The sequence below is a fragment of the Corynebacterium halotolerans YIM 70093 = DSM 44683 genome, assembly GCF_000341345.1.
GTDB classification, from domain to species: Bacteria; Actinomycetota; Actinomycetes; order Mycobacteriales; family Mycobacteriaceae; genus Corynebacterium; species Corynebacterium halotolerans.
This window is the reverse complement of record NC_020302.1, coordinates 114059-343621: the sequence shown is the minus strand read 5'-3', so window position 1 is coordinate 343621 and position 229563 is coordinate 114059. Positions and strand designations below refer to the sequence as shown.

General features: G+C 67.6%; 211 protein-coding genes, 6 tRNA genes, 1 other RNA gene and 3 pseudogenes (1 of these 221 running past the window's edge). 95 read left to right on the top strand and 126 right to left on the bottom strand.

Translation table 11 applies throughout. The annotated features are described in order from the left end of the window. Positions 1-731: the 3' portion of a hypothetical protein gene (locus A605_RS14720; protein WP_015399754.1), read on the top strand. It extends 472 nt beyond the left edge of the window; the window shows 731 of its 1203 coding nt (coding positions 473-1203); its start codon lies beyond the left edge, outside the window; it ends in the stop codon at positions 729-731. An 82-nt stretch (positions 732-813) separates the two neighbouring features. Here the strand turns inward: A605_RS14720 and A605_RS01595 are convergent, their stop codons facing one another. The 3 genes from A605_RS01595 to A605_RS01585 form a co-directional block, all read right to left on the bottom strand. Next, a complete protein-coding gene (locus A605_RS01595) occupies positions 814-1845 on the bottom strand; it encodes an aspartate-semialdehyde dehydrogenase (RefSeq protein ID WP_015399753.1) in 1032 nt (343 codons plus the stop codon). A gap of 75 nt (positions 1846-1920) precedes the next feature. After that, positions 1921-2763: an arylamine N-acetyltransferase family protein gene (locus A605_RS14715; protein WP_015399752.1), complete on the bottom strand. Its 843-nt coding sequence runs from the start codon at positions 2761-2763 to the stop codon at positions 1921-1923. Positions 2764-3217: 454 nt separating this feature from the next. Continuing rightward, positions 3218-4483, bottom strand: coding sequence for an aspartate kinase (locus A605_RS01585; protein ID WP_015399751.1), 1266 nt, complete (start codon positions 4481-4483; stop codon positions 3218-3220). A gap of 142 nt (positions 4484-4625) precedes the next feature. On the opposite strand from A605_RS01585, the gene A605_RS01580 reads away from it, so the two are divergent. After that, positions 4626-5480 (top strand): DMT family transporter, encoded by an 855-nt coding sequence (locus A605_RS01580; RefSeq protein WP_015399750.1) that lies wholly within the window; start codon positions 4626-4628, stop codon positions 5478-5480. A gap of 96 nt (positions 5481-5576) precedes the next feature. Here the strand turns inward: A605_RS01580 and A605_RS01575 are convergent, their stop codons facing one another. Next, the gene (locus A605_RS01575) at positions 5577-6746 is read right to left on the bottom strand and encodes a glycosyltransferase family protein (RefSeq protein ID WP_244429003.1); all 1170 of its coding nucleotides are present in this window, start codon (positions 6744-6746) and stop codon (positions 5577-5579) included. 303 nt (positions 6747-7049) lie between these two features. Here A605_RS01575 and leuA point away from each other — a divergent pair, with 303 nt between their 5' ends. Continuing rightward, on the top strand, positions 7050-8888 hold the full coding sequence (gene leuA, locus A605_RS01570) for a 2-isopropylmalate synthase (RefSeq protein WP_015399748.1): 1839 nt from the start codon (positions 7050-7052) through the stop codon (positions 8886-8888). A 150-nt stretch (positions 8889-9038) separates the two neighbouring features. Here leuA and A605_RS01565 read toward each other — a convergent pair whose 3' ends face one another. Both A605_RS01565 and A605_RS01560 read right to left on the bottom strand, forming a co-directional pair. Next, positions 9039-9377: a YrhK family protein gene (locus A605_RS01565; RefSeq protein ID WP_015399747.1), complete on the bottom strand. Its 339-nt coding sequence runs from the start codon at positions 9375-9377 to the stop codon at positions 9039-9041. A 410-nt stretch (positions 9378-9787) separates the two neighbouring features. Then, complete coding sequence (locus tag A605_RS01560; protein ID WP_015399746.1) at positions 9788-10216, bottom strand: DUF3806 domain-containing protein; 429 nt, start codon at positions 10214-10216, stop codon at positions 9788-9790. 109 nt (positions 10217-10325) lie between these two features. Between A605_RS01560 and A605_RS01555 the strand changes: the two genes are divergently transcribed. Together A605_RS01555 and A605_RS01550 are read left to right on the top strand one after the other, a co-directional pair. Next, positions 10326-11498, top strand: coding sequence for a DNA polymerase III subunit epsilon (locus tag A605_RS01555; RefSeq protein ID WP_015399745.1), 1173 nt, complete (start codon positions 10326-10328; stop codon positions 11496-11498). A 275-nt stretch (positions 11499-11773) separates the two neighbouring features. Continuing rightward, positions 11774-12862, top strand: a complete 1089-nt coding sequence (locus tag A605_RS01550; RefSeq protein ID WP_015399744.1) for an aldo/keto reductase — start codon at positions 11774-11776, stop codon at positions 12860-12862. A 71-nt stretch (positions 12863-12933) separates the two neighbouring features. Here the strand turns inward: A605_RS01550 and A605_RS01545 are convergent, their stop codons facing one another. Further along, positions 12934-13902: an oxygenase MpaB family protein gene (locus A605_RS01545; RefSeq protein ID WP_015399743.1), complete on the bottom strand. Its 969-nt coding sequence runs from the start codon at positions 13900-13902 to the stop codon at positions 12934-12936. 254 nt (positions 13903-14156) lie between these two features. Between A605_RS01545 and A605_RS01540 the strand changes: the two genes are divergently transcribed. The 4 genes from A605_RS01540 (at position 14157) to A605_RS01525 (ending at position 17856) form a co-directional block, all read left to right on the top strand. Next, positions 14157-15461 (top strand): Mur ligase family protein, encoded by a 1305-nt coding sequence (locus A605_RS01540; RefSeq protein ID WP_027004200.1) that lies wholly within the window; start codon positions 14157-14159, stop codon positions 15459-15461. Next, complete coding sequence (locus A605_RS01535) at positions 15454-16209, top strand: type 1 glutamine amidotransferase (RefSeq protein ID WP_015399741.1); 756 nt, start codon at positions 15454-15456, stop codon at positions 16207-16209. Before A605_RS01540 ends, A605_RS01535 begins: the two co-directional genes overlap by 8 nt. 169 nt (positions 16210-16378) lie before the next feature. After that, positions 16379-16867, top strand: coding sequence for a transporter substrate-binding domain-containing protein (locus A605_RS01530; RefSeq protein ID WP_015399740.1), 489 nt, complete (start codon positions 16379-16381; stop codon positions 16865-16867). Then, positions 16867-17856 carry a cation efflux transmembrane domain-containing protein gene (locus A605_RS01525; RefSeq protein WP_015399739.1) on the top strand — a complete coding sequence of 330 codons (990 nt, stop codon included), beginning with the start codon at positions 16867-16869 and terminating at the stop codon, positions 17854-17856. Before A605_RS01530 ends, A605_RS01525 begins: the two co-directional genes overlap by 1 nt. 129 nt (positions 17857-17985) lie before the next feature. Here the strand turns inward: A605_RS01525 and A605_RS01520 are convergent, their stop codons facing one another. The 9 genes from A605_RS01520 to ffs all read right to left on the bottom strand — a co-directional run bounded on the left by A605_RS01520 (position 17986) and on the right by ffs (position 26178). Then, positions 17986-18561, bottom strand: coding sequence for a hemerythrin domain-containing protein (locus A605_RS01520; RefSeq protein ID WP_015399738.1), 576 nt, complete (start codon positions 18559-18561; stop codon positions 17986-17988). A 168-nt stretch (positions 18562-18729) separates the two neighbouring features. Continuing rightward, positions 18730-19215 carry a DUF4383 domain-containing protein gene (locus A605_RS01515; RefSeq protein ID WP_015399737.1) on the bottom strand — a complete coding sequence of 162 codons (486 nt, stop codon included), beginning with the start codon at positions 19213-19215 and terminating at the stop codon, positions 18730-18732. 179 nt (positions 19216-19394) lie between these two features. Further along, positions 19395-20051: a recombination mediator RecR gene (locus A605_RS01510; RefSeq protein ID WP_015399736.1), complete on the bottom strand. Its 657-nt coding sequence runs from the start codon at positions 20049-20051 to the stop codon at positions 19395-19397. Between the two features lie 339 nt (positions 20052-20390). Further along, a complete protein-coding gene (gene dps / locus A605_RS01505; protein ID WP_015399735.1) occupies positions 20391-20873 on the bottom strand; it encodes a DNA starvation/stationary phase protection protein Dps in 483 nt (160 codons plus the stop codon). A gap of 187 nt (positions 20874-21060) precedes the next feature. Then, entirely contained in the window at positions 21061-21396 is a 336-nt protein-coding gene (locus tag A605_RS01500; RefSeq protein WP_015399734.1) for a YbaB/EbfC family nucleoid-associated protein, read from the bottom strand. A 48-nt stretch (positions 21397-21444) separates the two neighbouring features. Then, positions 21445-24165: a DNA polymerase III subunit gamma and tau gene (locus tag A605_RS01495; protein ID WP_027004198.1), complete on the bottom strand. Its 2721-nt coding sequence runs from the start codon at positions 24163-24165 to the stop codon at positions 21445-21447. 26 nt (positions 24166-24191) lie between these two features. Beyond that, positions 24192-24527, bottom strand: coding sequence for a suppressor of fused domain protein (locus A605_RS15755; RefSeq protein WP_015399732.1), 336 nt, complete (start codon positions 24525-24527; stop codon positions 24192-24194). A 212-nt stretch (positions 24528-24739) separates the two neighbouring features. Beyond that, complete coding sequence (locus A605_RS01485) at positions 24740-26011, bottom strand: aspartate aminotransferase type Ic (protein WP_015399731.1); 1272 nt, start codon at positions 26009-26011, stop codon at positions 24740-24742. Between the two features lie 70 nt (positions 26012-26081). Beyond that, an RNA gene (gene ffs / locus A605_RS14925) (signal recognition particle sRNA small type) lies at positions 26082-26178 on the bottom strand. 162 nt (positions 26179-26340) lie between these two features. On the opposite strand from ffs, the gene A605_RS01480 reads away from it, so the two are divergent. After that, positions 26341-26428 (top strand) — tRNA-Ser (locus tag A605_RS01480). A 51-nt stretch (positions 26429-26479) separates the two neighbouring features. On the opposite strand, the gene A605_RS14710 is transcribed toward A605_RS01480, so the two are convergent. Further along, entirely contained in the window at positions 26480-27307 is an 828-nt protein-coding gene (locus tag A605_RS14710) for a maleylpyruvate isomerase N-terminal domain-containing protein (RefSeq protein ID WP_015399730.1), read from the bottom strand. A gap of 457 nt (positions 27308-27764) precedes the next feature. On the opposite strand from A605_RS14710, the gene A605_RS01470 reads away from it, so the two are divergent. After that, entirely contained in the window at positions 27765-29933 is a 2169-nt protein-coding gene (locus tag A605_RS01470; protein WP_015399729.1) for a catalase, read from the top strand. A 236-nt stretch (positions 29934-30169) separates the two neighbouring features. Here A605_RS01470 and gluQRS read toward each other — a convergent pair whose 3' ends face one another. Continuing rightward, positions 30170-31087, bottom strand: a complete 918-nt coding sequence (gene gluQRS / locus A605_RS01465) for a tRNA glutamyl-Q(34) synthetase GluQRS (RefSeq protein ID WP_015399728.1) — start codon at positions 31085-31087, stop codon at positions 30170-30172. Here gluQRS and A605_RS01460 point away from each other — a divergent pair. Then, the gene (locus tag A605_RS01460; protein ID WP_015399727.1) at positions 31086-31877 is read left to right on the top strand and encodes a queuosine precursor transporter; all 792 of its coding nucleotides are present in this window, start codon (positions 31086-31088) and stop codon (positions 31875-31877) included. The two genes, gluQRS and A605_RS01460, sit on opposite strands and share 2 nt — an antisense overlap. A gap of 23 nt (positions 31878-31900) precedes the next feature. Here A605_RS01460 and A605_RS01455 read toward each other — a convergent pair whose 3' ends face one another. The 9 genes from A605_RS01455 to A605_RS01415 all read right to left on the bottom strand — a co-directional run bounded on the left by A605_RS01455 (position 31901) and on the right by A605_RS01415 (position 40479). Further along, positions 31901-33415 carry an SDR family oxidoreductase gene (locus A605_RS01455; protein ID WP_015399726.1) on the bottom strand — a complete coding sequence of 505 codons (1515 nt, stop codon included), beginning with the start codon at positions 33413-33415 and terminating at the stop codon, positions 31901-31903. 64 nt (positions 33416-33479) lie between these two features. Beyond that, complete coding sequence (tgt, locus tag A605_RS01450; RefSeq protein WP_015399725.1) at positions 33480-34820, bottom strand: tRNA guanosine(34) transglycosylase Tgt; 1341 nt, start codon at positions 34818-34820, stop codon at positions 33480-33482. 71 nt (positions 34821-34891) lie between these two features. Next, complete coding sequence (locus A605_RS01445) at positions 34892-35767, bottom strand: potassium channel family protein (RefSeq protein WP_015399724.1); 876 nt, start codon at positions 35765-35767, stop codon at positions 34892-34894. A gap of 212 nt (positions 35768-35979) precedes the next feature. Beyond that, on the bottom strand, positions 35980-38490 hold the full coding sequence (locus A605_RS01440; RefSeq protein WP_015399723.1) for an MMPL family transporter: 2511 nt from the start codon (positions 38488-38490) through the stop codon (positions 35980-35982). Positions 38491-38618: 128 nt separating this feature from the next. Continuing rightward, positions 38619-38709: transfer RNA gene (locus A605_RS01435), tRNA-Ser, on the bottom strand. 83 nt (positions 38710-38792) lie between these two features. Next, complete coding sequence (locus A605_RS01430) at positions 38793-39017, bottom strand: CsbD family protein (RefSeq protein WP_015399722.1); 225 nt, start codon at positions 39015-39017, stop codon at positions 38793-38795. Between the two features lie 59 nt (positions 39018-39076). After that, a complete protein-coding gene (locus A605_RS01425; RefSeq protein WP_015399721.1) occupies positions 39077-39358 on the bottom strand; it encodes a hypothetical protein in 282 nt (93 codons plus the stop codon). Between the two features lie 139 nt (positions 39359-39497). Further along, complete coding sequence (locus tag A605_RS01420) at positions 39498-39977, bottom strand: nucleoside deaminase (protein WP_015399720.1); 480 nt, start codon at positions 39975-39977, stop codon at positions 39498-39500. A gap of 4 nt (positions 39978-39981) precedes the next feature. Continuing rightward, the gene (locus A605_RS01415) at positions 39982-40479 is read right to left on the bottom strand and encodes a tRNA adenosine deaminase-associated protein (protein ID WP_015399719.1); all 498 of its coding nucleotides are present in this window, start codon (positions 40477-40479) and stop codon (positions 39982-39984) included. A 38-nt stretch (positions 40480-40517) separates the two neighbouring features. Between A605_RS01415 and A605_RS01410 the strand changes: the two genes are divergently transcribed. After that, positions 40518-41537 carry a prephenate dehydrogenase gene (locus A605_RS01410; RefSeq protein ID WP_015399718.1) on the top strand — a complete coding sequence of 340 codons (1020 nt, stop codon included), beginning with the start codon at positions 40518-40520 and terminating at the stop codon, positions 41535-41537. A gap of 106 nt (positions 41538-41643) precedes the next feature. Here A605_RS01410 and A605_RS01405 read toward each other — a convergent pair. The 5 genes from A605_RS01405 to A605_RS01385 form a co-directional block, all read right to left on the bottom strand. Then, positions 41644-41716, bottom strand: a tRNA-Arg gene (locus A605_RS01405). Positions 41717-41855: 139 nt separating this feature from the next. Next, positions 41856-43439, bottom strand: coding sequence for an SLC13 family permease (locus tag A605_RS01400; RefSeq protein ID WP_015399717.1), 1584 nt, complete (start codon positions 43437-43439; stop codon positions 41856-41858). A 286-nt stretch (positions 43440-43725) separates the two neighbouring features. After that, on the bottom strand, positions 43726-45081 hold the full coding sequence (gene mgtE, locus A605_RS01395; RefSeq protein ID WP_015399716.1) for a magnesium transporter: 1356 nt from the start codon (positions 45079-45081) through the stop codon (positions 43726-43728). A gap of 539 nt (positions 45082-45620) precedes the next feature. Then, a tRNA-Arg gene (locus A605_RS01390) sits at positions 45621-45693 on the bottom strand. A 26-nt stretch (positions 45694-45719) separates the two neighbouring features. Further along, positions 45720-45808 (bottom strand) — tRNA-Ser (locus A605_RS01385). A gap of 88 nt (positions 45809-45896) precedes the next feature. Here A605_RS01385 and hisC point away from each other — a divergent pair. Both hisC and A605_RS01375 read left to right on the top strand, forming a co-directional pair. After that, positions 45897-46919, top strand: a complete 1023-nt coding sequence (gene hisC, locus A605_RS01380) for a histidinol-phosphate transaminase (RefSeq protein WP_027004195.1) — start codon at positions 45897-45899, stop codon at positions 46917-46919. Between the two features lie 23 nt (positions 46920-46942). Further along, complete coding sequence (locus A605_RS01375) at positions 46943-47362, top strand: phage holin family protein (RefSeq protein WP_015399714.1); 420 nt, start codon at positions 46943-46945, stop codon at positions 47360-47362. A gap of 85 nt (positions 47363-47447) precedes the next feature. Here A605_RS01375 and A605_RS01370 read toward each other — a convergent pair whose 3' ends face one another. Further along, positions 47448-47705, bottom strand: a complete 258-nt coding sequence (locus tag A605_RS01370; RefSeq protein WP_015399713.1) for a MoaD/ThiS family protein — start codon at positions 47703-47705, stop codon at positions 47448-47450. A gap of 110 nt (positions 47706-47815) precedes the next feature. Between A605_RS01370 and A605_RS01365 the strand changes: the two genes are divergently transcribed. The 4 genes from A605_RS01365 to A605_RS01350 are packed head-to-tail and all read left to right on the top strand — an operon-like array spanning position 47816 to position 51030. Beyond that, positions 47816-48997 carry a molybdopterin molybdotransferase MoeA gene (locus A605_RS01365; protein WP_015399712.1) on the top strand — a complete coding sequence of 394 codons (1182 nt, stop codon included), beginning with the start codon at positions 47816-47818 and terminating at the stop codon, positions 48995-48997. Positions 48998-49005: 8 nt separating this feature from the next. Beyond that, positions 49006-49488 (top strand): MogA/MoaB family molybdenum cofactor biosynthesis protein, encoded by a 483-nt coding sequence (locus A605_RS01360; protein WP_015399711.1) that lies wholly within the window; start codon positions 49006-49008, stop codon positions 49486-49488. Next, positions 49478-49939 carry a molybdenum cofactor biosynthesis protein MoaE gene (locus A605_RS01355; protein WP_015399710.1) on the top strand — a complete coding sequence of 154 codons (462 nt, stop codon included), beginning with the start codon at positions 49478-49480 and terminating at the stop codon, positions 49937-49939. Before A605_RS01360 ends, A605_RS01355 begins: the two co-directional genes overlap by 11 nt. Continuing rightward, positions 49936-51030 carry a ThiF family adenylyltransferase gene (locus A605_RS01350; protein WP_015399709.1) on the top strand — a complete coding sequence of 365 codons (1095 nt, stop codon included), beginning with the start codon at positions 49936-49938 and terminating at the stop codon, positions 51028-51030. Before A605_RS01355 ends, A605_RS01350 begins: the two co-directional genes overlap by 4 nt. Positions 51031-51040: 10 nt before the next feature. On the opposite strand, the gene A605_RS01345 is transcribed toward A605_RS01350, so the two are convergent. From A605_RS01345 to A605_RS01335, 3 genes are all read right to left on the bottom strand, one after another. Continuing rightward, on the bottom strand, positions 51041-51316 hold the full coding sequence (locus tag A605_RS01345) for a hypothetical protein (RefSeq protein ID WP_015399708.1): 276 nt from the start codon (positions 51314-51316) through the stop codon (positions 51041-51043). Positions 51317-51355: 39 nt separating this feature from the next. Continuing rightward, on the bottom strand, positions 51356-51601 hold the full coding sequence (locus A605_RS01340) for a hypothetical protein (protein WP_015399707.1): 246 nt from the start codon (positions 51599-51601) through the stop codon (positions 51356-51358). A gap of 192 nt (positions 51602-51793) precedes the next feature. Continuing rightward, positions 51794-51878: transfer RNA gene (locus A605_RS01335), tRNA-Ser, on the bottom strand. A gap of 87 nt (positions 51879-51965) precedes the next feature. On the opposite strand from A605_RS01335, the gene A605_RS01330 reads away from it, so the two are divergent. Continuing rightward, the gene (locus A605_RS01330; RefSeq protein WP_015399706.1) at positions 51966-52922 is read left to right on the top strand and encodes an NAD(P)H-quinone oxidoreductase; all 957 of its coding nucleotides are present in this window, start codon (positions 51966-51968) and stop codon (positions 52920-52922) included. 18 nt (positions 52923-52940) lie between these two features. On the opposite strand, the gene A605_RS01325 is transcribed toward A605_RS01330, so the two are convergent. Continuing rightward, positions 52941-54191, bottom strand: a complete 1251-nt coding sequence (locus tag A605_RS01325; RefSeq protein WP_015399705.1) for an aminotransferase class V-fold PLP-dependent enzyme — start codon at positions 54189-54191, stop codon at positions 52941-52943. 231 nt (positions 54192-54422) lie between these two features. Between A605_RS01325 and wzm the strand changes: the two genes are divergently transcribed. The 4 genes from wzm to glfT1 all read left to right on the top strand — a co-directional run bounded on the left by wzm (position 54423) and on the right by glfT1 (position 58468). Next, positions 54423-55319 (top strand): galactan export ABC transporter permease subunit Wzm/RfbD, encoded by an 897-nt coding sequence (gene wzm / locus A605_RS01320; protein ID WP_015399704.1) that lies wholly within the window; start codon positions 54423-54425, stop codon positions 55317-55319. A gap of 16 nt (positions 55320-55335) precedes the next feature. Next, positions 55336-56130, top strand: a complete 795-nt coding sequence (gene wzt / locus A605_RS01315) for a galactan export ABC transporter ATP-binding subunit Wzt/RfbE (RefSeq protein ID WP_015399703.1) — start codon at positions 55336-55338, stop codon at positions 56128-56130. A 457-nt stretch (positions 56131-56587) separates the two neighbouring features. Then, on the top strand, positions 56588-57517 hold the full coding sequence (locus tag A605_RS01310; protein ID WP_015399702.1) for a type IV toxin-antitoxin system AbiEi family antitoxin domain-containing protein: 930 nt from the start codon (positions 56588-56590) through the stop codon (positions 57515-57517). A 30-nt stretch (positions 57518-57547) separates the two neighbouring features. After that, positions 57548-58468: a galactofuranosyltransferase GlfT1 gene (gene glfT1 / locus A605_RS01305; protein WP_015399701.1), complete on the top strand. Its 921-nt coding sequence runs from the start codon at positions 57548-57550 to the stop codon at positions 58466-58468. Positions 58469-58476: 8 nt separating this feature from the next. Here glfT1 and A605_RS01300 read toward each other — a convergent pair whose 3' ends face one another. Genes A605_RS01300 through A605_RS01285 form a run of 4 tightly spaced genes read right to left on the bottom strand, consistent with a single transcriptional unit; the run spans position 58477 to position 60901 of the window. Then, positions 58477-58890 carry a GtrA family protein gene (locus A605_RS01300; RefSeq protein ID WP_015399700.1) on the bottom strand — a complete coding sequence of 138 codons (414 nt, stop codon included), beginning with the start codon at positions 58888-58890 and terminating at the stop codon, positions 58477-58479. 27 nt (positions 58891-58917) lie between these two features. Then, positions 58918-59823, bottom strand: coding sequence for a hypothetical protein (locus tag A605_RS01295; protein ID WP_015399699.1), 906 nt, complete (start codon positions 59821-59823; stop codon positions 58918-58920). Between the two features lie 32 nt (positions 59824-59855). Next, positions 59856-60380, bottom strand: coding sequence for a hypothetical protein (locus A605_RS01290; protein WP_015399698.1), 525 nt, complete (start codon positions 60378-60380; stop codon positions 59856-59858). Then, the gene (locus A605_RS01285; RefSeq protein WP_015399697.1) at positions 60377-60901 is read right to left on the bottom strand and encodes a hypothetical protein; all 525 of its coding nucleotides are present in this window, start codon (positions 60899-60901) and stop codon (positions 60377-60379) included. Before A605_RS01285 ends, A605_RS01290 begins: the two co-directional genes overlap by 4 nt. A 71-nt stretch (positions 60902-60972) precedes the next feature. Here A605_RS01285 and A605_RS01280 point away from each other — a divergent pair, with 71 nt between their 5' ends. Then, a complete protein-coding gene (locus tag A605_RS01280) occupies positions 60973-61224 on the top strand; it encodes a hypothetical protein (protein ID WP_015399696.1) in 252 nt (83 codons plus the stop codon). A gap of 1279 nt (positions 61225-62503) precedes the next feature. Here A605_RS01280 and A605_RS15455 read toward each other — a convergent pair. After that, a complete protein-coding gene (locus A605_RS15455; protein WP_154653279.1) occupies positions 62504-62641 on the bottom strand; it encodes a hypothetical protein in 138 nt (45 codons plus the stop codon). 728 nt (positions 62642-63369) lie between these two features. On the opposite strand from A605_RS15455, the gene dprE1 reads away from it, so the two are divergent. From dprE1 to A605_RS01255, 5 genes are all read left to right on the top strand, one after another. Beyond that, a complete protein-coding gene (dprE1, locus tag A605_RS01275) occupies positions 63370-64785 on the top strand; it encodes a decaprenylphosphoryl-beta-D-ribose oxidase (RefSeq protein WP_015399695.1) in 1416 nt (471 codons plus the stop codon). Between the two features lie 21 nt (positions 64786-64806). Further along, a complete protein-coding gene (gene dprE2, locus A605_RS01270; RefSeq protein ID WP_015399694.1) occupies positions 64807-65568 on the top strand; it encodes a decaprenylphospho-beta-D-erythro-pentofuranosid-2-ulose 2-reductase in 762 nt (253 codons plus the stop codon). A gap of 171 nt (positions 65569-65739) precedes the next feature. Next, on the top strand, positions 65740-67866 hold the full coding sequence (locus A605_RS01265; RefSeq protein WP_015399693.1) for a galactan 5-O-arabinofuranosyltransferase: 2127 nt from the start codon (positions 65740-65742) through the stop codon (positions 67864-67866). Positions 67867-67906: 40 nt separating this feature from the next. Continuing rightward, positions 67907-71302 carry an arabinosyltransferase domain-containing protein gene (locus A605_RS01260; RefSeq protein WP_015399692.1) on the top strand — a complete coding sequence of 1132 codons (3396 nt, stop codon included), beginning with the start codon at positions 67907-67909 and terminating at the stop codon, positions 71300-71302. 178 nt (positions 71303-71480) lie between these two features. Further along, a complete protein-coding gene (locus A605_RS01255) occupies positions 71481-73004 on the top strand; it encodes an HNH endonuclease signature motif containing protein (protein ID WP_051625625.1) in 1524 nt (507 codons plus the stop codon). Positions 73005-73169: 165 nt separating this feature from the next. Here the strand turns inward: A605_RS01255 and A605_RS01250 are convergent, their stop codons facing one another. The 4 genes from A605_RS01250 to A605_RS01235 form a co-directional block, all read right to left on the bottom strand. Next, on the bottom strand, positions 73170-74711 hold the full coding sequence (locus tag A605_RS01250) for a glutamate synthase subunit beta (protein ID WP_015399690.1): 1542 nt from the start codon (positions 74709-74711) through the stop codon (positions 73170-73172). 1 nt (position 74712) lies between these two features. Continuing rightward, positions 74713-79299, bottom strand: a complete 4587-nt coding sequence (gene gltB / locus A605_RS01245; RefSeq protein WP_015399689.1) for a glutamate synthase large subunit — start codon at positions 79297-79299, stop codon at positions 74713-74715. A gap of 429 nt (positions 79300-79728) precedes the next feature. Continuing rightward, positions 79729-80784, bottom strand: coding sequence for a PrsW family intramembrane metalloprotease (locus A605_RS01240; RefSeq protein ID WP_015399688.1), 1056 nt, complete (start codon positions 80782-80784; stop codon positions 79729-79731). Beyond that, a complete protein-coding gene (locus tag A605_RS01235; protein WP_015399687.1) occupies positions 80781-81422 on the bottom strand; it encodes a hypothetical protein in 642 nt (213 codons plus the stop codon). The genes A605_RS01240 and A605_RS01235 overlap by 4 nt, the downstream gene beginning before the upstream one ends. A gap of 43 nt (positions 81423-81465) precedes the next feature. On the opposite strand from A605_RS01235, the gene A605_RS01230 reads away from it, so the two are divergent. The 3 genes from A605_RS01230 (at position 81466) to A605_RS01220 (ending at position 85603) form a co-directional block, all read left to right on the top strand. Next, positions 81466-83406 (top strand): M13 family metallopeptidase, encoded by a 1941-nt coding sequence (locus A605_RS01230; protein WP_015399686.1) that lies wholly within the window; start codon positions 81466-81468, stop codon positions 83404-83406. Positions 83407-83423: 17 nt separating this feature from the next. Then, complete coding sequence (locus A605_RS01225) at positions 83424-83858, top strand: SgcJ/EcaC family oxidoreductase (RefSeq protein ID WP_015399685.1); 435 nt, start codon at positions 83424-83426, stop codon at positions 83856-83858. 362 nt (positions 83859-84220) lie between these two features. After that, positions 84221-85603: an MFS transporter gene (locus A605_RS01220; protein ID WP_034990402.1), complete on the top strand. Its 1383-nt coding sequence runs from the start codon at positions 84221-84223 to the stop codon at positions 85601-85603. Here the strand turns inward: A605_RS01220 and A605_RS01215 are convergent, their stop codons facing one another. Then, positions 85604-86542, bottom strand: coding sequence for a LysR family transcriptional regulator (locus A605_RS01215; protein ID WP_015399683.1), 939 nt, complete (start codon positions 86540-86542; stop codon positions 85604-85606). A 138-nt stretch (positions 86543-86680) separates the two neighbouring features. Between A605_RS01215 and mmsB the strand changes: the two genes are divergently transcribed. Both mmsB and A605_RS01205 read left to right on the top strand, forming a co-directional pair. Next, positions 86681-87667 (top strand): 3-hydroxyisobutyrate dehydrogenase, encoded by a 987-nt coding sequence (gene mmsB, locus A605_RS01210; protein WP_015399682.1) that lies wholly within the window; start codon positions 86681-86683, stop codon positions 87665-87667. Positions 87668-87712: 45 nt separating this feature from the next. After that, positions 87713-89212 carry a CoA-acylating methylmalonate-semialdehyde dehydrogenase gene (locus tag A605_RS01205; protein WP_015399681.1) on the top strand — a complete coding sequence of 500 codons (1500 nt, stop codon included), beginning with the start codon at positions 87713-87715 and terminating at the stop codon, positions 89210-89212. A gap of 69 nt (positions 89213-89281) precedes the next feature. Here A605_RS01205 and A605_RS01200 read toward each other — a convergent pair whose 3' ends face one another. Then, on the bottom strand, positions 89282-89905 hold the full coding sequence (locus A605_RS01200) for a CG0192 family protein (protein ID WP_015399680.1): 624 nt from the start codon (positions 89903-89905) through the stop codon (positions 89282-89284). A gap of 123 nt (positions 89906-90028) precedes the next feature. On the opposite strand from A605_RS01200, the gene A605_RS01195 reads away from it, so the two are divergent. Further along, positions 90029-90949 carry an alpha/beta hydrolase gene (locus tag A605_RS01195; protein ID WP_015399679.1) on the top strand — a complete coding sequence of 307 codons (921 nt, stop codon included), beginning with the start codon at positions 90029-90031 and terminating at the stop codon, positions 90947-90949. A gap of 1001 nt (positions 90950-91950) precedes the next feature. On the opposite strand, the gene A605_RS01180 is transcribed toward A605_RS01195, so the two are convergent. The 3 genes from A605_RS01180 to A605_RS01170 all read right to left on the bottom strand — a co-directional run bounded on the left by A605_RS01180 (position 91951) and on the right by A605_RS01170 (position 95581). Then, positions 91951-92928, bottom strand: coding sequence for an SDR family oxidoreductase (locus A605_RS01180; RefSeq protein ID WP_015399676.1), 978 nt, complete (start codon positions 92926-92928; stop codon positions 91951-91953). Positions 92929-93072: 144 nt separating this feature from the next. After that, the gene (locus A605_RS01175) at positions 93073-94269 is read right to left on the bottom strand and encodes a YihY/virulence factor BrkB family protein (protein WP_015399675.1); all 1197 of its coding nucleotides are present in this window, start codon (positions 94267-94269) and stop codon (positions 93073-93075) included. 97 nt (positions 94270-94366) lie between these two features. Further along, positions 94367-95581: a YihY/virulence factor BrkB family protein gene (locus A605_RS01170; protein ID WP_015399674.1), complete on the bottom strand. Its 1215-nt coding sequence runs from the start codon at positions 95579-95581 to the stop codon at positions 94367-94369. Between the two features lie 208 nt (positions 95582-95789). Here A605_RS01170 and A605_RS01165 point away from each other — a divergent pair, with 208 nt between their 5' ends. Next, positions 95790-97490, top strand: coding sequence for an FAD-dependent oxidoreductase (locus A605_RS01165; RefSeq protein WP_015399673.1), 1701 nt, complete (start codon positions 95790-95792; stop codon positions 97488-97490). Positions 97491-97503: 13 nt separating this feature from the next. Here the strand turns inward: A605_RS01165 and A605_RS01160 are convergent, their stop codons facing one another. The 20 genes from A605_RS01160 to A605_RS01065 all read right to left on the bottom strand — a co-directional run bounded on the left by A605_RS01160 (position 97504) and on the right by A605_RS01065 (position 114105). Continuing rightward, on the bottom strand, positions 97504-98382 hold the full coding sequence (locus tag A605_RS01160) for a hypothetical protein (protein ID WP_015399672.1): 879 nt from the start codon (positions 98380-98382) through the stop codon (positions 97504-97506). Positions 98383-98392: 10 nt separating this feature from the next. Continuing rightward, positions 98393-99157: a YggS family pyridoxal phosphate-dependent enzyme gene (locus A605_RS01155; RefSeq protein ID WP_015399671.1), complete on the bottom strand. Its 765-nt coding sequence runs from the start codon at positions 99155-99157 to the stop codon at positions 98393-98395. Positions 99158-99226: 69 nt separating this feature from the next. Next, positions 99227-100285 (bottom strand): NAD(P)-dependent alcohol dehydrogenase, encoded by a 1059-nt coding sequence (locus tag A605_RS01150; RefSeq protein ID WP_015399670.1) that lies wholly within the window; start codon positions 100283-100285, stop codon positions 99227-99229. Between the two features lie 44 nt (positions 100286-100329). Then, positions 100330-100650: a DMT family transporter gene (locus tag A605_RS01145; protein WP_015399669.1), complete on the bottom strand. Its 321-nt coding sequence runs from the start codon at positions 100648-100650 to the stop codon at positions 100330-100332. Beyond that, positions 100647-100988, bottom strand: coding sequence for a DMT family transporter (locus A605_RS01140; protein WP_015399668.1), 342 nt, complete (start codon positions 100986-100988; stop codon positions 100647-100649). Before A605_RS01140 ends, A605_RS01145 begins: the two co-directional genes overlap by 4 nt. Beyond that, on the bottom strand, positions 100985-101506 hold the full coding sequence (locus tag A605_RS01135; RefSeq protein WP_015399667.1) for a TetR/AcrR family transcriptional regulator: 522 nt from the start codon (positions 101504-101506) through the stop codon (positions 100985-100987). The genes A605_RS01140 and A605_RS01135 overlap by 4 nt, the downstream gene beginning before the upstream one ends. 438 nt (positions 101507-101944) lie before the next feature. Beyond that, positions 101945-102556 carry a DUF3618 domain-containing protein gene (locus A605_RS01130; protein WP_015399666.1) on the bottom strand — a complete coding sequence of 204 codons (612 nt, stop codon included), beginning with the start codon at positions 102554-102556 and terminating at the stop codon, positions 101945-101947. After that, positions 102553-103059, bottom strand: coding sequence for a phage holin family protein (locus A605_RS01125; RefSeq protein ID WP_015399665.1), 507 nt, complete (start codon positions 103057-103059; stop codon positions 102553-102555). The genes A605_RS01130 and A605_RS01125 overlap by 4 nt, the downstream gene beginning before the upstream one ends. Beyond that, positions 103056-103805, bottom strand: a complete 750-nt coding sequence (locus A605_RS14705; protein WP_015399664.1) for a hypothetical protein — start codon at positions 103803-103805, stop codon at positions 103056-103058. The genes A605_RS01125 and A605_RS14705 overlap by 4 nt, the downstream gene beginning before the upstream one ends. A 756-nt stretch (positions 103806-104561) precedes the next feature. Further along, entirely contained in the window at positions 104562-105740 is a 1179-nt protein-coding gene (gene solA, locus A605_RS01115; RefSeq protein WP_015399663.1) for an N-methyl-L-tryptophan oxidase, read from the bottom strand. Between the two features lie 29 nt (positions 105741-105769). Further along, complete coding sequence (locus A605_RS01110; protein ID WP_042440223.1) at positions 105770-106864, bottom strand: tyramine oxidase subunit B; 1095 nt, start codon at positions 106862-106864, stop codon at positions 105770-105772. Between the two features lie 122 nt (positions 106865-106986). Next, a complete protein-coding gene (locus A605_RS01105) occupies positions 106987-108363 on the bottom strand; it encodes an ammonium transporter (protein WP_015399661.1) in 1377 nt (458 codons plus the stop codon). A gap of 274 nt (positions 108364-108637) precedes the next feature. Beyond that, positions 108638-108919: an MGMT family protein gene (locus A605_RS01100; RefSeq protein WP_015399660.1), complete on the bottom strand. Its 282-nt coding sequence runs from the start codon at positions 108917-108919 to the stop codon at positions 108638-108640. Positions 108920-108927: 8 nt separating this feature from the next. After that, on the bottom strand, positions 108928-109758 hold the full coding sequence (locus tag A605_RS01095; protein WP_015399659.1) for a VOC family protein: 831 nt from the start codon (positions 109756-109758) through the stop codon (positions 108928-108930). Beyond that, a complete protein-coding gene (locus A605_RS01090; protein WP_015399658.1) occupies positions 109759-110049 on the bottom strand; it encodes an RNA-binding S4 domain-containing protein in 291 nt (96 codons plus the stop codon). It lies immediately after the preceding gene. A gap of 71 nt (positions 110050-110120) precedes the next feature. Then, positions 110121-110441 (bottom strand): heavy metal-binding domain-containing protein, encoded by a 321-nt coding sequence (locus A605_RS01085; RefSeq protein WP_015399657.1) that lies wholly within the window; start codon positions 110439-110441, stop codon positions 110121-110123. 62 nt (positions 110442-110503) lie between these two features. Beyond that, on the bottom strand, positions 110504-111187 hold the full coding sequence (locus A605_RS01080) for a LysE family translocator (protein WP_015399656.1): 684 nt from the start codon (positions 111185-111187) through the stop codon (positions 110504-110506). Between the two features lie 10 nt (positions 111188-111197). Beyond that, the gene (locus tag A605_RS01075; protein WP_015399655.1) at positions 111198-111923 is read right to left on the bottom strand and encodes an SDR family NAD(P)-dependent oxidoreductase; all 726 of its coding nucleotides are present in this window, start codon (positions 111921-111923) and stop codon (positions 111198-111200) included. A gap of 165 nt (positions 111924-112088) precedes the next feature. Then, positions 112089-112724, bottom strand: a complete 636-nt coding sequence (locus A605_RS15750; protein WP_244429002.1) for a PDDEXK family nuclease — start codon at positions 112722-112724, stop codon at positions 112089-112091. A 688-nt stretch (positions 112725-113412) separates the two neighbouring features. Next, positions 113413-114105, bottom strand: coding sequence for an alpha-ketoglutarate-dependent dioxygenase AlkB (locus A605_RS01065; RefSeq protein WP_015399653.1), 693 nt, complete (start codon positions 114103-114105; stop codon positions 113413-113415). A gap of 36 nt (positions 114106-114141) precedes the next feature. Between A605_RS01065 and A605_RS01060 the strand changes: the two genes are divergently transcribed. Both A605_RS01060 and hrpB read left to right on the top strand, forming a co-directional pair. After that, positions 114142-114321, top strand: a complete 180-nt coding sequence (locus A605_RS01060) for a maltose acetyltransferase domain-containing protein (protein ID WP_161607623.1) — start codon at positions 114142-114144, stop codon at positions 114319-114321. Next, entirely contained in the window at positions 114314-116686 is a 2373-nt protein-coding gene (gene hrpB / locus A605_RS01055) for an ATP-dependent helicase HrpB (protein WP_015399651.1), read from the top strand. Before A605_RS01060 ends, hrpB begins: the two co-directional genes overlap by 8 nt. A 152-nt stretch (positions 116687-116838) precedes the next feature. On the opposite strand, the gene A605_RS01050 is transcribed toward hrpB, so the two are convergent. Next, positions 116839-117216, bottom strand: coding sequence for a hypothetical protein (locus A605_RS01050; RefSeq protein WP_015399650.1), 378 nt, complete (start codon positions 117214-117216; stop codon positions 116839-116841). A 75-nt stretch (positions 117217-117291) separates the two neighbouring features. Next, positions 117292-118068: a TSUP family transporter gene (locus A605_RS01045; protein WP_027004186.1), complete on the bottom strand. Its 777-nt coding sequence runs from the start codon at positions 118066-118068 to the stop codon at positions 117292-117294. A gap of 125 nt (positions 118069-118193) precedes the next feature. On the opposite strand from A605_RS01045, the gene A605_RS01040 reads away from it, so the two are divergent. Continuing rightward, complete coding sequence (locus A605_RS01040) at positions 118194-119252, top strand: AbrB family transcriptional regulator (RefSeq protein WP_015399648.1); 1059 nt, start codon at positions 118194-118196, stop codon at positions 119250-119252. Between the two features lie 24 nt (positions 119253-119276). Here the strand turns inward: A605_RS01040 and A605_RS01035 are convergent, their stop codons facing one another. Further along, complete coding sequence (locus A605_RS01035) at positions 119277-119630, bottom strand: YciI family protein (protein WP_015399647.1); 354 nt, start codon at positions 119628-119630, stop codon at positions 119277-119279. A 104-nt stretch (positions 119631-119734) separates the two neighbouring features. Between A605_RS01035 and A605_RS14700 the strand changes: the two genes are divergently transcribed. Together A605_RS14700 and A605_RS14695 are read left to right on the top strand one after the other, a co-directional pair. Next, on the top strand, positions 119735-119959 hold the full coding sequence (locus A605_RS14700) for a hypothetical protein (protein WP_051625623.1): 225 nt from the start codon (positions 119735-119737) through the stop codon (positions 119957-119959). Then, the gene (locus A605_RS14695; RefSeq protein ID WP_149029362.1) at positions 119947-120273 is read left to right on the top strand and encodes a hypothetical protein; all 327 of its coding nucleotides are present in this window, start codon (positions 119947-119949) and stop codon (positions 120271-120273) included. The genes A605_RS14700 and A605_RS14695 overlap by 13 nt, the downstream gene beginning before the upstream one ends. 188 nt (positions 120274-120461) lie before the next feature. On the opposite strand, the gene A605_RS01025 is transcribed toward A605_RS14695, so the two are convergent. Both A605_RS01025 and A605_RS01020 read right to left on the bottom strand, forming a co-directional pair. After that, entirely contained in the window at positions 120462-122135 is a 1674-nt protein-coding gene (locus A605_RS01025; protein WP_015399646.1) for a DUF885 domain-containing protein, read from the bottom strand. Positions 122136-122235: 100 nt separating this feature from the next. Further along, the gene (locus A605_RS01020; protein ID WP_015399645.1) at positions 122236-123282 is read right to left on the bottom strand and encodes a TIGR00730 family Rossman fold protein; all 1047 of its coding nucleotides are present in this window, start codon (positions 123280-123282) and stop codon (positions 122236-122238) included. A gap of 63 nt (positions 123283-123345) precedes the next feature. Here A605_RS01020 and A605_RS01015 point away from each other — a divergent pair, with 63 nt between their 5' ends. Further along, positions 123346-124128 carry an NAD-dependent deacylase gene (locus tag A605_RS01015; protein ID WP_015399644.1) on the top strand — a complete coding sequence of 261 codons (783 nt, stop codon included), beginning with the start codon at positions 123346-123348 and terminating at the stop codon, positions 124126-124128. Positions 124129-124181: 53 nt separating this feature from the next. Here A605_RS01015 and A605_RS01010 read toward each other — a convergent pair whose 3' ends face one another. Then, entirely contained in the window at positions 124182-124796 is a 615-nt protein-coding gene (locus A605_RS01010; protein ID WP_015399643.1) for an HD domain-containing protein, read from the bottom strand. Between the two features lie 104 nt (positions 124797-124900). Between A605_RS01010 and A605_RS01005 the strand changes: the two genes are divergently transcribed. The 3 genes from A605_RS01005 to A605_RS00995 all read left to right on the top strand — a co-directional run bounded on the left by A605_RS01005 (position 124901) and on the right by A605_RS00995 (position 126716). Continuing rightward, a complete protein-coding gene (locus A605_RS01005; protein ID WP_015399642.1) occupies positions 124901-125404 on the top strand; it encodes a DJ-1/PfpI family protein in 504 nt (167 codons plus the stop codon). 74 nt (positions 125405-125478) lie between these two features. Further along, positions 125479-125814: a PadR family transcriptional regulator gene (locus A605_RS01000; protein ID WP_015399641.1), complete on the top strand. Its 336-nt coding sequence runs from the start codon at positions 125479-125481 to the stop codon at positions 125812-125814. Positions 125815-125828: 14 nt separating this feature from the next. Further along, complete coding sequence (locus A605_RS00995) at positions 125829-126716, top strand: DUF5808 domain-containing protein (RefSeq protein WP_015399640.1); 888 nt, start codon at positions 125829-125831, stop codon at positions 126714-126716. Between the two features lie 56 nt (positions 126717-126772). Here A605_RS00995 and A605_RS00990 read toward each other — a convergent pair whose 3' ends face one another. Then, positions 126773-127327, bottom strand: coding sequence for a DUF421 domain-containing protein (locus A605_RS00990; RefSeq protein WP_015399639.1), 555 nt, complete (start codon positions 127325-127327; stop codon positions 126773-126775). A gap of 159 nt (positions 127328-127486) precedes the next feature. Here A605_RS00990 and A605_RS14690 point away from each other — a divergent pair, with 159 nt between their 5' ends. The 3 genes from A605_RS14690 (at position 127487) to A605_RS00975 (ending at position 131188) form a co-directional block, all read left to right on the top strand. Beyond that, positions 127487-128605, top strand: a complete 1119-nt coding sequence (locus A605_RS14690) for an LppP/LprE family lipoprotein (RefSeq protein ID WP_015399638.1) — start codon at positions 127487-127489, stop codon at positions 128603-128605. 37 nt (positions 128606-128642) lie between these two features. Beyond that, positions 128643-129932 carry an MFS transporter gene (locus A605_RS00980; protein ID WP_015399637.1) on the top strand — a complete coding sequence of 430 codons (1290 nt, stop codon included), beginning with the start codon at positions 128643-128645 and terminating at the stop codon, positions 129930-129932. Between the two features lie 77 nt (positions 129933-130009). Continuing rightward, complete coding sequence (locus A605_RS00975) at positions 130010-131188, top strand: ROK family transcriptional regulator (RefSeq protein WP_015399636.1); 1179 nt, start codon at positions 130010-130012, stop codon at positions 131186-131188. Between the two features lie 20 nt (positions 131189-131208). Here the strand turns inward: A605_RS00975 and A605_RS00970 are convergent, their stop codons facing one another. The 3 genes from A605_RS00970 to A605_RS00960 all read right to left on the bottom strand — a co-directional run bounded on the left by A605_RS00970 (position 131209) and on the right by A605_RS00960 (position 133652). Continuing rightward, the gene (locus A605_RS00970) at positions 131209-131637 is read right to left on the bottom strand and encodes a DUF1877 family protein (RefSeq protein ID WP_015399635.1); all 429 of its coding nucleotides are present in this window, start codon (positions 131635-131637) and stop codon (positions 131209-131211) included. A 120-nt stretch (positions 131638-131757) separates the two neighbouring features. Then, entirely contained in the window at positions 131758-132948 is a 1191-nt protein-coding gene (locus A605_RS00965; RefSeq protein ID WP_015399634.1) for a MinD/ParA family ATP-binding protein, read from the bottom strand. Positions 132949-133082: 134 nt separating this feature from the next. Further along, on the bottom strand, positions 133083-133652 hold the full coding sequence (locus A605_RS00960; RefSeq protein WP_034990453.1) for a GNAT family N-acetyltransferase: 570 nt from the start codon (positions 133650-133652) through the stop codon (positions 133083-133085). A 144-nt stretch (positions 133653-133796) separates the two neighbouring features. Here A605_RS00960 and A605_RS00955 point away from each other — a divergent pair, with 144 nt between their 5' ends. After that, positions 133797-134510, top strand: a complete 714-nt coding sequence (locus A605_RS00955; protein WP_244429001.1) for an ion transporter — start codon at positions 133797-133799, stop codon at positions 134508-134510. A gap of 402 nt (positions 134511-134912) precedes the next feature. Here A605_RS00955 and A605_RS00950 read toward each other — a convergent pair whose 3' ends face one another. The 4 genes from A605_RS00950 to A605_RS00935 form a co-directional block, all read right to left on the bottom strand. Further along, positions 134913-135128: a hypothetical protein gene (locus A605_RS00950; protein ID WP_015399631.1), complete on the bottom strand. Its 216-nt coding sequence runs from the start codon at positions 135126-135128 to the stop codon at positions 134913-134915. Positions 135129-135154: 26 nt separating this feature from the next. Continuing rightward, positions 135155-136312 carry a calcium/sodium antiporter gene (locus tag A605_RS00945; protein WP_027004183.1) on the bottom strand — a complete coding sequence of 386 codons (1158 nt, stop codon included), beginning with the start codon at positions 136310-136312 and terminating at the stop codon, positions 135155-135157. Positions 136313-136655: 343 nt separating this feature from the next. Beyond that, positions 136656-137207 carry a gamma carbonic anhydrase family protein gene (locus tag A605_RS00940; RefSeq protein ID WP_015399629.1) on the bottom strand — a complete coding sequence of 184 codons (552 nt, stop codon included), beginning with the start codon at positions 137205-137207 and terminating at the stop codon, positions 136656-136658. Next, the gene (locus A605_RS00935) at positions 137204-137788 is read right to left on the bottom strand and encodes an HAD-IA family hydrolase (protein WP_015399628.1); all 585 of its coding nucleotides are present in this window, start codon (positions 137786-137788) and stop codon (positions 137204-137206) included. Before A605_RS00935 ends, A605_RS00940 begins: the two co-directional genes overlap by 4 nt. Before the next feature lie 109 nt (positions 137789-137897). Here A605_RS00935 and A605_RS00930 point away from each other — a divergent pair, with 109 nt between their 5' ends. The 4 genes from A605_RS00930 to A605_RS00915 all read left to right on the top strand — a co-directional run bounded on the left by A605_RS00930 (position 137898) and on the right by A605_RS00915 (position 142738). Further along, a complete protein-coding gene (locus A605_RS00930; RefSeq protein WP_015399627.1) occupies positions 137898-138476 on the top strand; it encodes a DNA-3-methyladenine glycosylase in 579 nt (192 codons plus the stop codon). 118 nt (positions 138477-138594) lie between these two features. Next, on the top strand, positions 138595-139305 hold the full coding sequence (locus tag A605_RS00925; protein WP_015399626.1) for a DUF305 domain-containing protein: 711 nt from the start codon (positions 138595-138597) through the stop codon (positions 139303-139305). 276 nt (positions 139306-139581) lie between these two features. Then, positions 139582-140271, top strand: coding sequence for a DUF305 domain-containing protein (locus tag A605_RS00920; protein WP_015399625.1), 690 nt, complete (start codon positions 139582-139584; stop codon positions 140269-140271). 1027 nt (positions 140272-141298) lie between these two features. Next, positions 141299-142738 carry a dicarboxylate/amino acid:cation symporter gene (locus A605_RS00915; RefSeq protein ID WP_015399624.1) on the top strand — a complete coding sequence of 480 codons (1440 nt, stop codon included), beginning with the start codon at positions 141299-141301 and terminating at the stop codon, positions 142736-142738. A 124-nt stretch (positions 142739-142862) separates the two neighbouring features. Here A605_RS00915 and A605_RS00910 read toward each other — a convergent pair whose 3' ends face one another. Then, complete coding sequence (locus A605_RS00910) at positions 142863-143249, bottom strand: hypothetical protein (protein ID WP_015399623.1); 387 nt, start codon at positions 143247-143249, stop codon at positions 142863-142865. A 244-nt stretch (positions 143250-143493) separates the two neighbouring features. Here A605_RS00910 and A605_RS00905 point away from each other — a divergent pair, with 244 nt between their 5' ends. Next, on the top strand, positions 143494-143901 hold the full coding sequence (locus tag A605_RS00905) for a four-helix bundle copper-binding protein (RefSeq protein ID WP_015399622.1): 408 nt from the start codon (positions 143494-143496) through the stop codon (positions 143899-143901). A 248-nt stretch (positions 143902-144149) separates the two neighbouring features. Continuing rightward, positions 144150-145226, top strand: a complete 1077-nt coding sequence (locus A605_RS00900; RefSeq protein ID WP_015399621.1) for an MBL fold metallo-hydrolase — start codon at positions 144150-144152, stop codon at positions 145224-145226. Here the strand turns inward: A605_RS00900 and A605_RS00895 are convergent. After that, the gene (locus A605_RS00895; protein WP_154653278.1) at positions 145214-145633 is read right to left on the bottom strand and encodes an MmcQ/YjbR family DNA-binding protein; all 420 of its coding nucleotides are present in this window, start codon (positions 145631-145633) and stop codon (positions 145214-145216) included. The two genes, A605_RS00900 and A605_RS00895, sit on opposite strands and share 13 nt — an antisense overlap. Positions 145634-145821: 188 nt before the next feature. Here A605_RS00895 and A605_RS00890 point away from each other — a divergent pair, with 188 nt between their 5' ends. Further along, positions 145822-146343 (top strand): GNAT family N-acetyltransferase, encoded by a 522-nt coding sequence (locus A605_RS00890; protein WP_015399619.1) that lies wholly within the window; start codon positions 145822-145824, stop codon positions 146341-146343. 15 nt (positions 146344-146358) lie between these two features. Here the strand turns inward: A605_RS00890 and A605_RS00885 are convergent, their stop codons facing one another. Both A605_RS00885 and A605_RS00880 read right to left on the bottom strand, forming a co-directional pair. Then, positions 146359-146919 (bottom strand): hypothetical protein, encoded by a 561-nt coding sequence (locus A605_RS00885; protein ID WP_015399618.1) that lies wholly within the window; start codon positions 146917-146919, stop codon positions 146359-146361. A gap of 90 nt (positions 146920-147009) precedes the next feature. Beyond that, on the bottom strand, positions 147010-147366 hold the full coding sequence (locus A605_RS00880) for a RidA family protein (protein WP_015399617.1): 357 nt from the start codon (positions 147364-147366) through the stop codon (positions 147010-147012). Between the two features lie 304 nt (positions 147367-147670). Between A605_RS00880 and A605_RS00875 the strand changes: the two genes are divergently transcribed. Further along, positions 147671-148864 carry a Fic family protein gene (locus A605_RS00875; RefSeq protein ID WP_034990397.1) on the top strand — a complete coding sequence of 398 codons (1194 nt, stop codon included), beginning with the start codon at positions 147671-147673 and terminating at the stop codon, positions 148862-148864. On the opposite strand, the gene A605_RS00870 is transcribed toward A605_RS00875, so the two are convergent. Beyond that, positions 148861-149535: a DUF1801 domain-containing protein gene (locus A605_RS00870; protein ID WP_015399615.1), complete on the bottom strand. Its 675-nt coding sequence runs from the start codon at positions 149533-149535 to the stop codon at positions 148861-148863. The two genes, A605_RS00875 and A605_RS00870, sit on opposite strands and share 4 nt — an antisense overlap. A gap of 94 nt (positions 149536-149629) precedes the next feature. Here A605_RS00870 and A605_RS00865 point away from each other — a divergent pair, with 94 nt between their 5' ends. Together A605_RS00865 and A605_RS00860 are read left to right on the top strand one after the other, a co-directional pair. Next, complete coding sequence (locus A605_RS00865; protein ID WP_015399614.1) at positions 149630-150763, top strand: App1 family protein; 1134 nt, start codon at positions 149630-149632, stop codon at positions 150761-150763. 154 nt (positions 150764-150917) lie between these two features. Further along, positions 150918-151250 carry a DUF3024 domain-containing protein gene (locus A605_RS00860; protein ID WP_015399613.1) on the top strand — a complete coding sequence of 111 codons (333 nt, stop codon included), beginning with the start codon at positions 150918-150920 and terminating at the stop codon, positions 151248-151250. A gap of 33 nt (positions 151251-151283) precedes the next feature. Here A605_RS00860 and A605_RS15915 read toward each other — a convergent pair whose 3' ends face one another. The 5 genes from A605_RS15915 to A605_RS00835 form a co-directional block, all read right to left on the bottom strand. Continuing rightward, positions 151284-151406, bottom strand: coding sequence for a hypothetical protein (locus A605_RS15915; RefSeq protein ID WP_280109778.1), 123 nt, complete (start codon positions 151404-151406; stop codon positions 151284-151286). Positions 151407-152036: 630 nt separating this feature from the next. After that, positions 152037-153305, bottom strand: a complete 1269-nt coding sequence (locus A605_RS00850; RefSeq protein WP_015399612.1) for an AI-2E family transporter — start codon at positions 153303-153305, stop codon at positions 152037-152039. Positions 153306-153415: 110 nt separating this feature from the next. Further along, positions 153416-153646, bottom strand: coding sequence for a ferredoxin (locus tag A605_RS00845; protein WP_015399611.1), 231 nt, complete (start codon positions 153644-153646; stop codon positions 153416-153418). A gap of 47 nt (positions 153647-153693) precedes the next feature. Continuing rightward, complete coding sequence (locus A605_RS00840) at positions 153694-154737, bottom strand: fatty acid desaturase family protein (protein ID WP_015399610.1); 1044 nt, start codon at positions 154735-154737, stop codon at positions 153694-153696. Positions 154738-154967: 230 nt separating this feature from the next. Then, positions 154968-155894 (bottom strand): EamA family transporter, encoded by a 927-nt coding sequence (locus tag A605_RS00835; RefSeq protein ID WP_015399609.1) that lies wholly within the window; start codon positions 155892-155894, stop codon positions 154968-154970. 165 nt (positions 155895-156059) lie between these two features. Between A605_RS00835 and A605_RS00830 the strand changes: the two genes are divergently transcribed. Beyond that, a complete protein-coding gene (locus A605_RS00830) occupies positions 156060-157538 on the top strand; it encodes an aldehyde dehydrogenase family protein (RefSeq protein WP_015399608.1) in 1479 nt (492 codons plus the stop codon). A gap of 68 nt (positions 157539-157606) precedes the next feature. Here the strand turns inward: A605_RS00830 and A605_RS00825 are convergent, their stop codons facing one another. From A605_RS00825 to A605_RS00815, 3 genes are read right to left on the bottom strand one after another with little or no spacing between them, the layout of a single operon-like run. Continuing rightward, complete coding sequence (locus tag A605_RS00825) at positions 157607-158983, bottom strand: NAD-dependent succinate-semialdehyde dehydrogenase (protein WP_015399607.1); 1377 nt, start codon at positions 158981-158983, stop codon at positions 157607-157609. Positions 158984-158996: 13 nt separating this feature from the next. Next, positions 158997-160211 (bottom strand): ectoine hydrolase, encoded by a 1215-nt coding sequence (gene doeA / locus A605_RS00820; RefSeq protein WP_015399606.1) that lies wholly within the window; start codon positions 160209-160211, stop codon positions 158997-158999. Then, positions 160211-161470 (bottom strand): aspartate aminotransferase family protein, encoded by a 1260-nt coding sequence (locus tag A605_RS00815; protein ID WP_015399605.1) that lies wholly within the window; start codon positions 161468-161470, stop codon positions 160211-160213. Before A605_RS00815 ends, doeA begins: the two co-directional genes overlap by 1 nt. Positions 161471-161946: 476 nt before the next feature. Here A605_RS00815 and A605_RS00810 point away from each other — a divergent pair, with 476 nt between their 5' ends. After that, on the top strand, positions 161947-163116 hold the full coding sequence (locus A605_RS00810; protein WP_015399604.1) for an NAD(P)-dependent malic enzyme: 1170 nt from the start codon (positions 161947-161949) through the stop codon (positions 163114-163116). Positions 163117-163128: 12 nt separating this feature from the next. On the opposite strand, the gene A605_RS00805 is transcribed toward A605_RS00810, so the two are convergent. The 6 genes from A605_RS00805 to A605_RS00780 all read right to left on the bottom strand — a co-directional run bounded on the left by A605_RS00805 (position 163129) and on the right by A605_RS00780 (position 169585). After that, on the bottom strand, positions 163129-165252 hold the full coding sequence (locus A605_RS00805) for a plasmid pRiA4b ORF-3 family protein (protein WP_161607622.1): 2124 nt from the start codon (positions 165250-165252) through the stop codon (positions 163129-163131). A gap of 133 nt (positions 165253-165385) precedes the next feature. After that, complete coding sequence (locus A605_RS00800; protein WP_015399602.1) at positions 165386-166051, bottom strand: hypothetical protein; 666 nt, start codon at positions 166049-166051, stop codon at positions 165386-165388. Between the two features lie 23 nt (positions 166052-166074). Further along, positions 166075-166272 carry a hypothetical protein gene (locus A605_RS00795; protein ID WP_015399601.1) on the bottom strand — a complete coding sequence of 66 codons (198 nt, stop codon included), beginning with the start codon at positions 166270-166272 and terminating at the stop codon, positions 166075-166077. Between the two features lie 204 nt (positions 166273-166476). Continuing rightward, positions 166477-167121, bottom strand: a complete 645-nt coding sequence (locus A605_RS00790; RefSeq protein WP_015399600.1) for a LutC/YkgG family protein — start codon at positions 167119-167121, stop codon at positions 166477-166479. Next, positions 167118-168773 (bottom strand): lactate utilization protein B, encoded by a 1656-nt coding sequence (locus A605_RS00785; RefSeq protein ID WP_015399599.1) that lies wholly within the window; start codon positions 168771-168773, stop codon positions 167118-167120. Before A605_RS00785 ends, A605_RS00790 begins: the two co-directional genes overlap by 4 nt. Then, positions 168770-169585 (bottom strand): (Fe-S)-binding protein, encoded by an 816-nt coding sequence (locus tag A605_RS00780; RefSeq protein WP_015399598.1) that lies wholly within the window; start codon positions 169583-169585, stop codon positions 168770-168772. Before A605_RS00780 ends, A605_RS00785 begins: the two co-directional genes overlap by 4 nt. 223 nt (positions 169586-169808) lie before the next feature. On the opposite strand from A605_RS00780, the gene A605_RS00775 reads away from it, so the two are divergent. From A605_RS00775 to A605_RS00735, 9 genes are all read left to right on the top strand, one after another. Continuing rightward, complete coding sequence (locus A605_RS00775; RefSeq protein ID WP_015399597.1) at positions 169809-171479, top strand: L-lactate permease; 1671 nt, start codon at positions 169809-169811, stop codon at positions 171477-171479. A gap of 91 nt (positions 171480-171570) precedes the next feature. Then, positions 171571-172284, top strand: coding sequence for a FadR/GntR family transcriptional regulator (locus A605_RS00770; protein WP_015399596.1), 714 nt, complete (start codon positions 171571-171573; stop codon positions 172282-172284). A gap of 217 nt (positions 172285-172501) precedes the next feature. Then, positions 172502-173392, top strand: a complete 891-nt coding sequence (locus tag A605_RS00765) for a LysR family transcriptional regulator (protein WP_015399595.1) — start codon at positions 172502-172504, stop codon at positions 173390-173392. An 87-nt stretch (positions 173393-173479) separates the two neighbouring features. Next, a complete protein-coding gene (locus tag A605_RS00760; protein WP_015399594.1) occupies positions 173480-174556 on the top strand; it encodes a tartrate dehydrogenase in 1077 nt (358 codons plus the stop codon). A 305-nt stretch (positions 174557-174861) separates the two neighbouring features. After that, positions 174862-176376, top strand: coding sequence for a GntP family permease (locus tag A605_RS00755; RefSeq protein ID WP_027004181.1), 1515 nt, complete (start codon positions 174862-174864; stop codon positions 176374-176376). An 82-nt stretch (positions 176377-176458) separates the two neighbouring features. Then, on the top strand, positions 176459-177706 hold the full coding sequence (locus A605_RS00750) for a CaiB/BaiF CoA transferase family protein (RefSeq protein WP_015399591.1): 1248 nt from the start codon (positions 176459-176461) through the stop codon (positions 177704-177706). Then, positions 177703-178659, top strand: coding sequence for a beta/alpha barrel domain-containing protein (locus tag A605_RS00745; RefSeq protein WP_015399590.1), 957 nt, complete (start codon positions 177703-177705; stop codon positions 178657-178659). The genes A605_RS00750 and A605_RS00745 overlap by 4 nt, the downstream gene beginning before the upstream one ends. Before the next feature lie 2 nt (positions 178660-178661). Then, a complete protein-coding gene (locus tag A605_RS00740; protein ID WP_015399589.1) occupies positions 178662-179651 on the top strand; it encodes a 2-hydroxyacid dehydrogenase in 990 nt (329 codons plus the stop codon). Next, positions 179648-180667, top strand: a complete 1020-nt coding sequence (locus A605_RS00735; RefSeq protein WP_015399588.1) for a glycerate kinase — start codon at positions 179648-179650, stop codon at positions 180665-180667. The genes A605_RS00740 and A605_RS00735 overlap by 4 nt, the downstream gene beginning before the upstream one ends. Here A605_RS00735 and A605_RS00730 read toward each other — a convergent pair. Next, on the bottom strand, positions 180664-181461 hold the full coding sequence (locus A605_RS00730; protein WP_015399587.1) for an IclR family transcriptional regulator: 798 nt from the start codon (positions 181459-181461) through the stop codon (positions 180664-180666). The genes A605_RS00735 and A605_RS00730 overlap by 4 nt on opposite strands. Before the next feature lie 76 nt (positions 181462-181537). Here A605_RS00730 and A605_RS00725 point away from each other — a divergent pair. After that, positions 181538-181984, top strand: a pseudogene (locus tag A605_RS00725) (IS3 family transposase); the annotation flags it as partial. A 155-nt stretch (positions 181985-182139) separates the two neighbouring features. On the opposite strand, the gene A605_RS00720 reads toward A605_RS00725, so the two are convergent. Beyond that, a complete protein-coding gene (locus A605_RS00720; RefSeq protein WP_027004180.1) occupies positions 182140-182757 on the bottom strand; it encodes a PadR family transcriptional regulator in 618 nt (205 codons plus the stop codon). Between the two features lie 215 nt (positions 182758-182972). On the opposite strand from A605_RS00720, the gene A605_RS00715 reads away from it, so the two are divergent. The 8 genes from A605_RS00715 to A605_RS00680 all read left to right on the top strand — a co-directional run bounded on the left by A605_RS00715 (position 182973) and on the right by A605_RS00680 (position 192935). Continuing rightward, entirely contained in the window at positions 182973-184094 is a 1122-nt protein-coding gene (locus A605_RS00715) for an aromatic ring-hydroxylating dioxygenase subunit alpha (protein ID WP_015399584.1), read from the top strand. Positions 184095-184097: 3 nt separating this feature from the next. Further along, entirely contained in the window at positions 184098-185105 is a 1008-nt protein-coding gene (locus A605_RS00710) for a PDR/VanB family oxidoreductase (protein ID WP_015399583.1), read from the top strand. An 11-nt stretch (positions 185106-185116) separates the two neighbouring features. Then, positions 185117-186487 carry an MFS transporter gene (locus A605_RS00705; RefSeq protein ID WP_015399582.1) on the top strand — a complete coding sequence of 457 codons (1371 nt, stop codon included), beginning with the start codon at positions 185117-185119 and terminating at the stop codon, positions 186485-186487. Positions 186488-186706: 219 nt separating this feature from the next. Next, positions 186707-187588 (top strand): 4-hydroxyphenyl-beta-ketoacyl-CoA hydrolase, encoded by an 882-nt coding sequence (locus tag A605_RS00700; protein ID WP_015399581.1) that lies wholly within the window; start codon positions 186707-186709, stop codon positions 187586-187588. A 22-nt stretch (positions 187589-187610) separates the two neighbouring features. Beyond that, positions 187611-188411, top strand: coding sequence for an IclR family transcriptional regulator (locus A605_RS00695; protein WP_015399580.1), 801 nt, complete (start codon positions 187611-187613; stop codon positions 188409-188411). Positions 188412-188712: 301 nt separating this feature from the next. Beyond that, the gene (locus A605_RS00690) at positions 188713-190005 is read left to right on the top strand and encodes an MFS transporter (RefSeq protein WP_015399579.1); all 1293 of its coding nucleotides are present in this window, start codon (positions 188713-188715) and stop codon (positions 190003-190005) included. Between the two features lie 75 nt (positions 190006-190080). Continuing rightward, positions 190081-192129 (top strand): acetoacetate--CoA ligase, encoded by a 2049-nt coding sequence (locus tag A605_RS00685; protein ID WP_027004178.1) that lies wholly within the window; start codon positions 190081-190083, stop codon positions 192127-192129. A 44-nt stretch (positions 192130-192173) separates the two neighbouring features. After that, a complete protein-coding gene (locus A605_RS00680) occupies positions 192174-192935 on the top strand; it encodes an SDR family oxidoreductase (RefSeq protein ID WP_015399577.1) in 762 nt (253 codons plus the stop codon). Positions 192936-193001: 66 nt separating this feature from the next. On the opposite strand, the gene xylB is transcribed toward A605_RS00680, so the two are convergent. Together xylB and A605_RS00670 are read right to left on the bottom strand one after the other, a co-directional pair. After that, positions 193002-194390 (bottom strand): xylulokinase, encoded by a 1389-nt coding sequence (xylB, locus tag A605_RS00675; protein WP_015399576.1) that lies wholly within the window; start codon positions 194388-194390, stop codon positions 193002-193004. After that, positions 194387-195256: a DeoR/GlpR family DNA-binding transcription regulator gene (locus A605_RS00670; protein WP_027004177.1), complete on the bottom strand. Its 870-nt coding sequence runs from the start codon at positions 195254-195256 to the stop codon at positions 194387-194389. Before A605_RS00670 ends, xylB begins: the two co-directional genes overlap by 4 nt. Before the next feature lie 161 nt (positions 195257-195417). Between A605_RS00670 and A605_RS00665 the strand changes: the two genes are divergently transcribed. Next, positions 195418-196815: an RbtT/DalT/CsbX family MFS transporter gene (locus A605_RS00665; RefSeq protein WP_015399574.1), complete on the top strand. Its 1398-nt coding sequence runs from the start codon at positions 195418-195420 to the stop codon at positions 196813-196815. Positions 196816-196841: 26 nt separating this feature from the next. Then, on the top strand, positions 196842-198368 hold the full coding sequence (locus A605_RS00660; protein WP_015399573.1) for a mannitol dehydrogenase family protein: 1527 nt from the start codon (positions 196842-196844) through the stop codon (positions 198366-198368). A gap of 370 nt (positions 198369-198738) precedes the next feature. On the opposite strand, the gene A605_RS00655 is transcribed toward A605_RS00660, so the two are convergent. The 8 genes from A605_RS00655 to A605_RS00620 all read right to left on the bottom strand — a co-directional run bounded on the left by A605_RS00655 (position 198739) and on the right by A605_RS00620 (position 207395). Continuing rightward, positions 198739-200595 (bottom strand): FAD-dependent oxidoreductase, encoded by a 1857-nt coding sequence (locus A605_RS00655; protein ID WP_015399572.1) that lies wholly within the window; start codon positions 200593-200595, stop codon positions 198739-198741. A 5-nt stretch (positions 200596-200600) separates the two neighbouring features. Continuing rightward, the gene (locus A605_RS00650; RefSeq protein ID WP_015399571.1) at positions 200601-201536 is read right to left on the bottom strand and encodes a dioxygenase family protein; all 936 of its coding nucleotides are present in this window, start codon (positions 201534-201536) and stop codon (positions 200601-200603) included. An 11-nt stretch (positions 201537-201547) separates the two neighbouring features. Then, positions 201548-202621: a maleylacetate reductase gene (locus A605_RS00645; RefSeq protein WP_015399570.1), complete on the bottom strand. Its 1074-nt coding sequence runs from the start codon at positions 202619-202621 to the stop codon at positions 201548-201550. A 258-nt stretch (positions 202622-202879) separates the two neighbouring features. Further along, entirely contained in the window at positions 202880-203881 is a 1002-nt protein-coding gene (locus A605_RS00640; RefSeq protein ID WP_015399569.1) for an alpha/beta fold hydrolase, read from the bottom strand. Continuing rightward, positions 203878-204474 (bottom strand): flavin reductase family protein, encoded by a 597-nt coding sequence (locus tag A605_RS00635; RefSeq protein ID WP_015399568.1) that lies wholly within the window; start codon positions 204472-204474, stop codon positions 203878-203880. The genes A605_RS00640 and A605_RS00635 overlap by 4 nt, the downstream gene beginning before the upstream one ends. Then, positions 204471-205688 carry an acyl-CoA dehydrogenase family protein gene (locus tag A605_RS00630; protein ID WP_015399567.1) on the bottom strand — a complete coding sequence of 406 codons (1218 nt, stop codon included), beginning with the start codon at positions 205686-205688 and terminating at the stop codon, positions 204471-204473. Before A605_RS00630 ends, A605_RS00635 begins: the two co-directional genes overlap by 4 nt. 39 nt (positions 205689-205727) lie before the next feature. Then, positions 205728-206414, bottom strand: a complete 687-nt coding sequence (locus A605_RS00625; protein WP_015399566.1) for an alpha/beta hydrolase — start codon at positions 206412-206414, stop codon at positions 205728-205730. A 9-nt stretch (positions 206415-206423) separates the two neighbouring features. Beyond that, positions 206424-207395 (bottom strand): VOC family protein, encoded by a 972-nt coding sequence (locus A605_RS00620; protein ID WP_015399565.1) that lies wholly within the window; start codon positions 207393-207395, stop codon positions 206424-206426. Positions 207396-207758: 363 nt separating this feature from the next. Between A605_RS00620 and A605_RS00615 the strand changes: the two genes are divergently transcribed. Both A605_RS00615 and A605_RS00610 read left to right on the top strand, forming a co-directional pair. Further along, on the top strand, positions 207759-208673 hold the full coding sequence (locus A605_RS00615) for a helix-turn-helix domain-containing protein (RefSeq protein ID WP_015399564.1): 915 nt from the start codon (positions 207759-207761) through the stop codon (positions 208671-208673). A gap of 278 nt (positions 208674-208951) precedes the next feature. Then, positions 208952-210040: a 2-keto-3-deoxygluconate permease gene (locus A605_RS00610; protein ID WP_244428996.1), complete on the top strand. Its 1089-nt coding sequence runs from the start codon at positions 208952-208954 to the stop codon at positions 210038-210040. Positions 210041-210079: 39 nt separating this feature from the next. Here the strand turns inward: A605_RS00610 and A605_RS00605 are convergent, their stop codons facing one another. The 4 genes from A605_RS00605 to dctP all read right to left on the bottom strand — a co-directional run bounded on the left by A605_RS00605 (position 210080) and on the right by dctP (position 213570). Then, a complete protein-coding gene (locus A605_RS00605; RefSeq protein ID WP_015399562.1) occupies positions 210080-210967 on the bottom strand; it encodes a LysR family transcriptional regulator in 888 nt (295 codons plus the stop codon). Positions 210968-211103: 136 nt separating this feature from the next. Then, positions 211104-212417: a TRAP transporter large permease gene (locus A605_RS00600; protein WP_015399561.1), complete on the bottom strand. Its 1314-nt coding sequence runs from the start codon at positions 212415-212417 to the stop codon at positions 211104-211106. Continuing rightward, positions 212417-212983 carry a TRAP transporter small permease gene (locus A605_RS00595; protein WP_015399560.1) on the bottom strand — a complete coding sequence of 189 codons (567 nt, stop codon included), beginning with the start codon at positions 212981-212983 and terminating at the stop codon, positions 212417-212419. Before A605_RS00595 ends, A605_RS00600 begins: the two co-directional genes overlap by 1 nt. Continuing rightward, positions 212980-213570: a TRAP transporter substrate-binding protein DctP gene (dctP, locus tag A605_RS00590; protein WP_280109788.1), complete on the bottom strand. Its 591-nt coding sequence runs from the start codon at positions 213568-213570 to the stop codon at positions 212980-212982. Before dctP ends, A605_RS00595 begins: the two co-directional genes overlap by 4 nt. A gap of 23 nt (positions 213571-213593) precedes the next feature. Between dctP and A605_RS14915 the strand changes: the two are divergent. Continuing rightward, positions 213594-213740, top strand: a pseudogene (locus A605_RS14915) (IS3 family transposase); the annotation flags it as partial. A gap of 90 nt (positions 213741-213830) precedes the next feature. Here A605_RS14915 and A605_RS00585 read toward each other — a convergent pair. From A605_RS00585 to A605_RS00575, 3 genes are read right to left on the bottom strand one after another with little or no spacing between them, the layout of a single operon-like run. Next, positions 213831-214865 (bottom strand): tyrosine-type recombinase/integrase, encoded by a 1035-nt coding sequence (locus A605_RS00585; protein ID WP_015399558.1) that lies wholly within the window; start codon positions 214863-214865, stop codon positions 213831-213833. Next, entirely contained in the window at positions 214862-215821 is a 960-nt protein-coding gene (locus tag A605_RS00580) for a tyrosine-type recombinase/integrase (RefSeq protein ID WP_015399557.1), read from the bottom strand. Before A605_RS00580 ends, A605_RS00585 begins: the two co-directional genes overlap by 4 nt. Continuing rightward, positions 215818-217029 (bottom strand): site-specific integrase, encoded by a 1212-nt coding sequence (locus tag A605_RS00575; RefSeq protein ID WP_015399556.1) that lies wholly within the window; start codon positions 217027-217029, stop codon positions 215818-215820. Before A605_RS00575 ends, A605_RS00580 begins: the two co-directional genes overlap by 4 nt. Before the next feature lie 161 nt (positions 217030-217190). On the opposite strand from A605_RS00575, the pseudogene A605_RS00570 reads away from it, so the two are divergent. Then, positions 217191-217463, top strand: a pseudogene (locus A605_RS00570) (integrase core domain-containing protein); the annotation flags it as partial. 256 nt (positions 217464-217719) lie between these two features. On the opposite strand, the gene A605_RS00565 reads toward A605_RS00570, so the two are convergent. Continuing rightward, the gene (locus tag A605_RS00565; RefSeq protein WP_081602060.1) at positions 217720-218652 is read right to left on the bottom strand and encodes a LysR family transcriptional regulator; all 933 of its coding nucleotides are present in this window, start codon (positions 218650-218652) and stop codon (positions 217720-217722) included. A gap of 459 nt (positions 218653-219111) precedes the next feature. Between A605_RS00565 and madL the strand changes: the two genes are divergently transcribed. From madL to A605_RS00525, 9 genes are all read left to right on the top strand, one after another. After that, positions 219112-219561, top strand: coding sequence for a malonate transporter subunit MadL (gene madL / locus A605_RS00560; RefSeq protein WP_015399553.1), 450 nt, complete (start codon positions 219112-219114; stop codon positions 219559-219561). Position 219562: 1 nt separating this feature from the next. Next, complete coding sequence (gene madM, locus A605_RS00555) at positions 219563-220324, top strand: malonate transporter subunit MadM (protein ID WP_027004582.1); 762 nt, start codon at positions 219563-219565, stop codon at positions 220322-220324. Between the two features lie 253 nt (positions 220325-220577). After that, complete coding sequence (locus A605_RS15210) at positions 220578-220928, top strand: hypothetical protein (RefSeq protein ID WP_149029359.1); 351 nt, start codon at positions 220578-220580, stop codon at positions 220926-220928. After that, positions 220925-222586, top strand: a complete 1662-nt coding sequence (mdcA, locus tag A605_RS00550) for a malonate decarboxylase subunit alpha (protein WP_015399551.1) — start codon at positions 220925-220927, stop codon at positions 222584-222586. The genes A605_RS15210 and mdcA overlap by 4 nt, the downstream gene beginning before the upstream one ends. Positions 222587-222640: 54 nt before the next feature. Continuing rightward, entirely contained in the window at positions 222641-223540 is a 900-nt protein-coding gene (locus A605_RS00545) for a triphosphoribosyl-dephospho-CoA synthase (RefSeq protein ID WP_015399550.1), read from the top strand. After that, positions 223524-224690, top strand: coding sequence for a biotin-independent malonate decarboxylase subunit beta (locus A605_RS00540; protein WP_015399549.1), 1167 nt, complete (start codon positions 223524-223526; stop codon positions 224688-224690). The genes A605_RS00545 and A605_RS00540 overlap by 17 nt, the downstream gene beginning before the upstream one ends. Beyond that, a complete protein-coding gene (mdcE, locus tag A605_RS00535; protein WP_015399548.1) occupies positions 224690-225511 on the top strand; it encodes a biotin-independent malonate decarboxylase subunit gamma in 822 nt (273 codons plus the stop codon). The genes A605_RS00540 and mdcE overlap by 1 nt, the downstream gene beginning before the upstream one ends. Further along, complete coding sequence (locus tag A605_RS00530) at positions 225505-226167, top strand: malonate decarboxylase holo-ACP synthase (protein WP_027004581.1); 663 nt, start codon at positions 225505-225507, stop codon at positions 226165-226167. The genes mdcE and A605_RS00530 overlap by 7 nt, the downstream gene beginning before the upstream one ends. A gap of 2 nt (positions 226168-226169) precedes the next feature. Then, positions 226170-227087 (top strand): ACP S-malonyltransferase, encoded by a 918-nt coding sequence (locus tag A605_RS00525; protein ID WP_027004580.1) that lies wholly within the window; start codon positions 226170-226172, stop codon positions 227085-227087. Positions 227088-227179: 92 nt separating this feature from the next. Here the strand turns inward: A605_RS00525 and amn are convergent, their stop codons facing one another. Together amn and A605_RS00515 are read right to left on the bottom strand one after the other, a co-directional pair. Continuing rightward, complete coding sequence (amn, locus tag A605_RS00520; protein WP_015399545.1) at positions 227180-228601, bottom strand: AMP nucleosidase; 1422 nt, start codon at positions 228599-228601, stop codon at positions 227180-227182. Between the two features lie 173 nt (positions 228602-228774). Further along, on the bottom strand, positions 228775-229422 hold the full coding sequence (locus tag A605_RS00515; RefSeq protein ID WP_015399544.1) for a hypothetical protein: 648 nt from the start codon (positions 229420-229422) through the stop codon (positions 228775-228777). Positions 229423-229563 lie beyond the last annotated feature (141 nt).

The window sequence follows — 229563 nt, the reverse complement described above, 5'->3', positions numbered from 1 at the left end:
TCTGGTGGTACGAGATCCCGAAGAACGTCGAGTGGGTCAGCGACCTGCTGTACACCGACATCCTCCCCATGGAGAACGTCGATCCGGACAATATCTGGTGGGTCGGCTACTCCGGCGGCGCCGAATTCATCACCTACGGCCTCATCCCGCTGGCCCCGGAACTGGTCACCGGCGGCGCCGTCATGCTCGGCGGTGGGGGAGCCCCCGACCAGACCTACGAGGCCCGTGACGCCGAGAGGGCCGCCCAGGCACGCGAGGCCAGTGCCTTCGCCCCGGCCCGTGACGCCGTGGATGCCGCAGCCGCCCAGGCCACCACCGCGGCCGAGGCCGCCGGAATGCCGGCGGCCACCCAGGCCGTGGCCGACGTGGCCGCCCAGGCCACGGATGCGATCGACGCCGTCGAGGCCACCGTTTTCCCGGCGGCCGGTGCCGCCGTAGAAACGAACCCCGCCGAGGAAGCCCTCAACTCGGTGCCGATGCACTGGGCCGTCGGCACTGAGGACGACGGCACGGATGAATACGCGCCGTTCAACGCCCTTGAGGCCGCCCAGGAGGGCGCGGAGTTCTTCCGCGAGCGGGGCATCGAGAACGTCACCCTCACCCAACTCGAGGGCAACGATCACTTCGATCTGCCGCAGGCCGCGATCCTCGACGCGGCCCTCACCGGAACAGTGGACGACGATTCCACGGCTGATCCGGCCCCCGAGCCCGAGCCGGCCCCCGTCCAGTAGCACCCCACCACCAAACGCATCGAACCCCTCATCCGGCGGTATCGCCGGGTGAGGGGTTCCGTGTTTCCGGGACCGCGGCGAGTTAGACCAGCAGCTCGGCGATCTGGATGGTGTTCAGGGCCGCGCCCTTGCGCAGGTTGTCGCCGGAGACGACGAGCACCAGGCCCTTGTTGTCGTCGACGGACTGGTCCTGGCGGATACGACCGACCAGGGAATCGTCCTTGCCGGCGGCCGCCAGCGGCGTCGGCACGTCGACGAGCTGGACGCCCGGGGCGTCGGCCAGCAGCCCCTTCGCCTCGTCGGGGGTGATGGCCCGGTCGAACTCGGCGTGGATGGTCAGGGTGTGGCCGGTGAAGACCGGCACCCGCACGCAGGTGCCGGCGACCCTCAGGTCCGGCAGGCCCAGGATTTTGCGGGACTCGTTGCGCAGCTTCTGCTCCTCGTCGGTCTCCTCGGAGCCGTCGTCAGCGAGGTTACCGGCGAAGGGCAGCGCGTTGTAGGCGATCGGGGCGACGTAGGGACCGAGGTCCGCCGGGGCCTCGGCGGAACCGTCGTGGACCAGGTCCACGTTGTGCTCGCCGATCTCGGCGGTCTGCTTGGCCAGGGCCTCGACGCCGGCCAGACCGGAGCCGGAGACGGCCTGGTAGGAGGAGACGTTGAGCTTGCGCAGGCCCGCGGCGTCGTGCAGCGCCTTCAGCGCCGGCATGGCGGCCATGGTGGTGCAGTTCGGGTTGGCGATGATGCCCTTCGGCGGGTTCTTCGCCTCATCCGGGTTGACCTCGGAGACGATCAGCGGCACCTCCGGGTCGCGGCGGAAGGCCGAGGAGTTGTCGACGACGGTGGCGCCGGCGGCCGCGAAGACCGGGGCCCACTGCTTCGAGGTGGAGCCGCCCGCGGAGAACAGGGCGATGTCGACGTCCTTGACGGAGTCCTCGGTGATCTGGGTCAGATCCTCGACCTCGATCTCCTGGCCCGCGAAAGTCAGGGTCCTGCCCGCGGAACGCGGGGAGGCGAAGAAGCGGAGCTTGTCGGCCGGGAACTTTCGCTCCTCGAGGATGGAACGCATCACCTGCCCCACCTGCCCGGTGGCTCCCACTACTGCGACGGTCGTCATTGGACGGTGCCCTTTCTCAAGTCTTGACGTATCTCCCCGCGAGTCTACGCCCTGAACAGGCGGGCGGGACAATCCTCAACCCCGTGCGCCACCACCGGACACCTCCCAGGCGGCGTCCAGCACCCGGGTGGGCGCCTCGATGAGGAATTCCCCACGCAGCACCTCGGCGAACTCACCACGGTCGGCGATCTCCCGCTCCCGAGCGCCGCCGGCGGTTACCCGACGCCACCGCCGCCCCCACAGTGTGAGGCGGGTGCCGTCCCGCAGGTGGCGGGCGGCCATCGGGATCCGGGTGAACATCCCCTCCGGGTGCGTGGCGGTGAACCAGTTGGCCATCTCGACGTCCGCTTCGACGGCGCGACGCACCGCGAAACCGTAGGCGTTCCGCCAGCCCCGCCCGTCGCGGAAGTCGCGCTGCAGCAGCAGGGTGCATCCGGCGGCCATCGCCTCCCCCAGCACCGGTACGGCGGGCACGACGCGCAGGTCGGCGTCGCGCGCCATGACGACCTCACCGTCGAGCGGCACCGTGCGCGTCGGGGTACCACCGCCGAAACCGGGGTCGAAGATGTACCAGCCGCCCCGGCGGTGCACCAGCGTCAGGTGGTGGGTGGGAGCCATCGGTGCGGTGAGCGTGGGATACCGGTACACCCGCGCGAGCACCGGAACACACTCGTACCCGAGCTCGCCCAACACGTGCTGGGACAGCCGGGCGTGCTCGTGACAGTAGCCGCCGCGCCGCGAGTCGACGAGCTTGGCCGCGACGTCCTCAATCCCCGTCCTGATGGGAACCCCCGCCACGGCGTCGAGGTCCTCGAAGGTGATGCGCTCGACGTGGGCCGCGAGCAGCTCATCCGGATTGTCCGCCTCATCCCGGCTCAGGCCAATGCGGCGCAGGTATCGGTCGGTGATGGTATCCATGACGAAATGATACGCACCCGGAAGCGCCCGGTCACGGGTTTTGTGATTCGGGCCGGGGCCGGGGCGCAGAGCGGCATGAGGGCGGACAGCAGGGGCCGGAAACCGGTTCCTGCCCCACCGATGTCCGCCCTACGGCAGGGCGTCGGAAAGCAGCTCCACCGGGACGGTTCCCGTCAGTCGAATTCCGCGCAAGGACGAACACCAGGGCCGGGAACCTCGCGTCTGCTCGCTGATGTCCGCCCTACGGCCGTTCTTCTCGACGCCGCGCCGCCGACGACGCGCGCGAATCCCTCTCCTGGCCCCGTCAATCCGCATAAGGGCGGACACCAGCACGCGGAACCGCGCGCCGGTCCTCTGGTGTCCGCCCTACGGCAGGGCGTCGGGAAACACCCCTGAAAACACGAAACCGGGACGGGAGCGGCAACGCTCCCGGCCCGGTCAGTCGGAGAAGTTCTCAGCGGCCGGTACCGGCGTAGACGGTGGCCTCCTCCTCGCCGCCGAGGTCGAACTTCTCATGGAGGACGCGGGTGGCGTTGTCGAGGTCGCCTTCACGGATGACCGCGGTGATGCGGATCTCGGAGGTGGTGAACATCTCGATGTTGATGCCGACGTCGCGCAGCGCCTCACTGAACTCCGCGGTCACGCCCGGATGGGACTTCATGCCCGCACCGACCAGGGAGACCTTGCCCACCTGGTCGTCGTAGAGGACGTTGGTCCAGCCCTCTGTCTCCTGCAGCTTCTTCAGCAGCTCGACGGCGCGGGGGCCGTCCGAGCGCGGGCAGGTGAAGGTGATGTCGGTGGTGTTGTCGACCAGGGAGGAGACGTTCTGGAGGACCATGTCGATGTTGATCTCGGCGTCGGCCAGCGCGCGGAAGATCTTCGCCGCCTCGCCGGGGTTGTCGGGGATGCCGAGAACAGCGATCTTGGCCTCGGACTTGTCGGTTGCCACACCGGTGAGAACTGCTTCTTCCACGGGAATATCCTCCATCGAACCGGCGATCAGGGTGCCGGGGTCGTTGCTGTAAGACGAGCGAACTCGCATGGGAACGTTGAAAGCGCGGGCGTACTCGACGCTGCGCAGGACCAGAATCTTCGAGCCGACGGCAGCGAGCTCGAGCATCTCCTCGAAGCTGAGCTTGTCGAGCTTCTTCGCGTTCGGCACGATGCGCGGATCGGCGGTGTAGACGCCGTCGACGTCGGAGTAGATCTCGCAGACGTCCGCGTCCAGCGCCGCCGCCAGGGCGACGGCCGTGGTGTCGGAACCGCCGCGGCCCAGGGTGGTGATCGAGCGGGTCTCCGGGTTCACGCCCTGGAAGCCGGCGACGATACAGATCTTGCCCTCGTCGAGGGCCTCGCGCACGCGGGCCGGGGTGACCTCGAGGATGCGGGCGTTGCCGTGGCGCTCGGTGGTGAGTACGCCGGCCTGGGAGCCGGTGAAGGACTGGGCCTCGGCGCCGAAGGACTCGATGGCCATGGCCACCAGCGCGTTGGAGATCCGCTCCCCCGCGGTCAGGAGCATGTCCATCTCGCGGGCCGGGGGCACCGGGTTGACCTGGTTGGCCAGGTCCAGCAGCTCGTCGGTGGTGTCGCCCATCGCGGAGCAGACCACGACGACGTCGTTGCCCTGCTTCTTGGTGGCCACGATCCGTTCCGCGACTGCGCGTATGCGTTCCGCGCTCTCCAGCGAGGAGCCTCCGTATTTCTGAACGACCAGTGCCACCGGGCGGCCGCCTTTCGTCTCGGGTGCAAAAAGTTCCGTTGCCATCGTACCTACCGGGGGTGCATGCGGGGCAGCGGCGCTCACCCTTCTCACAGGTTCCCTGCAATAGGAGGGCGGAATGGTGTTCACTAAGGTGTATCCGGTGCACAGCAATCTGCTCGCCGTGCTTTTCGCACTGGCCTCCGCCCTCACCATCGCGTGGGGCACTGTTGTGCGCCATCGCATCGCGGAGGAGGCCCCGGCCGACGGCTCACTCAAAGGCTCGCCGTTCTGGAACGCCGTCAGCCGCCCGCTGTGGTGGGCCGGCACGGGCACGGCGCTGCTCGGCTACGGACTGCAGGTGGTCGCCCTGGGTTTCGGAACGCTGCTGGTCGTGCAGCCGATTCTCGTGCTCTCCCTGATGTTCACCCTCCCCCTGTCCGCGCGTTACGACGGCCGTCGCGTCACCTTCCCCGAGATGTTCTGGGCGGGGGTGCTCACTGTCGCCGTCGCGGTGCTCGTCCTGCTGGGCCGGCCCATCGCCGGCGAGCCGCAGCCACCCCTGGAACGGTGGGTGCCGGCCCTGGCGCTCGGAGCGGCACTGCTCATCACCATCGAGCGGGTCGCCCAGCGGCAGATCCGCCGGGAGAAGGCCCTGCTGCTCGGCATCGTCACCGGCGCGCTCTTCGGCTACGTGGCGGTGCTGTCGAAGGCCGTCGTCGACATCTTCATCCATGGCGGGGTGCTCGCGCTGATCTTCAACTGGGAGGGCTACGCGCTGGTCCTCGGCGCCACGCTCGGCACGATCGTGCAGCAGTACTCCTTCAACGCCGGTGCCCTGAGGAACTCCCTGCCGGCGATGACCATCACCGAACCCATCGTGGCCTTCACCCTCGGCTACGCGGTCCTCGGCGAGCAGTTCCGGGTCGACTCGCTGGTCGGCTGGTTCTTCATGGGACTGGCGCTGACCGCCATGATCATCTCCACCGTGGTGCTCTCCCGCAAGGGTGTGGGATAGGCGGGATGCCCGAACTTGTCTGCGGAAGGGCGGACATCGCAGCGCTAAAGCTACTGCCGCTCCGTTGATGTCCGCCCTTCCGCTGAACGAAGCACCCTAGATCGCCCACTCGAACACGGTGAGCATGTAGCCGGAGAACCACGCGCCAAAGATCACCCAACCCGCCGCCACCGCGGCCTGCCATCCCCGGGACAACTTCCGGGCCCCGCGCAGCACCCACGGCAGCAGAATGATGACGGCGGGCAGCAGCAGGCGCGGCCGGGAGTGCATGATCCCGTCCGCGAGCAGGACATTCGCAGTGAGCGCCGCGCAGAACAACCAGATCTCCCACGGCACGCGCCGCCATCCCGGCACCAGGGCGATCACCGCGGCCACCATCACCCCGACGGTCAGGAAGTAGCCGGGGTCGCGGCCGGTCAGCAGGACCTCCACCATCCAGCGGACGGTGGCTGCGCCGAAATCGAAGCGGGATCCCCAACCGGCCTCCTGGATACCGAAGTAGCCGCCGGCGTCGCGGGTGTGGAAGTTCGCGAAGGCGAGGTAGCCCAGGAACGACAGCGGGGAGACCGCCAGGGCCGCCCACGCCCGCCGGTCGCCGCGCGCCCGGAGCAGGACGACGACCGCGAAGACCAGGACGAGATCGACGGCCGTCAACCGGGTGAGCCCGGCGAGGAGGATGAGCCCCGCGGCCGGCCACCAGCGACGGTCGATGAGCGCGACGAGCGCCCAGAACGCGAGCGCCCCGAACAGTGCCTCGGTGTACGGCATGGTGAAGGTGACCGCCATCGGAGCCGAGGAGACCAGCACCGCTGCCCCGGTCCGCCCGGCGCGCCCGGCGCCCATGCGCGCGGCCAGGGCCATGCCGCCGGCGGTCATCACGATCGTCAGCAGGATGTTGAGCAGCACCGCCGCGGCCGCGTAGTCCAGGCGCGTGAGCTCGTGGACCAGGCGCACCAGCGCGGGAAAGCCGGGGAAGAACGCCAGTGTGTACTCGTGCACCGGCCCGTCGGTGTCCAGGTCCGCGTCGAAGTAGCCGTGCTCGGCGATGGCGAGGTAGTAGCGGGTGTCCCACGAGGCGAGCAGCCCGCCCGTCCCCTCGTCGTTGGCGCGGGCGAACAGACCCAGCACCCCGACGCGGATCAGCGTGCCCACCACGGCCACGAGCGCGGCGGCCAACCAGTCCCGGGCGTCCAACCGCTTGTCGACGCCCGCCCCCGCCGCGCCGTGCGCGGTGGGTTCAGCATCGGTTGGTTCGGGGGAGGTCACGGGCACATGGTAGCGTCGCCGCCCCCGGTCCGTGGGGGTGCGGGCCACACCCGTGACCGTCAGTGGAGTCCCCCGTGACTGTGACGGGGTGTACAGTGTCGAGCATGTTCTCCCGCGCGAACCTCCTCCTTCTTCGCCGCGGCGGGTATCAGGTCTAAACACACACGGCCGGCACCCCGTCGCGGAGTCTGGTGTTGCCGGTCGTGGCCCGCTCAGCCGTGAGCGGTGAAACAGACCCAGCCATTACAGTGAAGGCCGTTACGGCTCCGTAGTGGCACAGAAACCCGAAAAGGACGAACCGCCATGTCTCCGAACGACTCCTTCATCTCCGCCCCCTCCGAGATCCACACCCCCTCGGGCCCCCGCCGCGACGATCAGCCCGCCTGGAACAAGCAGCGCAACTCGGCGATGCCGGTGCACCGTTACCTGTCCTTCGCCGAGGAGGTCGAGGACATCACCCTGCCCGACCGCACCTGGCCGGACAAGAAGATCACCCACGCCCCGCAGTGGTGCGCCGTGGACCTGCGCGACGGCAACCAGGCGCTGATCGACCCGATGAGCCCGGAGCGCAAGCGCCGGATGTTCGAACTGCTGGTCAACATGGGCTACAAGGAGATCGAGGTCGGCTTCCCCTCGGCCTCCCAGACGGACTTCGACTTCGTCCGCGAGATCATCGAGAAGAACATGATCCCGGAGGACGTGACCATCCAGGTGCTGGTACAGGCGCGTGAGCACCTGATCCGCCGCACCTTCGAGGCCTGTGAGGGCGCCCCGAACGTCATCGTCCACTTCTACAACTCCACCTCGAAGCTGCAGCGCCGCGTCGTCTTCCGCAAGGACAAGCCGGCCATCAAGAAGCTGGCCACCGACGCCGCCGAGCTGATCAAGACCATCGCCGCGGACTACCCGCACACCAACTGGCGCTGGGAGTACTCGCCGGAGTCCTTCACCGGCACCGAGCTGGACTTCGCCCTGGAGGTCTGCGACGCGGTCGTCGACATCATGGCGGCCACCCCGGAGAACCCGATGATCATCAACCTGCCGTCCACGGTGGAGATGATCAGCCCCAACGTCTACGCCGACTCCATCGAGTGGATGCACCGCAACTTCGCCCGGCGTGACTCGATCATCCTGTCGCTGCACCCGCACAATGACCGCGGCGAGGGCGTGGCCGCCGCCGAACTGGGCTACCTGGCCGGCGCCGACCGCATCGAGGGCTGCCTGTTCGGCAACGGCGAGCGCACCGGCAATGTGGACCTGGTGACCCTGGGCCTGAACATGCTGACCCAGGGCGTGGACCCGCAGATCGACTTCTCCGACATCAACCTGATCCGCCGCACGGTCGAGTACTGCAACCAGCTGCGCGTGCACGAGCGCCACCCCTACGGCGGCGAGCTGGTCTTCACCGCCTTCTCCGGCTCCCACCAGGACGCCGTGAACAAGGGCCTGGACGCCATGGCCGCCCAGGTCAACCCGGAGGCCGACAGCACCGAGGTCACCTGGGAGGAGCTGCGCGAGACCGCCTGGGAGGTGCCCTACCTGCCGATCGACCCGAAGGACGTCGGCCGCGACTACGAGGCCGTCATCCGCGTGAACTCCCAGTCCGGCAAGGGTGGCGTCGCCTACATCATGAAGACCGACCACGGCATGAACCTGCCGCGCCAGATGCAGGTGGAGTTCTCCAACGTGGTCCAGGCCGTCACCGACTCCGAGGGCGGCGAGGTCAACTCCAAGAACATGTGGGACATCTTCGCCACCGAGTACCTGGACACCGACTCCCCGGTCGAGCAGATCTCCATCCGCGTCGACAACGCCGAGAACGAGACCGACGAGGCCAAGCTGACCGCCTCCCTGATCCACGAGGGCCGCGAGGTCACCGTCACCGGCCACGGCAACGGGCCGGTCGCCGCCTACGCCAACGCCCTGGAGGAGCTGGGCATCGACGTCGAGGTGCAGGACTACTCGCAGCAGTCGCGCACCTCCGGTGACGACGCCGAGGCCGCCTGCTACATCTACGCCGACGTCAACGGCGCCAAGGCCTGGGGTGTGGGCATCGCCGGCTCCATCACCTACGCCTCCCTGAAGGCGCTGACCTCCGCGGTCAACCGCGCGCTGGCCAACGTGGCACCGCGCCTGGCCTAACTCACCGGCGACACAGACCCCGTCGCGGCACCGGGAGAACCGGTACCGCGACGGGGTTTTCCGTGCCGCGGTCAGGGTCCTCCGCCGGCCTGCCCGTCGGCGAATTCCTCCCCGGTGGGCTCTTTAGCGTCGTCGGCCCCACGGTCGTCGTCATTGTCCTTCATTTTCGTCCTTCATTTTCCTGAAGCTCCCCGGACCTTCCGGGGCCATCTCGGCGAGCTGGTCGACGTCATCGAGCCGTGCCAGCGATATTTCACGGGCCAGCCGGATGGCCGGCTTGGCGGCGAAGAAGATGGAACCGAACAAGAAACAGTACGTGCCGGGAATCTTGGTCTGTTCGAAGAAGAACAGGACGCTACCGATGATGAACAGAAATGCCGCGGTGAAGTCCACGACAGTGTGGAAAATCTCGAAGCGTGCGTAGCGGCGCGCCTGCCGCGGGGTGATTTTGTGATCACGGGGGTCGAAGAGTTGCAGCCTTCTTTTCACAGTGCCTTCCTTCACTGATCGACGTCCGGTAAATTACCGTGTCTCAGTTACCCGCAAACTTACGGACGACTGCCGGGTCGATGCACCTGATCGGTCTGTGGATGGCATCCGGCGGTGGGACCAGACCACAGGAAGCGGCCGACAGGAAAATAAAAAGGGAAAGGAAAAGGCCTGTTCCTGCTGGGAACCGGAACAGGCCTCATCCGGCGCACGAAGGTGCACCGGATACGCTTTGGCAAGCGACGTCAATCGTAACCCGGCCAGCGGATCTTCGCTCAACTTGTGGGAAATCCCTCACGACCAACCGGCTGAGCTGAGCAAATACCACACCACCTCGGGGGTTCGAGACCGACCGGGAAGCCACTCCCATCATGGATCAACTCAACCGTTACACCGCCCCACGAAATTGGCTACCCCTCCCCCTGCACCGCCCGCAGACTCTCCCGCGCCTGCGCCAGCAGATCCGCCAGCGACCGCTGCGCCGGGTCCTCCCAGCGTTGGGCGACGGTCTGCAGCGGGAAGAACACGAGGCGCCCGGCCGCCCCGTAAAGCCCGATCTGGTCGGTGCCCTCCCGTTCGACGACGCACCACTCGAGGTCGAATTCCTCGGACAGCAACTGCCCGAACGCCGCGCCGTAGATATTGACCAGCATGGCCGCACTCCCCCGTTCACCGAGGGGCCTGGCGTGCCAGTCGTCCCGGCTGCCGTCGAAGGAATCGATGAGCGCCTCCTGATCGGCCAGCAGCCCGGCCTTCGCCGCCGCCGTCAGACGCGCCGCGAGCCACTCCCGCTCGTCGTCGGCCAGGGCGAGGATCCGGGGCGCGTCGGAATTCTCCATGCCGCCATCCTAGAGATGAGAGGCGCGCCCGTCTCCCCGGAACAGCACACCGCCCACGCCCCGGTGTCCGGTCCCGGGGTATCTCCGCAGGTGCTCTAGACTCTGAGGAATGATTACGACGAACGGCCCGCAGGACGAGGCGGTGCCCGGCACCGCTCCCGCGGACACTGACTCCGTCGCCGCAGCGGACGCCCCGTCCGACGATTCCTCCGACAGCAACAGCACCGCCGACTCCGCTAACGCGAAGCGCCGCCGGGAGCAGGACGCCGCCCGCCGCGCCGAGGTGGAGGCCCACCCGTTTGTCGCGGTGTCCGTGCAGTCCACCGGGATCCACCCCTCGACGGGGCGTCTCGTGGCCGTCGACGTGGTGACCTTCGACGACGACGGCGAGACCGGCGAGGAATTCCACGCGGTCCTCAACCCCGGTTCCGATCCCGGCCCCCGCCACTATCACGGGCTCAGCCGGGAGGAGATCGAGGCCGGGCAGCGCTTCCCGCAGGTCCTCAAGACCCTCGGCCGCCTCATCGACGACCGCACCCTCGTGGTCCACGATGGCCCCCTCACGTGGGGGTTCATCGTCTCCGAGGCCCGACGCGCCATGAACGCCGCAGCACGTTCGAACCGTTCACGTGGTCGGGGCCGGGGCCGGGGACGGCGTCGTCGTCAGCGGGTGGGGCACGTCCCCCGCCCGGCGCGCATCGTCGACACGCTCGCCTCCACCCGCCGCCAGGGCCTGCCGCTCGACGACACCCGGCTGGCCGACGTCGCCCGGGCGCTCGGCCTGGACGCGCCGAGTCCCGTCGCCTCCGTGGAGCGCGCCGGCCGCCCGGAGGCCGAGACCACGCGTGAGACGACGCTGCTGCTCATCGACGTCTTCCTCACCGAGCGCACGCTCGGGACGATGTCGGTGCGCGAGCCCGGTGAGCTACGCGCCGACCGCTTCGGCCTCCAGCGCAGCCACGTGCGTGTCGACGCCGTCGAGGCCCCGCGCCCCCACCCCAACCCCGGCACCTGGACGCCTGGAAAGCCACTGGCCCGGGGCATGGAGGTCGTGGTGGCACCGGAGGTGCAGATGGATCCCAACGACCTGATCGCCGCGTGCATGCGTGCGGGCCTGGCCTACTCGGAGAAGCTGACCCGCCAGACCTCGGTGGTGGTGTGCAACAAGACCACCGAGCTGCGGGGCAAGGCCATGCACGCCGACCGCAAGGGAATTCCCCTGGTCTCGGACGATGAGTTCATGGCCGCCGTGGCGCGGGTGAAGGATGACGGCGCCGCGTGACACCCGGTGCGCGGGTACCGCACTGCGGCGGGAATGACCGCAGAACGCGCCCGCCCGCGCCCGAGCCCCGGAGAACCGGCTGATCAACCACCCCGGACGCGGATTCCGCGGCCGGGGCATCCACCGATCCCGTACCCTGGCCGACACACGCCGACACACACGAATCCGTACTCAGGCAGGGCTCCACGGCTGACCGTGAGACACCTGCGCACCCCGGCCCCGGACGGCACCCCCGGAGCGGGCCGGGGCTCGACGACGAGGAAAGGAAACGGCACATGGAGTACACCCGACTCGGTGGTTCCGGGCTCTACGTCTCCCGTCTGGCCCTGGGCACCATCCCCTTCGGTTCCGGCGGCGGCTTCGAGAAGATCGCGGGCGTCAGCAGAAAGGATGCCCGGCGCCAGATCGACGAGGCCCTCGACCACGGCGTCAACTTCATCGACACCGCCAACATCTACACGGGTGGGGACGCCGAGCGGGTCCTCGGTGAGGTCCTCGGCCGCACCCGCGACGAGATCATCCTGACCTCCAAGGCGCGCAGTCCGGTGGGCGAAGGCCCCAACGATTCCGGCGCCAGCCGCTACCATCTGACCCGGGCGGTCGAGGACAGCCTCTCCCGGCTGCGGACCGACCACCTCGACCTGCTCTACATCCACCAGTGGGACGGGCAGACGCCGATCACCGAGACCATCGCCACCGCCAATGAACTGATCAGGGCCGGCAAGATCCGCTACTGGGGCGTGTCGAACTTCAACGGATGGCAGCTGGCCAAGACCGTGTATGAGGCGAAGCTGGCGGGGCTGGAGGGCCCGGTCGCCCAACAGGTGTACTACACGCCGGAAGCCCGCGAGATCGAGTACGAGATCATCCCCGCCGCCCGGGACCTGGGCGTGGCGACCTTCGGGTGGAGCCCCCTGGGGGAAGGCCTGCTCAACGGCAAGGTCCGTCGGGGACAACCGACCCCACCCGACACCCGCCAGGGCACGGGCTGGCCGGAGCCGCACGTGACGGACCGGGACCGGGCCTACGACCTGATCGAGCTGTTCGACGAGATCGCCCGGGACCTCGGCTGGTCCATCCCGCAGGTGGTCATCTCCTGGATCCTGGATCGGCCGGGCGTGGACGGAACCGTGATCGCCGCACGGCGGTTCGAGCATCTGCAGGATGACCTGGCCGCCGCCGGGCTCACCCTGCCCCGGGAGGCCCGGGACCGCATCACCGCCGCCTCCCAGCTGCCGGCCTACTACCCGCTGTGGCACCGGTTGATGACGGGCCAGGACCGCCCCGAGCCGTCGGAGGCCGAGTTCTACGCCGAGCACCGGCCGCAGGTGCTCGGTGAGGAGAACGACAAGAACGACAGCTAGCCGCCGGGCGCTCAACCGCTGCAGAAACAGTGCTCCCGGCGCGCCATGACGGGCGACACCGGTGCCGTCCTTCAGCGCTCGTCCGGCTGCTCCGCGGGCAGCACACCCAGGCGGGTGAGTCGGCGTCGGGCGGCCAGTTCGGCGGGTCCACGCCGACCCAGCACCCGGCCGATCAGGGCCAGGGTGGCCTTCCCGCCCAGCCGGGTCACCCGCGGAACGCCGCTGCCGCGCAGCCCGGTCAGCTCGCGGTAGCGGGGCGGCAGTGAGTCGACGACGGCGACGAACAGGGCGCGGTAACCCGGTTTCAGATTGGGCTCCAGCGGCGGCTCCCTGAGAAAGCTGATGACCTCTTCCACGCGCGGCCCACCGGTCAACTGCCGGTCGGGGTCGTCGTCGAACTCGGCCATCCGCCGCTTCAGTGCCGCGCGGGATCGCGGCGGGTCGACAACCCCCATCAGCTCCCCGGCCACCGCCCACTCGGCCACGTAGGCGTCCGCCCCGGAGCACCCCCGGGGAGTGCCGGGCGGGGCGGGCACCGGGCCGACGAAGTTCTCGTAGGCGGTGAGGAAGGCGTCCGTGAACGCCAGGTGCACCCACTCGGCCAGGACCGGGTCGTTGGCGGCGTACCGCCGCGTGGTCCCGTCCGCGGCGGTGTAGGTGCCCTGGACGGGGACGTGGACCCGGCGCACGTACTCGCAGGCCTGTCGCGCCTGGCCCCGGGAACCGTAGGTCACGGTGAAGATCCACCGGATGGTGCCGGCCAACCGGGCGAACGGATCTGCCCGGTAGTCCGAGTGCTCGGCCACCCCGGCCAGCGCGCCGGGGTGCAGGGCCTGGATCAGCAGCGCCCGGATGCCGGCGGGGATGGTGGACATGCCCCCGTGCACGGCCCACACCGCCGAGTCGGGGCCGAAGTAACCGGGGTCGTCGCCGTCGGCCAGCTCCAGCTGCCAGGCGGGCACCTCTTGGTTGTGGTCACCCGAGAACGTGTAGATCAGGCTGCCGCGCAGCCGGCCCAGCCATCGGGAGAACAGCCTCATGGCGGTGAGATTACCTGCTCTTCGCGGTTGAGTGTAGGGGTGGGCGTGAGCCGAGGGACTCATACCTCTGTGATCCAACAGGGGCCGGGAAGCGCACGGTCCTCTCCCCGGCCGGCGCGCACCTGCCCGCCCTTCCGGCAGGAGTCCTGCACGAGAGGACAACCCCGGGACGGGGAAACCGTTGCCCCACCACTCACCGGCCCTGACCTCGCGATGCGGTCGATCCCCCGGTGCAGCGACTACTGTGGAATGCCATGAGTCCCGAACTATCCGGCCCCCTGCGCCGACTGCGCAGGACCGCGGCGAAAACCGCAGCGAAGCTGGCCACCACCGCCTCCCGGTTGTCCGGGCGGGGTGCGGGCGGCATGATCGGCGGTCTGGTCGCCAACGCCATCGACCCGACCATCATGGAGCAGCTGTCGGGCGAACGCCCCGCGGTCCTGGTCACCGGCACCAACGGCAAGTCCACCACCACCCGCATGCTGGCCGCCGCGCTGCGGCGCAGGTACAGCGTGGCCACCAACGACGGCGGCGACAACATGGACGCCGGCATCATCTCCGCGCTGCTGGCCGGCCGCGACGCCTCCCATGTCGTCCTGGAGGTCGACGAGCTGCACGTGCCCTCCGTCGCCGACCGTCTCAACCCGCAGGCCCTGGTCCTGCTCAACCTCACACGCGACCAGCTGGACCGGGTCGGCGAGATCAACAAGATCGAACGTGCCCTGCGCGCGACCGTCGCCGCGCACCCGGACATGCTGGTCATCGCCAACTGCGACGACGTGCTGATGACGTCGGTGGCCTTCGACGCACCCAACGTCGTGTGGGTCGCCGCGGGCGCCGGCTGGACCGGCGACTCCGTGTCCTGCCCGCGCACCGGCGGGCACGTCGTGCGCGACGGCGACGACTGGTGGGCCGTCAGGCAGCTTCCCGACGGCCGCGAGTTCCGCCGCCCGACGCCCTCCTGGACCGTCTCCGACACCGGTCTGGCCGGTCCCGCCGGCGAAGCCGACTTCATTCTCCAGCTGCCCGGGCGGGCCAACCGCGGCAACGCCACGCAGGCGATCGCCGCGGCCGTCGAGGGGTTCGACGTCCCGCTCGGCGACGCCGTGGCGGCCACCGAGGGCGTCGACAATGTCGCCGGCCGCTACTCCACCGTGAAGCTCGGTGACCGGGAGGTGCACCTGTTGCTGGCGAAGAACCCGGCCGGCTGGCAGGAGGCGCTGTCGATGGTCGACCGCTCGGCGGACGGGCTGGTCATCGCGGTCAACGGGCAGGTCGCCGACGGCGAGGACCTGTCCTGGCTGTGGGACGTGCGCTTCGAGGACTTCGAGGACCTGTCCGTCAAGGCCGCCGGGGAACGCGGCACCGATCTCGCGGTGCGCCTGACCTACGCGGAGATCGACCACGAGCTCACCCCTGACGCGCTGGCCGCCGTGCAGGCCTGCCCGCCCGGGCGCATCGAGGTGCTCGCCAACTACACCGCCTTCCGGGATCTGAAGAAGGCCCTGAACCGGGAAATCGCCCGGAGGGACGACAAGGAGGACAACGACCGTGGCTGAGCAGCTGACCATCGGACTGATCCTGCCCGACGTGCTGGGCACCTACGGTGACGACGGCAATGCCCTGGTGCTGCGCCAGCGCGCCCGCATGCGGGGCATCGACGCCGACATCCTGACGGTCAAGCTCGGGGAACCGGTGCCGAGCGGCCTGGACGTGTACACGCTGGGTGGCGGCGAGGACACCGCCCAGATGCTGGCCGCCGAGCACCTCATCGCCGACGGCGGGCTGAGCCGCGCCGCCGAGGCCGGCCGACCGGTGCTGGCCATCTGCGCGGGCCTGCAGGTCCTCGGCGAGTCCTTCCGCGCGGGCAACCGCGTCGTCGACGGCGTCGGCCTGCTCGACGCCAGCACCTCCGGACTCCAGCAGCGCGCCATCGGCGAGGTCGTCTCCGCGCCGACGAGCGTCGGCATCACCGCCGAGCTGACCGAACCGCTCACCGGCTTCGAGAACCACCTGGGCGCCACCGTGCTCGGACCGGGCGCCGAGCCGCTCGGCCGGGTCTCGCGCGGCATCGGCAACTGTGATGTCGCGGCGGCCGCCGACCTGTCCGACGGTCCGCGCCAGCGCAGCGCCGAGGGGGCGGTGCAGGGCAACGTGATCGCCACCTATATGCACGGGCCCGTCCTGGCCCGCAACCCGCAGCTGGCCGACCTGCTGCTGGCGAAGGCGATGGATGTGGCGCTCGACGAGCTGGAGCCGCTGGAGATCGCGGTCGTCGACCGGCTGCGCCTGGAGCGCCTGCGGTAGACACGGGCGTGGGCGGGCGGAGTCAGGCGTTCTGGAGTACGCTCGACCTCACCCATTCGAGGGGCCTTATGCGTCGGGCGCCAACCGACGCAGCACCGGAGGTCGCCGACGAAAACGCATCGCCCACGGCCTCCCCGGGCCCCTCCCCATGAACGGAGGAAGGACGACGATGCCCGACATCCCCGTGCGCCGCCTCGTGGCCGCGCTTTCCCTGTGCGCCCTGCTTTTCACCGGCTGCGGGGTGATCCCGGCCGACGCCGAGGGCACCCTGGGCCGTGCCACGGACGGCACCCTGGTCGTGGGGGTGTCCGAGCATCCGCCGTGGACGGTCGTCGACGCGGACACCGGAGAGGTCACCGGCTCGGAGGCCGACCTGATCAAGGGCTTCGCCGAGAGCATCAACGCCGAGATCGAGTGGCGCCCCGGCGCCGAGAGCGTCCTCGCCGGCGAGATCCAGGAGAGCGAGCTCGACATCGTCATCGGCGGCCTGACCACCTCCTCCCCGTGGTCGAGCCACATGGCCCTGACCCGCTCCTACGCCTCCGTGGACAGCGAGGGTGGACAGACGGAGAACATGGTCATGGGCGTTCCCCTGGGGGAGAACGAGCTCATGGTCGCCCTGGAGCGTTTCCTCGCGCAGGAACACGGTGAGATCTGATGGCACAGGTGGAGGAGGCGAGCACCGGCTCCGGGCATGACGCCCTGCCGGAGGAACAGCGGGAGGCGCTGAGGAAGGCGATCCGGCTCGAGTGGATCACCATCGGCGTCCTGGCGGTCACGGTCGCCCTCGTCGGACTGGTGGCGGGACAGTCCCAGGCGATGCGCGCCGCGTGGCTGGAGGACATGCTGTCCTTCCTGCCGCCGATCGCCTTCCTGATCGCCACCCGGGTCATCCGGATCGGCCCGAATATGAGGCACCCGTACGGGCACCACCGCTCCATCGGCGTCGCCCACCTGGTGGCGGCGACGGCCCTGTTGATCATGGGTGGTTTCCTGATCTTCAACTCCGTGATGAGCCTGGTGAACGTGGAGAAGCCGCCGGTCGGGCTGACCGTGCTGTTCGGCCAGGAGATCTGGGCGGGCTGGCTGATGGTCATCGTCATGGCGGCCTCCGGCATTCCGCCGGTGATCCTCGGCCGCATGAAGATGAAACTGGCCGAGCCCCTGCACGACAAGGTGCTCTACGCCGACGCCGACATGAACAAGGCGGACTGGTCCACCGCGCTGGCCACCATCATCGGTGTGCTCGGCATCGGTATCGGTCTGTGGTGGATGGACGCGGTGGCCGCGATCGTGGTCGCGGTGTCGATCATCGCCGATGGTGTGCGGAACCTCATCGCCGCCGTCGAGGACCTGACGGACACCCGCGCGATGACCTTCGACGAAAAGGAGCACCCGCTCATCGACGAAATCGAGGACATCACGCGCGCCATGCCATGGGTCGCCGAGGCCGACGCCCGCGTGCGCGACCAGGGCCATGTCTTCCACGTGGAGATGTTCGTGGTGCCGAAGCCGGGCCAGGATCCCACCGTGGAGCAGCTCCACGACCTGCGTGAGACCCTCCACGACGTGGACTGGAAGGTCCACGACGTGGCGGTCGTCCCCGTCCCGGAGATCCCGGTCTACCTGACGCCCGCCGCCGGCTGACGGGACGGGAACAGAAGTTCCACGTGGAACTGATCCCGGTCGGCGTCGGCAAGCACCCCGCCCCCGACCGTCATCGTGCACGGTGGGGCGGGGTGCTTCATATCCGGTGTCGGGCTGCGCCGGTGATTCCTACTCGGTCGTGCGGCCCATCAGCTTGTCGCGGAGCCGGTCGACCATGCCCACTCCGGGCCCGACGGTCTTGTGGAAGAGCTCCGAGTGCGGGGCGTTGGGGTGCGGGCGGGTGGGCGCCATCTTCTTGGCCGTCTCCACCTTCTCCCCCAGCTCGGCAAGCTTTTCCTGGGGCACGTGCGTACGCAACTTCGGGAACTGCTCGGACTCCTCGTCGTTGGCGTGGTGCTCCAGCTGCTTCTCGAATTCGCGGACCAGGTCGATGAACTCCTGCCCGGAGGCGTCGACGTCCTCCAGCTTCTTCATCACCTGGACCAGCTCGTCGTGCTCCTGCTTGTCGTGCTGCACCTCCTCGGTGCCGTTGGGGAGGTGCTCCTCCATGGCGGGGTAGACGTGCATCTCCTCGGCCACCGAATGACGCATGACCTCTGCGGTCGCAGTATCCACCAGGTCGCGGCGCCGCTCGGCGTCGGTCGTGGTGTGGACCTCGGCGAGCAGCTCGAGCATCAGCTTGTGATCCTCCGTGAGGATGACGGTGACGTCCGAGCTCTCGGTGGGGTTATTGGTCTGGGTCATGGTGTGTTCTCCTTGCTCATCAACGGATCCGCGCATCGGCGGAGACTTCATCAGCGAGTGTAATCATGGTCACAGCGGTCTGCCATGATGAAAGCCCGTCCACAGATCCGTACCCGGCCCCGCGAGCGGGTGCCGGGCAGTCGGTTCTGAACGGGAACGGGTGATTTCCTACCTCGCGGCGGTACCGGTCGGCGCGACGTCCGGATCGCGGGCGTCGCGCGTGCCGCGGGGCAGGAAGGACAGGGCCACCATGGTCACGCCGAGGCCCAGGTGCAGCCAGTTGTTCGCGTCGCTGAGCGGGACGAAGTTGGCCGCCGAGTCGAAGTCGATGATCAGGCCGTAGATCCACAGGCCCAGGTAGATGATGCCGCCCCACAGGAGGTAATGGCGGGCGCTGGCCGGTGTGCGTGCCAGGGCGACGCCCGCGACACCGAACAGCAGGTGGACGATGTTGTGGAGGATGGAGACATGGAAGATACCCAGCAGCATCGCCTCGCCCTCATGGCCGGCGAACTGCAGGGTACCCAGATTCTGGGTCAACCCGGGGATGAACCCGGCGATGCCGACCAGCAGGAAAACGATTCCGTAGATGAGTGCGGCGATCTGAACTGGGGTGCGCCCGGTGCGTGTGCCGGACGGAGTGGAATTTGTCATGATGGCACCTCTCTTCTCGGCCGACCGCGGAGTCGACTGGGTCGATTCACGTATCAGCGACGAGGCGCACGCCGCGGGGGTGTCACCTTTCTCATGCGCCCCATGCGTCACTGTCGCGGTACCGCCAGACTAACAACACAACAAGGGCTTCGCCACAACTATAAGTTTTTGTTACAGAACTATATCTGCAGCCGTCCGCTCAGTGCGCGGGAGAGGGTCAGTTCATCGACGAACTCGAGGTCACCGCCCAACGGCATGCCCGAGGCCAGGCGTGAAACCGTCAGGTCCGGGAAGTCCCTGAGCAGGCGTGCGAGGTAGGATGCCGTCGCCTCCCCCTCCGTGTTCGGGTCGGTGGCGAGGATGACCTCGTGGATCTCCGGGATCTCGTCGTGCAGCGGGTTCTCCGGCGTGGAGTCCGCCAGCTCCCGGTCCGGCAGCACCCCACCGATGCGCTGCAGCAGCGAGGAGATGTTGAGGTTCTTCGGGCCGACGTTGGCCAATGGGTCCAGCGCCCCGCCGAGGACGTGGTAGCGTCCGCTGAACTCGCCGGTGCGCTCGATGACCTGGATGTCCTTCGGCTCCTCGACCACGCAGATCAGTCCCCGGTCACGACCGGAGTCGGCGCAGATGCGGCAGACAGCCTCGCGGGAGATGTTGGAGCAGATGCGACAGAAGGTCACACCGTCGCGCACCGCGCCGAGGGCGGCCTGGAGACGGTTGACGTCCTCGGGGTCCACGCTCAACAGATGGAAGGCGATGCGCTGTGCGCTCTTGGGGCCCACGCCCGGCAGGCGGGAGAGCTCATCGATGAGGTCCTGGAGGGGTCCTTCAAACACGTGCGCGTGGCCACCCTTTTCAGATCGTGTCGTCGCCGGCCGCCGTCTGCGGCCGAGCCTGCCACCAGAATAGGCGGGCCACCCCGCCCGCGCCCGCACCGGCCCACATGAACCACGGTTGCCGACGCCCACCCCTGCACAAGGGCGGACATCAGCGCAGACGTCAACCGATCCGCGTCTCGACGTCCGCCCTACCGCAGGCCCTGCGCCGGGCGAGCGTCGACAAGCAGCCCACGAGCGGACACCGGGCGCCTCAACGCCGGTGGCAACGCCTGCGCGGAAGCACGCGGCGCCGACCCCGCTGTCGTGCGGGGCCGGCGCTGCGGGGAGGGACTGTGCCTAGTTGGCGGTGTCCAGATGGGCGCGGACGAACCACTGGAACTTCTCCAGCTCAGCGGCGTGCGAGATGAAGATGTCCTCGGTGACCGGGTCGAGCTCGCCGGAGACCCTGAGGGATTCCCGGACCCGCTCGACGACGTCCACGTACAGCTTGTCGATCGCCGCGAGGTGCTCCTGGGTGCCACCCTTGTTGACCTCGTACTTCAACGGGGTGCGGTCGTTCGCCTGGGCGTCGGGGGTGCCCAGCGGCTCGCCGCCGAGGGTGGACACGCGCTCGGCGACCTCATCGGCGTAGCCACGGACCAGGTCCACCTGCGGGTCGAGCATCTCGTGCACGGCGATGAAGTTCTGGCCCACCACGTTCCAATGGGCGTGCTTCAGAATCAGGTGCAGATCGTTGTAGTCGTTCAGGCGGGCCTGGAGCTCATCGATCAGCTTCTTGGAGTCGACATCACTCAGTCCTGGGACGGTGTAGTTGCTCATGTTTCCTACCTCAGCTTTGCTCTGGTGAATGCTGACCTGTCGCAGGTGCAACCAGGGAGGCGGCAGGCCAACCCTGCCCACAGCCTAACAACGGGCCCGTCCAAGCGTCCGGCGTTCCGCGAATCCGCCCGGGAAAGCAGAAAACCGCCGGGACGGAGGTGTCCGTCCCGGCGGTGGGTCGACCGGTCTAACCGAGCAGGCCACCGAGCGGGTCGCCGCCGCCGCCCATGCCCTGGGACAGTGGACCCATCTTCTCCTGGGCCAGGTCGCCGGCCTTCTGGTGGGCGTCGCCGAAGGCGCCGGTCAGCAGATCCTGCAGGGTCTCGACATCCTCGGGGTCGACGACCTGCGGATCGATCTTGACGTCGGTGACCTCGCCGCCGCCGGTCATGGTGACGGTGACCAGGCCGTTGCCGGCGGTGCCGGTGACGGTGGTGGCCAGGATCTCCTGCTGGGCCTCCTGCAGCTTGGCCTGCATCTCCTGGGCCTGGGCGAGGATCTGGGACATATCCGGCTGGGACATGGGGAGCCTTTCGGGGTTGTTGGCGTTTTTCGCGGCCAGTCTACCGGCTCACAACCGCCGCGCGCCGAGCTCCTGCTCGAGCAGCTCCACCGCGATTGTGGTCGCGTCCCGACGATCGTAGTTGCCCGGCTGGCGTGCCGCCTCCGCCATCATCTCCTCCTCCTCGTTCCGCTGCTGTGACGAGGGGTCGGACAGCGGCTGCCGAGGCTGCTGCTGGGCGGGCGCCTGCTGCGGAGCGGGTGCCGACGCCCGTCCGGGTTGCGGCGGTGCGCCCGTTTCACCCGGGTAGCCGTAGGGGTCCGGTGGCGGGGCCGCGCCGAAACCGGGGTCCTCGTCCGGCTCCGGTGGCAGTGGAACGCCGTTGTCGAAGGCAGGACGGGCCGCGCGCTCGGCCCGCTTGGCCTCGCCGCGGGCTGCGGCGGCCTCCCAGTTACTGCGCGGACGCTCCTGCGGCTCGTGGGAGGCGGGCTCCGAGGCGGTCTGCGGGACCGGTGTCCCCGACCCCTCATCCCGGCCCCCGAGGGCGGCCGGCTGGCCCCAGGCCGGTGCCGGTGCCTGCTGTTCCGGGGCAGCAGCCGGTTGAGGCTGCGCCTGGCTGCCGAGCTGGGCGGGGCGTCCCCACACCGGGGCAGACTCCTGCCGCTGATCCGGCTGCCCGGACTGTTGCTGCTGCTGCGGCGTCGGTCGCTGTTCCGGTTGCGGCTGGACGGACTGCGGCGGGGCAGGCGGGGCAGACGACTCAGTGGAAACCGGCCTCTCGGACTCCTCTGCGGAATCCGAGGAGCCCGGGGATCCGGACGAGCCGGAGCGGTTCTCCCGCGGGCTGGCGTCCTGGTGCGGATTCCAGCTGGCCTGCCGGGCCGCCGGAGCGGAGAAACCGACGGCGGCCGGATCGGTGCCGACCACGCAGTGGACCTTGAGCGGGCGCTCGAGTTCCTCGGCCAACACCGCGACGATGTCGTTGTTGTTCGTCCCGGCGTTGAGCCGTTCGGCGAGGGCCCCGGTGTTGTGGCCGAGCACGAGTGTGTCGTCGCGCAGCCCCAGCACCTTGGCCTCGGTGAGCATGATCTCGGCGACCTTGTTGCGCCGTCCCACCGCGGAACGCAGCTGCGCCCACTCGGAGCGGATCCGGTTGACGAGATCCTCGTCGGAATCCGCCGGAGCGGTCGGCTGCTGCGCCGGTGCCGGGGCGCGGGAAGCCTCGGGCGCCGGGCTCTCGGGCGTGGACGGAGCGGGAGTTTCCGCAGGCTGAGCGGACTGCTGCGCCCCGGTCTGCGCCGGATCCTGCCGGGGCTGCGCCGGTTCCGCTGACGGGGCAGGTGCGGGAGCCGACGAGCTCGCGGGAGCCTGGGCGGGGGTCTGTGCGGGGCCCGCCGGATCCGGGCGTTGCCGCTCGGTCGGCGCGGGCTCCGCGGGAACCTGCCCGGCGGGCGCCTGCGCGGCAGCGGCGTCCTCGGCCGCAGCCTTCTCGGCGGCCGCCTTCTCCGCCGCCGCCTTCTCCGCCGCCTCGCGGGCCAGGCGCTGCGAGCGTCGCTCGAAGACGCGCTGCGAACCCGAGGTGCCGCTGCCCGGGCCCGCGTCGGTGCCGGTGTCCCCCTGCGGCGGGGTGGGGGCTGCCGCCGCGGGTGTCGGGGCGGTGGTGGCCTGCGCGACGGCCCCCGCCCCGCCGACCTGCTGGGCGGGCAGCAGGAGGTGGGCGCAGAGGATCTCGAGCAGCAGGCGTGGCGAGGTCGCACCGCGCATGTCGGCGATGCGCTCGTTGACGGTCGCGGCCAGGTGCGCCAACTGGGCGGCAGTGAACCTGGTGGCCTCGTCGCGCAGCACCTCGGCGCGGTCGGTCGGGGCGTCGACCAGACCCATGTCGAGGGCCTCGGGCACGGCCTGCAGGACCATGAGGTCACGCAGCCGGTCGAGGAGGTCCTCGACGAAGCGGCGGGGCTCGTGACCGGCCTCGATGACCTCGTCGACGGTGGTGAACAGGGCGGCGCGGTCACCGTCGGCCAGCGCGTCGATCGCGCCGTCGATGAGCGAGAGGTCCGTGACGCCCAGCAGCGGCAGCGCCAGGTCGTAGGTCAGGCCGTCGGGGCCGGCGCCGGCGAGCAGCTGATCGAGGATGGACAGCGTGTCACGCGGGGAGCCGCCGCCGGCGCGGATGGCCAGCGGGTAGACGGAGTCCTCCACCATCACGTTCTCGGAGGCGACGGTGCGCTCGAGCAGGCCGCGCATCGCCTGCGGGGTGAGCAGGCGGAACGGGTAGTGGTGGGTGCGGGAACGGATCGTGCCGATGACCTTCTCCGGCTCGGTCGTCGCGAAGATGAAGATCAGGTGCTCCGGCGGCTCCTCCACGATCTTGAGCAGCGCGTTCGAGCCCTCACGGGTGATCATGTGCGCCTCGTCGATGATGAAGACGCGGTAGCGGGACTCGGCCGGGGCGAAGTAGGCGCGGTCGCGCAGCTCGCGCATGTCGTCGACGCCGCGGTGGCTGGCCGCGTCGAGCTCCGTGACGTCGAGGTTGCCGGGCCCGCCGGGGGCCAGCGACACGCACGACGGGCACACGCCGCACGGGGTGGAGGTCGGCCCCTCGATGCAGTTCAGCGAGCGCGCGAGGATGCGGGCGGAGGAGGTCTTGCCGCAGCCACGGGGGCCGGAAAAGAGGTAGGCGTGGTTGATCCGTCCGGAGTCCAACGCCACCGACAGCGGTCGGGTCACCTGTTCCTGCCCGACGACCTCGGCGAAGGTCGCGGGACGATATTTCCGGTAGAGAGCCACGGATCAAAGCCTACCCGGAGGGTCAATCAGCGCCGCCAGTCGAGCAGATCCACCTGCTCGGCCCCCAGTTTCCCCTGCAGCGCCGCGACGCCGTGCTCCACGGCGTAGGCGTGCTCGTCACCGGTGAGCATGACCAGCTGCAGCATGACCGTCAGCCGGCCCTCCTCGGTCACCTGCGGCACGTCGCCGCCCCACAGGTAGGGGGCGACGAGCAGACCGTGGGCGACGCCGAGACCGGCGAGCCCGGCGCGCTCCGCCAGCCCGGGCAACATCGTGCCGGGTTGCGCGGGGACGATGCCGCGGGCGTCGGCAAGCAGCCGGGCGGCCGCGGCAATGACGGCGGTGGCCTCGTCCCCGCCCACGCGCGCGACAGCGAGCAGTTCGCTGCGGACGTCGGTGCCCGCGGCGTCGGCCAGTCCGGTGTCGACGTCCGCGAAGTCCGCGGTGCAGGCCAGTCGCTGGCCGTCACCGACGTCGGCGAGCGCGACGTGCAGCCCGTCGACCCGGCGGAAGGTGAGCTCGCCGGGGATGAGCTGGTCAATCCAGTAGGCGGTCTCCTCGAGCTTCAGTGGTCTCAGGCCCCCAGCTTCTCGACGGCCGCGAGCAGCACGCAGGTGGCGACACCGTCCATGGCGACCTCCAGCTCGTCCACCGGCGGCAGCGTCGGCGCGAGGCGGATGTTGCGGTTGTTCGGGTCGTCCTTGTGCGGGAAGGAGGAGCCGGCGCCGGTCAGCGCGATGCCGGCCTCCTTGGCCAGCTCGACGACGCGGGAGGCGGTGCCGTCGATGACGTCGAGGGAGATGAAGTAGCCGCCCTCCGGCCTGGTCCAGCTGGCGACCTCGTACCCGCCGAGGCGGCTGTCCAGGATCTCGAGCACCCGGTTGAACTTCGGGGCCAGCACCCCGGCGTGCTTGCGCATGACGGCACGCACCCCCTCGGCGTCACCGAAGTACTTCGCGTGCGCCAGCTGGTTGACCTTGTTCGGGCCGATGCCACGGACCCCCGCGATCGACAGGTACCAGTCCAGGTTGGCCTTCGATGAGGCGAAGAAGCTCACGCCCGAACCCGCGTGGGTGATCTTCGAGGTCGAGGACATGTACCAGAAGCGGTTCGGGTGCCCCGCTTCCTCGGCGAACCTGATGACGTTGTGGACCGGCGGGAACTCGTTGGTCAGGGTATGCACGACGTAGGCGTTGTCCCACACGATGCGGAAATCCGGGGCCGCGGTCTCCATCCCGGCCAGGCCGCGGGCGACCTCCTCCGAGAAGGTGATGCCGGTGGGGTTGGCGAAGACCGGCACGGCCCACATGCCCTTGACCTGTGGGTCCTTCACCAGCTCACGGACGGCGTCCAAGTCGGGGCCGTCCTCGAGCATGGGCACGGTGACCATCTCGAAGCCGAACTGTCCGGTCAGGGTGAAGTGGCGGTCGTAACCCGGGACGGGGCAGATCCACTTGACCGTCCCCTCGTCCTTCCAGGGACGCTCGGAGTCGTTGTTGCCGAAGGCGTATGACCAGGAGATCAGGTCGAACATGATGTTCAGCGAGGAGGAGTCACCGGCGAGGACATGCTCGACGTCGAGGCCGAGCAGCTCCGCCCAGATCTGGCGGATATCGCGGATGCCCTTGAGGTTGCCGTAGTTGCGCACGTCCGCGCCGTCGGCGTCGAGGTGGTCGTCCCTACCCGGCAGCTCCAGCAGCTCATCGGCGAGGTCCAGCTGCTCGGAGGAGGGCTTGCCGCGCGTGAGATTGAGCTTCAGGTTCCTCGCCTTGAGCTCGTCGTAATCGGCGCGAACCTGCGCCGCGAACTCGGAGAGGCGTTCGGAATCGAAATCAAGGAGCGTCATCGTCAGGGCCTGCCTTCCATGGGCATCGGGAGTGCTCGAGATGTTGCACACCATGGTAGACCCTCACAAAAATAAGGGGACCCCGCGCACCCGCCAGAGCCCGTTGACCCTTGCTGCATTCCTGCCCTGGGGGAGTTCACGGGATGGACGCCGCACGGGGTCCTGCCCATGACTCTAGTGCATCAACCCCCCAGAGAGCCAACAGCCCGTGGAACACGGGTTCGCCGCCCCGCCCGTGACGCTCACGACAATGCCGGTTCAACGCCAGAATCAGCAGGATGACCTGGCGTTTTGGTTATATTGGGGCACGTTCGCTAAAGTTCTTTCTCGGAGGATTCGACTAGCGGCCTATGTCGCACGCCTGGAACGCGTGTTGGGAGCAATCCCTCAGGGGTTCAAATCCCCTATCCTCCGCCACAGGCGAAACCCCCGGTGAGAAATCACCGGGGGTTTCGCCGTTTCCGGGTTTCAGAAGACCACCCGCGCCGCCTCCAGTGCCTGACGCGCGGCGTCCGGGATGCCGTCGAACAGGTCCGGCCCGGTGGTCCTGCCCGCGAGATGGCGCATGAACTCCGCCGCCGGGAGCACCACCCGCAGATCAGGCACCGTCTGCCCGGCACCGGTCGCGGCGACCTCGGATCCCAGCACCGGGCTCAGCACCCACGCGCCGCCCTCGTGTCCGGTGAGTTCCAGCACGAGCTCCGGGCCCGCCCACGCCAGGCCCAGATCGCGCACCACCTGGACGACGACCTCGGCGTCGGTGGGATCGGGCGCCGGAACGGTGCCGACGGTCCGCGCGATGTCGTGGCGGTGCAGCCAGATGTCCCGCGGGTAGATCGCGTCGGACAGGTAGGCACCGTCCGCATAACCCGGCATCTTCCCGTCCCGGAGCGGGATGGGCCGGAACCACCGCGGCTCGACCGCCCTCTGCGACTGTTCGCGCAGGTCCGCCAGCACTTCCCGGGGCTCCGCGGTCCGGTGGCGGCCGACGCCGGACTCGTTCATCGCGTCTTCGTCCGCCCTCCCCCGGCGCCGTAGCGGGCCGAGCAGGGCGCCGCCGACCATCCGCCACGGCTGCCGCTGGTTCTCCCCGGCCGCGACGATGTGGGTGACCAGTTCGAGGATGGTCCAGTGAGAGCGTTCGGTGGGCATCTGCCACTGCTCGGAGGTGAGTTTTTCCAGCTCGGCCACCAGTGCCCGGCGCTGGGAGGCGTTGATTCGGATGCCGTCGTCGCGTTCCGGAGGGAGGATCTCGACGGCCGGCGGGATGGCGGCGGGTGGGGTCGGCGTGTTCACGGGTGGATTCCTTTCCGGACGGAAGGTCGGTCATTCTCGCAGGTGGAGGATGCCGGTGCGCCCCGGGGGCTGTGGTGTGGGACTCACCCCTTTGAGACCGAAGGTACGCGTGAGACGGGCGGGAAACCATGGGGATTCCCACGCGACACCGTATTCGCAGTGGGAGGGGAACGGGGTGGCGTCGAAAAGCAGCACAAGGGCGGACAGCAAGCGTCTACCGCGACCGAAACCCGTGCCGACGTCCGCCCCACCGCCGACGCGGGCACCCCGTGGCGTCGAAAAGCGGCAGGAGGACCACGCTCACGCGTTGAGCCGTATTGTGATCGGGCCAGTGCCAGGAGCTTCTGAAACGTGACGGTTGACATGCCTATGCTCGGGTTCGAGTGCCCGTGCACTCCGGGCACAACACTCACCGCGCCCTCCCGGCAGCGGTCCCCAATGCCTGAAGGAGAGAACCGTGACCTCATCCGCAGACAAGAAGGCCCAGGACTCCGCCCACGTTGTTCCGGGGGCCCCGAACTCCATCACCCCGCCGGTCGAGGAACCGACCACCCCGACGGAACCGGCCCCGCCGAAGCCCGACCAGACCGGTCCGGCACCGCACACCCCGACCGGCAAGCCCCTCGACGCCCGGCCCGATGACATGGCCCAGCAGGGTGCGTACCTGACCACCGCCCAGGGTGGCCGTCTCTCCGAGACGGACCACTCGCTGCGTGCCGGCGAGCGCGGACCGGTCCTCCTGCAGGACCATCACCTGCGGGAGAAGATCATGCACTTCGACCACGAGCGCATCCCGGAGCGCGTCGTGCACGCCCGCGGCGCCGGTGCCCACGGCGTGTTCGTCGCCAACGGCGCGGCCTCCTCGGTCTCCAAGGCCGGGGTGTTCAAGAAGGGCAAGGAGACCGAGGTCTTCGTTCGTTTCTCCACGGTGCTCGGTAGCCGCGGTTCGATGGACACCGCGCGCGACACCCGCGGTTTCGCCACCAAGTTCTACACGGACGAGGGCGTGTGGGATCTGGTGGGCAACAATATCCCGGTGTTCTTCATCCAGGACGCCATCAAGTTCCCGGACGTCATCCACGCCGCCAAGTGGCACCCGGACCGGGAGATCCCGCAGGCCCAGAGCGCACACGACACGTTCTGGGATTTCATCTCCCTGCATACCGAGGCCACGCACCACACCCTGTGGAACATGTCTGACCGCGGCATCCCGCGCTCCTACCGCATGATGGAGGGCTTCGGCGTCAACACCTTCCGCATGATCAACGACAAGGGCGAGACGTCCCTGGTGAAGTTCCACTGGAAGCCGAAGCTCGGCGTGCACTCCCAGGTGTGGGAGGAGGCGCAGATCACCGGCGGCGCGGACCCCGACTTCCACCGCCGGGACCTGGCCGACGCCATCGAGGCCGGCGCCTACCCGCAGTGGGATCTGGGCCTGCAGGTCTTCCCCGACACCGAGGACCGGATGTTCGAGGGCATCGACCTGCTCGACGACACGAAGATCATCCCCGAGGAGATCGCCCCGGTCCAGATCGTCGGCACGATGACCCTCAACCGCAACCCCTCCAACTTCTTCGCCGAGACCGAGCAGGTGGCCTTCCACCCCGGCCACCTGGTCCCGGGCATCGACGTCTCCGAGGACCCGATGCTGCAGGGCCGCCTGTTCTCCTACCTGGACACCCAGCTCACGCGCCTGGGTGGGCCGAACTTCGCCCAGCTCCCGATCAACCGCCCGCACGCCCCGGTCAACGGTATGCTCCGCGACGGCTACCACCAGACCGCCGTGCACAAGGGCGTGGCCCCCTACCAGCCGAACTCACTGGACGGTGGCAACCCGTTCCCGGCCGACGAGGATGAGGGCGCGCTGATCGACATCCCGGCCAAGATTCAGGCCGGGGAGATCACCCGGAAGAAGCCGGAATCCTTCGACGACCACTACTCCCAGCCGCGCATGTTCTACCTGAGCCTGTCCGACGTGGAGCAGCAGCACCTGAAGGACGCCATCAGCTTCGAGGTCGGCAAGTGCTACGAGCAGGCCGTCAAGGAGCGCGTGGTGAAGTCCCTGGCGAATGTCGACCAGGGCCTCGCCGAGGCCATCGCCGCTGATCTCGGTCTGCCCGCCCCGACCCCGGTCGAGGTCGCCGACGTCGTGCCCAGTCCGGCGGTGTCCCAGGTCGGCAAGCAGTGGCCCACCGACGGTCGTCAGATCGGCATCCTGACCACCGACGACTCCCCAGCGGACGAGGTCGAGGAGCTGGTCTCCGCGATCTTCGACGCCGGCATGGTCCCGCTGGTCGTCTCCACCACCGGCGGCAAGCTCGCCGGTTCGGATGTGGACGTCTCGCGCACCTATCTCACCGCCCGGTCAGTGGAGTTCGATGCCGTCGTCGTCGCCGACCTGCCCGCGGTGCCGGCCGCCCGGGTGATCGTCGATGAGGCCTTCCGGCACAAGAAGGCGATCGCGCTGCGCCCCGAGGCCCAGTCTGCGCTCGAGGCGGCCGGTGTCGACGTCTCCGCCGACGGCGTGATCACCGAGAAGAAGCTGCCGAAGGTGCTCGGTGAGCTGACGACCCTGCTGTCCCAGCACCGCGTGTGGACCCGCCAGCAGCCCGCCCAGGCCGTGTAACTGGTCTCTGACGGCCCCGGGAGGATGAACGCCCCCTCCCGGGGCCTTGGCGATCCAGCGGTGGGAATCAGCACAAGGGCGGACACCGGCGCGGATGACGGGTGCCCCGGGCCTCAGCGTCCGCCCTCCCGCAGAACCTGGCCCACAGCGACGTCGTAAAGCGGCGCAAGGGCAGACATCAGACGTCGACATGACGAATCCCGCCTCAAGGTCCGCCCAACGGCCGATGCGCGGCGCTACACACTCCCCCACACGAACGGCTCGCGGGGAAGCTCCGCCGGGTTGAAGTGCTCGAGCAGCTCGCCCGCCGTCCGCACGCCCGTTATGCCCAGCGACGCGGCGAGCCGGCCGACGATCTCGGCCAGTGGGGCGTCGGCGAGCATCTCGCGGAGGGTGACCGCGCCGTCGCGCTTGGCCAGCCGCTGCCCCCTGTCATTGAGCACCAGCGGCACATGCACGTAGCCGGGCTCCGGCAGGCCGAGCAGATGCGCGAGGTAGGCCTGGCGCGGCGCGGAGCTGAGCAGGTCATCACCGCGGACGACCTGGTCAACACCCTGGTGCCCGTCGTCGACGACGACCGCGAGGTTGTACGCCCAGTCCCGGCCCTGATCGGCGCGCCCACCCCGGCGCAGCACGAAATCATCGACCGTACCGGTGTAGGGCCCGTGGAAATAGTCCTGCACCGTCCACTCCGTGACCCCGGCGCGCAGCCGCAGAGCGGGCACGCGGTCCTCCTCGGCGAGTTCTTCGCGACGCCGCGCCCGCTCCGCCCCGGTGAGGTCGCGGCAGGTGCCCGGGTAGGTGCCCGGGGTGACGTGCGGAGCCGCGGCGGCCTCCCGGATCTCCCTACGCGAGCAGTAGCACTCGTAGACCGGCAGCTCGGTCAGCGCCTGCTCGTAGGCGGGGAAGCGGTCGGACTGGTGGACGACACAGCCGTCGAAATCCAGGCCGAGGGTCAGCAGGTCCTCGATCTGGCGCTGCGCGGACTCCGCCGAGGAGCGCTGGGTGTCGATGTCCTCGACCCGCAGGTGGAAAGCCCGCCCGGTGCCGCGGGCGAACAGCCAGGCCAGCAGGGCGGTGCGCAGGTTGCCGAAGTGCAGATCGCCGCTGGGCGAGGGCGCGTACCGGCCCGCGCCGGAGGAGGTTTCAGGCATGAATCCCATCCTAACGACCACGTGTGGCAGCATCTTTCCCGTGAACAACTCGAATCTCCCTGCACCTGGGCAGGGCGCCTCCGCTGCTGCCACGAACCAGCCCGGGGCGTCCGGAAAAGCCCGCTTCATCCGTATCCGACCCAGCTACTACCCCGTCCTCGTCGCCCTGTTCGTCGCGGTCTTTTTGATCTCGAACATCACCGCCACCAAGGGCGTGACCATCGGCCCGCTGATCACCGACGGCGCCTTCTTCCTCTTCCCCATCGCCTACGTCGTCGGCGACGTCCTCGCCGAGTGCTACGGCTTCAAGGCCGCCCGCCGCGCGATCTGGACCGGCTTCGGCGTGACCGTGCTGGCGGTGGTGGCCTTCTACGTCGCCATCTGGCTGCCCGCCGCCGATTTCTATGACGGGCAGGACGCCTTCGCCCAGGTCCTCGGCCTGGTGCCGCAGATCGTCCTGGCCTCGCTGGCCGGTTACCTGGTCGGCCAGCTGCTCAACTCCTGGGTGCTGGTGGCGATCAAGAAACGCACCGGCGAAAAGTCCCTGTGGGCCCGGCTCATCGGCTCCACGGTCGTCGGCGAGTTCGGCGACACGCTGCTCTTCTGCCTGATCGCCGCGCCGGTCATCGGCATCACCACCGTCGGCGACACCGTCAACTACGTGCTGGTCGGTTTCGCGTGGAAGACCCTGATCGAGATCGTGCTGCTGCCCGTGACCTACGCCGTGATCGGCTGGGTGAAAAAGCGCGAGGGGTACTGGGCGGAGCCTGCGGCTGCTGCCGGATCCTGACGGCTCCTGACGGCGGGGCCGGGTCACTCCCCCGCCCGGCGCAGGATATTGCGCTTCATCACCGGGAAGATCAGGGAGTGGAACGGTACCAGCGCCCACCAGTAGGCGCGGCCGAGCAGCCCCTGGGGGAAGTAGACGGCCGTCTGCCGGTACTTCGATCCCCCGTCCTCCGGGGTCACCTCGAGGATGAGCCAGGCCCGGCCGGAGAGTTTCATCTCCGCCCGCAGCACCAGGCGGCGCGGCCGGTCGATCTCCTCCACCCGCCACCAGTCCAGCCGGTCCCCGACCGCCAGGCGTTTCGGGTCGCGGCGTCCGCCCAGGCCCGGTCCGCCCATCACCTTGTCGATGATGCCGCGCACCCGCCACAGCGACGGCGCGGAATACCAGCCGTTGGAGCCGCCGATGCCCTCGACGACACCCCAGACCCGCTCCGGGGGCAGGTCGCTGCGGGCCTCGCGTTCATCCGTGTAGACGGTCTGCCTGGCCCACTCGGGATCGGTGGGCAGTGAGTCCGCCGCGCTGACCGGCTCGCGCCAGCTTCCGTCCCAGGACGTCGGCACCCCCTCCTCCTGTTCCCGCTGCAGTGCGCGCCGCACGGCCGTCGGATAGTCCGCCAGCCCGCCGGGCGGATCGGGGATGACGTCGGCGATGGCGTGGTCGACGGTGACGGCGTCCTCCGCCATGGACTGGGCCAGCGGGATGGCCAGGCTCGCCGGGGCCGGGGTGACCAGGGCGATCCACCATCCCGAGAGCTTCTCCGCGGGGCCCGGCAGCGGCACACCCGCGATGAAGCGGCGCAGCCCCCGCTCCTTCGCGTACAGGCGCAGCAGGTCGGCGAACTGGTAGGCGTGCCCGCCGCCGACGTCGAAGCCGGCGTTGACCGGCTCCGCGAGGTCCGCCGCGGCCACCAGGTAGTAGAGGGCGTCGCGGATGCTCAGCGGCTCGATGCGGTTGGTGATCCAGTCCGGCGCCACCATCACCGGCAGCCGTTCCGTCAGGTGCCGGATCATCTCGAAGGAGCTGGAACCTGAGCCGATGAGGGTGGCCGCCCGCAGCACCACCGCCGGGACCTGCGACTCGAGGAACACGCGGGCCACGCGTTCACGGGAGCGCATGTGCTTGGACAGCTCCTCCAGCGGGACATCCCGCGGATGCAGCCCGGAGAGGTACACGATCTGGCTGACCCCCGCGTCCGCGGCCGCCGAGGCCACTGTCCCGGCGGTCTCCTTCTCGACCTGCTCGAAATCATCGGCGCGCCCGCCCATCGAGTGCACGAGGTAGAACACCACGTCCACGTCGCGCACGGCCGCCGCCACGTCCTCCGCGTCCGACAGATCCGCCTCCACGGCCTCCACCTGGTCGAACCAGGGGAACCGCTTCAGGCTGTCCAGGTGGCGGGAGGTGGCGCGCACGGTGAACCCGGCGGCCAGCAGCTCCGGGACCAGGCGGCCACCGACATAGCCGGTGGCACCGGTGACCAGGACACGGCGGGCGGGGTGGGTGGCGCGGTAACCGGTGGTGGAGCCATCTGCCGTCATGTGGTCATCCTAGGCGGCGATCCCGCTCCCCCGCAGCGGCCACGGTAACCGCAGTGACCAGTTGCTACCGCCGCTGCGTGCTGCCCGAGTTGGGCCGGACGCGTCCCGGGGTGCCGCCCGCGTAGTAGCGGCCGAGGAACTCGTCGCGGTAGGCCTCGTAATCACCGGCGTCGATCGCGGCGCGGATATTGTCCACCAGCCGGATCATGAACTCGAGGTTGTGCATGGTGCAGAGCGTGCCGGCCAGGAATTCCTTGGCCTTGAGCAGGTGGTGGATGTAGGCGCGCGAGTAGTTCTCGGAGACGTAGCCGCCGAACTCCTCGTCCACACCGGCGAAGTCCCGTTTGAAACGTGCCGCGGTGAGATTCATCCGCCCGTCGAGGGTGTACACCCCGCCACGGCGGCCGAGACGGGTCGGCGCGACGCAGTCGAAGGTGTCGGCTCCGGCCTCCACGGCGGTGAACAGATCGTCCGGCTCGGAGATGCCCAGCAGGTGGCGGGGCTTGTGCTCGGGCAGCTCGTCACAGACCCAGCCGACGATCGTGCCGAGGTTCTCCTTCTCCAGGGCCCCGCCGATGCCAAAGCCGCCGAAGCCGCGCCGGCCCTCGGCCTCCGCGGCGTCGGACAGCGCGATCAGCCCGCGGGTCGCCTGGCGGCGCAGATCCTCGTACTGCGCGCCCTGCACCACTCCCCACAGCGACTGCTTCGGCTTGCCGACGCGCGCGTGGGTCAGCCGGTCGTGCTCGTCGAGGCAGCGTTGCGCCCAGCGGCGGGTGCGCTCGACGGATTCCTCCTGGTAGGCGCGGGTGTCGACGAGCGTGGTCAGCTCATCGAAGGCGAACATGATGTCCGCGCCGAGGCCGTGCTGGATCTGCATGGACTTTTCCGGGGTGAAACGATGCTTGGAGCCGTCGATGACCGACCGGAAGTCCACGCCGTCCTCGTCGACCAGCGCCTTGCGTTCCTTCTTCGCCGCCTTGATGTCGGCCTCGCTCAGGCCCGAGGTGTCCATGGCCAGTACCTTCTTGAACCCCGAGCCCAGGCTCATGACCTGGAAGCCACCGGAGTCGGTGTAGGTCGGGCCGTGCCAGTTCTCGAACCTCCCGACGCCACCGGCCTCATCGACAATGTCATGGCCGGGCTGCAGGTAGAGGTGGTACGCGTTCGACAGGATGGCCTGCGCACCGGTGGAGCGGATCTGCTCGGGCGTGAGCGTCTTGACGGTGGCCTTGGTGGCCACCGGGATGAAGGCGGGCGTGGCGATGTCGCCGTGCGGGGTGTGGATGACACCGGTGCGGCCGTGCTTACCCGGCCCGTCCTGCTCCAGGCGGGTGCCCAGGGTGAAGGAGGTGTCGGGGTGGGCAGGGGATCCGCTGTTTTCGCTGGCCGGTTCGGGAGAGGTCATGCCGACCAGTTTATTACTACAGCGCTGTATTCCCTGAGGCCCCCGTCGTCAGGGAATGACGATCACAGGACTCAGGTGCGGGGGGTTTGCCGGTGCTCGGCGGCGAAGGCGGCGAAGATCTCCTCGGGAGTTTCCCCGGAGCGCAAGAAGTCTCCCCTGAGCTTGTCCGCGAGTTGCTCCAGTGCCCGGGCAAGCCGCTGGGCACTCAGAAGCACTTCCGGGTGGTCGACGTCCAGCGCGGCATCACGTATCCGCAACGCGTAGGACAGCTGGCGGGCCAGAGAGAGATCCGGGTCCGGTTCCAGAAAATAGAAGCCCTCGGTGTGCTGGGTGAAGTCCACGCGGACCTTCTCCACTTCGGCTGTCAAGGTGTCCAGGACTCGTGCGGTGGCCAACGGATCAACGTCCCTGATCGACTCGTCATAGACGACATCTCCCAGATCCTTCAGTTCCAGAGCCAACGTCCGACGCCGCGACAGGGGCGGATACACCTGAATGAACCAGGTCAGGGCCGCGGTGATCAAGGCGAATCCGGTGAGGGCCTCGAAGGGGGAGGCCAGGCGGAGCCAGGGGTCAGTGGCCACCATGTCGCCATAGCCCAGGGTTCCCAGGGTCAGCAAGGAGATGTAGAAGGCCTCAACGACGTCGGGATAGGCGGCGGCATTGATCCCGCTGGAGTACACGAACCCGCCCGGGATGTGCGGGTAGTAGATCAGTGCCCACCCCCCTGTCTGCAGAGCCAGCCACAGGACGATCACAACGACCATGGTCGCTGGCCCCACACCTGACCCCACCCGGTGACCAGTCGCCTTCGAGATCTTCCACATCCCAATGAATATCCCCTGGCTGAAGCGTCCTTTGCCGCTGGGGTGCAGCAGGGTGTGGAATATGTCCCACAGCCCCACCGCGATCAGGGCGATTCCTGCGACCGTGAACACCACCGTCATAATCCACCTCCGCCTCTGCCAGTTGCGTTTTCGTCGTCGATCGCCGGGGAGGGGGAAACCTCACCGAACTGTCCTGGCTCCACGTTCGCGTCCAGGTCCGGTAGCTACAGCCTTCCAGACGGATTCTCGATCGGCATCCCGGTAATTATTTGCTTGCGCCCGATGATAGATCTGCGGGACCCCGGACACACCCCGTAGGCAGGACTGCCGTGCTAGGCGTTCGACCGGCTCTCAAGCCCCTTGGCCGCCTCTTTATGGGTCTCCCGCTCGGCGCGGCGGTGTTCCCACTCCTCCTCCAGGCCGGCACCCTCGACGTCGAGACTCGGCAGGATGCGGTCCAGCCACCGCGGCATCCACCAGGTGGCCCGGCCCAGGATGAACATGGTGGCCGGGACCAGGGCCATGCGGATGAAGAAGGCGTCGAAGAACACGCCCACGGCCAGGGCGAAACCGAAGATCTGGATGAACGGCAGCGGCTGATCGATGAAGGCGATGAACACGGCGATCATGATCAGCGCCGCGGCCGTGACCACGCGTGCGCCACGGGTGAAGCCGACGATGGTGGATTCCTCCACCGCGGTCAGGTTGCCGCGGGCGACCATGCGCTCGCGGTCGGCGGGGCTGACGGAGGCGGCCGTGGCCCCGCGCGCAGCCTGTTTCTGCAGGGTCGTGTAGTGCTCGCGCATGCGGGTGACCAGGAAGACCTGGTAGTCCATGGCCAGGCCGAAGGTCACGCCGATGAGGAAGATCGGCATGAAGGAGATCAGCGGGCCCGGGGTGCTGACCAGGCCCCACAGGCCCTGCTGCCACACCAGGACGGTCACGCCGAAGGCGGCGCCGACGGACAGCAGGAAGCCCAGGCCGGCGACCAGCGGCACCATGATCGAGCGGAACACCAGGAGCAGCAGCACGATCGCCAGTCCGACGACCACCGCCAGGTACAGCGGCATCGCGCCGGCGAGGGACTCGGTGATGTCCATCTGCACCGCCGTCAGACCGGTCAGGCCGATCTCCACGCCGGTGGCATCCTCGATCTCCTGGCCCTGGGCGCGCAGTGCGGCCGCGACCTCGGCGGTGATGGGCTCGTCGGGGCCGGTGAAGGGGGTGACCAGGATCTGCGCGGCGGTGGAGTCCCCGTTGGTGGCGATGAGCTGGGCGTGCTTGACGTTGTGCAGGGAGTTGAGCTGGCCGACCGAGTAGAGGAAGGAACTCAGCGCCGCGGTGGACTGCTCGTCGACGGTTTCCCCGGCCTGTTCGGCCATGTCCGTCTGGGCACGGATCAACGGCTGCAACGCCTGCGCATCCGGGTTGACGGTGTGGGCGTCGACGATGACCAGGAACGGGGCGTTGACGCCCTCCCCGAAGCCCTCGGCCATGAGGTCGGCGGACTTGCGCTGAGTGGTGTCCAGGTTCGACGTCGAGTCCGAGGGCAGGGCCATCTCCAGGTCGAGGACCGGGGCGGTCAGCGCGCCCAGGCCGAGCACGACCACCGCCATGACCAGGCCGGGCACCTTGTGGACGAAGGAGACCCACCGGTTGCCCAGCGTGCGGCCGCGTCGGCGTTTTCCCCCCTTCTTCAGGGGGTTGCCGGCCACGCCGGGGATGCGCCCGGAGAAGGTCCGGTTGCCGAGCACCCCCAGCAGTGCGGGGATGAAGGTCAGGGCGACGAGCACGGCGACGAAGACGGTGAACGCGGCAGACAGGCCCATCGCCGTGAGGAACTCGATGTTGACGATCGACAGCGCGGCCAGCGCGATGATGACGGTCGCGCCGGCGAAGACGACCGCGGAACCGGCCGTGCCGACGGCCAGACCGGCCGCCTCGTCGGCGGGCAGGCGCCTGCGTTCGGCGCGGTAGCGCGAGAGGATGAACAGGGCGTAGTCGATGCCCACGGCCAGGCCGATCATCACCGCCAGCACCGGGGTGATGTTGTTGAGCTCGACGAAGGCGGTGGACAGCAGGATGGCCAGGGCGCCGATACCCACGCCGATGACCGCGGTGAGCACCGGCAGACCGGCGGCCACCAGGGAGCCGAAGGTGAACAGCAGCACCACGAAGGCCACTGCCAGACCGATGATCTCACTGGTGGTCTTGATCTGGATGGGATCGCCGAAACCGGCGCCGCCGGCCTCGACCTGGATGCCCTGCTCGCGGCCGATCTCCATCGCCTCGTGAACGACGTCGCGGTGTTCCTGGGTGACGTCCATCGACGTCGGCACGTCGAAGGTGAAGGTGGTGTAGCCGATGCGCCCGTCGTCGGAGAGCATCTTGAGGTTCTCTGCGTCGGCCCGGGCGGTCTCCTCCGGCAGTCCCTGTTCCGTGGCCGTCTCGACGACCATCTCCTGCAGGGCCGGCGAGACCTCGATCGGGTTGCCGAAGCGCTCGGTACCGGTGAGGTCCTCCAGGTTGGTCTCGATGTAGGCGATGACGTCGTCGATCGCGGCGGAGTTCTCCGGCTGCGCCAGACTCTCGCCCTCAGGTGCGGCGAAGACCAGGTTCACACCGGCGGCGTTAACGGGGTTGCCGCTGTCGGGGAAGTTCTCCACCAGCGTCTTCGTGGCCGTGATCGACGGGGTGTCGGAGATGGAGAACTGGGTGGTGAACGGCTTCTGGAACGTGAACGCCGCGCCCGCCATGCCCGCCAGGATCACCAGCCACAGGGAAATGACGATCCATTTCTTGTGGAAGGACCAGCGTCCCAGCTTGAACAGAAGTTGTGCCACGTCGAAAAAGGCTTCCTGAGTGTCGGGCAGAGGTGGGGAAAACAGTGCCAGTCTACCGGCGGGTGAACCTGCGGCGGAAACAGTTAATCCCCGGCGGCTCCCGCTGTGGGAGCCGCCGGGGATCTTCCTGGCGGTGGCGGAGGGATTTGAACCCTCGGTTGGGGGTTACCCAACAATCGCTTTCGAGGCGATCACCTTCGGCCGCTCGGACACGCCACCGCGAACAAGAGTATCGGAGCGCCCCGACGGTGACCAAATCCCCTCCTCACGCGGGAGGAAGGGACGTGACCCCGTCGGCCCGTCTACCGGTTCTCGTCGTCCGGGCGAAGGCCACCCAGGGCCTGGTCACCCTTCTCCCTGAGCGTGTCGCCGGTCTCGTCCATCTTCTGCTTGGCCTCGCCCTTGGTCTGGTCGGCCTTGCCCTCGTTCTGCATTTCGCGGTCATCCATGGCGTCACCGGCCTTCTCCTTGGCCTTGCCGCCGAACTCCTGGGCCTTGTTCTTCGCCTTGTCCATGAAATCAGCCATGATCTTCTCCTCTTCGTGATGTGTGGTGAGGGTCGATGTCGCCCTCATGTGTTGATCGGTTACCGGTCCTCGTCCGGGACGCCCTCCGTGCGGCCATCCGGCATGGTGAAGGGCGCATCGCTCGGCCCGTCCCCGTCGGGGACGGTCTCCTCGTCCTGTCCCACCAGGAAGTCCCGGTGGACGTCGTCGACGTCGCTCTCCGGGAATGCGCCGTCCGGGGCCTTCTCGGCCTCGGTCATGCCCTCCCGGTCCTCCAGCGCCTCACGGGCGGCGGTCAGATCCTCGGCGTCGTGGTCGTTGGCGACGGCCGGGTCGCCGCTGGACTTGTCATTGAGAGCCAATCTTCTCCTCCTTCTGTCGGAGTCGTTTCTGGCCCCCACTGTAACCAGCCCCACATCCGGGTGCACGGGAGAAGACAATCGATGCCGGAACGTTACCGACCTCCCAGTTGCCACCCATCCCCCTGGTAGCGGGTCCACATCAGCGCAGGTCGGTGAAGAAGTCGGTGAGCAGCTCCCGGCACTCGGATTCGAGCACGCCGCCGCGCACCTGCGGGCGGTGCAGCACCCCGGCGTCGCGGACGACGTCGAAAAGCGAGCCGCAGGCGCCCGTCTTCGGCTCCCACGCGCCGAAGATGAGCGTGCCGACGCGAGCGCCCACGAGCGCGCCGGCGCACATCGTGCACGGTTCGAGGGTGACCACGAGGGTGCAGTCGGTCAGGCGCCAGGAGTCGCCGAAGGCATGCACGGCCTGCCGGATGGCGACCATCTCGGCGTGGGCGGTGGGGTCGAGGTCAGCCTCCCGCCGGTTGGTCCCGGTGGCCAGTTCGCGGCCGTCGGGGGCGTAGATGACCGCGCCGACGGGGATGTCGTCGGCCGGGGTCTGCGCGGCGACCTCGAGTGCGCGGCGCATGCGGGCGCGGGCGGCGACGAGCCCGTGGGCGTCGGGGAGTACGGGCACGGCGCTAGCCGTCGAGGCCGGCGGCGTCGAGGAGGTCGTCGCCGAAGCCGAGCTCGCCGGCGATGCGCAGGATCTGCTCGGAGGGCCACAGGTCGGGGTCGTCGACGATGACGCCGAGGACCTCCTCGGAGATGCCGAGGTCGGCGAGGATGTCGAAGTCCCCGTCCGGCCAGCCGTCGACGTCGTCGAGCTCGTCGGGATCGAGGTCGGGGATCTCGGCGTCGAGCTCGTCGAGGACCGTGGCGGCGAAGTCGTCGTCGACGGCCATGGTCGCGTCCGAGAGCAGGAGGTGGATGCGGTCCGGGGTGGGACGGACGATGACGAAGTAGTCGTCGTCGACGCACAGCAGCGCGAAGGCCGCGCCCTCGCTGCGCAGGTCGCGCACCGCCGCCACGGAGGTGTCCAGGTCGCGGAAGTCGTCGTCGAAGGCACGGACGGCCCACGAGCCGTCGACCCAGGCCACCGTGACAGCAAAACTGACGCCGTACTCCTCGTGCTCCATATCAGGTGAGCGTAGTCGGGTTGTGGGACACTTGTCAGGTGACTTCGAGAGACGTAACCAGACCCATCTGCATCATCGGACTCGGCCTCATCGGGGGCTCCCTGCTGCGTGATCTCGCCGCCCACGGCCACGCCGTCTACGGCTTCAACCGCTCCACCTCCGGCACGCGCAAGGCGACGAAGGAGGGTTTCGAGGTCAGCAACGACCTGGTGGAGACGCTGCGCCGCGCCGAGGCCGACGGTGCGCTCATCGTGCTCGCCGTCCCGATGCCCGCCGTCGCCGGCCTGCTCGACGCCCTGGCCGAACACGCCCCCTCGTGCGGCTTCACCGACGTCGTCTCCGTGAAGGCGGAGGTCTACGCGCTGGTGAAGGAACGCGGCATGGAGGACCGGTACGTCGGCGGCCACCCGATGGCCGGCACCGCCGAGAGCGGCTGGAGCGCGTCCCGGGCCGGGCTGTTCCGGCGCGCCGCCTGGGTGATCACCTTCGACCACGCCGTGGACACCGAGGGGGAGGTGCCGCAGGAGTGGATCGAGCTGTGGACCGACGTGGTGCGCATGATCATCATCACCGGCGCCGAGGCCATCCCGGCGCGTGTGGACCGCCACGACGCGGCCGTCGCCCGCATCTCCCACCTGCCCCACATCCTCGCCGAGACGCTCGCGGTCGTCGGCGACAACGGCGGTGCGTTGGCGCAGTCGCTCGCCGCGGGCAGCTTCCGCGACGCCACGCGCGTGGCCAGCACCGAGCCCGAGCTGGTGCGCGCCATGTGCGAGACCAACGCCCCGGCGCTGCTCACCGCCCTCGATGAGGCGCTGGAGCTGCTGCAGGACGCCCGCGCGTCCCTGGCCTCCGAGACATCGGACCTCAGCGAGCTGGTCGACGCGGGCTACCGCTCCCGCGTGCGTTTCGACGCCCGCGAGGGCAACCGCAGTGAGTCCGTCTCCCCCGTCAAGATCTCCTCGCGTCCGGTGCTGCGCCTGCACCCGGGTGGCGAGGGCTGGGTCAATCAGCTCATCCAGGCCGAGTCCCTGGGCGGGCGCATCGAGGTGTTCTGAGGGTACGCGGGGCGTCGGCGGACACCGGCGAGCCCCGACCTCCGCCGTACTCCCCGGAACGAGAAAGAACCGGCCACCATCGCGGTGACCGGTTCCTCTGTGATTGTGCGCCCGGAGGGATTCGAACCCCCAACCTTCTGATCCGTAGTCAGATGCTCTATCCGTTGAGCTACGGGCGCATTCCACCGTTGCTCGTTGGCAACGAAGAATTACTCTACACCGGGATGGCCGAACCCACAAAACACGAGGTCAAATCGGAAGAATCAGAGGCGACCGCCTTCCCGTGCCAGATACCGGGGGCGGCCACCGTCCAGTCGGTCAGAAGGCCAGACCGAAAAGCGGGATAGCGATGAAGTAGGTCGCCAGGGTGATGAGCACGACTCCGATGAGGTTGAGCCAGATGCCGCCCTTGATCATGTCGCCGATCCGCACGTAGCCGGAGCCGAAGGCGATGGCGTTCGGCGGGGTAGCCACCGGGAGCATGAACGCGCAGGTGGCTGCCAGCGCGACCGGGATGGTCAACAGCAGGACGTTCTGCTCCCCGCCGGCGGTCAGGCCGATGCCGACGGCCACGCCACCCATGATCGGCAGGAACGTCGCCGCGGTGGCGGTGTTCGAGGTGAATTCGGTCAGGACCAGGACCAGCGCGGCCACCGCGGCAATGAGCAGGAAGCTCGGCAGGACCTCAAGCCCCTTGGCCACCTCACCGATCCAGAGAGACAGGCCCGAGTTGGTGAACATCGCCGACAGGGACAGGCCACCACCGAAGAGGAGGAGGACGTCCCAGGGCAGTTCGTTGGCGGTCTTCCAGTCGAGCAGGCGCACGCCCGTCTTAGGGTCGGCCGGGATCGTGAACATCAGCAGGCCGGCGATGATGCCGACGAGCGCGTCGTCGTACACCATGTCGGCACCGAACCAGTCGATGACCAGCGGGACAAAGACCCACGACAGAGCCGCCAGCAGGAAGATGATGCCCACCATGACCTGCGGGCGCGTCCAGGCGCCCATATCCGCGAGTTCCTTCCTGATGAGCTCACGGCCACCCGGGATTTGGTCCATCTCCGGCTTGAACACGGTGACGAGGACGAGCCAGGCGATGCCCATGAAGATCACCGCGATAGGCACACCGACCATCATCCACCGTCCGAAGCCGATGGTGATGCCGTGGGCGGTCTCCATGTAGCCGGCCAGCAGCGCGTTCGGCGGGGTTCCGATCAGTGTGCCCAGCGATCCGATGGACGCAGAGTAGGCAATGGCCAGCATGAGCCCGGTAGCGAACTTCACCTGGTTGCGCATGCCACCCACGGTCTCCGCCGTCAGGCTCAGCACGGACATGCCGATCGGCAGCATGACGACGGCCGTCGCGGTGTTGGACACCCACATCGACAAAAAGCCGGTGGCGATCATGAAGCCGAGGATCAGCCGCTTCGGACTGGTACCCACGGCCAGCACCACGACCAGCGCCAGACGGCGGTGCAGGTTCCAGCGCTGGAGGCCCAGGGCCAGCAGGAAGCCACCCATGAACAGGAAGATAGTGGAGCTGGCGTAGGGGGTGGCCACCTCGCTGAACTCCGCAACCTGCAGCAGCGGGAAGGCGATGATCGGGATCAGTGCGGTGGCGGCCAGCGGAATGGCCTCGGTCATCCACCACGCGCCCATGAGCACGGTGATCGCTGCGGTGATCCGCAGGGCGTGATGACTGTACTCGGCCTCCGGGTCGGCGCCGGTGGACTGCATGACGGTTTCGACCGAGGAGGCCGGGAAGAAGAGGTAGACGAGCAGGGCCAGGATGATGCCGACGATGAGGCCCGTGGCCTGGCGGTGCCATTCACTGGCCTCCCGCACTTCACTGCCCTCCCCCGCGGCGTGCGAGGTGTTCTCCTTGACGGGTGGGGTGCTCATGGGTGCACGTTCTTTCATTGCTCGGGCCACCCTCTTCACGCTGGGCGGGATATGCGGCGCGCTCCGGGGGAGACCGGGGTCAGTGGTGTACCAACCTGGCCTGAGCCAGTTACCCCGGATGCTACCGCCCCTCCCCCGTAAACGTGAAAGGAATCACTCTTTTCCGGGGACTGTCGATCGCCCCCTCCGCCCCTGCCCTGCGAAGTTGGCGAATCATATGCTTCGCAAGCTCACCCCAGACGGGGGCGCTGTGCGAGCCTCCATCCCTGGGCGGATCCCGCAGGCCTCAGATACCGAGCACCGATTTCGCGATGAGGAAGTAGATGATCAGGCCGGTGGCGTCGCAGAAGGTGGAGATGAACGGGTTGGAGAACACCGCCGGATCCGCCCCCAGCCCCTTCGCGACGATCGGCATCATCCCACCCACGGTCGCCGACATCGCGCACACCAGCAGCAGCGTCGAACCGATGACGATGCCGATGGGCAGGCCGTAGACCGCCCACGCCCCCAGGAAACCGAGCACGCCGAGCAGGGACCCGAGTGTCAGACCGACACGCAGCTCACGCCAGGCGACCTGCGCGACATCCCGTTTGCGCACGTCGCCGAGCGCGAGCGCACGGGTGACGGTGGTGGCCGCCTGGTTGCCGGTGTTGCCGCCGGTGCCGGTGAGCAGCGGGATGAACAGGGAGAGCACCACCGCGGCGGCGAGCGTGTCCTCGAAGGTGTCGAGCACCTGGACGGTCAGCAGTGCGGACACCGCGAGCACCAGCAGCCACACGATGCGCGAGCGCACCACCTTCAGCAGCGGCGTCGACAGGTAGGGCTGCTGCAGCGGCTCGTGGGCGCCCGAGCGGGCGGTGTCCTCGTCGTCGGCGGACTCGACGATGTCCTGCGCGTCGTCGACGGTGAGGATGCCGACCAGCCGCCGCGAATCATCGACGACCGGCATGGCCAGCAGGTCCAGCGGCAGAAACCAGCGGGCGGTCTCCTCGGCGTCGTCGTGCGCGTTGGCGAAGGTCGGTTTGTCCATCAGCTCCGCCACCGCCACGGACGCCTCCGCGGTGAACAGGTCGCGCAGGGAGGTCACCCCGAGCAGGCTGCGGTCCCGGTCGATGACCGGCAGGGTGTAGATCGTCTCCAGCCCGTCGGCCGTACGCCGCAGCTCGGCGAGCGCCTGCCCGACCGTCATGTCGGCGTAGATGAGCGCCACCTCCGGCGACATGCGGCGCCCGATCGACCCCTTCGGGTAGCCGAGCACCACGCCCGTGACGTCGCGTTCGGTGCGCTCGAGGGCGCGCAGCAGGCGGTCGGCGATCTCGGCGGGCAGCTCGTCGAGGAGGGAGACGCGGTCATCCGGGTCCAGCTCGGCGAAGAACCCGTAGACGTCCGCGTTGCCGAGCGCACCGATGAGATCCGCCTGGTGCACGGCGTCGAGGGCGTCGAAGACCGCGATCGAGCGCCGGCGGGACAGCAGCCGCAGGACGACGGCCGCGCGCGTGGCGGTGGAGCGCTCCACCAGCGCGACGACATCCTTGATGGGGGGTTCATCGAGCAGCTCGGACAACTCCGCGGCGCGCGCCGGCTCGATCTCCCCGTCGGAGCGGATGATGCGCTCGAGCACCTCAATGGTCGACTCACCCATGGCTTTACCTCCCAGCTCAGGGGCAGGAAAAGTCCCGGCCCGGCGACTTACGCTACCGGGGCCGGGACAGGGGTGCCAGACGCCTTACCGGCGGTCGTCGCCGCAGCGTCCGCGGCGTCGACAAGCAGCACAAGGGCGGATACCGAGCATCCCGGCAACCCGAAGCGGCTCCCATGTCCGCCCTTCCGCAGGTTCCGCCCTTCGCGGCGTCGACAAACAGCACAAGGGCGGACACTGGCTACCTTCCACGCCCGAAACAGTGCCCATGTCCGCCCTTCCACAGATTCCGCCCTCCGCGGCGTCGACAAGCAGCACAAGGGCGGACACCGAGCAGCTACCAGGGCCGAAACGGCAGTGACGTCCGCCCTTCGGCAGGAACGCACTTGCCCACCAGCGCTTGCCGACGCCCGTGATCACGCCGCCCGGCACAAGGGCGGACACCGAGCGCGCCAGCCATCCGATTCCCACCGACGTCCGCCCTTCAGGCCCCGACAACACGAAAACGCCGACCACCGCATTCGGTGGCCGGCGTCCGGCTGTGCGCCCGGAGGGATTCGAACCCCCAACCTTCTGATCCGTAGTCAGATGCTCTATCCGTTGAGCTACGGGCGCCCTGCCCTCCCCGAAGGGGAAAGCGGCGGAGACGAGAGGATTCGAACCTCCGGCCCTCCGTTAAGAGGGCAACTCATTAGCAGTGAGCCCCATTCGGCCACTCTGGCACGTCTCCACAGGTCTCAGTTGAAACCTTCAAGCATGCTACCCGGGCACCTGCCCCGGCGCCAAACGCGGTGGACAACGGCGATAGACTCGAACCCATGATTCGCCCTGATCTCGCCGATATCCCCGCCTACGTCCCAGGCAAGCGGATGGATGACGCGCTCAAGTTGTCCTCCAATGAGGTCACCACCGCCCCGCTGCCCGCCGCCGTGGAGGCCATGACCGACGCCGCCGCCGGGGTCAACCGCTACCCGGACATGGGGGCCGCCGATCTGCGCGCCGCGCTGGCCGGACACCTGGAGGTCGAGCCGGGACAGGTCACCGTCGGCTGCGGCTCCTCGGCACTGTGCCAGCAGCTGGCGCAGGTCACTGCGGGCCCGGGCGATGAGATTCTCTTCCCGTGGCGCAGCTTCGAGGCCTACCCGATCTTCGCGCGCATCGTCGGCGCGACCCCGGTGATGATCCCGCTGACCGAGGAGGGAAAGCACGACCTCGACGCCATGGCCGCGGCCATCACCGAACGTACGAAGCTGATCTTCCTGTGCAACCCGAACAACCCCTCGGGTGCGACCATCACGCAGGACGAGTTCGACCGCTTCATGGCGCAGGTCCCGGCCGACGTCGTCGTGGGCCTGGACGAGGCCTACTTCGAGTTCAACCGTGACGAGGACACCTTCGTGGCCACCGAGGCGGTCAAGCGCTACCCGAACACCGTCGGGCTGCGGACCTTCTCCAAGGCCTACGGCCTGGCGGGCGCGCGCGTCGGCTACGCCTTCGGCAACCCGGAGCTGATCACCGCGATCGACAAGGTGGCCATCCCCTTCGCCGTCAGCTCGGTGGCGCAGGCGGGCGCGCTCGCCTCGCTGAACGCCGCCGATGAGCTGCTCGAGCGCACCGATGAGACCGTCGTCCAGCGCGACCGCGTCGCCGACGCCCTGGGCGCCCGCCCTTCACAGGCGAACTTCGTGTGGCTGCCGGGCGTGGACTCCCAGGCCGTGGCCGAGAAGCTCGCGGAACAGGGCGTACTGGTGCGCGCCTTCCCGGAAGGCGTGCGCATCACCGTGACCACGGAAGCAGAGGCGGACCGTCTGCTCGCGGCCTGGGAGCACGCGGGACTGTAGCCGCCCACGGTAGGTTGGGCGGCATGGGAACACTGATCCGCTGGCTTCTCGACATCATCGTGGTGGCGATCGCCCTGTGGGTGGTCACCGCCCTCGTGCCGGGCGTGGAGATCCTCCCGCCGGACGGGGTCCTCTACGGCGACGGCCAATACGACCATGCGCTCGTATTCCTGGGCGTGGCGGTGGTGTTCATCGTGGTCAACGCCATCGTCTCCCCGATCCTGCACACGCTGGGCCTGCCCATCACGTGCCTGACACTGGGCCTGTTCGCCCTGGTCATCAACGCGCTGGTGTTCATGCTCACCGCGTGGCTGTCGAATCAACTGGGGCTGGGGCTGATCATCGACGGGTTCTGGCCGGCGCTCATCGGCGCGGTCGTGCTGGCCATCGCCCGCGGCGTGCTGGGCCTGGTCACCGGCCTGTTCACCGGCGGGCGTCGATAAGCGTCGCTGGGGAGGCGTGAGAACCTACGCCTCCCACCGAGTAATGACTGTTCCGGACGCGTCTTCCCCGACGTCGCGCCCGGCCCTACCCGCCCGCGAAGGGCGGCAGCACGTCGACGCGCGCGGCGCCGCTCAGGGCGTCGGTTCGCCCGCTGTTGCGGCCGTCGATGAGGAAGGTGCAGCGGCCGAAGACATCGCCGAGCGTCATGCCGGCGTCGGTGGTGCCGGGGTGGGCGGCCGCGCGGGCGTCGAGCAGCTCTCCGAGAGTGGCGGGGACGTCCGCGACCTGCTCGCGGTCGGTGCCGGCGGCGGCGCGGGCGGCGGCGAAGTAGTGGATCTCCACAGGCGTCTCCTTCGGGATGATTCGCCTCCCAGCATGCCGCGCGACGGCGCAGAAGTCCACTCACCCGCACGGGTAGCATGGGGGAAAATCCGACGACCGTAAGGGGACGCATGCGCACGCCTGAGGAGCATCTCGCCGCTGTTCAGCAGGCGGTTGCGCCCCGGCGCGCCGTCACCGTCCCGCTTGCCGACGCCGCGTCGCGCACCCTCGCCGCGGACATCCGCGCCGCGCACCCCTCCCCGCGCTTCGACAACTCCCAGATGGACGGCTACGCGCTGTCCGCTGCACACCTGGCGGCCGCCCCGGGCGTCTTCCCGGTCGACCGGACCCTGCCCGCCGGCACCGACCCGGCCGGGCTCTACCCCGACGGCATCGGTGAGGCGGTCGTGCCGATCATGACCGGGGCGAAGGTGCCGGCCGGCACCGCCGCAATCGTCCCCGTCGAGGCCTGCCGGCCGGGCCAGTTCCCGGAGGAGGGTACGACGGTTGAGGTTCCGGAGGTGCCCGAGGGCCGGTTCATCCGTCGCGCGGGCTCCGATATCGCCGCCGGTGAGCTGCTGCTCGAGGCGGGTGTCCGGTTGAACGCCGTGGCCGTCGGTGTGCTGGCCGGGCAGAACCTCGCCGAGGTGGCCGTGATCGAGCCCGCCCGCGTGCTCATCTGCACCGGCGGCGCGGAGATCGGCACCACCGACGCCGCCGCGACCATCCCCGACTCCAACGCCCCCATGCTGCGGGTGCTGTGCGAGCGCGCCGGCATCGAGGTCGCGGGTCACCTGCGCACCGACGACGATCCGGCGCGGCTCGCCGCGGACCTGGCCGCGGCCGTCGGGCGGCACTCCCCCACCGCCGTGATCACCTCCGGCGGGATCAGCCACGGAAAATTCGAGGTCATCCGCCAGCTGCTGGAAGACGACGGCTGGTTCGGGCACGTCGCCCAGCAGCCGGGCGGTCCGCAGGGGTTGGCCACCTTCCACGGTGTGCCGGTAATCTGTCTGCCCGGCAACCCGGTCTCCACGCTGGTCAGCTTCCGGTTGTTCGTCGCCCCGGTCCTCGGCACCGCGCCGGAGCCGGTCACCGCGCGGCTGGCTGAGAATGTCCGCGGCCTGGAGGACCGTGACCAGTTCCTGCGCGGCAGGCTGGACGTCAACTGGGCCCAGGTGCTCACCGCCACGCCGGTCGGGGGCGCCGGTTCCCACCTGCTCGCCCAGGCACTGCCGGCGAACTGCCTGATCCACATCAAGGCACCCGGGCACTATTCCGCCGACATTCCGGTCACCGCCTACCCACTGTAAGGAGCACCATGACACGTACCGGCCTCGTCATCGTGGCCTCCACCCGCGCGGCCGCCGGCGTCTACGACGACCGCTCCGGCCCCGTCGCCGTCGAGTTTCTGCGTTCGCAGGGCTTCGAGACACCCGACGCGCTGGTGGTGCCGGACGCCGAGCTGTCCGCGACCGTCGATAAGCTGTTCGCCGACCGTGACAGCCTGCCGAACGTGGTGCTGACCTCGGGCGGGACCGGGATCACCGCCGATGACCGCACCGTGGAGGCCGTCACCCCGCACCTGGAGCGCGAGATGCCCGGCATCGTGCACGCGTTCTGGAACAAGGGCCTGGAGAACACTCCCCTGGCGGTGGCCTCGCGGGCCGTGGCCGGGGTGACGGGCCGGACATTCGTGATGACGCTGCCCGGTTCCACGGGTGGAGTAAAGGACGGCTGCGCGGTGTTGAAGAACCTGCTGGTGCCCGTCGTCGACATGCTGGAGGGAACCCATGAGCACTGACCCGGCCTACGTGGCCGAACACACCGGCGTCATCGTCGACGCCTTCATGACCGACCGCCCGATCGAGCCGCTGCTGCCCGGCGCGCGGCGGCTGACCGTCACCGAGGCCATGGGCGCGCTCGTGGCCTTCGAGGGCGTGGTCCGCGACCACGACGGCGGCCGGCGCGTGTCCACGCTGAGCTACACCGCCCACCCGAGTGCCGACCAGCGGATCCGTGAGGTCACCGAGTCGGTGATGGCGGCGCATCCGCGCACCCGCCTGTGGACCGCGCACCGCACCGGGGACCTGGCCATCGGCGATATCGCGTTCGCCGTCGTGGCGGCCGCCGCGCACCGGGGCGACGCCTTCGCCGCGGCCTCCGAGCTGGCCGACCGCGTCAAGGCGGAGGTGCCGATCTGGAAGGAGCAGCTGCTCACCGACGGACGCACCCAGTGGGTGGGACTCGAATGACCCTGAACCCGCGGCAGATCGCCCGCTACCGCCGCCAGATCACCCTCGGCGGTTTCGGCCCCGAGGGCCAGCGGAAGCTTCTCGACGCCCACGTGGCCGTCGTCGGCGCCGGCGGGTTGGGCAGCCCGGCGCTGCTGTACCTGGCCGGCGCGGGCGTCGGCCAGGTCACCCTGATCGACGACGACGTCGTGGACCTGTCCAACCTGCACCGCCAGGTCATCCACACCACCGACCGGGTGGGCGAGCTGAAGGGCGAGTCCGCTCGTGAGCAGATGCTGGCGCTGAACCCGGAGCTGTCCGTCGAGCTCTTCACCGGGCGTCTGAACCGTGACAACGCCGTCGAGGTGCTCAAGGGCGCGCACGTGGTGATGGACGGCACCGACAACTTCGACACCCGGCACGTGGTGTCCGCGGCCTGCGCCGAGCTGGGGGTGCCGCACGTGTGGGCGTCGATTCTGGGTTTCGACGCCCAGCTGACCGTCTTCTGGGCCGGTCACGGCCCGGTCTACGAGGATCTCTTCCCCGTCCCGCCGGCGCCGGGCGAGGTGCCCAGCTGCGCGCAGGCGGGGGTTCTCGGCCCGGTCGTCGGCGTGGTGGGTTCCGCCATGGCGATGGAGACGCTGAAGCTGGTCACCGGCATCGGTGAACCGCTGGTGGGTCAGCTCGGCTACTACTCCTCGTTGACGGGCAGGTGGGAGTATATTCCCGTCGCCGGTCGCCCGGAGACGGTGGAGAAGCTGCTGGCCGAGGGCCCGCCGGCGCAGGCGAGACCCATCGCCACGCCCGGGCCCGCCGCCGTGGCCGAGGTCGACGAGGTGCCGGACAACGCGGTGCTCATCGACGTCCGCGAGCCCGAGGAGTACGCCAACTTCCGCATCCCGGGTGGCGTGAACGTGCCGCTGGGGCGCATCGTGGACGGTTTCGTGCCGGAGGAACTACGCGAGGGGCTCGTCGAGGGCCAGCCGGTGGTGGTGTACTGCGCCGGCGGGGTGCGCTCGGCGCAGGCGGTGCGCGCGCTCGAGGAAACCGGTGTCACCGGACCGGTCAGCCTCGCCGGAGGTATCGACGCCTGGCTCGACCGGCAGGGTTGATACTCCCCGCTCAGGTCACCGCGAGGATGATGAACACGAACATCAGCACCACCGCGACCGCCGGGATGAGCATGACCCACCAGCTGTACCAGCGGCTGCCCATCCGGCCCACGTGAACGGGGCGCTTCCGGGGCCGGTCGACGCCGGAGGTCTGCGGCACCTGATAGTAGGGCGGCTGGCCCGCGTGGTGGTGCTCCTTACCGGCGGACGCCCGGTGGGCGCCGGAACGGTCGCCGGACTCGTCACCGTCGGCCGGGTGGTCGTCGGGGTTGTTCGGGGTGTTCATGGCGCCTCCTCTCCGGGTGCTCAGAAGCCGGGACAGGTCTCAGGGTGAGACGAACCAGGCGGCGAGGACGATCAACGCGAGGACAATGACCGTGATGATGAACCACGGCAGGAAACCGCCCCGGTTGCGCTCCACGTGTGCCACCGTCTTCTGCGGCATCTGTGGCGGTTTGTCCGGATCCTGGCGCCGCTGCTCGAGGTTCGGGGACTGCTGCAGGGGCAGGTCCGTGGGGAGGTTCGAACCTCCCGGTGAGGTGTTGGGGTCGAACGGCTGGGGGTTGGTCATGGTGGCTCCTCTCATCGCGGGTCGCCCGCGCAACCGCTGCAGGTGCCACGGCGACCGGGAGGTGTCCCTCCGGCTGAACATCGGTTCGTCCGCCAGCCTAGTGCGACCGGACGAGCCGTGCCCGGAGGCCATCACCCCGGATCGCGTGACGCCCCGGCGCGCACCGTGGGGCGCGTTCCGGGACGTCTCCAGCGGAGGCGGCGGGATTTGAACCCGCGGATGGTTGCCCATCGCTGGTTTTCAAGACCAGTGCATTCGGCCGCTCTGCCACGCCTCCTCGCCGCGGTGGGAAATCCGACCGCGACAACCCCCAAGACTACCGGACCCCACCCCCGCCGCCCGAATTTCCCTACCCTGGGAAGCCATGAAGGCCATCACACAGACAGATGAGAACGATCCGCGCTCACTGGCGCTGACCGAGGTCGACGACCCGCAGCTCAAGTCCGGCGAGGTGCTGGTGAAGGTGCACGCCGCCGGCGTCAACCGCGGGGACATCCTGCAGGCGCACGGCAACTACCCGCCGCCGCCCGGCGCCTCGGAGATCATCGGCCTGGAGTGCTCGGGCACCATCGCCGATCCGGGTGACACCGGCCGCGAGGAGGGCGAGGAGGTCGCCTGCCTGCTGGCCGGTGGCGGCTACGGCGAGTACGTGGCCGTGCCGGAGGGCCAGCTGATGCCGCTCCCGGAGGGCTACTCCCTGACCGAGGCGGCCAGCGTCGTGGAGGTCGCCTGCACGGTGTGGTCGAACCTCGGCATGCTCGCCGGCCTGCGCGAGGGCCAGACGGTGCTCATCCACGGCGGGGGCGGCGGCATCGGCACCTTCGCCATCCAGCTGTGCAAGGCGCTCGGCGCGACGGTGGCGGTCACGGCCGGCTCCGACGAGAAGCTGGAGACCTGCCGGGAGCTGGGCGCGGACATCCTGGTCAACTACAAGGAGCAGGACTTCGCGCAGGAACTCAAGGGCCGCTGCGACGTCATCCTCGACATCATCGGCGCGAAGTACCTGAAGCAGAACCTGCGGGCCCTCAACACGGATGGTCAGCTGGTCATCATCGGTCTGCAGGGCGGGGTGAAGACCGAGATCAACCTCGGCGCCCTGCTGCCGCGGCGTCTCTCGGTGCGCGGCACGACCCTGCGCGCGCGCAGCCTGGAGAGCAAGGCGGACGTCGTCAGGAGCACGGTCGAGCACGTCTGGCCGATGCTCGCCGACGGCCGCGTGCGCCACCACATCCACGCCACCCTGCCGCTCGCCGACGCCGCACGGGCCCATGAGCTGCTGGACTCCGGCGAGGTCACCGGCAAGATCGTGCTGGAGGCATAGGCCGGGCCCGGGCCGGGCTCAGGCCAGCGACGCGACGACGCGGATGAGATGTTCGATGTCGTGCCGGTTGTTGAAGGGGCTGAGTGCCACCGTCACGGCCCCACCGATCTCGCCGACACCCATCTCCGTGAGCAGCGGCGTCATCGGCGCGATGGTGGTGACCAGCCCGTTGTCGAACAGTCGCTGGTGCACCGTCTCCGCCGGCACGCCGCGCACCGCGAACGACAACCGCGGCAGCCGCTCCGCCGGCCCCCCGGCGGCGGCCTCCCCGGTCACGCCCAGGATGTGCACCGCCGGCAGGGTGCCGAGGAAGGTGTACAGGTCCTCGTTGAGGTCGTCGAGGTAGTCGGCGAGTTCGGTCATGGAGTGCTCGAGACGGTGGCGGCGCGTGGGGCGGGTGCCGGAGGTCTCCACCAGGTCCGCGAGGTGGTCGACGATCGTCGGCACGCCGCCCGCCAGCCCCGACGAGACCGGGGTCTCCAGCTTCGCGGCGGTGGCGGCCTTCGGACCCACCCCCGGGTTCAGCGACTCCAGCCGCCGGAACATCGCCGGATCGCGGAAGACCAGCGCGGACAGCGCCGGACCACCCAGCTTGGCCAGGTCCACGGCGACGATGTCGGCGTCCCAGTCATCCACCTCGACGGGGCGGTACGGCGCGTAGGCGGAGGCGTCGACCAGCACCCACGCGCGCGAGCGGGAGCGGGTGACCTCGGTGATCTCGGTGACGGGCGCGAGCGTGCCGAGCAGCTCGTGCGCCGCCGATATCGCCACCAGGCGGGTGGAGCCGTCGACCAGGTCGTTGTACTGCCAGCCCGGCAACTCCCCGGTACCCAGATCCGGCTGCGCCCAGCGCACCTCCGCGCCGACACCCGTGAACGGCATGGACAGTGTCGGTGGGTCGAGGTGGCTGAGCACCACCGAGGAGGTGGTGCGCAGCAGGGGGCGCATCGCGCGGGCCAGCGAGTGGTAGAGGACCTCGAGGCTCGGGCCGAGCACGACCCGCTCCGGTCCCGCGCCGACCAGATCCGCGACGGCGAAGCGCGCGGCGTCGATGAAGGACTCGCCCTCGAGCCGGCCGGGGCGCTGCACCCGCGAGTGCGAGCCGGTGGCCGCCTCCAGGTCCGCGACGGCCGTCGACAAGCGGAAGGAGCGGGCCACCGACGCCGAGACACGCTCCGGGATCTGCGGGCAGGCGTGCGCGTTGAGATAGGTCCAACCGTCGCTGAGCGAGACGTAGAGCCCCCGAACCCGGGCGACGTCGTACTCCACTGCTTACCTCCCTCACGCGCCGCCTACCGGCACGCCCATCAAGTATGCCTTCTGCTCCCCACCGACGCACCAATGCCCCCGACCAACATCATCGCAGGCCAGACGGTCTGCCGGTGGGGGCGGGGCAGGTGATCACCACCCCTGTGAATATACCGCCGGTCCCTGCTCAACCGAATACCGCCTCCGTGGTGGTTTCCGGCTCGGGGCCGGTGGGCGGCTAGGGTGATCGGTGTGCAGGAACAAGCCCACATCAAGGACCTCCGGGCCGACATCGAACGGATGACCGGTACCGGTGGTTCCACCGTGCCCGACTCCAAGTCGAAGACCTTCCGCGCCGCCTGGGACGACCTCGTCAGCGGGTTCGGCCAGCACGAGCTGTGGCTGCAGCTCGGCTGGCAGGACATCAAGCAGCGCTACCGGCGCTCCACCCTCGGCCCACTGTGGATCACCATCGCCACCGGCGTCATGGCCCTGGCGCTCGGTCTGCTGTACTCCGTGCTCTTCGAGATCCCGCTGGCGGAGTTCCTGCCGCACGTCACCGTGGGCCTGATCATCTGGGGGTTCATCTCCGGCTGCATCAAGGAGGGCGCGGACATCTTCATCGACAATGAGGGACTGATCAAACAGCTGCCCTCGGCGTTGTCGGTGCACGTCTACCGGCTGGTGTGGAAACAATTCCTGTTCCTCTGCCACAACCTGGTCATCTGGGTCATTCTCATGCTCATCTTCCCCCGGAACCTGGGTTGGGAGGTGCTGCTGGCGCTGCCGGCGATGGCCCTGTTGATCGTCAACGGCGTCTGGGTGGCCATGTTCTTCGGCATCGTGGCCACCCGATTCCGTGACGTCTCGCCCCTGCTGGAGGCCGGCACGCAATTGCTGTTCTACGTCACGCCGATCGTCTGGATGACCTCCACGCTGGAGCAGAACATCCAGGGCCTGGACACCCGCGCCAACCTCGCGCAGCTCAACCCGCTCTACCACTACCTGGAGATCGTGCGTGGCCCGATGATCGGCACTGACGTGTCGGCACACCACTGGTGGGTGGTCCTGGGATTCACCGCGGTCGGTCTCATTCTCGCGTTGCTGGCCATGCGGCAGTGGCGCTTCCGCGTCAGCTACTGGGTCTAATCCGGAAGGTCCCGTCTTGGTATCCATCGACACCTACAACGCCTGCGTCGACTTCCCCATCTTCGACGCCAAGTCCCGCTCCATGAAGAAGGCCCTGTTGTCCACCGCCGGCGGCGCGATCGGCCGCAACCAGGACAACACGGTCGTCGTGGAGGCGCTGCGCGACATCAACCTCCACCTGCGGGAGGGCGACCGCGTGGGCCTGGTCGGCCACAACGGCGCCGGCAAGTCCACCCTGCTGCGCCTGCTCTCCGGCATCTACGAGCCCACCCGCGGCAGCGCGCGGATCCGCGGCCGCGTGGCCCCCGTCTTCGACCTGGGCGTCGGGATGGACCCGGAGATCTCCGGCTACGAGAACATCATCATCCGCGGCCTGTTCCTCGGACAGACCCGGAAGCAGATGAAGGCCAAGATGGACGAGATCGCCGAGTTCACCGAGCTCGGTGAGTACCTCAACATGCCGCTGCGCACCTACTCCACCGGCATGCGCGTGCGCCTGGCCCTCGGCGTGGTCACCTCCATCGAACCCGAAATTCTGCTGCTCGACGAAGGTATCGGCGCCGTCGACGCCGCCTTCATGGCCAAGGCCCGCGTGCGGCTGCAGGAACTGGTCAAACGCTCCGGCATCCTGGTCTTCGCCTCCCACTCCAACGACTTCCTGGCCCAGCTGTGCAACACCGCCCTGTGGATCGACCACGGCGAAATCCGCCAGGCCGGGCTGGTCGATGAGGTCGTCGAGGGCTACGAGGGCAAGGGCGCCGGCGACTACGTGCGCTCGCTGCTGAAGCGGTTCGACGGGGATAACAAGTAGGGGCCGTTCCCGGACCTGGAGTGCGCGTCGCTGAGGGGTAGTGCGGCGTCGCGAAGCAGCACAAGGGCGGACGCTGGGCTCCTGGACCGGAGGTTTCGGCTACCGATGTCCGCCCTACCGCAGGACCCTGTTTATCGACGCCCGCGCCAGGCCTCACCGGGGACAGCACCCTGCACAAGGGCGGACACTGCGCTCGGCAGCAACGGATCCGCCCGCCGACGTCCGCCCTATGGCAGAGCAGGAGCACCGTCGACGTCGCCAAGCAGCACAAGGGCGGACGCTGAGGCCCGTGCCGGAGGTTTCGACCCTCGACGTCCGCCCTACCGCAGCACCCTGCCCCGCTACCTGCACAAGGGTGGACACCAAGCACCTCCGGGGCACGAAACAGCAACGATGTCCGCCCTTGCGCTGCACTACCCCGCTCCCCCTCCTATGCTCCTTCGCAGGGGGATTATCAATGGGGGATATTCAGCTGCCGCGGAACGCGGTGCTCACCAGCGAACAACTCAAACAGCTCGGCATCAGCCGGCACCGAGTCGCGGTCCTGACCAGTCAAGGCATGCTCCACCGCGTGGAGCGGGGTGTCTACACGACCGCCCCGCCGAAGGGTGAGCTGCTCCTCGCCGCGCTGAGTCTCCGGCGTCCCGGGGCTGTCGTCTCCGGGCTCACCGCCTTCCAGCTGTATTCGGGCCAGGAGATCACCGACCCGTTGAACATGCGGGTGCCGCGGGGTTGTTCGACGAAGGGATCGCAGCTGCTGAAAGTGCGGCAGAGCCGGACCCTGCGTCCCAGGGAAGTCAGCGGTTTCCGGGTCGTTTCCCCGCTCGCAGCTGTCGCGGATCTGCTCGACCACGACGAGGATGCCCTGCTCCGGTTCCTGGAACTCCAGTACAGCGGCCGGGAAGGGCCCGCCCGGCTCCGGGAGGATGCGGCAGCGCTGAGTCGGGTACCGGGGCCGTTGCGCCGTCTGATGACGCATGCCGCGGTTGGGGCGGACAGCAATTCCGAGCGCCGGGTGTTCCGCGCGCTCAGGCAACGCGGCGTCGAGGTCTCCCAGAACCACCTGATCGGTGCCTACCGCTGGGACGGGGTGATTCCCGGCGCGAAGGTGGCCATCGACATCGACAGTTACCGGTACCACGGCATCGGCCCTGACGGGGAGAATCACCGAACCTTCGTCCTCGACCGGTGGAAAGCCAATTACGCGGTCCGGGCGGGGTACCGGGTACTGCGGTTCACGGGCGAGTGCGTCTACCACCATCTCCAGGCGGTCATCCGGGAGATCATGAACGCCCTGGAGCAACCGGCGCAGGTTCATGAGATCCCGGTGTGGGAGTGGCATCACGCGATGTTGTTCCCCGAGGACATGGCCGATGCCTGGGACTAGAACCGGATCCGCCGTGGCACAATGACACCTATGCCCGACGTGAAAGACATCCCGCCCCTGCGCCGCACCGGTTCGACGGCGGCGGTGATCGTCACGCACAAGCGGGTGGAGCAGCTCGCGGCGTCGCTGGAGCAGGTTGTCGCGCAGACCCACCGCGTGGACTGGGTGATCGTGGTCGACAACGGCTGCGAGGTTGAGGTCGAGCGGCTGCTGCTCGAGCTGGCCGGCGAGCGCGCCGTCTACCTGCCGTCGAGGACCAACCTGGGTGGGGCGGGCGGTTTCGCCTACGGTTTCCTCACCGCGCTCGCCCTGGGTGCCGACGCCGTGTGGTGCGCCGACGACGACGGCCGCCCCGCCGACGCGAACGTCCTAGAAACGCTTTACGACGTCGCGGAGGCCCACCGGCTGCACGAGGTCTCACCGGTGGTGTGCAATATCGACGATCCCGGCCGGCTGGCGTTCCCGCTGCGGCAGGGTCTGGTGTGGCGCCGCCACCGCGAGGAGCTCGAGGGGGACTTCCTCGAGGGCATCGCGAGCCTGTTCAACGGCGCGTTGATCAGCGCGAAGGCGATGGAGATCATCGGCGTGCCGGACTACCGCCTGTTCATCCGCGGCGACGAGGTGGAGTACCACCGCCGGCTGGTGCGCTCGGGGCTGCGGTTCGGCACCTGTCTGTCCACGGCCTACCTGCACCCGGACGGCTCGGACGAGTTCAAGCCGATCCTGGGCGGGAAGATGCACACCCAGTACCCCGACAACGAGGGCAAACGGTACTTCACCTACCGCAACCGCGGCTACATCATGAGCCAGCCGGGGATGCGCAGACTGCTACCGCAGGAGTACGCCCGCTTCGGCTGGTTCTTCCTGGTGCAGCGCAAGGACCCGAAGGGGTTCCTGGACTGGTTGAAGCTGCACCGTCAGGGCCGGCGGGAGCGGTTCACCCGCCCCTGAGAGCCTGGCTAGTCGCGGAAGATGACCACGCGCTGGAAGACGAAGTTGGTGATCGTGGCCACGCCCTGGGCGATGACGAAGGCGACGGTGTCCTTGAGCATGCCGGACAGTCCGAGGGACTGCAGTGGCGAATCCAGCACCCAGTACAACAGGTTCTGCACGGCGAAAGTTGACAGGTAGAGCAGGGCCACGGCGATCGCGCTGGAACGGGTCACGGCGACCTGGAAGGTCCATTTGGCGTTGACGAGGTAGGCGACGGTGGTGCCGGCGGCCCATCCGCCCGCCTTGGCCAGTTGGCGGTTGACGCCGAATGCCTGGAGCACCATGGTCAGGCTCCAGTCGATCAGAGCGGTGAAGACACCGGTGATCCCGAACTTGGCGAGCTGGCCGAACAGCGTCGATTCCCTCAGTTTTACAAGCACGGGTCGCTACGTTACCGCCAAATACTGTCAGGACCGAAGCAGTTGCCTGTAGATGTCCAGCCGGTCGACGGGAGCGAGCGCCCCGGGGCCGTAGGCACCGACCTCCGCCAGCCGTTCCAGGGAACCCGGGCACAGGGCGTGGATCCGGTCGGCGGTCAGTGCCGAGCCGTCGTCATCGACCCAGCCGAGGGCCGCCATGGTGGTTTCGAGGACGTCGGCGGCGAGCTGCCCGTCGCTCATGCACGCCAGGGCCAGCACGATGGCCCAGAAGGCGTCGACGCCCGCCGGTTCCTCCTCCAACGGCAGATCGGCGAGCCGCTCGCGGGTCCGCTCATCGAGGGTGCCGTCGCGGGTGAGGTCGAGGGCCTGGAGCAGGGGGACGAAGTCGAAGATCTCGCTGCGGTCGATGATGCCGCGCACCGGCCCGGCCGTGTTCGCCAGCACCTGCTCGATCGTCTTCCGTCCGGTCAGGGAGGCGTTGATCTCGGCGAGGTCGAAATCGGCGCCGCCGAAGGCGCCCGACCCGCCGACGCACAGGGCGCGCGGGGTGCCGCGGTCACGCGGGTAGGAGTCGACCGCCGTGAGCGTGAACTCCCATAGTCCCCAGTGGAAGGTGATCGTGTCGCCGGCGGTGGTCAGGAATTCGTGGACGTGACAGGCGTGGTCGAGACGGTCGCCGGCGCGGGTGAAGTACCAGGGCGCCTTCTCCTCGGCGAGTCCGAAACTCACGACGAGGACGTCGCGCAGGTCGTGGAGGGACAGGGCGTCGTTGAGTCCGATGTGACGGTGGACCTCGGCGTCCGTGCGCACATTGGAGGCCTGGAGAATCACGGTGCGGGGCTCACGCGCCCGGCCCCGATCCCGGTGTTGTCCCTTGCGCGCGCGGGCGGCCGACAGGTCGACGATGTTGCCGCGGGCCAGGTTGCTGGACATGCCTCCAGGGTAGCCATTCGGGCCGGAACGGGTCAGCCCAGCGGCAGGGGCCGGACCTCCGCGCCGAAGGCCTCCTGCAGGTGTTTGCGGCTGCGGCGCTGGCCCTCGATGGTGTGCCACTGCTCGATCAGCTCGGCGAGTGCCGTCGCGGTGGACCAGGCGGCGCGGCCGACCTCCTCGCCCTGGAAGTTCTCGGCGAGCTCGTCCGGATCCGAGAGCTCGACGGCGTCGAGACGCGGCAGGGTCAGCGACTTGTTGGCCTCCTTCGCCGCCTTCGCGCGGGCCTTGACCTCGTCGACGGCGTGCGACATGGCGTCGGCGATCGCCGGCAGCGACGTCGTGGGCCGCTTGCCGACGTCCGCGTCGCCCACCGGCAGCACGACGGTGTCGGCGAGCAGGTCGTCCAGGCGCTGCGGGTCGACGTCGTCCGGCCCCAGGATCCATGCGCCGGAGAGGGCGCCCGTCGGGGCGTCTGGATCGGTCTGGACGTGCCAGACGACGGTCACGTCGGTGCCCCTGTCGACGACTGCGATCACGGCGTGGCGCTGGCCGCTCATGCGATCACCTGCCGGACGTGGCTGCGGTGGGAGGCCTCGGAGATGAGGAAGACCACCGCGGAGGCGACCGCGCCCAGAACGGTGTGCGGTCGGCGCACGCCGCGGTCACGGAGCTTGCGCACCAGCCAGCGGCGGACGACGGCGTCGAGACGCAGGCTCAGCACGATCAGCGCCACGGCGGCGGCGAGAATCAGCCAGGTGCGCACCGGGGAGTCGAGGTTGAGGGCGCCGGCCGGGGTGTCGGAGCCGGGGCCGCCGGGACTGCCGATGTCGCCGATGGACTGACGCATCCGGTCGGCCACCACCGCCGGATCATTGTCCGGATCCTCGTCGCGGGTGTTGAGGTAGCCGATCAGGACGCCGCCGCCGACGCCGATCACCGTGGTGACCGCCGCGCGCACGGCGCGGGAGGAGATGTAATCCGGCATCGCCACGCTCGCGCCCGTCACCGCGGCCTGGATCAGGCGGCCGGCCAGGAGGTCATCGGGGTGAAAGTCCGTCTCTGAGGTGTTGGAACCCATGTGCCCAACCCTAGCGGGCGCACCGGGCACCCGCCCCGCCGCCGGGGCCGCGGGGCGTATAGCCTGAAGGCATGTTCGGTTGGAAGAAGAAGTACGACCCGGAGCTTGATGAGCGCGAGGGCCGCCATGTCGCCGCAGAGCAGACCGAGCTGCCGCTCGACGACTTCATGACCAGGCTCATCGCCCAGGAGCTGCCGGTGCTCGACAGCCACGACCGCGCCACCGTCTACCGGGTGCTGCGCGAGTATACCGAGGCCGGCAAGCCCCGGATCACCTCCCAGGAGGATCTGCCGGAGGAGGTCCGGGAGATCATGGACCTGTAGCGGTTCTCTTGATGGCTTCCGGCGGGTATCACTCCGGGAAACACGCCGGCTCCCGCACCACTGTGGGTGCGGGAGCCGTTTTCGGGTCTGTCAGGTCTGTCGGCTTAGGAGGACAGGGTGAGGACATCTGCGGAGATGTTGACGACGCCGTTGATGAAGCGGGCGATACCGTAGATGATGCTCTCGAAGAAATTGGTGATCGACGAATTCACGGGAGCTGCTCCTTTCGGGGATCGCCGGGAGAACGGGGTAGGAAGTAACCGGCGAGTGATTCAAGTGTGACACCACTAACAGATTTTCGCTACTGCCGGAGCATATTTTCCGGAGATTTTTCCTGAGATCTTCCCGGCCAGCACTCTTCCCCCTCAGGGGGCGGAGCTGAGCCCGGGGTTCAAGGCGGCGATTCACAGCCAAGCCCCGCTTCCGCCACTGAAGATGGCGGGAGCGGGGCCGGGGATGCGAAGGAATTGGACAGTCAGAAGAGGGCGTCAAAGAAGGCTTCGACGATCCAGTAGAGGCCGCCGAGGATGCCGCCGACGAGATCCTCAATCACAGAAGACATGGGATGCTCCTTTCAGGAACCGTCGGGCGGGACAGGGGAAGGAAGTTGGGTGCCCGACGTTCTGCCCTGATTGTGACAGTCCTTACATTGCTACGGCAATAGCTCAGGTCGCCCTCAGCCGATTCTTTCCCTTATCGTGACTAGCTCGTGACAGATGGATTTAATGTCCATACCCAGTAGGAATACTGGCCTTCCCAGAGAGCGGAAAAGCGCACTGACGCGGGCATACGACCCTTTGAGTCAACGCAGCTGAAGCACCGTACTCATCCATGGCTCAGGCAGATACTTATATTCAATGAACCCTGGCCCGTACTGCGCGCCCCGGAGCACTCCACGATTTCCTGACCGATAATTGCAGTAGCTTCCAGCCGAGAATCTCGCGGGAGACGAGGAAAGTGGTTCCGAGCCCGGACAGAAAGCACCGGCCGAATATGGCTGAGCGAAAGGGAGTCGGCTCAACAGAAGACACACGGGGAAGACCCCCGCCCCCGCACATGGACTGTGGAAGAGAACTCCCGCCGCTCCAGGTGTCCACCGATGGCCCCTTGCCGCCAAACCCACCGGCACCCAACGGCGGAGACCGCCCCCGCCGCCAATCCTGGCCCCCTCCCCAAGAGGAACCACTGACGACAACACACCCCCGGGCATGAGAAAACCCCGGACCGTGAAGTCCGGGGTTCCTGGTGACCGCCCTTGCGGGCGAAGTCACATCAGTGCTTAGGCCTCGCCCTCGTTGACGTCGTTGACGACGTCGGAGGACAGCGAGGTGAAGCTGTCGAACACGTTCTGGACGCCGGTGATGGCGGACTCGACGACGGAGATGATGGAGTCGAAGATGGTCTCGATAACCTGCATGGTGATGCTCCTTTCGTAGTCGCCGGACTATCGGTCAGATGTGCTGTCCGGCGGTGTGGTCCCGAGTATGGCAGAAAGTCGCGAGCGTCGACAAACACGGGAGCCCAAAAAATAAAATTCGGCGAAATGAAAAATATTCAGGGCGCGCCTTTCCCGAACTCAGCGCGCTTTTTTTCACTTAATTTCGCCGCGCAAGTACCGCCGGAAAGCAATGCAGAACTACCCCCTTTCGGGGGACATGCAAAAGGGCGGCTCAGCCATTTCTGCAGGTCGTCCGCATTCATGCTTCCGCAAGGGCCGACTTCAAGAACTGCATAAACTCGATATCCGCACGCATTCCAGCCTCAGTAAATCCGCATCAGCCCGCCCTCAGGCTGGGCTCATGCTTCCCTGATCTTTGAAACTGGGCAATATCGTAACACACTTCTGCCTCGTTACATATTCCCCGAGATTGAGTCTTTTTCCCGTGTTCTTCCAGCCGGCTTCCAGCTTCCAGAAACCTTATTCCAGTGTTCTCGCTGAGAATTCTAGGGAATGCGATTGCATAAACGAGCGGCGCACAGTGCCCCGAACCCACCCGGCCCGAGCGTTGGCTGCCGCCCCCTCCCCTCCCCACCCCATCCAGAGAGCCCACAGCTTTCATTCCACGTCCGTGTCAGGGCCGTGGGTAAGCTCAGGAACGTATTTCGCATGCAGCCGCATGCGTCCGTCGACAGAAGAATCAGAAGATGGAACTGCAGACCACTGAAAAGTCCCTGACGGGCTGGGGCCGCACCGCCCCGTCCACGGCACATGTCCTGGCCACGCCGGACGTGGAGACCATCATCGCTGCCGTCACCCAGATCGCCGACGACAACGCCGACAAGCCGATCCACCTGCGCCGCGGCGTCATCGCCCGCGGCATGGGCCGTTCCTACGGCGATCCCGCCCAGAACGGCGGTGGCCTCGTCGTCGACATGCAGCCGCTGAACAAGATCCACTCGATCGATCCGGATTCCGCGGTCGTCGACGTCGATGGCGGCGTGACCCTCGACCAACTGATGAAGGCCGCCCTACCCTACGGCCTGTGGGTGCCGGTTCTGCCGGGCACCCGTCAGGTCACCATCGGCGGTGCCATCGGCCCGGACATCCACGGCAAGAACCACCACTCCGCCGGTTCCTTCGGCGATCACGTGGCCTCCATGGAGCTGCTGGTCGCCGACGGTCGCGTGCTCCACCTCGAGCCGGAGGGCAGCGTGGACGACCCGGACGGCGCCCTGTTCTGGGCGACCGTCGGCGGCATGGGTCTGACCGGCATCATCCTGCGTGCGACGATCCGGATGACCAAGACGGAAACCGCCTACTTCATCGCGGACACCGACCGCACGGACAACCTCGAGGAGACCATCGCCTTCCACTCGGACGGCTCGGAGGTCAACTACACCTACTCCTCCGCCTGGTTCGACGCGATCAACCCGGAGCCGAAGCTGGGCCGGGCCACCATCTCCCGCGGCAACCTGGCCACGCTGGATCAGCTGAAGGAGCTGGCCCCGAAGCTGGCGAAGGACCCGCTGAAGTTCAACGCCCCGCAGCTGATGACGGTGCCGGACATCTTCCCGTCCTGGACGATGAACAAGCTGACGCTCAACACCATCGGCGAGCTCTACTACGCGATGGGCAAGCCGGCGCGGAACCAGATCAACAACCTCACGCAGTTCTACCAGCCGCTGGATCTCATCGGCGAGTGGAACCGCGGCTACGGCAAGGCCGGCTTCCTGCAGTACCAGTTCGTCGTGCCCACCGAGGCCGTCGAGGCGTTCAAGGAGATCATCCGCGACATCCAGCGTTCCGGCCACTACTCGGCGCTGAACGTGTTCAAGCTCTTCGGTCCCGGCAACCGCGCGCCGCTGTCCTACCCGATGCCGGGCTGGAACGTGTGCGTCGACTTCCCGATCCGTCCGGGTCTGAATGAGCTGCTCGACGACCTGGACCGTCGCGTCATGGAGTTCGGCGGCCGTCTCTACCTGGCCAAGGAGTCCCGCACCTCCGCGGAGAACTTCCACAAGATGTACCCGGGTCTGGGCGGCTGGCTGGCCACCCGCAACGAGATCGACCCCACCGGCGTCTTCGCCTCCGACATGTCCCGCCGCCTCGAGCTGCGTTAAGAAGAAAGGACCGAAACACACATGCTCAATGCAGTGGGCCAGGCCCAGAACATCCTGCTCCTCGGCGGCACCTCCGAGATCGGCCTCGCGATCGTCGCCGAGTTCCTCGAACGCGGCCCCGCCCGCGTGACGCTGGCCGCCCGCGCGGACTCCCCGCGTGTCGACGCCGCCGTGACCCGGATGAAGGAGGCCGGCGCCAGCGAGGTCGACGTCCTCGACTTCGACGCCACCGATTTCGACTCCCATCCGGACGTCATCGACGCCGCGTTCGCCCGCGGTGACGTCGACCTCGCGGTCGTCGCCTTCGGCACCCTGGGCGACCAGGAGGAGCTGTGGCAGGACCAGGCCAAGGCCGTGGCCTCCGCCCAGATCAACTACACCGGACCCGTCTCCGTCGGCGTGCTGCTCGGCCAGAAGTTCAAGGCCCAGGGCCACGGCACCATCGTCGCCCTGTCCTCGGTCGCCGGGGTGCGCGTGCGCCGCTCCAACTTCGTCTACGGCGCCTCCAAGGCGGGCGTCGACGGTTTCTACACCCAGCTCGGCGAGGCCCTGCGCGGCACCGGCTCGAACGTGCTGGTGGTCCGCCCCGGCCAGGTACGCACCAGGATGTCCGCCGAGGCCAAGCCGGCCCCGCTGACCGTCAACCCGGAGGACGTCGCCGAGGCCACCGTCAAGGCCGTCCTGCAGGACAAGGACATCATCTTCGTCCACCCGGCCTTCCAGCTGGTCACCGGGGTGTTCAACCTCATCCCGCGGCAGATCTTCCGCAAGCTGCCGTTCTAGGGCCGGGCATGGGCCGCCACCCGCGGCCCGACCGCCCCGCCGCCGTTGACGCGGACGTCGAGAAACGTCCCGTCCGCGGCGGCGCCCGTGTCACTCCTGCCCCACCTCTCACCGCGGCACGCCCGGCCTCACCGGCGTGTGCCCTGATCGCCGTATGGGAGACTAACCGGCATGACCACCCCCGCCGACCCCGCCGGCCAACAGCTCGCGGAGGGGCGGACGCCACCGCCCGCCCCGTCGTACCCCACGCCCACCGAGGACTACACGACCGACCTGCTGACCCGTCGGCAGAACTTCCTCAGCCTCATCGCGGCGACGCTCGCGGGCGCGATGTTCACCCTGCTGTGCTGGCTGGTCCTCAAGCAGACCAGCCTCCCGGCGTTCAATACGTCGATGGTCACCCGCGGGCTGGCCACCGCCGGCACCGTCGTCGTGCTCGCCGTGCTCGGCGTGTTCACCGGCTGGTGGCTGATTGACGAACACCGCGCCAACCAGCGCCGCCGGGAGGCACACACCACCCGGACCGCCTACTGGAACCGGGAGTCCGCCGGCGTCAGCGGCACCGCCGCCCCGCCGCTGCCGCCGCTGGAGCTGCACCGCCCGCGGTGGCGGGTCATCCTGACCCACGTGGTCTGCTACCTCTCGCCGGCCGCGCTGGTGGTGACCACCACCGCCATCCCGCTGTCGGCGACGCGCCTGTACCTCGACGGCCTCCAGGTCGACCAGGGCTTCCGCACCCAGTTCCTCACCCGCATGGCCACCACCTGGGGCAACCAGGACATGAACTACATCGACATGCCCTCCTACTACCCCATCGGGTGGTTCTGGCTGGGCGGTCGACTGGCCAACCTGCTGGGCATCCCCGGCTGGGAGGTCTTCCAGCCGTGGGCGCTGGTCTCCATCGCCGCGGCCGGCTGCCTGCTGGTGCCCGTGTGGCGGCGGTTGACCGGCTCCCTGCCCGTCGGCACGGCCATCGCCGTGGTCAGCGTGTGCGTGGTGCTCGTGACCACCCCGGAGGAGCCCTACGGCGCCATCGTCGCCCTCGGCGCCCCGGCCGCCACCGTCCTGGCCTACCGCGCCCTGCGGGGTTCCTGGTACGCCACCTTCGGCGTGATGGTCTTCCTCGGCGCCTCGGCGGCCATGTACACCCTGTTCACGGGCGTGATCGCCCTGTCGGTGGTGGTACTCGCCGCGATCGGCGCGGTCGTCTTCTCCCGCGGTCGGGTGCCCATCATCCATCTGCTGGCCATCGGCGTCGGCTCAATCCTCATCGCCCTGATCGCCTGGGGGCCGTACTTCTGGGCGCTGCTGACCGGCCACCCGAGCTCGGGCGCGACGGCCCAGCACTACCTGCCGCCGGAGGGCGCGCAGATTCCGCTGCCCTTCCTGTCCCCCTCGGTCATCGGCGTGCTGTGCCTGCTCGGCCTGATCTACTTCATCGTCCGCGTCGCCGACCACGAGGTGCGCACGATGGGCATCGCCACCGCCGTGTTCTACGCCTGGACCGTGGCCTCCATGGTCGCCGCCCTGGCCGGCACCACCCTGCTCGGCTTCCGCATCGACTCGCTGATCGCCCTGCAACTGACGACGGCCGGCGTGCTCGCCCTGGCGGAGCTGCGGCTGGTCGGCGTGCGCCGACTCTACCCGGTCCGCACCACGTCGCGGGCGAGCCGCACGATCACCATCGTGATGGTGGTCGTGCTGCTGGGCGCGGGACTGCACTACGCACAGTCCATCCCGGTGCGCAACGAGAACGGCATCGACCACGCCTACTCCGACACCGACGGCTACGGTGAGCGCGCCGACCGCTTCGCCCCCGACGTCGCGCAGTACTACGACGAGATCGACGCGGAGATCCGCTCCCACGGCCACGAGCCGGATGACACGGTCGTGCTCACCGACGAGACGAACTTCATGTCCTACTACCCGTACTACGGATTCCAGGCCTTCACCAGCCACTACGCCAACCCGCTGGGAGAGTTCGGACGCCGCAACGCCGCCATCGAGGCGTGGGCGTCCGGCTCCTGGGACGAGCTGTCGGAGCCGGCCGACTTCGCCGCCGCGCTCGAGGACGCCCCCTGGCGTGAGCCGGACGTGTTCATCTTCCGCGGCAGCCTCGACGGCAACGGCGGCGAGGAGGGCTGGAAGACCCACATCGCCGAGGACATCTTCCCCAACAACCCGAACGTCCGTTTCCGTGGCCTGTTCTTCAACCCGGAGGTGTTCACCGGCGACCCGTCGATGTGGCATGCCTCCCAGATAGGACCTTTCGTGGTGGTGAGCCGTGACAAGGCCTGAGCCTGACGTAAACTCTCCCATTGTGTCTGAAACCGCCGTGATGACCGAAAACCAGAAGCTGAAGAAGACCGCGACGCCGCTGGGCACCGCCCCGGCCTGGCTGAAGAACCTCGCGATCGTCTCCGGCGTCCTCGGCTTCCTCCTGTTCGTGGTGACGCCGTTCCTCCCGGTCAACCAGACCCAGTCCTCCTTCAGCTGGCCGCAGGACGACAGCCTCAACAGCGTCAACGCTCCCCTCGTGTCCTACGCGCCGGAGGAGCTCCACGCCACCGTGCCCGTCGACGAGGCGATCGACGGCCTGCGCGGGGACCAGACGCTGCTGCTGTCGACGCTGCCCGCGGACTCCACCGACGCCACCTCGCGCGGCCTGTTCGTCCGCTCCAGTGACGGCGGAATCGACGTCGTCGTGCGCGACCAGGTGCCGCTGGAGCTGACGGCCGAGGAGGTCGAGGCCCTGCCCGACGACGCGGTGCTCGAGGTCTCCTCCACCGAGGACGGGACCACCGCGACGATCCCGGACGCGACCGACGAGGACGGCGAGCCCTACGAGGGCAGCATCGACGAGGACGTCCGCCCGCAGGTCACCGGCGTGTACACCGAGATCGACGACACCGCGGGCAACCTGGCGTCGCTCACCGACGCCGGCCTGAGCGTGGACGTCGAGATCAACTCCCGGTTCACCTCCACGCCGTCGGTGTGGAAGTCGATCGCCATGTGGGGTGGTCTGGCGCTGCTGCTGGTGGCCCTGTGGACCCTGCACCGCATGGACCGTCTCGACGGCCGTTCCACCCGCCGCTTCCTGCCGCAGGGCTGGTGGCGCCTGCGGCCGCTCGACGGCATCGTCTCCTTCGTCCTGGTCTTCTGGCACATCTTCGGCGCCAACACCTCCGACGACGGCTTCATCCTGACCATGGCACGCGTGTCCGAGAACGCGGGCTACATGGCCAACTACTACCGCTGGTTCGGCGTGCCGGAGTCCCCCTTCGGCTCCCCCTACTACGACCTGCTGGCCCTGATGGTGCAGGTGTCCACCGCCTCGGTGTGGGTGCGCCTGCCTGCCCTGATCTCGGGCCTGGTCATCTGGTTCGTGCTCTCGCGGGAGATCCTGCCGCGCCTGGGTGCGAAGATCGCCGGACGGCAGGTGGCCCACTGGACCGCCGCCTTCGTGTTCCTGGCGTTCTGGCTGCCCTACAACAACGGCACCCGCCCGGAGCCGGTCATCGCCATGGGCGCGATCCTGACCTGGGCGTCCTTCGAGCGCTCCATCGCCACCTCCCGGCTGCTGCCCGCGGCCGTCGGTGTGATCATCGCGACGCTGTCCCTGGGTGCCGGCCCCACCGGCCTGATGGCCGTGGCCGCGCTGCTGGCGTCGCTGTCCAGCCTCATCCGCATCGTCTACCGCCGCCTGCCCTATCTGGGTGCCGGTGAGGGTTCCTCGAAGGGCCGGATCACCCACGCGGTGGTCGCGATGGTCGCCCCGTTCCTGGCCGCCGGCACCGCCATCCTGATCGGCGTGTTCGGCGACCAGACGTGGGCGACCGTCATGGAGTCGATCCGGGTGCGCGCCGCGAAGGGCCCGGCCCTGGACTGGTACGACGAGTGGGTCCGCTACCAGACGCTCATGGAGCAGACGGTCGACGGCTCGCTCACCCGCCGCTTCGCCGTGCTCATGATGTTCCTGTGCCTGGCGGTGGTCATCGCCTCCATCCTGCGCAACGGTCGGGTGCCGGGCGCGGCGAAGGGACCGTCCCTGCGCCTGGTGCTGATCATCTTCGGCACCATGTTCTTCATGATGTTCACGCCGACGAAGTGGACGCACCACTTCGGCGTGTACGCGGGCATCGCCGGCGCCCTGGCGGCCCTGGCCGCGGTGGCGCTGAGCTACATGGCCCTGCGCTCCTCGCGGACGCGGACCCTGTTCATCGGCGCCGTGCTGTTCATCCTGGCGATCTCCCTGGCCGGCATCAACGGCTGGTGGTACGTCTCCAGCTTCGGCATCCCGTGGTTCGACAAGACCGTCCAGTACCAGGGCGTCGAGGCGTCCACGATCGTGCTGTTCATCGCCCTGGCGGTACTTCTCATCGGCGTCATCCAGTCCTTCATCGGCGACGTCCGCAGCGCCCGCGCCGAGGCCCTCGGCGAGCTCGATGAGTACCGGGAGGAGCGGAAGCAGAGGCTGCGCCGCTTCACCGGGGTGGCCGCCGCCCCGATCGCGGTGTCGTGTGTGCTCATCGTCGGCTTCTCCATGGCGTCCTTCACCAAGGCCTTCATCGACCAGTACCCCGCCTACACCGTCGGCCTGGGCAACCTGCGCGCGCTCGGCGGTCAGACCTGCGGCCTGGCCAACGACGCGCTCGTCGAGACGAACTCCAACGACTCCTTCCTGACCCCGGCCGGGGATGTCGGGCTGGGCGAGTCCCTCGAAAGTGAGGACAACCGCGGCTTCGAGGCCAACAACCTCCCGCCGTCCATCACCCAGGACGTGGTGTCCACCTCGTCCGTCGGCGCGATCGCCGACACCGACAACGCGGGTGGCTCCGAGGAGGCCACCGGCCAGGAGACCGGCAACACCGGTGGTGTGCGTGGCGACGTCGGCGTCAACGGCTCGCGCGCCCGCCTGCCGTTCAACCTCGACTACACCGAGGTCCCGGTCGTCGGCTCCTGGACCTCCGGCCCGCAGTACCCCGCGGAGATCACCACCGCCTGGTACGAGCTGCCCGCCGAGCAGCGGGAGGACGCGCCACTGCTGGTCGTCTCCGCGGCCGGCCGCATCGAGCACCACGACATCAACGGCGTGCTCCACGAGGGCCAGGAGCTCGTCCTCGAGTACGGCACCCGCGGCCCCGACGGGGAGGTCGATCCCGAGTCGGTCGGCGAACTGGAGATGCTCGACATCGGCCCGCAGCCGTCGTGGCGCAACCTGCGCCTGCCGCTCGACGCCCTGCCGGAGGAGGCCGACGTCGTGCGCGTCTCCGCCACCGACCACAGTCTCGACCCCGAGCAGTGGCTGGCGTTCACCCCGCCGCGCGTGCCCACCCTGGACTCGCTGGACAACGTCGTCGGATCCGAGAAGCCGGGTCTGCTCGACTGGTCCGTGGCGCTGCAGTTCCCCTGCCAGCGCACCTTCGACCACTACGCCGGCGTGGCGGAGATTCCGGAGTACCGCATTTCCCCCGACCACCCGGGCAAGGCCACGCTGACTCCGTTCCAGGACTACGAGGGCGGCGGCGTCATGGGCACCGCCGAGGCCGTGAACTGGTCCTTCGAGCTGCCGAGCTACACGAAGGACGACTGGCACCGGGACTGGGGATCCATCGAGATCTACCTGCGTCGCGCCAACTCGGAGGGCCAGGCACCGGACAACGCCGAGATCGACACCGAGACGATCCAGCGCTCCGGCCTGTGGCACCCGAGCGACATGAAGATCGACGGCTAGCTCCTGTCGCCGGTCTGAGGCCCGGATCCCCTGCGTGGGATCCGGGCCTTCGGCGTGGGACGGGAGTGGGGCGAGGGAGCGCGAGGAGCATATGGAAAATATGTTCGCCTCGGGGCTTGTATGTGTTGCGCCATTGAGCTAACCTCGAACATGCAAGCGAAACCGGGGGGTGGAAATAATGCTTGAGCAGAGGATAAGCGATCTGGTCGATCAGGCCGAAAAGGCGCTGAGAGAACTGGCTGAGCTGATGGCCGAGCCGGACACCTTGCCGTTCGCCGCCATCCGCGGGGACCTCGAGCGCCTTGAGCGGGCGATGTCCACCAAGGCCGCCGTCGACGCCTCCTTCGCCTGGCTCGCCGATCTCCACTCGGCCGGGCGCCTGGTGGGTTCGACGCGCACCGTGGACTACCTCACCGACGGACTGGGGGTCTCGCGGGGCGAGGCGTTCTCGCGGCTGCGGCAGGCCGAGGACCTCTACGCCCCGCCGGTGGAGCCCACACCCGACCCCGGCGAGGACGAGACCGACAACGGGGAAGCCCGACGCGAGGCCGAACGACGTCGCGAGCGGGAGCGCCGCGCCCAGGAGGAGGCACGGAGAAAGTCCGCCTCGGCCGAGAAACGCAGGATCATCGAGCGGGAGCTGACCCACCTGTCGAAACACGCCGTCCCAGGTCGCCTGGAGCTGCTGTCTCAGTCACTGAGCGAGGCCGAGCGCCGCGACGTGCAGGACCTGCGGGCCTGGGTCCGGGAGCAGGTCCGCAGGGCCAACGCGGCAGCCACGCAGCCCGACGGAAAGAAGGACCCCTTCGCCGCGCTGCGCAAGCGTCGTCTGCGCCTCTCCCGTCCCGACGCCGACGGCGGAGTGCGGATCGACGGCTACCTGCCGGCAGACATGGCCGCCCTCGTCCGTGCCGCGGTCAACCCGAGGTCGGGGACGTCCTCCGTGGACGATGAGGACGACAAACGCACCATCGACCAGCGGCGGGCGGACCAGCTGGCCCACGCCTGCCGGACCTTCCTGAACACGAAGGAGCCGAAGGTCCGGGGGGCGGGATCCGTGCTGATCTCCATGACCGTCGACGACATCGAGAACATGACGCTCGACTCCCGCTTCCCCACCGCCGGTGGGGATCTCCTCGACCCCCTCGCCCTGCTGCGGCTCGGCGCCGCCGACTCCGACTTCGTGGTCCTCCACGACGACAGGGGCCAATCCCTGGACGTCGGGCGGGCGCGGCGCACGGCGAACTTCTACCAGCGCATCGCCCTGCTCGCCTCCGAGCTGGTGTGCACCCGACCGGGCTGCGACAACCACGGCGACGAATGCGATGTCCACCACCTGGTGCCCTGGTCCATGGGCGGCAACACCGACATCGAGAACCTCACCATCCTGTGCCCCACGCACCACGCCCTCAACCGGGACGAACGCGACGGGGCGGGTGGCCTCGGACACTCGGAACGGGACCCCGCCACCGGCAGGGCCGGATTCCGGGCGGCCGGGGCGGACGAGCTCCGGTTCAATGACACGGTGGCCCAGAACCGGTCCGCGGGGGCCAAGATCCGCGGGCGGAAGGAAGCGCCGCCGGAGACGGGCGCGCCGCCGGGTGCCGGGACCGCGGATCCACCCGGGCCCGAACCACCGGGTTCCCCATCACCACCGATCCACGGCCCGGACGATCCCGGACTGTTCGACGTCCCCGCGTGAGCGGAGGACGCCACCCGGCGGGTCCGCCCTCTACACCACCCCGATCGCTCGCCGTTTCCTTCCCACGGTGAGGTGCCGGGACCGGGAGCGTACGCGGTTTCCGTCGTTCTCACAGCCGGTCCCCCACAGGCCCCTGCTGCAGGCCGCTTCGCCGCGCCTCCGGCCTCAGGCCTTCAGCGCCACGGTCGTCGGCTCCACCGCGACCGGCAGGGCCGTCTCGCCCATGAGATCCGCGTCGACGGCCGCCGCGGCGGCCCGTCCCTCGGCGATCGCCCAGACGATGAGCGACTGACCGCGGCCGTTGTCGCCGGCGACGTAGACCCGCGGCACCGGCCCGCCGGCCACCGGGCGGAGGCGCGCGCGGTACCGCCCGTCGCGGACCATGCGGCCACGGTCGTCGAACTCCACCCCCAGCTCCTCGGCCAGGCCGCCGCGCTCGGTGCCGGTGAAGCCCAGGGCGATGAGCACGAGGTCGGCGTCGACCTCGAAGTCGGTGCCGGGCACGGGCACGCGCCTACCGTCGACGACCTCGACCTCGTTGGCGCGGACCCGCCCGACCCTGCCATCCTCCCCGTGGAAGGAGACGGTGTTGGCCGTGAAGACGCGGTTGCCCAGGGGCTGCCCGGTACCGCGCACCGCGAGACCGAGGGCCTCGATCTCCTCGGCCGATTCGTCGCCGGTGACCACGTACTCGCCCTCCTCGTGGGCGGTGGCCACGCGGTGGATCAGCGGGTACGTGGGCCACGGGGTGGATTCGGCGCGCCGGGTAGGGGCCGGCGGGCGGATGTCGAACTGGGTGACGCTCGCCGCGCCCTGGCGCAGGGCCGTGCCGAAGCAGTCGGTGCCGGTGTCGCCGCCGCCGATGATCACGACGCGCTTGCCCCGGGCGTCGATGGCCGGGCTCCGCGTGTCGCCCTCGTTGACGTGGTTCTGCTGCGGCAGGTACTCCATCGCCTGGTGGACACCGGCCAGGTCGCGGCCCTCGACGGCGAGGTCGCGGGCGACGGGCGTGCCCGTGGCGAGGACGACGGCGTCGAAAAGCGCCAGGTCGGCGGCATCCGGCGAGACCCCGGTCTCAAATACCGTGCCCTCCGCCGCCAGCTGCGCCAGCCGCCGGTCGATGAAGCGGTGCTCCATCTTGTACTCGGGCACGCCGTAACGCATGAGCCCGCCGAGGCGGTCGTCGCGTTCGTGGACGGTGACGCGGTGCCCGGCGCGGGTGAGCTGCTGGGCGGCGGCCAGGCCGGCGGGGCCGGAACCGATGACCGCCACCGACTGTCCCGTGTCGAACGACGGCCGCACGGGTTCGACCCAGCCTTCCCGGAACCCCCGCTCGACGATCTCGAGTTCGATGTCCTTGATTGCGACGGCGTCGTCGTTGATGCCGAGCACGCACGCGCCCTCGCAGGGCGCCGGGCACAGGCGGCCGGTGAACTCGGGGAAGTTGTTGGTGGCGTGGAGGCGGTCGAAGGCCTCCCGCCAGCGGCCGGTGCGCACGAGGTCGTTCCACTCGGGGATGATGTTGCCGAGCGGGCAGCCCTCGTGGCAGAAGGGCACGCCGCAGTCCATGCAGCGGGTGGCCTGCTGCCGGATCTGTCCGTCAGCAACAGGTTCGTGGACCTCCCGCCAGTCGAGCAGGCGCAGCGGCACGGGCCGGTGGGCGGGTTCTTCGCGGTGGAATTTCTGGAATCCGTGGGGGTCGGCCATGTCAGTTCACTGCCTCCATGATCGCGGTGTCGACGTCGCGGCCTTCCGCGCCGGCCGTCGAGATGATGGTCAGTACCTTCCGGTAGTCGCGCGGCATGACCTTGACCAGGTCGCGGGCCTGCCACGGGGTGGTCGAGCCGGTGACTCGGATGTGTTCGTCGATCACGCCCTCGAGGAACTCGACGTCCGCCGCGGTGGGCGTCTCGACGTCGACGAGCTCCGGGTTGATCTTCCGCTCCAGGCCGGGCTGCGGCGCGAGGTAGGCGATGCCGCCCGACATGCCGGCGCCGAAGTTGTCGCCGACCTCGCCGAGGACGACCACGCGCCCGCCGGTCATGTACTCGCAGCCGTGGTTGCCGATGCCCTCGACGACGGCCGTCGCGCCCGAGTTGCGGACGCAGAAACGCTCCCCGACGGACCCGGCGATGAAGATCTCGCCGGCGGTGGCGCCGAAGCCGATGACGTTGCCCGCGATGATGTCGGGCTCACCGGCGTCGATCTGCCCCGGGGCGGCGGCGTGCGGTCGGACGATGAGGCGGCCGCCGGACAGTCCCTTGCCGATGAAGTCGTTGGCGTCGCCGACCAGGTCGAGCGTCATGCCGCGGGGGACGAACGCGCCGAAGGAGTTGCCCGCCGAGCCGGTGAAGGTCAGCGTGACGGTGCCGTCGGGCAGGCCGTCGCGGCCGGCGGCGCGGGTGACGCGCGAGCCGGCCATGGTGCCGACGCTGCGGTCGACGTTGCGGATGGGGTAGCTCATCGCGATCGTCGGGGCCGGGCCCGACGACATCCAGGCCGGCGCGTTCTCGCTGACGGCGGCCGCGGCGGCGTCGATGGTCAGCTGGGTGTCGCGGATGATGCGTTCATCCAGCACCCCGGCCAGCCCGTGCTCCTGGGCGCGGGTGCGCCGCGGGTTCTGGTTGCGGAAGCGCGAGCGCGGGACGTGGAAGACCGGCGCGAGATCCAGCGCCGCGGCGCGCGGGTTCGCCGCGGTGAACTCCGCATCGCGGCTCTGTCGCAGCACCTGGGCCTGGCCGACCGCCTCGTCGATGGAGCGGAAGCCCAGCTGGGCCAGGTACTCGCGGACCTCCTGCGCCAGGAACCGGAAGAAGTTGACCACGTGCTCGGCCCTGCCCGTGAACTTGGCCCGCAGATCGGGGTTCTGCGTGGCCACGCCGACGGGGCAGGTGTCGAGGTGGCACACCCGCATCATGACGCAGCCCTCGACGACCAGCGGGGCCGTCGCGAAGCCGAATTCCTCGGCGCCGAGCAGGGTGGCGACGACGACGTCGCGGCCGGTCTTGAGCTGCCCGTCGCACTGGACCCGGATGCGGTCGCGCAGGCCGTTGAGCAGCAGGGTCTGCTGGGTCTCCGCGAGCCCGAGCTCCCAGGGTCCGCCCGCGTGCTTCAGCGAGGTCAGCGGCGAGGCGCCGGTGCCGCCGTCGTGGCCGGAGATCAGCACGACGTCGGCGTGCGCCTTGGACACTCCCGCGGCGACGGTGCCCACGCCCTGCTCGGAGACGAGCTTGACGTGGATCCGCGCGTCCGGGTTGGCGTTCTTCAGGTCGAAGATCAGCTGGGCGAGGTCCTCGATGGAGTAGATGTCGTGGTGGGGCGGCGGGGAGATCAGCCCGACGCCCGGGGTGGTGACGCGCACCTCGGCGATCCACGGGTAGACCTTGTTCGGTGGCAGCTGGCCGCCCTCGCCGGGCTTGGCCCCCTGGGCCATCTTGATCTGGATGTCGGTGCAGTTGGTCAGGTAGTGGCTGGTCACGCCGAAGCGTCCGGAGGCGACCTGCTTGATGGCCGAGCGCTTCCAGTCGCCGTCCGGCTCCGGTTCGAAGCGGGCCGGGTCCTCGCCGCCCTCCCCGGAGTTGGACATGGCGTGCAGGCGGTTCATGGCGATCGCGAGGGTTTCGTGCGCCTCGGCGGAGATGGAACCGTAAGACATCGCGCCCGTCGAGAAGCGCTGCACGATGTCCGCGACCGGCTCGACCTCCTCCACCGGTACGGGTGGGCGGTCGGGGGCGAACTCCATCATCCCCCGGAGGGTGGCCAGGCGCTGCGACTGCCGGTCGACGGCCGCGGTGTAGTCCTTGAAGATCGCGTACCGCCCGGTCTTCGTGGCGTGCTGGAGCTTGAAGATCGTCTCCGGGTTGAACAGGTGGTACTCGCCCTCGCGGCGCCACTTGTACTCCCCGCCCAGCTCGAGCTCGCGGTGGGCGAGTTCCTCCGGACGCGGCAGGAAGGCGCCGCGGTGACGGGCCTCCACGTCCGCGGCCAGCTCCTCGAGGCCGATGCCGCCGACCGGGGACGGCACGGCGCCGAAGTACTCGTCGAGCAGGTCGGAGTGCAGCCCGGTGACGTCGGCCAGCTGTGCACCACGGTAACTGGCGACGGTCGCGATGCCCATCTTGGACATCACCTTGAGCACGCCGGAGGTGGCGGCGGTGACGTAGTTGGTGCAGGCCTCATCCAGGGTGAGCTCGCCGAGCTGGCCGGCCATGCGCAGCTCATCGATGGTCTCGAAGGCCATGTAGGGGTTGATCGCGTCGGCGCCGAAGCCGATGAGCATGGCCAGGTGGTGGACCTCGCGGGCGTCGCCGGACTCGATGACCAGCGAGCAGCGGGTCCGGGTGCGCCCGGCCACGAGGTGCTGGTGGACCGCGGAGGTCAGCAGCAGCGACGGGATCGGGGCGTGGCGTTCGTCGGACTCGCGGTCGGAGAGCACGATGATGCTCGCGCCGGCGGCGATCGCCTCGGACACCTCGCGACGCACGCGTTCGATCGCCTCGCGCAGGCCCGCGCCGTGGTGGGCGACCGGGTACAGCCCGGAGATGACCGCGGTGTGGAAGGCGGGCCACTCGCCGTGGTCGTCGGCGTGGGCGAGGGTGGCCAGCTGGTGGTTGTCGATCACGGGGGAGTCGAGGCGGATGCGGCGGGCAGCCTCGGGACCGGGGTTGAGCACGTCGGACTGCGCGCCGAGCAGGGTGTGCATGCTGGTCACCGGCTTTTCGCGGATGCTGTCCAGCGGCGGGTTGGTCACCTGGGCGAAACGCTGGGCGAAGAAGTCGTAGAGCATCCGGGGGCGCTGGGACAGTGCCGCGATGGGGGTGTCGGAGCCCATGGAACCGATCGCCTCGGCGGCGTCGAGCGCCATGGGGCGGATGATCAGGTCGACGTCCTCCTCCGTGACGCCGAAGACGCGCTGGCGCAGCACCGCCCGGTCATGGGGCATGTACTCGTAGCGGGTCTGCGGCAGCCCGGCGAGCGGGACGAAGTTGTGCCGGATCCACTCGCGGTAGGGGCGGGCGTCGGCGAGCTGGCGCTTGATCTCCCCGTCGGGGACGATGCGGCCGGCCTCCGTGTCGAGCAGGAACATCTTCCCCGGCTGCAGGCGGGTGCGCTTGACGACGCGCGCGGGGTCGATGTCGAGCACGCCCGCCTCGGAGGCCATGACGACCAGGCCGTCGTCAGTGATCCAGATGCGGCCCGGGCGCAGGCCGTTGCGGTCGAGGACGGCGCCGACGAGCGTGCCGTCGGTGAACGCGACCGCGGCGGGACCGTCCCAGGGCTCCATGAGGCAGGAGTGGTACTCGTGGAAGTCGCGCAGGGCGGGGTCGATGGTGGGGTTGTGCTCCCAGGCCTGCGGGATCATCATCGCCATCGCGTGGGGCAGGGAGTAGCCGCCGAGGTGGAGCAGCTCGAGGGCCTCGTCGAAGCGCGCGGTGTCGGAGGCACCCGGCGTGCAGACCGGCAGGACGCGGTCGAGGTCCCCGAGCAGAGGTGAGTCGATGAGCGATTCGCGGGCACGCATCCAGTTCTCGTTGCCCTTGACGGTGTTGATCTCGCCGTTGTGGGCGACGAACCGGTACGGGTGCGCCAACGGCCAGCTGGGGAAGGTGTTGGTGGAGAAGCGCGAGTGCACCAGGGCGATCGCGGACTCCAGGCGCGGGTCGCGCAGGTCGGCGTAGAACTGCGCCAGCTGCGGGGTGGTCAGCATGCCCTTGTAGACGATCGTGCGCGCCGACAGCGAGGGGAAGTAGACGGTCTCCTCGCCGTTCTTCGTGCCCAGTTCGCGGGTGCAGCGCTTGCGGATGCGGAACATCACCCGGTCCAGGTCGATGCCGCGCCTGTCCCCCGCGGACAGAAAGAGCTGGGCGAAGGACGGCATGGCGTCGTGGGCCATCGTGCCCAGTTCGCCCGGGTCGACGGGGACCTCGCGCCAGCCGAGCACGGTCGCGCCCTCCTCGACGGCGATGGCCTCGATCTCGCGCTTCGCGTCCAGCATGGCCATGCGCGCCCGCGGGAGGAAGGCGATGCCGGTGGCGTAGGCGCCTGCGGCGGGCAGGGTCACGCCCTGCCGGGCCATGTCGTCGCGGTAGAAGCGGTCCGGGATCTGCAGCAGGATGCCCGTACCGTCGCCGGTGTTGCGCTCGGCCCCGGCGGCCCCGCGGTGGTCGATGTTGATGAGCACCTGCAGGCCCTTGTCGACGATCGCACGGCTGGGACGTCCGTGCAGGTCGGCGACGAAACCGACGCCGCAGGCGTCGTGCTCATGGGCCGGGTTGTAGAGCCCCTCTCGGTTCATGGTCGTTCCACCTCACTATTTTCTGTCTGTCGATCTACAGAAAACAGCGGGAAGGGGTCGTCGCGCAAGAGGACGCTGACCGCAATTCGGAAAACCTAATGGTGAACAGGTTTGAGATGTGATTTATTTCACCTGTCGCGCGACAGGCCGGGGGGTGACCGGGGTAGCCGAAGGGCGGACACCAGGACCGGAATCAGCCCCCGCCGACTTTGACGTCCGCCCTACCGCAGACCAGTTCCGGCCCTGGAGCCGCTCCCCGCGCACACTGGACGGAAAACACAGGTGGCCTGCCGCAGCAAGGAGGCGGACAGGTCTGATCGAGTGGCCCGGTACCTTTCGACCCGGGTTCCCCGGCACTGGCCCTGGTACATCACGGCCCCGGCCGCCCCCGGGTTACAGGCCCGACGTGGGAACGAGGCGGTGTGGGACTCACTCGATGCGACGGCCGTGATCGTCGGGGGCGGTGTAGTCCTGGCCCTCTGGGGCGTGGCCCTGCTCGCGCTGCCCATCCAGGCGGTCCGGTAGCCGCCCGCCCGGCCGGACCGTCTCGCGTTCCAGCCGACGGGTCCCGGAAAGCTGCGGGGAGCCTGCTTTTCCGCCCGGTTCCAGCCCCGCCGGCGTGACAACCCCGGCAGGCAGCTGCGCCACGGACGTCACGGGCCGCGGCGTGAACGCGTAGGTCCGGTCGGCGCGGCAGGCACGGTGGGCGCGGAGCCAGACGACGATGAACAGCGGGTACATCACCACGGCGACGATGACGTAGTGGGCGATGAGCCAGAAATTGTCCTCGAACATGAGGTTCCACGCGAAGTGCAGCGCGAAGGCGACCGTCAACCAGGCAAGGCCGACGCCGAAGCGCCAGGACACGGACCTGCGGGCCGTGAAGATCGCCAGCCCCAGCCCCCAGCCGGCCAGGGCGGTGAAGACGATGTGCAGGGCGGGGCCCATGAGAATCCGGGCCAGCCAGATGCTGAGCGTGCCGCTGAGGTCGGAGTTCGGGTCGAGCATGGCGCCGATGGAACCGTAAAGGTGGTTCTCGACGGTCTCGAAACCCAGGCCCACCACCGCGCCGGTGACCAGGCCGTGCCAGGGGCGGTTGAGCTGCCGGAAGCTCAGCAGGATGACGGCCACGCCCAGGGCCTTGGAGATCTCCTCCGGCCACGCGCCGCCGAAGGACATGGCGACGGTCTCCCAGCCGAGCTTGTCCATCAGGGTCATCAACGGCAGGCCCGAGACCATGACCAGCAGGAAGCTGGCCCCACCTCCCCAGACCAGGCAGGCGGCCACCCACAGGACGCCGGCGCGCGGCCACATCGGCGACAGGCGCAGCAGGATGAGAACCAGCGCCACGTAGAGCACCGCGAACAGCAGTCCCAGCGAGGCGGCGACCCCGGAGACCAGGAAGTTCGAGGCGGTGAAGTAGAGCATGGAGGGCAACCCCACGATCATCAGCGCCAGCAGGGTCCAGCGGAACAGTCGGCTCATACGTCGATTCCCTCCAGGTTGAACGCCCCGGTCGATCCCCAGGGCGTCATCGGGTTCTCCCGCATGCGGATTTCCTCCCGGACAATCCCGGGCAGCGGACTGCCGGTGTAGGCCCGCCACACGGCGTCGGCGAGCGGGGCGGTCTGCGGGCCACGGCCCGAGATCACCGCCACCATGGTCAGATCCTCGCGCTCGTCGTCACCCTCCAGGGAGAGTCCGATGGTGCCCCACTCGGGGTCGATGAGCATGCGGGCGTCGCCCTCCCGGAGGATCGGGGCGTTCTCGGCGGGCGGGAACAGGTCTAGGGCGCGCACCATGCGACGCAGCGTCCGATCCGGTTCGGTGCCGCCCTCCGCGATGATCGACTGCAGCAGCACCCCGTCGCAGTCCCACGCGTGACCGCTGATGGAACCGGTGGATTTGGCGCAGGTCAGCACCTCCCCCTCCCCCTGAGGGTCGGGGACGGGCACCTCCCAGTCGTAGCCCAGGGTACCCAGGCGGACCTCGTCGGTGGCGGAGGTCCGGTCCGGCACGGCGAGGTTGATGATCGCGGGCAGCAACAGCACGATGGCGGTGACCCCGAAGACCGCCCACCAGTACCGTCCCGCCCGAACCGGTTGGAGTCGGTACGTCGGCATGAACCCCAGCCTAACCGTTGTCGGTTCCCCTAGAGTGGGGCGCATGAACGACCTGTACCAGTATGTCAACGGCCCCTGGCTGAAGACCCACGTCATCCCCGAGGACCGCGGCGTCGACGGCACCTTCCACCGCCTGCGTGACGACGCCGAGCTCGACGTCCACCGCATCGTCGAGGAGGACGCCGGTCGCCCCGGCGTGCTCTTCGACTCCTTCATGGACGTCGACGGCGTCAACGCCGCCGGGCTGGCCCCGCTCGACCCCGACCTTGAGCTGCTCACCGCCGCGGGCGTCGAGGAGTTCGCCGCCAACCTCGGCCGCCTGGAGCGTAGCGGGGTGGGCGCACCGCTGACCTTCTGGGTGGAGAAGGACTCCTCCAGTGAGGAGGCCATCGCCTACCTGGTGCAGTCGGGCCTGGGCCTGCCGGACGAGGCCTACTACCGCGAGGAGGCCCACGCCGAGGTCCTCGCCGCCTACCGCGTCCACGTGCGCGAGATGCTCGAATTCCTCGACCCGGCCCGCCTGTTCGGCCTGACCCCGGAGATCGCCGCGGATCGCATCGTCGGACTGGAGACCGAGATCGCCGCCGGCCACTGGGACGTCGTGTCCACCCGCGACGCCGTGAAGACCTACAATCCGACCGACTTCGGCGAGCTGCCCGCCATCATCCAGACGATGTTGCGCGCCTCCGGCGTGCCCGAGCAGCGGATCGTGTCGATGATGCCCAGCTACGCCGACCACCTCGCCGGACTGCTCACCGGCGACCGGCTCGCCGATTGGCAGCTGTGGGGCACCTGGCACATCCTGCGCTCCCGCGCCGGGGTCCTGCCCGAGGAGATCGGGGAGAAGAACTTCGAGTTCTACGGCACCCGCCTGTCCGGTGCCACGCAGCAGCGCGACCGTTGGAAGCGCGGCGTCGGCCTGGCCGAGACGCTCGTCGGCCAGGAGATCGGCAGGATCTTCGTCGAGCGCCACTTCCCCGCCTCCTCCAAGGAGGACATGCTGGAGCTGGTCGACTACCTGGTCGCCGCCTACCGCGAGCGCATCACCTCGCTGCCGTGGATGACCGGGGAGACCAAGCAGCGTGCCCTGGAGAAACTGGAGCAGTTCCGCCCGAAGATCGGCTACCCCGACACCTGGCGCTCCTATGAGGGCCTGGAGTTCTCCGCCGCCGGCGCCGACCTGATCGCCAACGTGCGCGCCGGAGCCGAGTTCCTCCACGACTACGAGCTGAACAAGATCGGGCACCCCGCCGACCGCGACGAGTGGGTGACCACCCCGCAGACCGTCAACGCGTTCTACAACCCGGTGGTCAACGACATCACCTTCCCCGCCGCCATCCTGCGCGCACCCTTCTACAGCCCGGACGCCGACGCCGCCGAGAACTTCGGCGCCATCGGCGCGGTCATCGGCCACGAGATCGGCCACGGCTTCGACGATCAGGGCTCCCAGTACGACGGCAAGGGCAACCTGAACTCCTGGTGGACCGACGAGGACCGCCGCGCCTTCACCGAGCTGACCGATAAGCTCGTCGAGCAGTTCACCGGCCTGGTGCCCTCCGTGCTCAAGGAGACCGACATCGAGACCACCGGCGTCAACGGCGAGTTCACCCTGGGCGAGAACATCGGTGACCTGGGCGGCCTCGGCATCGCGGTGGTGGCCTACCGCAAATACCTGGCCGATCGCGGTCTGACCTTCGAGACCTCCCCGGTGCTGCCCTTCGAGGCCGAGGACGCGGACCCCGACCTGGCCGGCCGCGAGTTCAACGGCCTGCAGCGACTCTTCCTGGCCTGGGCGCGGGTGTGGCGCACCGCCATCCGGCCGGAGATGGCCGCCCAGTACCTGGCGATCGACCCGCACTCCCCCGCCGAGTTCCGCTGCAACGTCATCGCCGCGAACGTCGCCGAGTTCTACGAGGCCTTCCCGGAGATTGACACGGATTCGCCCATGTGGCTCGAACCGGACAAGCGCGTGGCCATCTGGTGAGTCAGGGCCCGCCGGCGGTGGCGGAGAGTTTCGTCGCCGCCTGGAATGCCGCCGACGCTGATGCGCTGACCGGGTGTTTCACCCGGGACGCCGACTTCGTCAACGTCGTCGGGTTCTGGTGGCACGGGCACCGGCAGATCCGGCACAACCACGCCATCGGATTCCGGGACATGTTCCCCGACACCGTGATGGCGCTGGAACGGGTGCGCACGCGGATGCTCACCGACGAGCACGCGGTGGTCCAGGCACGGTGGGCGATGACCGGACAGCGGTTGCCGGAGGCCGTCGCGTCAGGCGCCCGCGCCGGTGCACGCCGCGGGGTGTTCACGTTCGTGTGCTCCCGTCAGGACGACGGAAGCTGGTTGGCGGTGACGGGGCACAACACCGACATCGTCCCCGGTGCGCAGACGCATGTGGCCGACGGGGACGGCCTGGATCCGGTGCGGTATTGAGCGGGACGGGTCCGGTAGTTCCCGGACCAGCGTAAGGCGCAGAGATGCGGAGGCGCGGAGGAACAGTTCCCCGTAGCCCCTACAGGCCCCGCCAGTGCAGCTCGGCGACCGCGTGCTTCTTCGCTGGCAGTAACGGCAACGATCCGGCGGGGTTGAGCCGGGCGGTGGTGCGTCCCTGGCCGATGGCTGTCAGCGTTGCCTTTGCCCCACCCTACGGATCGACAATCACGCTCTGGCGCAACGTGTGAAAACGCACAGCGGCAGTGCGGAAGTCGCGTAGCAGTTTTGTTACCTGGAGCACATTTAAGCTGCAGAATGTGGTTCACACCACTTCCCCGCTTCTGTCTCCAGGAAGGTGCACCATGTCATCCCAACTGGCACCCCCCACAAGCACGTCGCAAGCCACCGAACATTCGAATGGCACCCGCGGCCTGCGTCGTGTCGTAGCAGCCTCGATGGCCGGCACCGTCGTCGAATGGTATGAGTTCTTCCTCTACGCGACCGCCGCGACGCTGGTCTTCAATAAAATCTTCTTTCCCCAGAGCGACGACCCCTTCAGCGGAATCATCGCCGCATTCGGAACTTACGCAGTAGGTTTCATGGCCCGCCCCCTTGGCGGCATCATCTTCGCCCACTTCGGTGACCGCTTCGGGCGAAAGCACCTGCTCCAGGTCGCGATCGTCATGGTGGGGGCGTCCACATTCCTCATGGGCTGCCTCCCGACCTTCGACTCAGCAGGCTATCTGGCGCCCGCCCTGCTGGTCGGCCTGCGCTTCGTCCAGGGCATCGCGGTCGGCGGTGAATGGGGCGGCGCGGTTCTGCTCGTGGCTGAGCACTCCCCGGCCAAGAGCCGCGGGTTCTGGTCCAGCTGGCCCCAGGCGGCCCTTCCACTGGGCAACCTCCTGGCGACGATCGTCCTGCTCATCCTCTCGGCCACACTCACCGACGAGCAGTTCCTCAACTGGGGTTGGCGCATCGGCTTCTGGCTGTCCATCGTGATTGTCGCGATCGGCTACTACATCCGCACCAAGATCCAGGATGCGCCGATCTTCCAGGAAACCCGGAATCAGATCGAGAACGCGGTGGAAGAGGTCCCCTACGGAGTCTTCGAGGTGCTCAAGAAGTACCCCCGTGGAATCCTCACCGCCATGGGCGTGAAGTTCGGGGAGAACGTGCTGTACTACATGGTGGTCACCTTCTCCATCACCTACCTGTCGGTGTGGGTGGAGATGGATACCAGCAGCATTCTGGGGCTGATTCTGCTCGCCCATGCCCTGCACTTCATCGTGATGCCCGTTATCGGCCATCTCAACGACAGGATCGGTCGGCGCCCAGTCGCCCTCCTGGGCCCCCTCCTGACCATCGGCTGGGCGTTCATCGCCTTCCCCATGTTCAACACTGCAGAGCCACTCGTCGTCCTCCTCGCGATCTGCCTGGGCCTGAGCGTGCATGCCTTCATGTACGCAGGCCAGCCCGCCATCATGGCGGAGATGTTCCCGACCCGGATGCGCTACGCGGGCGTTTCCTTCGGCTACCAGGTCACCTCCATCGCAGCAGGCTCCCTCGCCCCCATCATCGCGACTGCCTTGCTGAGCCAATTCGGCTCCTGGGTTCCGGTCGCCATTTACATCGCCCTCGCCGCAGGAGTCAGTTTCGTCGCCGCACTGGTACTCAAGGAGACCCGCGGCATTTCACTGGAAGCCGTCGACGAGGACGATCGCCAGCGCAACGCCATCAACGCCTGATCACCCTCCTTCGGCGGGACGCATTCCGGCGACGCTTCGGAGGCGGAACTTCTCCGCCTGAGATTCCTCGACCATCGCCTTGAGACAGGCCCGTACTGAAGCATTGCGAATGTTCTCCTCACGAATCACCGCCCAGTAGGAGACCTCATGCAGATACTCGTCGGGCAGGATCCGGATGAGTCGCGGGTCAGTCGCGACATAATCCGGCAATAGCCCAATCCCGGCCCCGGCCAGGGTGGATGCGACATGAGCGAAGACGCTCGTGGAACTGATCCCCTCCCGGTAGGCCGGGATTCTTCGTGCACCCAGGTCCAGCTCATCAACCTGGAGAGCCGTCTCAATGTAGTAGTTGATCCGGTGATCCGCGAGATCCGCGATAGTCGTCGGGGTCCCCATCCGCTCGAGGTACTCCTTCGTGGCGTAGAGACACAGACGATAGGACAGCACCTTGTGGGTGACCGCCTTATTCACCGTAGGCTCGCCGATGACAACCTCAATATCCACCCCGGAACGCCGCTGCCGGACCTGTTGGGTGGCAGTGATCACCTCAATCCCGAGCCCGGGTTCCCGGATCTGCAAATCTGCCAGTGCCGGAATCGCCACAAAGAAGGTGAAGGCATCCGGCGCCGCTATCCGCACAATCCCGTTCAGACGAAGATCGTCACCGCCATGCGTGAGCGAGGACAGCTCCTGCAGGGACCGCTCAGCCTGCTCGGCCGCAGCCATCGCCCGGCTTCCCAGCTCAGTCAATTCCCATCCGTGAGGGCCGCGAGCCAGCACTTTCCCGCCAAGCGCCTTCTCCAGATCCGCGACGCGGCGGGACACCGTGGAATGGTTGACGCCCAGACTTTTCGCAGCCGCCGTATACCGACCGAGCCGGGCGACCGACAGGAAGGTAATGAGCCCCTCAAGATGCGCGGTCTCAATCTTCGGAACCATGCGCCCGATTGTGCACCAATGCACAGGTGCGGTGCAACAATCGAGGATGAAAACCATTGTTATGCACACTCACCCCTCTTAACATGAGTGGCAGATCACAACACGACAAGAATGTGACACCACGAGAGAGGGAGAATCATGACTACCATCGGTTGGATTGGCCTGGGCAACATGGGTGCGCGAATGGCCGCGAACCTGGTCCGCGCCGGGTACGACGTCCAGGGCTACGACCTCAGCTCAGTGGCCACCGCCCAGGCCGCGGAGAACGGCATCCGGATCGCCGACAGCGTGGCCGATACGGTCGCAGGTGCCGACGCCGTGTTCACCATGCTCCCGAAAGGACAGCACGTCCGCAGCGTTTTCGAGGGCGCCGACGGCATCTGGGCCCACGCGGATCATCGCGCGCTGCTCATCGACAGCTCGACCATCGACCTCGACACCTCCCGGTTCCTTCACGATCGTTCCACTGACCTGGGATTCCACTTCGTTGACGCCCCGGTCAGCGGCGGGATCAGCGGTGCCGCCGCCGGCACCCTCGCCTTCATGATCGGCGGCCTCGAGGAGGACACCGCGCGGGCGGCACGCTTCATCGAGCCGATGAGCGGACGCACCTTCGTCGCCGGAGGCCCCACAATGGGTATCGCGGCAAAGATCGCGAACAATATGATGCTGTGCATCAACATGCTCGCCAACTCCGAGGGTTCTCAGCTCGCAGAGCGGATGGGGTTGGATCCCAAGGTGTTCTGGGAAATCGCCAGCGCATCCTCCGGCCAGTCCTGGGCACAGCAGACCTGGTACCCCGTGCCGGACGTCATCCCCACCGCTGCGGCCAACCAGAACTTCGACGCCACGTTCACTGTGGACCTGGCCCGCAAGGACGTCGGGCTGGCTCTTGAAGCCGGTGAGAACGCGGGCATCAATCTGCCGGCGGCCACCATCATCGCCCAGCAATTTGATCGGCTCATCGATGAAGGCTTCTCCCACAAGGACTGCACTCTCATCGCCAAGTACGTCGTCCCCGAGGGTGAACTGCGCGGCTGGAACCCCGATCCCACCGCCGAAACCGAAGCCATCATCGAAGAACAGAACACCTCCCCGGTGGCCGCCGAAGCCGCAGTCCGCTAAACCTCCGCATCCGCAGAACGCCCTACTCCTGAAGGGAACCTCATCATGACCACCGCAACCATCACCGCCCGCGTCCCGCACGTCATCGGTGATCAGCTGATCACCGAGAACCTCCGGACCCAGCCCATCTATAACCCGGCCACCGGCCAGGTCATCCGGGAGGTTCCCCTCGCCGACCGGGAGCTCCTCGACCGGACAGTGGCTGTGGCCACGAAGGCCCAGAAGAAGTGGCGCAGCATCGGACTGGCCAAGCGAAGCCGCGTGTTCTTCGAGCTCGCCTCGATTCTCCGCAACGAGAGCGAGGAGCTGGCACGCATCATCACCGAGGAGCACGGGAAGACCGTCCCCGACGCCCAGGGCGAAATCGCCCGCGGTCTGGAGAACGTCGAGTTTTGCGCCGGACTGATGCACCACCTCAAGGGTGAGAGCGCGGAGCAGGTGGCCTCCGGTGTCGACGTTGAACAGCTCAAGCAGCCACTGGGTGTGGTCGCCTGCATCACCCCGTTCAACTTTCCGGCCATGGTCCCCCTCTGGATGGTGAGCACCGCCATCGCCGCAGGCAACGCAGTCATCCTGAAGCCCTCCGAGCGGGATCCGTCCGCCGTGGTGTGGATCGCGGAGGCGTTCCGTCGTGCCGGCCTTCCCGAGGGGATCCTCAACGTCGTGCACGGTGACAAGGAGATCGTGAACGAGATCCTCGAGCACCCCACCATCCGAGCGGTCTCATTCGTCGGCTCGACCCCGATCGCCTCTCACGTCTACACCACGGCCGCGGCCCACGGGAAGCGTGTCCAGGCGCTCGGCGGGGCGAAGAACCACATGGTCGTGATGCCGGATGCAGACCTGGAGTCCGCTGCCGATGCCGCCGTCTCCGCCGCTTACGGCTCTGCTGGCCAGCGCTGCATGGCGGTGTCCGTCCTGGTTGCGGTGGGCGAGACCGCCGATCCCATGATCGAGAAGATCAGCGAGCGCATCCGCGGGCTGAAGGTGGGGGACGGTGCGGAGACCGGTACCGATATCGGCCCGTTGATCACCGCCCAGGCGCGTGACCGGGCCGCCCGTATCCTCGGCAGCGCCGCAGAAGAAGGTGCCACCATCGTGGTGGACGGCCGCGAGACCACCGCAGACCCGGAAGGCTTCTTCATCGGCGCGAGCCTCGTAGACAATGTCCGCCCCGGTATGCAGGTCTACGACGAGGAGATCTTCGGCCCGGTGCTCGCGGTGGTGCGGGTCGATACCTACGACGAAGCCGTCGAGCTGATCAACGCCAACCGCTACGCCAATGGCGTCGCCCTGTTCACCCGCGACGGCCGCACCGCCCGCGAGTTCCAGTTCGACATCGAAGTGGGCATGGTCGGCGTCAATGTGCCAATCCCGGTTCCGGTCGGAGCCTTCTCCTTCGGCGGCTGGAAGGACTCTCTCTTCGGCGACACCCACATGTACGGTCCTGAGTCCTTCAACTTCTACACCCGTCGCAAGGTGGTCACCACCCGCTGGCCCCTGGCGAATGAGAGCCAGATCGAGATGGGGTTCCCCACCAACTAACCTTCATCTGAAGAAATTCCCCGTTGCGTAGAACTGCAACGGGGAATTTCTCTGCCTAACTTCCGCCCCCTACAGATCCCGCCAGTGCAGCTCCGCGACCACGTGCTTCTTCGCCGGCAGCGACGGCAGCGAGCCGGTGAGGTTGAGCCGGGCGGTGGTGCGCTCCTGGCCGGTGGTCCTCGGCGACAGCGGTACACGTGGCATGTGCAGCCGGAAGCCGCGCACGCGGTCGTCGACACGCACCGTGCCCACGGCGCGCTGTCGGGTGGACTCGGAGAGCCTGACCTCGCTGACCTGCGCCCCGGCCCGGTCGCCGGAGCCGATGATGTCGAGGGCGGGCGGAGTGCCGTCGGAGAACTTCGCGCCGTCGTCCCCGGTGAGGATGGTGCGGATGAGCTGGGTGACGGCGACCGGGTCGCCGAGCGCGTTGGAGACCCAGCGGTGGCCGAGGATGTTGTGCTCCAGCTCGGTCAGGGTGTGCTCGGGATCGAGTTCGGCCCCGCGGTAGGTCAGGGGCAGCTGGACGATGCGGCCGTCGAGATCCGTGCCGATGAGCACCTCGATGCCGACCTCATCATCGGGGTCGACGAGCCGGTAGCTGCCGAGCAGCTCGACGAAGCCGCCGAAGGTGCCGGCGATCTGCTCCTTGGTGGGGTTGAGGACGGCGTCGTAGATCTTGGCGATTCCACTCATGGTGGGGCTCCTTCGCTTATCCGGGACTGATCCGGGGTGACACCTCCCAGACTAATCCTCCCGCGGCCGCCGGGGGACGCGAAAGCGGGACGCCCCCACGGCAGGGGAAGTAGGCTGGGCGCCATGAGCGAGCGAGACGAATCCACGTCCGAAAAAACCCCCGAGCAGCTGCAGGAGGAGCGGCACCGCGCCGAGTTCCAGGTCGGTGGCCGGGACCGGGAGCTTCCCCCGGAGGAGCAGCTCGAGCAGCTGTACTCCTACATCGACGCCCATTACGAGCTGCCCGACTTCACCCCGCCGTGGAAGGGCGGGGCGGGGGATCCGGATCCGGCCGACAACTACATCGCCCGGCTGCCCGACCGCATCACGCACGCCGCCATGCTCATGCTCGGCTCCGGTCTCGACCACTCCATGCCCGGGGTGGTCTTCGCCGACGGCGTGGAGACCTCCGAGGTGCCCGAGGTCGGCGGGCGGCTGTTCACCCCCTCCGAGCCGACCGGCGCGTGGGCGGTGTCCTTCCACTCCGGCGGCTGGTGGCGCGGTTCCGGTTCGGCACTGGAGATGCAGTGGCGTCCCGAGGTCGCCGCGGTCGCGCAGCTGTCCGGCACCATCATCCTGGACCTGGACTACCCGCTCGCACCGACCTCCACCCTGCCGGAGATGAACGCCGTGGTGCGGCAGGCCTTCGGCATCGCCCGCCACCACAACGCGACGTCGATCACCGGTTGGGGTTATTCCTCCGGCGCGGCGTTGGCGGCGATGAACGCGAAGCTTTTCGACGCCCTCGTGCTCACCTACCCCGATCTTGGCTCGGTGGCTGGCCTGCCGGATGAGATCCGCGACGGCGCGGCCGTGCCCGCGGCATCGGAGTGGCCGCGCACACTGGCGCAGATCGCGCTGCAGGACGAGATCGCCGCACGCCCCGACGGGCTTGCCGACGCCGCGCAGGTCACCGTCGCCGAGTACGTCTCGCGCCACCGCGTCTCGACGCCCGAGGTGGCCCGGCAGCGCGTGCGGGACGTCGCCGCGTTCCTGCGGGGATAGCGTGGACCGCCCGAGGCTGACGGGGATGCCCGAGTGGGGCAGCGCCCATTCTCCGTGGGCGAATACCGCCCCCCATCCCAGGGAGAGCGGTTTTCTCCGGGGTCACCTCCCCCAGCCCGAGAAGCTGGGATTATCCCGGGAGCTGGGGTGACGGCTGGCCGAGTGGTCCCTGCAGTGGCAGGAGAACCACCTCCCCCGGGAGGACCACCCGAACGGCCGCCCGCGGTGGCGGGTCGGCTTCGATCTCGCAGCGTGGGTCCGCGAGGGGGATGAGGTCATGGCCGCGCTGCGGGAGCAGCTGCCGGACCACCTGGTCGCCGAGAAGCGGCGCGGCGGACGCGGTGCTGGTGGAGAAGACGCGGCTGGACCGTTGACCGTGGTCGCCGGGCACCGCCCTACCCGCTCCTGGGCATTTCGCGGGGTGGACGAAACGGGCGTACTCGTTCGTCCATCATCCGCCGGTTCCGTTGAAGTGCGGGACTCTCCTGCTTCATCCTGGAGGAGGAGAGACATGGTTGAAGCGCCGTTGCTCATGGCGTCCCTGGCCTGGCGGCGCTGGTACCGGTCCTCCTGGTTCTGATCCTGATTTCCCTCCGGAAGACAGGAAAGAAGATGCCGGAGCAGCGGAACGAAAGGGACCGGGAGGGCTGAGCCTCTCTCGGTCGGTGGCCGACAGACATTGTCCCCATCAACCGGGCCAGCAGGATCAGGGCGCCGGCGGGGTCGTCGACGTCTATCCCACTGGTCTTGTTGAGCGGAACCCCCTGGTTCAGGCCGGCTCCCCGGTGCCTCAGGGCGCGCAGCCGGTTCGGCAGTGAGGACACCGCATCCGCCAGCGGACGGGAGCTGGGCTCCACCGGCAAACCTCCGTGCCCCTCGGCGCTGAGGACGCCGGCGACCGCGCCCACGGTGTCCGCCGAGGCGTCGCAATCGGTGACGGGCCGGCCACCTCCCTACTGTTCACCAGCATGGGTCTCCTCCCGTCGGCGGGAAGCGCGGTCTCAGCGCAGCAGCCGCTTCACCGCCAGCACGCCGCCGAGCAGGACCGTGCCTCCCAGCAGGCGCCGTCGGGCCGTGCGCCGGCGCCCTCCCCAGCCACCGTCGGCGGACCGGTTGCGCCCGTCCTCGGAGGGGGTGAACAGATTGCCGTGCGTGGCACCCGCCGGGCGGCTGCGGGAGAGGTGGGTCCTGTCGACCTGGACGGCCATCATCTTCTCCGTCAGACCGGGGGCGACCTTGGACTGCAGGAGCATGAGGCGACCCAACGGGCCGACGACGACCTCGCGCCGGGGCCGTCTGACGACACCGAGGATCGCTCGGGCGGCGCGTTCGACGGAGTAGACCGGTGGCATGGGCACCACCTCGCGGCCGGTGTGGTTGCCCGCCTGCTGGAACAGCGGCGTGTCGACCGAGGCCGGCAGCACCGCGGTCACGTGGATGTCCGTGTGCCCGGCAAGGCGCAGCTCGGAGCGCAGGCTGCCGGACAGGGCCCGTACCGCGGACTTGGCCATGGAGTAGGCGGCCGCGTAGGGCTGGGGGATTCCGCCGGCCACGGAGGCGACGTTGACGAGCACTCCCCGGCCCTGCGCCCGCATGTGGGGCAGCACGGCACGGGCACCGTGGACGTAGCCCAGGATGTCGACCTCGAGAACGCGGCGGAAATCCTCCAGCGGCACCTCCTCCACGGTCCCGAAGAGATGGACGGCGGCGTTGTTGACCCAGACGTCCACCCGCCCGAAGCGGTCGACGACGTCGCGGGCCAGCGCCGTCACCGCCTCTGCGTCGGTGATGTCGAGGGCGGCGACCAGCGTCTCCGCGCCGGAGGACTCGCAGGCCCCGGCCACCTCGCGCAGGGCCTCCTCCCGGCGCGCGACCAGGACCACGGCCCGGGCGCCGGCCCCCGCGAAGGCGGTGGCACTGGCCCTGCCGATCCCGCTCGACGCCCCGGTGATCACGATGACACTGTCCCTGACGCGCATGATGGTGACCCTCTCGGTCGGTGATCGGCAGAAGGTTGCCCTCCAGGCTAGTCCGACCGGGCAGCGCCCCGCACCGAATTCGGGACTGAGGCTCACGGTGCGGACCCCGCCCCGCGAGCTGGCCCGGGCGCCCCCGTCGCTGCCCTACCCGCCGCCCCCGGCCGGGGCCTGGTAGGCAGTGCTGCCGGGACGGCCCGTGGGGGCGGCACCACCGGAGTCACGTGCGTCCTCCCCCGCCCCGTCGGAGGCGTTGTGCGTCCGGCGCAGCTCGCGGCCGTCGCTGGTCAGCTGCTCCTGGGTCTTCCTCATCTTCTCCACCCGGATGATGTCGCGGGGCGGCAGCTGGATGTTCTCCTCGGCGGGGATGCCGGCCTGCAGCTGGCGGGCGCGCTCGACCTCCGCGTCCAGTTTCACGCCCAGCAGCAGCACGATGTTGAACACCCACAGGGTGAACAGCAGCGCCATCACCGTGCCGACGGCGCCGTAGGAGCTGTAGCCCGCGAAGACCGAGAAGTAGATGTACAGGGCCGCGCCGGCGGCCACGATGCCGAGGACCGCCACCGCGGAGCCGGGGGTCAGCCAACGGAACTTCGGCTGCCGCACGTTCGGGGTGAAGTAGTAGAGCACGGCGACGAAGCCGATGAGCAGGGCGAGGATCACGGGCCACTTCAGCCACGCCCAGACCGGCAGGAAGGTCTGCAGCAGGAAGTCCAGCACCCCGCTCAGGCCGAGCGGCTCGGCGACGGGGCCCAGCACGCCGTCGACGAGCGTCTCGTTGAGGACCAGGGAGACCAGGATCGTCACGATCCCGACCAGCAGCCCCAGGTTCGTCAGCAGCATGGCGCCGGCCTTCCTGAGGAAGCCACGGCCCTCGGTGCGGCCGTAGAGGGAGTTCGAGCCGCGGGAGAACGCCCGGACATACGCCGAGGAGGTCCACAGTGCGACGGTGATGCCGACGGCGAGTGCGACGGCGCCGCCGGTGGGTGAGCCCGTGACGGCGTCGATCAGGTCCAGCGCCAGGTTCTGGTACTCGGCGGGGATGCGGTCCCGGACGAAGTTCTCCACCCGCCGGGCGACCTCGGCGGCGTTGTTGGACAGCACCAGAGTGATGATCGAGTAGATCACCAGCACGGCGGGTCCCAGGGACAGCACCGTGAAAAAGGTCAGCATGGCCGCCAGATCGATGATCCCCTCGGCGAAGAACTCCCGGACCGTGCGCCGGAGGGCATACCGCCAGCTCGTCCAGGACAGCCGCGGCAGATTCCTCGGCTTGTCCTCGTGCTCCGGGCCGGGCGCACCCACGACGGCCAGCGTCGCGTCGATGTACTCCTGGTGCGGCACCTGGGGGTCCTTTCGTCTGCATGACGGGCGGCCGGCCTCTCACACCGCCCGGCGCTCATCTTTCCACAGCGCCCGCCCCCCCCCCGGCGCGTCGGCGCTAGGGACGGTGCGCGGTGCTGCCCGGGCGCTTCCGCTTATCGACGTCGTCCCCGCCCTCATCGTCGTTGTCGTCCTCGTTGTCGTTATTGTCGGCACCGGTGTCGACGGAGTCGTCGTCGTTGTCGTGGGCCTCGCGCAGCTCGCGGCCGTCGGCCTCCAGTTCATCCTGCACCTTCTTCTGCTTCTCCACCTTGGCGGTGTCACGCGGCGGCAGCTGGATGTTGTCCTCGGCGGGGAGGTCAGCCTGCAGTTCGCGGGCACGCTCGACCTCGGCGTCGATCTCCACGCCCAGCAGCAGCATGATGTTGAACACCCACAGGGTCAGCAGCAGGGCCATCACGCCACCGATGGCGCCGTAGGAACTGTATCCGCCGAAGAACGCGAAGTAGATGTACAGGGCCACGCCGGCGAGCGCGATGCCGATGATGGCCACGATCGAGCCGAGGCTCACCCAGGTGAACTTGGGCGGCTTCACGTTCGGGGTGAAGTAGTAGAGCACGGCGATGAGAGCGATCACCAGAGCCAGGATCACGGGCCACTTCACCCACGCCCAGATGGGCAGGAAGGTGTCCAGCAGGAAGTTCAGGACACCGCTCAGGCCGAGGGGTTCCGCGATCGGGCCCAGCAGCCCGTCGACGAGTGTCTTGTTGAGGGCCAGGGAGACCAGGATCAGCACGATGCCGACCAGCAGGCCGAGCGTGGTCAGCAGCATGGTGCCGGTCTGCTTGATCAGGCCGCGCCCCTCCTCCCGGCCGTAGACGATGTTCGAGCTGCGGGAGAACGCCTTGACATAGGCCGAGGCGGACCACAGGGCGACGGCGATACCGATGATCAGACCGATCACGCCGCCGGTGGCCGAGCCGGTGACGTTGTTGACCAGGTCCACCACCAGATCCTGGTAGTCGGCGGGCACGTACTCCCGGACGAAGTTGTCCACCAGGGAGGTCACGGTGTCGGCGTTGTTGGCCAGCACCAGGGTGATGATCGAGAACACTGCCAGCAGGGCCGGGGCCAGCGACAGCACGGTGTAGTAGGTGAGCATGGCGGCCAGGTCGGTGCCGCCATCGGAGGAGAACTCCCGCGCAGCGCGTTTGAGGGCGTATTTCCAGCTGGGGCCGGTCAGCTTCGGCGGGTCATCCGGTTTCTTCTCACTGTCGGGGGCCGGGGCGTCGGCGGCTTCGAGGGTGTCGTCGATGTATTCCTGAGATGCCACGGTGATGTCCTCTCTACGTCCACGTCAGTGGAGGTTGGTTTCATCTGGTTCCCGATCGTATGCACGAAACGACATCCGTGCGCCGGCCGCCGGGGGGCGCATCTTCCCCGGGAGCGGGTCGTTGCATTCGCTCCGCAAACTTGCACTGCGGGTGCAACTTCGCCGCTACCGTGAAAGTGATCTGGACCACACTACATGGGAGGCCAGTATGACACACCTGAACAACCGGGAACACACCTACGACGTCATCGTGGTGGGTGGGGGATCCGGCCTGCTGGGCGCCATCACCGCGGCACGCGCGGGTCTGCGCGTTCTGGTCGTCGAGAAGAGCGGGTACCTCGGCGGATCCACCGCCCTGTCCGGGGGCGGCATGTGGATGCCGGGCAATGAGGTCGTCGCGCAGGAGGGCGCGGTGGACAGCCCTGAACGGGTCGAGGCCTATCTCGACGCCGTGGTGGGCGACACCGCGCCCCGGGGACTGCGGACCACCTACCTCCGGAACGCGCCCGCGGTCGTCGAGGAGCTGCGCGAGGTCACCCCGCTGGAATTCATGCACATGAGCGAGTACGCCGACTACTTCTCCGACCGGGTCGGCGGCTCGACGGCCGGGCGTTCCATCGAGTCACTGCCCTTCGACCTCAACTCCCTCGGAGAGGACGCGGCCCTGGTGCGTCCCGGCCTGATGGCGGCACCCGTGCCCATGCCCGTCACCGGCAGCGACTACCGCTGGATGAACCTCATGCTGCGCCGTCCGGCCAGGGCCCTGCCGAAGATCGCCGTACGCGCCGTCCAGGGCATCGGCGGCAGGATACTGGGCAGGAACATGGTCGTCGGCGGCACCGCCCTGGCGGCCGGCCTCGTCGCGGGCGCGCGGCGGGCGGGTGTCGAGATGTGGACCAACGCTCCGCTGACCGGCCTCGTGCTTGACGACGGTCGCGTCACCGGCGCCGTCGTCGACCGGGACGGTCAGTCCGTGCGCGTGGCCGCCACCGGCGGCGTGCTGCTGGCGGCGGGCGGTTTCGACCACAACATCGAGCTGCGGCAAAAGCACCAGTCCCCGGCCCTGCAGGCGGGGTGGGCGTTCGGCAACCCGGCCAACACCGGCGATGTCCTGCAGATCGCGCAGGAGGCGGGCGCGGCCACCTCGCTGCTGGACCAGGCCTGGTGGTTCCCCGCGGTGCCACCGGCCGAGGAGGGCGGACGGCCGTCGGTGCTGCTCGCCGAGCGCTCCCTGCCGGGTTCGATGATCGTCGACTCCAGCGGACACCGTTTCTTCAATGAATCCGCCGACTACATGACCGCGGGACAGATCATGCTCGGCCACGATGACGGCGGGGATCCCCACCTTCCCGCCTGGCTGATCTTCGACCAGCGGTACCGCAACAGCTACGTCTTCGGCGGCGGGAGCATGCCGGGGGCGCCCCTGCCGCAGAGCTGGTACGACGCCGGCATCGCGCACCGGGCGGCGAGCATCGGGGAACTGGCCGACAAGCTCGGCACGCCGGGACTGGTCGACGGGGTGGCGCGGTTCAACCTGCTGGCCGCCCAGGGCAACGACGACGACTTCGGCCGCGGCCGGTCACACTACGACCGCTACTACGGCGACCCGACCAACACCCCGAACCCGAACCTGCGGCCGCTGACCCGGGGGCCGTTCCACGCGGTGCAGGTCGTGCCCGGGGACCTCGGCACCTGCGGCGGAGTGGACACCGACGAGCAGGCGCGCGTCCTGCGCGCCGACGGCACGCCGATCGAGGGGCTCTACGCCAGCGGAAACGTCTCCGCCAACGTCTTCGGCAGGTACTATCCCGGTCCCGGCGCGACGATCGGCCAGGGGGTGGTCTTCTCCTGGCTCGCCGCCCGGCACATGGCCGATCGCGTGCGGACCGGCGTTACCGTACGGGCCTGACCGGGGTGCGCGGTCAGCAGCCGGGCACGGCGTTGACGGCGTCCACCGGGAGGAGGGCGCCGTCCGGGATCGCCTGGCGCAGGTTGTGCGGATCATGGCAGGCGAGACGGTCCTTCAGCTGGGCCCCGCTGGCGGTTGGGGTGCCCGAGCTCCCCGGCTCGACCGCGGAACCGTTCCCGCCCGGGCTGGGTGCCGGGACGCCGGGGGCCGGATCACCGGTCACCGCGGCCCGGACGTCGGCGGTGTGCGCGGCCGACCCGCCGTAGGTGTTGGCGACCAGTACCCAGCCCGGACCGAGGGAGGCGGTGGCGTGGACGTCCCGGTTGTTCGACCAGCCGAATTTCGTGCCGAACGTCCCCGGCACGACGGCAGTGCCGAAGTTCTGGGCGTAGCCGTCGGCGGCGGTGGGCGCGGCCGTGGCCATGCCGGTGAAGATGGGCGCGGCGACGGGGTCGTGGCGGATCTCGGAGAGGAAGCGCGCGACATCGTCCGAGGAGGTGGTGCCCGCGCCCCAGTAGCCGTTGTAGGAGGTCTGGGTCAGGCCGAAGGCGGAGATGGTCTCCGGGATGGCCTGCGGGTAGGTGGCGTCGAGATCGGAGGCGACCGCGTCGTCGGAGACGCGGATCATGTGCTCGACCCGGGCCTTGTCCGCGGGGGCGCCGTGGTGGAGCACCCAGTGGGCCAGGTAGAGCTTGGACAACGAGAGCACGGGCCGGGACTCGCCGGAGTTGGCGGTCGCGATGCGCGTGCCGTCGTCGAACTGGAGGGTGATCTGCGTGCGCGGCGGGACCGCGTTCGGGTCGAGGTGGGCCGCGCCCGCCGCGGGCGCGGCCAGCAGGGTCAGGGCGGACAGGAGGGCCGCCAGGACGGTGGCAGTGCTGACTCGCTTCATGGCCCCGAGTCTAGTGATTTTCTCGGCCCTGACCCGGCCAGTATTCGCTGTCCTTCGTCGCGCGGGCCCCGAAGATCGCCTGGCCGACCCGGACGGTGGTCGCGCCCTCCTCGATCGCCCACTCGAAATCGCCGGACATGCCCATGGACAGCTCGTCCAGGTTCATGCCGTCGGGCAGGCCGGGGATGAGCCTCTCCCGCAGTTCGCGCAGCCGGGCGAAGCAGGGGCGCACGACCGTCTCGTCGCGGGAGAACTCCGCGAGCGTCATCAGGCCGCGCACCCGCAGGCGGTCGAAGTCGGCGAGTCCGGCCAGCACGCCCGCGACCTCGTCCGCCGCCAACCCGTGTTTCTGCGGTTCCAGGGAGGTGTTGACCTGAATGAACACATCCAGGTGCCGGTCGACGGCCTCGAGGCGGCGCTGCAGGGCCGCGCCCACGCGCACGGAATCCAGGGCGTGGAATTCATCGGCCCAGGCGGCGCAGTCACGGGCCTTGTTGCGCTGCAGGTGGCCGATGACGCACCACCGCACGCCGGTGTCGGCCAGCTCCCGCGCCTTGGCGGACAGCTCCTGGATCCGGTTCTCCCCCAGCGTGGTCATCCCGGCGGCGATGGCCAGGCGCAGGCGCTCGGCCGGCCAGGTCTTGGACACCGGCAGCAGGCGTACCTCGCCGGGATCGCGTCCGGCGCGGCGGGCGGCGTCGGCGATGCGCTCCTCCACCGCCTCCCGGGCGATGCGGAACTCCTCGACGGTCTCCGGGAACGGGAAGTCGCTCATATTTGTCACGCTAGCCGATGGACCGCGGTTGCCGTGTCCGCGGTGCCGCGCGGCCGGCTGCCACCGGGACTAGAGCGTCGCGGCGTCGATGACGAAGCGGTAGCGCACGTCGGCGGCGATGGTGCGGTCGTAGGCCTCGTTGATGCCCTCGGCGTCGATGAGTTCAATTTCGGCGGTGACCCCGTGCTCGGCGCAGAAGTCCAGCATCTCCTGGGTCTCACGGATGCCGCCGACCAGGGAACCGGAGAGACTGCGGCGCTTCTGGGTGAAGGAACGCGTCTTCGTCTCCAGCGGCGCGCCGGGCAGGCCGAGCTGGACCAGCACGCCGTCGAGACGCAGCAGCTGCAGGTAGGCGTCGATGTCGAGGTCGACGGAGACGGTGTTGAGGATGAGGTCGAAGTAGTTGCGCCACTCGTCCGGCAGACCGTCGGCGGTGGAGACGTGGTGGGTGGCGCCGAAGCGCAGGGCGTCGTCACGCTTGCGCGTCGAGTGGGAGAAGACGGTGACCTCGGCGCCCATGGCGGCGGCGATCTTCACGCCGACGTGGCCGAGGCCACCCATGCCGATGACGGCGACGCGCTTGCCGGGACCGGTGTTCCAGTGCTTCAGCGGGGAGTAGGTGGTGATGCCGGCGCACAGCAGCGGGGCGGCCGCGGCCGGATCGAGGGACTCGGGCACCCGGACGACGAAGTCCTCGCGGACCACGATCTGCCGGGAGTAGCCGCCCTGCGTGTACTCCTGGTCGGCGTAGGGGTCCTCCGCGCCGTAGGTGGTCACCACGCCGTTGTCGCAGTAGGAGATCTCGCCCGCCCGGCAGGGCTCGCACTCGCCGCAGGAGTTGACGAAGCAGCCGACGCCGACGCGCTCGCCGACCCGGTGCTTCGTGACCTTGTCACCGACGGCCTCGACGCGGCCGACGATCTCGTGGCCGGGGACCAACGGGTAGCGACGGTCGCCCCAGTCGCCGCGGATGGTGTGGATGTCGGAGTGGCAGATGCCGGCGTACTCGATGGCGATGCGCACGTCGTCGCCGCGCAGGGCCCGGCGCTCGATCGTCACCGGCTCCAGCGGCTCGGCGAAGCCCGGGGTGCCCCAGGCGCGGGTGGTGGTGGCGGTCTGGTCAGTCATGGTGGCGAGGGTACTCATTCCCACGGGCGCGTGCAGACCCGGGTTCAGTAGCCCGCGCCGAGCTCCACCAACAGGACCCCGCCCATGATCAGCCCGACGCCGAGCCACATCACCGGGGTGAACGGCTCCTTGAACAGCACCCTGCCCAGCAGGGCGGTCAGCACGACACCGAGGGCGGTCCACATCCCGTAGGCCACACCCAGCGGCATACCCGTGCTGAGCGCCGCCGACAGGAAGGTGAAGGCCAGGATGTAACCGACGGCGACGGCCACGTACCAGACACGCCGGGAGGCTACCGCCATGCGCAGCGAGAGGGTCGCGGCGACCTCGAGGATGATCGCGAGAGTGAGGAACAGCCAGCTCATTCCGCCTCCGCCTTCCTGCCACCGAGTTCGATGCACAGCACCCCGGCGATGATGACGGCGATACCGGTGAGCATCATCAGGGTCAGTGGCTCGTCGAAGATGAAGTAGGAGAACACGGCGGTCAGCGCCACGCCGCACGCGCCCCAGATGCCGTAGGCCACGCCGACGCTCAGGCCGGCACGCAGCACCCGGGACAGGAAGAAGAAGGCGGCGACGTAGCCGACCACGACGACCGCGTAGAGGGCCGGGTCGTTCAGCGCCCCCTTCAGTGAGAGCGTGGCCATCACCTCCGTGATGATGGCGCCGGCGAGGTAGAGCCAGCTGCGGTGAATCCTCACTCCTGCTCCTTCCCACCCAGCAGTTCCAGGGCGATGCGGTGGACCGCCGCGCGCTCCGACGGGGCGAGGTCGGCGATACCGAGGGCCTGGTCGAACCACGCGCCGTCGGCGATCAACCGGACGGCCGTCAGCTCGGGGCCGGGCGTGGGGGTCGCCGGCGCGAACCACGGCCCGAGGCGTTCCACCCACCGCCGGCGCAGCGGCTCGCGGAGGGCGGCGTCGCCGACGATGACCAGGTCGGACGAGTCGAAATCGCCGGTGAAGGCGTAGTCCAGGTAGGCGCGCAGCCGGTCGAGCGGGTCCCCGGGATTGCGCAGCCGGGTGCGCAGGTCCGCCTCCCAGCCATCGATGATGTGGTCGACGACCGCGAGCACCAGGCCCTGCTTGGTGCGGAAATGATGGATCACGCCGGGCTTCGACAGGCCCGCCGCGTGCGCCGCGGAATCGAGCGTGAGCACCCCGCCGTCGCGCAGGAGCTCGACGGCATGGTCGAGGATTTTCGTTCTGGTGTCGCTCACCGGCCCGAATGTACCTACCATCTGGTTGGTAGGCAACCGGGACGGGAGTTGGGGCGGCTGCACAAGGGCGGACGCCGGTGGTCTGGGTACGGGTTTTTAGACCTGGTGTCCGCCCTACCGCTGGTGCGACAAGCCGTTTGCCCACGCCGCGCGGATCGCGACGTCGAGAAGTGCCGGCGCGGGCACGAGAACTGCGCAAGGGCGGACATCGAAGAGCCACGGCGGCGGTTCCAGCCCCAATGTCCGTCCTACCGCTGATGTGACACTTTCCCTCCCCGAGCCGGGATGTCAAGAAGCGGCACAAGGGCGGACCTCAACGGGTCACAGCACCAGTTTCCGCCGCAATGCCCGCCCTAAAGCCGATTCCCGCCCTCCCACAACAGACGATCGCCCGGGATACCGTCTCCGGCCCCGGGCGATCGCGTGAATTGTGGGGTGTCAGGACTCCTGGGTGGTGTCCTTGACCCGCTGGGCGGCCTGTCGGGAATCGTCCTTGAGCTCAGTGGCACGGTGCTGGCCCTCGCTCTTGACGTGCTGTGCTCCGGCGGTGGCGGAGTCCTTGACGGACTCGGCCGCCTCCTGCGCCTGCGGCTGGAGGGACTCACCCATGTCCTGTGCGACCGACTTGGCCTCCTCCAGAGCAGGTTCGGCCTTCTCCTTCGCCTTGGCCGCAGCGTCCTGCTCAGGCTGGGAGGCCGGCAGCAGCGAACCAGCCAGCCAGCCGGCGCCCAGGGCGATGAGTCCGGCGGCCAGCGGATTGCCGCGTGCACGACGCTTGACCTGCTCGGGGGCGTTGCGGGCCATCTGCCCGGCCTCGTCCGCCATCTCGCCGGCCCGGTCGCGGGCGTCCTGCATGGTGGACTGCCCGTTGTCGTGGTCGGGGCTGCCCATCACGGACTCACGCAGGTCGGTCCACTTGCCGCGGATCTTGTCGGTCTGGCGCTCGACCGCCTTGTTGGGGTCGACCTTCTCGGCCAGGGCGTCCACGTCTCGGCCGAGGTTGCCTCGGGTGCGTTCGATGTCGGCGCGGATGTCATCGGGGTTGGTCATGGCGTCTCCTTGCTGGGGTTCAGGGTCGGGGGAATCTCCTGGACGGTTTCCTGGGTCTGGGGCAGGCCCTTCATCTTGTCGAGTCGCTTCTTACCCACCACGGCCAGAATGGCGGCGATGACGGCCCAGACAGCGGCCACGATCAGCGCCGCCCAGCCCAGGTCCATCACGTTGCCCAGAGCCCAAGTGAGGGCCAGGGACAGAAACAGCAGTACGAAGAATCCGCCGAGGGCCGCCGCGGCGAGCATGCCCGCGCCCGCACCGGCCTGCTTGGCGGAAGTGGTGGCCTCGGCCTTGGCGAGCTGGATCTCCTGGCGCATCAGGGTGGAGAGGTCCTCGGTGAAGTGGGAGAACATCTCCCCCAGCGACTCGGTCCGCGCGCGGGTTTCCGCCTCGGAGTCAGGTATCTGGGACGAGCCGGCCGCGGGCGGGGTCAGGGGACTGCCGGTGGCGGGATCCGCCCCGGGACTGGTGTACGTCGGGTCATTCGAGGGGGAACTCATCGGCGGTCTCCCCGGTCGGTGATGTCGTCCAGTCGGTCACCGGGGGCGGTCTCCGGGGTGTCCCCGAAAGGGGTGCCGGGGGAGCCACCGGAGGCGAGATCAGGGGCGCCCTCCACCGGAGTGTGCAGCGGCGCTCCCGGTGCCGGGGTGGTGGGGGCCACACCCGGGTCTGCCGACGTGGTCGGCTCCACCGCTGCCGCCGGTGGCGGGGTGACGGCCTGCGGAGCCTCGGACTGGCGGGAGTCCTGCGAGGCGTCGTCATCGTTGTCGGCCACCCCGCGGGTCAGACGTCCGGCGACCAGGCCGACGCCGGCGGCGATGGCCAGGAAGGTGCCGGGGCGTCGGGAAGCGAAGCGGCGCACATCGTCGAGTAGTTCAGTGGGCTGCTTAGTCTCCAGCTGGGTGGTGAATTTCTGGGCCCGGTCGGCGAGCATCGAGACGACCTGGTTGACCATGTCGGACTCGGCCTGCTCTCCACGCGCCAGGCGCTGCAGGTCATCGGTGACCATGCGGGACTGCTCGGCCAGACGCTGCTGCTGAGTGGACGCCTGCGAGTAAACCTCATCCCGGGCCGAGTTCGTCAGGGACTTGGCCTGATTCATGGCTTCATCGGTGACCTGCCGGGCTTCCTGACGGGCGGTGTCGGCGACGTCGCGGGCAGCGCCCTGGGCCTCACCTGCGACCTTCGAAGCCTCGTCCCGGCCGGCCTCCTTGGCGGCTTGAGCTCGATCTTGATTCGTTGTCATTGAAGCTCCCTTCCGGCACTGGGCCTGGCTCGTTTCCGACCCAGATCTCGAGTGCCGAGCAGTAGATTTCTTGGACTTATAAGAAGATCGTTCCGTTTTTCAGTATGCCAGCGCTTACCACACGGCGCAGAAATCTTTTCCATCGGGCCCCCCTTAACATGGCGGGGACAGCTGAGCGATCTGACGGAATCCCAGGTGAAGGCGCTCTTTTTCGCGTGGACCGCACCCCAGGGCCACTCCGGGCAAGAAAACGGGGAAGGGAAAATGGTGGCCGCACCGAGGCGTGGTCTGTCTTCGATCGTCAGAAGCTCGGCTGACGGAAAAACTCGGTGCCCGACCGCTATCCGATTGGGCCCAGATGCTACCGGACCGGGATGCCGCCGGAGCCGTACACGGTCCCCGAGAGGGGGCCGGTGGAATCCAGAAACAAGATGAACGGCAGCACCGGGGTCATCGACATTGCGAAGCCCACGCCGAGCGGGTCGGAGGAGAAGGCCTGCGGGAGTCGGGCGGGGCGCTCGCTTCACCAATAGGTGCTGACACCCGGCTCCGGATCAAAGTGCTGGGCGGAGGCGGTGGCGGGCGTGAGAAGCAGGCCAGGGGCGGCCGCGGCACAGGATCGGGTGCGCATGAAGGTTCCTCCTGCGGGTCGTTGCCCTCAGTGGGGACCGCACGCCCCCGCCGCTTCCCGTGCCAGGACAGATCGCTACCCGATCGTGAGGCCCCTTCGGGCCCCGCGGCCGGTCGACGCCCGCCCTACGCCGAAACCGCGGCTCCCGCCCCGACCGAGTACTCCGTGCCGATCGGACGGTGCGCGTCGAGTGTGAAGTCGCGGTGCCGGACGCGCGCCTGCTCGGCCAGCGCCAGATCGCAGGCCAGCTCGCCGAGTGCCGGGGCGAGTTTGAAGCCGTGGCCGGACAGGCCGGTGACCACGACGACGTCGCCGAAGCGGTCGACGATGGGATCGCGGCTGGCGGTGAAGGTGTCGAAGTGGACGCTGTAGCGGTTGGGTTCGGGCTGCACGCCAGGGAACAGTTCATGGACCCGGGCGCCGAACCGGGAGATCAGGTCGCGGTCAAGGCGCAGGTCGGCATCCTCCGGCCGGTCGGTCTCCGGGCCGCCCCAGACGTCCAGGCCCGCGATCTTGACGCTGTAGCCGTCGACACAGGGGGCGCCGAAGATATGGAAACCGTCGCGGTCGCGGATGAAACAGGGCAGGCTGGCGGGGTCGAAATCGGTGCAGATGCTCGGCAGAAACCAGGTGAGCACCAGCTTGCGTACCTCGACCAGGTCGGCTATCTGCGGCACGAGTTCACGCACCCAGCTGCCCACGGTGACGACGACGCGGTCTACGACCGTCTCGCGGGCGTTAGTAGTGATCTGCACGCCCGTCCCAGTGTCGGTGACGTTGAGGATGCGCTCGTGATCGAGGACGGTCGCACCGTTGGCCATCGCCTGCTCGATCGCGCTGAGCACCGACAGTTCCGGGCGCAGCGCCCCGCCGAGCAGGTCGACGACGCCGGCCTCGTCGTCCCGGAAGTCCAGGCCTGCGTACCGACGCCGCATCTGCGCCGCGCTCAGCCGCTCGTGCGGCAGGCCGTGCGCCATCACCGAGTCCAGAACCCGCTGGAACGGGGCGTCGTCCTCGCGGCCGACGGTGAGCACACCGAAGGGGTGGAACAGGAGTCGGCCGGCCGAGTCCCCGAGCTCCTCCCAGAGCTCGCGGGCCCGCAGCAACAGGGGCACGTACTTCGCACCCTCATGGTAAGCGGTGCGGAACAGGCGGGATTCGCCGGTGTAGGCGCCGTAGCCGTGGCCGAGGCCGAACTGCTCAAAGCCTAAGACCTCAATATCGGGGCGGCGGCTGAGCTGCCACAGGGCCATGGAACCGGTGGTGCCTAGCCCGATGACGGCGACGCGGAGTTTGGCTGGCATGGTCTTCTCCTTGGCTTCGTGAGATGGATTCAGGACAATGCGGGGGTGTCCCAGAGGTTGAGCATGGTGCCGATGCCGCGATCGCGAGCCGTCCCGTAGACCTCCGTGGCCCAGGCCACGTCCTCAACCGGCATGCCCCCGACGGAGTAGAGGATGATCTCGTCGTCACTGATGCGGGCGGGGGTTTCCCCGGCCGCGATGTCGCCGATCTGGTGAATGCGGTTGCCGCTGAGGCTACCGTCCGCCAACATGTCCCACCAATGGTTTCCGGGGATCCCCAGCAGCCGGTAGGCCTCGGCCGGACCGTACTCCTCGTGCCAGGCGTCGTAGAGGCCGTGGTAGTCAACGACCAGGCGGGCACCATCCCGGATGAACGCGTCGTCGAAGCGGGCGGCGGCCGGCAGCAGCAAAAGCGCACCCGGCTTGAGCCATTCCTGCGCGAAATACGGGAAGGTCTCCGGACCTGCGGCGTCAGTGGTGGTGGCGGCGATGACCACGTCCGCGTCGTGCACCGCTTCCCGTTCTGTGTCGACGACCTCGATATGGCTGATCTGGGGGTGATTCTCCCGGACCCACTCGATGTAGCGGCGGATGGAGGCGGCCGAGCGCCCCTTGATCCTCAGCCGACCGATCCCGGGGCGCACGGCCAGGGTGGCGTCGAGGATGGTGCGGCTCATCACGCCGGGGCCGATGACCGCCGCGGTGGTGGCGTTCTCCACTGCGAGGAGCTTGACGCCGACGCCCGGGACGGCACCGGTACGGTAGGCCGACAGCAGGTTCGCGGACATGATGGCCTTCGGCGCACCCGTGACAGTGTCGTTGAGGACAAAGACGTGGATGGAGCGAGGCAGGCCGTGCCTGCGGTTCTCGGCGTTGGAGCCGTACCACTTCACTCCCGTGTTGTTGAAGCGTCCCCCCAGGTAAGCGGGCATTGCCATGAAGCGACGGTCCGGACCGTCGGCGGGCATACCGGGAAAGGCCGGCTTTTCCGGGAAGGTGACCATAGCGCCGTGCGAGTTCGAGTTCGGGCCGGCCATCATGTAGTCGCCCCGCGCCAGGAGAACGAGAGTCTCCTCCATGACGTCGACGCATCGGGCGATGTCGGTGACGCCGGCGGCAATCATGTCGGACTCGGAGAGGTAGAGGAAGTCGATGGCCGGGGCGACGGGAGTCGCGGGAACGGTGGTGATTCCGGTGGTGCCGGGGAGCGCGGCGGTCATGTTCATTACCTGTCTTTCCGGTGTGGTCAGGAAGCTGTGGAGGCGGTGGGAGCGTCGTCGGCGGCGCCGACGGACGGGGATGAGATCGGGCCCGGGGTGGGCGCCGCGGCCTTCCGGTCAGCCGCGGTGTCCGCGTCGGCCCGACGAGCGGCTTGCCCAAACATCGTGGATTGACGCAGCTCATAGGCCGTCTCGGCGTGGATGGCACGGTCGACGCCCATGTCCTCGTCCTCGCGGGAGATCCGGATGTCGTGGACCTTCATCATCGCGGTGGCGATCAGCCAGGTGAGCCCGAAGGACCAGACCAGGGTCACCGCCACGGCCAGCGGTTCACGCCACAGCAGACTCAGGTCCCCGCCGAGCAGGACGCCCTGCACCCCCGCGGGGGCGGCGGCGGAACCGAAGAGCATGACGAAGAAGGCGCCCGCGATGCCCGCGATGCCGTGGACCGCGAACACGTCCAGGGAGTCATCAATGCCGTGGTGACTCTTCCAGCTGATGGCCCAGGCCGCGAGCGCGGCGGCGAGGAAGCCCACCGCGATCGCCCCGACGGGGCTGACTGCGTCGGCTGCGGGGGTGATGCCGACCAGGCCGGCGATCAGACCGGTGGCCAGTCCCAGGAGGGTGGGGCGGCCGTGGCGCACGCGCTCCACGACGATGAAGCCGAGCATGCCGCCGGCCGCGGCCAAGATGGAGGTGACCACGACGTAGGAGGCCAGGAAGTTCGCACCACCGGCGGTGCCGCCGTTGAAGCCGAGCCAGCCGATCATGAGCATGCCCGCGCCGATCAGCGTGAGCGGTAGGTTGTGCGGACGGGTCGCCCCGGAGCGGCGGGCCCCGAGCACCAACGCCAGGGCGAGACCCGAGGCACCGGCATTCATGTGGACGGCGGTGCCGCCGGCGAAGTCGTGCATGCCCACCGTGTTGACCAGCCAGCCTCCGACAGTGCCGGTTTCGGGGTCGTCGAAGGCGAAGACCCAGTGCGCCAGCGGGGCGTAGACCAGGGTCACCCACAGAACCCCGAAGAGCAGCCAGGCCCCGAACTTCATCCGCCCCGCCGCGCCCGACGCCACCAGCGCCAGGGAGATCGCGGCGAAGAGGATATAGAAGCCGGCGGTGAGCAGGCTCCCCGATCCGTCGTTCACCAGCAGGTTGGAAAAACCGGCGAACTCCAGCGGGTTGCCGATCAGACCCAGTCCGCCGACCGAGTCGCCGAGCACCAGCCCGTGCCCGTAGATGACGTACACGACGGAGGTGACGGCGAGTGAGCCCATGACCATCATGAACATGTTGAGCACCTGGCCGCTGCCGAGCATACCTCCGTACAGGAACGCCAGGCCCGGGAACATCAGCGCGACGAGGGCGACAGCCGCCAGGATCCATGCGATGTCTGCTGCTTCCATCTTCTTTTCCCTCTCTTGAACGGCTTGTCATCTGCTGCGAAAGGAGCCGGAGCCTACAAATCCGTTTACCTATCGCTCGATAGGCAAACTACAGAGTTTCTATCTATTGGTCAATAGGTAATTGTCGACAGGGCACTATCCCGCTGGATTCCCATGCCGGGTCCGCAGGAAAAGACGCAAAGTGACTGGAATACTGACCTCTCCGCGCTGAGAACGGACGTCGTGAAGCGGCACGGCGCCCCCGCGAGGCCGACCGCGAATCACCGGCCCAGTCTCAGTTCATGCGGCACTCCCCCAGCCGCACGACCCGTCCGTTGTGGGGGATACCCTCGTCGTCCCAGTGCGGGACGGAGCGGTCGGGATCGTGGCTGGAGCCGTCGGCACGCACGACCCGCCACCAGGCGGTCAGGTGCCCGTACCGCGCCATCACCCGGCCGACCCGGCGCGGGCCGGTGCCGACGACCGCGGCCACGTCACCGTAGGTGGTGACGTGGCCGGCGGGGACACGGTCGACGGCGTCGAGGACCCGGGAGCTCAGGTCGTCGAGCTCGAGCACGTGAGGTCCTAGAGCTGGTTCGGGTCGAGGTTGAGGATGGAATCGGCCTCGCTGAGCTCGTCCTCGACGACCGGCTCGTCGATGCCGCAGAGGGTGACGGTCGCGCCGGTGGAGTCGGAGATCAGCGCCATGCGGCCGAACTCGGAGTCCCAGGGCTCGCGGATGATCTCGCCGCCGAGCTCCGGCACGCGCCTGACGGCGGCGTCGACGTCGAGCACCCCCAGGTAGGACTGCCAGAAGCTGGGGACCTGCGGCGGGAAGCTGCCCTCGGCCTTCCACAGGCCGGCGAACGGCGCGCCCTCGGACATGGCGGTGGCGTACTTGAAGTCCTCGCCGACGTCCATGGTGGCCAGCTCCCAGTCGAACAGGCCGTGGTAGAAGTCGAGGGCCTCGTTGTAGCGGGAGGTGGTGGTCAGCTCGTGCCAGACCGGGGTGCCGGGCTCACCGGCGGCGACGAAGGCATCCTCGCCGCGCGGTTCGACCAGCCCGAACATGGCCCCGGCGGCGTCGGCGAGCACGGCCATCCGCCCGAGCTGCACGTCGGTCGGATCGGCGAGCACACGGCCACCGAGCTCGGTGACCTGTCGGATCTGGCGTTCGATGTCATCGGCCAGGAAGTAGGTGATCCAGGTGTCGGGGAACGGCGCGTCGTCGGGCTGCGGGATGAACCCGGCGACGGGCAGGCCCTGCACGCGGGCGATCCGGTACCCGGACCCCTCGACCTCCTCGCGGATCTCCCAGCCGAGGATCTCGGAGTAGAAGTGCGCGGACTTGCGTGGGTCGGAGGTCGTCAGGTCAATCCAGTACGGCATGCCGCCGGTGGCCTCGAAAGCGGGCATTTACAGGTTCCTCCACTTCTCGGGGTCGAAATCGTCGTCGGCGGTGGCCTCGTCGAAGAAATCGTCCTCGCCCGGGTCCGCGGCGACGCGCGCGCAGGCGTCCTCGATGCAGACCACGTCACCGGGGCGCAGGGTGCGGCCGCGGCGGGTGTCCACCTCGCCGTTGACCGTCACCTGACCGTCGGCGATGAGCTCCTTGGCCTCCCCGCCGGTGGCGGTGAGGTTCGCGAGCTTGATGAACTGGCCGAGCTTGATCGTCTCGCCGCTGATCGCGACGTCTGCTGCGTGCATGGCTGCCAGTGTATCGGTGGGGGCTGCGACCGCGGGCGGAGGGTGGCCGCGGTCGCCGTGGGCCGGGTGCCCTACTGCGCCGGGGTCTTCAGCCGCACTGCCGTGCCGGTGGCGGAGACCAGCAGCAGGGTGTTGTCGGGGCCCACCATCTGGTGGTTGAAGACCACGCTGACGACGGCCTCTGCGTGCAGTTCGACGGCGCGTGCCTTCATCTCCTCGAGGGCGATCCCGCGGGCGCGCTCAACCTCCCGCTGACCGGAGATGTCCGGGTCGTCGGAGGTGGGGTTGCGGAACCGGCTGGTGTCGATGACCTGGTCTCCGATGACGATGCCGACGTACCGGGAGATCTCCAGGCCGTCGACTGAGTTGGTGGTGGTGACGATCAGGTCCATGGCCTCGTCCTTTCGGGAGGGAAAGATTCGGGAGGGTTAACCGCCACGCTAGCGCGCTCCGCCTACGCCAGCCACTCCCCCACACCCACAAGCCCTTCGTAGAGCATGAACAGGGCCAACGCCACGAAGATCACGCCCGTGACGATGTCGATGGCCGCCGCGTTGCGCACCAGTTTCGCCGCCAGGAGCCGCACCGCCAGCGCGAAGCCGACGAACCACGCCACGCCGGTGAGAATCAGCACCACGGCGATGACCGCCGCCCAACCCGCCCCCATCTCGGGGCGGACGAACTGCGTGAACACCGCTCCGAAGAAGAGAATGGCCTTCGGGTTCGCGAGGTTGGTGGTCAGGCCCAGCCGCCAGGCCCGCGGCGCGCTTGCCGACGCCGCGCCCGACCCGGCGTCTGCGTCTGCCGCGGCGTCGGCACGCAGGGTCACGGGGACGGCCGCCTGACGGCGGGTGGCCAGTCCGCCGCGGGTGGCGTTCACGCCCATCCACAGCAGATAGGCCCCGCCGAGCAACTGCAGGACCGTGAGCACGCCGGGATAGGCGTTGATCAGCGCCGACAGGCCCAGCAGGGAGCCACAGATCCACAGGGCGTTGCCCGTCATGATGCCCAGGGCACCCCACACGCCGGAGATCCGCGACTTCGCGCCGAGGCGGATGATCTGCAGCAGGTCGGGCCCCGGGGAGGCGATCGCCGCGATCCACACGGCGAGCAGGGCGATGAATTCGGAGACGGCCACCTCCGAGAGTTTAAGCCTGGTCGCGCGGCATGATGTTCAGTGTGTCGATGTTCACGTGGGCCGGCAGGGACGCCACCCAACGGATGGCCTCGGCGACGTCGCCGGCCGTGAGGTTGAGCTTGTCGGCGTAGACGGCGTCGGCCTTGTTGTGGTCACCCTTGAACCGGACCAGGGAGAAGTCGGTGTTCACGCGGCCCGGGTCGATCTCGGTGATGCGCACCGGGTTGTCCACCTCCTCCTGACGCATGGCGCGGGTCAGCGCCCGCAGGCCGAACTTGGCGGCGTTGTAGCCGGCGCCGCCCGGATAGGCGTTCCAGGCGGCCATGGAACCGATGTTGATGATCAGGCCCTCGCCGTCCTCGGCCTCGACCAGCTTCGGCAGCAGAGCCCTGGTCACGCGCACCACGCCGAGGACGTTGGTGTCGTACATCGTCTGCCAGTCCTCGAGGTCGGCCTCGCGCACGTGGTCCAGACCCAGGGCGCCGCCGGCGTTGTTGACCAGCAGATCCACGCGCGGCAGCTGTTCCACGAGCTGGTCCACGCTCGCCTGATCCGTGACGTCCAGCTCAATGGCGGTGCCCCCGGTCCTGTCCGCCACCTCGTCCAGGCGCTCCTTGCGGCGCGCGGCGACGACGACGTGCCAGCCGTTCTCGGCCAGGGCCTCCGCGGTGGCGGCACCGATGCCGGAGGATGCACCGGTGATGACTGCGATCTTCTTGTCGGTGGGAATGCTCATGCGCACGAGTGTGGCACAGCTTACTTCCGCATGCAGGGGCTTCCTCAGGCCGGTTTCCGGTGGCTTCGCAAAATCTTCCGGGCTTGTGCTCGACGAACAGGGAAGACACACTCCGAACCGGGTCAGGGTGCAGGATTTTGCGACGCAGAGGGGGGCCGCCCTCGATCAGGCCGCCGCCTCGCTGATCCGCTCACGAATCGCCTCCTCTATCTTGGCCGCGAGGCCGGAGGCGTCATTGAACATCCCGTACGACACCCGCAGGACGAGCCACCCCGAATGCGCCAGCTCGAAGTTGATCCGCGCATCTCGTTCCCGCTGTTTCTTCGTCCAGTGGTGGGCGCCGTCAAACATGAGCGCGATCTTCCAGGTGACCTCGGCGAGGTCCAGCACCGTCAGCAGTGGCACTCCGGCCTCCTTCGAGCAGGCCTCCCCGATCCGCCCGTCGCAGTAGACGGGCACCTGCGGAAGAAACTCAGCTCCGGACCGGGCGGCAGCCTGACCGGCGATCAACCTGAGCAGGGTCTCCTGAGGCGAATCCGTTCCCGGCCCGGACAACGAGATAATCCTCGCGAGCTTCCGGGCATCGATCAATCCGCGGCCAACTTCGGCGATGTGACGCTCATCGATCCCCAAGCCCCGTCGAAAGCGGTCGATGACCTGCACCGCCCGGATAAGTGGTTCCGATAGGCGGGCGATCTTCGGTACCTGCCACGCATGTTCCTCAATCAGAACGGAGCGGAGACACCGAATGAGAGTCACGGTTGGTGGCGTCACCTTCATCGGGGCGTCATTCAGATACACGGTCCACACCGGGAGGGAGGCCGGCTTGCGGTGTTGCGTAGGTCGGAGCGGATCCGTGCTCAACCGGCGGTTCCCGGAATGTGTGACACAGGTATCGGCTCCATCGCTGAAGTCCCCGATCCCGAGGAGCGCCGCGGCACTCCAACTGTCCGCGATCCACCCAGGGTGCTCGAGGAGATGCGCGGTGATCCTCGTACGAGCGTCCACCCGGTACCGAAGACGACGGGGATGGTGGCGGGCATCCGAGGCGGAAAGGGCATCCGGCCGCAGGAACTTCCGGGAAATGACATATCGCGGGGAGACCTGTTCGTACCATTCCCTGAGTTGCCGACGGGCCCGAGGATCCATCGGGCTGACGCCCAGATGGTCGGCGGCGCGGCCGAGCACTTCGGCCACACGCTCCGGAACGGGGACATCGCCGGGAGGAAGTGGCAATCCATCCCGGACACCGGCGAATCCCGGAAATCGGTGAACGAGATCGTCGCTGTCACTGCCCGCATACGGCATCGGCTGCTCCTGTGCGTACTTCGTCGGCTGCTCGGCCCGGGATCCGGGCCCCTACTGACGAAGTTGGACTCCCGCAGACGCGCCACGGTTCACTGCCACCGCAAAATCTCGCAGCAGAATGATGATAGAACCGCATTTTCCCTGTTCGCTCAAGATTCGGCGCAAGGTATTGCGAACCCGACTACAACCCCACCTGCCGGATCGTGATGTTGATCCTCCCCTCGCACAGCCCGCACCCGGCCGGCGCCGTGCCGTCCCGGACCACCGGCACCCCGTGGTACGCCCGGCGCGCCGGCCCGCCGAAGACCACCAGGTCCCCGGACATCAGGGTCACATCCGACCAGGGTCTCGTCCGACCGTGGACGTTTCCCATCCGGAACACGGCCTCGTCACCGATCGACAACGACACGACGGGGGCCTCGGAGACCTCGTTGGCGTCGACGTGCAGTCCCATCGACGCGCCGGACGGGTAGTAGTTGACTAGGGCGGTCTCGGCGCGGAATGCCCCGTCCGCCCAGGGGGCCAATTCCTCCGCCACCCCTGAAGCAGCCGAAAGCGCCGCCCGGGCCAACCGCCCGTACTCCGGCGGGACAGCGGGCACGTCGACCCCGCCCAGCGAGCGCACGTACCCGTACGGCCGCGTCCGCCAGTACCGCCCGAGCGAGAGGATGTACGCGCTCATCTGCCCCGTTCCCACCACGGGCCGGTGCATCGCCAGCGGGGTGCCGGCCACGGAGCGCGCTATCGCGCGGGCCTGCGACACCAGCCGTTCCTGCTCCGACACCGGCAGCCACCCCGGCAGGTGCGCCACCCCGGGCGCGACGAGAACCGCGGGACGGTCGAACCCGGCCCCGGAGTCGAAGAGTGTCGGCAAACAAACCACCCCGCAAACGAAGGCACAATGGACGTCATGAGCGAGTTCAATCCTAGGACCTACTCCGGTCTGGAACAGATGCGCAGTGGCCGGTGGTACCTGCCCGGCTCCGCCGAACTCACGGAGCAGCACGACAGGGCCGCCCGTCTGATGAAGGAGTTCAACAAGCTCGCGAACACCGAGGGCGTTCCGGTGGAGGGCAACCGGTTTGTTTGATCTGCACCGCATAGGTAGAGGTCTGCCCGTCGTCGAGACCATCGGCGAGCTCCCTGCGCTTCTCGACGCCGCCTCAACGGCCGTCATCCAGGCCCCGCCCGGCACGGGCAAGACGACGCTCGTCCCACCCGCCCTGGCCAACCACGTGCGGGGGAAGGTGCTGGTCACCGCCCCGCGGCGCGTGGCGGTGCGGGCGGCGGCGCGTCGGCTGGCGCAGCTCGACGGATCGAGGCTGGGTGAGTGCGTCGGTTTCACCGTCCGCGGCGAGCACCACCCGGGCGAGCTGGTGGAGTTCGTGACCCCGGGCGTGCTGCTGCGCCGCCTGATGTCGGATCCGGAACTCACGGGTGTCAGCGCGGTCGCCATCGATGAGGTCCACGAGCGCCAGCTCGACACGGACCTGGTACTGGGCATGCTGCTGGAGCTGGTGCAGCTGCGCGATGACCTGCGCGTGGTCGCCATGTCGGCCACCCTGGACGCGGCGCGTTTCGCGGAACTCATGGGCGCGCAGGTGTTGTCCACCCCGGCGGTGACCCACCCACTGGAGATCACGCACTCGCCCCACGAGGGCCGCCTGGGCTGCACCCGGTCCTTCCTCGACCACCTCGCCGAGCAGGCCCGCCGCGCCGTCGAACGCACCGGGCACTCGGCGCTGGTCTTCGTCCCCGGCGTGCGCGAGGTCGAGCACGTCGTCGGAAAGCTACCCGGGGCCCTGCCCCTGCACGGTTCCCTGACCGCACAAGAGCAGGACGCCGCCCTCACGCCGAGCGGGCAGCCGCGTATCGTCGTCGCGACGTCGATCGCGGAGTCCTCGCTGACCGTGCCGGGCGTGCGCGTGGTCGTCGACTCCGGACTGTCGCGCGTGCCGCGTCGCGATGCCGCGCGCCAGATGACCGGCCTGGTCACCGTCTCCGCGGCGAAGTCGACCGTGGACCAGCGCGCGGGCCGTGCCGGGCGTGAGGGGCCGGGCGAGGTCATCCGCTGCTACGCCGAGTCCGAGTACCGGCACCTCACGGCCCACATCACCCCGGAGATCGCCACCTCGGACCTGACGCAGGCCGCGCTCACCCTGGCGTGCTGGGGCACCCCGCGTGGCGAGGGGCTCCCGCTTCCCGACGCCCCGCCGGCCCCCGCCATCGCGGCGGCCGAGGAGGTGCTGCGCGGCATCGGGGCCGTCGACCAGCGCGGGGAGGCCACGGCGCGGGGACGGAAACTGGTCGGCCTGCCGGTCGATCCGCGGCTGGGGCGCGCACTGGTGGAGTGCGGGCCGACGGCCGCGGAGACCGTGGCGGCGCTGGCCGACGCCCCGCGCGGGGATGTGGGGGCGCAGCTGCGCATTCTGCGCGGGCAGCGGCGCTTCGACCGGGAGGTGGCACGGCTGCGCCGGCTCGCCCCGCGAGGTGACGGCACCTCCGATCCCGGGGTGATCACGGCGCTGGCCTTCCCGGGGAAGGTGGCGCGCCTGGAGGGTGGGGACAACCAGGACTATCTGCTGGCCAGCGGCACGCGCGCGGTGCTGCCACCGGATTCCCCACTGCGGGGCGCGGAGTGGCTGGCCGTCGCGGAGGTCACCCGCAGCGGCGGGGCCACCCGCGAGGGCCGGGCCGGCGCGACGATCCGGGCGGCCGCGCGCCTGACGGAGGCGGACGCCCTGCGGATCGTCGGCGTGGAGGAAACCGTCACCGCCACTTTCGAGGGCCGCAGACTGCGCGGGCGGCGGATCCGGCGGGCCGGGGCGATCGAGCTGTCGTCCACCCCGGTGCAGGTGCCGCCACACCAGGCCGCCGAGGCGCTCGCCGAGGGCATCCGGCGCGAGGGGCTCGGACTGTTCCGGTTCTCGGAGAAGGCCACGGCGCTGCGCAATCGGCTGGCCTTCCTGCACGAGCGGCTGGGCGAGCCGTGGCCGGACGTGGATTCGGCCGACCCGCTGGAGTTCCTCGGCCCCGAGCTGGGCGCCGTGGCACACGGCACCCCGGTGGAGAAGATCGACCTGTACCCCGCCCTGCAACGCCTGCTGCCCTGGCCGGAGGCCACCCGCCTGGACGAGCTCGCGCCTGAGCGGTTGGCGGTGCCCAGCGGCAACCGGCCCCGCGTGGACTACTCCGAGGGCCGGCCAGTGGTGAGCGTGAAACTCCAGGAATGCTTCGGGCTGGCGGAGTCCCCGAAGCTGTCGGGCGTGCCGGTGCTGTTCCACCTGCTCTCGCCGGCGGGACGGCCGTTGGCGGTCACCGATGACCTGGCCAGCTTCTGGTCCGGGCCGTACGGGCAGGTGCGCGCGGAGATGCGCGGGCGCTACCCGAAGCACCCGTGGCCGGAGGATCCGTGGAGCGCCCCGGCGACCGCGCGGACCAGGAAGCGGATGTAGGTGGGGCGTCTGGGGCCCGTTTATTCCGGCTCCACTCGGTCAGTCCCATCGGGTCGCTCCTGCCGACCCCGAGACACAGATCAACCTCCCGGGCATCGTGCCCGGGAGGTCTCGGATTTCAGGCGCGGGACGTTTCTGGCGACTCCCGCGAACTACGCCGCGGGGACGGCCGCGGGGGCTGGGGCGGCGGCCCGGCGTGAGCGGGCCAGCTGCACCAGGGAGGTGTAGGTCAGCCAGGTGGTGCCCTCGCCCTCCTCGGCGAAGACCTCGTGGGAATCGGCGTCGAGCTGGCGGAGCTGGAAGCCCTCGGGCAGCTCGGGGATGTCACCCGCGGCGACCGCGAGCAGCGGCAGGGTCTCGCCGTCGGCCCACACGTGCACCTCCGGCAGGGCGAGCAGTCCTGCGGCGGTGATCACGCCGTCGATCAGCTCGGCGGCGGTGTCGGCGTCCACGGACTCCTCGACCTTCACGGCGATCACCGATCTGTCGGTGGGTTCGTCAGACTGGTCCTGTTCTCTTGCGATCAGCATGTCTTTGATCGTAGACACATAAGCTTTGATGCACCTGTAAATTTCTGGGAATTCACTGCCAACTTCGCCCGGCCTTCATCGGCCGCTGAGCTGCTGCCACCCCAGGTAGACGCTCATGACCACCACCAGCACCAGCAGCGCCCCGCGCACGAACCTCGCACCCCCGCCGAGCACCGTGCGCGCGCCCAGCTGCGCACCGAGGATATTCGCCACCGCCAGCACCAGGCCGAGCAGCCACCACACGTGCCCGCCGGCCGCGAAGACCACCAGCGCGCCGAGGTTCGTGGCGGTGTTGACCACCTTCGCCATCGCCGCGGAGACCAGGAAGTTCTGGCTCAGCAGCGCCGTGAACGCCATGATGAGGAACATGCCGGTGCCGGGGCCGAAGATGCCGTCGTAGAAGGCGATCACGCCCACCAGCGCGAGCACCGCCCAACGCCGCCACCCGCCCGGTAGCGCCGACCCCTCACCGGTGCCGAAGGACGGGCGCAACGCCACGAACGTGCCCACCGCCAGCATCAGCACGATGATCACCGGCCGCATCACCGCGGTGTCGATCAGGCTCGCGGCCAGCGCCCCCGCCCCCGAGCACAGCAGCGCCAGCGGCACGTAGCCCGCCAGCACGCTTACCGACGGCCGCACCTTCCGCACCATCATGACCGCCGCCGACGCCGTGCCCGACACCGCGGCCAGCTTGTTCGTAGCCAACGCGGTGGCCGGGGCCAGCTGCGGGGCCACCGCGAGGATCAGCGGGATGAGCACCAGCCCACCGCCGCCGATGACCGCGTCCACCCACCCGGCCACCGCCGCGCCGGCCAGGAGCAGCGCCCAGCCCGACAACTCCAGTCCCACCATCGGTCGCCTTCCGCCTCATTGCCGATTCCCCGAAGCCTAGCCGCCGCGTGCTGTCCCGGACCGGGTTTCGCGGGTGACTAGACTGACATCCGGTAATTACGGATCCAGGTGGAGGGGGGCGGATGTTCAACCGGACGGTCGCGCTGCGCTGGATGATCGTGGCCCCGCTGTCCCTCCTGCTCGGCTGGTTGTTCACCTGGTGGCAGGTCCCCGCCTCCTGGATCCTGGCGGCCATCGTCGCCGCTGGGGCGTGCGCGCTGATCACCGGCGACGAGTTGCCGGTCAGCGAGGACTTCTACGGTTTCGGCCGCGGGGTGATCGGCATTCTCGCCGCCGTGCCGCTGGTGGGTGTGCCGTTCGCGGCGCTCGCGGGTTACCTGCTGCCCGGCCTGGCCGTCGCGGTGGTCACCCTCGGCGTCGGCGTCGTCGGAGGCCTGCTGCTCGCGCGCTCCCAGGCGAGGATCAGCCGGGAGACGGGCATCCTCTCGATGCTCGCGGGCGGGGCGTCGGTCATGCCGGTCCTGGCGCGCGAACTCGGCGCCGACTTCCGCTTCGTCTCCCTGACCCAGTACCTGCGGCTGCTGGCCGTCTCGGTGTCCCTGCCGCTGATCACCGCCCTGTTCCCGCCACCCGGCGGCGGAACCGGGAGCACCGGTGACGGGACGTCGCAGGTGTGGTGGGTGCTGCTGATCATCGTGGCGGTCGCCCTCTTCGGCGCCCGGCTCGGCCGTCTGCTGCACCTGCCTGTGCCGAGCGTGCTGGGCCCGCTGCTGATCACGGTGGTGATCTCCCTGCTCCTGCCGGATCACCTGAGCATGGCGCCGCCGGAGATCTTCCGCGTGCTGGCCTTCCTGAGCATCGGGTGGATGTGCGGCGGCGCACTGTCGATTCCGGCGCTCAAGGCCTTCTCGCGGCAGCTGCCCGCCACCGTCACGTTCATCGTGGTGATCATCGGCGCCTGCGCACTGACCGCGGTGCCGCTGACCCACTGGCTGAACATCACCTACTTCGAGGCCTACCTGGCCACCAGTCCCGGCGCCCTGGAGACGGTGCTCGCCCTGTCCAGTGAGGGCGGGGCGGGCCCCGCGGTCGTCGCGCTCCAGCTCATCCGGCTGCTGTCCGTGCTGCTGCTCGCCGGCTGGCTGCCGCAGCTCATCCGGCTGATCACCCGCGGGAGGTAGGGCCGGCGGCGGCCGGGCGGTGGGTCAGCCCTCGAACTGGCGGACCTCCACCGGCTGGTGACAGGCCTTCGCGGCGCGCCCGGCTACGGCCAGGGCGCTCTGGCGGTCCGGGACGTCGATGATCCAGAAACCGCCGAGCTGCCTGCCGACGACGTCCGAGACCGGTCCGTCCACGACGTGGCCGGCCGGGAACGCCGTGCTGGCGACCTCCGGGGGATTCAGCGCGCCGGCGAAGACGAGCTGCCCGTCCTTCTCCAGCTGGCTGTTGAGGTCGTCGACCGCGGCGAAGGCGGTCTGGGCGTCCTCCTCGGTCTCGTAGGTGCCGCCGGCGGCCTGGACGCCGGGCTCGTGGTGGACGGAGAGCATGAACTGGGACATGGCGGGCTCCTCCTGGTCGGTATCGGTCGGTATCGGGGGACTCTGGGTGAGCCCGAGCCTACCGACAGAGAGTGACCCGGGTCGCCGGATTAAGGTGCCGGTACGTGACCGCCGAGAAACTCATCACGGAAATCTGCGTGCCCTGGGTGTCCAACACCGCCCTGTTCCTCATCCTCGGGCTCGCCCTGGATGCGGTGGCCCCGGGAGTGACCGCCGCCCTGCTGACCGGGGTGGCCCCGATGGCACTGATCTTCTGGCTGATCCGCCGCGGACGCGTCGGCGACCACCACGTCATCGCCCGCAATCAACGGGGCGTGTGTTCGCGATGATCCTGGGTCTGCCGGCGTTGCCCGGTGTCCTGCTCGCCGTGCTGGCCACCCCACGGGAGATCTGGGTGGCGGTGGCCGCGGCCGTCGGCTTCATCCTGCTGTTCGCCGTGGTGAACGCGGCCGGGGTCAAGATCTCCGTGCACCTCGGCGCCTGGGCCACCCACTGGATGTTCCTGGGAATCGTCATTTCGCCGTGGTGGTGGCTGATGCTCCTCCTCACACCGGCGGTGGCGTGGTCGCGGCTGAGACTCGTGCACCACACGCGCACGGAGCTCATCGGGGTGTGCTCGCGGCGGCGGTGGTCGTGGGGCTGACGCTGCCGGCGCTCTAAGGACGGTACTGACGTCCACCCCGTTGCAGAGGGGCGGTTTGTCCCTGAAACACCCGCCCGCCGGGGGATTTCCGGGACAAACCGCCCCTTTGCAACGCACGGGCGAAAAGCCGGCCGGCGCGGAAACCCTTGGATCCCACGCCGGCCCGGCACAACAGCCCCCTGGAACTCCTAGTCCAGCACCTGCTCACGCAGGATCGACATCGGAATGGATCCCAGCCGCAGCGCGGTGGCGTGGAACTCGGCCTGGGTCTGGCCCTGGGCGAGTGCCTCGTCGCGGGTCCGCTGCCACAGGCGCTGGCCGAGGGCGTAGGAGGGCGCCTGGCCGGGCCAGCCGAGGTAGCGGTTGATCTCGAAGGTCAGGTTGGCCTCGTCCATGGCGGTGTTCTCCCGGAGGAAGGACTTGGCGTAGGAGGAGTCCCATACGCCGGTACCCTCCGGCACACGCTTGCCCAGGTGGACGCCGATGTCGAGGACGACGCGGGCGGCGCGCAGCCGCTGGGCGTCGAGCAGCCCCATGCGGGTGCCCGGGTCCTCGTGGTAGCCGAGCTCGGCCATGAGCTGTTCGGCGTAGAGGGCCCAGCCCTCGCCGTGGCCGGAGTTCCAGCAGGCCACCCGCCGCCACAGGTTGAGGTTGTCCTGCTCAGCGATGGCCTGACCGATCTGCAGGTGGTGGCCGGGCACGCCCTCGTGGAAGACGGTGGTCAGCTCCTGCCAGGTGTGGAAGGTGTCCTGGCCCTTCGGCACGGACCACCACATACGGCCCGGACGGGAGAAGTCGTCGCTCGGCGGGGTGTAGAAGATGCCGCCGGTGCCGGCGGGGTCGATGCGGCACTCGATGGTGCGCACCGGATCGGGGATGGTGAAGGTGGTGCCCTGGAGGTCGGTGACGGCCCGGTCGGCGGTCCTCTGCATCCAGGCAAGCAGCTCGTCGGTGCCGCGGAGGGTGTAGCGGGCCTCGGAGTTGAGCTTGCGGTAGGCCTGCTTGACGGTGGCGCCCGCGCCATAGAGTTCACGGGCGATGTGCTGCTGTTCGGCGGTGATCTCCGCCAGGCGGCGCAGGCCCCACTCGTAGGCCTCGTCGAGGTCGACCTGGTCGCCGACGAACAGGTGGGAGAACAGCTCGTAGCGGTCGCGGCCGACGGCGTCCTCGTGCGGGGCCTGGCTGACCAGGTGCTCGGAGAGCCAGTCGGCGAACTCGGCGAAGGCCTCCTTGGCCCCGGTCACTTCCCTGGAGTCGGCGTCGACGCCGAGGTTCTCCAGCATGGAGCCCGAGTCGGCGAGATCCTCGCACTGGGAGATGACCTCGTCCACCTGGCGGTGCGCCGCGACCCGGCCGTGACCGGCGGCCACGGTCAGGGACTCGCGGTAGCCGGCCAACGACTTACGGACCTTGGACAGGCGGGAGCGGATCGCGTCGATCTGCTCGGGCGTCTCGGAGGGCATGATCAGGAAGGCGTCGCGGATCGTCTGGACCGGCGAGTCGATGTTGTTGAGCTGGCGCAGGTCCTCGCCGTGGTGGTGCAGGTCGAGGTCCAGGCAGAGGCGGTCGCGCAGGACGGCGGCGGTGACGTGGTCGACCTCGTCGAAGTCGTCCTCGTCGTCGGATTCATCGGTGCCGTCGTCGAAGGCGTCGACGTCGGCGATCATCTCGCGGGTGCGGTCCGCGATGGCAGCCCAGTACTCGGGGGAGAAGTCCTGCAGCTCCCCCTCGTAGCCGGGGATGCCCCATGCAGTCGCATCAGTCGGCGACAGCGCCGCCAGGTCGTGGACGAACCCCTCACAGGAGGCGTCCAGCAGCGACGGCGTGCGCTTCACGGTGTCAACGGAAGTCTCGGGACTCATGACAGGTGAGTGTAGCCCTCCGCCCGCCCCCGATTCCACCCGGGAACTTTCCGCAAAGACACAGGTTGATAACACCGGTGCTGCGGGCCGGACCACCAGGTCAGTCCCATTTCCTGCCCGGGGCTGTCCAACCGTCGAAACGCGCGAGCACCTCCGCGGGCGTGTCGGCGACCACCAGGGCGTCGAGGTACTTGCCCCGCAGGAAGCCCTCGTCGACGGCGCGGCGCAGCATCTCCACCAACGGATCCCAGAATCCCTCCGTATTACAGAGCCCGATGGGCCCGGTCAGATGGCCGAGCTGCTGCATGGTCAGCACCTCGAAGAGCTCCTCGAGCGTGCCCGCCCCACCCGGCAGCGCGATGAAGGCGTCCGCCAGGTCCTCCATCCGGGTCTTGCGCTCGGCCATGGTCTCCACAACGTCGAGACGGCCCAGCCCGCGGTGGGCCATCTCCCGGTCGACGAGCTGACGGGGGATGACGCCGATGGTCTCCCCGCGCCTGTCGACGACCGCGTCGGCCACCGTGCCCATCAAACCGACATCACCACCGCCGTAGATCAACGTCAGGCCGCGGGCGGCCAGCTCGTGGCCGAGGTCACGGGCGGCGTCGGCGTACTCCTCGCGCGCCCCGTAGGAGGAACCGCAGTAGACGGCCACCGAGCGGATCGGGTGCTCGGGCCCCAGCTGCAGCAGCATCACACCGGGGGTGAGGTGGTCGGTGAAGCCCTTGCGCCGGTAGAGCCGCCGGGCGGGGTTGCCGTCCTCCACCGACAGGGACAGCCCCGGCCACCCCGCGGCGCGGCCGTCCTGGAGGATGAGGTCGATCAGCCGCCCACCGATGCCGGCGTTGCGGTGGGAGGCGGTGACGTGAATCCACAGCTCCGGGATGTCGTCACTGATGTGCCCGTAGCCCTGCGCGAACACGGCCGCCGCCATGCCGACGGCCTTGCCGCCCGACAGGACGACGTGGCCGACGTCGCCGCGCGCCGGGTCGAAGGGCAGGTACACCGACAGCGGCGGGGCGTCGAGGTCGGCGTGGGTGAAGCGCTCGGCGGTGCGGTTGAAGTTCCTCAGGAGCGCCTCGGCGCGCAGGTCGCGGTCGCCCGCCTCCATGGGGCGGAAGGTGAGGTCAGCGGATTCCCGGGTCATGCCCGCGAGTTTAGGCGGGATGAAACCCTCGCGGGCGCGCCGCTGCGCCGCTAACGTGGTGTCATGGACGCTGCCGACACTCAGCTTGCCGACGCCCTGCGCCTCGCCCGGCGGGCCCGCACGATCGAGGTCTTCACCGGCGCCGGGATGAGCGCCGAATCCGGCCTGGTCACCTTCCGCGACAAGGACACCGGCCTGTGGTCGAAGGTCGACCCAGCCGCGTTCGCGTCGATCGAATCCTGGGCGAAGGACCCTGAACCGATGTGGGCCTGGTACCTGTGGCGCTCGAAGCTGGCGGGCCAGGCGGATCCCAATGCGGGCCACCGCGCCATCGGCGACTGGGGCGAGCTCGACGGCGTTGAGCGGGTCGGCGTGACGACACAGAACATCGACAACCTGCACGAACGTGGCGGGGCACAGGACGTGGTCCACCTGCACGGCTCACTCTTCGACTACCGCTGCAGCATCTGCTCCCGCCCCTGGGAGGGTGAGGTGGAGGTGCCCGACGAGCCGGTGGAGCGGATGACCCCGCCGGCCTGCTCACTGTGCGACAACCTCGTGCGCCCGGGTGTGGTGTGGTTCGGCGAGTCCCTGCCCCAGCGGGAGTGGGCGTTGGCTGAGCAGCGGATGCGCGAGGCCGATCTGGTGGTCATCGTGGGCACCTCCGGGATCGTGCAACCGGCGGCCTCGCTGCCGCTGATCGCCGCGGAACGGGGTACACCGCTGCTGGAGATCTCCCCGGAGGAGACGGAACTGTCGCGGTTGGCGGACGTGTCCTGGCGCACGACGGCGGCCGCCGGCCTGCCCGAGCTGGTCATGGGGGTGAAGGTGGACGGCCTGGCGTGAGGCGGGCGCACCGGTCGGTGGCGCTTTTCGACGCCCGCCCGCCCCGCGGGCGACTACTCCGGCCAGGCGTTGCCGCGGATGACCTCGACGAAGTCGCCGCGCTCGAAGCCGGGCACGAAGTGCTCGAGGACATCGGCCTTGGCGTTTCCGAAGGTGGTCTCGGGGCGCTCCCTGATGCCCTCGGTGAAGGCGGCGAGGATGCCGTTCTTGAAGTCGGGGCGCGGGTGGGCGGCGACGATCTCGGCGCGCTGTCCGTCGGTGACGGTATCGAAACCCAGGCCGAGCACGTCGTGTTCGACGCCGCGGGTGACCAGGGCGATCTCGGGGTCCATGTGCAGCGCGATCGCGGTCCACACCTTCCCGGCGGCCTCGTCGGCGATACCGCGGGCGGCCAGGAACTTCCGGGCCTCGTCGGCGCCGTCGATCTCGAAGCGCTGGTCGGTGCGGCGGTAGGTCTCGGTCAGGCCGAGGTCGTGGAACATCGCGCCGACGTAGAGCAGCTCCGGGTCGTAGTCGAGGCCGTCGCGCTGGCCGCGCAGCGCGCCGAACAGGTAGACACGGCGGGAGTGGTCGTAGACCAGGGGCGTGGCGACGTCGCGGACGAGTTCGGTCGCCTCCTTCGCCAGGGTCGAGTCGGGGATGGTGATGCCGACGATGGTCTCGGTCATGGGGTTCCTCCTTGGGTGGCTCCGGTATTCCTCCGTTCCCCAGTGCGGTGGTGTGGCTGGCCTGGTGCCATGTCCTTTCGGTCAGGAATCCCACGGAACCCGACATGAGGCGGGCCGGCTTCCTCGTCTTCGACAGCGTGACCATGCTAGATGTCTCCGGGCCGGCCGAGGTGTTCAGCCGCGCCCGCGGCTACGAGTTGGTGATGCTCTCGCCGTCCGGTGCCGATGCCGCCACCGGCACCGGCACCGGACTCACCATCACAGGCGCCCTCCCCGTCACCCGCGAGGTCGCCGCCACGCTCGACACTGTGATCATCCCCGGTTCCGACACCCTGCCGGAGCGGCCGTGGGATCCGGACCTTCTCGACGCCGCGGCGGTGCTCGCCGATGGCCCGGGCCGGGTGGCCAGGGTGCGCACCGGTGCGTTCATCCTCGCCGAGCTCGGGCTCCTCGACGGCCGCCGCGCCACCACCCACTGGCGCAATGCCCGCGACTCGGGCTTCGGTAGCGGTGAGAGTCTGCGGCGGGCCTTTGACCGCCACCTGCAGACCACCCCCTCGGAGTCCGGAATCCGCCCCTGGAATCCACTCTTAGGCACTACCCACTAGTAGGCATCACATGCTAGACTAGTTGGCAACACCAGGTACTGGGTTATGAACCATAGAAAGCGAGGAGCAACCGGATGCCCCCTCAACCCACCGCCACCCAACTGCGCAAGGGAGTCCTCGAGCTCGCGATCCTCACCCTGCTCGCGGAGGAGGAGTCCTACGGCGCCGAACTGGTCGACCGCCTCAGCCACCACCCCGGCCTGGCCGCGCCCGCCGGCACCGTCTACCCCCTGCTCACCCGTCTGACCCGCGCCAAAGCCCTGACCACCCGCTGGCAGGAGTCCCCCGTGGGGCCACCCCGCAAGTACTACTCACTGACCCGGGAGGGCCACGAACTGCGCACCACCCTCACCGAGGACTGGCGCCTGCTCGTCGACGCCATGACCACCCTGCTCCCCGACCCCGCCTAAAGGAGGGATCCCCGATGTCCCACACACCCACCGATTACCTGTCCGCCCTGCGCAGGCAACTGGGGGGCCACACCTCCCTGTCTGCCACCGAAATCACCGACACCCTCGACGAGCACCGTGACCTGATCACGGAGCTCGCCGCCACCGGCGCGGATCTGGGGGACGAACTCGGCGACCCGCAGTCCTACGCCGAGGCCACCGCCGCCGAGTTCGACACCATGGACGAGGGCCCCGACACCGCAGAGAAGTCCCAGGGCTCCCTCGGCGGGGTCCCCTTCGATTTCCGCGGATTCCGCAGCCGGGGAGCACGTCGCCGCATCTGGGCCCCGCAGGATCCGAGAATCTTCCAGCCACACCTGTTCGGCCTGGGCTGGAGCATTAACCTCGGGGCCGTGGCCGTGCGCCTCGGCCTGATCCGCCCCGACGACATCGACGCCGACGTCGTCGCGGCCATCCCCACCCCCGTCATGGAGGCAGCCCGGGCCGTCCCCGCAATCCTCACCGCCGCCGCGGCCCTCACGCTGGCGGCGGGCTGGCGGGAGCTGCCGACCACCGTGCCGCTGAACTTCACGCTCGGGGGCGAGCCCCGCGGGCGTCGGTACCCGAAGGCCGTCACACTCGCCCTCCCGGCGGCGGGCGCGGGGCTCTCCGCCCTGCCGTACCTCCCGTCGACACGGGCGGACCGGGAGGATGCGTTGCGCGCCGCGTCGGTCGGCGCGCTCATCGGCGCGGGCACGCTGGGCACGGCGGCCTCGCTTGTCGCCGGGGCGCGCGGACACCGGCGGCCGGGACTGTTCTCCACCGCGGCTCTCGGGCTTGGCATCGCCGCCTCCGTGGGCGTGCTCATCGGCCCGTTCTGGGCGGGACTGGGCCGCGTGTGGCGCCACGAGGGGGTGCGGTAGCGGCAACACTCCGGTCCCGGGCGGGGCGGCCCGCCTCTCCGCGAGGCCGGCTCGGCTCACCGCAGCAGCTCCGCGCCGCGCACCCCCTCGAGCAGTTCCGCGTCGATGGGCTGGCCGCGCCGGAACAGGGACAACTCTCCACTGGGCTCCGCGATGAGTGCCTGGACCTCGCCCAGCGAACCGATACCCGCGCGCCGGAGCACGGCATTGATGTCCAGACGCGAGAGGTGGGTGCGACGCAGGGCCTTTTCCACCACTTCACCGTGGGCGACGACGACCACCGGTCCACCCTGGAGCAGGGCACGCAGGCCCGTGGTCGAGCGGACCGCACCGAAGAACGCCTCCATGGCCATGAGCGTGGCCAGGCCAACCACGCCGGCGGCGAGGGTGGGCGGGTGGCCGATGACCACGCGCCCGGCAACCGCGCCGAACATGACGAGGACCACCGCGTCGAAGACCGTCAGGCGGGCGAGCACCCGGGGCGTGAACAGCCTGACCAGCAGGAGAAACGCCAGGTAGATGCCGATGGCAGAGAGCATCACCACGGGAATGCGCCAGAGTTCGATGCCCAGCGCCGGCCCAACGAGCGCCACCCACTCCTCGAGATCCATCACGGCGTGAACTCTACGCGAGCCCGCCACCCCTCCCCCGCCCACGCCGCGGAGGGACCCCCGTACCCCCAAACCCCCGAACCCGGTGCGCCAGCCCCTGAGGTTTCCTAAGCTCTGGGATGAGGGTCACAACTCGCCCGGCGGTCGAAAGGATCCATCGTGAGACCTCGAACTGCTTCCCGCGCGGCGACCGGCACCGTCGCCGCCCTCCTACTGCTGAGCGCCTGTGCCACGCGGCCGGATGAACCCGGGGCGACGACCGGCTCGGCCACCGGGGACACCACGGAGACAACCACCGCCGAGGCCACCACCGACACCGCCGCCTGTGCGGGCTCCGACCTCGACCTGGCGGAGACCTCCTTCGGCCGCTACACCCCGCTACGCGTCGTTGACACGGGCGTGAGCAACGTCTGGTTCAACTTCGAGATCGTCGACAACCGCTTCGACCCCTGCCTGCCATTGAGCTGGGTGACGCTGAGCGGGACGAACGGGGACCGCTCCCAGCCGGAGGGCGGTCCGGCGACCATCGCGGAGGCGGTGGTGTTCTTCCACCACGACACACCGGTCACCGACCCACCGCCGGTGCAGTTCCGCGAGATCCGGGCGGTCGAACGCGCGGCCGACGACACCGTCGAGGTGACCTACGGCCACGCCGGCGGGGCGAACGCCGACGGCGTGACCGAGACCTTCACCGTCACCCACACCTGGGACGACACCCGGATGGTCACCGGCGGCCCCGACGCCACGGCCTACGAGGAGGCGGCCAGCTTCCTGCTCACCCTGAATTTGAACTCCCTTCCCCCGCCGCACGACGCCCCATCGGTCCTGCTGGGCAATGCCGGCGACTCCCGATTGGCCGCGCAGCACAGCCTCCGGCGCCGCACTGAGGCGCTGATAGCGACGATGCCCCTGGACAACGCGTGGATGACCTGCTCGTTCGCCTCCCCGGCGGCCCCCATCTCCTGCCGTGGGGAAGGGGTGTCGTGGCCCGTGATACCCGAGGGTTTCACCGAGCGGACGTCCTGGCAGGGTCCCGGTCCGGCGAGCGGTCTGGGCATCGGGTACCTGCCGACGACCGTATCCACCACCGGCGACCCGTCCCCCATGCCGGATCCGGAGGTCGAGCTCCCGGACGAGGCCCTGAGCCGGGTGGGGACCTATCTGGTGGACACCAGCGGTGACACCGTGGTCATCTCCTCCGGGCGTTCCGGGGTGGAGGTCGGCAAGGTGGGCATCCGGCTGACCGAGGTCTCCCACGTGGACACCTCGCGCTGGTGAGCCGGGGACGCCAGGGCAGGCGCTAGCATTTCCCCGCGTGAGCCTCCGAGACTATTTCGCCGACACCCGGCCCCTGCAGGTCCCCGCGTACAAGCGCCTGTGGGTGGCCAATATCGCGACGGTGATCGGCGCACAGCTGACCGTGGTGGCGGTGCCCGCCCAGATCTACTCGATCACCGACTCCTCGGCCTACGTCGGACTGACCGGCCTGTTCGGCCTGGTGCCGCTGGTGATCTTCGGACTCTACGGCGGATCGATCGCGGACTCCTTCGACAAGCGGAAGGTGCTCGTCGTCAGCACCGCGGGCATGATTCTCTCGGCGGCGGCGTTCTGGGCGCTGTCCGCGATGGGCAACACCAACGTGTGGTGGCTGCTGCTGACGTTCTCGCTGCAGCAGGCGTTCTTCGCGGTCAACCAACCCACCCGCACCGCGGTGTTCCGCTCCATCCTGCCGATCGACCTGCTGCCCGCCGGGGCGAGCCTGAACATGATGCTCATGCAGGCCGGCGCGATCGTCGGCCCGCTGATCGCCGGCGCGCTGATCCCCTTCATCGGCTACTCGTGGCTGTACTTCCTCGACGCCGTACTCCTGCTGCCGACCCTGGGCGCAGTGCTGGCGTTGCCCGCCCTGCCACCGAAGGGTGAGAAACAGCGGGCCGGTTTCCGCAGCGTGCTCGACGGTCTGACCTACCTGCGCGGGCAACCGGTGCTGCTGGTGGCGATGCTGCTGGATCTGATCGCCATGACCTTCGGCATGCCGCGGGCGCTGTACCCGGAGATCGCCGCCGAGAACTTCGGCGAGCACGACCAGGGCGGCGTCATGCTGGCGCTGTTGTACTCCTCGATGGCCGCGGGCGCCGTGCTGGGCGGCCTGCTCTCCGGGTGGATCTCACGGGTGGTGCGCCAGGGCCTGGCCGTCATGGTGTGCATCATCCTCTGGGGCGCGTTCGTCGTCGCGGCCGGTGTCGGCGTGCTCATGAGCCCCGGCGCGGTGACGTTCTGGGCGTGGCTGGTGATCATCATGCTGGTCTTCGGCGGCGCGGCCGACATGTTCTCCGCGTCGCTGCGCACGGCGATTCTGCAGCAGTCCGCGGCCGAGCACGTGCAGGGACGCATCCAGGGGGTCTACATCGTGGTGGTCGTCGGCGGGCCGCGACTCGCCGATGTCCTGCACGGCTGGGCCGCGGCACCCCTCGGCGTCGGGTGGGCGACGCTGTCGGGTGGCGCGCTCGTCATCATCGGCACGCTGCTGTGCGCGGTGTTCGTGCCCTCGTTCACGCGCTACCGCCGGCCGCCGGTGACGGAGGTCTCCCATGAGGGAAGTTAGGGCAGGCTTAGACAGCTTTGTCTGTTTCTGCTCGATTTCATTAGACAAAGTTGTCTAAGACTGTTTACTATGCTGGCATGACCACCGCAGGCACCCTGTTCTCCCGCCCCCGGACGCCCGCGGCGAAATGCCTGCACCTGGTGCGTCTGCATCAGATCGTCACCCGCAGCGAACTCGTCGAGGCCACCGGGTTGTCCCAACCCACGATCACCCGCGCCATCGGCGCCCTGGTCCGGGCAGGCCTCGTCCAGGAGCGCAACGACCTCACCCGCTCGCAGGGACGCGGGCGCCCCACCATCCCCCTGGAGCTGGCCCCCAGCCAGCAGCTGCACGCGGGAATCGCCGTCGGCACGTCGACGACCTACATCGGGCTCTACGACCTCAAGGGCCGCACCATCCGCGACGCCGACGTGCCCACCCCCGTGGCCCAGCTGAGCGAGGCCGACTTCATCGAGCACGTCATGGCCGGACTCAACCGTCTGACCGCGGGCCTCGACCGGCCCCTGGCGTCGGTCGGGGTGACCACCTCGGGCCGGGTCAGCGAGGACGGCGTCGTCGATGCCCCGAACCTCGGCTGGCACGGCGTGGACGTCGCGGCCCGCCTGCGCTACCAGTTCGCCGTGCCGGTCCTGGTCTCCGCGGCGGTGCCCGCCATCCTCGGCTCCGAGATCCAGGCCGGCGGTCTGCCCGGCCCCGGCGAGGGCACGCCCACCGAGCTCGCACTGTTCGCCGACGACTCCATCGGTGCGGCCGTCTCCGGGACCCACGGGGTGCACCAGGTGGACACTCTGCCCGTCACCGCCGGTGAGGTGCTCGACACCGCCGGGCTGCCCACCGAGGAGGCCCTGGCCAATGCCGGCGTGCTCCACCGCATCCGCGACCACGGCGTAGAGCTTGACAGCCTGCCCGCGGCGGTGGCCGCCAGCCAGCACAACGACGAAGTCAGGAAGCTGCTCGACGACCGGGCGGTACTGCTCGCCGACGTCGCGGTGCAGCTCGCCGAGGAGCACCGGCCGTCGACGATCGTCGTGGCCGGCTCCGCCTTCGTCGACGACCCGAAGGCCCCGAAGCTCTTCGCCTCCGCGGTGCGCTCCCGGCTGGGTTCCGCCGCCGAGGGCGTGGAACTGCGCCTGATCCCCACCCACCGCGAGATCGTGCGCGCCATCGCCCGCGCCGTGGCCCTCGACCCGCTGCTGCGCGAGCCACTGGCGCTGGTGCAGGAACCGGTGACGGCCCCGGCCGGGCGGGGGCGGTAGGGGCACGCGGTGGCCCGGCGTCAGTTGAACACGATCAACACGGCGTCGCCGCGCTCGGCGGCCTGCGCGTAGAAGTCCGACAGCTCCCCGAAGGCGCGGGCGATCTCACCCTCGGTTTCCTCACCGAGCAGCTGTTCCAGGGCCGGCGTGCCGGCCGCCTCGACCTCGGCGGGATCGGCGTCGGCAAGCACCTGCGCGAGCGCGGCGGTGTACTCCGGGTCCACCGCCCCCACCGGTGGGTCCTCACCCCACTCCTCGACGCCCGAGACCGACGAGGCACCCGGGCCGTCGGCCAGCCCGGCCTGCACTCCGACCCAGAACCTGTCGACGCCCAGGGCCGGGAGAGCGTTTGCGTTCAGCAGATCGAGGACAGCGTCCACCGGCTCCGGCAGCGCCTTGAGCTCCCCGTAGCGTTGTGCGGGAACGGACACGAAGTTCGGAATCAGCACGGTAATCCTCCTCAGGTCCGGCGACTTCGACGGGGACCAGCTGCGGAATTCCCCGCCTACCTCGGACAATAACACCGGCGGGGGCGTCAGCGGAAGGGGTTTGCCGGTGGTGCGCACGACCTAATGCCCCGGTGCCGCGTGCCGGTGCCGGCTGTCGAAGTCCTCGGCGACGGTCGCGGCCAGCTCCAGGTAGGACGCGCGGGTCTTCTTCGACAGCAGCTCCAGGTCGATCGTCGCCCCCTCCGACAGATGACGGTCGAAGGGAACCAGGTGCACCGCGCGCGCCCGAGACCGGAAGTGGCCCACCAGCTGCTCCATGTCGATCGTCGCCTGGCCGGGGTGGGCGGCGGAGATGACGACGACCGCGTTGGCCGCCAGCTGTTCGTAACCGTGCAGATTCAGCCAGTCCAGCGTCGCCGAGGCGGACTGTGCGCCGTCAAGCGCGGGTGAGGTGATCAGGACGAGGGTGTTGGCCAGATCCAGCACCCCGGACATCGCCGAGTGCATCAGGCCCGTGCCGCAGTCGGTGAGCATCACGTTGTAGTGGTGCTGCAGGATGTCGATGGCGTAGCGGTAGTCGTCCTCGCTGAAGGCCTCCGACACGGCCGGATCCCGCTCCGAGCCGATGACCTCCAGGCGGGACTTCGCCTGTGTGGTGAACCGGCGGACGCTGGTGTACCGGGAGGTGTCCTCCGCGGCGAGCAAATCCCGGATGGTGGCCGGCCCCGGCGCCGCGACCCGCTGGGCGAGGGTGCCCAGGTCCGGGTTGGCGTCGATGGCGATGACCCGGTCACCGCGCACGCTGGCAAAGACCCCGCCGAGCGCGACCGTGGTGGTTGTCTTGCCGACCCCGCCCTTCAGCGACATCACGGCAATGCGGTAGTCGCCGCGCAGCGGACGCCGGATCTTCTCCAGCAGACGCTCGTGCTCGAGCTCCTTCTCGGATTCGCCGGGGTTGACGTACCCGCCGGTGACGTCGTGGACGAGCCTGCGCCAACCCTTGCGCGGGGCGGGCTTGACCGGGTTGACCAGGTTCGACTGGTCCAGTGCGGGTGGTGGGGTCAGATCGTAGGGGCCGGGTTCCGGTTTCCGGCGCGGCGGGTGCGGTGGTGGTGGCGACGGGACCTGCACAGGCTCCACGGCCGAGGTTTCCGGTGCCGGTTCCTCGAGGTGGTGGCGACCGAGTGTCTCCACGTCCCCGGTCCGCGGCCACTCCGGAAGTTCCGGTTCAACGGCCGTGGTGGCCTCCCCTTCCTCCGCCACCACGGCGGCGTGCGGTACCCCCGCGTGTTCCCGCGCCTCCGCGCTCATCCTCAGCCACGGCGGCAGCTTTTCCCCGTACTCAGACCCCGAAGCCATCTTTCCCCCCAAGCAGTGTTCGGCGACAGCAGGCCCCAACGACTCCGCATCGTAGCCAGAACCCGTGCATCCCGCTGTCCGAGCAGCTACTCCCCTGCTCCGTCCCCGTCCCCGTCCGTCGACAGCAGCGAGTACATCGCCAGGTCGCGGTACGCCCCGTGCAGGTACTCCCGGTCACGGGCGATGCCCTCGAACTGGAAGCCGCAGCGTTCCGCGACGCGTCGCGAAGCGATGTTGTCCACCGCCGCCAGCAGCTCCACGCGGTGGCAGCCGTGGGTGAAGGCGTGGCGGGTGGCCAGGAGCAGTGCCTCCTTCGCCGCTCCCCGGCCGCGCGCCCACGGGGCGGTGCGGTAGCCGACGTCGACGTATCCCGCGTGGGGGTAGACCCCGCGCAGCTCGATGACGCCGGCCAGGGAATCCGGCTCGTCGAGCAGCTCGATGGCCCAGATCATCGCCCGGGAGGCGTCCTGCGCGCCACGGATGTAGTCGAGGGCGGTGTCGCGGGTGTACTCGTCCGGTAGCGGGGAATACCGGATGGTGTCCGGATCGGTGCTGGTGGCGACGAGATTGTCCGCGTCCGCCTCGCGTAGCGGGCGCAGCCGGATCCGCCCGCCCTCGAGGACGGTCACCGGCAGGGGCCACGTGGGGGAATCCATGCGCCCGAGCATAGGTGCGGGACCGGTCGGGGTGCCAAGGATCGCGGCCCCGGGGGCCGCCTGGAGTGGTAGGTTCGGCACCAACCGAACGAAACCGGGCGCCGGGACCCGTCCCCGAATACCCCTCAGGGAGGTCGACCCACCGTGAGCAGCCGACCCTCTCCCCCGCCGTCCGAGCGGATGGCGGCCGCCGAGGCCCTGGCGGCCCGCCTGGACCGGCCGATGGGTTTTCTCGGCGTGCTCTTCCTCTTCGTGGCCCTGGGTCAGCTGCTGGTCACCGAACCGGGCTGGACGCGGATCCTGGGCATCACCGGATGGGTGTTCTGGGCGATCTTCGTCGCCGAATTCCTGCTGCGCGCCTATCTCGCCGGTTTCCAGGCCGCGTTCTGGCGGCGCAACTGGTGGCAGGTCATCTTCCTGCTGGTCCCCTTCCTGCGGTTCTTCCGAGCATTGCGGGCGGTCCGCGCCCTGCGGGTGACGCGGGTGGCCCGGGTGGGCGGCATCGTCTCGGCCGGGGTGCGCGGGTCGCGGTCCGCCGGTCGACTCCTGTCCAACCGAATCGGGTGGCTGGTGTCCGTGACCGTCGTCGTCATCCTGGCCGCCAGTCAGCTGCTGTACGCCATGGAGTCGCAGACGGACTACACCACGGCCCTGTACGAGGCCGCCCTGGCCACCATCACCGGCAGCGGCATCACCACCGACGATCCGTTCTCCAAGGTGCTGCAGCTTATCCTGGCGGTGTACTCGGTCGCGGTGTTCGCCACCCTGGCCGGCTCGCTGGGCGCTTTCTTCCTGCATGGCGAGCCCGCGGCGACTCCCCCGGACATAGTAGAGGAGCACCCCGATCGGCGGCCGTGAATCCGATGCCGGCAGTCCGGTGTCCGGCGGTTCCGTCGGTCCAGGGTATTCCCCTCTCCCCGAATGCTTCACAGGTTCCCGCCCCCAGAACCGGCCCCGTCGCCGAAGCAGGCGATCTCCCTTGTCGCCCTGGCCGGTTGCACGGTGTTCCACGGACGGAAACGGCTGACGAGGGCCACGCCAGCCGTGGTGTCGTGTCCGCTCAGTTTTCGGCGGAAGCAGAGTGACTCCCGCCCCGGAAGTTGCCGGCGCTCGGCCCCTTCTCGTGGGGCAGAAGGCGATGACACGACGCCCCATCAGACAGACCCGCCGCGGGTCCCGGGGTCACGACACGGAGTCTCCCCCGAGACCCGGCACAGCTTGGGCCAGCTGTTCATCGAGTACCGGAACACCGCGACTGTCTCACAGGGCGCCGTTCTCCCACGGGCCGATGATGGCATCTGTGATGCAGGGAGTCTGCACATTGAAGAACAGAATCCAGCCCGCCCAGGCGGTGGCCCCCGCCAGCTCGCTGATGCTGGAAGGACTCACCGGGTCGCAGATCTGGCCCTCGGCGGTGACACGGCGCAGCGGATCGGTGGCACCCCGTATCTTGAGAAGTTGTTGCCTTCCGTCCATTAGGAGGGCGCCGATGACCTGGGGGGTCAGGAAGGACTCCCGGTTGTCGCCTGGTCTTTTCTGCCTTTGTGCAGTCCGATCTCGTAGGAGGTGAAGGCGATCAGAGTGACGGCCACCAGCGGAAGGACGAACCACGCCATGACGTCCGTGAACCCCTCCAGCGCGTCGTGTTCGGTGGCGGCGAGGACGACGTAGCCGGTGTACGCGAGGTACAGACCCACGAAAACGCCACCCTCCCAACGGGCCACCACGAAGCCCGTGAAGGCGACGGGCAGGAGGGCGACCGAGGCGGCCAGCATCACCGGGATGTCGAGTGCCACCGCGGCGCTGGACACCGGGATACCGCCAGAGGAGATCAGGGCCGGCAGCCCGAGCACCATTCCGATATTGAAGATGTTGCTGCCCACCACGTTGCCCACGGCCAGGTCGCGTTCACCCCGACGAACGGCGATGATGGAGGTCGCCAGTTCCGGCAGGGATGTGCCGATGGCCACGACGGTCAGACCGACCACCAGACTGCTGACCCCCAGGGTGGTGGCGATGTTCACCGCCCCCTCGACAAGCAGCGTGGCCCCACCCACCAGGAGCGCGATCCCGAGCACCACCAGCAGCAGGGACTTACCGACCGACCCGACAGGCGCTTTCTCTCCCTCGTCGGGGGCGCCTGCGTGGGTGGCACCTGCGGCAGACGAACCACCGGTGGGCTTCCCCGCGCCCACCCGTGACCGCGTTTCACGTCGGCTGCCGATGACCGTCAGCACGGTGTGCGCGACCACCACGCAGACCAGGATCAGCCCGTCGACCCCACTGATCACGCCATCAAGGGACATGAGGAGCAATCCCGCCGACATGGCGGCCATCAACGGAACATCGAACCTGAGCAGTCCACGCGTGACGAGCAGGGGGAGGACCAACGCGGAGATACCGAGAATGAACAGGATGTTGATGATGTTGCTGCCGACCACGTTTCCCACAGCCAGTCCGGGCTCATCGCGCAGGACCGAGCCCAGGGTGACCGCCAGTTCCGGCGCGGACGTGGCCGCTGAAACCACGGTGAGCCCGACCACCAGGGAGGAGATCCCCACGCGTCGGGCGAGCGCCGAGGCTCCCCGCACCAGAAACTCCCCGCCCAGGAGCAGTAACACCAGTCCGCCAATGATCCGGCCCACCTCAAGAAGCTCCATGGCCCCGCAGTGTACCGCGATCGAGGTCCCCATGAGAGGCACCGCGACCGGGGCCGATCACGGGGTGAATCTGTCGCAGCGCTCGTCCTTCAGGGCGTCCTGTGGATGTTCCCCCGGTGCAGGATCCGCTGAGCGGGCCATGCTGATTCTGCGGAATGGTCGGACGTGAACTACACGCGGACAGGGCGCTGAACCATGCTGAGCAGTCGCCGCGGGCCAATGAAGTTATCGCCGTCGACCTCGGTAGTCCACGCGTCGCGAGATCACCACCCGGTGTTTCGCCCGGACCGCGCAGTTCCGGCTCCGGCCCGTCAGCCGGCCGGGCACCCGGACGCCCACAAACCTAGAACCGCACCTCGTCCAACGTCAGCGCCTGATCCAGCGGAGCCTGCGCCCGCGAAACATCCACGTACCGCCCCGCGTGCGGGATGAACGCCGCCGATTCCTCCCCCGAGAGCTCGCGCCGCACCTTCCCCGGCACCCCGGCGACCAGTACCCCAGCGGGAACCGAAAAATCCTCGAGCACCACCGCACCCGCGGCGATCAGGGAACCGGATCCCACAACGGAGCGCGACAACAGCGCCGACTTCATCCCCACCAGCGCCCCGGAACCAACGGAGGCACCGTGCACCAGCGCCATGTGCCCCACGGTCACGTCGTCGCCCAGCACGCACGGGGCGTCCCGGTCCACGTGCAGCACCGAGTTGTCCTGGACATTCGTGCGCGCCCCCACCCGAATTCGGTTCACATCGCCACGCAGCACCGCCCCGTAGAACACCGAGGAATCGGGGCCGATCTCCACATCGCCGATCAGCACCGCGGTCGGCGCGATCCACGCGGAGGAATGAATCTTCGGCTTCTTCCCCTCGAACGACAGAATCAGTGGCCCGTTCATGCCTGCACCACCTCGAGCACCGACTGTGGCCCCTCGAAGAGCACCGCGCGCAGGCCGAACTCCTCGGCGGCCGCTACGTAATCGGGGCGGTCGTCGAAGAAGACGGTGTCCTTCGCGGAGGCCCCCATCGCGTCCACGCCCACGGCGAAGGCGCGGCGGTCGGGCTTGGCCACCCCGATGTCCCCCGACAGCGTGACGGCCTCGAGCTTCCCGAGCCACGAGAGGTTCTCCCGCGCCCGCTCCCCCAGTCCCGGCGGCATGTTGGCGAGCACCCCGCAGCGCCAGCCCTCGTCGATCAACCAGGTGACCAGCTCGACCATCTCGGTGTTCTCGTGCAGGGAGGCCTCCCAGTCGGCGACGATGGCCTCCGAGTAGTCGAAGGGGTCGAGATCGGCCCGGAGCTGGACCTGGCGCCAGAACCGTTCATCGCTGACGTCGGCGGCGTCGTAAGCGGGGCGCAGGTCCTCGTAAGTCTCCCAGATGTGGTCGTCGGTGCCGATGACCTGTTCCACGCGGCGCTTTCCGGCGACGGTCTTGGGTCTGAGCAGCACACCGTCGAGGTCGAACAGCAGACTGGTCATGGGGTCGATCTCCTCACGCGTGCGGAAGCAACGGTAATGCTCCCAGTTTAGCCAGGGGCTTGATCGCGCAATGGTGGTTTCCCGACCCGCGCACCTACACTGGCGGGCCATGATCGACTTCTCCGCCACTGCCGACCTCGTCGCCCCGCAGCTCCTGGGTTGCACACTGACCCACGCCGGGGTGACCGTCCGGTTGACGGAGGTCGAGGCCTACCTGGGTTCCGACGACCCCGCCGCCCACACCTACCGCGGCCGCACGGAGCGCAACGCGGCCATGTTCGGCCCGCCCGGGCGCATGTACGTCTACCTCTCTTACGGCATCCACAAGGCCGGCAACATCGTCTGCGCCCCGGAGGGCATGGGGCAGGGGTGCCTACTGCGCGCCGGCGAGGTGGTCGACGGGCTGGAGATCGCTTATCGACGCCGCGGTGACGTCCCGTTCGAGCGTCTCGCGCAGGGCCCGGGCAATCTGGGCCAGGCACTCGATCTGCAGCTTCCGGACAACGGCTCGCCCGTCACCGGCCCCGACTTCGTGCTCACCCCGCGGGAGAAAACCCCTGACTGGGTGACCGGGCCGCGGGTGGGAATCTCCAAGAACATGGACGCCCCGCTGCGGTTCTGGATCCCGGGGGAAAAGACCGTCTCCGCCCGGCGCGGACGGCCGAAGCAACGGAAGCCGAAGGCGTAGATCACCGGAAAGTCATTTCCCGGTCACGATCACTGAAACTACTGTAACTTCCGTCACACCTCTGTATCGTCGCAACCACACCAATCGACCGCGACAGTGCGATCCGAGGAGTGACACCATGAATATCCGGAACCTGACACCGACCACACGCCTGGGCACCCTGGCGGCGGCGGGCGCGCTCGCCCTGACGCTGACCGCCTGCGGGGATGAGGCCATGGACGGCTCCGCCCCGCCACCGGACACCACCACCCCCACCACGGACGGCGAGACCACCACGTCCCCGACCGGGGATGAGGGCGCTGCAGAAGACCACAACGATCAGGACGTGGAATTCCTGCAGGGAATGATCCCCCACCACGAGCAGGCCGTGGAGATGAGCGACATTCTCCTGGCCAAGGAGGGCGTCGACGCCGAGGTCGCCGAGCTCGCCCAGCAGATCAGGGATTCACAGCAGGCGGAGATCGAGCAGATGACCGGCTGGCTGGAGTCCTGGGGCGAACCCGTCGAGACAACGGCCGAGACCGCCACCCAGAACGGTGGCCAAGACAGCGAGAGGGGGGCCCTGACCCCCAGGGAGAGCCCGATCGACATCCCTGACCTACCCAGCGGGGAGGATCTGGAGGAGCTGCGCAACGCCTCCGGTGACGAAGCCTCGTCGATCTACCTCGAGCGCATGAACGACCACCACGAGGATGCCGTGGACATGGCCGAAGAGCAGGTCGACTCCGGCCAGCACGCGGAGGTGACCGACCTGGCCCGTTCGATCATCGAGAACCAGGAGGCCCAGATCGGGCAGATGGAACAGATCCAGGAACGCCTGGGGTCCTGACTTTCCCGGTCACGCTCCCGAGAGCCATTACAACGCCGCCCCCGTCCGACTCCGCCACCGGTCCCGAGAGACCCCCGGGCCGACGTCCAGCGTCGATGCATCGCCTCCGGCCCAGTACAGGCGGCCGGAGCCGAAGGCGTAGATCACCGAAAGGTAATTTTTCGGTCAAAATAATCGAAACTATGGTCACGACCAGCACTTATCGGTAACGTCACGAGTGCACCAAAAGATCGCGACGCTACAACCGTGTGACACCACGATCCGAGGAGTGACACCATGAAGATCCGAAATCTGACACCGGTGAAACGGGCGGGCACGCTGGCGGCAGCGGGCATGCTGGCCCTGACACTGGCGGCCTGCGGGGACGAGACCGTGGACGAATCCGTCCCGCCGCCCGGCACCACCCTTCCGGATCTCGGCGACGAGACCACCACCACCTCCCCAACCACCTCCCCGACCGAGGACGGGGCCGCCGAGGACGGCCACAACGAGCAGGACGTGGACTTCCTGCAGAGCATGATCCCCCACAACGAGCAGACCATCCAGATCACCGACGTCCTCCTGGGCAAAGAGGACATCGACCAGGAGCTCGCCGGCCTGGCCCAGCAGATCAGGGACACGCAGCAGGGGCAGGTCGACCAGATGACCGGCTGGCTGGAGAACTGGGGTGAACCCGTCCAGCCAACGACCGAAGAGGCGCCGGACGTGAACCTCGATGAGAACCTGGATGACATTCTCCCCTGGGAGGAGGACCTGGAGCAGTTGCGCGGGGCATCCGGCACCGACGCCTCCTCGATCTACATCGACATCATGACCGACCGCCACGAAGAAGCCGTGGACATGGCCGAGGAGCAGGTCGACTCCGGCCAGCACGCCGAGGTGACCGACCTGGCCCAGACGATCGTCGGCAACCGCGAGCAGCAGATCGAGCAGCTGGATCAGATCGGGCAACGTCTGGGGTCCTGACCACCCCGCATTGGGACAACTGGACTGCGCCGGCCGCAGCCAGCTGCTCCGGTCGTGGATGCGCCCGCTGGATTCCTGTTGTTTTTGACGACGCCCACTTCAAGAGGGCGCTTGAAAAGAAGCGCGATAGGCCGGGAGGCGTCAGAGAAGGTCCCTGAAATTTAACCAGGGGCCGGGCCGGATCGGGATCCGGGACGAGGACGAAAGCGCACCGTCGGGACACTCACGCCCCGACGTTCCCGGGACCCTGGCCTCGGTTCCGGTCAAAGAAATGCCGTCTCCGCGCACAAAAAGGCGCACCGGATTCGACCGGACATTCACCCACAGCATTCTCGACCGGTTCCCTTCTGAAACAGGGGCCAACAGCCACCACCCGCTGGCCGAGGCAGTGGCACACCCACACAAACGCTTATCGCGCCCTCGTGTGGGATGGCCGTGTCTCCGGGGATTCGTCCGGGCTGTTTCCCGTGAAACGCGCAGCCCACGGGAAGCGCTGGAAAGCAAGGGCATTCCATTCCATGAGAGAGCAGCTGATTCTGAGACCCGTCTGGCCACCGAAGGCCTCTTGAGGTTCCAGGGCAAACTCCAGCCGGACCGCCGAAGCCGCATGCATCCGGGGATAGTGCCCGGAACGCAGTAAGGGCTGGCCTACCCAGGCTCCGCGCCTGCAACGTCAAGCAGTGGCAGGACGTGAACCCCGAGCAGAACACGCCCGCACCCGCCCACCGGGCAACCGCAGTGTTCGCACGGCCCCGGTGCCGCTTTGGCCCGCTATCGCAGCAATAGACCGGGCAGTCTGCTCACTACTCACCATCCAGTGCGGCAGTTAAATTAATCACACCAAAGCCGTGAAGGGCATGAAATCCGGTGGTGGAGTGGTTACGTAGGAAGACAGAACAGTCCGGTTCCCGCAGCCTCCCCGCTCATGTCCGCCACGCCCACCCCGAAAGGAATGGGCGGGGCATGGACAGCTCAGTTCAGATCACAGTGAGGCGCGGGATCCTCCCACTGAACCAAAGGAGTTCACGTGTCCACGTCCACCCCCACCCGCTCACGGGTCGGCCTGCCGAAGTGGGCGACCGGCTTCGGTGCCCAGGTCATCGCCGGCCTGACCATCGGCCTGATTCTCGGATTCATCGCCCGCGCGTCCGACAGCGGCCTGCCCGACGATGAGACCGGCCTGCTGACCGGCCTGCTCATGGGCGTCGGAAATGCGTATGTCCAGCTGCTCAAGCTGATGATTCCGCCGCTGATCTTCGCCGCCGTGGTCACCTCGGTGGCCAACCTGCGCAAGGCCGCCAACGCCGCCCGCCTGGCGGTGTCCACGCTGGTGTGGTTCGCCGCCACCGCCTTCCTCTCCGTGCTGGCCGGTATCCTGGTCGCCCTGATCGTGCAGCCGGGTGTGGGCGCCTCCGTCGATCCGGGCAGCGCCGCCGAGCCCTCGAGCACGGGTTCGTGGCTGGGCTTCATTCAGTCCATCGTGCCGGCCAACATCCTGGGCCTGGGCGCCTCCACCACCTCCGACGGCGGGGTCAACCTCTCCTTCAATGTCCTGCAGCTGCTGGTCATCTCCCTGGCCATCGGCATCGCCGCGGTGAAGGCCGGCAAGGCCGCGGAGCCGTTCCTGGGCTTCACCGAGTCCTTCCTCAAGGTCATCCAGGTGGTGCTGTGGTGGATCATCCGCCTGGCACCGATCGGTACCGCCGCGCTCATCGGCAAGGCCGTGTCCACCTACGGCTGGGAGGCGCTCGGTTCACTCGGCAAGTTCGTGCTGGCCATCTACCTCGGCCTGGCGCTGGTCATGGGCGTTATCTACCCGCTGACGCTGATGATCAACAAGATCCCGGTGTTCGGCTTCTACAGGCGGGTCTGGCCGGTGACCTCGCTCGGCTTCGTCACCCGCTCCTCCATGGGCGTCATGCCGGTGACCCAGCGCGTGGCCGAGCAGTCCATGGGCGTACCGCGCGAGTACGCCTCCTTCGCCGTCCCGCTGGGTGCGACGTCGAAGATGGACGGCTGCGCCGCGGTGTACCCGGCAGTCGCCGCGATCTTCGTCGCCCAGTTCTACGGCATCGAGCTGAATCTGACGCACTACCTGCTCATCATCTTCGTCTCGGTCATCGGTTCCGCCGCCACCGCCGGCACCACGGGCGCGACCGTCATGCTCACGCTCACCCTGTCCACCCTGGGTCTGCCGCTCGCCGGCGTGGGCCTGCTGCTGGCCACCGAGCCAATCATCGACATGGGCCGCACCGCCACGAACGTCACCGGCCAGGCGCTCGTCGCCGCGGTCGTCGCCAAGCGCTCGGACATCCTCGACGAGGAGATCTGGAACGCCGCGGAGAAGGGCAACACCGCCGTCGAGAACCCGGAGGACACCCCGGAACTCGCGGAAGAGGTCTCCGAGGACACGGCGGAGAACTCCTCCGGGGGCCGTGCCGACGCGCCGAGCCGGCACCGGGTCTGACCGTCTGCCTGACGGCAGACCTGTGACCGGAACGCGCGTTCCAGTGAAATAAGGGCGGCAGGTGCCGCCCTTATTTCATGTCACCAGGCGTCCCGCCGCATCAGCAGGGAGCAGGAGGCCGTGGTCAGCTCTCGGTGGGCGAATCCCACCAGTTGGTGAGGTTGAAGTTGGTCAACAGCACCGCACCGAAGACCAGGTGGAAGGCACGCGAACGGGGATCACGCCAGGCACCGACGACCAGCGGCAACACGATGTAGAGGGGCCCGCTGTACTTCTCGATCTCGCCGTGCACACGGAACGGCACCAGCCGGCGTAACGCGTACGGCTGGTCGGTCACCGCGTTCAGACCGACCTGGGCGAGCCCCATGACCTGGAAGACGGTCCGGACCCGGCGCGGGAGTCCCAGCAACCGGGGGACCCCGGCCCAGACGCCGAGCAACGCGTAGTCCACGAGACCGTGCGCGCGGGGCGTGACCGGCCGGGGAATGAGGGTTTTCTTCTCCGGGGGCATGGGGTCAACCACCTCTCCGACGACTCCCCTGCTCGAGGGATCGACTACTCGACGTATCGGGCGTGTCACCTCCGAGCATAGCGGCGTGTACGGCGTCTGTCCGGTGCCCTGATCCCGGGCTCAACAACGCACCGTACCGACGCCGCGTGACGGTTCCGTACCGGTTCCAGGAACGGGGTGTGAAGTGACCCGGTACGTGGCTACGCTCGGGGGCACGACCTGACTCCGAGAGAAAGGATCGACCATGAGCACCACCGCCGCAATGATCAAGGCCCACCCCAACCCCACCGAAGATCTGAAGGTCAACCACCTCGCCGAGGCGATCGACGCCTGCCTGGCCTGCGTCCAGACCTGCACCTCCTGCGCCGACGCCTGTCTGGGCGAGGACTCCGTCTCTGACCTGCGCGACTGCATCCGCACCGACCTCGACTGCGCCGACATCTGCGTCACCACGGCAACCGTGCTCAGCCGCCGTACCGGCAGCAATATCGAGGTGGTCAAGGAACTGCTCACCGCCTGCCGCAAGGCCTGCATCGCCTGTGCGGAGGACTGCGAGAGCCACGCCGACCACCACGAGCACTGCAAGATCTGCGCCGAGGCCTGCCGCCGTTGCGAGAAGGCCTGCACCGACCTGCTCGGTGTCATCGGCTGAGGAACCCGCGCTCCATAACGCACGTGACCCGCGCTCCCCTGAGGGAGGGCGGGTCATTTCCTTTTTCACCTTCCACCTGCACAGATCCGCGCGAACACCACACCTTGCGACAGCGGGTGAAAACCACGGGGCACCTCATATTGGACCTTCCGTGTGATCTCGTATACAAACATTGAGTGCGCTTTGTGACATATTGTTCACACAGCGCACATCAGCATGCGTACACGGTCCTGGAAAGGCGGACAAACATGAGGACGACGATCGGGCGTAAGAGCGGACTGCTCGCCCTGCTGGCGAGTTCGACCCTGGTGATCACGGGCTGCGCCGCAGCCGATTCCCAGGAAACCGCCGCCCGGACCACGGTCACCGAGACCGTCGCGGCCGAGGCCACGGAGGATGCCGCCTACAAACATGAGCCGAGCACCCACCCCGCCACCGAGGCACTCGCCGACGATGAGATGCGCGTGACGCTGTTGGGCACCGGCAGCCCGGTCCCCAATGACGAGCGGTACGGCATGTCCACCCTGGTCCAGGCCGGAGGTCTCAACCTGGTCTTCGACGCCGGCCGCGGTGGCCCGGTGCGCATGACCCAGGCCGGGGTCCCCATGGGTGAGATCGACGGGGTCTTCATCACCCACTTCCACTCCGACCACGTCAATGGCCTGGCTGATCTGTGGCTGACCGGCTTCGTCCCCGCCTTCGGCGGCCGCGAGGGCACCTTCGACGTCTACGGCCCCACCGGTGTCGAGGATCTCGTCGCGGGCCTGCGGCTCGCCCACGCCGACGACATCGACGTCCGCGTCGCCGACGGCGAGGTCGAGCGGGACACCACCGAGATCGTGGCCCACGAGTTCCCCGAGGAGGGCGTGATCTTCGACCGGAACGGTGTCACCGTCACCATGTTCGAGGTGCTGCACGACCCCGACGACGTCATCGACCCGGCCGTCGGCTTCCGCGTCGACTACGCCGGCAAATCCGTGCTGATCAGCGGTGACACCGTCCCGCACGAGAACGTCATCACGCACGGCACCGGCGTGGATCTGCTGATCCACGAGGTCGCCGAGTTCGAGGACACCACCGCCCTGCCTCAGGTGTACTCCCACCACACCAACCCGCGGCAGGCCGGGGAGATCTTCACCACCACCGCGCCGCGGATGGCCGTCTACAGCCACATCGTCAACGGCACCTCCTCCGAGGCGCCCGGCGTCAGCGAGGAGGAGCTGATCCGGCGTACCCGGGAGAACTACGACGGCCCGTTGACCGTCGGCGAGGATCTCATGAGCTTCCTGATCACCGAAGAGGAGATCGACATCTACGAGCCGTAGGTCTCCGGGTCGACCGGCCGGCGCGCCCTCGGCAGCGTGGCGACGACCAGCCGGTAGGAGTCGGTGACGAGCTCCTCGACCAGCTTCCGGCCGATGGAGTGCCCCGGCGCCACGGTGATCCAGTTCCTCTTGTTCATGTGGTAGCCGGGGCTGATGTCCTCGTACTGCCGACGCAGCGCCTCGGCGTCATCCGGTTCGGCCTTCACGACGATGACCCGCTGTCCGCGTTCGGAGTCGCGGACGCCGTACCCGGTGCTGTGCTCGGGCACGCTGGTCAACAGGAGGAACATCTTCCCGCGTACCTTGTAGACGCCGTACCCGGGCCCGAAGGGGTGCTCGAGCACGGCGCCCGGCAGACTCTCGGCCCGCTCCTGCGCGATCTCCTGCAGGGTTTGCCCATCCGTCACAGTGACCACCCTTCCTTCGTGTCGGCGAGCCCCTCACGCGCCGAGACTACCGCGGCAGCACCACCACGATCCGGTGCGTATGCGGGACCGCGGGCCCAGGGTGTTTCCCCCGCAACCCGTCCCCCTGCACCGGACCCCCGATCGGACATAACAGCTCGAAGCCATCTTCCGCCCCATAGAATCCGGGCATGGACAGATTCACCATTCGTCGTGAAACGGAGGCGGATATTTCCGTCATCCGGGAAGTCACCGGCAAAGCCTTCACGGGTCTCTCCCTCCGGGGCTACTCGGAGCAGGCGATCGTCGAGGCCCTCCGGGACGCGGACGCCCTCACACTTTCCCTCATCGCGGTGGACGGCCCGTTCGTGGTGGGGCACGTCGCGGCCTCGCCCGTGACCATCAGCGACGGCACGCAGGGCTGGGTCAGCCTCGGCCCCGTCAGCGTGGAGCCCAAGTTCCAGGGCCGGGGCATCGGCAGCGCCCTGGTCTCCCGGGCGCTCGACCAGCTGCGGGAAAGCGGCGTGGGCGGGGTCGTCGCGCTCGGCGAACCGGAGTTCTACCGCAAATTCGGCTTCACACAAGGTGAGGAGCTGGTGCACCCCGGATTCCCCGCCGAGAACTTCTTCGCCCGCCCGATCCGCGATTCCAGGATGCCCACCGGCGAGGTCAGCTACCACCCGGCGTTCCGACAGGCGGCGAAGAACGCTTAGCGACGTCACGCCGGCCTACCGCAGCGGCGCTTCCCGCCGCTCGTGCTCGTAGCGCCGCTTCTCCCCGGACTGGTGGGTTCCGCGCGCAATCGGCTCAGGTTCGACCGTTCCCGCAGGTCCGGCGCGCATGACCACCTCGATCCGGATCGTCGACGCGCAGTGGATCAGCAGCTCGGAACCGGAATCCAGGAGGAAGCGCAGACCGCTGTCGCGCCACCAGTCCCAGGCGATGGTCTCGGCTGGCTTCTCGACGGCCACCACCCGGTCCTGGACGCGCACGATTTCCGTGATTGTGCCCTCCAGTTCCTGGGGGTCCCCACCGGGGAACTCCCAGGTGAGCGGGTGGACGGTGAGCACGGATTCGACGCTCTCGAAGCCGGCGTCCGCGGCGTCGAAGTCCACGACCTCCTCGACGAACTCGAGGCTGACCCAGCCGGACTCGAGCTGCAGCCAGGCACCGAAGGCCCCGACGCCGTCGTCCAGCTCGAGGTCGGTGCCGTAGGCCAGCAGCCTCTCCCCCACCAGGGAGCGCAGGACCTCCAGACTGCCCGGTTCCAGAAATGTCTCGGTGGTCATGTGCTCTCCTCGCCGCGCCGTTGCCTGTGATGTTTCCCCTCACTCAACCGGCGGGCAACACCCGGGTCAAGCCACCCGGGCGGGATCGCCTCAGTCCTCCCCCACGTAGGCGATGGCGTCAATCTCCACGGTGGAACCGTAGGGCAGCCTCGACACCTCCAGGAAGGTCCTCGCCGGCCGGGCTTCGCTGAAGTGGTTGTGGAACTGCTGATTCGCCTCCTCCCGGAGAGTCAGGTCGGTGACGAAGTAGGTCAGCTTCACCACGTGCCGGAGTTCCCCGCCCGCGGTGGCCAGCCGCTCGGTCATCCGTTCCAGGGCGGCGTCGAGCGCCTCCCGCCGGCTGGCGACCGGTTGGTAATCGCGGTCGACGGACAGTGCTCCTGAGACGTAGATGTGGTTTCCCACGCGCTTGGCGGGGCTGTACGGGTGATCGGCCGTGTCAGTCACGGTATATCCGTCCTTTCACACATTGGATTAACCCCACATAAGCACATCGGCGGCGTTTCGGCTGTCCGCCTGCGTGCTGGCCTACCCCCGCGCCCAGCTCAGGAGGTCTGCGCCCGCTTCTCGGCGCCCTCGTCGGACAAGTCTCCGGCGGCGGATTCGACGTTCCACCGTATTCATGGCTCCGGCCCACGATAGAGCCCGGTAAAGGTTTATCCGTTCATCAGAGCTTCAGAGGTGAACGTTTACAGCTTGATTCATTCACAGAAATCTTCTTCTGGAGCGGATCCTGCTTTAAAATCCAGGCATGAGGACATGGCCGAACATCACCCACGAAACTCTGCCCTGGATTTCGCGCGCTCCCATGTCAGCGCGGGCCCAGCGCAAACAACCGGCCGAATACGATTCGGCGCTCGTGCCCGCCATCGCCGACGTCAGGGTCCATCTGGACTCCGGAACGGTCGCACTCGTCGACAAAGCAACTATCGCGGTCACCCGCTTCGACGCCACGCACGCCGCAACCCTCCTTCCGTTCACCCCGCTGCTGCTCCGGGGTGAGTCGGTGGCCTCATCCAGAATCGAACAGCTGACCTCGTCAGCCAGAAAGGTGCTGGAGGCCGAGCTCCTGGGCACCAGTCAGGGCAACGCGGCATTGATCGTCGCGGCAACCGCCCAGATGTCCGAGGCGATCACCACCTCGGAGATTCCCGACGAAGAGACGGTCCTGCACATGCACCGGCTCCTGATGGAGGGTTCCCAGCCAACGATCGCCGGCCGGTACCGGGAGGAACCCGTCTGGATTGGCGGCAGCGACACCCATCCGGTCGGCTCGCTCTACACCGCTCCGCATCCCAGGCTGCTGCCCGAGCTGATGACGGACCTCGTGGACTGGCTGCGGAGGGACGACATCCCCGTCCTCGCCCATGCCGCGATCGCCCATGCCCAGTTCGAGACAATTCACCCTTTCGTGGACGGTAACGGGCGAACCGGCCGGGCATTGATCCACACGCTGTTGCGTGCCCGCGGCCTGACCGTCAACGGTGCCCTGCCGCTGTCGGCGGGCATCCTCGAGGAGCCGGACACCTACTTCACCGCTCTCGACGCTTACCGAAACGGCGACATCGACACGATTGTCCGACTTGTGGCGCACGCCGCGCTCCGGGCCACCGAGCTGGGGGCGTGGCTGGGCACGGAGCTGGCCGAAGTGAGAGAAAGTTGGAACGCCCGGGTCCACGCCCGCAGCGACGCCGTCGATTGGCGGATTCTGGATATCCTGGTCCGCCAACCACTGGTCGACGTCGTCGGCCTCAGTGCGGAGCTGAATATCGCCGGGAGCAATATCCGCAAGGGACTTGAACGACTGGAAGCTGACGGCGTCCTCCTCAGTGCACAGGTGGAAAAGACGAGGCGCGCCTGGCGTGCACCAGAGGTATTGGAACTGCTCGACGAGTTCGCCGAGCGGGCCGGCCGGCGGGGAAAACCGACGCCCGGGCAGCGCTAACCCGCGCCCCCACCCGGCTCCGCGTTCCACGCGTACTCGATCATCTCCTCGAGCACCTCGAGGTCAACGTCCTCGGGCTTGTTGATGTACAGGCAGGCCTTGCCCGTCGTGTACTTGCCCAGTCGCGCCAGCTGCTCCGCGGACTCCGGCAGCCCCGTCAGTCCGTACAGGGAGATCTTCTCCTTCCGCGGCGAGAACCCGACCCGGAACGTGTCGCCCTCCCGGCCCGTGTCGTACCGGTAGTGCACCTGCCCGTATCCGATCATCGACGGCCCCCACATCACCGGTTCCTCGCCGGTGACGCGTCCGAAGATCTCCAGCAGCAGGCGACCGTGCTCCACCCGGCGCGGGGTGTCGAGCTCCTCGACGTACCGGGCCGCGCTCCGTTCCGTGGGCCTGGTCTTGATGTCCTCGGCGTACTCACCGGTGTGGCCGCTGGTAAAGGTGGCGTGGCGTGGCTCGGGATCCGGCACCTCGCCGGTCAGGCCCATTCCCTGCTCGAGCAGTGCCGCGTGGAGGCGCTCCAGACCGCGCTTGCCGACTCCGTGCAACGCCGCCAGGTCGGCATAGTCGACGCCGTCCAGGGACTCCAGGTCGGGGTATCCGGCGGCCCGCAGCGCTTCACGGGCGGGTCGGCCGACACCGGGAATGGATTCGTAGGCGGTGCTCATGGGCACGAGTGTAGCGAAGCCGCGGACACGGCAACCGCCCGTTCGAACCCGGCTGCGGCAGCCAACCGACCACTGCACCAGTATCCTCGCTGCCATGGCGATCGCAGACTTCGTGCGCAAGGCGGAACACAGCATCAACCGTGCGGGCCTGCGCCGCAAGACCGAAGCGGGATGGCGGCCGGCGATCACCGGCTTCCGTGGTTACGGCTCCCCGGAACGGATCCACGTCCTCGGCCGGGTGCTCATGGCCGACCCTCACGACCCACACGACCCGGCCAACAGAGAAAACGGTGACGGCCCGTCGCCGGCCATCCCCGGGAACCTGCCGGATATCCGCCGGCAGGCCCGCCACGTCTCGGAGGAGGCCCAGCGCGGCTGGCGGCAGTTCTTCACCGTCCAGGTCGGCGACCTCCCCGTCACCGTCCGCGCCGGCGCCCGGACCGTACACACCACCACCAACGCAGGCGGCTACATCGACGTCCTCGTCGAGGATCACGGCCTGGAGCCGGGCTGGCGGGAGGTCACCATCGAAGCGGAGGGTGCCGAGCCGCAGCAGGCCGAGGTGCTCGTCACCGCGCCCGGCGCGAAGATCGGCCTGATTTCCGATATCGATGACACCGTGCTGGTCACCTGGCTGCCGCGTGCCCTGCTGGCCGCCTGGAACTCCTGGGTCCGTCACACCGACCAGCGCAAGCCGGTACCGGGCATGAACGAGTTCTACCGTGAGCTGCTCCACGACCACCCGGATGCCCCGGTGTTCTACCTGTCCACCGGCGCCTGGAACACCTATGAAACGCTGGTCGACTTCCTGCGCAAACACGACCTGCCGAAGGGGCCGCTCCTGCTGACGGACTGGGGCCCGACGCCGACCGGCCTGTTCCGTTCCGGGCAGGAGCACAAGAAGGTGCAGCTGCGGAACCTGTTCATCGAGTACCCGGACATCCAGTGGATCCTGGTCGGCGACGACGGGCAGCACGATCCGCTCATCTACGGCGAGGCCGTCTTCGAACACCCCGACCGCATCATCGGCGTGGCGCTGCGCCAGCTCTCCCCCGGCGAGCACGTGCTCTCCCACGGCACGACGACCACGCTGACCGACCCCACCCAGCCGGCCGGTCGCGGCGCGCCCACCATCCTGGGCGCCAACGGTCATGAACTGCTGGAGAACTACCGTGCCACCCCGTTCCCCCGGCCGGGGGCGCCACGGTCGCAGGAGCCGGCCGAATAGCCACGCGAGAGGTTCCGCCCCCCACCGGCGCTTCCTGCCGGTACGCCAGGCCCCGCTGATCGACGCCGCGCGGCGCCCGCCGCCGGGCGCCCCCGGGAGCGGGGCGCCACACCCCCGTCACGTCGGGCCGCCGAATCCTGGGTACGATCGCGGCATGGCGATTCCCGAACTGGACCGTGCCCGCGTCGTCCGTTGGGCCGAGAATCAGGTACCGGAACACGTGCGCGACCAGGTGCGCGTGGAGGCGGAGGTCGACGGCCACCGCATCACCATCGTGGAGTCACACCCCTCCTTCCACGATGAGAACGAGTGGACGGGCACGCCGGTCGCCCGCCTGCGCTACACGGGCACCACCGGTGACTGGACCCTGTACTGGCGGGACCGGAACCTGAAGTTCCACCTCTACCGGGACTTCCCCGCCACCCCGCACGTGCAGGAGATCCTCGACTTCCTGGACAGCAGGGCCGACCCCATCTTCTGGGGATAGTCGGCGGACACCGCGAGGCGAAGTGGCGTCAGCCTATGAGCCCGCCGTCGCCAGCTTCTGCGCCCGTTGAAAGCTGACGTCGAGGATCTCACCGATGCCGCGGTAGGTGAGACCAGTGAGACCACTGTCGGAGAAGTCATGGGCAGCGTGGCGCATCGCCTCCGACGCCTTCTCCGGAAGTTGCTTCGACTTCCTGCTGAGCTCACGCGCGTCCGCGGCCGTTCCCGGGGTCGGTTTCCAGCTCGGGAAACAGGGCCGGGGCGTCGTGAACCATGGCGGGAATCTGGTCGAGCCGCCGAGCCTGGGGGATCAATCCCGCTACCTCGTCGACGGTGACCGCCCGCCATCCTTCAGGTGCGCACGGATCGTGCAGGCCGCCTTTTCATCCCCGATTGCTTGTAGATCGCTTCAGCGACAATATTGTCGATCTCCGCGTGACGGGGAATGGTGGTGTACCGCTCCCCCAGCCACAACCGCGGGTGATCGGAACCCTCCTTGAGGACAGTCCCCGGATCGTCACTTCTCGCATGACGTTTGAGGCGTCTCAGGATTTCTCTCCGCCTGGTCGAGAAATCAGTCAACCCCAGCGATGGTTCAGGTCAACAGGTATTGAATTTTGGTGCCGCGCGAGACCCACCCCCTCGGCGGCGCTCATCAATTGGATTCGGCAAGTGGACCGCCGGTTCCCGCCCAGGCCGTTGTTCCCACCAGTTCCTATTCCACGAACCGACCCCCAGGAACCGACCGAACACTCACTCCCGCCGGTGCAGCCCCTTCCTCCGCCCGTCAGCCTCTTCCCCCCCTGCCGGCCGCGTCCTTCCGCGCCGGCTGGCGTTTCCGGTTGAAACGCCGCTGGTAGCGCATCTGCTGGTACTTCCACCGTTCGGCCATGCTCGCCTTCGATTCCACCCGGTCCTTGGGGTCGAGGGGATCCTCCCCCAGGACGGGGTCGTCGCCGATCTGGTAGGCGTCGGTCCACACCTGGATCACCGCCCACGCCACCGCGGTCAGCGGTACCGCGAGGATGGCGCCGAAGATGCCGCCGACGATTGTGCCGACCGACAGCGCCAGCAGCACGACGACCGCGTGCAGGCTCAGCGTCCGTCCCATCACGACCGGCTGGAGCAGGTCGCCCTCGATCTGGTTGACCGCGATGACGATGGCGACGACGATCAGCGCGACCACGAGCCCGTTGGTCACCAGCGCCACCAGGGCGGCCAGCACACCCGCGATGGTGGCCCCGACGATTGGCAGGAAGCCGCCGACGAACACGATGACGGCCAGGGGCAGGGCCAGCGGCACCCCGAGCAGGGCCAGCGGGATGCCGATGAACACGGCGTCGACCGCGGCGATGATGGCGGTGCCGCGCACGTAGCCGCCGAGGATCTGGATGGTGCGATCCCCGGATTCCGCGAGCCGGGCGCGGGTCTCACCACGGAACCAGCGCAGCGTGAAGTTCCACATCTTCGGCCCGTCCTTCAGGAAGAAGAACAGGATGACGATCATGAGCACCGCGCCGGTGACGAATTCCGTGGCCGCGGTGATCCCGGTCAGGGCACTGTCCACGAAGGTGCCGCTGGTGACGAGCCCGGTGGCCCGTTGGAGCGCGGCGTCGACGGCCGCGGTGTCGACGGGCAGCGGGCCGGCCATGAGGAAGCGCTGCAACTCCTGCCAGCCCTCCACGGCGGAGGCGGACAACTCGTCCCATTCGCTCCGCACGGCGAAGACGATTCCGGTGACCACCCCACTCAGCAGAGCGAGGATGCCCACGAACGCCGCCCCGGTGGCCAGGAGGCTGGACCAGCCCTTGCGCGTCAGCCACTTCACCAGCGGGTAGACCGCGGACGCGAGAATCAGTGCCACGAGCGCGGCGATCACCACCACCGAGACGCGCAGCAGGAGCCACACCACGCCGACGAACACGGCGGCGACGAGCAGGATCTGGGCGCAACGGGAGGCCGTCTGCCCCAGCGTGTCGGACCAGGGCGCGGCGACCGGAACGGTCTCCTTCCCGGCGGAGGGGGAATCCTGCTGGGGACCGTTCGGAGGGGTCATCGCGGTCTCTCCTGGAGAAGGGTGGCACCCGCCGGGATGGCACGGGTGATTGTCAGAAGCTTTCCCGGCAGCACACCCGCCGGTGGTTCCGGTGGACTCCCCACCGGGCCCTAACCCGGATCAGCAGTGTCATCCGGTCCCACCTCGCCTTCCGTGCGGATGGTCGCCGAGGGGCAGAGCCGTTCCGCCCGCCGGGCACCGGGCCATTCCGACTCCGGGGGATGTTCGTTGATCAGGCTGACGAAGCCGCCGTGTTCATCCAGATTCCGGAAGACATTCGGCGCGATGTACCCGCAGTTGCCGGAGGCGATGCAGGTGTCGTAGTTGACGGTGACCTTCACGTCCCTTTCCTTTCCGGCCCGTGACCATGGGATGCGGTTGCCCGGGCTCAGCCCCGGTACCGGCGGACCAGCGGGCAGGTGTACAGGTTCCGGTTCCGCAGCCCGACCTGGTTGAGGTAGGCGATGATGGTGCCGTAGGCCCCGCGCAGGGTTGTCTCGGTGTAGTGGATGTCGTGGCGGGCGCAGTGCTCGCGGACGAGTTGCTGGAGCGCCGGGAGATTCGGGCGGGGTGTTTTGGGGAACAGGTGGTGTTCGACCTGGTACTGGAGTCCGCCCATGAGAAAGTGCACCAGTCGGCCGCCGCGGATATTGCGGGACATGCGCACCTGGCGGCGCAGGAAGTCGATCTTCGCGTCGTGGGGGACGGTCGGCATCCCGATGTGGTTGGTGGCGAACGCCCCTCCGAGCAGGAATCCGAACACGATCACCTGGACCACGATGAATGCCAGCGCCAGCCCGAAGGGCAGGACGAGGAACAGGAACACGGGGTAGCCGATCAGCCTGATGCCGATGAAGAGGATCTCGACCCACCGGTGCCTGATCTGCTTGGCCGTGAGGACATTCCTGGCGGAGGCGATGTGCAGGGAGAATCCCTCGAAGAGCAGCAGGGGAAGGAAATAGTAGCCCTGGTACCGGGTGAGCCGCGCCCACAGGCCGGTGCGCCGGTCCGCGTTCTCGGGGGTGAGCGCCACCACCTTCGAGGTCACGTCGGGATCAGAGCGTTCCTTATTGGGGTGGGCGTGGTGGCGACCGTGCTTGTCCACCCACCAGCCGTAGCTCAGGCCCGTGAACAGCCCGCCCAGGACGCGGGCGGTCCACTCGTTCCACCCACGACTGCGGAAGATCTCCTGGTGGGCGGCCTCATGGCTGAGGAATCCGAGCTGGGACATCACCACCCCCAGGAGCGCCGCGAGAATCAGCTGCCACCAACTGTCCCCGAGCAGGGCCACCGCGGTCAGGATGGCCACCGTGGACAGGGTCCAGAACAGAATCCTGGTCCAGTAGAAGCCGTACCGGCGCCGCATCAGACCGGCGTCATGGACTCTGGCGGACAGTTCGAGGAAGGATTCGACGTAGGGGTTGGCGCGCACCGGAACTCCTAACCCTGTGAACTGGGACACATTATATCGTCCAATTCAACCACGGAGTGCTGTGCCCGACAACCGGCCTCCTCCCGTTTCAGACTGTGGTGTCCCCGCCCCGGAGGTGGCGGGGGTGGGTCCGGTCCTCACGAGGTGGCAGCCGAAGGTTCCTGCGGTCCAGGCCGGCACCGCGGAGAAATCCGGGCCGCCCGTTGGGGGTCCCGGCGGTTCAGCGGGTCTCAGCTCCGCTCCTGAGGCACGCTCGTCGGTTGCGGTTGCCCGGGAGGTTGAATATGTGGAACCTCCCGGGAACGGGCACGTCTGGGCTGCAGCGCCGCCAGATTCGCCAGCACCAGCGCCGCCAGCACCGCGGCGCCCCCTGCCCACTGCAACGGGGAGAGCACCTCACCGTTGAGGAACACCCCGATCAGCGTCGCGGTGACAGGGCTGAGGATGCCCAGCATGGCGACGCTCACGGCGTCGAGAAGCGAGATCCCGCGGAACCAGAGCCCGTAGGCCACCGCCCCGTTGAGGGTGAACATGTAGACGAAACCCAGCAGGTTCGTGGTGCTCAGCTGTCCGGGCAGCCCCTCGATGAACAGGAGGAACGGCAGCAGGAACAGCCCGCCGAACATCAGCTGCCAACCGGTGACCGCGAGCCCCGGTACCCCCTCGGGGCGGCCGAAACGCTTGGTCAGCACCACACCCAGCGCCATGCACAGCGCGCCGGCCAACCCCACGGCGATACCCTGCACATTCAGCTGCACGCCGGGGCCGATGACCAGGGCCGCGACACCGGCGATCGCGACCGCCGCCGCGATGAGCTGGAGCCCACGGACCTGCGTCCCCAGCAGCGCCGGCGACAACGCGATCACCCACAGCGGAGCCGTGTTGGTGATCACCGCCGCCACCCCGCCGGGCAGCAGGAACGCCGCCCAGAACAGGAAGGCGAAGAACGCGCCGATATTCAGCACTCCCAGCACTATCGACTTCCACCACCACTGCCCGGTCGGCAGTACCCGGAACCAGGCGAGCAGGATCAGCCCGGCCGGGAAGGCGCGGAGGAAACCGGCGAGCAACGGGCGGTCGGCGGGGAGGAACTCGGTGGTCACGTAGTAGGTGGTGCCCCAGATCAACGGAGTGATCGCCGTGATGAGCAGGTTCATGACACCTCACCGTAGCCGCCACCGGGAGGCCGGGCCGGGGTTTTCGTCAAGGCCGCCCGACAACCCGGCGACCTGGCTTACCCTGGGGCGCAGATCTCCGTGCGAGACCCGCGGCCGGACCGTCGCGGCCCCACACCACCACAGCGATCAGTCAGGAGTTCCCCCATGACCACCACCGCCACCTCCGAGACCACCGCCAGCTTCGCCGACCAGCCGGTCGACCGCCAGTTCATCGCCGGACAGTGGCGGGAGGGCCGTTCCGAGCGCGTCCTGACCGACACGAATCCGTTTGACGACACCACGGTCGCCACGATCCGGCAGGCCTCGAAGGAGGACCTGGACGAGGCGTACCGGACGGCCGAGCAGGCCCAGCGAGAATGGGCCGCCACTGCCCCGAACAAGCGCGCGGGCGTGCTGCGCCGGGCCGCGGAAATCCTGCAGGAACGCCGCGGCGAGATCGTCGACTGGCTGGTCAGGGAGGGCGGTTCCACCGTCCTGAAGGCCAATATCGAGGTCTCCCTCGCGCTCGGCATCACCCGCGAGGCAGCCTCCTTCCCCTCCCGGGTCCACGGCCGACTCTTCGACTCCAACACCCCCAACCGCGAGATGCGCGTCTACAAGAAGCCGGTCGGAGTGGTCGGGGTGATCAGCCCGTGGAACTTCCCGCTGCACCTGTCCCAGCGCTCCGTCGCCCCCGCCCTGGCGCTGGGCAACGCCGTGGTGATCAAGCCCGCCAGCGACACCCCGGTCACCGGTGGCCTGCTGCTCGCCCGGATCTTCGAGGAGGCCGGCCTGCCCGCCGGAGTGCTGTCCGTCGTCGTCGGCGCCGGTTCGGAGATCGGCGATGACTTCGTCGCCCACCCGGTCCCGCGGCTGATCTCCTTCACCGGCTCCACCCCGGTGGGCAAGCACGTCGGTTCCCTCGCCACCGGCGGCGATCACCTGAAGAAGGTGGCCCTCGAGCTCGGCGGCAATGCCCCGCTGGTGGTGCTTGACGACGCCGACCTCGACGCCGCCGTGGAGCAGGCCGTCACCGGCACCTTCCTCCACTCCGGCCAGATCTGCATGGCGGTCAACCGCATCATCGTCCAGGCCCCCGTCTACGACGAGTTCGTCGACCGCTTCGCGGAGGCGGCGAAGAACGTCTCCTACGGCGACCCCGCGCAGGAGGGCACCCTGGTCGGCCCGGTGGTCAATGACTCCCAGCTCGACGGACTGAAGGACAAGATCAACTGGGCCCGGGAGGCCGGGGCGCGCGTCGTCCTCGACGGCGAGATCGAGGGCCGCGTGGTCCCGCCCCACGTCTTCGCCGACGTCACCCCCGACATGGAGATCGCCCGGGAGGAGATCTTCGGCCCCCTGGTCGCCGTCCTGCGCGCCGAGGACGAGGAGCATGCCCTCGCACTGGCCAACGACCACGAGTTCGGCCTCAGCAGCTCGGTGTTCACCCAGGATCTCGGCCGCGGGCTGCAGTTCGCGCAGCAGGTCCAGGCCGGCATGACCTTCATCAATGAGATGACCGTCCAGGACGAGGCCCACGTCGCCTTCGGCGGTGAGCGCAACTCCGGTCTCGGCCGCTTCAACGGCGAATGGGCCATCGAGGAGTTCACCACCGACCACACCATCGGAGTCACGCAGCTCTAGGCCCGTGACCCCGGGGTGGAGGTGCCCAGGGCACCGCCCCCGGGGTTGCGACCCGGCGGCCGCGGCCTTCAGGACCGCACGGGGCCGACCCAGACCTGCTGGGCGTTGACGAACTCGCGGATGCCGTGCGGCCCCAGTTCCCGACCGTAGCCGGAGCGCTTGACGCCGCCCGAGGGCAGCCGGGGATCGGTCTTGACGATCCCGTTGATCGAGACCTGGCCGGCCTCGATGCGCCGGGCCATGGCCTCACCGCGCTCAGTGGAGGTCCATACGCTCGCCCCCAGCCCGTACGGGGTGTCGTTGGCGATCTCCAGCGCGTCCTCGGCGTCGTCGGCGGCGACCACCACGGCGACCGGCCCGAAGGTTTCCTCCGTACAGGTGGTCATCCCGGGCTCGACATCGGTGAGCAGGGTGACGGGGTAGAAGTAGCCGTCGCCGTCCGGCAGCTCGCCTCCCAGCACACAGGTGGCGCCGGCCTCGATGCTCGAGGTGACCTGGCGGTGGAGGTTCTCGCGCAGCTCCTCCCGGGCGATTGGGCCGACCTGGGTGGATTCCTCGCGGGGGTCGCCGACCGTGAGGTCGCGCAGGTGTCCGGCCAGCAGGTCCACGAACTCGTCGTGCACGCTGCGTTCCACGACCACCCGTTTGGCGGCGATGCAGGACTGCCCGGCGTTGATGATCCGCGACAGTGCCGTGACCTCCGCGGCCTTCTCCAGGTCGGCGTCGGCCAGCACGATGCAGGGGTCGGAGCCGCCGAGCTCGAGGACCGCGGGCTTGATCTCGCTCGCCGCGGCCGCGGCCACCTTCGATCCGGCCCGGTCGGAGCCGGTGAAGGAGACCGCGCGGATCCTCGGGTCGCGGATCACCTGCTCCACGTCCTCGGTGGCGGCCGGCAGGGTCTGGAAGATGCCCTCGGGTGCGCCGACGGCCCGGAACGCCTCCTCGATCGCCGCCGCGCAGCCGGGCACGTGCGGATCGTGCTTCATCACGCAGGTGTTGCCGGCCATCAGGGCCGGGGCGCAGAAGCGGAACGCGAGCCAGAACGGGGCGTTCCACGGCAGGATCCCCAGGACCGGCCCCAGCGGCAGGTACTGCACATAGGACGAGGTGGCGTCGGAGGCGATGTGTTCGTCGGCCAGGTACGCCTCGGCGTGGTCGGCGTAGTGCTCGGCGGCCCACGCGGCCTTGCCCACCTCGCCGCGGGCCTCGCTGATGGGTTTGCCCATCTCCTCGGTCATCAGCGGCGCGAGTTCATCGGTGTGCTCGCGCAGGTGGGCGGCCACGGCCCGCAGCACCTCCGCGCGTTCGCCGAAGCCCGTGGTGCGCCAGGTTTCGAAGGCGTTCCGGGCCCGGTCGAGAATCGCGGTGATCTCGTCTGATGTTGCGGCGGGCATCTCGCGCGCCACCCGGCCGGTGGTGGGGTCGATGGCTTTCAGCATGGTCATGGCTGTGCTCCTCTCAGCCGCTCACAGCGGTTCGGGTGGCGTCGGTGGCAGGGGTTCTCCCGGCGGGATCCTCATGGACGACGAAGTCCTCGTCCAGGGTGAAGAAGGACTCGCAGCCGTCATCGGTGATGCGGACGGTGTCGGAGATGCCGACGGTCTTGTCCCCGTCGACCCCCCACATCCAGGGCAGGATGTGGAAGGTCATGCCCGGCTCAAGCGGGGTGGGATCTCCCGACATCAGCGAGAGGATGTAGCCCTCGTCCCAGCTCGGCGGGAAGGCGATCCCGATCGAGTAGCCCGCGCGGGTCACCAGGCGGGCGCCGACGTCGTTGCCGTCGATGATGCCGCGGGCCAGGTCGTCGACCTCCCCGACCGTCATGCCCGGTCGCAGCGTGCGGCGCAGTTCGGCGAGCGCGTACTTCATCGTCTCCTGGGCCCGGTACATGGAGTCGGTCAGGTGGCCATTGACCGCGGTGCGCATCATCGCGGTGTGGTAGCGGCGGTAGCAGCCGCCGACCTCAAGGAAGACGTGCTCCCCCGGTCTGATGGTGCGGCCCTCCCAGGTGCAGTGCCCGATCATCGAGCGCGGGCCGGAGGCCACATAGGGCATGACCGAGGGGAACTCGCCGCCGGCGCGGAACATGGCGGCGGAGATCGCGGCGGCGACGTCGTTCTCGGTGGCGCCGGCCACGGCCGTCTCCAGGCCCGCGGTCATCCCGGCCTCGGCCGCTGCCGCCGCCCGGCGCATCACCTCGATCTCCACATCGGACTTGCGGATGCGGCCCTCCTCGATGATTCCGAAGCAGTCGACGAGCCCGTTGCCGTAGGCGTCGTGCAGCCGGTCCTGCTGGTAGGCGGGGAAATAGTAGCTGTTGCGCTCGAATCCGACCCGGGCCCCGCCCAGACCCAGGTCCTTGAGCACCTTCACCAGTTCGCGGATGGCGTCGCCGTTGTCGGGGTACGGGCGGGACCGTTCGACCCAGGTGCGGTGGATGACGTTGGACTCCTCCAGCGCCCGGGTGACCATCACGGGTTCGTCGTCCAGCGGGACCACCAAGGCCTGGAAGAAGCTGTACCCGGTGGTCTGGTAGTCCGTCAGGTACATGAGGTTCTCCGGGTCGGAGATGACCACGGCGTCGAGCCTGCGCTCCGCCATCCGCCCGCGCAGCTCCCGCAGCCGCCGCTCGTACTCGTGGGCCGGGAATGTCATGTCATCGCGGTAGCGCATCAGGTCACCGCCTGGGCGGCGCGGATGGCCTGCTCGAACAGGTCGAGTCCCTCGGCCAGGTCGTCCTCGCCGATGGTCAGCGGCGGGATCAGCTTGATCACCTGCCCGCCCGTGCCACAGGGGCCGATCAGCAGGCCGCGGTCGAACGCCTCGGCCTGCACCTGCTTGGCGAAGGCGCCGTCGCCGGTGTCCAGCGCCTGCATCATCCCGCGTCCGCGGACCTCCCAGTCCCGGTCCGGATGGTCGGCGGCGATGCGCTCGAGGCGCTCGCGCATCACCTGCCCCTTGTCCCGCACCCCTGCCAGGAAGGCCTCGTCGGTGAAGTAGCCCAGCGCGACGGTGCCGGCGATGAACGACAGCCCCTGCCCGCGGAAGGTGCCGGTGTGCGCCCCGGGGGACCAGTTGTCGTCGACGGCCGGTTTGTTGAGGTTCATCGCGATCGGGGTGCCGAAGCCGCCGAGCCCCTTGGCGAGGGTGATGATGTCGGGATCCAGGTCCATGTCATCGAAGGAGAAGTAGCTGCCGGTACGGCCGATGCCGGCCTGGATGTCGTCGATGATGAACAGTGCCCCGACCTCGCGGGCGAGGTCCTGCACCTCGTGCAGCCACTCGCGGCTGGCCACGTTGACGCCGCCCTCCGCCTGGACCGGCTCGACGAGGAACGCGGCGGGCGGGGTGTTGCCGCTGGAGGTGTCGCGCAGCGACGCCGCGTACTCGGCGATGGCCGTGCGGCCGCCGGGCGCGGTCTCGAAAGGCAGGCGCACGACGTCGGTCAGGGGCACGCCCGCCCACTGGCGGAAGGCGTGGTTGGCGGTGGCGGCCAGGGAACCGAGGGTCATGCCGTGGAAGCCGTGGCTGAAGGCCACAATCTCGCGGCGCCCGGTGCTCAGGCGCGCCAGTTTCAGGGCGGCCTCGACGGCGTTGGATCCGGTGGGGCCCATGAACTGCAGACGGTGGTCCATGCCGCGGGGGGCGAGCACCACCTCGTGGAAACGTTGGATGAAGTCGCGTTTGGTGGTGGTGTAGGTGTCCAGGCTGTGGGCGACGCCGTCGGACTGGAGGAACTCGATCATCGCCTCCTTCATCCGCGGGTTGTTGTGCCCGAAATTCAGCACTCCGGCGCCGGAGAAGAAGTCGATGTACGAGGTGCCGTCCTCCGCGGTCTGGCGCGCGTTGGAGGCCGACGCGAACACCGTCGGAAAGTTGCGGCAGTAGCCGCGGATACTGGACTCGTGGTGCTCAAAAATGGTGGTGTCCATGGTGGAGGCCTAACTCTCGCGGGTGCGCGAGTGTCGGGGGTACGGACGTGGTGCTGGGGCTTGCCGTCAGACGACCTCGGTATTCAGTTGGGACCGGCCTGGGCCGGTGATTGTCACCCTAGTGGGTACGTGATTATTTGTGTTCCAAATCACTAAAAAATCGCCAGCCCCCATCTATCAGCCCCTGCCGCGCCACGGCGGCCGCGCCGGAGACGACCCGCGCACCAGACAAAGCCGAACCCCAGGGGTGAACCCAACTGATCCACCGAAAAACCCGGCCCCCTCCCCCATTTTCACCCTCGCCCCACGTAGTGGCTGCTCAGATTTTTATTCATGCAAAGCTAACCTTTGCAAAGTTATCCTCGCTGATCAGCAAAAAGTTCGCTAACCGCACAATCATTTCACCTAGAGAACAGCCGAGTGCCTGTATGTTATTCGTTTGTTCCATAAACCGACTGACGCGCAAGGCTGATCCTATGACCACTCTCGAAACCCAGACCGCCCGAGCACTGACCGACGAAGAGATCTTCGCCGCCCACGAGGGAGGCAAGCTCTCGATCGCCTCGGCACGCCCCCTGGGGACCATGCGCGACCTCTCGCTGGCGTACACCCCGGGAGTGGCCACCGTCTGCCAGGCGATCGCCGAGGAACCCGCCGTGGCCCGGACCCACACCGGAATCGGCGACACCGTCGCGATCATCTCCGACGGCAGCGCGGTGCTGGGACTCGGCGACATCGGCCCGCAGGCCTCCCTCCCGGTCATGGAGGGCAAGGCCCAGCTGTTCAGCTCCTTCGCCGGTCTGAAGGCGGTGCCGCTGGTGCTCGACGTCCGCGACGTCGACGAGCTCGTGGACACGATCGCGGCGCTGGCACCCTCCTTCGGCGGCATCAACCTCGAGGACATCTCCGCCCCGCGCTGCTTCGAGGTCGAGCGCAAGCTGATCGAACGGCTGAACATCCCCGTCATGCACGACGACCAGCACGGCACCGCCGTGGTCATCCTCGCCGCCCTGCGCAACGCCGTCGCGCTGCTGCAGCGGGAGCTCGCCGAGCTGCGCATCGTGATCTCCGGCGCCGGCGCCGCGGGCGTGGCTGCCGTGGACATGCTTCTCGACGCCGGCGCCCGCGACATTGTGGTCCTCGACTCCCGCGGCGTCATCCACGCCGACCGCGGCGATCTCACCCCGGTCAAGCAGGAGCTGGCGGCCAAGACCAACCCGCGCGGGGTCACCGGCGGCGTCAACGAGGCCTTCACCGGCGCCGACACCTTCATCGGCGTCTCCGGCGGCAGCATCGGCGAGGAGGCACTGAAGCTGATGGCACCGGAGCCGATCCTGTTCACCCTGGCCAACCCGACCCCGGAGATCGACCCCGGGCTGTCCCGCCGCTACGGTGCCATCGTGGCCACCGGCCGCAGCGACCTGCCGAACCAGATCAACAATGTCCTGGCCTTCCCGGGCATCTTCCACGGCGCCCTCGCGGCGAACGCCACGGCGATCACCCCGGAGATGAAGCTGGCGGCCTCCCGCGCCATCGCGGAGATCGCCGCAGAAGATCTCGACGCCGGGCGGATCGTGCCCTCCCCGCTGGATCCGCGGGTGGCCCCGGCGGTCAGTGCTGCGGTGCAGGCGGCCGCACAGGGGTAAAGCTCCGAGGCCCTACAGCTCCTCCAGCCGCAGCGGATAGGTCCCCGGTCCGAACTGTGGCGCATCAACGTCCAGTCCCTGCCAGATCTCCGCCAGCTCCTGCGCCCAGTCGAGATCCAGCCACGGATCCGCTGCTGCCGCCTTCTCCGGGCCCTGGGCCAGGATCTCGCGGATCAGCTCGTAACCGCCGGGACCCCCGACGTCCTCCGGTGGGCAGGCCTTGCTCGCGCGCACAATATGGGAACCGGCCTGCCGGGTCACGATCTTGCGTGGCTTCAGCCGCATGATCCAGCCGTCACCGTAGTCGTACGCCAGCCGTACGGTCGGCCCGCCCGGCGTGAGCACCTGCCCCAGCTCCACATCCTTGGCCCAGAGGTAGTCAAGGACGGGTTCGAATTCCGGGAGGTCCGGGTACAGCGCGAACCTGTCGTTGCTGTTGCGGGCACCGGGCTTGGGCAGGGAGAAGTCGTACAGGTGGCTCAGCTCCCACCCGAACAAGACGATGATCAACTGCATGGCGCGGTCACCGTCGAGGGCGACCGGCAGCTGCATCACCCGACTGACGCGGGGTTTGACGCCGTCGAGGGCGATCTCGAACTCGATGTGGTCGACCTCGCCGGCCAGATCGTGGTTGTCCGGGCTGGTCCGCCGTCCCGGCAGCACGGAATCGTCCAGCTGCTCGGCCTGGGAGAACAGCGGCATGAAGCCCTGCGGCGGTTTCCGGCTCCCGCCGCCGGTGGTGGCCGGGGGTGTGGGGTCCTCCTCGGCGTCGTCGGGGCCCACGAACATCTCCCGGAACTGCCGAATCTGCCGATTCACCTCATCGGAGAAGCCGGTTTCATCGAATTGGGCGTCCACGGCGGGGTCACCGATGACGAAGCCGTCCTCCGGGAGGTCGTCCTCCAGCGGGGAACCCCAGGGGTTGACGGCGGACATCACGGCGTCGAGAAGCCTCTTGACGGCCGGATCGTCGGTGTAGGAGTCGAAGCGGAAGTCCGCGGGACCCGGTTCCAGGGAGAAGCGGGCGTCCGGACGGGGTTTGAGGATCTGCTCCGGGACCGGGTACCCGGTGGCGAAGTCCTGGGCGATACGCCCGGAGGTGATGTCGGCCATGAAGAGCTCGACGATCAGCGCGCGGTCCCGGTCAAGCGTCTGTTCCGGCTGATCACCGGGGAGGTTCTCCGACACCGTGAGCCGTTGGCCGTCCACCTGAACCAGTCCGACGTCGTGGAGCGTGTCCAGGGCTTCCGGTAGACCGGGGACGTCATCGGCGCTGCGCAGCTCCCGGTTCCCGAAGATCGGAGCGGGCACCTGCGCCCACTGTTCCGCGAAGAAGGCGCTGTCGCCCACCACTTTCCGGGTGTCGGGCAGCGAGAGCCGGCCGTTTTTCAGGACCTTCGCCGGGCCGCGCTGCTCCAGGACGTTCAGCAGCTCCAGTGCGGCCACCGGCAACGGGGAGCGGGACGCGTAGGTCTCCAGCAATCCGAACCAGGGGAACACCAGATCCTCGCCGGACAGGCGGAAATAGTTGTGGATCCGTTCGCGGACGTTGAACTCGCGGGGCAGGAGCACCTCCGCGACCTCGGAATCGCGCAGCAGGGCCATCTGCAGGTGCGGCGGAACCGGTTCCCCGGCCCTGGCCCAGGTGACCGCCTCATAGACCGGCACCGACACGTCCCCGCTCAACAGCGGGAGACTCTCATCGACCGGGCTGAAGGGCCCGGCGGCAGCGTCGAGTTCAGTGTCGGCGGGTGTACGAGTCTGCAGGATGAACCGCCACCCCTTGGCGGGGACGAGGTCGAGCCTAAGTTCAGCACCGCTCTGTTCGGCGCCGTGCAGCACCTCGGAGAACTCCATGCCGGTGACGTCCCAGAGGCTGTCACTGTCGAAGTGGTACTCACCTCGTGCGGCGTAACGGGATGAACCGGCGGGTCTCCGCAGTTCCAGCACCGTCGTCGGCGAGGGGGTGAATCCCATCCCCACCGCGAGCAGGTCGACCACCTGCATAGCCGGCAGACTGGAATCAACGAGGAACTCCCGCGCCAACGGTTCACTCAGCGCCGTGGACTCCAGGCGGAGCAGCGTCCAGTTCCGGTTGGATCGTCGGGCAGAAAGATCAATCACGGAGTCAGTCACGGTTTCACGGTACCGGGGCTGAGCCGATGTGGGGAGAATTGAGCCCGCAGACTTTTGATGATGGGGGTGCCTCCCGCTCCTGCAGTCGAACTGCCGCATCAGCTTCGACCGTCTGCCACAGTCGCCCCGGTCTCTACCAGCTGTGGAGCGGGCCAGGGAGCTCTTTCGTCATTTCGGGAGGTTCTCCCACCGGGTAACCGAGTCCGCTGAGAATCTCTGCCGCCAGCTGATGATTCTGCCTGATGACCGCCCCCTCCTGCTTCATCCGGTACTTTTCACGTCCTTCTTCAACGTGATCCAGCCAATCCGCCTCGCCGAGAAAACCGAGTTCTTCAATGGCCAACTGGACTACATCTTCAAGGCAGAGACGGTACCGGTGCCCTCCCATCGGGTAGTGGAGGTCGGCCTGGTGAAACGCTTTGTCCACCTGCTTATTCCGTTGGAGAAGCAATGCAAGTGGCACCGAGTCGGAGTGAAAGTGGATATGGGAAACCGGCTTGTTCCTGGCCTCACGCTCGTACTCAAAGCGGACGACCGGGAGTACTTTTCTTTTCTGCACATACCGGATCTGGAAGCTGCTCTCCTGAATCGCCAGTTCGGTACGAGATCGGTTCAGGGACATCTTGTATCGGATGACCAGTTCTCCCGGCTTCGAGGGCGAGCCGGCAGAGCTCAGTCTGAGGCTAATGGAAACAGAGGCGCGAAAAGTCTCTCCATTGACCACAGGGAACTCAACATCGGCGTGGTCAGGAAAACACGCCTCCAGAAGATGAAGAATCTCCTCCACGAAGGAAGTCACCTCGCGGGAAAATTCTTCCGGGGTCAAGCCGCTTCATCCCCGATAACGTAGCTGAGACTCATGTACTCGTTGAGAATGGCCTCATCATTCAGGTCAAGGAAGTCGATCGACTGGAGCGCAAGGAGATCCTGGATGGTGCGGGGAGCAAGTTTCGCCAGAAGCTCATCTCGGCGCGCTTTCAGCTCAGCAGTGCTCTGGGGACGGAACAGCGGTGCCGACATCAGTCCTCCTCTCGTCACCGATTCATCAGGTCGCTTCTGATCATAATTCAAGAATTCTCTGGGCGACACAGCTGGTACCGGGATGGTCTCCTGCCCCGTCGGTGCACCTCTCTCAGAGTGGAGCGTGGAAATAAGAACGGCAAGAAACCTCGGGGCCGCGAGCACGCCGTCGAAGAAACAGCTCCTCAGCGCACATCGCCCCCTCTACCCCAGCAGCACCACATCCAGCCTTCTCGGACCATGCACCCCTTCGACCCGCTCGAGCTCGATATCGGAGGTCGCCGACGGCCCGGAGATCATCGTGATCGGGGCGGTCGGCTCCACCTGGGCCAGCGCCTCGGGGATGAGTTCGACGACCGAGTCCACGGGCACCACGCAGATGTGGTGGTCCGGGACCAGGCTGATGGCGCGACGCCCCTCGTCGGGGCGGCCGGTGAGGAAGATGGTGCCGGTCTCCGCGCAGGAGACGGTGGATGAGGTGAGCACGGCGTCGACCGCGTTGAGTTCGCGCACGCTGAGGATCGCCCCGTCGCGCTCATCGCGGGGCTCGACGATCGCGCGGCGCGCGGCGGTGTCCGCCGGTAGCCAGGCGGCGTCCAGCCCCTCGGGGACCACATAGCGGGCGGACTCCCCCAGCAGGGCGGCGATGCGGCCGGGCAGGGTGTCGACGGTCTCGTGGTAGACCGCGGCCTTGTAGTCGACCAGCCGGTCCTCGAGCATCGCCAGGACCTCGTCGGCGGCGCGTTGCGAGGCCCGCCGGTAGGTGCGTGCGACCTCGGGCACGGCTGGGGCGTCGTTCAGCGCGCTGCGCAGTCGGCCCAGGATCTCTGCTTTGGCGTCGGTGCTCACTTGTTCTCCTCCTGGGTCGTTCGCGCCCCGCCGTCCCGGTCCACGCGCTGTTCGGTCTCCCCCGAATGCTCGGCCCACCAGTTGCGGAAGGACTGGCGGGGCGGGGCCGGCAGGTCGCGCTCGTCGGTCCAGCCGCCGGCCATGCCGGGCAGCCAGCCGATGGCGCGGTCCCGCCCGGCCACCACGCGTCCCAGGGGCAGGGCGCGTTCGGCCAGGGACATCCGGCGTCCCGAGGACATCACGAACGACGCCCCCTTCATCATCACGTCCATCTCGGAGGGTACCTGCGGCAGCCTGTCCCGGAGCTTGCCCAGCCGACCGGGGCCGGACTGCCCGGATTCGGAATTCCCGGAGTCGTACGAGCCATGATCCTCCCCCGGTGCCGGCTCGGCGTCCGCAGTGGGGCGTTGGCCGTGTTTGGTGCGCACGTCCTCGTCGCGCAGGTGCACCAGGATCTCGGGGATGTTGATCTTCACCGGGCAGACGTCGTAGCAGGCACCGCACAGCGAGGACGCGTACGGCAGCGAGGCGTTCTCCGCGGAGGTGATGCCCGTCAGCTGCGGGGAGAGGATCGCACCGATCGGGCCGGGGTAGGTGGAGCCGTAGGCATGCCCGCCGGTCTGCTCGTAGACGGGGCAGACGTTCAGGCACGCCGAGCAGCGGATGCAGTGCAGGGCGGAGCGGCCGTCCGGATCGTCGAGCACGGCCGAGCGGCCGTTGTCCAGCAGCACGACGTGCATGTTCTGCGGACCGTCGCCGGGGGTCACCCCGGTCCACATGGAGGTGTAGGGGTTCATCCGCTCGCCGGTGGACGAGCGCGGCAGCAGCTGGAGGAAGACCTCGAGGTCGGCGAAGGTGGGCACGAGCTTCTCGATGCCCATCACGGTGATCAGCGTGTCCGGCAGGGTCAGGCACATCCGCCCATTGCCCTCGGACTCCACGACCGTGAGCGTGCCGGTCTCGGCGATGCCGAAATTCGCGCCCGAGACGGCCACGGAGGTGGACAGGAACTTCTCCCGCAGGTGCCTGCGCGCCGCCTCAGCGAGGTCACGGGGCTCGGAGGTCAGCGATTCGTCGGCCTCCGGCATCTCCTGCAGGAAAATGTCGCGGATCTCGTTGCGGTTGCGGTGGATGGCCGGGACCAGGATATGGGAGGGTTTGTCGTGCCCGAGCTGGACGATCAGCTCCGCCAGGTCGGTCTCGGTGGCGGTGATGCCGAGCTCGTTCAGGTGGTGCTCCAGGTCGATCTCCTGGGTGGCCATCGACTTGATCTTGATGACCTCCTCCGAGCCGGTGGCCTGGACCAGCTCGCCGACGATGCGGTTGGCCTCCGCGGCGTCGCGCGCCCAGTGAACAGTGCCGCCGCGGGCGGTGAAGTTGCGCTCGAACTCCTCGAGCAGTTCCGGCAGGTTCGCCATCACCTGCTGTTTGAGCGCGGAACCGGCGTCGCGTAGTTCCGCCCAGTCCGGCAGCTCACCGACCACCCGGCCCCGCTTGCCGCGGATGGTGTGGGTGGCGTGGCGGATATTCGCCCGCATCTGGTCATTGCCCAGCTGGGTCTTGGCGGCCTCGGGGAAGGCGATGTCGGCGTGCAGGTTTCCCTGGCCGTAGGCGGGGCGGACGGTCGGCATGCCCAGTGGTGTGTGGGTCATCGGGTACCTCCTCGAGTGGTGGCGGGAATGGACAACTCCACAGGGCCGGAGATGTCGAGCGGGTTCTCGCGGGTGGCGGCCAGAATCTCGGCGAAGTGCACGGTCTTCACCCCGGTACCGCGGCGGGACATGGCCCCGCCCAGGTGCATGAGGCAGGAGGCGTCGCCGCCGGTGCACAGTCCCGCGCCGGTGGCGACGATATTGTCGATCTTCTCCTCGGCCATCGCCGCAGAAACCTCCGGCACCTTGAACGAGAAGGTGCCGCCGAAGCCGCAGCACTCCTCGGCGTCGGGAAGCTCGGTGAACTGCACGCCCTCGACCGAGCGGAGCAGGTCCTTCTGCCGGTCGCCCAGGCGCAGCAGGCGCATGCCGTGGCAGGAGGGGTGGTAGGTGACGGTGTGCGGGAACCAGGAGCCGAGCTGTTCGGCGGCGTCGGTCACGCCGAGAACGTCCGTGAGCAGCTGGGACAGCTCGTAGGTGTTGTCGGCGACGGCCTCGGCCTGCTGCGCCAGGGCCTCGTCGCCCCCGGCGCGGGCGACCATCGGCTGCTGGTGGCCCAGGGAGGCGACACAGGAGCCCGACGGGGCGACGGCGACGTCGTAGTCGGCAGCCGAGAAGGCCTTCACGTGGTTGCGGACAACCGGCAGGGCGTCGTCCAGGTAGCCGCTGTTGACGTGCATCTGGGAACAGCAGCCCTGGCCGGGCGGGAAGATGACCTCGTGCCCGAGCCGTTCGAGCACGCGCACGGTGGCCAGGGCGACCCGCGGGTACATCGCGTCCACGATGCACGTGGCGAACAGAGCGATTCTCATGGGACCTCCGGTAAACGGGAGAGGGAGCGGAGCCGGTGCGTGGCCCCTGTGGTCAGACCATCGTAGGACGGTGAGCGACGTCACGCAATCGCGGGAAAAGATGCCCGAATTCATTGCAAGTGTGACCTGAACCATATATTCTGCTGTGGCCTGACCATAATGGTCAGGCCACAGCTCCGGCGGCCCGTCGGAATTCCCCTGTCGCCCACCCCAGGAGACCCGCGTGAGCACCTATACCGCGCTGACCGACGCCGTCGGGGGCAGCCTCGCCCTCTCAGCCCTCGTCGGCACCCTGCCCCTGATCACCTTCTTCGTCATGCTGCTGGCGGTGAAGGCGCGGGCCTTCGTCGCCGGCCTCACCTCCCTGGCCGTGGCGCTCGTCGTGGCCATCTTCGCCTTCGGCATGCCGTGGGAGCTGGCATTCCTCTCCGCCAGCCAGGGCGCCGTGTTCGGTCTGTTCCCCATCGTCTGGATCGTGGTCATGGCGCTGTGGTTCTACCAGGTCACGGTGCTCAGCGGCCGCTTCGAGGACATGCGCACCATCTTCGACACCATCGGCGGCGGCGACCTGCGCATCCAGGCGATCCTCATCGCCTTCTGCTTCGGCGGCCTGCTCGAGGCGCTGGCCGGCTTCGGCGCACCGGTGGCCATCACCGCCACCATGATTCTGGCCCTGGGGCTCAAGCCGCTGAAGACCGCCACCGTGGTGCTCATCGCCAACACGGCCCCGGTGGCCTTCGGCGCCATCGCCATCCCGATCACCACCGCCGGCGCGCTCACCGACCTGGACCCCGCCCACATCGGCGCCATCGTCGGCCACCAGGCCCCCTTCTTCGCCCTGATGGTGCCGTTCATCCTGCTGCTGATCATCGACGGCGTGCGTGGTTTGAAGGAGGCATGGCCCGCCGCCCTGGCCATCGGCGCCTCCTTCGCCGTCGCTCAGTGGTGGTCCGCCACGTTCTTCTCCTATGAGCTCACCGACGTCGTCGCCTCCCTGGTCGGCCTGGGCGCGGCCGTCGTCCTGCTGCGGTTCTGGCGGCCGAAGGGCGCCGACGACCTGCGCAACCGCCTCGGCGTCGACAAGCCGCCGGCCCCCGAGGCCCTGACGCCCGTCCGGGTCTGGATGGCCGTGCTGCCCTATATCCTCGTGGTCGCCGTCTTCGGCGTGGCCAAGCTGTGGCGGATCGGTGCGGACATCCCCGCCGCGCTGGCCGCCACCGACATCGCGATCCCCTGGCCGGGTCTCGACGGCCGCCTGCTCGGTGAGGACGGCGAGCCGATCTCCGGCACGGTCTACAACTTCCAGTGGCTGTCCAGCCCCGGCACCCTGCTACTGCTCACCGGCATCCTCGTGGCGGTCATCTACTCGGTGTTCAACGGTAATGGCCGCTTCCCGCTGACCATCGGCAACGCCCTGGCCGAGATCGGGCGCTCATTCTACAAGATGCGGTTCTCCGCCCTGACCATCGTGAGCGTGCTGGCCCTGGCCTACGTCATGAACTTCTCCGGGCAGACCATCGCCATCGGTACCTGGGTCGCCGGCCTCGGCGCGATCTTCGCCTTCCTCTCCCCCGTCCTCGGCTGGCTGGGTACCGCGGTGACCGGTTCCGACACCTCCGCCAACGCGCTGTTCTCCAACCTGCAGAAGACCGCCGCCCTGGAGACCGGGCTGGACCCCTACCTGATGACCGCCGCCAATACCTCCGGCGGCGTGGTGGGCAAGATGATCTCCCCGCAGTCCCTGGCGATCGCCGCCACCGCCGTGAGCATGGAGGGCAGGGAGTCCGCTATCTTCCGCTCCGTTGTCGGTTGGTCCGTCGGTCTGCTCCTGCTGTTGTGCACCCTGGTGTTCCTGCAGTCCAACGTGCTGTCCGGGATGCTGCCGAGCCTGTGATGACCGCGCGCTGTCCGGCTCCTCGCCGTCCGGGCGGTGCCGCAGGGCTCCCTACACTGGACGGGACCGGCCCGAGCCCCAGGAGAGACCCATGACCCCCGCCCCCCGCACGTACACGATCGTCCTCGACTGGCTCGAGGAACAACTGCGGACCGGGGAGATCTCCGTGGGAGACAAACTGCCCAGCGAAAGGTTACTGGCAGAAAAGTTTGAGATTTCCCGGGCCTCCGTCCGCGAGGCGATCCGCATTCTTGACGCCATGGGACTGGTCCGCTCCTCCACCGGTTCCGGCCCCGCGGCCGGCGCGGTGGTGATCTCCGACCCCTCCGCCGCCCTGGCCTGGGCCCTGCGGATGCACGTGGCCACGAAGTCCCTGCCCGTGCGCGACCTGGTGCAGACCCGCCTGCTGCTGGAGACGCAGTCGGCCCTGGAGGCGGCTGGGGCACCGGACTCGCCGGAACGTGCAGAGATTCTGAAGAGGGCCGAGGAGCTGGTGTCGGCGATGGACGATCCGGACCTGCCGGCCGATGACTTCCACGCCCACGACGCCCAGTTCCACATCCTGCTGACCTCACTGGCCAGCAACGTGGTGGTGGAGACAATCATGAGCTCACTGCGCCAGGCCACCATCAGCTACGTGCAGGAGACGGTGGCCGGGCTGGACGACTGGTCGGAGGTGAGCCGGATTTTGCAGGACCAGCACCGCGGGATTCTGGATGCTGTGCGCGAGCGTCGGGGTGGGGACGCTGCCGAGGCGCTGCGGGAGCACATCGTGTGGTTTTTTGGGCTCAGTGATCAGAGTTAGATGCTGTCGCCGAGTACCGCTGGTCCACGGCCTGCTTATCCACGCGGCAGGAGACGGCGGGTGCGGCACAGTTAACGACATCGCTTCCGGCTCTTCACCTTCCCGGCGCTGAGTACTGTGTCATTTGCGGAAGTTCCCGGATGATCGACGGCACCGCCCGCTCCGGAATCGTCATTTCGCGGCGGGGAGCCGGGCCGGACCATGAAAGGCGGAGGAAATGGACCTGCGGCAACTGCGCTATTTCCTGGCGGTGGTGGACCACGGCGGCGTCCGCCGGGCGGCCGATGCACTGTTCGTAGCGCAGCCTTCCATTTCGCAGGTCATCCGCGGATTGGAGAAGGACCTGGGCACACCCCTGTTCCACCGCCTGGGACGTCGACTGGTGCTCACGCCGACCGGGGAGGCGCTCATCCCACCGGCCCGGGAGGTGCTCCAACGGGTGGAACTTGCCCGCTCAGTAGTGGACGCCGTCGGCGGGCTCAAGGGCGGACAATTGGTGATCAGTTCCACCTCCTCTCAGGCGGCCAGCCCACTGGCGCCGCTGATCGGCCGTTTCCTGCAGCAATACCCGGGGATCCACGTCACCGTCCGGGCGGCGACCCACCGCAGTGATGTCGTGTCGGCCCTACGGGTCGGCGACGCAGAGCTGGGCCTGATCGCCCGGCCGACGAATGAAGCAGAACCGGCGGAATTGGCCGTCCATCCGGTGGAGATCCAGCACTACCTCTGTGTGGCCCGCGACGCTGCCGACCTCCCCGTCGGATCCGGTCCTCTGCGCCCGGAAGAGCTGGCGGGGGCGCGCCTGATCGTCGGGCAGCCGGGGACCGGCATGCGTCGAGCGGCCGATATCGTCCTCTCCGTCGCCGAGGGCAGCTGCGCGATGGTGGAGATCGAACACCGCGAATCGCTACTTCCCCTGGTGCTGTCCGGGGCAGGTGTGGCTGTGGTGGCCGAGGCGTTCCGGGAGCAGGCGGAAGCCTGCGGTCTGGCGGTGCGGGCCTTGGACATCCCGGAGGTTCTGGCCGTGGAGCTGCTGCACCGGCCAGGCACCCTGAGCCCAGCCGCCCAAGCCTTCCTGGACGTGGCCAACGCCGACTCCGCGGGGTGAATGCGCCGAAGCCGATACCTCAGACCTATCAGGATGCCCGCTTTTTGGTCTTGGACATATCAGCCCTCGCGCAGTGTGATGGGAGTCATGACATATCGCTACCGCATCGCCCTGATCCCCGGAGACGGCATCGGCACTGAGGTCCTGCCGCCCGCCTGCGCCGTCCTCGATGCCATCGGCCGCCGCCACGGCATCGAGTTCTCCTACGACGAGTTCGACTGGTCCTGCCAGCGCTACGCGGCCGAAGGCGCCATGATGCCCGCCGACGGGCTCGACCGGATCCGCCACCACGACGCGATCCTCCTCGGTGCCGTCGGATGGCACGGGGTGCCCGACCACGTCTCCCTGTGGGGTCTGCTCATCCCCATCCGCCGGGAGTTCCGCCAGTACATCAACCTGCGCCCGATCAAAGTCCTCGACGGAGTGCCCAGCCCTCTGCGCCCTGAGGTGATCGGCGAGGGAGTGGATATGGTCATCGTGCGCGAGAACAATGAGGGCGAGTACTCGGAGATCGGCGGGCGCGTCCACCGCGGCGCCGCCGAGGAGATCGCCGTCCAGGAATCCGTGTTCACCCGCACCGGCGTCACGCGCGTGCTGGACTACGCCTTCAACCTCGCGGCCGCGCGCAGCGGGAAGCTGGTGTCGGCGACCAAGTCCAACGGCATCATCCACACCATGACCTTCTGGGACGAGATGGTCGCCGAACGGGCCGGCCAGCACGCGGGCGTGGAATGGCGGCAGGAGCACATCGACGCCCTGGCTGCCAAGATGGTGATGAATCCAGCCAGCTTCGACGTCATCGTCGGCTCCAATCTCTTTGGTGACATCCTCAGTGACCTGGCTGCCGGTGTCGCCGGCAGCATCGGCGTCGCCCCATCGGCGAACCTCAACCCCGAGCGGGAGTTCCCCTCAATGTTCGAGCCGGTCCATGGCTCCGCCCCCGACATCGCCGGGCAGGGTGTGGCCAATCCCCTGGGTGCCATCTGGTCCACCTCCATGATGCTGGACCACCTCGGGCACCCCGAGGCCGGCGCCGAGGTGCTCGACGCGGCATTCGGCGCTTTGACCAAGACCCGCACCCGCGATCTCGGGGGCACAGCAGGCACGGAAGAGTTCACCCATGCGGTCCTCGCCCGACTCGATGCCCGCGTCGGTATCGCCTGACCCCGCACACCTCCTTTTTGAGCTGAGTAAACCCACACCCAACCCCTGCCACCCACTTCAGAGCCCGGCGACTTTCTGTCCCGGGCTCTTGTGCTGATCAGGTACATCACCGGCCCCGCGGGGGTGGAGGTGAGCCACCCCCAGAGAATGGAAAGCCATGCTGGAAAAGAGATCCAGGACATATTCCGGCAATCCATTGACTCACATTGTGAGCTATTGCTAGCGTCGTGAGTCACAAGCACAGTGACTCGTACCACATGATCAGAAAGATTGTGCAGTACGTCCTAGCGGAAGGCGAGCCTCTCATGGCCGACTGGCAAATACTCTCGATCACCGCGGCGGTGATCCTGGCAATCGTTCTAATGATCGTGAAACTCCGCATCAACCCAGTCGTCTCGCTGGTGATCGGAGCCATAACCCTAGGCCTGGCCACTGGAATGGGGCCAGCGGAAACCACCGAGACAGCCATGAAGGGCTTCGGCGACATCATGTTCGAGGTCGGTCTGCTGATCGCCTGGGGTGTGCTGATGGGCTCCATTCTCAATGAGACCGGGGCAATCCGGAGACTGGTCGACGGCCTTCTGCGGGTCTTCGGTCCGAAAGGAGTCCCCTACGCCCTGGGGCTGACCATCGGCACGCTGCTGCAGTCGATCTTCCTGGACGTGCTCCTGGTCATGAGTGCGCCCCTTGCCCGACGCATGGCCCCGCACCTGGGCAAATACGGCACCGCGAAGATGGCCACCGCCCTGGCCATCAGCCTCGAGTGTGGCATCGTGCTGATGGTGCCGGGTGTCGCCACCGTGGCCCTGGCCGGCCTGCTCGGTGTGCCGCTAGGCAAGATGTTGATCTTCGGGACGATCGTCATCATCCCCACCATCGTGATCTCCATCGCGATCATGAACTTCCTGCTCACCCACGGCCTGTGGAAGGTCGACCAGGACCAGCAGGCTCCGACGGACGGGGATGAGTCCCAGACCCCGGAGGCCGATGACAACGGCGGCACAGGCGGCACCGGTGGACAGCAGCCGGGCACCGATGGTGTCGGCGGCTCCGGTGGCTCCGGCGGAGGAGCACCGGTCGTCGGCGGTCCGGACAACGAGCTCATCGACGGCCACGGCAGCCGCGTAGCCCTGCTGCCCCACCAGGTGCAGCAGCGCACCGTGCGTGAGTCCACGGAGCCGAACCTCGTCCTGCTGTTCACACCGATGCTGCTCGCCCTGGTGCTGATCGCCACCGGAGCCATCCTGGAGATGGCCGGCATGCTCCACCCGGTGGTGGAACTGCTGGCATCCCCGGTGGTCGCCCTGCTGATCGGCCTGCTGGGCACCAGCATGGTCGCCCGGCACACGATCGGCCACGATCGCGTGGAAAAGGCCGTGGTCGACGGCTTCCGGGAGTCGGGACAGATTCTCATTCTCACCGGTGCCGGCGGCTCCCTGGCCGCCGTCGTCGCGGCCAGCGGCATGGGCGACATCCTGGGCAACTACTTCACCGCCAACTCCTTCGCCCCTCTCATCACGGTGTGGGCCATCGCCGCGGTGCTGCACATCGCCGTCGGCTCGGTGTCGATCTCCGCGATCACCGCCGCGGGTCTGCTGGCACCGGTCGCCTCCCAGATCGGACTGGACCCCGTGCTGATCGCCCTGGCCGCCGGCGCCGGCTCCCTCTTCCTGGTCCACGTCACCTCCAACACCTTCTGGCTGCTGCAGTCGATGCTCGGACAGACCACCAAGGGCACGCTGAAATCCTGCTCCTTCGGCGTCTCCGTGGCCTCGGTGGTGGCACTGGGCTGCACGTTGGTGCTCGGCATCTTCATCTGACTCTGTTCCCGGCCGGGCGGGAACCGGACCGGGAACTACCCCCCGATCTCCCACACATCATCAACAAGAGGACAAGCTCATCATGACTGACAACACCCCCCAGCCCCTGGCCGGTGTCCGGGTTCTGGAACTGGGCAACTACATCGCCGCCCCCACCGCCGGTCGTCTGCTGGCCGACTTCGGCGCCGAGGTGATCAAGATCGAACGTCCCGGCACCGGCGACGAGCTGCGCAACTGGCGCCTGTACAAGGGCACCACATCGATGCTCTTCCGCACCATCAACCGCAACAAGAAGTCCGTTGTCCTGGATCTGCGCTCCCAGGCAGGCCGGGAGGCCGTCAAATCGCTCGTCGCCGAATGCGACGTGCTGCTGGAGAACTTCCGCCCCGGCACCCTGGAGAAGTGGGGTCTGGGCCCGGAGGTGCTCAACGAGATCAATCCCGATCTGGTGATCAGCCGAATCTCCGCCTTCGGTCAGACAGGTCCCCTGTCCCACCGCCCCGGCTTCGCGGCCGTCGCCGAGGCCTACAGCGGCTTCCGCAACCTGGTCGGCGACCCGGACCGGGCGCCTGTACGGGTGGGTGTGTCCATCGGGGACTCCATCGCCGGCCTCTACGCCGCTTTCGGCGCGGTGATGAGCCTCTATCAGCGGGAGGCGCTCAAGCCCACCGGCCAGGGCCCCGTCCCGCTTCCGGAGCGGATGATCGACGTCGCTCTGCACGAGGCGATGTTCTCCATGATGGAATCACTCATCCCCGACTACCAGGCCTACGACGTCACCCGTGAACGCGTGGGCGGACGGATGCAGGGTATCGCCCCGACCAACGCCTATATCTGCGCGGATGGCGCCAGCATCGTCGTCGCTGGCAACGGCGACTCCATCTACCAACGCTACATGGAGACCATCGGCCGACCCGACCTCGCCACCGACCCAGGCCTGCAGACCAACGCCGCCCGCTGGGAGCGCCGTGAGGAACTCGACGCCGCCATCAGCGCCTGGGCTGCTCTCCGGACCTCCGCCGAGGCCCTCGAGATCCTGGGCGAGGCCGGCGTTCCGGCCGGTCCGATCTACACTGCCGCCGACATCAGCGAGGACCCGCAGTACAACGCCCGGAACATGATCCAGAAATTCGACGTCTCCACCGGCGAGGAGGAACTGGCCGATGTCGGCTTCCCGGGCATCGTGCCCGTGATCGGGGAACAGTCCCTGCCCATCCACCACCTCGGCCCAGACCTGGGCGAACACAACCACGAAATCCTCTCCGGGCTGCTCCAGCTCAGTGAGGAAGAGATCGCCGAAGCCACCGCCAAGGAGAGCGTGCACGCATGAGCAACCACACCTTCGAGCCCCGCGCCGAGCTTCGCGACGTCACCCTCCGGGACGGACTGCAGCTGACCGGCAAGGTTCTGTCCACCGAGAAGAAGGTCGAGATCGTCCGGGAGCTGCTGCGGCTGGGCGTCCCGGGCATCGAGCTGGGGTCCATGGCCCGCCCCGACCTGGTCCCGCCGATGGCCAACACCCTGGAGGTGGTCGCCGCGCTGACTCCGGAGGAGCTCGAGAAGTGCTGGATCTGGGTGGCCACCCCGCGCCACATCACCCGGGCCGCGGAGGCCGGGGCCCGGAACTTCCAGTACTGCCTGTCAGTGACCGATGCCCACAACCAGGCCAATATCGGGCGCACCACCGACGCCAGCCTGGACGCACTCCCTGAGGCCGTACAGATCACAGAGAGCGTCGCTGGCCGAATTCAACTGTGCCTGGCCACCTCCTTCACCTGTCCCTTCGAAGGAGCCGTGGACCCCGAGCGGGTGCTCGCCATCGCCAATGACGCCCGCGCGGCGGGCACCGAGGACATCGTCATCTGCGACACCCTCGGCCAGGCCGTCCCCACCCAGGTCACTGAACTGATCTCCCGTGTCCGACAGGAGACACCGGAACGACGCATCGTCTTCCACGGCCACGACACCTGGGGGCTGGGCGTGGCCAACACCCTGGCCGCCATCTCCGCCGGCGCAGACGTGGTCGACGGCGCCCTGGGCGGACTCGGCGGTTGCCCCTTCGCCCCCGGCGCGAGCGGCAACACCTCCAGCGAGGATCTTCTCTTCGCCACCCAGCCTGAGTGGCTCAGCCCGGAGAAGTTCGGGCACCTGGTGCAGCTCTCGGAGGATCTTCTGGTTGAACTGGGCGAGCCCAACCGCTCCAAGGCAGCCCAAGGTGCCCGTTCCAAGGCCGAGGCCTTCGAGTGGGTCACCACCTCCCCGGCCTACGTGAAAGTGAGCTGACCATGGACGCGCGATTCCTCGTCACCACCCCCATCCCCGGCCCCGGTCTCCCCCTGCTCGAGGAAAAGGGCTCCGTCACCGTCCTTCCGGAGCCGCCGAGCTATTCCCGGCTGCGGGAGCTGTGCTCCTCCGGGGACTACGACGTCGTGCTCACCCAGCTGCGTGACACCGTCGACGCCGATCTGTTGGCCGAGGCCCAGGTGAAGGGCGTGTCCAACTTCGCCGTCGGGTACAACAACATCGACGTCAAGGCTGCCACCTCTCACGGCATCCTGGTGGGTAACACTCCTGGGGTCCTGACTGACGCCACCGCCGACGTCGCGATGGCGCTGATCCTCGGTACCAGCCGCCGTGTCATTGAGGCTGACCGCATGGTCCGCGAAGGACGGTTCCGCGGCTGGGAGCCGGAACTGCTGCTCGGTCGCGATATCTCGGGGTCGGTGCTGGGTCTGGCCGGCTTCGGACGGATCGCCCGGGCCGTCGCCCGGCGGGCCCTGGGTTTCGGCATGGAGGTGCTGTTCTCCCCGCGCCCGCCCGGCGATCGGCCGGTGGGCCGCGAGGAGCTCGGGGAATTCGCCGACAGGGTGCAGCAGGTCCCCTGGGATGAGCTGGTTACCCGGAGCGACTTCCTCTCCCTGCACGTGCCACTGACCGAGCAGACCCATCATCTGGTGGATGCCGACGTGTTCAAGCTCATGAAGCCTGGCGCGATCCTCATCAACACCGCCCGAGGTCCCGTGGTGGACGAGAAGGCACTGGTTGCTGCGTTGCGTGATGGCGAGATCGCGGCAGCGGGGCTGGACGTGTACGAGGATGAACCCCGCCTCGCTGAGGGCCTGACGGAGTTGCCGAACACAATGCTGCTGCCCCATGTCGGTTCCGCCACTGTCCCGGTCCGGGCCGAGATGTCCCGCCTGAGCGCCCTGAATGCCGTGGCGATGGTGACCAGTCAGGAGCCCCCGCACCTGGTCAACCCGGAGGTGCTGAAGTGAGGATTCTGATCACCCCGGACAGCTTCAAGGGCACCTATTCCTCACCTGAGGTGGCGGCCGCCGTCGGCACCGGGGTTGCCGCGGCCGGTGCCACCCCGGTGCCCCTGCCCGTGGCCGACGGCGGTGAAGGAACATTCACCGCACTCTGCCAGACCCTCCGCGCGCAGATCGTGGAAGTCCCCTCCCGGAACCCGTGGGGAGTTCCCCTGACCGCTGGCATCGGGATGACCCCGGACGGCACGGCCATCGTCGAGCTCGCCCAGGCCAGCGGGATCACCGTGCCCCACGACGGCCCCCGGGATCCCGTGGCCGCCAGCACCTACGGCACCGGAATGCTCATCAGCGCCGCGGTGCATTACGGTGCCCGGAAAATCCTGGTCGCCGCCGGCGGCTCCGCCACCACGGACGGCGGCGCCGGGGCCGTGCAAGCGATCGAGGACGGCGGAGGACTGGGTGATGCGAGCATCGTCGTGCTCTCCGACGTCACCACCACCTTCACGGATGCGGCAAAGATCTTCGGGCCCCAGAAGGGTGCGGATCCCGCCATGGTCGAGCTGCTAACCGCACGACTGCAGGAACAGGCCCGCGAGTTCCCCCAGGATCCCACCGGGGTGGCGCGCACCGGCGCGGCCGGCGGTTTCTCCGGTGGCCTGTGGGCCCACTACGGAGCCGAACTCGTCTCGGGTGCGGACTACATCCTGGACGCTATCGCTTTCGATACCCGCCTACGGGAGGCCGACGCCGTCGTCGTCGGCGAGGGGCGCCTCGACTCCCAGACCGGGGAGGGCAAGATCATCGAGGCCATCCTGCGCCGGGTCCGGCGGGATGAACGCGAGTTGCCGGTCATCGCCATCGTCGGATCCGTCTCCGAGGACCTGGGTGCCTACGCGGAAAATTTCGCGCAGATCATCGTCGCCACTGACGACGCAGCCATGGCCCGTGCCGGTCGGACTCTGGTAGGCACCCTGCAGAGTTGGGCGGCATCCTCGCCGACAGCCGGCGGGGTCACCATCTAGGAATCCGCCTCGTCGGGGAAACGTCCCCCGATCAGGCGTGTCATCCGCTCGGCCGTGGACAGCAGATCCTCGACCCATCCTGCGCAGACCTCGTACGGCATGCGCAGGGTGGGTCCACTGATCGTCACGGCCCCCACCAGAGTGCCGGTGGAATCGAAGACGGGCGCGGACATGCCCGCGCCGGCGTCGTCACGCTGCCCAATAGTGATGGAGAAACCATTTCGTCGGGTGCCATGCACTTCAGATTCCAGCTCCTCAGAACTGGTGATGGTGAACTCGGTCAGTGGTGGCAGAGGCGCACTTAGGACCTGCTTCAGCAGCTCGGGATTCCAGGCGAGGAGGACCTGGCCGGCCGATCCGGCGTGCAACGGCAGAATGGCCCCCACGTGCATCGCACGGCGCAGGGCGTGACGGGTCTCCGCCATCGCCACACACACGCGGTATTCCCGCTCCGACTGGAAGAAGCACACCGTCTCGCCGGTGTGATCCCGCAGAGCCTTCAACAACGGCGCGAACAAATCCAGCATCGCCACTCCGCGTGTGGCAGGCGCCGCCCAATAGGCCATCTTCATGCCTATCCGGAAAGAGTCGTCCTCCCGATCCAGGAAGCCCTGAGCCACCAGGTTCGTCACCAGACGCTGCACCGTAGAAGTCGGCATCCCCGTCGCCTCCCGGATTTCCCCCAACGTCAACGTGGGACGCGTCAGGGTGAAAGCATCCAGGATGGCGCTGATCTTCCCCAGAACCAGCAGTGGCTTCTGGGGAGCCGGGGACTTTTTCTCGTTGGATGCCATAAGGAAACGTTAGCTCACCGGTGCCATTGCCGATAAAGCTCCGACTTAGCGTCTCGGTGCTGGGGTTCCCCTCGGCATCACCTACCTGCACACCGGAGAAGGCTGGCTGTACCTGTGCGCCGTGCGCGAGGGTTGCTCACGACGGGCGGTGGGCTGGGCGATGGATTCCACCCAGGTCACGGACCTGGCGGAACGGGCCCTACGGATGGCCCACACCCTGCGCGGTGAGGCCCCGGACGGGCTGGTGTTCCACGCTGACCGGGAAACCCAGTTCACCAGTGGTCAGCTCTACCAGGTGTGCCAGGAGCTGGGGATCGATCAGCCGATGGGGCGTACCAGAGTGTGCTTCGACAACGCGATGGCCGAATCCTTCTGGTCGACGTTGAAGGCCGAGTTCTACGACCGCCGGAAATGGAAGACCCGCAACGCGGCCCGCCAAGCCGTCGCCCGGTGGATCGAGACCTTCTACAACCGCCGGCGCCGGCACTCCCCGATCGGCAACCAACCCCCAGTCGACTTCGAGAACGCCTACCACCAGGCAGCAACCGCTGCCGACGAGAATGCAGCTTAACTAACTGTCCACGATTTGCGGGCAACCCCAGCCGGGAAGGACTCTGGTGCTTGTAGCCAACCTCCGCCAAATCCCGACCCTTCAACCGCGAAACTCCTCGGACCCCGCTACCCCTCCCTCAGATCACCCCAGCTCTCACGCGGCCCGTAGAGCTTCTCGAGGAGCTCCAGGCCCCTCTGGGCCCACTGGATCTCCATCTCCGCCTGGGCCACGCGTCCTTCGTAGGCGAAGCGCTTGAAAGCGATGGTCGCGGCCCGCTTTTCCTCCGGGGTCCCCTGCAGGCGGCGGACCAGGTTCGGGCTGGTACCGGCGTCGATCCGGTTGATCTCATCCTGCGCCTGTGCGCGTTGATTCTCGAAGTGGGAGAGGTGTTCGCTCAGGTTGTTCTCCGCCGCCTGAGGCGTGGACATCTCGAAGTAGGCCGCCTTCAACCGGGCAGGATCGCGGTCCGGCGTGTAGGCCATCGGTTCGTCCTGCCACTGCCGCAGCGCCTCCAGGCCGGCCTCGTTGATGGAGTACTCCGTCTTGGTGACGCCCTTCGAACCCCAGGGGACCTCGCGGGAGTCCAGGAGCCCTTCGCTCTCCAGCTTCCGCAACTCAGGATAGATCTGGGAATTTGCCGCGTGCCAGAGGAACCCCACGGACGAGGCGAACCTCTTCGCCACGTCGTACCCGGTCATCGGGCCAGAAGACAACAGGGCCAGCAGCGCATTCCTAAGAGTCACGCACTCTTTCTACCCTGCCTGACCAGCAATCCCAAGCCGTTTGAAATTGCCGGAGCGTGCGCGCCCCCCGAAGGACACCGCCCCAAGGGGGAGGAAATCGGGGGCATTTCGCCTTACCCCTTGCCTTGAGACACATAGCGGTTTAGATTGTGACTCACCACACTAACTATCTAACAGTTTAGATAGTTCCCTAGATAGACGACGAGTGGAGCCTCATGACTATCGCCACATCCCCCTCAACCACCACCGCCAAGATTCTGCCGCACCCCCTCAATGCCTGGTACGTCGCGGCGTGGGACCACGAAGTCACCTCCAAGGGCATCACCTCCCGCACCATCGCGAATAAGCCGCTGGCGCTCTACCGCACCCAGGACGGCCGCGCCGTGGCCCTCGCAGACGCCTGCTGGCACCGCCTCGCCCCGCTGTCCAAGGGCAAGCTGACCGGGCGGGACGGCATCCAGTGCCCCTACCACGGCCTGGTGTACAACTCGGCCGGCCGGTGCATGTCCATGCCCGCCCAGGAGACGCTGAACCCCTCAGCCGCCGTGCCGTCGTACCCGGTCGTCGAGCAGCACCGCTACATCTGGGTCTGGCTGGGCGATCCCACCCTCGCCGACCCGACGCTGGTGCCGGACATGCACCAGATGGACCACCCGGACTGGACCGGTGACGGCAAGACCATCGCCGCCGCCTGCAACTATCAGCTGGTGCTCGACAACCTGATGGACCTGACCCACGAGGAGTTCGTCCACGCCTCGACCATCGGACAGGATGAGCTCAGCGAGTCCGACTTCGAGGTCACTCACACCGAGGATTCCGTCACCGTCTCGCGCTGGATGCACGACATCGATGCCCCGCCGTTCTGGCAGAAGAACATGAATGACAAGTTCCCCGGCTTCGAGGGCAAGGTCGACCGCTGGCAGATCATCCACTACTACTACCCCTCCACGATCTGCATCGACGTCGGCGTGGCCAAGGCCGGCACCGGCGCTCCCGAAGGAGACCGCAGCCAGGGCGTCAACGGCTACGTCATGAACACCATCACCCCGGAGTCCGACCGCTCCTCCCACTACTTCTGGTCCTTCCAGCGCAACTACCGGCTGGACAGCCAGCTGATCACCACTCAGCTGCGCGAGGGAGTCCACGGTGTCTTCGGTGAGGACGAGGACATGCTCACCGCCCAGCAGGATGCCATTGACGCCAACCCGGACCACGAGTTCTACAGCCTCAACATCGACGCCGGCGGCATGTGGGTCCGCCGCATCCTGGAAAAGGCGCTCGCCGCGGAGGGGCGCCTCGACATCCCCACCACCTTCGCCCCGAAGAAGGAGGCGTAGCTCATGGCCACCTCAAATTCCATCGTCTGGCAGGACGCCGAAGTCATCGCCAGCACGGAGATCGCCGACCGGATCCGGCGCATCACCCTGCGTCCGAGTACGCCACAGCGGGTCCGTCCGGGCGAGCACCTCAAAGTCGTGGTCGACATCGACGGCGTCGAGGCGACCCGCTCCTACTCCATCGTCGACGCCACGGAGGACGGCAGCGAGCTGTCCCTGAGCGTGTTCCATACCCCGCACTCCCGGGGCGGGTCCACCTACATGCATTCCCTGGGCGTCGGTACGCGGCTGCGCATCGCCGGTCCCCTGCAGGACTTTCCGCTGCGGGTGGGCGCCCCGGATTACGTCCTGGTGGCCGGCGGCATCGGCATCACCGCGATCCGCGGCATGGCGTCCCTGCTCCGCCGGCTCGGTGCCAACTATGTCATCCACTACGCGGCCCGGTCACCGGAAGCCATGGCCTACCGGGAGGAACTGGCAGCCGAGCACGGCGAGCGGCTGCACATCTACTTCGATTCCGAGGGCACGCTGCTCGACATCCCGGGGATCATCGCCGGGGCCACCCCGGACACCGAGCTCTACATGTGCGGGCCCATCCGCCTGATGGACGCCATCCGCCGGGCCTGGCACGCCAGCGATCTGGACCCGACCAACCTGCGATTCGAGACCTTCGGCAACAGCGGCTGGTTCCAGCCGGAACAGTTCTCCGTCACCATCCCACGCCTGGGGGTCTCCACGGAGATCGGCCAGAACGAATCCATCCTCGAGGCCCTGGAAAAGGTCGGCGTGGAGATGATGTCGGACTGCCGACGCGGTGAATGCGGGTTGTGCCAGGTCAAGGTCCTGGAGGCCGAGGGGCAGATCGACCACCGCGACGTCTTCTTCTCTGATAAGCAGAAGACGGCCTCCACCAAGCTCTGCGCCTGTGTGTCCCGGGTTGCTTCTGGGGTTGCTTCCCCGGAATCGGTCCCGCCCGGCCGCAGCGTCCAACTCACCATTGACGTGCCCTGAAAGGCAGCCCCATGGACATCAGAAAAGCCATCGACACCACTCCCATGAGTGGTTTCCAGTGGTACATTGTCGCGCTGGCGACCTTCCTCAATGCGCTGGACGGCTATGACGTCCTCGCCCTGGCCTTCACCGCCAATTCCGTGTCCGAGGAATTCGGGCTCAACGGCAGCCAACTCGGACTACTGCTCAGTTCCGGCCTGGTCGGCATGGCCTTGGGTTCCCTGATACTCGGCCCCTTCGCCGACCGGCTCGGCCGCCGCCGCATCCTCATCGTTGCGCTGATCATCAACCTCACCGGACTCGCCCTGTCCGCCACCGCGGGTTCCGCCATCGAACTCAGCATCTGGCGGGTGGTCACCGGCATCGGCATCGGCGGCATCCTAGCCACGGTCACCGTCATCACCAGCGAGTACTCGAACAACAAGAACCGTGGCATGGCGGTGAGCATCTACACCGCCGGATACGGCCTCGGCGCCACGCTCGGTGGTCTGCTCGCCGCCCAGCTGATCCCGGCCTTCGGCTGGCGCTCGGTCTTCGCAGCCGGTGCCGCGGCCACCCTGGCGGCTCTCGTGCTGGTCATCCTCAGCATCCCGGAATCGGTGGACTACCTCCGGGTGAAGCGCCCCGCTGACGCGGAGGCGAAGGCCCAGCAGATCGCCCGCCGGATCGGAAAGCTCGGCACCACCGGACTCGGTGCGCCGGAGGCCGGTTCCGAGGCCGGCCAGGTCAAGCTCTCGAGCCTGCTGTCGGGCCCGTTCAAGATGACCACCTACAAGCTCTGGGCAGCCTTCTTCTTCATCATGTTCGGCTTCTACTTCGCCAACTCCTGGACACCCAAGCTGCTGGTGGAAACGGGTATGTCCGAGAATCAGGGCATCATCGGCGGCCTGGCGCTCACCCTCGGCGGCACCTTCGGTTCCCTGCTGTACGGGCTGGTGACCACCAGGTTCAATGCCCGCCACACGCTCATGGTGTTCACCGTGCTCTCCGCCGTCACCCTGGTGGTGTTCATCACCACCACCTCCATCCCGACGCTGGCCTTCTTCAGCGGCGTGCTGGTCGGCATGCTCATCAACGGCTGCGTGGCCGGCCTGTACACCGTCACCCCGGCCTCCTACCCGTCCGCCCTGCGAACCACGGGCGTCGGCTGGGGCATCGGGGTGGGCCGCTTCGGAGCGATCTTCGCCCCCATCACCGTCGGCGCCCTGCTCGACGCCGGCTGGACCCCGGTCTACCTCTACGCGGGTGTGGCTGTCGTCGTTGTCTTCGCCGCCGTGGCGCTGATCGGCATCCGCCCCTACCTCGGAACGGAGAACTCCGCGTCCACCACCCGAGGAGCAGATGCGGCCGAGGAGGACACCGTACCGGCGCCGCTCTCCTGATACTGCACCGTTCCCGCTCACCAGCACCCCAACAGCTGACATCACGGAAGGGCACCGTCCCTTCCGTGATGTCAGCTTTTCTCTGTCCCCCACCCCCATCCGCACTGGTGATCATCGCCCAGCGGGGCCGGCAATTTCCGGAAACCGCCTGGATGGCCGGAGTGAACCACATAGACTGACACATCGGGTCACGACCATCACACCGAAAGAGCCACCACCATGCGTTATGAGTCCGCGGTCGATTTCGCCGCCATTGAAGCGATCGACATGCACGTGCACTACGAGACCGACACCTGCGGGCACCATGCCATGCCCCAGGAGTACATCGACGCCTCCGCGGCCTATTTCAAGGGCGGCGAGCGGATTCCGTCGGCCGACGCGATCGCCGAGCTCTACCGCGGCCTGAACATGGCGGCGGTGATGTTCACCGTGGATGCCCGCACTCAGCTCGGCCACCTGCCGAATTCAATCGATGACCTCGTCGCGGCCGCCCACAAGAACAACGACGTGTTGATCCCCTTCGGCAGTGTGGACCCGCGCACCGGTGAGGACGCCATCGTCGAGGCCGTGCGCCAGGTGGAGGAACTGGGCGTGTGGGGTATGAAGTTCCATCCTTCCCTGCAGGGCTTCGACCCTTCTGATCCGCAGTACCTGCCGTTGTGGCGCAAGGTCGCCGAGCTCGGCGTCCCGGCACTTTTCCATACCGGCCAGAACGGCATCGGCGCGGGAATGCCCGGCGGCGGCGGCATCAAGCTGCGCTACTCCAACCCCCTGCTGCTCGACGATATCGCTGCGGAAGTTCCGGACCTGAAGATCATCATGGCCCACCCTTCCGTACCGTGGCAGGACGAGGCCAATTCAATCGCGATCCACAAGCCGAATGTCTACATCGATCTCTCCGGTTGGCGTCCAAAGTACTTCCCGGAGTCACTGGTGCGGTTCGCCTCCAACATGCTGGCAGACAAGCTGCTGTTCGCCACCGATTATCCGCTGCTGACTCCGGAGAAGTGGCTGACCGATTTCGAGGAGCTTCCGGTCAAGGACGAGGTACGGCCGCGGATCTTCAAGGACAATGCACTCAAGGCCCTCGGTGTGAAGTAGGGAATGGAAGGGGCGGCCGACCATGGCGTCGCGGGATGAGGTGCCATCGGGGGAGCCACCGGCGCCCGTCGAATCAGTTGACCGTGCCCTCAGGCTGCTGATCTACCTGCGGGACCACGACTCGATCTCAGTGAAGGAGGCCGCCGAGCACCTCGGCATCGCGGCATCGACGGCGCACCGCCTACTGTCCACACTCACGCGACGTGATTTCACGGTCCAGGACTTCTCGCGGCGCTACCGGATGGGGGCGGTGCTATCGAGCACCGCCCCAGACTGGGTGACGGAGCCTGCACTTCGCGACGTCGCCCTCCAGCCACTGACGGAACTGCAGGCAAGGGTGAAGGATACCGTGCAGGTCATGATGCTGCACGGGGGCAACATTCGCTTCATCGAAGGAGTCGAACCGGATGCCATTCTGCGAGTGATCAGGCGGGTCGATGATGAGATGCCCGCCTTTGTCTCTGCCGGGGGAAAGGCGATTCTCGGGCAGTTGTCCAACCAGGAGGTGGAGGAGATCTACCGCAGGGGTTTGGCAGAGTGGCCCACCCGCCGGGTACACACCATGAAGATGCTGAAGCGGATGCTGACGCAGGTTCGACGGGTCGGCTACGGCCTGAGCATGGAAGAGACCGAGCAGGGGGTGGTCGGCGTGGGGGTCGCCGTTATCGGGCCCGATGCCCGGCCGGTGGCCGCTCTGACCGTCGCGATCCCGAGCGTGCGTTTCCAACGGGAGCGGATACCTGAGTATGTGGCGGCCCTTCGGGATGCTGCCCAGCAAGTCCAGGATGAGCTGTTCGGAGACTTCACCGTCGCACGTTCCTGATTACGGAATCCGCGCCCGAGAACCATTATTCCGGCAGGTCAACTCCGCAAATAGAGGCGGAAAACCACGAACAATACACACCTGAACAGGTGTAGTGGGCGGTCGCCAATTCCTTCATGAGGAACTTGGAGCCAATGTACTGACAGTGTGACCTGGACCTCAATATGCTTCCGGTCACACCAGATACCTAGGGCGGCAGCAGTCACACATCGCCCGTAACGGAAGGGTTCCAATGACACTCACGGCGCAACACTCCATCCGAGGACCGGAGCAGGTCCTCGCTGAAGTCCGGCAGGGTCGGATGTCGAAGTTTCAGATCACCGCGGTTTCCATTGCCCTGATGCTCGTGATCCTGGATGGCTTCGAGGTCGGCATCATGGCGTTTGCCGCACCGCAGATCCAGGAGCAGATGGGCATCAGCCCGGACGTTCTGGGCTATGTCCTGAGCGCGAGCCTCTTCGGTATGGCCATCGGCTCGATCTTCCTGACCCCGTTGGCGGATCGCTTCGGCCGTCGCCCCCTCACCCTGGCGATGCTGGTGTTGATTGTCGCCGGCATGGTGCTGACCATCACGGCACCGACCGCCGGAATGCTGATCCTGTGGCGGGTGGTGACCGGCCTCGGTATCGGCGGCATGATGGCCAATCTCAACGCGCTGGTGGCGGAGTACTCCTCGGATGCACGTCGCACCACCGCCATCGCCATCTACGCGGCGGGGTACCCAATCGGTGCCACAATCGCCGGTGCCATCGCCGGTCCGCTCATCCCCGCGTTCGGGTGGCACGCCATGTTCATCGCCGGCACCATCCTGGCTGCCATCGCGTTGCTGACCAGTTGGGCCCTGCTGCCGGAGTCACTCGACTACCTGTTGGGACGGCGCCCCGCCAACGCCCTCAATCGGGTCAACCAGATCCTCGGCAAGATGCACCTGGCGCCTCTGAGCGAACTGCCGGACCGGGACCCCACTGAAGAGAACCCCGCGGAGAACAAGGGAACCATCCGCGAGGTGCTCACTCCGCCGACGCTGCGTCTGACGATCGCCCTGTGGGTCGGTTACGGCCTGCTCGTGGCCTCCTACTACTTCGCCAACACCTGGATCCCGACGATCCTGACCAACGTCAGTGGGGACCCGCAGCTGGGCATCACCATGGGCATCGGCGCCAACCTCGGTGGCGTGCTGGGTTGCTTCATCTTCGCCGCATTGGCCATCCGCTTCAGCGGTCGCCACCTGCTGTTCCTGACGCTGTTCGCCGCCGCCGGCTCCTACCTGCTCTTCGGCCTGATCTTCGACATCGTGCCGGTCGCCATCGCCGTCGGATTCCTCCTCGGTGTGCTGACGACCGGAGCGATCGCCGGGTTCTACGCCGTGGCCCCCACCGTCTACTCCGCCCGCTCCCGGGCAACCGGAATCGGCTGGATGATCGGCTTGGGCCGCCTGGTCTCAGTCGTCGCACCGATCATCGTCGGTTACATCCTGGCCGGCGGAATGGCGCCGGAGCGGGTCTTCATCGCCTTCGCCGTGCCCCTCGTCATTGCCGGTGTGGCCGCGCTGTCCCTGTTGATGGGCCGGCGGAACGCCGCCATGGCCGACTAAGTCGGGTTTGGACCCCACATTCTGACCACTTAATCCGCTTCCGCTCAAGCGCAGATATTCCCCGGAGGAAACCCCATGTCCACTGCCATCGTCACCGAATCAACGCCTCAGCAACACGCCCCCGTTACCTGGCGGCCGACCGAGGAAGAGCTCCGCAACTGCGAGATGAGCCGGTTCGCCCGGTGGTCAGAACGACGCTTTGATCGTCAGCTGCCGGACTTCCGGGCGCTGTGGCACTGGTCGGTCACGGAGACCACGGAATTCTGGCGGGCGATCCCGGAGTACTTCGACGTCCTCGGCAACGGTTTCGCCGACAGTTCCGTGCTGACGGATGACACCATGCCTTTCGCCACCTGGTTCCCGGGTGTAAGTCTCAATTTCGCCGAGAACGTGCTTCGCCACGCGTCCGACCCTGCCCTGCGCGATAACCCCGCCATCATGCAGGTGGAGGAGGACGGCCGTCGCACGGCGATCCGCTGGGCCGAACTCGAGTCCCAGGTCGCTTCATTGGCACGCACCCTGAAAGACCTGGGCGTTGAACCCGGCGATCGCGTGGCGGCGGTGCTGCCGAATATCCCGGAAGCCGTGATCGGCCTCCTGGCGGCAGCCTCCATCGGCGCGGTGTGGACCATCAACTCCCCAGATCTCTCCGCAGAGGCCAGTGTGCGGCGGGTCCGACAGCTGGAACCGAAGGTCCTGTTCGCCTGCGACGGCTACGTCTTCGGCGGTAAGGAACTGGAGCGGCGTTCCCACACGGCCGAGGTCGAGGAGAACCTCCCCTCACTGATGGCCACCGTCCTGGTCCGTACGCTGGAGCCGCATCGCGTGGCCGGCGAGATGGTCGGACATGCCCACAAAGACCGCCAACGGGTGGCCTTCGATGAAGCCGTCAGCACGCCAACTCCTCCGCGTTATGAGCGGGTGTCCTTCAACGCCCCGTTGTGGGTCCTGTTCTCCTCCGGCACCACCGGGGAACCGAAGGGGATCGTGCACGGCCACGGCGGGATGGTGCTGGACAGCCTCAAGGGCATTTCGCTGCACCAGGACATGGGACCGGGTGACGTCTACTATGTCGCCGCCAACACCTCCTGGATGGTGTGGAACACGCTGGTACAGAACCTGCTGGTTGGCGCGGCCATCGTCACCTATGCCGGTTCCCCGAAGGTGACCGGTAAGGACCACCACTTCCAGATCATCTCGGATCTGAAGGTGACCCAGTTCGCCACCGGCGCGGCGTACCTGTCCATGGTGGAGAAGTCCGGCCTGGACCCCCGGCGCGGGCGTGACCTCTCGGCGCTACGCTCCATCCTGTCGACTGGTTCCCCACTGCCGCCGAGTACCTGGCTCTGGGTCCACGAGGCGATCAAACATGATGTGCACTTGGGCTCGGATTCCGGCGGCACCGATATCTGCGGCGGTTTCCTTGGCTCCAACCCGATGGAACCGGTGCACTTGGGGTTCCTGCAGGGTCCACTGCTCGGCGTCGCCGCAGCAGCTCACGATGATGATGGTCGGCCGTTGATCAATGAGGTCGGTGCCATGGCGGTCACCCGCCCGCTGCCCTCGATGCCGCTGTTCCTCTGGGGCGATGAGACCGGCGAGCGCTACCAGTCGTCCTACTTCACGGCGGAGCCCGGGGTGTGGATGCACGGCGACTGGGTCACCCGCACCGAACAGGGCGAATTCATGGTTCACGGTCGCGCCGACGCCACCCTGAACCGGCAGGGCGTGCGCATCGGACCGTCGGATATCTATGACGCGCTGCAGGAGATCGATGAGCTCGAGGACTGCCTCGTGCTCGGCGTCGAGGAGGAAGACGGTGGCTACTGGATGCCGCTGTTCGTCGTCCTCGCCGACGGTGCCGTGCTGGACGACGCCTTGCGGGATCGTATCCGGCAGACCCTGCGCGACCGGGCGAGTGCCCGCCACGTTCCGGACGAGATCATCGAGACACCGGCGATCCCGGTGACCCACACGATGAAACGGCTGGAGGTGCCCCTCAAGCGGATGTTCAGTTCCCGCCCCGGTGGAAAGCCCGTCAACCGCGACTCGGTGAAAAACCCCGAGGCCCTGGACTGGTTCCGGGCCTTTGCAGCCGCCCGTCGTTCCGGTCAGGCGGCCTAGGATCTACCGGAATCGACAGCACGAAGATAGGGAGCGGAAAAGCCATGACTCAGCGAGTTCTGATCACAGCCGGTGCCAGCGGAATTGGATGGGCCATCGCCCAGGCCTTCCTGGCGCAGGGAAGCCAGGTCCACGTCTTTGACGTCGATCAGGGTGCCGTGGACAACGTCCTGGGCGGCCGGGAGAACCTCAGCGGCAGCGTCGGCGATGTCACCTCTGAGGAGGATGTCGTCCGGCTCGTCCGCGCTCTCCGGGAGAAGTGGGGTGGGCTCGACGTCCTGGTCAGCAACGCCGGCATCGCCGGCCCCACTGCCCCAGTGGAGGACTACGAGCCCGCGGCCTGGAGGTCCGTGGTCGACGTCAATCTCAACGGCTCCTTCAATGTGGTTCATCAGATCGTGCCCTTGTTGAAGGACAGCGGTGGTGGTTCCATCCTGGTCATGTCCTCACTCGCCGGTCGCTTCGGGTATCCGAACCGTATCGCCTACTCCACCACCAAGTGGGGCCTGATCGGATTCACCAAGACCCTGTCCCTGGAGCTCGGGCCGCACGGCATCACGGTCAACTCGATCCACCCCGGCGCGGTACAGGGAGAACGCCTGGACCGGGTGTTCGAGGGGCGGGCTGAGCTTTCGGGACGAAGTATCGAGGAGGAGAAGGCCGCGGGAATGGAGAACCAGGCGATCAAGTCCTTCACGGATCCGGCGGATATCGGGGCGCTCGCGGTGTTCCTCAGCGGCCCGCACGCCCGGACGATCTCAGGACAGCAGTTCCCCATCGACGGTGACTCCAAGGCGGCGCAGTAGACCTGCCGGTGCCCCGGCGCAGTAGCCCCAGGACGTCGATAAAAACTCAGCCAGCCCGGACCCTGATCACCACCCCGCGGTAGCCTCCCGCAGCTTCGCGTAACGGTCAAGGGTGTCCTGATTGCGCTCTCGGGCCACCGCACCGGTGCCGGGGACCGGCCACTGCGGGGGCTGCTCCGCCCCGGACAGCACCCAGGCTGCCTGGCGGGCGGCCCCGAGGGCGACGTACTCGGCCGGGTCCGGCACCACGACGTCGACACCGAAGATCTCCGGCGCAATTGTGCGCACCGCCTCCGACTGGGCTCCCCCGCCGATCATCAGCACGCGCTCGGCCTCGACCCCGGTGGCGTCATTGACAGCGCCGACGGCATCCCGCAGGGAGCACAACAGGCCCTCGACGGTGGCGCGGGCGAAGTCCTCCCGCGTGGTGGCGCTGCTCAGGCCGACCAGGACGCCGGTGGCGCTCGGGCGGTTGGGAGTGCGCTCACCGTCTAGGTAGGGCTGGAGCACGAGCCCACCGGCGCCGGGTTCCCCGGCCAGGGCGAGGGCGTCGAACTCATCCCACTCCACGCCGAGGATGCGGCGTCCCAGCTCCAGCACGCGCGCCCCGTTGAGGGTGCAGGCCAGCGGCAGATAGGCGCCGGTGGCGTCGGCGAAGCCGGTGACCAGACCCGCCGGGTCGTGCACGCTGTCCGGCACTGCCGCCGAGGCGACGCCGGAGGTGCCGATGGACACGCTGACGTCGCCGGGGCGCAGGCCCAGGCCCAGGGCCGCGGCCATGTTGTCCCCGGTGCCCGGCGCGATGGCCGCACCCCCGGGTGCCCCGGCCAGGGTGCCGACCTGTTCGTTCGGCTCTGCCAGTTCCGGCAGTTCGACGGCGCGGCCGAGGGCCTGTTCCGCGAGTTCCGGCAGCCAGCGGCGCTGACGCGTGCTGTAGTAGCCGGTGCCGGAGGCGTCGCCGTGGTCGGTGGTCCTGCGCCGGCGGCCACCCAGGTGCCAGGTGAGGTAGTCGTGCGGAAGCAGCACGCTTGCGGTGCGGGCGGCATTCTCCGGTTCGTGGTCGCGCAGCCACCGCAGTTTGGTGGCGGTGATGGAGGCGACGTGCAGGCTGCCGGTCTGCTCCACGCAGGCGGCCGGTCCGCCGAGTTCCTCGATGAGCTGTTCGGCGGCGGTGGCCGAGCGGGTGTCGTTCCACAGCAGCGCGGGCCGGACCACCTCCCCGTGCTCGTCGAGGGCGACCATGCCGTGCTGCTGGCCGGCGACGGAGACGGCGTCGGCACGCTCGATCAGCCCTGCGGTGGCGGTGTCCATGGCCGTGAGCCAGGCGGCGGGGTCGACCTCGGTGCCGGTGGGGTGGCAGGCGCGCTGCTGGCCGACGACCTCGCCGGTCGCGGCGTCGACGAGCACGGCCTTGCAGGACTGTGTGGAGCTGTCGATCCCCAGTACGAGCGTCATGGGCGGTCTTCCTTTTCGTCCGTTGTGGTGTCGGGGTGTTCGTCGTATCCCGTGCCGTCCGGCCCCACGACGTGGACGTGGGCCGGGGACTGCGCCAGCAGTTCCCGCTGGGTGGGGCTGACCCGCCAGTCGACGACGATGTGGTCGAACTCCTCGAGCGGGGCGACCCGGAAGACGCCGGGGGCGTCGAATTTGCTGGAGTCGAGCACGAGCACGCGGGTCGCCCCGATTCCGATGAGGGTGCGTTTCGTGTCCGCGGCCTCCATGTCGGGGTGGAACAGTGCGGCCCCTCCCCCGGTGACGGCGCGCACCGAGGTGGTGGACACGAACGAGATGTCGGCCGACAGGCGGGAGAGCTGTTCCGAGGTGGTCGCCCCGAGGAACGAGTCAGTTTCCGCGAAGTAGAGCCCCCCGCAGCCGATCATCCGGATCCCGGTCATCCCGGCACGGTTGCGATGATCGCTCATTGCCTTCAGCGAGTGGGTGATCAGGGCCGAGGGGCTGCTCTCGGGAAGCCCCTCCACCAGGGGTTCCAATGTAGTGGAATCGTCGACGGCGACGACCGTTCCCTCCGGGATCAGCCGGGCGGCGGCGGCACACAGCGCTTCCTTGATGTCACGGTGGAGCTGGCGCCGCTGCCCCACCCCGAGTTCGCTCATCGAGGGCGAGACGGAGCGGGCGCCACCCCGGATCCGTTCCAGCAGGTGTTCGGTGGCCAGCGCTTCCAGGTCACGATGGATGGTCATCGCGCTGACATCGAAGTGCTCCGCCAGCTGCTCCACTCGGGCGGAACCGTGGCGGGTGACGAAGGCCACGATTCGTTCGCGCCGGCGCTCCTGAGTGGTGGCGGGGATTACTCGGGTCATGGGGCGAATTTAGCACGCCGCCGCAGCGAAAACCACGGGTAATTAACATAAAAATGTTAGTTCTTGCTTTTTTCTAACACTATGGCGTTAGATTGGTGTGGTCAGCGTGAGGCAGCGCACATCTGCCCACGGATACATCCCCGCCCACAGGGAGTTAACCCATGGCATTGCACACGACCTCCGCCGTCGGCCCAGCAGCCGACACCCCGCCCCCGGCACCGCGCGCCGGCGCCGGCGGACTGGTCGAGCGACTCGGCATCCCCCGTCCCCTGATCTTCGGCTTCGTCGGCCTGACCATCTTCATGATCGGCGACGGCGTGGAGACCAATATCCTCGAACCCTTCCTGAGTTCGGAGCATGGCTTCAGCGTCTCGCTGGCCGGCACCCTGGTCACCGTCTACGGCGTCGCCGTGGCCATCGCCGCCTTCTTCGCCGCCGCGCTCTCCGACCTGTGGGGCCCGCGCAAGGTGATGATGCTCGGCGCCGCCGTCTGGGTGACCTTCGAGCTGGCGTTCCTCTGCGTCGCCCTGACCACCGACTTGACCTGGTTGATCTTCCTCACCTATGGCCTGCGCGGCTTCGGCTACCCCTTCTTCGCCTACGGCTTCCTCGTGTGGATCACCGCCACCGCCCCGGCCCAGCAGCTGGGCACCGGCGTCGGCTGGTTCTACGTGGCATTCTCCGCCGGCCTGCCCACCCTCGGCGCCCTGACCGCCACCGTGTCCATGCAGTTTTTCGACCTGACCTTCTATCAGACGCTGTGGGTCTCCCTCGGCCTGGTGCTCATCGGCTCGCTGATCGCGTTGCTCGGCGTGAAAGAGCGCCGGGGCCGGTTCCCACTGGTCTCAAACCCGGAGGCGGTGAGCCAGACGCTCGGTCAGGGATTCCGGCTACTGCGCCACGACCGCCGCGCCCGCTTCGTCACCTATATCCGCACCATCAACTCCATCCCGACGTACGCGATGGCGGTGTTCTTCCCCTCCTTCTTCACCGATGACCTGGGCTGGCAGCTGGGCTGGTTCCTCATCCTGACCACCGTCATCTACGCGGTGAACCTGCCCTTCAATCCCTTCTACGGCAAGCTCGGCGATAAGTTCGGCTGGGCGCGCACCGTGTTCTGGGCCGGAGCCGTCGCCTGCGCCGTCACGCTCGCGATGGTCTACTTCATCCCGATCGTCGCCCTGTGGCTGGGTGCCTCCGACACCGTGGCCTTCGCGATCACCCTGGTCGCCGGCGCACTCTTCGGCGTCTCCCTGGCCGGCTACGTCCCGCTCTCGGCACTCGCGGTCTCCCTCGATCCGAAGCACCCCGGTGCCGCGATGGCCACCTACAACCTGGGCGTCGGCGGCGCGGTCGCCGTCGGCCCGCTGCTCGTGGCCGTCCTGCACCCGCTCATCGGCGCCACCGGGCTGGTCCTGGTGATGGTCGCCCTCTACTTCCTGTCCGGCTGGATGTCGCTGCAGCTCAAGGGCACCCAGCCCGGCTTCGACGGCGTTCCGGCCATCGACGGCGACGCCAAGATCGACGACCTCACCGACGCCGAGTCCACCCGCCACTGACCCACGCCCCCTCCAGGAGAGAAACCATGTCCCCGCTCCAGCTCAACAACACCAACCTCGGCACCATCACCGAGGTCTCCGGCACCGCCGTCCCCCACTACGACCGCTCCCGCATCACCCCCGGCATCGTCCACTTCGGTGTCGGCGGGTTCCACCGCGCCCACCAGGCCATGTACCTGGACCGCCTGATGCAGTCCGGCGAGGCGCTCGACTGGGGCATCATCGGCATGGGCGTCATGCCGGGCGATGTCCGCATGCGCGACGCCCTCGCTGGCCAGGACCACCTCTACACGCTGAGCACCAAGGTCGCCGACGGCCATGTCGAACAGCGCGTCATCGGCAGCATCATCGACTACATCTTCACCCCCGACGATCCCACGGCCGCCGTGGCAACGCTCGCCGACCCCCGGATCCGCATCGTCAGCCTCACCGTCACCGAGGGCGGCTACAACATCGACCCCGCCACCGGCGAGTTCGACCACGGCAACGGGCACATCGCCCACGACCGTGCCGAGCTCCGGGCCGGGCGGCACGATTCGCTGCGCACCTTCTTCGGACTGATCACCGCCGCCCTGCAAACCCGCCGCACCGCCGGAATGGCCCCGTTCACCGTGATGAGCTGCGACAATATCCAGGGCAACGGCGACCTCGCCGAGCACTACTTCCTCGCCTTCGCCGAGTCCGTGGACCCCGCCCTGGCCGAGTGGATGCGCCGTGAGGTCGCCTTCCCGAACTCCATGGTCGACCGCATCACCCCGGAGACCACCGACGACGACCGCGCCGAGATCGCCGCCACCGGCTACATCGACGCCTGGCCGGTGGTGGCCGAGGACTTCACCCAGTGGGTGCTCGAGGACCGCTTCGTGGCCGGGCGCCCCGCCTTCGAGCGGGTCGGCGTCGAGGTCGTCGATGACGTGGTGCCCTATGAGCTGATGAAGCTGCGCCTGCTCAACGCCTCCCACCAGGGCCTGTGCTACTTCGGGCATCTGGCCGGCCACCACATGGTCCACGGCGTCCTGGCTGACGAACGCTTCCGCCGATTCCTGCTGGCCTACATGGAACGCGAGGCCACCCCGACGCTGCGCCCACTGCCCGGCGTCGACCTGGACGCCTACCGCCACAAGCTCATCGAGCGCTTCGGCAACGCCGCGGTCAAGGACACCGTGCCGCGGCTGTGCGCCGAGTCCAGCGACCGCATCCCGAAGTGGCTGCTGCCGGTCGTGCGCGAGAACCTCGCCAACGGCGGAGACGTCACCCTCTCCGCCGCGATCGTCGCCTCCTGGGCCCGCTACGCCGAGGGCGTGGATGAACAGGGCCGGTCGATCACGGTGGTCGACCGCCTGGCCGGGCGGCTGCAGGAGAATGCCTCCCATAACCGCGTGGACATTCTCGCGTTCCTGCGCGACCGGGAACTCTTCGGTGATCTGGCGGACCTGCCCGCCTTCACCGAGCCCTACGCGCGGGTGCTGCGGTCACTGCACGAGAAGGGTGCGGAGGCCACGCTGGACGAGATTCTTGCCGAGGTGGGTCAGCCCGTGGGAACGGTGGTCTGACGGGCGAATGCCTCCACGACTGAGTGGGCGCAGAGATGACGCAAAAAACTGACTTTTCCAGAGTGGGTAACGAATCCTGAAGGCAGGACACATGGGCAGGGCAATTATATAGAGACCCGAACCCGTACATGCTGCGTCATTCTGGTTATCACGCACAGGTCAGCCATCCCTTTGAAAACCGGAGCTCACTAATCTGCACGCTGTCCACAGGCCATCTGCCAGGCTCGGAGACATGTGGGCAGCAGACCCGCTGGAGCCACAATTCGGCGAAACCGCCCCGGACACTTCTGTGCCCGGGGCGGTTCCTCTCCCCTTCGTGTGGGGCCGCTTTCCAACGCCAGGGTCTCCACTGTCGTCGCGCTACTGCGCTCTACTGAGCATTGGTGGTCTGCAGTTCTCGGTGACTGAGCCGGAGGACCGAATCCTGCTGCTCGTGCTGCTGCCTAGCGGTGTCAGCATTGAGATGCAGCACGGTTTCCAAGGCGTCGCGAAGCGCTGCGGTGGGATCTGACACCAGGCGTGCCTCGCGGTAACCGACGTGGTTGTCGGGCCGGACCAGCAGGCAGCCGTCGTCCTCGATCTCCCGGAGTCGGGCCCAGTCGCCGTAGGTGTCGGTGTAGTCCTGGTCGGGGCCGATCTTGTAGGCGGGGAGCTCGAAACCCAATTCCTGCGACAGTTGCCTGGCGGCATCCACCCATGCTTGTCCATTGGTTCCGGTCAAGATGGTGAAGCGACCATCCCCGCAGATGTCCAGGGTGGAGACCTTCGGTGCAGCCGGGCTCGGGGTGTTCAGCCAGGCGTGCGGCAGACGCGCACCCGGGTGGGTAGTCGGCTGATAGTGCAGCTGCGGATCCCGATCGGGCTCAGGCCAGTCGGTCCCGTCAGAGACCACTGCGGCGGATTCGTAGCGTTGCCCCAGCTCCACCCCGAGCGCGTTGAACTCGTAGTTCTTGATCTCCAGGGCCTTATGCAGCGCCTGGCGGCGGCGCTCGCCCTCCGCAGTCGGCTGCTTGCGCACATCCATCGCCGCCTGCATGGTGTCCGCGTCATCCGCCGGGTCGATGCCGAGCGCATCCAGCACGTGATCGAACTCGGCGATGGACTTATTCGCGCGCCGCACAATCTGGCGGGCGACGGGGACGCGTTCGTCCTGGTAGGACTGAATGAGCTCCTCACCGGCCTTGCCCTTGAGGATATGGGCGATTTTCCACGCCAGATTGTAGGAATCCTGGATGGAGGTGTTCGACCCCAGGCCGTTGCCCGGCGGGTGGCGGTGAACGGCATCGCCGACACAGAGCACACGCCCCTTCATGTTCTCCGTGGCGTAGATGTCGTTGACCGTCCACAGCGACCAGTGATGGACCTTGATGTCCAGATCGGGAATGCCGACGAGGTTGCGGACGATCTCGGCGGCCTTGGCCTCGTCCATCTCCGGCGGCGGTTGATTGATGTCGTAACCCCAGGTGACCAGCCACTCGTTCCAGGGCCGGACCATGCGCACCAGGCCCAGGCCGATGCCACCGACGGAGGCACCCGGCTGGAGCACCCAGTACAGGGAGGACTGGCGGTCCTGGCAGTACTCGGTCAGGTCCATGTCGCAGTGGATGTTCATGGACCCGGAGACTCCCATCTGCCCGTCCATCGGCAGCTGGAGGTCGGCGGCGATCTGGGAGCGGCCACCGTCCGCGCCGATGAGGTACTTCGAGTGCACGGTGTAGGTCTGACCGGTCAGCCGGTCACGGACCACGGTGTGCACCCCCTCGGCGTCCTGGGCGTGGGAGACGTACTCGGTCTTCCAGCGGAAGACCGCCCCGCGGGCCATGGCGTTGCGCACCAGGATCGGCTCGAAGTGGGTCTGGGGAAGGTCGCAGTTCAGCGAGGGGGAGGCTGCAATGTACTCGCCCTCCCGGTCCGGGCCGGTGCCCCAGGAGCGGACGCGTCCGAACTCTTCGCCGTTGATGGCGGTGCAGAAGACGGTCTCGCCGATCATGTGGTGCGGGACTTCTTCGGCCTTGACCTGGTCCTCGATGCCCATGTCGCGCATGATCTCCACGGTGCGCTGGTTGGTGATGTGCGCTCGAGGGGTGTTGGCGGTGTTGGAGTACTTGCTGGCCACGACACAGTCGATGCCGTAGGTGGACAGGAAGAGGGCTGCCGAGGAGCCGGCGGGCCCCGAGCCCATGATAAAGACGTCAGTGCTGAAATCAGCGGAAGTGTTGACGGCCATGATGATCAGTTCTCCTCATACACGGGGTTTGCGGGGGCGAGCACGATATCGAAGCGAGTCTTGGTCCAGGTCTGGTCCCCCAGGTCGCGCTCATTCGGGGTCGGGGTACCGGCCGGTTGCTGCTCGAAGCGCTTGATCAACGAGTCCTTGACCCCGAATACGGAGTCGCCGATCTCCAGCTGGGGGTCGCCGTCGACGAAGATGTGGGTGACCAGGGTGCGCAGGTTCTCGGCGGTGACCATGAAATGCAGGTGCGCCGCGCGCACCGGGGACCGGCCCACTGCGGTGAGCATCCGACCGACCGGCCCGTCGTGCGGGATCGGGTACGGCACCGGTGTCAGGCCCCAGAACCGGTACTCGCCCTGGTCATTGGTGTACAGATGAGCACGGGCGGCGGTGCGGTCGTCGCCGTACTGGACGTCGTAAAAGCCGTCCTCGTCGCATTCCCACACTTCGATCCGCGCGTTCGGAACGGGGTTGCCGTCGGTGTCGGTGACTGTGCCCTCGATCCACGCCGGCTGGCCCGTCGCACCGTTGGCGATGTCTCCCCCGAGCGGGACCTCGGGTGCCTCGTCGACGAAGAAGGGGCCGAAGACAGTCGCCTCGGTGGCGTCCTCATATGCCTCGTTATTGACCGCGATGGTCTGCATCGATGCACCCAGGGTGTCCGACAGCAGGACGAACTCCTGGCGCTTGTCATCGGTGATGTGGCCTACCTGGGTGAGGAACTCGATCGCGGTGTTCCACTCCTCCTCGGTCAGGCGCACGTCCCGGATGAACTCGTGCAGGTGCACCGTCAGGCGCTGCATGAGGAACTTCAGGCGAGGATTATCGCAGTCGTCGAAGGAGGCGACGACGCGGTCGACGAGATCGTCCTCGACACGGCGCTGAGCAGCGGAGATCTCGGTGTGATGGGTCGTGGTTTCGGTGGCGGTGGGCATGAGTGCTTCTCCTAGTGCGGGACGACGGCCATATGCTCGCCGCTGAAAGCGGTGGCCAAAAGGGCGGTGAGGTTGGCAGAGGTCAGCGGTACTGGGTTGTTTGTCGGCGCTGCGGCAAGAATCCGGTCAACGGCTTCCGGTATCCCGTCTTCCGGCATGCCAAGGTCAGCCAGTGAATGTGGTGCGCCCACGTCGTGGGACAGCCGGTCGAGTTCGTTGACTGCGTCCTCACCTCCCAATGCAGTGGCCAGGGCATCAGCTGCGTTCGGTACAGCCGGTAGGTTGAGAGCCATCACGTGGCGCAGGACCACCGCGTGGGTCTCGGCGTGCGGTAGGTTGAAGGTGCCGCCGAGCACATGGCAGATTTTGTGGTGCAGGCCCGAGCCCGCGGAGGCGAAGGCCACGCCGGAGAGGTAGCAGCCGTAGAGTGCCTGCTCCCGGGCGTGCTGTTCATCCCCGCTGGCCAACTTCCTCAATGCGGGCGCCAGTGCCCGGACTGATTCAAGTGCCAGTGCCCGGTTGATCGGGTCCGACTTCGGCGCCCACAGGGAGTCCACGGCGTGCGCCATGGCGTTAAGCCCGGAAGCGATTGCCATGCCGCGGGGCAGGGTGGCCACCAGGTCAGCGTCGTAGACGACGACCGTGGGCAGCACGACCGGGTCGACGCCGGTGGTCTTGGTGCGCTCCTCGGTGATCCCCCACACCGGCGTGGCCTCCGAGGCGGCGTAGGTCGTCGGCACCGCGATGATCGGCAACGAGGTCTCCAATGCCACCGCCTTCGCCAAACCAGTGGCTGACCCCCCACCGATGCAGATCAACCCGTCCGCCCCGGCTTTCCGGGCGGCAGCGGTCGCGGCGTCGGCGACCTCCCGCGGCACGTGCTGCACCGCATTCTGCCAATGCAGGGCTGGCGGTAGAGCTACGGCCAGCCTCTCGGCCACCTGATGGGTGCCCTCCGTGGAGATGAGCATCGGCCTACTCACCCTCAACCGTTCTGCCTCGCCCAACACCCTGTCAACCACTCGCCCGGTGTCCAGGATGACCCTTTGTGCGAGAGTGTCATGGGTAAACGCGCGAATTCCCATGTTCTGGTCCTTTCCTGACGACCCAACTCGAAATGAATGAGAATCTTTTAGATTGAACTGCCAGTATTTCGTCATGCAGCGAGTTTTTGTTCTTTCCTGGCTTTCAACTGCTGGAGTGCCCCGTTGACCAAAGTCTGCTGAGCCACTCGGACACGTCTTCGCAAAGCGGAGCGCTCATTTGGGAAGGCCGCGCTAAGCCTGATGATCGGGGTAGGTCTGCGGACCTACCCCGATCATCAGTCGTTCAGCTCATCTTGCTTACCGGCTGTCGAGCCACTCGAGAACAGGACGGATCGTTTCTTCCGAGTTCTGCTCTTGCATGATGGCGTGTCCATTCCCGGAGATCCCGAACTCAGGCAGGTGAGCGCGCGTTGCTTGCGCTCCGCCGTGATTCAGGTACTCCACGATGTCATCGGCGAAGTCGGCGAATGCAGAACTTCCACCGGTGACGACGAGGACGTCGGTGCCAGTGAGTCCCGGCATACGACGGGACTCGGGCGGAGCTTGTTCCACTTCTGCCGGGCTGTTCAACGACGGCTCATACGTCACCGGAGTCGCTGTCAGACCCCAGTCAAGACGGCCCATACCCGGAAACTCGACGAAAGCCGGTCCCATTGGTTCGATCGCGACGATCGCGGTGACGAGGTCAGGGCGACGATCCGCCGTAACCCAGCCGACGGGACCGCCGGCCGAATGGGTGACCAGAATCGCGGGACCGATCAGGTCAAGCAGGCGGGCGAGCCGGTCCGCATCAAGATCCTGAGAGTATCCGAGATCCTCAGGGAGCGGACCAAAGGCAGCGACCAGCTGGTCGAAGTGCGGGTCTCCCGGTTCCCTCCCCCACGGCCATGCAGTCTGCTCCTCCGCGCGTTCCGGGGGAACGAACAGGCCTTGCGCCGGGCCGTAACCGAAGGGCGGACCCATCGGCCCGACGGCGGCCGGGTGATAGGGCGAACGACCATGGCCCGCCCGGTCCACAACGTAGACGGGGTAGCTGGCCTCCACGAAGTGGTGCGCCCACCCGGGACGCCCGTCCACGGTGCTCAACCAGTCCGTGCCCTGGCCGCCACCACCGTGGATCAGCACGAGCGGGGGCCGTGTGGTCTCCTGATCCTTGACCTCCCACTCCACATAGAGCGGTGCACGCTGGGCCGGTCCGGCATCGGTCTCCACAATTTCGCCGGGAATCCAGAATCGACCGCGGTGGCTGGTCACCTGGGGGGTGGTGACACTGCAGTGCGGTGCCTGCATCGTGATCATTTCTCTACCTCGTTCACTGTGCTGGTCTCGGAAAGTTGGTGCCAGGTGCGATTGCAGTAGACGAGGGGGACCCGCCCGTGGGTCGATGTGCACTGACTCTCAACAATCTCGACGGCAGCCAGCGTGGAACCGTTGACGTCAATGGTCCCGGTGATCCTGCCGCGCATCCACACATGGGCATCGCGAAGGTAGGGCTCACCGGTGGATAGCCTGCCCCACAGCGACGTGTCGGCGAAGCGGTCGATCCCACTGGTGGCGAATAATTGGGCAATCTCGATCTGCTCCTTGCTCAGGAGATGCACTACCACGTGCTCAGAATTGCGGATTCCCGGCGTCGCCGAGGAGACGGCGGACAGCGAGAAGGCGATCACCGGCGGATCCATGGACACAGAACTCACACTCGTCGCTGTGAGCCCAACAGGTCCGTCGCCGGGATCCGCAGTGACGACAGCGACGCCGGCGGGATGGTTACGGAAGGCGTTCTTGAGGTCCTGGGCAACGTCGGTCGGATTGGTCGCAGGCATTGTGTCACCGAAATTCATTGTGCGGGTGAACTGAATATCGGGTTTGTTCTCGACTGCAGCGTTGCTCACTTCCCTGTCTCCTTATCTGGCTCGATCAACTTGATAAACGCCCAGAATGCGCCCGGGGCAAGACCGGCGAGGTACTTTCCGCAGGCCTGGAGGACAACCGGGCCGCTCGTCACGTGGCCGGTTCCGACGTTGAGGTCACGGAAGAGGCGCTGCAAATCACCGCGCCGAGCCATCGCCGTGGCCGACCAGTAGTGGACGATTTCACCGACCTCATGAACAGCCCAGGTCGTATTGTTGAGCATCAGTCGGGTCAGGGTCTCCTGTTCCATGGAGAGCAGCTCCCCTGCGTCCAGGGTGGCCTCGTTGTCCGCCCAGACGTCCATCACCCACGCCCGGGCCGAACGCATCCGGGCTTCAGCACGAGCGTATTCAGCATGGAAGTGGTCGGTGTCGACTGAAGTTCCAGATGATCCGTGCTTCTTCTGAGCGAGGTCCTTCATCTCGTCGAGGAGCCTGCGCCCGACACCGAGCGCCCAGCCCGTATGGCAGATGCCGGACATGTTCGCCAATCCCAGGCGGTAGAGAGCTCCGCCGGCGAGAGGTGCTGTGGTCGTGGGCTCATAGACGTAGGTGTCGGGGACGAACAGATCCTCGCAGGAGTAGTCGATGCTGCCGGTAGCTCGCAGTCCCATGACATCCCAGTTGAAGTACAGCTCAGCCTGATCCTTCGGGAAGGTCACGACAATTGGACGGTCATTCTCCGCGTCATAAGCCGCGGAGTGGACGTGGGTGGCGTGCAGCATTCCGGAGCCGAAAGACCAGCGTCCGCTGACGCGATAACCACCCTCGACCCTCATCGCCTTTCCCGACCGAGTGCCCTGCCCTGCAATGAGCGGATAATTGCCGTCGGCGAACAGCTCATCCTGTGCTTCGGGGGGCAGGTAAGCGCCCGTGGTACCCGTGATCATCTGCAACGCCATGAGTACCCATCCTGTCGAGGGGTCGGCGTAGGACACCTTCTCGAGCACCTGGATGGTCTGGCGGGGCGTGAGCTCATAGCCGCCGAGCGCCTCCGGGACGCCGATACGGAACGCTCCGACCTCATGCAGGGCGGCGACCGTTTCGTCGGTGAGTTTTCCGATTTCCTCGTTCTTCTCCGCGTTCTCCTTGATCAGCGGAATAAACGTCTCGATCCTGTCCATGAGAGCGGCGAACTCCGCGCCTTCGTTCAGCCGGACGTCTTCGTACGTGTTGGTCTTGATTGCAGTGGTCATTTTCTGTTCCCTTTCCGAGTGTGCATTCGTGCACGCTGGTCATTTGTCTGCGTTTTTAGGGACGGGGGTAGTGACCTGCTTAAGGAGTTCACGGATACGGTCGACCGCGTCATCGTTGATGTGGTGTTCGGTGTCCTCGTAAACCGTCAACGTGACTTTTGCACCGGCGGCGGTAAGTTCTTCCGCAGTTTCCTCGCTTCGATGCAGGGGAACCCAGGCGTCCTCGCGCGCGGTGAGCACTGCGGCCGGAGTACCAGCGAATCCCGGTTCCGAGTGGAACGTCCGGTGGTCTGGACCGAGGTAACCACCCGTATGCAGGACGATTCCGTCCACTGCTGGCCGCGCGGTGAGAAGGTACTCGGCCAGAAGGCAGGCACCCTGTGAGAAGCCGAGGGCAACGACCGGGGCAGGGCTGCCCAACAGTTCTCCGAGGTGCCTCTCCACCGTCTTCAGCGCGTCCCCGAGGAATGGTTCGTTCTCCTCGAAGGAGGCCATGAACCCCGCTGGGTACCAGGAGTTTTCCGGGGCGGCGGGCATCACCCAGCGAAGCTGATCCAGTTGACCCACCCGGTCGGCCAACTCACGGATAAAAGCCGGTGATTGGCCACGTCCGTGCACCCCATAGATAACGAGTGCCGCATCTGCCGCCGCAGCACCATATGTCTCGGGTTCGGACACGGTGTTGTCTGTCGCTTTCGGAGTTTCCTGCACGAAGTGGCCGGTCATCTGCTGAGCTCACTCCTCGATACTGGCGTCGGTGGTGATCGTTTCGAGCCGGGACATGATCGATTCGCGTTCGGACTCGAACTGGGGCGGCAGCATGAAGCGCTTTCCAAGCTCCTCCGGAGACTCGTCGCAGTCCCAGCCGCCGTCCGCGTGAGTTACCGCGAGCTCGAAGAGAGCCCCACCGGGCGAGCGAACGTAATGGGACTTGAAGTAGGTGCGGTCCTTGAGCTCTGAGATGTCGGTGTAGCCGGCACCTTCGATGTCGAACCTCACCTTCTCCTGGTTCTCCAGGGTGTCGAGGTTCCACGCGAAATGGTGATAAGTTCCCGCCCCATAACGCCAGGTTCCCTGTGGGTCGGTGCGATTACCGGTGAGCTCGATCCAGTTGCCGTAGGAGTCGCTACCTGCGCGGAAGCGAGCGCGGTCCCCTTCCTCGGTGATCTCTCCCTGGGAGAAAAACGCCTCGTTTCCGAAATCGACCATGCGATCCTGGTCGAAGACATGGATGCCGACTCCGTGGATGCCGTGAATCGCAGCCTCCGACGGGACGCCATGCCCGGTGTAGCCCTGGCGGGGATCACCATCCGTACCGACGAGCTGATACTCGATGCCGCTCGGATGACGGAAGGAGACGCGACGCTCACCGAAGATTTCGGACTGCTCCGCATCCACGTTGTGGTCTGCCAGGCGCTTGGCCCAGTAGTCCAGGGAGGTCGACGGGACTGCCAGCAGAACCTCGCGGGCCTGGTTCGTGCCCTGCTGCCCGTACAAACCCGCCTGCGCCCAAGGAAAAGTAGTGATGACGCTTGAGGGATCCCCGTTCGCGTTCGAGTAGTAGAGGTGGTAGACGGGGGTCGAACCATCGTAGAGAACGGTCTTCTTGATGAACCGCATACCGAGAAGCCGGGTGTGGAAATCGACGTCTTCCTGTGCTCCGGCAACAGACAAGGTCACATGGTGTGACCCGAGAAGATAAGTCATTGCTGTCTCCTGTTCCTTGTTCAGCATTGCCGCCGATCAGTGGCGTGAGACACACATTAAGAGAGCGTCGAAAGAGATCTGTATCACTAGAGGGAACAGCAATCTCAATTCCGCGCACTACTGTGATTTGCGCTTCATAAGCGCTATTTTGTGACACACGTTGCACCCTGCCCTTCCTGTGCGTAGATTGATAAAAATCAGCCTCGGCTCATTTCCAGAGCTCTCACCCCTCGCCGAGCGAGGCCCATAAAGAAGACCCGGGGCACGTGAACTGGAGGGTGTCTCCAATTCCTGAAAAGAGGTGCAACCCCAATGTTGAAAGGGCCAGAAACACCTGAAAACACCCCAGGCCCAAGCAAAGCCATGGACAAGTTGGCATGGGAGGTCCTCGTGCAGAGGACGGTGATGCCTTTCGGTATCGACATGCCGAATTCGCAGGGCTTTGAAGGGCGAATCAGATCGGCGGCTTTTCTGGATACAAGCCTGTTTTCCATGACGTCTGGGCCACATGCAGCGGAGCGGACACAACAGCACATTCAGGAACAGAAGGATGCCTTCTGTGTCGTCAGCTTTCAACTGGCGGGAACGCTCCACCTCACACAGTTCGGTCGACGTGCGAAGGTCGAAACCGGACAATTCACCACCTACACCTCAGACGCTCCCGTGAAGATCGAAGGCTCCAAGGGCTATCGCTCATTGAGCGTGAAAATCCCATTGACCCGGTTCCGCAGCTCGCCGGAGGAGCTCCACCAACTCAGCGCCATCCGCTACAACGCGGAGCAGGGACTCGCTCCAGCAGTACAGTCCTTCCTGAAGCACCTCAAGGCCGGTGACGGCTCCATTGGACAGCCAGCGAGGGCGGGCATCTCGCATCACGTTGTAGGGATGATCGAGCAGATGCTTCGCGATCAGAGGACCAATAGCGAACCTTCAGAAACTTCAGCAGATGAATTGCGGGAGCGGTGCCTGGCCTTCATTGAGTCCAACCTGCAGAACCCAGAGCTCAATCCACAACTCATTGCGGAATCCGCCTTCATCTCGACGCGGTATCTCCACCAGCTGTTCTCACAGACCGAGATGACCGTCGCCCGTTACGTACGCCAGCGCCGGCTCGAGCGGGTTCGCGAAGACCTGGCCTCCCCACTTCATGCCGGACAACCTATTGAACAGATCATTCTCCGCTGGGGCATACAGAACGTCTCCTACTTCGGACAGGTCTTCAAGAAATCCGAGGGATGCACTCCGGCGGAGTTTCGACGACGAACGCTGGGACAATAAGCGCGCCTTCACCCGGAAAGCAATCTGCCCCTACCCCGCACAGGGACACCCCTTTCCCACCCCATGCAGCACGAAAAGCAGATCATCCCATTCAGCGCCCGTTCCCTGAGCAGGTAATAATTACTCATACGCCAGTTATCTTGATCGAGACGTAATAGGTATTTCCCTCCATATAAGTGACCTTCATAACATGACTCAGACCACAAAGTGTTGGGTTGTATGCGGGAGAACTCTCACATGACCCGCCTTTTCACATTGTCTTGCGATGGAGGCCAATCATGGACCAACTACTTCGTATGATCGGCAGGATTCCGGGCGCTCTCATGGTCGTGCCCCTTTTCCTCGGCGCGATGATCAACACCTTCTCCCCCGGGATCCTGGAGATCGGCAGTTTCACCACCGCGCTCTTCAAGGAGGGCACCACGGTCCTGATCGCGCTGTTCTTCATCTCGGTCGGCTCCCAGATCAATTTCAAGACCGCACTCCCCTCCATCGAGAAGGGCGCGGTGCTGATGCTCTCCAAGTTCGGCGTCGCCGTCGCCGTGGGTCTGTGCGTCGCGTTCCTCACCCCGGACGGCAATCTCTGGGGCCTGCTGCCGCTGGCGGTCATCGCGGCGATGTCCAACTCGAGCGGCTCCCTCTTCGTTGCCCTGACCTCCCAGTTCGGCTCGAAGACGGATAAGGGTTCGATCTCCGTGCTCTCGGTGAACGACGGCCCCTTCCTGACCATGATCGCGCTCGGGGCCGCGGGCCTGGCCGACTTCCCGCTGATGACCCTGCTGGCGGCGATCTTCCCGATGATCCTCGGCTTCCTGCTGGGCAACCTCTCCGAGATCGCCCGCAACTTCCTCGCCCCCGGCGAGAAGCTCATCATCCCCTTCGCCGGCTTCGCCATCGGCGCAGGCATCGACTTCGGGGAACTGCTGCGTTCCGGACTGATCGGTGTCCTGCTCGGCCTGATGACCCTGGTGTTCTCCGGCACCGCCACCATCCTGGCCGTGTACCTGTGGCACCGGATCCGTCGCCACCCGAAGAGCACCCGCAATGTCGTGGCGGGTGCGGCCGAGTCCGCGGTCGCCGGAAACGCCATCGCCACCCCGGCGGCCATCGCGGCCATCGATCCGGCACTGCAGGCGATACAGGCGGAGGCGACCGCCCAGATCGCCACGGCCGTGGTCGTCACAACATTTATCACCCCGTTCCTCGTCGCGTATGTCGCCCGCAAACAGAAGAAGTTCGGCGTCGCTCCTGCGGCAGAGGACGCACTGTTCGAGGGCAAGCTGGAAAAGCAGTCCGAGCCCGCGACCGAGGACTCCCCCACCACGCACCTCTCCCCTGACCGGGAACTCGCTGTAGAGCGGGACTGAGATTCGCAGGTAGAGACTGGGCGGCGCATCACGCTCCGTTCAGTCCTTGCGCGTGATCACCCGCCGGATCACCTCACTGAACTTCCCGATCAGCGGATCCGTGGTCCCTTCAAGCACGCTGACGGCCAGTCCGATGGGTGGGATTCCCGTCAACGGTCGGAAGCGGACCGGGAGCCGGGACGCCGACACCGAGCCCGCCGGCACGACCGCGATTCCGGCCCCGGCACCGACCAGTGTCAACAGCGTTGAGGTTCGGTCGGCCTGATGCACGACGTGGGGAAGAAAGCCTGTCTCACTGGCCGCCGCATAGAGGCTGATCGCGGCTGCGGCATTCGCCGGATAGGACACGAAGTCCCGGTCACGGAGGCCGGCGATATCGAGCGGGCCGGCCTCGGCAGCGAGCGGATCGTTCTCCGGAAGCGCCACCTGGAAAGGATCGCGCCGCAGCTCTTCCACCATGATTTCCGACGAAGTCACCGGCGGGCGAATGACCGCCAGGTCGAGTGCCCCCTGCTTCAGCCGTTCCTCAATCTGAGGTGTGAGCAGCTCCCCTTCGACGACAACGCGTACGTCCGGAAGCTCCTCTCGGGCGTACGCCATGATTTCGGGCATGATGTGGTAGCTGGCTGTCCCCACGAATCCTATTCTGATGATTCCCCTTGCTCCTGCGGCGATCTCCCGGGCCTCAGAGACAGTCTGGTCGACCTCTGCGAACAGGTGTTGAACCTTGTGAGCCAGATACTCCCCTGCCGGCGTGAGTTCCACCCGACGGGTGGTGCGCCGGAACAGAGGAAAACCCAGTTCAGCCTCCAGAGCCTTCACCTGCTGGGAAAGCGGCGGCTGCGCCATATGAAGGCGCTGGGCGGCCCTCGTGAAATTCAGCTCCTCAGCGACCGCGAGGAAGTACTTCAACTGCCGTAATTCCATGCCGACGCCCGTTCCTCTCACTGCTGCCCGCCTTGGGCCACTCCTCATCCTGCCCCGTGCGGAGCCGAAACACCCCACCACGCGAGAAAGGCCGCGCCCCCGGATTAGGGACGCGGCCTCAGTGCTCACCTGGAGGTCAGTTCGATATCAACCCCATGGTCTCCGGCAGCCACAGGGAGATCTGCGGGACGAACACCACGACGAACAGGGCGATGATGATCGCCACCAGGAACGGCCACAGCTTGGCGATCACGGTTTCAATCCGCAGACCCGCGACCTGGGCACCGACGAACAGCACGTTGCCCACCGGCGGGGTGATCACACCGACGGACAGGTTCATCACGACCATCGCACCGAAGTGGACGGGGTCCACCCCCAGCTCGGTGACCACCGGCAGGAAGATCGGGACGAAGATCAGGATCGCCGGTGTCGGGTCCATGAACGTGCCGATCAGCAGCAGGATGAACATCATGATCAGCAGGATCACGACCTTGGAGTCGGACACCGCCAGCAGGCCGTCGGCGATCAGCTGCGGGATCCGGGCGAAGGCCATCACCCACGACAGCGCCGAGGACACCGCCACCAGCAGCATCACGATCGACGTCGTGCGGGTCGCCCGCAGCAGAATCTGCGGCAGGTCGCGGACCCCGATGGAGCGGTAGAGGAAGCCGAGGATCAGGCAGTAGACCACGGCGATGGCCGCGGATTCGGTCGGGGTGAACCAGCCGAAGAGGATGCCGCCGATGACGATGACGATCATCAGCAGGGACGGCAGCGCCCGCCACAGGGTCAGCAGCGCCAGGGGCAGCGAGGGACGCTCGGTGGTGCGCCTGTAGTTCTCCCGGTGCGCGAGCAGCGTGCCGACGACCAGACAGGCGATCACCCACAGCAGGCCGGGGCCGACGCCGGCCATGAACAGCGCGGCGATCGAGGTCGAGGACACCAGGGAGTAGACGATGAAGGTGTTCGACGGCGGGATGAGCATGCCCGCGGGTGCGGAGGCGACGTTCACGGCCGCCGAGTAGGAACGGGAGTAGCCGTCCTCGCGCATGCGGGGGGTCATGACCGTGCCGACGGCCGAGGCGGCGGCGACCGCCGCGCCGGAGACGGCACCGAACATGGCGTTGGCGACGACGTTGGTGTTGGCCATGGAGGCGGGCATGCGCCCGACGAGGACCTTCGCGGCGTCGATGAGTCTGGCGGCGATGCCGCCCGAGTTCATCAGCGCGCCCGCCAGCACGAAGAACGGGATGGCCAGGAGACTGAAGGAGTTCGTGCCGGTGAACATGCGTTGGGTCACGGCCTGGGCGGCGTTCTCGGGGCCGAGGACGGCCATCGCCGCCAACAGCGAGGGCACGCCGATGGCCACGGCGATGGGCACCGAGGCGACGATGAGGATGATGATGCCGATCAGCAGGATCAGCGCGGCGACTGCGGCAGGTGACAGCATTATTTGCGGCCTCCTTCGTCGAGGACGACCTGGCTGGTGTCTTCCGCGTCCTCCAGGTTCACGGGTTCCTCAGGTTCTTCGATGTCCGGATAGGGCGGTTCCTTTCCGGTCGCTATCGAGATCAGGTCGATGAGTGCGAAGATCGCGATGAACACGCCGGCGATCGGGATGATGACGTACACCCAGCCGATGTTGAGCGGCAGGGCCGTGAGGTTCTGGCTCCAGGCGATCGAGGCCGCGAGGTAGCCGCCCCAGACCATCGCGACGAGCGCGAAGAAGATGATGACCACCTGGACGAACACCGCCAGCGCCTTCTGTACTGCCGACGGGAACTTGCGGGCGACGAAATCGACGGCGATGTGGCCGCGCTCGCCGAAGAGGAAGGCCGAGCCGATGAAGGACAGCCAGACGAACAGGATCTTCGACAGTTCCTCGGACCAGGTGGACGGGTCATTGAGGACCTGACGGGTGAACACCTGCCACACGGTCACGCACACGAGCACCGCGAAGAGGATGACGCTGAGGACACCCAGGAGCCGGGAGAGCACGAACTTGGTGGTGGTCACTGGTCACTCCCCTGCTCCGGATCGGCGGCGCGGACCTGCTCGAAGAGGTCGCGCTGGAATTCCGTGGTGAGGAACTCGTCCCGGATGGGGGCCAGCGCCTCGTTGAAGGCCTCGCGGTCGACCTCGTGGAAGGTGGCGCCGGCGGCCTTGGCGGCCTCAATGGCCTGATCGGTCTCCTCCTGCCACAGATCGGTGTGCTCGACCATGGTCTTGTCCCACTCCTCGAGGAAGATCTCACGGTCCTCCTCGGACATCGCCTCGAGCAGGTCGTGGCGCATGACCATGTAGTCCAGACCCACCAGGTGCTGGGTGTCGCTCCAGAAGGGTGCGACCTCGTGGTGGTTCTGGGTGACGTAGCTGACCTCGTTGTTCTCCGCGCCGTCGAGCACGCCCGACTGGATGGCGGTGTAGACCTCGCCGTAGGACAGCGGGGTAGCCGAGCCGCCCATGAGCTCGATCATGCGGATGTGCATGTCGGACTCCTGGACGCGGATCTTCCGGCCGTCCATGTCCGCCGGCGTGAGCACCGGGGAATCCTTGGTGTAGATGCTGCGGGTGCCCTGGGTGAACCCGCCGATGACGGAGATGTTGTCGCTGTCCTCCAGGCCGCCTCAGTGCGGTGCGCGACGGTTGCTCGCGACGCGTGCTCGGATGGGCGATGGATTCCACGCAGACCACCGACCTCGTGGAGCGTGCCCTGCGCATGGCCCACACTCTACGCGGGGACGTCCCCGAGGGCCTGGTGTTCCACGCGGATTATGCCGAGGTTTGTGTTAAGCCGAGGAATTGTGTTCTGGCCTGTGCTGGCACGGATCGGTGAGGGATTCCTCGGCTTAACGTTGCCGGGTTATCGGAGGCTGTAGAGGGCTGTGAGCGTGTCCTCGGTGAGGCGGGCCGGGGCATCGGTGGTGGGTGTGGCGGCGGTGATGGCGTCGCGCATCATGTCCAGGGTCGCGAATGCGTAGAACGCTTGGGTGGTCGAGGCGTTCTCGTGTCCGAGCAGACGCATGATGATCGGCAGGGGAATGCCCTGTTGGTAGAGGTCCATGGCCTTGGTCTTGCGCAGCATGTGGCAGTGGATGTTCGTTGGCACGGAGGGGCAGTGGTCGCGTGCGGATTCGGCGGCCTTCTTCAGGACGGCGGATACGGTGTCTGTCGATAGGCGGGTCGGCTGCCCGTGGTGCAGGCTGTAGAAGAGGGGTCTGGTTGCTGGCAGCTGTGCCGGGTTCGGGTGGAACTCGGCGAGATAGACGTGCAGGTGCTCGATCGTTTTCTCGCTCAGGGGCACCACGCGGGTCTTGTTGCGTTTGCCGGTCAGTGTGACGTGTCCGGGGGTGGTCAGGGACAGATTCTGCAGGGTCAGGGCGGTGATTTCTCCGACGCGGGCGGCGGTGTCGTAGAGGAGGATGAGCAGCATCCGGTTCCGGCGAGATTTGCTGGTTTTCCCGGTGTGCGCGGCAAGAACTGCTCGTGTTTCGTCGTCGGTGAGGTACTCGATCGGTGCCTTGGCGGTGGGTGGGGTCTTCAGCGTCTGCGCGGCCTGGTGAACGGCGATGAGGGTGAGGTCCTCGGCCGCGGCGTAGGACAAGAACGCCTTGATCGCGGATAGGCGGAGCGTGATCGTGCGTGGAGCGTAGCCACGATCGGTGTTCATCCAGGTCAGCCAGGCTTTCAGGTGTGATCGATCGAAGTGGTCGAAGGTGACGTGGGCGCGTTCAACATGTTCGTGGTCGGTCAGGAAGACGAGGAAGCACTCGAGGCTGATCCGGTAGGCTTCGATCGTCTTCACCGACAGCCCTCGGACGTTGGGCAGATAGGCGTGAAGGAAGTCCCGGGCGAAGACCCACACGTTCGCCTGATCGGTGGCGGGGTCGCGTTTCATTCGAAACCGACCTCCGGCAGCAGTGACTGACTCTGGCTGGCCGTGATGTCGGCGTAAGCGTTCATGAAGTCCGGGGAGGTGTGGACGTAGTAGTAGGTCGAATCGAAGGTCGCGTGTCCCATGTAGCGGGCCAGGTACGGCAGCATCGCGGTGATGTCGGTGCCGTTGGTCATCCAGCGTTCGAGGTTGGCGTAGGCGAAGTGGTGGCGAAAGTCGTAGGGCCGGGGCTGTCTGCCGTCGGTGGGCCTGGCCAGTCCGGCGTGGTCCCAGATCCGGTTGAATATCACCCCTACGGTTGCTGGGGTGACCGATTTACCGGTCGACGAGACGAAGAACGGGGTTCGTGGGCCGAGGTGGGCCCGCGAGGTCGTATCGCAGGCGGTCAGGACGTCGATGACGTCGGCGGTCAGGGGCAGTCGGCGGCTGCGGTGGCCCTTGGATCCGATGATGTCGATGTGACCGCCGGCCAGGTCGACCTGGTCGGTCAGCAGGTGGCGGGCTTCGATCGTCCGGAGTCCGGCCGAGTGCATGAGCGTGAAGAACGCGGCTGCCTGCCACGCCCAGGGCGAGGCGGCTTCGAGACGGGCCGCGGCGATGAAGAACCGGTCGATCTCATCCTGCGTGAGCAGGTAGGGATGGGCACGGGTGAACGAGGATTTCCACTGATCGGACAAGATGTAGGCACCCGGTTGGGTGTGGGTGTGCAGCCACCGTCCGAAGTCGCGGATATAGGACATCCACGACCGGTACGTGCTGGAGCGTTGCAGCTCGTCGATGACCCATCCTTCGACGGTGGCACGGTCGAAAACGGTCCGGCCCAGCCGGGTGCAGTAGGCGTCGAACCGCCGCAGGTACACGATCCGGGAGGCTCCGTAGAATCCCATCTTCTCCTTGAATGCCAGGTACCCGTCGAGATCGGCGGCGAAGGCGCTGGTGAACTCGTGTTCGGCGGTCATGGCCGGGCTCCTGCCGGAACTGGCAGCACGCAGTCGAGGAGACGCTGCTGATCAACACTCATGTACACGTTCGTCGATTCCTGGCTGGCGTGGCCGAGCACGGCGGCGATCGTCGGCAGCGGGACCGACGCCCGCAGCAGTCGTGAGGCGGCGTTGTGCCGCAGAAACCGTGTTCCGGCTTTCACATCGGTGATTCCGGCCTTCCGGAACGTTTCGGCGGTGATTCTGTAGACGGATGCATGATCGGCGAGCTGGGTGTGTGGGGCCAGACTGCGCAGGAACACGTGATCATCATTCGAGTCGGGCCGCTGCGTCAGTAGGTAGTCGGCCAGCGGGTTAACCAGCAGTCCCGGCAACGGCAGAGTCACAGGGTTGCTCGTCTTCTGCTGAACGAGCGAGATGGTCTGGGCCCGCCAATCAATATCGGTCAAGCGCAGGTTGATGATGTCGCAGGCCCGCAGCCCGGTCATCAGCGCCAGCAGCGTGATCGCCGCATCCCGGCGGCTGACCGTGTCCGCAGACGCGCATGCGGTGACAAGCCGTTGTGCATCGTCATCGGACAGGACGGGAATAATCGTGTGTGAGCGGCGGGCGCCGACGAGACCGATCGCGTCGACGAGGTCCCCACGGCCGGTGAACTTCACGAAGGGGCGGAAGTTCGCCACCTGCCAGAACAAGGACGACGGAGCCCACCCGTGATCGAGCAGGGATGCGAAGAACCCGGGAACGGTAGCCGGGGTCGCGTCGTCAAGACAGGAAATCCCGCAGTCTTCGAGATACCCGAGATAGCTGCGGGTGATTCGTCCATAGGCTTCCCGGGTCGCGGGCGCCAGCCCACGACCGGACATGTCGGCTTCCCACATGGCGTTGAGCATGGTGAAGGCGTCTGCTTCCGGCTGCCGGCCACCCCCACCGCGCTGACGCGGGGATAAATCCACTTCGCCGGTGCGCAGGTAAGAGTCGCACACATTGACAGCCCGGCTGTAGGCGAACCGCCTCTGGGCGCTGAACCTGCCGGTGCGCGGGCTTGTCGTCAGCGCCGCGAACTCGGCACCCAACGCGGATGTATAGATCCCGCCACGGGCGTCGATGAAGTCTTCGAGGAGCCTGATGGTCTTCAGGTACTGGCCGATCGTTGATTCCTTGTACCCGGCTGCCCGCAACGCTGCGGTGACGACCACGCCGAGCTGGGTGACGGTCGTATCCATGACCGTTTCCTTTCCATAGACGGATGGATACGGCGAACACTACGACGACCGAAACGTTAAGCCGAGGAATCCCTCACCGATCCGTGCCAGCACAGGCCAGAACACAATTCCTCGGCTTAACACAAACCTCGGCATAATCAGCGTTAAGCCGAATTCGGCTTAACGCGGACCGGGGAACCCAGTTCACCAGTGATCAGCTCTACCAGGTGTGCCAGGAGTTGGGGATTGATCAGTCGATGGGGCGCACGGGAGTCTGCTTCGATAACGCGATGGCCGAATCCTTCTGGTCAACGTTGAAGACCGAGTTCTACGACCGACGGAAGTGGAAGACCCGGGATGAGGCCCGCCAGGCCGTCGCCCGGTGGATCGAGATCTTCTACAACCGGCGGCGCCGGCACTCCTCGATCGGCAACCAACCCCCGGTCGACTTCGAGAACGCCTACCACCAGGCAGCGACCGCTGCCGCGGAGAATGCAGCTTAACTAACTGTCCACGATTTGCGGGCAACCCCAGGCATGGCGGGGGGGGAAATGGGGGTGCAGTGCAGGTCAGTGGGTAACCCTGTTTCACCTTCGAGCGGACCGGCTGGAGGAGGTGGTGATCGCCCTTCCCAAGCACTCGTTTTTCAGATTGGACAATATGCTTCGAGCACTCTTTCTCCCCTAATCCAGGCAGCAGAACGAAAGAGAATCAGCACCCCTGATCAGTTAAAAGGCGACGATCAACCGGCAGTGGTCTGGCCAAGAGCGAACGCAATGCACTGCGCACCTGGGTCGGCAGGGGCCGCGCCTTCATCTTGACGAGTCCGATTTCCCGGGTAGCAGGAGTGCCGTTCGGGCGCAGGATGCGGACGGTGGCGATGGTGGGATCCGCGCTGGCCATAATGTCCGGAAGAATGCACAGTCCCAGTCCAGAAGCAACGTACATTCGCAGTGTGTGGGGACTGTCGGACTCGACAGTGATGGACGGCGAGATCCCCGCCTCAGTGCAGAGTTCATCGGCGAGATCCCGAGTGGTGTACTTGGCATCCATCGCAACGAAGCTCTCGCCTGCCACCTCATCCAGCATCACCGCCTCCCGCTCAGCAAGCTCGTGATCCCGTGGCACAACGAGAACAAACTCCTGATTCCGCAAAAATGTCCACTCACATCGTGGATCATTAGGCCTAGGCCCAATTATGGCGGCATCGACGACACCCTTATCGAGCTTTTCCAACAGTTCGTCCGCGGAGCCCTCGGAGATAATCACATTAGAAGTGAGCTGGCTACGGGTCATTAACGGCCCCAATTGTCCGGCAATTGAGCGGAGCGCGCCCAGGCGAACCGGACGTGCATTGCGTTCGCCCAGCACATCCTCAAGTGCAGGTTGGAAAACTGCCAATGCCTCAGCAGCGGCATCGGCGAGCAGCCGCCCCTCGACAGTAAGGGCGATGCCTCGGCCAGCGCGCTCAATTAACTTCACCGACAACTCAGATTCGCACCGTGCTATCGCCCTACTGAGTGCGGGCTGGGAAACCCCCAGATTACTCGCTGTGCGTGTAATAGTTTCGCCGTTCCCGAGTTCCCGCAGAGCTGGAAGAATGCCGGTGAGCTGCGCCAGATAGGTGTTGATCGGAAGATTCACTGCTGTTCGTCCACCTTTTCAGAAAGCTTCAAGCGCCTGGCGAGCAAATGGGGCTCGTTCCACTTCCGCAAAGAGCCACAAGATACAGATCTTTATCGCCACTACCTTCACTAATACGAATTTGCATGACTGGGTCGGAAATCATATTAGTGATGGAAGCAATGTCGTGGCAATAATGTGTCCATGATCACTATCAGCCCTTCACGAGATGGGGTTCACTGTCTTTGGCGGGATAACCCTCGTCGACCATGGCATAGAAAGGCGAACCTGCGCGGCAGGCCGCCCGATGGGAAAACCGGGGAACTGCGCGAATGCGCACCATCGAGCCACCCTCGGACTCTGCCCACCCCCTCCCCGAGGGACGAATGAACCTCCCGCCCCCTGACGGTTTTCCTCAATTTACTGGCGCCAGAGACCAGTACGCGATCCATTCCTCAAATTTCGCTTTCAGGAGAAATCATGATTCTTTATGGAACCGCCACCCTGGCGATATGCATGCTCCTTGGCAAGATCATCGGGAGTCTCATCGGTGAGCTCGTGGGAGTCGACGCCGACATCGGAGGCGTCGGCTTCGCCATGGTGATGCTGATCTTCGCCTCCGCTTGGCTGCGGAAACGGAATTTGCTACCACAACCCACCGAGCAGGGAATCCTCTTTTGGTCTGCCATGTACATCCCAATCGTGATCGCCATGGCTTCCATCCAAAACGTGTCCAGTGCAATCGCCGGCGGCCCGATGGCACTGATCGCCGGAGGAGTTGCACTCGCCGGCTGCCTCGCCCTCGTCCCAGTGGTGGCCCGGATCGGCGCCCCCTCCGAACCTCTGCCGCCGCCTGGCCAAGAGGAAAACCAGGAGGAGTCCAAGCAGGAAGAGAAGCCGAAGACGAAACAAGAAGAAAAGGTGAAGTGACATGGAACTCATGCTCGAAATTCTTGAGAAGAACAGTCTCGTTTTCGCATTCGCCATAGTCGGCGTGATGATGCTGGTGTCGCGTCTGATCTCCCAGAAAGTCACGCGGGGCCGCGTCCACGGCTCTGCAGTCGCCATCATCATTGGGCTAGGACTGGCCTACATCGGCGGCACCTACACTGGCGGGGAGAACGGGATCGCGGATATCGCAATCTTCAGTGGACTAGCGATTCTGGGCGGTTCGATGCTGCGCGATTTTGCCATCATCTCGACTGCATATGGCGTTGATATCAGGGAAATCAAGAAGGCCGGCGGGGCCGGTGTGGTTTCCCTGCTCCTGGGAATTTTCGTCTCGTTCGCCCTCGGCGCGGCAGTGGCCTACGCCTTCGGATATCGGGATCCTGAATCCCTAGCCACCATCGGTGCAGGCGCTGCCACCTACATCGTCGGCCCAGTTACAGGAACAGCCATTGGCGCAAGCTCTGAGGTGATCGCATTGTCAGTTGCAGCAGGACTCACCAAGGCAATTGGCGTCATGATTGGCACACCACTCGTCGCTCGATACATCGGACTCAACAACCCCAAGTCAGCGATGGCTTTCGGTGGCCTTATGGGTACCACTTCGGGCGTAGCCGGAGGCCTCGCCGCCACTGATCAGCGCCTGGTTCCCTATGGAGCCATGACGGCCACCTTCTACACCGGTCTCGGCTGTCTCCTGGCCCCGTCGATTCTCTACTTCGCAATGCGAATCCTGTTCGGGTGAGCCCAACGGTCTCCTTCGGGTGCCCTCTGCCGTCCGACTCGAAGCCCAGCGCCCCCACCTACCCCACTTTCAGCAGATACCGACAGGGCATCCTATCCCGATCGGTCACAGCCCCAGATGGCAGTCAAACCCTGGACACCCTCCCAGGGCCGGCATCAATCCGGGGCTTTCCGCTCCTCTACCACAGGCGCGGAAGCAACTACGCCGCAGAAAAGCTAAGAATATGGGGACTCTCCAATTAATGCGTTACTGCATGAAGGATACCGAATTGATGGTGGTGATGCGCCACTCATTTTTCTTAACCTGTGATCATGACCATCAACGAGCTGAATACATCCAAGAGGGACCCCAGGGACAAGAACCGTTTTGCACCGGTCGCCCCCGCTCACCAGAAGCGCGCCCGGTGGAAAGCTGCGAAGTCATAACAGTCGGCTTCCCTCCGCCCGCGCCGTCGGCCCCCAGAAAACATTTAGGTCCGGTCAGAGGGGCCAAGCTTCTGCTTGCCGATCAAAATCAAATGCACAGCTGCAAACATTCTCATCTTGCTGATGGTCACGAACCGCGTTCTTTCCACCACACCACATATGAAGGAATGATTTTATGAGCACTCAGCTCCTGAAGGAGTCCCGGCAGTGGGACACCGCCCGTCGCGATAAGACTGATCGCATGAATTCCGTATCCTCCTTGGTCAACGGAAACATCATTCCTAGTGAAAACATCACCCAGGTCCTCGAAGCAGTGATCAGGCCTGGCGACCGAGTCGTTCTAGAGGGAAACAACCAGAAGCAGGCTGACTTCCTCTCGCGGGCGCTGGCCCAAGTCGACCCAGAGCAGGTGCACGACCTTCACATGCTCTTTCCGTCGATCTCGCGGCCCGAGCATCTCGACATTTTCGAGGACGGCATCGCTCGGCGCGTCGACTTCGCCTTCTCCGGGCCCCAGGCAGCGCGTGTGGCGCAGCTGGTCGGCGACGGGACCCTGGATGTTGGAGCCATCCACACCTATCTGGAGCTCTACTCCAGAATGTTCCTCGATCTCACGCCCAGGGTCGCCCTCGTTGCGGCAGTCGCGGCTGACCGTCAGGGCAATTTGTACACCGGGCCCAATACAGAGGACACCCCTACAATCGCTGAGGCGACCGCATTCCGCTCGGGAATCGTAATTGCGCAGGTCAATGAGATCGTCGATGAACTACCGCGCGTGGACGTCCCAGCCGGCTGGGTCGATCTCGTCGTCGAAGCAGACTCACCTTTCGAGGTCGAGCCCTTGTTCACCCGCGATCCGCGAAAACTCACCGACGTCCACGTCCTGCTCGCCATGATCACCCTCCGCGGCGTGTACGAAAAGCATCAGGTGACCTCCCTCAACCACGGGGTGGGACTTGATACCGCTGCGATCGAGCTGCTGTTGCCGACATACGGGGAGTCCCTAGGCCTCAGGGGGAAGATCTGCACCCATTGGGCCCTCAACCCGCACCCGAGTCTCATTCCGGCCATCGAAACCGGCTGGGTGAAGAAGATCTCCGCCTTCGGCGGCGAGGTGGGAATGAGCAGGTACGTCGCCGCTCGGCCGGACATCTTTGCCACGGGCATTGATGGCAGCCTGCGTTCCAATCGCATGGCCGCACAGTCCGCTGGCCTCTACGCCGCCGACATGTTCGTCGGATCCACCCTCCAGGTCGACGCTCTCGGCAACTCATCGACCGTGACAGCGGGGCGTCTCTCCGGATTCGGCGGCGCTCCAAATCTCGGCTCGGATTCCCGCGGCCGCCGACATCCCACTCCAGCTTGGATGGACATGGCTCAGGGTGAGGGGCAGTTGGGAATTCACCGCGGCAAGAAGCTGGTGGTTCAGATCGCCGAGACCTTCAATGCGGGGGCGGATCCGAAGTTCGTGGAGCAACTTGATGCAGTGGCGGTGGGACAGAAGAGCGGTATGTCGTTGGCCCCTGTGATGGTCTACGGCGACGACCTCACCCACCTCGTCTCGGAAGAGGGCGTGGCCTATCTGTACAAGACCCAGAGCCTCGACGAACGCCGCAAGGCTGTCGCCGCGATCGCGGGTGTAACACCTATCGGGCGCGAGTCGCGACCTGAGGATGTTGAGCAGCTGCGCCGGGACGGGGTCGTCGCTTTCCCCGAAGACCTCGGGATCGACCGCGCACAAGCTAACCGGAACATGCTCGCTGCCCACTCCATCGAGTCACTCGTGGAATGGTCCGGTGGGCTCTACGAACCCCCCGCAAAGTTCCGTAGTTGGTAGCCGTACTGCTTTCACGTTCCTGACGTGGAACAACAACGAGGAGAATAATCTCTGATGACCGAAACACTGCTTGCCGCGAAGCCGGCCACGGTTAATGCGTTTGCTTCACCGGACCGGTTGGCACGTTGGGCCGTTGAAGCTTTGCTCGAGGAGGTCAATCTTCCGGGCAAACCCGGGCTTGTCGGCCCCGACGGCGAGCGCGGGCACAGCGACATGGACATCCACCTCATGCGGCACTCCGCCCGCACCCTGGAATCGACATTCGGAGAGCTTGCCCACGCCGGGATGAGCCTAGAGGTGGGACAGGAACTGCGGGACGAGGTCGGCAGGATCGGACGTCATGGCGAAGAGAAGATGATGGCAGCGACCGGAGGTGTCAACACCCATCGTGGAGCCATCTGGAATCTCGGTCTCATGGTCATCGCCACCGCTGGACTAGCCGGACGGGACGTTCATGTTCCCTTCACCGGGACCACGATCACTCAGCGCGCAGGCCGGCTCGCCTCGATCCGCGACTCCTTTGTCGACAACCAGCCGCGGCCGGGAGCTTCGGTACGTAAGCGTTACCGCGTGGGGGGAGCGGTCTCAGAGGCCGCCTCCGGGTTTCCCCACGTGCTCGCAATCCTGCAGGCAATGGGCCGCTCTGGCCCCCGAGACGCTCCTTATCCCGATCATGATCGACAGCTACGCGGTCTCCTGACAAGCATGAGCAGCCTCGACGACACCTGCATCCTCCACCGTGGAGGGAACGAGGGGCTCAACTTCGTCCAGGGCTCGGCGGCCGCCCTCATCGATGAGCTCCTCCCCGACGATCGTATCGCCACGGCTTCCCTGGCCGCCTTAGACGAGCAGCTCACCCTCCGTCGCCTGTCCCCCGGCGGCAGCGCAGATCTGTTGGCCTGCGCACTATTCCTCACATCAATTCTGGGAGCAGACAATGCAAACGATCACTGAGCAGTACCCCGCAACGATCAAGTTCGACCGCGAGACACATGTCGGTGTTGTCGGATCGGGTGACATGGAGATCCTCATCTCGGAGCCGAGCGTCCCCGGTAAGGCGACGGTAACGGTTCGCACCTCCGTTGACGGTTTCGACACCGTCTGGAGAAACGTTCTCGAACGTTTCTTCTTCCGCAACGATCTTGAGGGAGATTTTGAGATCAACGACTTCGGTGCCACTCCCGGCATGGTGACCCTGCGCCTGTCGCAGGCCTTCGAGCTGGCCACGGCGGAGGAGAGTGCGCCCATCCTCGATGAGTCGCCAGTGCTGAGCAAGGAATCCGCAAGAATGCCGTTCACCGAACTCAGTGCCCGTCAGCGCACTAAGGCGGTGCTGGATCCGGGAACGTACCGCGAGATACTTGGACCTTTCGAGCGTCTTGAGTCCACACACCTCGAGCCGCAGGGCATCGTCCCCGAGTCCGATGACGGCGCGGTGCTCGCGAGAGGGACCATCGACGGTGATCCGGCCGTCGTTGTCGGTCTAGAGGGCAAGTTCCAGGGCGGCGGCATCGGCGAAGTCTCTGGTGCGAAGATAGCCGCGGCCCTTGAACGCGCGCTCGTCGATGCTGAGGCGGGTACACCAATCCGGGTCGTTCTCCTGCTGGAGACCGGCGGAATCCGGCTCCAGGAGGCCAACCTGGGTCTGCTGGCGATCGCCGAAATTCATTCCGCCATTGTCGCCTTGCAGCGTCACATCCCGGTCGTCTGCGTAGTCGCTGGCATGGTCGGGTGCTTCGGTGGCATGGGCATCGCCGCCGGTCTCTGTGATCACATAATCATGACCCGTGGAGGCCGACTCGGACTCAACGGTCCTGAAGTCATCGAAACGGAAGCGGGCATCGGGGAACTCGATTCTTCCGACCGTCCGGCCATCTGGCGCATGATCGGCGGAGAGCAGCGCGTGACCACCGGTCGCGCCGATGTCCTGGTCGACGACAACGCGAGCGAGATCCGCCGGGCTGTAATCGAAGCCGGCACCGACAAGCAGGAGGTCCACCGCGCCGATTGCGCCGATGATCTCCTTCGTCAGCTCTCCGAGATTGACCCCACTACCCGTCCCACTTCCGAAGATTTCCGCGCCATCACCGTTAGGAGCAACTGATGACCACCCCCGACACCCTCACCCTCGATACCCTCACTGTGCCGGAATTCGGCCGTGCGTGGTTCACTGCCCTCAATACCGCTGCAACCCCGGGACACGGTGCCCTGCTCACTGGTGAAGTCGATTTGAACGGTACCGCGGCTGCGCTGGCGGCCATCGTCCCCGACCCCGACAACGCCTTTCCGCGTGTCCGCCAGGGAGAGGTTGGGCTCAAAGAATCCCTTGACCTGGCGGCGTGGGTCAACGGTCTCGACGACCCCCAGCAGCCGGTCGTACTGATCATCGACGTCCCGAGCCAAGCCTATGGCTACGTCGAGGAGCTCTTCGGCATCAACTATGCCCTGGCCACCTCCGTCAACGCGCTCGCTCAGGCACGGTTGAATGGCCGCCCGATAATCAGCTTCATCGTCGGCAACGCGATTTCCGGCGCGTTCCTCGCCACCGGGCTGCAGTCCAACCGCATCGTGGCCCTTGATCACGAGGGCGTCCAGGTGCAGGTGATGAGCAAGAAGGCAGCCGCTCGCATCACCCAACGGACCGTGGAGGAACTAGACAAGGCCGCCGAATCCGTTCCCGCCATGGCCTTCGACGGAGCGTCCTTCGCCACTCTCGGAGCCGTCTCCGAGGTGATCACGCCCCAGAATCCGGAAGCTCCCACCGAGGAGGATCTCGAGACGGCGCGTAAGACACTGGTGGGCGCCCTCGGTGACATTCGCTCGGATTCCGATCACAGCCTGCGTTCCCGCCTCGAGTCAAAGGAGGCGCATGACTCACGCGCCCTCTCCCTCAAAGTCCGCGAGGTCGTGAACGCCCAGTGGTAAACAGGCAGGCGGGGACCGGACCACGAGTCCATGACCTCGTGAGACTGAACACCGATGCCGTGGCCCAACTCAGCAAACAGGCTGCAGGCGCAGACCAGGCGTGGGTGTCTGAGGCGTTGGCCACCGCTCCCTGGGCGGTGATCCGGCGTGCACGACCGAATGATCAGGCATCTCTGGCCATCGGCATCCGCGGCAAGGAACGCCACCAGCGGTGGGCGGCGGAAGTGGAGATCACCGCCGTCACTGAGCGGGTCACCGTAAATGAGGCTCGAGGGCTACCAATCCACCGTCCGCAGCTCAAGGCGTTCCAGGCACTGACGGTACTCGATGACCAGGGATTTCCCCTGATCTGGGGACCGGGCGGAAGTGTAGGATTCGAGCTGGTCACCGGAGCTGAAACCGTTCGGGAGTCCAGTGACGTGGACCTCATCCTGTACGCCCCTCTCCCGCTGGAGGATGCTGCCATCAAGGCTGTTGATACCGCAGCCCGCGCCGCTGCCGAGGCGAGCGGAACGAGGATCGATATCTTGGTGGAGACCCCGTCGGGTGGAGTCGTCTTCCCTGAACTCGCCCGATCGGTAGGACTCATCCCGAAGCCGACGGTAATGCTGCGTACTTCCACAGGTCCTGAACTAGTCAATGATCCCTGGAGTTGAAGATGACAACGACGTTGCTGTTCGGGGGACAGGGCAGCCAGATCCCCGGCATGCTCCACGATTGGGCGGTGCTTCCTGTAGTCCATGAGCACGTGGAGACAGCCTCGGAGGTCCTCGGCGAGGATGCCTGGGCGCTGGATGATGCGGAAGCACTGCATGGAACGAGAGCGGTACAACTCTCCCTGCTGATACTGCAGACGGGGATCGCGCGGACGCTCTCTGAATCCGGGTTGAGGCCCGAATACGCTGCCGGGCATTCTCTCGGTGCGTGGAGCGCAGCCGTCGCCGCCGGGGCACTCTCGTTCCCCGATGCCCTACGCATGGTGGACGTGCGAGCGTCCGGTATGGCGGCCGCTGCGCCGACTGGGTATGGAATGTCAGCTGTCATCGGCCTCAACGAAACCGCCTTGGCGCGCTTGACGGAACAGCTCCGCGAGGACGGCGAGGAGATCTGGCTGTCCAACTTGAATTCGGCGAGCCAGATCACGGTCTCCGGCTCAGAGGCTGCGCTTGAGAAGCTGGAGCCTCTGGTGCAAAGGTCCGGAGCCCAACGGATGGTGCGGCTCGCCGTCGCCGTGCCCGCGCATAGCCCGCTGATGATGCCAGCACGCCGGACACTGGGCGAGGCGATGGCAGATGTGAAGATGAATCGCCCCGGGTTCCCACTCCTGGCCAACACCACCGGCCGCATGATCAGGACGGCATCACAGCTAAGTGACGACCTGGTCCACGCTACCGACCAACCGGTTCAGTGGAGTATCGGTGTGGCCGCGCTCTCTGAGCGAGGCATGGACAACTGGATTCAGGTCTCCCCCGGCAACAACCTCATCGGTCTGCTCCGCGACGTCAAGGGCGATTCGCAAGCCTGGTGCACCGACAACGCCGGAATCCAGGAGACTCTCGCCCGGTCCCGCAGGTAGCCGTGTCGATCACGGAACTTTCTCAAAAGTAACGGGGAGGATGGCCATTCCGGCTTAAGGGCCATCAAAAGTCACAACTCGGGCTTCTTCCCCTACCTGAACGGCACCTCCCCCATCGCCCGCCGCAGCTTCCTGGTGCGCAGGCGCTCGGGGTCGTCGGCAAGCGATTCCACCGCACGCACCGCGCACATCACGTGCGCCTCCTTGGAGTTGGAGTAGAACGCCTGCGCCTGGGCGGGCAGCTTCGGCACCGCGTGCAGCGGCAGGTCGGACACGCTCAGCAGCGTGCCGTACGGAATCCGGTACCGGTACCCGTTGGTGGCCAGCGCGCAGGACTCCATGTCCACGGCCGCGGCCGTGGAGCCGCGCAGCCACTCCCACAGCTCGCGCGGGGTGTGCCACTCCCAGTTGCGGTCGTCGGTGGACAGCACCGTGCCGGTGCGCATCAGGGAGTGGTCGCCGCCGTAGATCTCATCCACGCTCGCCTCCAGCGCGCGCTGGATCTCCGGCACCGCGGGGATCGGGATGTCGCGGGTGATGCGCTCGTTGAGGATGTGGTCCTGGCGCTGGTAGGCGTTGCCCAGGATGAGATCGCCGATGCGCATGCGACCGTCCAGGCCGGCGCAATGACCAATCATGATCCAGGCCTCCGGGCGCAGCACGGCCAGGCAGTCGGTGATCGTCTTCGCGTTCGACGGGCCGACGCCGATGTTGATCATGGTGATGCCGTCGCCGTCCGGGGTGCGCAGGTCATAGCGCGGCATCTGGTAGCGGGAGGCCAGGGTGAGCGCGTCGACGTCGACCTGGGCGGCGTGCTCGGAGTCGATCTTCTGCCCGTTGGGCAGGATGAGACTGCTGTAGCGGGACTTCCCGCTGGCGATCTGGCGCAGGCCGAATTTCACGAACTCGAAGGCGTGCATGGCGTAGTTGGTGAACAGGATGTATTTCTGCACCGTGTCCACCTGGATGCCGGTGTAGTGCTCGATGCGGGCGCAGGCGATGTCGAAACGCTGCGGGCCGAACTGGAACAGCGGCTTCTCCTCGCCGTGGAAGGCCTCCCACTCGCCGTCGACGATGGCGTCGTGGACGTCGTCGAGGGTGGGGCGCGGGATGGCGTCGGCGGAGTCCCCGGCGCGGCGGGCCTCGGTGATGCCCTCGACGCCGCGAATGTACTCGGGTGGGATGCGGATGTCCGAGGGGCCGACGTGGATTTCGCAGGGGTAGTTGCCGGTCAGGCGGGTCAGCTGGTCATGCAGGTAGCTGCGCATGAGGCCCGGCTTGGACAGGGTGGCGGAGTAGCGGCCGGCCTCGTTGACGTAGCCGAAGGGTTCCGTGCGGGCGATCGGGCGCCACTCCTTCACGTCGACGACCACCTTCGGGTAGACGACGGCGCGGTAGTCGTCGTAGTTGCCGTTCTCCAGGATCCGGCGCGCGAGGTCCGCGGAGTGGTCGTAGAGCTCGGCGAGGCGGTCGATGGCCTCGTCGACGGTGTTGACGTGCTGTAGTTCGCTCATCTCATCCTCCCTCTCCCCAGCCAGCGTAGCGACGGGCGGGGTTTGTGTGGATCCGCTCTGCAGTCATCGGCGGAACGGGAGCGGGATTCGGCAGCACGAAGGCCCGGGTGGACTTCCGGTACCCGGGCCTGCGCACTTTCCGTTGATGATGAGGATTCGGTCGTATAGGCCTCCTAGGCGAGTAGTTGTGGAGCGGGGATGGCACCCGGCGCGTCGGCGGCCGGAGCGGCTGTTCCGTCGGGCACCGCGAACAACACCGCGAGACCGGGCCCGCCGGAGGAGCTGCCGGCGGTCGGTGTCGGGGCGGGTTCGTGGTACTCGGCGAAGCTCAGATCCAGACTGGCCGTCGCCATTCCGGGGTCCGGTGCATAACGGCCAAGGGAGTCGACGGCGCCCTGTGCGGCGAAGGTGCCCATTTGCACCGCACTGAACTCACCCGTTGCCGGGGTGAGGGGGTCCGCCCAAGTGGAGGCGATCGGGGGAATACCGTCGTCGGCCTCGCCCTCGGTCGGCTCGGCACCGCCGTCGAACGCGGTTACGGCGCTGCATTGCGAGCCGATGGCGGGGTTCTCCGCGTTGACGGGGGAGGTGAATTCCCCGTCGGCGAAGGCTGCCCCACCGCTGCCGGTGACCCGGCCACCCGCCATGGGAGAAGCGGGGTGGCCGAGGAAGGTCGCGCTGGCACCCCGGGGGAAGGTGCCGCCGTTGCTGGCTCCGGTCGCAACCCCGGAACCATCCGTGGCGGCCACGGCCGGGATCACCGGCGCAGAGCCGGCGACAACCGTAGCCGTGGTCCCCGATATGCAGCGGGTGGTGTTCATGGGCGCTTGTTCTCCTTGGTCGTGGTGGGGGCGGCGCGTCGTGCTTGCACCGCCACCGAAATCGAGATTAGGTAAGGCTTGCTTTATTTGCAGCGGATTGCAGATGAAGGTTCCACCCGTTACCCCCGACCGGCCCCGTGA

Coding starts and splice junctions, on each gene's coding strand:
- A605_RS00825 (WP_015399607.1), bottom strand. CDS start 158,983: ATGACCATGCTGAAAGCCATCGACCCCACCACCGGCCGGGTGGCGCGC.
- mdcE (WP_015399548.1), top strand. CDS start 224,690: ATGACCACCCCCGACACCCTCACCCTCGATACCCTCACTGTGCCGGAA.
- A605_RS01540 (WP_027004200.1), top strand. CDS start 14,157: ATGAGTCCCGAACTATCCGGCCCCCTGCGCCGACTGCGCAGGACCGCG.
- A605_RS01010 (WP_015399643.1), bottom strand. CDS start 124,796: ATGACCGAGACCATCGTCGGCATCACCATCCCCGACTCGACCCTGGCG.
- A605_RS00990 (WP_015399639.1), bottom strand. CDS start 127,327: ATGGATCTCGAGGAGTGGGTGGCGCTCGTTGGGCCGGCGCTGGGCATC.
- A605_RS00525 (WP_027004580.1), top strand. CDS start 226,170: ATGACAACGACGTTGCTGTTCGGGGGACAGGGCAGCCAGATCCCCGGC.
- A605_RS00760 (WP_015399594.1), top strand. CDS start 173,480: ATGACATATCGCTACCGCATCGCCCTGATCCCCGGAGACGGCATCGGC.
- A605_RS00900 (WP_015399621.1), top strand. CDS start 144,150: ATGAGGACGACGATCGGGCGTAAGAGCGGACTGCTCGCCCTGCTGGCG.
- doeA (WP_015399606.1), bottom strand. CDS start 160,211: ATGCGCTACCGCGATGACATGACATTCCCGGCCCACGAGTACGAGCGG.
- A605_RS00965 (WP_015399634.1), bottom strand. CDS start 132,948: ATGAGCGCGGAGGCGCGGGAACACGCGGGGGTACCGCACGCCGCCGTG.
- dps (WP_015399735.1), bottom strand. CDS start 20,873: ATGAGCAACTACACCGTCCCAGGACTGAGTGATGTCGACTCCAAGAAG.
- A605_RS01330 (WP_015399706.1), top strand. CDS start 51,966: ATGAAGGCCATCACACAGACAGATGAGAACGATCCGCGCTCACTGGCG.
- gluQRS (WP_015399728.1), bottom strand. CDS start 31,087: ATGCCTGAAACCTCCTCCGGCGCGGGCCGGTACGCGCCCTCGCCCAGC.
- A605_RS01235 (WP_015399687.1), bottom strand. CDS start 81,422: ATGCCGACGTACCGACTCCAACCGGTTCGGGCGGGACGGTACTGGTGG.
- A605_RS01265 (WP_015399693.1), top strand. CDS start 65,740: ATGACCACCCCCGCCGACCCCGCCGGCCAACAGCTCGCGGAGGGGCGG.
- A605_RS00640 (WP_015399569.1), bottom strand. CDS start 203,881: ATGATCACGATGCAGGCACCGCACTGCAGTGTCACCACCCCCCAGGTG.
- madM (WP_027004582.1), top strand. CDS start 219,563: ATGGAACTCATGCTCGAAATTCTTGAGAAGAACAGTCTCGTTTTCGCA.
- leuA (WP_015399748.1), top strand. CDS start 7,050: ATGTCTCCGAACGACTCCTTCATCTCCGCCCCCTCCGAGATCCACACC.
- A605_RS01165 (WP_015399673.1), top strand. CDS start 95,790: ATGACACACCTGAACAACCGGGAACACACCTACGACGTCATCGTGGTG.
- A605_RS00860 (WP_015399613.1), top strand. CDS start 150,918: ATGGCGATTCCCGAACTGGACCGTGCCCGCGTCGTCCGTTGGGCCGAG.
- A605_RS00630 (WP_015399567.1), bottom strand. CDS start 205,688: ATGACCACTGCAATCAAGACCAACACGTACGAAGACGTCCGGCTGAAC.
- A605_RS01530 (WP_015399740.1), top strand. CDS start 16,379: ATGCCCGACATCCCCGTGCGCCGCCTCGTGGCCGCGCTTTCCCTGTGC.
- A605_RS00780 (WP_015399598.1), bottom strand. CDS start 169,585: ATGAGAATCGCTCTGTTCGCCACGTGCATCGTGGACGCGATGTACCCG.
- A605_RS00875 (WP_034990397.1), top strand. CDS start 147,671: ATGAGGACATGGCCGAACATCACCCACGAAACTCTGCCCTGGATTTCG.
- A605_RS01160 (WP_015399672.1), bottom strand. CDS start 98,382: ATGAAGCGAGTCAGCACTGCCACCGTCCTGGCGGCCCTCCTGTCCGCC.
- A605_RS01130 (WP_015399666.1), bottom strand. CDS start 102,556: ATGACCAACCCCGATGACATCCGCGCCGACATCGAACGCACCCGAGGC.
- solA (WP_015399663.1), bottom strand. CDS start 105,740: ATGCCAGCCAAACTCCGCGTCGCCGTCATCGGGCTAGGCACCACCGGT.
- A605_RS00620 (WP_015399565.1), bottom strand. CDS start 207,395: ATGACTTATCTTCTCGGGTCACACCATGTGACCTTGTCTGTTGCCGGA.
- A605_RS00870 (WP_015399615.1), bottom strand. CDS start 149,535: ATGAGCACCGCCTACGAATCCATTCCCGGTGTCGGCCGACCCGCCCGT.
- A605_RS00975 (WP_015399636.1), top strand. CDS start 130,010: ATGACCACCGCAGGCACCCTGTTCTCCCGCCCCCGGACGCCCGCGGCG.
- A605_RS00540 (WP_015399549.1), top strand. CDS start 223,524: ATGCAAACGATCACTGAGCAGTACCCCGCAACGATCAAGTTCGACCGC.
- A605_RS01350 (WP_015399709.1), top strand. CDS start 49,936: ATGACCCTGAACCCGCGGCAGATCGCCCGCTACCGCCGCCAGATCACC.
- A605_RS00545 (WP_015399550.1), top strand. CDS start 222,641: ATGACCGAAACACTGCTTGCCGCGAAGCCGGCCACGGTTAATGCGTTT.
- tgt (WP_015399725.1), bottom strand. CDS start 34,820: ATGACCTCTCCCGAACCGGCCAGCGAAAACAGCGGATCCCCTGCCCAC.
- A605_RS01145 (WP_015399669.1), bottom strand. CDS start 100,650: ATGAGCTGGCTGTTCCTCACTCTCGCGATCATCCTCGAGGTCGCCGCG.
- A605_RS00650 (WP_015399571.1), bottom strand. CDS start 201,536: ATGCCCACCGCCACCGAAACCACGACCCATCACACCGAGATCTCCGCT.
- A605_RS00795 (WP_015399601.1), bottom strand. CDS start 166,272: ATGTCGGCACCGCTGTTCCGTCCCCAGAGCACTGCTGAGCTGAAAGCG.
- mdcA (WP_015399551.1), top strand. CDS start 220,925: ATGAGCACTCAGCTCCTGAAGGAGTCCCGGCAGTGGGACACCGCCCGT.
- A605_RS00815 (WP_015399605.1), bottom strand. CDS start 161,470: ATGGACACCACCATTTTTGAGCACCACGAGTCCAGTATCCGCGGCTAC.
- A605_RS00885 (WP_015399618.1), bottom strand. CDS start 146,919: ATGACCACCGAGACATTTCTGGAACCGGGCAGTCTGGAGGTCCTGCGC.
- A605_RS01285 (WP_015399697.1), bottom strand. CDS start 60,901: ATGGGTTCCAACACCTCAGAGACGGACTTTCACCCCGATGACCTCCTG.
- A605_RS01500 (WP_015399734.1), bottom strand. CDS start 21,396: ATGTCCCAGCCGGATATGTCCCAGATCCTCGCCCAGGCCCAGGAGATG.
- A605_RS01205 (WP_015399681.1), top strand. CDS start 87,713: ATGACCACCGCAACCATCACCGCCCGCGTCCCGCACGTCATCGGTGAT.
- A605_RS00580 (WP_015399557.1), bottom strand. CDS start 215,821: ATGACCGCCGAACACGAGTTCACCAGCGCCTTCGCCGCCGATCTCGAC.
- A605_RS00730 (WP_015399587.1), bottom strand. CDS start 181,461: ATGGCATCCAACGAGAAAAAGTCCCCGGCTCCCCAGAAGCCACTGCTG.
- A605_RS00670 (WP_027004177.1), bottom strand. CDS start 195,256: ATGACCCGAGTAATCCCCGCCACCACTCAGGAGCGCCGGCGCGAACGA.
- A605_RS14705 (WP_015399664.1), bottom strand. CDS start 103,805: ATGACAACGAATCAAGATCGAGCTCAAGCCGCCAAGGAGGCCGGCCGG.
- A605_RS00685 (WP_027004178.1), top strand. CDS start 190,081: ATGTCCACTGCCATCGTCACCGAATCAACGCCTCAGCAACACGCCCCC.
- A605_RS01525 (WP_015399739.1), top strand. CDS start 16,867: ATGGCACAGGTGGAGGAGGCGAGCACCGGCTCCGGGCATGACGCCCTG.
- A605_RS00625 (WP_015399566.1), bottom strand. CDS start 206,414: ATGACCGGCCACTTCGTGCAGGAAACTCCGAAAGCGACAGACAACACC.
- dprE2 (WP_015399694.1), top strand. CDS start 64,807: ATGCTCAATGCAGTGGGCCAGGCCCAGAACATCCTGCTCCTCGGCGGC.
- A605_RS00700 (WP_015399581.1), top strand. CDS start 186,707: ATGCGTTATGAGTCCGCGGTCGATTTCGCCGCCATTGAAGCGATCGAC.
- gltB (WP_015399689.1), bottom strand. CDS start 79,299: ATGAACCGAGAGGGGCTCTACAACCCGGCCCATGAGCACGACGCCTGC.
- A605_RS01375 (WP_015399714.1), top strand. CDS start 46,943: ATGGGAACACTGATCCGCTGGCTTCTCGACATCATCGTGGTGGCGATC.
- A605_RS01025 (WP_015399646.1), bottom strand. CDS start 122,135: ATGAGTCCCGAGACTTCCGTTGACACCGTGAAGCGCACGCCGTCGCTG.
- A605_RS00950 (WP_015399631.1), bottom strand. CDS start 135,128: ATGGACGGAAGGCAACAACTTCTCAAGATACGGGGTGCCACCGATCCG.
- A605_RS00755 (WP_027004181.1), top strand. CDS start 174,862: ATGGCCGACTGGCAAATACTCTCGATCACCGCGGCGGTGATCCTGGCA.
- A605_RS01595 (WP_015399753.1), bottom strand. CDS start 1,845: ATGACGACCGTCGCAGTAGTGGGAGCCACCGGGCAGGTGGGGCAGGTG.
- A605_RS01180 (WP_015399676.1), bottom strand. CDS start 92,928: ATGCGCGTCAGGGACAGTGTCATCGTGATCACCGGGGCGTCGAGCGGG.
- A605_RS00935 (WP_015399628.1), bottom strand. CDS start 137,788: ATGACCAGTCTGCTGTTCGACCTCGACGGTGTGCTGCTCAGACCCAAG.
- A605_RS01430 (WP_015399722.1), bottom strand. CDS start 39,017: ATGGCTGATTTCATGGACAAGGCGAAGAACAAGGCCCAGGAGTTCGGC.
- A605_RS14715 (WP_015399752.1), bottom strand. CDS start 2,763: ATGGATACCATCACCGACCGATACCTGCGCCGCATTGGCCTGAGCCGG.
- A605_RS15915 (WP_280109778.1), bottom strand. CDS start 151,406: ATGCGCCACGCTGCCCATGACTTCTCCGACAGTGGTCTCACTGGTCTC.
- A605_RS00575 (WP_015399556.1), bottom strand. CDS start 217,029: ATGGATACGACCGTCACCCAGCTCGGCGTGGTCGTCACCGCAGCGTTG.
- A605_RS01360 (WP_015399711.1), top strand. CDS start 49,006: ATGACACGTACCGGCCTCGTCATCGTGGCCTCCACCCGCGCGGCCGCC.
- A605_RS00660 (WP_015399573.1), top strand. CDS start 196,842: ATGTCCCCGCTCCAGCTCAACAACACCAACCTCGGCACCATCACCGAG.
- A605_RS01280 (WP_015399696.1), top strand. CDS start 60,973: ATGTTCGGTTGGAAGAAGAAGTACGACCCGGAGCTTGATGAGCGCGAG.
- A605_RS15210 (WP_149029359.1), top strand. CDS start 220,578: ATGAAGGATACCGAATTGATGGTGGTGATGCGCCACTCATTTTTCTTA.
- dprE1 (WP_015399695.1), top strand. CDS start 63,370: ATGGAACTGCAGACCACTGAAAAGTCCCTGACGGGCTGGGGCCGCACC.
- A605_RS00705 (WP_015399582.1), top strand. CDS start 185,117: ATGGACATCAGAAAAGCCATCGACACCACTCCCATGAGTGGTTTCCAG.
- A605_RS01090 (WP_015399658.1), bottom strand. CDS start 110,049: ATGCACGCAGCAGACGTCGCGATCAGCGGCGAGACGATCAAGCTCGGC.
- A605_RS00995 (WP_015399640.1), top strand. CDS start 125,829: ATGTCCCACACACCCACCGATTACCTGTCCGCCCTGCGCAGGCAACTG.
- A605_RS00715 (WP_015399584.1), top strand. CDS start 182,973: ATGACTATCGCCACATCCCCCTCAACCACCACCGCCAAGATTCTGCCG.
- A605_RS00710 (WP_015399583.1), top strand. CDS start 184,098: ATGGCCACCTCAAATTCCATCGTCTGGCAGGACGCCGAAGTCATCGCC.
- A605_RS01365 (WP_015399712.1), top strand. CDS start 47,816: ATGCGCACGCCTGAGGAGCATCTCGCCGCTGTTCAGCAGGCGGTTGCG.
- A605_RS00810 (WP_015399604.1), top strand. CDS start 161,947: ATGACCACTCTCGAAACCCAGACCGCCCGAGCACTGACCGACGAAGAG.
- A605_RS00905 (WP_015399622.1), top strand. CDS start 143,494: ATGAGCACCACCGCCGCAATGATCAAGGCCCACCCCAACCCCACCGAA.
- A605_RS00930 (WP_015399627.1), top strand. CDS start 137,898: ATGATCGACTTCTCCGCCACTGCCGACCTCGTCGCCCCGCAGCTCCTG.
- A605_RS01260 (WP_015399692.1), top strand. CDS start 67,907: ATGACCGAAAACCAGAAGCTGAAGAAGACCGCGACGCCGCTGGGCACC.
- A605_RS01290 (WP_015399698.1), bottom strand. CDS start 60,380: ATGAGCGGCCAGCGCCACGCCGTGATCGCAGTCGTCGACAGGGGCACC.
- A605_RS00945 (WP_027004183.1), bottom strand. CDS start 136,312: ATGGAGCTTCTTGAGGTGGGCCGGATCATTGGCGGACTGGTGTTACTG.
- A605_RS01000 (WP_015399641.1), top strand. CDS start 125,479: ATGCCCCCTCAACCCACCGCCACCCAACTGCGCAAGGGAGTCCTCGAG.
- A605_RS01195 (WP_015399679.1), top strand. CDS start 90,029: ATGAGCGAGCGAGACGAATCCACGTCCGAAAAAACCCCCGAGCAGCTG.
- A605_RS00835 (WP_015399609.1), bottom strand. CDS start 155,894: ATGAACCTGCTCATCACGGCGATCACTCCGTTGATCTGGGGCACCACC.
- A605_RS01230 (WP_015399686.1), top strand. CDS start 81,466: ATGAACGACCTGTACCAGTATGTCAACGGCCCCTGGCTGAAGACCCAC.
- A605_RS00515 (WP_015399544.1), bottom strand. CDS start 229,422: ATGAACACCACCCGCTGCATATCGGGGACCACGGCTACGGTTGTCGCC.
- A605_RS01340 (WP_015399707.1), bottom strand. CDS start 51,601: ATGACCAACCCCCAGCCGTTCGACCCCAACACCTCACCGGGAGGTTCG.
- A605_RS00920 (WP_015399625.1), top strand. CDS start 139,582: ATGAAGATCCGAAATCTGACACCGGTGAAACGGGCGGGCACGCTGGCG.
- glfT1 (WP_015399701.1), top strand. CDS start 57,548: ATGCCCGACGTGAAAGACATCCCGCCCCTGCGCCGCACCGGTTCGACG.
- A605_RS00765 (WP_015399595.1), top strand. CDS start 172,502: ATGGACCTGCGGCAACTGCGCTATTTCCTGGCGGTGGTGGACCACGGC.
- A605_RS01310 (WP_015399702.1), top strand. CDS start 56,588: ATGGGGGATATTCAGCTGCCGCGGAACGCGGTGCTCACCAGCGAACAA.
- A605_RS00645 (WP_015399570.1), bottom strand. CDS start 202,621: ATGGGAATTCGCGCGTTTACCCATGACACTCTCGCACAAAGGGTCATC.
- A605_RS01400 (WP_015399717.1), bottom strand. CDS start 43,439: ATGAGCACCCCACCCGTCAAGGAGAACACCTCGCACGCCGCGGGGGAG.
- A605_RS00600 (WP_015399561.1), bottom strand. CDS start 212,417: ATGCTGTCACCTGCCGCAGTCGCCGCGCTGATCCTGCTGATCGGCATC.
- A605_RS00925 (WP_015399626.1), top strand. CDS start 138,595: ATGAATATCCGGAACCTGACACCGACCACACGCCTGGGCACCCTGGCG.
- A605_RS00680 (WP_015399577.1), top strand. CDS start 192,174: ATGACTCAGCGAGTTCTGATCACAGCCGGTGCCAGCGGAATTGGATGG.
- A605_RS01255 (WP_051625625.1), top strand. CDS start 71,481: ATGCTTGAGCAGAGGATAAGCGATCTGGTCGATCAGGCCGAAAAGGCG.
- A605_RS01560 (WP_015399746.1), bottom strand. CDS start 10,216: ATGGAGAATTCCGACGCGCCCCGGATCCTCGCCCTGGCCGACGACGAG.
- A605_RS15455 (WP_154653279.1), bottom strand. CDS start 62,641: ATGCAGGTTATCGAGACCATCTTCGACTCCATCATCTCCGTCGTCGAG.
- A605_RS01460 (WP_015399727.1), top strand. CDS start 31,086: ATGAATCCCATCCTAACGACCACGTGTGGCAGCATCTTTCCCGTGAAC.
- A605_RS01015 (WP_015399644.1), top strand. CDS start 123,346: ATGGACGCTGCCGACACTCAGCTTGCCGACGCCCTGCGCCTCGCCCGG.
- hisC (WP_027004195.1), top strand. CDS start 45,897: ATGATTCGCCCTGATCTCGCCGATATCCCCGCCTACGTCCCAGGCAAG.
- A605_RS01355 (WP_015399710.1), top strand. CDS start 49,478: ATGAGCACTGACCCGGCCTACGTGGCCGAACACACCGGCGTCATCGTC.
- A605_RS00830 (WP_015399608.1), top strand. CDS start 156,060: ATGACCACCACCGCCACCTCCGAGACCACCGCCAGCTTCGCCGACCAG.
- A605_RS01550 (WP_015399744.1), top strand. CDS start 11,774: ATGGAGTACACCCGACTCGGTGGTTCCGGGCTCTACGTCTCCCGTCTG.
- A605_RS01555 (WP_015399745.1), top strand. CDS start 10,326: ATGATTACGACGAACGGCCCGCAGGACGAGGCGGTGCCCGGCACCGCT.
- A605_RS01200 (WP_015399680.1), bottom strand. CDS start 89,905: ATGAGTGGAATCGCCAAGATCTACGACGCCGTCCTCAACCCCACCAAG.
- mmsB (WP_015399682.1), top strand. CDS start 86,681: ATGACTACCATCGGTTGGATTGGCCTGGGCAACATGGGTGCGCGAATG.
- A605_RS01240 (WP_015399688.1), bottom strand. CDS start 80,784: ATGAGCCGACTGTTCCGCTGGACCCTGCTGGCGCTGATGATCGTGGGG.
- A605_RS00745 (WP_015399590.1), top strand. CDS start 177,703: ATGAGCAACCACACCTTCGAGCCCCGCGCCGAGCTTCGCGACGTCACC.
- A605_RS01415 (WP_015399719.1), bottom strand. CDS start 40,479: ATGGAGCACGAGGAGTACGGCGTCAGTTTTGCTGTCACGGTGGCCTGG.
- A605_RS01150 (WP_015399670.1), bottom strand. CDS start 100,285: ATGACTGACCAGACCGCCACCACCACCCGCGCCTGGGGCACCCCGGGC.
- madL (WP_015399553.1), top strand. CDS start 219,112: ATGATTCTTTATGGAACCGCCACCCTGGCGATATGCATGCTCCTTGGC.
- A605_RS00615 (WP_015399564.1), top strand. CDS start 207,759: ATGGACAAGTTGGCATGGGAGGTCCTCGTGCAGAGGACGGTGATGCCT.
- A605_RS01545 (WP_015399743.1), bottom strand. CDS start 13,902: ATGAGGCTGTTCTCCCGATGGCTGGGCCGGCTGCGCGGCAGCCTGATC.
- A605_RS00740 (WP_015399589.1), top strand. CDS start 178,662: ATGGACGCGCGATTCCTCGTCACCACCCCCATCCCCGGCCCCGGTCTC.
- A605_RS00910 (WP_015399623.1), bottom strand. CDS start 143,249: ATGCCCCCGGAGAAGAAAACCCTCATTCCCCGGCCGGTCACGCCCCGC.
- A605_RS01220 (WP_034990402.1), top strand. CDS start 84,221: ATGTCATCCCAACTGGCACCCCCCACAAGCACGTCGCAAGCCACCGAA.
- A605_RS01050 (WP_015399650.1), bottom strand. CDS start 117,216: ATGCTGATCGCAAGAGAACAGGACCAGTCTGACGAACCCACCGACAGA.
- A605_RS00785 (WP_015399599.1), bottom strand. CDS start 168,773: ATGACCCACACACCACTGGGCATGCCGACCGTCCGCCCCGCCTACGGC.
- A605_RS01085 (WP_015399657.1), bottom strand. CDS start 110,441: ATGGACCTGATCGTCACCACCACCAACTCAGTCGACGGCCTGGAGATC.
- A605_RS00770 (WP_015399596.1), top strand. CDS start 171,571: ATGACCCCCGCCCCCCGCACGTACACGATCGTCCTCGACTGGCTCGAG.
- amn (WP_015399545.1), bottom strand. CDS start 228,601: ATGAGCGAACTACAGCACGTCAACACCGTCGACGAGGCCATCGACCGC.
- A605_RS00585 (WP_015399558.1), bottom strand. CDS start 214,865: ATGAAACGCGACCCCGCCACCGATCAGGCGAACGTGTGGGTCTTCGCC.
- A605_RS00690 (WP_015399579.1), top strand. CDS start 188,713: ATGTCGAAGTTTCAGATCACCGCGGTTTCCATTGCCCTGATGCTCGTG.
- A605_RS00605 (WP_015399562.1), bottom strand. CDS start 210,967: ATGGAATTACGGCAGTTGAAGTACTTCCTCGCGGTCGCTGAGGAGCTG.
- A605_RS01005 (WP_015399642.1), top strand. CDS start 124,901: ATGAGGCGGGCCGGCTTCCTCGTCTTCGACAGCGTGACCATGCTAGAT.
- A605_RS01040 (WP_015399648.1), top strand. CDS start 118,194: ATGTTCAACCGGACGGTCGCGCTGCGCTGGATGATCGTGGCCCCGCTG.
- A605_RS00655 (WP_015399572.1), bottom strand. CDS start 200,595: ATGGCCGTCAACACTTCCGCTGATTTCAGCACTGACGTCTTTATCATG.
- A605_RS01445 (WP_015399724.1), bottom strand. CDS start 35,767: ATGACGGTGGTGTTCACGGTCGCAGGAATCGCCCTGATCGCGGTGGGG.
- A605_RS01485 (WP_015399731.1), bottom strand. CDS start 26,011: ATGACGCTCCTTGATTTCGATTCCGAACGCCTCTCCGAGTTCGCGGCG.
- A605_RS01075 (WP_015399655.1), bottom strand. CDS start 111,923: ATGAGCATTCCCACCGACAAGAAGATCGCAGTCATCACCGGTGCATCC.
- mgtE (WP_015399716.1), bottom strand. CDS start 45,081: ATGGGTGAGTCGACCATTGAGGTGCTCGAGCGCATCATCCGCTCCGAC.
- A605_RS00850 (WP_015399612.1), bottom strand. CDS start 153,305: ATGACCCCTCCGAACGGTCCCCAGCAGGATTCCCCCTCCGCCGGGAAG.
- A605_RS01035 (WP_015399647.1), bottom strand. CDS start 119,630: ATGTCCCAGTTCATGCTCTCCGTCCACCACGAGCCCGGCGTCCAGGCC.
- A605_RS01155 (WP_015399671.1), bottom strand. CDS start 99,157: ATGAGCGACTTCCCGTTCCCGGAGACCGTCGAGGAGTTCCGCATCGCC.
- A605_RS01250 (WP_015399690.1), bottom strand. CDS start 74,711: ATGGCCGACCCCCACGGATTCCAGAAATTCCACCGCGAAGAACCCGCC.
- A605_RS01215 (WP_015399683.1), bottom strand. CDS start 86,542: ATGGTTCCGAAGATTGAGACCGCGCATCTTGAGGGGCTCATTACCTTC.
- A605_RS01125 (WP_015399665.1), bottom strand. CDS start 103,059: ATGAGTTCCCCCTCGAATGACCCGACGTACACCAGTCCCGGGGCGGAT.
- A605_RS00865 (WP_015399614.1), top strand. CDS start 149,630: ATGGCGATCGCAGACTTCGTGCGCAAGGCGGAACACAGCATCAACCGT.
- A605_RS01060 (WP_161607623.1), top strand. CDS start 114,142: ATGAGCGAGTTCAATCCTAGGACCTACTCCGGTCTGGAACAGATGCGC.
- A605_RS01520 (WP_015399738.1), bottom strand. CDS start 18,561: ATGACCCAGACCAATAACCCCACCGAGAGCTCGGACGTCACCGTCATC.
- A605_RS00890 (WP_015399619.1), top strand. CDS start 145,822: ATGGACAGATTCACCATTCGTCGTGAAACGGAGGCGGATATTTCCGTC.
- xylB (WP_015399576.1), bottom strand. CDS start 194,390: ATGACGCTCGTACTGGGGATCGACAGCTCCACACAGTCCTGCAAGGCC.
- A605_RS00960 (WP_034990453.1), bottom strand. CDS start 133,652: ATGGATTCCCCCACGTGGCCCCTGCCGGTGACCGTCCTCGAGGGCGGG.
- A605_RS01515 (WP_015399737.1), bottom strand. CDS start 19,215: ATGACAAATTCCACTCCGTCCGGCACACGCACCGGGCGCACCCCAGTT.
- A605_RS01455 (WP_015399726.1), bottom strand. CDS start 33,415: ATGACGGCAGATGGCTCCACCACCGGTTACCGCGCCACCCACCCCGCC.
- A605_RS00750 (WP_015399591.1), top strand. CDS start 176,459: ATGACTGACAACACCCCCCAGCCCCTGGCCGGTGTCCGGGTTCTGGAA.
- A605_RS01095 (WP_015399659.1), bottom strand. CDS start 109,758: ATGCCCGCTTTCGAGGCCACCGGCGGCATGCCGTACTGGATTGACCTG.
- A605_RS00610 (WP_244428996.1), top strand. CDS start 208,952: ATGGACCAACTACTTCGTATGATCGGCAGGATTCCGGGCGCTCTCATG.
- A605_RS01020 (WP_015399645.1), bottom strand. CDS start 123,282: ATGACCCGGGAATCCGCTGACCTCACCTTCCGCCCCATGGAGGCGGGC.
- A605_RS00695 (WP_015399580.1), top strand. CDS start 187,611: ATGGCGTCGCGGGATGAGGTGCCATCGGGGGAGCCACCGGCGCCCGTC.
- A605_RS01110 (WP_042440223.1), bottom strand. CDS start 106,864: ATGATTGCCGCCGGCGTCACCGACATCGCCCGATGCGTCGACGTCATG.
- A605_RS01105 (WP_015399661.1), bottom strand. CDS start 108,363: ATGGAAGCAGCAGACATCGCATGGATCCTGGCGGCTGTCGCCCTCGTC.
- A605_RS00940 (WP_015399629.1), bottom strand. CDS start 137,207: ATGAACGGGCCACTGATTCTGTCGTTCGAGGGGAAGAAGCCGAAGATT.
- A605_RS00665 (WP_015399574.1), top strand. CDS start 195,418: ATGGCATTGCACACGACCTCCGCCGTCGGCCCAGCAGCCGACACCCCG.
- A605_RS01295 (WP_015399699.1), bottom strand. CDS start 59,823: ATGTCCAGCAACCTGGCCCGCGGCAACATCGTCGACCTGTCGGCCGCC.
- A605_RS01345 (WP_015399708.1), bottom strand. CDS start 51,316: ATGAACACCCCGAACAACCCCGACGACCACCCGGCCGACGGTGACGAG.